The organism is Streptomyces sp. NBC_00271 (assembly GCF_036178845.1).
Taxonomy (GTDB): domain Bacteria; phylum Actinomycetota; class Actinomycetes; order Streptomycetales; family Streptomycetaceae; genus Streptomyces.
Genome location: NZ_CP108070.1, coordinates 2,632,480 through 2,863,165, shown reverse-complemented (window position 1 = coordinate 2,863,165; position 230,686 = coordinate 2,632,480). Strand labels below are relative to the sequence as shown.

At 70.4% G+C, this 230,686-nt stretch carries 203 protein-coding genes, 3 rRNA genes, 4 pseudogenes and 2 riboswitches (2 of these 212 running past the window's edge); of the genes and pseudogenes, 133 read left to right on the top strand and 77 right to left on the bottom strand.

Annotated elements, in window-relative coordinates:
* Window positions 1-559 (top strand): annotated as a pseudogene (locus tag OG798_RS13475) (transposase); its annotated part reaches 192 nt to the left of the window's first position; the annotation flags it as partial.
* On the opposite strand, the gene OG798_RS13470 reads toward OG798_RS13475, so the two are convergent.
* Window positions 544-915: a DUF3732 domain-containing protein gene (locus tag OG798_RS13470; protein ID WP_328757067.1), complete on the bottom strand. Its 372-nt coding sequence runs from the start codon at window positions 913-915 to the stop codon at window positions 544-546. The pseudogene OG798_RS13475 and the gene OG798_RS13470 overlap by 16 nt on opposite strands.
* A gap of 4 nt (window positions 916-919) precedes the next feature.
* Here OG798_RS13470 and OG798_RS13465 point away from each other — a divergent pair, with 4 nt between their 5' ends.
* Window positions 920-1,954, top strand: coding sequence for an NAD-dependent epimerase/dehydratase family protein (locus OG798_RS13465; protein ID WP_328760026.1), 1,035 nt, complete (start codon window positions 920-922; stop codon window positions 1,952-1,954).
* Window positions 1,955-1,992: 38 nt separating this feature from the next.
* Here the strand turns inward: OG798_RS13465 and OG798_RS13460 are convergent, their stop codons facing one another.
* A complete protein-coding gene (locus tag OG798_RS13460) occupies window positions 1,993-2,310 on the bottom strand; it encodes a hypothetical protein (protein ID WP_328757066.1) in 318 nt (105 codons plus the stop codon).
* A 508-nt stretch (window positions 2,311-2,818) separates the two neighbouring features.
* On the opposite strand from OG798_RS13460, the gene OG798_RS13455 reads away from it, so the two are divergent.
* The 13 genes and pseudogenes from OG798_RS13455 (at window position 2,819) to OG798_RS13395 (ending at window position 13,818) form a co-directional block, all read left to right on the top strand.
* Window positions 2,819-4,306, top strand: coding sequence for a prenyltransferase/squalene oxidase repeat-containing protein (locus OG798_RS13455; RefSeq protein ID WP_328757064.1), 1,488 nt, complete (start codon window positions 2,819-2,821; stop codon window positions 4,304-4,306).
* Window positions 4,307-4,311: 5 nt separating this feature from the next.
* Window positions 4,312-4,944, top strand: a complete 633-nt coding sequence (locus tag OG798_RS13450; RefSeq protein WP_328757062.1) for a hypothetical protein — start codon at window positions 4,312-4,314, stop codon at window positions 4,942-4,944.
* Between the two features lie 14 nt (window positions 4,945-4,958).
* Window positions 4,959-5,300 (top strand): cupin domain-containing protein, encoded by a 342-nt coding sequence (locus OG798_RS13445; protein ID WP_328757061.1) that lies wholly within the window; start codon window positions 4,959-4,961, stop codon window positions 5,298-5,300.
* Entirely contained in the window at window positions 5,272-5,904 is a 633-nt protein-coding gene (locus OG798_RS13440) for a hypothetical protein (protein ID WP_328757059.1), read from the top strand. Before OG798_RS13445 ends, OG798_RS13440 begins: the two co-directional genes overlap by 29 nt.
* A gap of 24 nt (window positions 5,905-5,928) precedes the next feature.
* The gene (locus OG798_RS13435; protein WP_328757057.1) at window positions 5,929-6,750 is read left to right on the top strand and encodes a hypothetical protein; all 822 of its coding nucleotides are present in this window, start codon (window positions 5,929-5,931) and stop codon (window positions 6,748-6,750) included.
* Window positions 6,747-7,958 carry a glycosyltransferase gene (locus OG798_RS13430; protein ID WP_328757055.1) on the top strand — a complete coding sequence of 404 codons (1,212 nt, stop codon included), beginning with the start codon at window positions 6,747-6,749 and terminating at the stop codon, window positions 7,956-7,958. Before OG798_RS13435 ends, OG798_RS13430 begins: the two co-directional genes overlap by 4 nt.
* A gap of 21 nt (window positions 7,959-7,979) precedes the next feature.
* Window positions 7,980-8,651, top strand: coding sequence for an O-methyltransferase (locus tag OG798_RS13425; protein ID WP_328757053.1), 672 nt, complete (start codon window positions 7,980-7,982; stop codon window positions 8,649-8,651).
* 51 nt (window positions 8,652-8,702) lie between these two features.
* Window positions 8,703-9,494 (top strand): ATP-grasp domain-containing protein, encoded by a 792-nt coding sequence (locus OG798_RS13420; RefSeq protein ID WP_328757052.1) that lies wholly within the window; start codon window positions 8,703-8,705, stop codon window positions 9,492-9,494.
* A 56-nt stretch (window positions 9,495-9,550) separates the two neighbouring features.
* Window positions 9,551-9,649, top strand: a pseudogene (locus tag OG798_RS13415) (ribonuclease domain-containing protein); the annotation flags it as partial.
* Window positions 9,646-10,032 carry a barstar family protein gene (locus OG798_RS13410; protein WP_095855808.1) on the top strand — a complete coding sequence of 129 codons (387 nt, stop codon included), beginning with the start codon at window positions 9,646-9,648 and terminating at the stop codon, window positions 10,030-10,032. The pseudogene OG798_RS13415 and the gene OG798_RS13410, both read left to right, overlap by 4 nt.
* A gap of 107 nt (window positions 10,033-10,139) precedes the next feature.
* Window positions 10,140-11,582 carry a GuaB1 family IMP dehydrogenase-related protein gene (locus OG798_RS13405; RefSeq protein ID WP_267063789.1) on the top strand — a complete coding sequence of 481 codons (1,443 nt, stop codon included), beginning with the start codon at window positions 10,140-10,142 and terminating at the stop codon, window positions 11,580-11,582.
* Window positions 11,583-11,888: 306 nt separating this feature from the next.
* A complete protein-coding gene (locus OG798_RS13400; protein ID WP_095855810.1) occupies window positions 11,889-13,355 on the top strand; it encodes an amino acid permease in 1,467 nt (488 codons plus the stop codon).
* Between the two features lie 10 nt (window positions 13,356-13,365).
* Window positions 13,366-13,818: an Lrp/AsnC family transcriptional regulator gene (locus OG798_RS13395; RefSeq protein WP_015661832.1), complete on the top strand. Its 453-nt coding sequence runs from the start codon at window positions 13,366-13,368 to the stop codon at window positions 13,816-13,818.
* Window positions 13,819-13,908: 90 nt separating this feature from the next.
* Here the strand turns inward: OG798_RS13395 and OG798_RS13390 are convergent, their stop codons facing one another.
* The gene (locus OG798_RS13390; RefSeq protein WP_267061291.1) at window positions 13,909-14,661 is read right to left on the bottom strand and encodes a GntR family transcriptional regulator; all 753 of its coding nucleotides are present in this window, start codon (window positions 14,659-14,661) and stop codon (window positions 13,909-13,911) included.
* A gap of 212 nt (window positions 14,662-14,873) precedes the next feature.
* Here OG798_RS13390 and OG798_RS13385 point away from each other — a divergent pair, with 212 nt between their 5' ends.
* The 10 genes from OG798_RS13385 to OG798_RS13340 all read left to right on the top strand — a co-directional run bounded on the left by OG798_RS13385 (window position 14,874) and on the right by OG798_RS13340 (window position 26,535).
* On the top strand, window positions 14,874-16,031 hold the full coding sequence (locus OG798_RS13385; RefSeq protein WP_121416733.1) for an ABC transporter substrate-binding protein: 1,158 nt from the start codon (window positions 14,874-14,876) through the stop codon (window positions 16,029-16,031).
* A complete protein-coding gene (locus tag OG798_RS13380) occupies window positions 16,028-16,936 on the top strand; it encodes an ABC transporter permease (protein ID WP_267061290.1) in 909 nt (302 codons plus the stop codon). The genes OG798_RS13385 and OG798_RS13380 overlap by 4 nt, the downstream gene beginning before the upstream one ends.
* Window positions 16,921-17,799: an ABC transporter permease gene (locus tag OG798_RS13375; RefSeq protein WP_328757051.1), complete on the top strand. Its 879-nt coding sequence runs from the start codon at window positions 16,921-16,923 to the stop codon at window positions 17,797-17,799. Before OG798_RS13380 ends, OG798_RS13375 begins: the two co-directional genes overlap by 16 nt.
* Window positions 17,800-17,802: 3 nt before the next feature.
* Window positions 17,803-18,879 (top strand): ABC transporter ATP-binding protein, encoded by a 1,077-nt coding sequence (locus tag OG798_RS13370; RefSeq protein ID WP_121416736.1) that lies wholly within the window; start codon window positions 17,803-17,805, stop codon window positions 18,877-18,879.
* A gap of 45 nt (window positions 18,880-18,924) precedes the next feature.
* On the top strand, window positions 18,925-20,400 hold the full coding sequence (locus OG798_RS13365) for an HAD-IA family hydrolase (protein ID WP_267061289.1): 1,476 nt from the start codon (window positions 18,925-18,927) through the stop codon (window positions 20,398-20,400).
* Between the two features lie 140 nt (window positions 20,401-20,540).
* Window positions 20,541-22,892 (top strand): sensor histidine kinase, encoded by a 2,352-nt coding sequence (locus OG798_RS13360; RefSeq protein WP_267061288.1) that lies wholly within the window; start codon window positions 20,541-20,543, stop codon window positions 22,890-22,892.
* Window positions 22,882-23,352 (top strand): roadblock/LC7 domain-containing protein, encoded by a 471-nt coding sequence (locus tag OG798_RS13355; RefSeq protein WP_095855817.1) that lies wholly within the window; start codon window positions 22,882-22,884, stop codon window positions 23,350-23,352. Before OG798_RS13360 ends, OG798_RS13355 begins: the two co-directional genes overlap by 11 nt.
* 7 nt (window positions 23,353-23,359) lie before the next feature.
* A complete protein-coding gene (locus OG798_RS13350) occupies window positions 23,360-23,740 on the top strand; it encodes a DUF742 domain-containing protein (protein ID WP_257016911.1) in 381 nt (126 codons plus the stop codon).
* Window positions 23,741-23,992: 252 nt separating this feature from the next.
* On the top strand, window positions 23,993-24,781 hold the full coding sequence (locus tag OG798_RS13345; RefSeq protein WP_095855818.1) for a carbon-nitrogen hydrolase family protein: 789 nt from the start codon (window positions 23,993-23,995) through the stop codon (window positions 24,779-24,781).
* A 59-nt stretch (window positions 24,782-24,840) separates the two neighbouring features.
* Entirely contained in the window at window positions 24,841-26,535 is a 1,695-nt protein-coding gene (locus OG798_RS13340) for a flavin monoamine oxidase family protein (RefSeq protein ID WP_097226447.1), read from the top strand.
* A 27-nt stretch (window positions 26,536-26,562) separates the two neighbouring features.
* On the opposite strand, the gene OG798_RS13335 is transcribed toward OG798_RS13340, so the two are convergent.
* Together OG798_RS13335 and OG798_RS13330 are read right to left on the bottom strand one after the other, a co-directional pair.
* Entirely contained in the window at window positions 26,563-27,495 is a 933-nt protein-coding gene (locus OG798_RS13335; RefSeq protein ID WP_097226448.1) for an LLM class F420-dependent oxidoreductase, read from the bottom strand.
* 58 nt (window positions 27,496-27,553) lie between these two features.
* On the bottom strand, window positions 27,554-28,258 hold the full coding sequence (locus OG798_RS13330; protein WP_267061287.1) for a DUF5995 family protein: 705 nt from the start codon (window positions 28,256-28,258) through the stop codon (window positions 27,554-27,556).
* 142 nt (window positions 28,259-28,400) lie between these two features.
* Here OG798_RS13330 and OG798_RS13325 point away from each other — a divergent pair, with 142 nt between their 5' ends.
* Window positions 28,401-29,591: a glycoside hydrolase family 6 protein gene (locus OG798_RS13325; protein ID WP_438948378.1), complete on the top strand. Its 1,191-nt coding sequence runs from the start codon at window positions 28,401-28,403 to the stop codon at window positions 29,589-29,591.
* Here OG798_RS13325 and OG798_RS13320 read toward each other — a convergent pair.
* Window positions 29,573-30,964 carry a uracil-xanthine permease family protein gene (locus tag OG798_RS13320; protein ID WP_097226450.1) on the bottom strand — a complete coding sequence of 464 codons (1,392 nt, stop codon included), beginning with the start codon at window positions 30,962-30,964 and terminating at the stop codon, window positions 29,573-29,575. The two genes, OG798_RS13325 and OG798_RS13320, sit on opposite strands and share 19 nt — an antisense overlap.
* 121 nt (window positions 30,965-31,085) lie before the next feature.
* Between OG798_RS13320 and OG798_RS13315 the strand changes: the two genes are divergently transcribed.
* Both OG798_RS13315 and OG798_RS13310 read left to right on the top strand, forming a co-directional pair.
* Window positions 31,086-32,351 (top strand): alginate lyase family protein, encoded by a 1,266-nt coding sequence (locus OG798_RS13315; protein WP_328757046.1) that lies wholly within the window; start codon window positions 31,086-31,088, stop codon window positions 32,349-32,351.
* 98 nt (window positions 32,352-32,449) lie between these two features.
* The gene (locus OG798_RS13310; RefSeq protein WP_328757045.1) at window positions 32,450-32,911 is read left to right on the top strand and encodes an acyl-CoA thioesterase; all 462 of its coding nucleotides are present in this window, start codon (window positions 32,450-32,452) and stop codon (window positions 32,909-32,911) included.
* Here the strand turns inward: OG798_RS13310 and OG798_RS13305 are convergent.
* The gene (locus tag OG798_RS13305; protein WP_179436645.1) at window positions 32,871-34,073 is read right to left on the bottom strand and encodes an MFS transporter; all 1,203 of its coding nucleotides are present in this window, start codon (window positions 34,071-34,073) and stop codon (window positions 32,871-32,873) included. The two genes, OG798_RS13310 and OG798_RS13305, sit on opposite strands and share 41 nt — an antisense overlap.
* 129 nt (window positions 34,074-34,202) lie before the next feature.
* Between OG798_RS13305 and OG798_RS13300 the strand changes: the two genes are divergently transcribed.
* The 10 genes from OG798_RS13300 (at window position 34,203) to OG798_RS13255 (ending at window position 43,621) form a co-directional block, all read left to right on the top strand.
* Window positions 34,203-35,420 carry an ROK family transcriptional regulator gene (locus OG798_RS13300; protein ID WP_267061285.1) on the top strand — a complete coding sequence of 406 codons (1,218 nt, stop codon included), beginning with the start codon at window positions 34,203-34,205 and terminating at the stop codon, window positions 35,418-35,420.
* Between the two features lie 471 nt (window positions 35,421-35,891).
* A riboswitch (FMN riboswitch) is annotated at window positions 35,892-36,022 on the top strand.
* 153 nt (window positions 36,023-36,175) lie between these two features.
* Complete coding sequence (locus OG798_RS13295; RefSeq protein WP_054236274.1) at window positions 36,176-36,811, top strand: riboflavin synthase; 636 nt, start codon at window positions 36,176-36,178, stop codon at window positions 36,809-36,811.
* Window positions 36,808-37,452 carry a nicotinamide riboside transporter PnuC gene (gene pnuC, locus OG798_RS13290; RefSeq protein ID WP_095855826.1) on the top strand — a complete coding sequence of 215 codons (645 nt, stop codon included), beginning with the start codon at window positions 36,808-36,810 and terminating at the stop codon, window positions 37,450-37,452. The genes OG798_RS13295 and pnuC overlap by 4 nt, the downstream gene beginning before the upstream one ends.
* Window positions 37,449-38,786 (top strand): bifunctional 3,4-dihydroxy-2-butanone-4-phosphate synthase/GTP cyclohydrolase II, encoded by a 1,338-nt coding sequence (locus OG798_RS13285; RefSeq protein WP_267061283.1) that lies wholly within the window; start codon window positions 37,449-37,451, stop codon window positions 38,784-38,786. The genes pnuC and OG798_RS13285 overlap by 4 nt, the downstream gene beginning before the upstream one ends.
* Window positions 38,787-38,808: 22 nt before the next feature.
* Window positions 38,809-39,294: a 6,7-dimethyl-8-ribityllumazine synthase gene (ribH, locus tag OG798_RS13280; protein WP_095855828.1), complete on the top strand. Its 486-nt coding sequence runs from the start codon at window positions 38,809-38,811 to the stop codon at window positions 39,292-39,294.
* Between the two features lie 34 nt (window positions 39,295-39,328).
* The gene (locus OG798_RS13275) at window positions 39,329-39,601 is read left to right on the top strand and encodes a phosphoribosyl-ATP diphosphatase (protein ID WP_054236279.1); all 273 of its coding nucleotides are present in this window, start codon (window positions 39,329-39,331) and stop codon (window positions 39,599-39,601) included.
* A 57-nt stretch (window positions 39,602-39,658) separates the two neighbouring features.
* Entirely contained in the window at window positions 39,659-40,516 is an 858-nt protein-coding gene (gene hisG, locus OG798_RS13270) for an ATP phosphoribosyltransferase (protein WP_095855829.1), read from the top strand.
* Between the two features lie 17 nt (window positions 40,517-40,533).
* A complete protein-coding gene (locus OG798_RS13265) occupies window positions 40,534-40,989 on the top strand; it encodes a PH domain-containing protein (RefSeq protein WP_095855830.1) in 456 nt (151 codons plus the stop codon).
* A 203-nt stretch (window positions 40,990-41,192) separates the two neighbouring features.
* On the top strand, window positions 41,193-42,527 hold the full coding sequence (locus OG798_RS13260) for a hemolysin family protein (protein WP_095855831.1): 1,335 nt from the start codon (window positions 41,193-41,195) through the stop codon (window positions 42,525-42,527).
* Complete coding sequence (locus tag OG798_RS13255) at window positions 42,524-43,621, top strand: hemolysin family protein (protein WP_095855832.1); 1,098 nt, start codon at window positions 42,524-42,526, stop codon at window positions 43,619-43,621. Before OG798_RS13260 ends, OG798_RS13255 begins: the two co-directional genes overlap by 4 nt.
* A gap of 276 nt (window positions 43,622-43,897) precedes the next feature.
* Here OG798_RS13255 and OG798_RS13250 read toward each other — a convergent pair whose 3' ends face one another.
* Entirely contained in the window at window positions 43,898-45,763 is a 1,866-nt protein-coding gene (locus tag OG798_RS13250) for an AAA family ATPase (RefSeq protein WP_095855833.1), read from the bottom strand.
* A gap of 435 nt (window positions 45,764-46,198) precedes the next feature.
* A complete protein-coding gene (locus OG798_RS13245) occupies window positions 46,199-46,942 on the bottom strand; it encodes a uridine kinase family protein (protein ID WP_373561072.1) in 744 nt (247 codons plus the stop codon).
* Window positions 46,943-47,061: 119 nt separating this feature from the next.
* Between OG798_RS13245 and OG798_RS13240 the strand changes: the two genes are divergently transcribed.
* Window positions 47,062-48,420: a peptidase C39 family protein gene (locus OG798_RS13240; protein ID WP_267061282.1), complete on the top strand. Its 1,359-nt coding sequence runs from the start codon at window positions 47,062-47,064 to the stop codon at window positions 48,418-48,420.
* A gap of 49 nt (window positions 48,421-48,469) precedes the next feature.
* Here the strand turns inward: OG798_RS13240 and OG798_RS13235 are convergent, their stop codons facing one another.
* A complete protein-coding gene (locus tag OG798_RS13235; RefSeq protein ID WP_328757044.1) occupies window positions 48,470-49,969 on the bottom strand; it encodes a M1 family metallopeptidase in 1,500 nt (499 codons plus the stop codon).
* 246 nt (window positions 49,970-50,215) lie between these two features.
* On the opposite strand from OG798_RS13235, the gene OG798_RS13230 reads away from it, so the two are divergent.
* The gene (locus OG798_RS13230; protein WP_107096575.1) at window positions 50,216-50,362 is read left to right on the top strand and encodes an SCO1431 family membrane protein; all 147 of its coding nucleotides are present in this window, start codon (window positions 50,216-50,218) and stop codon (window positions 50,360-50,362) included.
* 170 nt (window positions 50,363-50,532) lie between these two features.
* Window positions 50,533-51,192, top strand: coding sequence for a TetR/AcrR family transcriptional regulator (locus tag OG798_RS13225; RefSeq protein WP_267061280.1), 660 nt, complete (start codon window positions 50,533-50,535; stop codon window positions 51,190-51,192).
* Window positions 51,193-51,243: 51 nt separating this feature from the next.
* Here the strand turns inward: OG798_RS13225 and OG798_RS13220 are convergent, their stop codons facing one another.
* On the bottom strand, window positions 51,244-52,482 hold the full coding sequence (locus tag OG798_RS13220; protein WP_267061279.1) for a glycoside hydrolase family 18 protein: 1,239 nt from the start codon (window positions 52,480-52,482) through the stop codon (window positions 51,244-51,246).
* Between the two features lie 351 nt (window positions 52,483-52,833).
* Here OG798_RS13220 and OG798_RS13215 point away from each other — a divergent pair, with 351 nt between their 5' ends.
* The 3 genes from OG798_RS13215 to OG798_RS13205 all read left to right on the top strand — a co-directional run bounded on the left by OG798_RS13215 (window position 52,834) and on the right by OG798_RS13205 (window position 56,703).
* Window positions 52,834-54,027: an acyl-CoA dehydrogenase family protein gene (locus tag OG798_RS13215; RefSeq protein WP_097226456.1), complete on the top strand. Its 1,194-nt coding sequence runs from the start codon at window positions 52,834-52,836 to the stop codon at window positions 54,025-54,027.
* A 423-nt stretch (window positions 54,028-54,450) separates the two neighbouring features.
* Entirely contained in the window at window positions 54,451-55,578 is a 1,128-nt protein-coding gene (locus OG798_RS13210; protein WP_267061278.1) for a hypothetical protein, read from the top strand.
* 12 nt (window positions 55,579-55,590) lie between these two features.
* Window positions 55,591-56,703 carry a phosphotransferase family protein gene (locus OG798_RS13205; RefSeq protein ID WP_267061277.1) on the top strand — a complete coding sequence of 371 codons (1,113 nt, stop codon included), beginning with the start codon at window positions 55,591-55,593 and terminating at the stop codon, window positions 56,701-56,703.
* A 13-nt stretch (window positions 56,704-56,716) separates the two neighbouring features.
* Here OG798_RS13205 and OG798_RS13200 read toward each other — a convergent pair whose 3' ends face one another.
* Window positions 56,717-57,154 (bottom strand): hypothetical protein, encoded by a 438-nt coding sequence (locus OG798_RS13200; protein ID WP_267061276.1) that lies wholly within the window; start codon window positions 57,152-57,154, stop codon window positions 56,717-56,719.
* Window positions 57,155-57,421: 267 nt separating this feature from the next.
* Here OG798_RS13200 and OG798_RS13195 point away from each other — a divergent pair, with 267 nt between their 5' ends.
* The 4 genes from OG798_RS13195 (at window position 57,422) to fxsA (ending at window position 61,557) form a co-directional block, all read left to right on the top strand.
* Complete coding sequence (locus OG798_RS13195) at window positions 57,422-57,862, top strand: Lrp/AsnC family transcriptional regulator (RefSeq protein WP_095855842.1); 441 nt, start codon at window positions 57,422-57,424, stop codon at window positions 57,860-57,862.
* A 46-nt stretch (window positions 57,863-57,908) separates the two neighbouring features.
* The gene (locus tag OG798_RS13190) at window positions 57,909-59,525 is read left to right on the top strand and encodes an amidohydrolase (RefSeq protein WP_267061275.1); all 1,617 of its coding nucleotides are present in this window, start codon (window positions 57,909-57,911) and stop codon (window positions 59,523-59,525) included.
* A gap of 537 nt (window positions 59,526-60,062) precedes the next feature.
* A complete protein-coding gene (locus OG798_RS13185) occupies window positions 60,063-60,857 on the top strand; it encodes a polyprenol monophosphomannose synthase (protein ID WP_095855844.1) in 795 nt (264 codons plus the stop codon).
* A 130-nt stretch (window positions 60,858-60,987) separates the two neighbouring features.
* Window positions 60,988-61,557, top strand: coding sequence for an FxsA family membrane protein (gene fxsA, locus OG798_RS13180; RefSeq protein WP_328757040.1), 570 nt, complete (start codon window positions 60,988-60,990; stop codon window positions 61,555-61,557).
* 201 nt (window positions 61,558-61,758) lie between these two features.
* On the opposite strand, the gene OG798_RS13175 is transcribed toward fxsA, so the two are convergent.
* The 4 genes from OG798_RS13175 to yczE form a co-directional block, all read right to left on the bottom strand.
* Window positions 61,759-62,133, bottom strand: a complete 375-nt coding sequence (locus OG798_RS13175) for an RNA polymerase-binding protein RbpA (protein WP_003977404.1) — start codon at window positions 62,131-62,133, stop codon at window positions 61,759-61,761.
* A 255-nt stretch (window positions 62,134-62,388) separates the two neighbouring features.
* A complete protein-coding gene (locus OG798_RS13170) occupies window positions 62,389-63,738 on the bottom strand; it encodes an MFS transporter (RefSeq protein ID WP_328757039.1) in 1,350 nt (449 codons plus the stop codon).
* Window positions 63,739-63,781: 43 nt separating this feature from the next.
* On the bottom strand, window positions 63,782-64,549 hold the full coding sequence (locus OG798_RS13165; RefSeq protein ID WP_328757038.1) for a glycerophosphodiester phosphodiesterase: 768 nt from the start codon (window positions 64,547-64,549) through the stop codon (window positions 63,782-63,784).
* Entirely contained in the window at window positions 64,546-65,310 is a 765-nt protein-coding gene (gene yczE / locus OG798_RS13160; RefSeq protein WP_373559011.1) for a membrane protein YczE, read from the bottom strand. Before yczE ends, OG798_RS13165 begins: the two co-directional genes overlap by 4 nt.
* Before the next feature lie 59 nt (window positions 65,311-65,369).
* On the opposite strand from yczE, the gene OG798_RS13155 reads away from it, so the two are divergent.
* The gene (locus OG798_RS13155; protein ID WP_121416749.1) at window positions 65,370-66,869 is read left to right on the top strand and encodes an SCO1417 family MocR-like transcription factor; all 1,500 of its coding nucleotides are present in this window, start codon (window positions 65,370-65,372) and stop codon (window positions 66,867-66,869) included.
* A 222-nt stretch (window positions 66,870-67,091) separates the two neighbouring features.
* On the opposite strand, the gene OG798_RS13150 is transcribed toward OG798_RS13155, so the two are convergent.
* Window positions 67,092-68,657, bottom strand: coding sequence for a hypothetical protein (locus OG798_RS13150; RefSeq protein ID WP_267061273.1), 1,566 nt, complete (start codon window positions 68,655-68,657; stop codon window positions 67,092-67,094).
* Window positions 68,658-68,694: 37 nt separating this feature from the next.
* Window positions 68,695-68,889 (bottom strand): hypothetical protein, encoded by a 195-nt coding sequence (locus OG798_RS13145; protein WP_054236250.1) that lies wholly within the window; start codon window positions 68,887-68,889, stop codon window positions 68,695-68,697.
* Window positions 68,890-69,247: 358 nt separating this feature from the next.
* Here OG798_RS13145 and OG798_RS13140 point away from each other — a divergent pair, with 358 nt between their 5' ends.
* From OG798_RS13140 to OG798_RS13120, 5 genes are all read left to right on the top strand, one after another.
* The gene (locus tag OG798_RS13140; protein ID WP_067366209.1) at window positions 69,248-69,640 is read left to right on the top strand and encodes an ankyrin repeat domain-containing protein; all 393 of its coding nucleotides are present in this window, start codon (window positions 69,248-69,250) and stop codon (window positions 69,638-69,640) included.
* Between the two features lie 300 nt (window positions 69,641-69,940).
* The gene (locus tag OG798_RS13135; RefSeq protein WP_328757035.1) at window positions 69,941-71,359 is read left to right on the top strand and encodes a HEAT repeat domain-containing protein; all 1,419 of its coding nucleotides are present in this window, start codon (window positions 69,941-69,943) and stop codon (window positions 71,357-71,359) included.
* Between the two features lie 139 nt (window positions 71,360-71,498).
* Window positions 71,499-72,623 carry a glycosyltransferase family 4 protein gene (locus tag OG798_RS13130; RefSeq protein ID WP_121416751.1) on the top strand — a complete coding sequence of 375 codons (1,125 nt, stop codon included), beginning with the start codon at window positions 71,499-71,501 and terminating at the stop codon, window positions 72,621-72,623.
* A complete protein-coding gene (locus tag OG798_RS13125) occupies window positions 72,620-73,774 on the top strand; it encodes a glycosyltransferase (protein ID WP_095855852.1) in 1,155 nt (384 codons plus the stop codon). Before OG798_RS13130 ends, OG798_RS13125 begins: the two co-directional genes overlap by 4 nt.
* On the top strand, window positions 73,771-74,628 hold the full coding sequence (locus tag OG798_RS13120) for an SGNH/GDSL hydrolase family protein (protein WP_097226458.1): 858 nt from the start codon (window positions 73,771-73,773) through the stop codon (window positions 74,626-74,628). The genes OG798_RS13125 and OG798_RS13120 overlap by 4 nt, the downstream gene beginning before the upstream one ends.
* Window positions 74,629-74,655: 27 nt before the next feature.
* On the opposite strand, the gene OG798_RS13115 is transcribed toward OG798_RS13120, so the two are convergent.
* The 5 genes from OG798_RS13115 to OG798_RS13095 are packed head-to-tail and all read right to left on the bottom strand — an operon-like array spanning window position 74,656 to window position 79,125.
* The gene (locus tag OG798_RS13115; protein ID WP_328757032.1) at window positions 74,656-75,525 is read right to left on the bottom strand and encodes a biotin-dependent carboxyltransferase family protein; all 870 of its coding nucleotides are present in this window, start codon (window positions 75,523-75,525) and stop codon (window positions 74,656-74,658) included.
* A complete protein-coding gene (gene pxpB, locus OG798_RS13110; RefSeq protein ID WP_328757030.1) occupies window positions 75,522-76,193 on the bottom strand; it encodes a 5-oxoprolinase subunit PxpB in 672 nt (223 codons plus the stop codon). The genes OG798_RS13115 and pxpB overlap by 4 nt, the downstream gene beginning before the upstream one ends.
* Window positions 76,190-76,948 carry a LamB/YcsF family protein gene (locus OG798_RS13105; protein ID WP_328757028.1) on the bottom strand — a complete coding sequence of 253 codons (759 nt, stop codon included), beginning with the start codon at window positions 76,946-76,948 and terminating at the stop codon, window positions 76,190-76,192. Before OG798_RS13105 ends, pxpB begins: the two co-directional genes overlap by 4 nt.
* 30 nt (window positions 76,949-76,978) lie before the next feature.
* Complete coding sequence (locus tag OG798_RS13100) at window positions 76,979-77,809, bottom strand: putative hydro-lyase (RefSeq protein ID WP_328757026.1); 831 nt, start codon at window positions 77,807-77,809, stop codon at window positions 76,979-76,981.
* Window positions 77,806-79,125 carry an MFS transporter gene (locus OG798_RS13095; protein WP_261686380.1) on the bottom strand — a complete coding sequence of 440 codons (1,320 nt, stop codon included), beginning with the start codon at window positions 79,123-79,125 and terminating at the stop codon, window positions 77,806-77,808. The genes OG798_RS13100 and OG798_RS13095 overlap by 4 nt, the downstream gene beginning before the upstream one ends.
* A 172-nt stretch (window positions 79,126-79,297) precedes the next feature.
* Here OG798_RS13095 and OG798_RS13090 point away from each other — a divergent pair, with 172 nt between their 5' ends.
* The 4 genes from OG798_RS13090 (at window position 79,298) to OG798_RS13075 (ending at window position 87,444) form a co-directional block, all read left to right on the top strand.
* The gene (locus OG798_RS13090) at window positions 79,298-80,002 is read left to right on the top strand and encodes a GntR family transcriptional regulator (RefSeq protein ID WP_121416755.1); all 705 of its coding nucleotides are present in this window, start codon (window positions 79,298-79,300) and stop codon (window positions 80,000-80,002) included.
* A gap of 245 nt (window positions 80,003-80,247) precedes the next feature.
* On the top strand, window positions 80,248-81,765 hold the full coding sequence (locus OG798_RS13085) for a hypothetical protein (protein WP_095855860.1): 1,518 nt from the start codon (window positions 80,248-80,250) through the stop codon (window positions 81,763-81,765).
* 37 nt (window positions 81,766-81,802) lie between these two features.
* Complete coding sequence (locus tag OG798_RS13080) at window positions 81,803-82,684, top strand: hypothetical protein (protein WP_097226463.1); 882 nt, start codon at window positions 81,803-81,805, stop codon at window positions 82,682-82,684.
* Window positions 82,685-82,746: 62 nt separating this feature from the next.
* Complete coding sequence (locus OG798_RS13075) at window positions 82,747-87,444, top strand: hypothetical protein (protein WP_095855862.1); 4,698 nt, start codon at window positions 82,747-82,749, stop codon at window positions 87,442-87,444.
* On the opposite strand, the gene OG798_RS13070 is transcribed toward OG798_RS13075, so the two are convergent.
* The 9 genes from OG798_RS13070 to OG798_RS13030 all read right to left on the bottom strand — a co-directional run bounded on the left by OG798_RS13070 (window position 87,441) and on the right by OG798_RS13030 (window position 99,912).
* Complete coding sequence (locus OG798_RS13070) at window positions 87,441-88,991, bottom strand: GMC family oxidoreductase (protein WP_328757022.1); 1,551 nt, start codon at window positions 88,989-88,991, stop codon at window positions 87,441-87,443. The two genes, OG798_RS13075 and OG798_RS13070, sit on opposite strands and share 4 nt — an antisense overlap.
* Before the next feature lie 50 nt (window positions 88,992-89,041).
* Window positions 89,042-90,616, bottom strand: a complete 1,575-nt coding sequence (locus OG798_RS13065) for an APC family permease (protein WP_121416759.1) — start codon at window positions 90,614-90,616, stop codon at window positions 89,042-89,044.
* A 103-nt stretch (window positions 90,617-90,719) separates the two neighbouring features.
* Window positions 90,720-92,186 (bottom strand): aldehyde dehydrogenase family protein, encoded by a 1,467-nt coding sequence (locus OG798_RS13060; protein ID WP_267061270.1) that lies wholly within the window; start codon window positions 92,184-92,186, stop codon window positions 90,720-90,722.
* On the bottom strand, window positions 92,179-93,324 hold the full coding sequence (locus OG798_RS13055; protein ID WP_267061269.1) for an aromatic ring-hydroxylating oxygenase subunit alpha: 1,146 nt from the start codon (window positions 93,322-93,324) through the stop codon (window positions 92,179-92,181). Before OG798_RS13055 ends, OG798_RS13060 begins: the two co-directional genes overlap by 8 nt.
* Before the next feature lie 11 nt (window positions 93,325-93,335).
* Window positions 93,336-94,490, bottom strand: a complete 1,155-nt coding sequence (gene solA, locus OG798_RS13050) for an N-methyl-L-tryptophan oxidase (protein WP_121416762.1) — start codon at window positions 94,488-94,490, stop codon at window positions 93,336-93,338.
* Between the two features lie 48 nt (window positions 94,491-94,538).
* Window positions 94,539-97,076 (bottom strand): GcvT family protein, encoded by a 2,538-nt coding sequence (locus tag OG798_RS13045; protein ID WP_328757020.1) that lies wholly within the window; start codon window positions 97,074-97,076, stop codon window positions 94,539-94,541.
* Window positions 97,077-97,120: 44 nt separating this feature from the next.
* The gene (locus OG798_RS13040) at window positions 97,121-97,777 is read right to left on the bottom strand and encodes an MBL fold metallo-hydrolase (RefSeq protein WP_121416764.1); all 657 of its coding nucleotides are present in this window, start codon (window positions 97,775-97,777) and stop codon (window positions 97,121-97,123) included.
* On the bottom strand, window positions 97,774-98,859 hold the full coding sequence (locus OG798_RS13035) for an S-(hydroxymethyl)mycothiol dehydrogenase (RefSeq protein ID WP_121416765.1): 1,086 nt from the start codon (window positions 98,857-98,859) through the stop codon (window positions 97,774-97,776). Before OG798_RS13035 ends, OG798_RS13040 begins: the two co-directional genes overlap by 4 nt.
* A gap of 231 nt (window positions 98,860-99,090) precedes the next feature.
* The gene (locus tag OG798_RS13030; protein ID WP_179436646.1) at window positions 99,091-99,912 is read right to left on the bottom strand and encodes an IclR family transcriptional regulator; all 822 of its coding nucleotides are present in this window, start codon (window positions 99,910-99,912) and stop codon (window positions 99,091-99,093) included.
* Between the two features lie 215 nt (window positions 99,913-100,127).
* On the opposite strand from OG798_RS13030, the gene OG798_RS13025 reads away from it, so the two are divergent.
* Entirely contained in the window at window positions 100,128-100,448 is a 321-nt protein-coding gene (locus tag OG798_RS13025; RefSeq protein WP_095855871.1) for a bifunctional 3-phenylpropionate/cinnamic acid dioxygenase ferredoxin subunit, read from the top strand.
* Between the two features lie 34 nt (window positions 100,449-100,482).
* Entirely contained in the window at window positions 100,483-101,676 is a 1,194-nt protein-coding gene (locus OG798_RS13020) for an NAD(P)/FAD-dependent oxidoreductase (protein ID WP_183127416.1), read from the top strand.
* 186 nt (window positions 101,677-101,862) lie between these two features.
* Here the strand turns inward: OG798_RS13020 and OG798_RS13015 are convergent, their stop codons facing one another.
* Window positions 101,863-102,426 (bottom strand): hypothetical protein, encoded by a 564-nt coding sequence (locus tag OG798_RS13015; RefSeq protein ID WP_121418571.1) that lies wholly within the window; start codon window positions 102,424-102,426, stop codon window positions 101,863-101,865.
* Window positions 102,427-103,114: 688 nt separating this feature from the next.
* Between OG798_RS13015 and OG798_RS13010 the strand changes: the two genes are divergently transcribed.
* The 5 genes from OG798_RS13010 to OG798_RS12990 are packed head-to-tail and all read left to right on the top strand — an operon-like array spanning window position 103,115 to window position 111,085.
* Window positions 103,115-106,003: a sensor histidine kinase gene (locus OG798_RS13010; RefSeq protein ID WP_328757018.1), complete on the top strand. Its 2,889-nt coding sequence runs from the start codon at window positions 103,115-103,117 to the stop codon at window positions 106,001-106,003.
* Entirely contained in the window at window positions 106,000-106,440 is a 441-nt protein-coding gene (locus OG798_RS13005; protein ID WP_054237190.1) for a roadblock/LC7 domain-containing protein, read from the top strand. Before OG798_RS13010 ends, OG798_RS13005 begins: the two co-directional genes overlap by 4 nt.
* A gap of 9 nt (window positions 106,441-106,449) precedes the next feature.
* Complete coding sequence (locus OG798_RS13000; protein ID WP_054237191.1) at window positions 106,450-106,845, top strand: DUF742 domain-containing protein; 396 nt, start codon at window positions 106,450-106,452, stop codon at window positions 106,843-106,845.
* Window positions 106,846-106,869: 24 nt separating this feature from the next.
* Complete coding sequence (locus tag OG798_RS12995) at window positions 106,870-110,499, top strand: hydantoinase B/oxoprolinase family protein (RefSeq protein ID WP_121416767.1); 3,630 nt, start codon at window positions 106,870-106,872, stop codon at window positions 110,497-110,499.
* Complete coding sequence (locus OG798_RS12990; RefSeq protein WP_095855874.1) at window positions 110,480-111,085, top strand: GTP-binding protein; 606 nt, start codon at window positions 110,480-110,482, stop codon at window positions 111,083-111,085. The genes OG798_RS12995 and OG798_RS12990 overlap by 20 nt, the downstream gene beginning before the upstream one ends.
* Window positions 111,086-111,203: 118 nt before the next feature.
* On the opposite strand, the gene glpK is transcribed toward OG798_RS12990, so the two are convergent.
* The 5 genes from glpK to OG798_RS12965 form a co-directional block, all read right to left on the bottom strand.
* Window positions 111,204-112,724 (bottom strand): glycerol kinase GlpK, encoded by a 1,521-nt coding sequence (glpK, locus tag OG798_RS12985; protein WP_095855875.1) that lies wholly within the window; start codon window positions 112,722-112,724, stop codon window positions 111,204-111,206.
* 55 nt (window positions 112,725-112,779) lie between these two features.
* A complete protein-coding gene (locus OG798_RS12980; RefSeq protein ID WP_121416768.1) occupies window positions 112,780-113,520 on the bottom strand; it encodes an MIP/aquaporin family protein in 741 nt (246 codons plus the stop codon).
* 424 nt (window positions 113,521-113,944) lie between these two features.
* Entirely contained in the window at window positions 113,945-115,570 is a 1,626-nt protein-coding gene (locus OG798_RS12975) for a GGDEF domain-containing protein (protein WP_121418572.1), read from the bottom strand.
* A gap of 171 nt (window positions 115,571-115,741) precedes the next feature.
* A complete protein-coding gene (locus OG798_RS12970) occupies window positions 115,742-116,932 on the bottom strand; it encodes a lipid-transfer protein (protein WP_328757015.1) in 1,191 nt (396 codons plus the stop codon).
* Between the two features lie 28 nt (window positions 116,933-116,960).
* On the bottom strand, window positions 116,961-117,386 hold the full coding sequence (locus OG798_RS12965) for a Zn-ribbon domain-containing OB-fold protein (RefSeq protein WP_095855877.1): 426 nt from the start codon (window positions 117,384-117,386) through the stop codon (window positions 116,961-116,963).
* Between the two features lie 295 nt (window positions 117,387-117,681).
* On the opposite strand from OG798_RS12965, the gene OG798_RS12960 reads away from it, so the two are divergent.
* Window positions 117,682-118,491 (top strand): M15 family metallopeptidase, encoded by an 810-nt coding sequence (locus tag OG798_RS12960; protein ID WP_121416769.1) that lies wholly within the window; start codon window positions 117,682-117,684, stop codon window positions 118,489-118,491.
* Window positions 118,492-118,617: 126 nt separating this feature from the next.
* A complete protein-coding gene (locus OG798_RS12955; RefSeq protein ID WP_328757013.1) occupies window positions 118,618-119,154 on the top strand; it encodes an NUDIX domain-containing protein in 537 nt (178 codons plus the stop codon).
* Between the two features lie 28 nt (window positions 119,155-119,182).
* Here the strand turns inward: OG798_RS12955 and OG798_RS12950 are convergent, their stop codons facing one another.
* Window positions 119,183-121,549, bottom strand: coding sequence for a glycoside hydrolase family 31 protein (locus OG798_RS12950; protein WP_328757012.1), 2,367 nt, complete (start codon window positions 121,547-121,549; stop codon window positions 119,183-119,185).
* Window positions 121,550-121,753: 204 nt separating this feature from the next.
* On the opposite strand from OG798_RS12950, the gene OG798_RS12945 reads away from it, so the two are divergent.
* Window positions 121,754-123,721, top strand: coding sequence for an acetoacetate--CoA ligase (locus OG798_RS12945; protein ID WP_328757011.1), 1,968 nt, complete (start codon window positions 121,754-121,756; stop codon window positions 123,719-123,721).
* Here the strand turns inward: OG798_RS12945 and OG798_RS12940 are convergent, their stop codons facing one another.
* Window positions 123,722-125,041 (bottom strand): aminotransferase class I/II-fold pyridoxal phosphate-dependent enzyme, encoded by a 1,320-nt coding sequence (locus OG798_RS12940; protein ID WP_328757009.1) that lies wholly within the window; start codon window positions 125,039-125,041, stop codon window positions 123,722-123,724. It abuts the gene before it with no gap.
* A 111-nt stretch (window positions 125,042-125,152) separates the two neighbouring features.
* Between OG798_RS12940 and OG798_RS12935 the strand changes: the two genes are divergently transcribed.
* On the top strand, window positions 125,153-126,361 hold the full coding sequence (locus OG798_RS12935) for an MFS transporter (RefSeq protein ID WP_121416773.1): 1,209 nt from the start codon (window positions 125,153-125,155) through the stop codon (window positions 126,359-126,361).
* 22 nt (window positions 126,362-126,383) lie between these two features.
* Window positions 126,384-127,277, top strand: coding sequence for a hypothetical protein (locus OG798_RS12930; RefSeq protein WP_121416774.1), 894 nt, complete (start codon window positions 126,384-126,386; stop codon window positions 127,275-127,277).
* Window positions 127,278-127,345: 68 nt separating this feature from the next.
* Here OG798_RS12930 and ptsP read toward each other — a convergent pair whose 3' ends face one another.
* Both ptsP and OG798_RS12920 read right to left on the bottom strand, forming a co-directional pair.
* Window positions 127,346-129,016: a phosphoenolpyruvate--protein phosphotransferase gene (gene ptsP, locus OG798_RS12925; RefSeq protein ID WP_095855885.1), complete on the bottom strand. Its 1,671-nt coding sequence runs from the start codon at window positions 129,014-129,016 to the stop codon at window positions 127,346-127,348.
* Window positions 129,017-129,099: 83 nt separating this feature from the next.
* Complete coding sequence (locus OG798_RS12920; RefSeq protein WP_099923862.1) at window positions 129,100-129,549, bottom strand: PTS sugar transporter subunit IIA; 450 nt, start codon at window positions 129,547-129,549, stop codon at window positions 129,100-129,102.
* 686 nt (window positions 129,550-130,235) lie between these two features.
* On the opposite strand from OG798_RS12920, the gene OG798_RS12915 reads away from it, so the two are divergent.
* From OG798_RS12915 to OG798_RS12855, 13 genes are all read left to right on the top strand, one after another.
* Window positions 130,236-131,761, top strand: a 16S ribosomal RNA gene (locus tag OG798_RS12915).
* A gap of 316 nt (window positions 131,762-132,077) precedes the next feature.
* Window positions 132,078-135,199 (top strand): 23S ribosomal RNA (locus OG798_RS12910).
* Between the two features lie 92 nt (window positions 135,200-135,291).
* A 5S ribosomal RNA gene (gene rrf, locus OG798_RS12905) occupies window positions 135,292-135,408 on the top strand.
* Together the 16S, 23S and 5S rRNA genes form the textbook arrangement of a ribosomal RNA operon.
* A gap of 166 nt (window positions 135,409-135,574) precedes the next feature.
* Window positions 135,575-136,183 (top strand): CDP-alcohol phosphatidyltransferase family protein, encoded by a 609-nt coding sequence (locus OG798_RS12900; protein ID WP_054229135.1) that lies wholly within the window; start codon window positions 135,575-135,577, stop codon window positions 136,181-136,183.
* Window positions 136,184-136,299: 116 nt separating this feature from the next.
* Window positions 136,300-138,795, top strand: coding sequence for a mannose-1-phosphate guanyltransferase (locus tag OG798_RS12895; protein WP_095855889.1), 2,496 nt, complete (start codon window positions 136,300-136,302; stop codon window positions 138,793-138,795).
* A 167-nt stretch (window positions 138,796-138,962) separates the two neighbouring features.
* Window positions 138,963-139,799 carry a DUF881 domain-containing protein gene (locus OG798_RS12890; RefSeq protein ID WP_328757008.1) on the top strand — a complete coding sequence of 279 codons (837 nt, stop codon included), beginning with the start codon at window positions 138,963-138,965 and terminating at the stop codon, window positions 139,797-139,799.
* On the top strand, window positions 139,796-140,128 hold the full coding sequence (locus tag OG798_RS12885; protein WP_003988855.1) for a small basic family protein: 333 nt from the start codon (window positions 139,796-139,798) through the stop codon (window positions 140,126-140,128). The genes OG798_RS12890 and OG798_RS12885 overlap by 4 nt, the downstream gene beginning before the upstream one ends.
* A gap of 5 nt (window positions 140,129-140,133) precedes the next feature.
* Window positions 140,134-140,976 (top strand): DUF881 domain-containing protein, encoded by an 843-nt coding sequence (locus tag OG798_RS12880; protein ID WP_095855891.1) that lies wholly within the window; start codon window positions 140,134-140,136, stop codon window positions 140,974-140,976.
* A gap of 61 nt (window positions 140,977-141,037) precedes the next feature.
* Entirely contained in the window at window positions 141,038-142,003 is a 966-nt protein-coding gene (locus OG798_RS12875; protein ID WP_075033617.1) for an FHA domain-containing protein, read from the top strand.
* A gap of 42 nt (window positions 142,004-142,045) precedes the next feature.
* Window positions 142,046-142,810 (top strand): transcriptional regulator FtsR, encoded by a 765-nt coding sequence (gene ftsR, locus OG798_RS12870; protein WP_095855892.1) that lies wholly within the window; start codon window positions 142,046-142,048, stop codon window positions 142,808-142,810.
* 86 nt (window positions 142,811-142,896) lie between these two features.
* A complete protein-coding gene (locus OG798_RS12865) occupies window positions 142,897-143,370 on the top strand; it encodes a bifunctional nuclease family protein (RefSeq protein ID WP_006123076.1) in 474 nt (157 codons plus the stop codon).
* A gap of 307 nt (window positions 143,371-143,677) precedes the next feature.
* Window positions 143,678-144,322, top strand: coding sequence for a MerR family transcriptional regulator (locus OG798_RS12860; protein WP_079090415.1), 645 nt, complete (start codon window positions 143,678-143,680; stop codon window positions 144,320-144,322).
* Between the two features lie 44 nt (window positions 144,323-144,366).
* Window positions 144,367-145,761 carry a DNA polymerase IV gene (locus OG798_RS12855; RefSeq protein WP_328757007.1) on the top strand — a complete coding sequence of 465 codons (1,395 nt, stop codon included), beginning with the start codon at window positions 144,367-144,369 and terminating at the stop codon, window positions 145,759-145,761.
* Between the two features lie 115 nt (window positions 145,762-145,876).
* Here the strand turns inward: OG798_RS12855 and OG798_RS12850 are convergent, their stop codons facing one another.
* Window positions 145,877-146,248 carry a PRC-barrel domain-containing protein gene (locus tag OG798_RS12850; protein WP_054229128.1) on the bottom strand — a complete coding sequence of 124 codons (372 nt, stop codon included), beginning with the start codon at window positions 146,246-146,248 and terminating at the stop codon, window positions 145,877-145,879.
* A gap of 114 nt (window positions 146,249-146,362) precedes the next feature.
* Window positions 146,363-146,458: riboswitch (glycine riboswitch) on the top strand.
* A gap of 180 nt (window positions 146,459-146,638) precedes the next feature.
* Between OG798_RS12850 and gcvP the strand changes: the two genes are divergently transcribed.
* Entirely contained in the window at window positions 146,639-149,524 is a 2,886-nt protein-coding gene (gene gcvP / locus OG798_RS12845; RefSeq protein ID WP_121416776.1) for an aminomethyl-transferring glycine dehydrogenase, read from the top strand.
* A 99-nt stretch (window positions 149,525-149,623) separates the two neighbouring features.
* On the opposite strand, the gene OG798_RS12840 is transcribed toward gcvP, so the two are convergent.
* Both OG798_RS12840 and OG798_RS12835 read right to left on the bottom strand, forming a co-directional pair.
* Complete coding sequence (locus OG798_RS12840) at window positions 149,624-149,830, bottom strand: DUF5999 family protein (RefSeq protein ID WP_054229126.1); 207 nt, start codon at window positions 149,828-149,830, stop codon at window positions 149,624-149,626.
* Window positions 149,831-150,221: 391 nt separating this feature from the next.
* Window positions 150,222-150,806, bottom strand: coding sequence for a hypothetical protein (locus OG798_RS12835; RefSeq protein ID WP_267061259.1), 585 nt, complete (start codon window positions 150,804-150,806; stop codon window positions 150,222-150,224).
* A gap of 537 nt (window positions 150,807-151,343) precedes the next feature.
* Between OG798_RS12835 and OG798_RS12830 the strand changes: the two genes are divergently transcribed.
* Window positions 151,344-152,864 carry a glutamate-cysteine ligase family protein gene (locus OG798_RS12830; RefSeq protein ID WP_095855896.1) on the top strand — a complete coding sequence of 507 codons (1,521 nt, stop codon included), beginning with the start codon at window positions 151,344-151,346 and terminating at the stop codon, window positions 152,862-152,864.
* A gap of 250 nt (window positions 152,865-153,114) precedes the next feature.
* Here the strand turns inward: OG798_RS12830 and OG798_RS12825 are convergent, their stop codons facing one another.
* Window positions 153,115-154,884 (bottom strand): substrate-binding and VWA domain-containing protein, encoded by a 1,770-nt coding sequence (locus OG798_RS12825; RefSeq protein ID WP_328757004.1) that lies wholly within the window; start codon window positions 154,882-154,884, stop codon window positions 153,115-153,117.
* Between the two features lie 198 nt (window positions 154,885-155,082).
* Between OG798_RS12825 and OG798_RS12820 the strand changes: the two genes are divergently transcribed.
* Window positions 155,083-155,883, top strand: coding sequence for a CPBP family intramembrane glutamic endopeptidase (locus OG798_RS12820; RefSeq protein ID WP_067379079.1), 801 nt, complete (start codon window positions 155,083-155,085; stop codon window positions 155,881-155,883).
* A 78-nt stretch (window positions 155,884-155,961) separates the two neighbouring features.
* Here OG798_RS12820 and OG798_RS12815 read toward each other — a convergent pair whose 3' ends face one another.
* Window positions 155,962-156,777, bottom strand: a complete 816-nt coding sequence (locus tag OG798_RS12815) for a PhzF family phenazine biosynthesis protein (RefSeq protein ID WP_095855899.1) — start codon at window positions 156,775-156,777, stop codon at window positions 155,962-155,964.
* Window positions 156,778-156,952: 175 nt separating this feature from the next.
* Between OG798_RS12815 and OG798_RS12810 the strand changes: the two genes are divergently transcribed.
* Complete coding sequence (locus tag OG798_RS12810) at window positions 156,953-157,606, top strand: PadR family transcriptional regulator (RefSeq protein ID WP_075032588.1); 654 nt, start codon at window positions 156,953-156,955, stop codon at window positions 157,604-157,606.
* 101 nt (window positions 157,607-157,707) lie between these two features.
* Here the strand turns inward: OG798_RS12810 and OG798_RS12805 are convergent, their stop codons facing one another.
* Window positions 157,708-158,136 (bottom strand): type II toxin-antitoxin system Rv0910 family toxin, encoded by a 429-nt coding sequence (locus tag OG798_RS12805; RefSeq protein ID WP_328757002.1) that lies wholly within the window; start codon window positions 158,134-158,136, stop codon window positions 157,708-157,710.
* Between the two features lie 104 nt (window positions 158,137-158,240).
* Between OG798_RS12805 and OG798_RS12800 the strand changes: the two genes are divergently transcribed.
* From OG798_RS12800 to OG798_RS12785, 4 genes are all read left to right on the top strand, one after another.
* Window positions 158,241-158,468 carry a hypothetical protein gene (locus tag OG798_RS12800; RefSeq protein WP_121416778.1) on the top strand — a complete coding sequence of 76 codons (228 nt, stop codon included), beginning with the start codon at window positions 158,241-158,243 and terminating at the stop codon, window positions 158,466-158,468.
* A gap of 13 nt (window positions 158,469-158,481) precedes the next feature.
* Window positions 158,482-159,111 carry a Clp protease N-terminal domain-containing protein gene (locus tag OG798_RS12795; RefSeq protein WP_267061254.1) on the top strand — a complete coding sequence of 210 codons (630 nt, stop codon included), beginning with the start codon at window positions 158,482-158,484 and terminating at the stop codon, window positions 159,109-159,111.
* A gap of 46 nt (window positions 159,112-159,157) precedes the next feature.
* Window positions 159,158-160,168 carry an EamA family transporter gene (locus OG798_RS12790; RefSeq protein WP_095855902.1) on the top strand — a complete coding sequence of 337 codons (1,011 nt, stop codon included), beginning with the start codon at window positions 159,158-159,160 and terminating at the stop codon, window positions 160,166-160,168.
* Window positions 160,169-160,397: 229 nt separating this feature from the next.
* The gene (locus OG798_RS12785; RefSeq protein WP_267061252.1) at window positions 160,398-161,378 is read left to right on the top strand and encodes a DMT family transporter; all 981 of its coding nucleotides are present in this window, start codon (window positions 160,398-160,400) and stop codon (window positions 161,376-161,378) included.
* A gap of 84 nt (window positions 161,379-161,462) precedes the next feature.
* Here the strand turns inward: OG798_RS12785 and OG798_RS12780 are convergent, their stop codons facing one another.
* The gene (locus OG798_RS12780) at window positions 161,463-162,152 is read right to left on the bottom strand and encodes a pyridoxamine 5'-phosphate oxidase family protein (protein ID WP_328757000.1); all 690 of its coding nucleotides are present in this window, start codon (window positions 162,150-162,152) and stop codon (window positions 161,463-161,465) included.
* A 35-nt stretch (window positions 162,153-162,187) separates the two neighbouring features.
* On the opposite strand from OG798_RS12780, the gene OG798_RS12775 reads away from it, so the two are divergent.
* Complete coding sequence (locus tag OG798_RS12775) at window positions 162,188-163,519, top strand: aminotransferase class I/II-fold pyridoxal phosphate-dependent enzyme (RefSeq protein WP_121416781.1); 1,332 nt, start codon at window positions 162,188-162,190, stop codon at window positions 163,517-163,519.
* A 79-nt stretch (window positions 163,520-163,598) separates the two neighbouring features.
* Here the strand turns inward: OG798_RS12775 and OG798_RS12770 are convergent, their stop codons facing one another.
* The gene (locus OG798_RS12770) at window positions 163,599-164,534 is read right to left on the bottom strand and encodes a DMT family transporter (protein ID WP_267061250.1); all 936 of its coding nucleotides are present in this window, start codon (window positions 164,532-164,534) and stop codon (window positions 163,599-163,601) included.
* Window positions 164,535-164,608: 74 nt separating this feature from the next.
* Here OG798_RS12770 and OG798_RS12765 point away from each other — a divergent pair, with 74 nt between their 5' ends.
* Window positions 164,609-165,511, top strand: coding sequence for a LysR family transcriptional regulator (locus tag OG798_RS12765; RefSeq protein ID WP_097226482.1), 903 nt, complete (start codon window positions 164,609-164,611; stop codon window positions 165,509-165,511).
* Window positions 165,512-165,957: 446 nt separating this feature from the next.
* On the opposite strand, the gene OG798_RS12760 is transcribed toward OG798_RS12765, so the two are convergent.
* Window positions 165,958-166,425 (bottom strand): pyridoxamine 5'-phosphate oxidase family protein, encoded by a 468-nt coding sequence (locus OG798_RS12760; protein ID WP_060902436.1) that lies wholly within the window; start codon window positions 166,423-166,425, stop codon window positions 165,958-165,960.
* Window positions 166,426-166,578: 153 nt separating this feature from the next.
* On the opposite strand from OG798_RS12760, the gene OG798_RS12755 reads away from it, so the two are divergent.
* Window positions 166,579-167,217: a cysteine hydrolase gene (locus OG798_RS12755; RefSeq protein WP_328756997.1), complete on the top strand. Its 639-nt coding sequence runs from the start codon at window positions 166,579-166,581 to the stop codon at window positions 167,215-167,217.
* 18 nt (window positions 167,218-167,235) lie between these two features.
* Here OG798_RS12755 and OG798_RS12750 read toward each other — a convergent pair whose 3' ends face one another.
* Window positions 167,236-167,724, bottom strand: a complete 489-nt coding sequence (locus OG798_RS12750) for a Rieske (2Fe-2S) protein (RefSeq protein WP_095855909.1) — start codon at window positions 167,722-167,724, stop codon at window positions 167,236-167,238.
* Window positions 167,725-167,921: 197 nt separating this feature from the next.
* Here OG798_RS12750 and OG798_RS12745 point away from each other — a divergent pair, with 197 nt between their 5' ends.
* The 7 genes from OG798_RS12745 to OG798_RS12715 all read left to right on the top strand — a co-directional run bounded on the left by OG798_RS12745 (window position 167,922) and on the right by OG798_RS12715 (window position 174,136).
* Window positions 167,922-168,686: a HipA family kinase gene (locus tag OG798_RS12745; RefSeq protein WP_095855910.1), complete on the top strand. Its 765-nt coding sequence runs from the start codon at window positions 167,922-167,924 to the stop codon at window positions 168,684-168,686.
* Window positions 168,683-169,066 carry a DUF3037 domain-containing protein gene (locus tag OG798_RS12740; protein ID WP_075032519.1) on the top strand — a complete coding sequence of 128 codons (384 nt, stop codon included), beginning with the start codon at window positions 168,683-168,685 and terminating at the stop codon, window positions 169,064-169,066. Before OG798_RS12745 ends, OG798_RS12740 begins: the two co-directional genes overlap by 4 nt.
* 189 nt (window positions 169,067-169,255) lie before the next feature.
* The gene (fabG, locus tag OG798_RS12735; protein ID WP_121416784.1) at window positions 169,256-170,017 is read left to right on the top strand and encodes a 3-oxoacyl-ACP reductase FabG; all 762 of its coding nucleotides are present in this window, start codon (window positions 169,256-169,258) and stop codon (window positions 170,015-170,017) included.
* Window positions 170,018-170,033: 16 nt separating this feature from the next.
* Window positions 170,034-170,795 (top strand): SDR family oxidoreductase, encoded by a 762-nt coding sequence (locus OG798_RS12730; RefSeq protein WP_095855912.1) that lies wholly within the window; start codon window positions 170,034-170,036, stop codon window positions 170,793-170,795.
* A 209-nt stretch (window positions 170,796-171,004) separates the two neighbouring features.
* Entirely contained in the window at window positions 171,005-172,585 is a 1,581-nt protein-coding gene (locus OG798_RS12725; protein WP_121416785.1) for an ABC transporter substrate-binding protein, read from the top strand.
* Window positions 172,586-172,698: 113 nt separating this feature from the next.
* Complete coding sequence (locus OG798_RS12720) at window positions 172,699-173,382, top strand: uracil-DNA glycosylase (protein WP_067379039.1); 684 nt, start codon at window positions 172,699-172,701, stop codon at window positions 173,380-173,382.
* A 154-nt stretch (window positions 173,383-173,536) separates the two neighbouring features.
* Window positions 173,537-174,136, top strand: a complete 600-nt coding sequence (locus OG798_RS12715) for a tetratricopeptide repeat protein (protein WP_095855914.1) — start codon at window positions 173,537-173,539, stop codon at window positions 174,134-174,136.
* 22 nt (window positions 174,137-174,158) lie between these two features.
* On the opposite strand, the gene OG798_RS12710 is transcribed toward OG798_RS12715, so the two are convergent.
* Both OG798_RS12710 and OG798_RS12705 read right to left on the bottom strand, forming a co-directional pair.
* The gene (locus OG798_RS12710; protein WP_121416787.1) at window positions 174,159-174,641 is read right to left on the bottom strand and encodes a hypothetical protein; all 483 of its coding nucleotides are present in this window, start codon (window positions 174,639-174,641) and stop codon (window positions 174,159-174,161) included.
* Window positions 174,642-174,771: 130 nt separating this feature from the next.
* Window positions 174,772-175,284, bottom strand: a complete 513-nt coding sequence (locus OG798_RS12705) for a DinB family protein (protein WP_121416788.1) — start codon at window positions 175,282-175,284, stop codon at window positions 174,772-174,774.
* A 135-nt stretch (window positions 175,285-175,419) separates the two neighbouring features.
* On the opposite strand from OG798_RS12705, the gene OG798_RS12700 reads away from it, so the two are divergent.
* Window positions 175,420-176,331 carry a Gfo/Idh/MocA family protein gene (locus tag OG798_RS12700; protein WP_121416789.1) on the top strand — a complete coding sequence of 304 codons (912 nt, stop codon included), beginning with the start codon at window positions 175,420-175,422 and terminating at the stop codon, window positions 176,329-176,331.
* Here OG798_RS12700 and lnt read toward each other — a convergent pair.
* Together lnt and OG798_RS12690 are read right to left on the bottom strand one after the other, a co-directional pair.
* Entirely contained in the window at window positions 176,249-177,847 is a 1,599-nt protein-coding gene (gene lnt / locus OG798_RS12695) for an apolipoprotein N-acyltransferase (RefSeq protein WP_267061247.1), read from the bottom strand. The genes OG798_RS12700 and lnt overlap by 83 nt on opposite strands.
* A gap of 127 nt (window positions 177,848-177,974) precedes the next feature.
* The gene (locus OG798_RS12690; RefSeq protein WP_267061246.1) at window positions 177,975-178,460 is read right to left on the bottom strand and encodes a nuclear transport factor 2 family protein; all 486 of its coding nucleotides are present in this window, start codon (window positions 178,458-178,460) and stop codon (window positions 177,975-177,977) included.
* A 116-nt stretch (window positions 178,461-178,576) separates the two neighbouring features.
* Between OG798_RS12690 and OG798_RS12685 the strand changes: the two genes are divergently transcribed.
* From OG798_RS12685 to OG798_RS12670, 4 genes are all read left to right on the top strand, one after another.
* Complete coding sequence (locus tag OG798_RS12685; protein ID WP_267063787.1) at window positions 178,577-179,578, top strand: LLM class flavin-dependent oxidoreductase; 1,002 nt, start codon at window positions 178,577-178,579, stop codon at window positions 179,576-179,578.
* Between the two features lie 3 nt (window positions 179,579-179,581).
* On the top strand, window positions 179,582-180,283 hold the full coding sequence (locus OG798_RS12680) for a maltokinase N-terminal cap-like domain-containing protein (RefSeq protein ID WP_121416793.1): 702 nt from the start codon (window positions 179,582-179,584) through the stop codon (window positions 180,281-180,283).
* 260 nt (window positions 180,284-180,543) lie between these two features.
* The gene (locus OG798_RS12675; RefSeq protein WP_267061245.1) at window positions 180,544-181,089 is read left to right on the top strand and encodes a hypothetical protein; all 546 of its coding nucleotides are present in this window, start codon (window positions 180,544-180,546) and stop codon (window positions 181,087-181,089) included.
* A gap of 131 nt (window positions 181,090-181,220) precedes the next feature.
* Window positions 181,221-181,961 (top strand): SDR family NAD(P)-dependent oxidoreductase, encoded by a 741-nt coding sequence (locus OG798_RS12670; RefSeq protein WP_267061244.1) that lies wholly within the window; start codon window positions 181,221-181,223, stop codon window positions 181,959-181,961.
* A gap of 60 nt (window positions 181,962-182,021) precedes the next feature.
* On the opposite strand, the gene OG798_RS12665 is transcribed toward OG798_RS12670, so the two are convergent.
* Window positions 182,022-182,201, bottom strand: a complete 180-nt coding sequence (locus tag OG798_RS12665) for a hypothetical protein (protein ID WP_075032584.1) — start codon at window positions 182,199-182,201, stop codon at window positions 182,022-182,024.
* A 161-nt stretch (window positions 182,202-182,362) separates the two neighbouring features.
* Window positions 182,363-182,647 carry a winged helix-turn-helix transcriptional regulator gene (locus OG798_RS12660; protein ID WP_095858233.1) on the bottom strand — a complete coding sequence of 95 codons (285 nt, stop codon included), beginning with the start codon at window positions 182,645-182,647 and terminating at the stop codon, window positions 182,363-182,365.
* A 222-nt stretch (window positions 182,648-182,869) separates the two neighbouring features.
* Between OG798_RS12660 and OG798_RS12655 the strand changes: the two genes are divergently transcribed.
* On the top strand, window positions 182,870-183,445 hold the full coding sequence (locus tag OG798_RS12655) for a carboxymuconolactone decarboxylase family protein (protein ID WP_267061243.1): 576 nt from the start codon (window positions 182,870-182,872) through the stop codon (window positions 183,443-183,445).
* A gap of 20 nt (window positions 183,446-183,465) precedes the next feature.
* Here the strand turns inward: OG798_RS12655 and OG798_RS12650 are convergent, their stop codons facing one another.
* Complete coding sequence (locus tag OG798_RS12650; protein WP_095855925.1) at window positions 183,466-184,341, bottom strand: undecaprenyl-diphosphate phosphatase; 876 nt, start codon at window positions 184,339-184,341, stop codon at window positions 183,466-183,468.
* 356 nt (window positions 184,342-184,697) lie between these two features.
* Here OG798_RS12650 and OG798_RS12645 point away from each other — a divergent pair, with 356 nt between their 5' ends.
* Genes OG798_RS12645 through OG798_RS12635 form a run of 3 tightly spaced genes read left to right on the top strand, consistent with a single transcriptional unit; the run spans window position 184,698 to window position 187,566 of the window.
* Window positions 184,698-185,900 (top strand): Gfo/Idh/MocA family protein, encoded by a 1,203-nt coding sequence (locus tag OG798_RS12645; RefSeq protein ID WP_267061242.1) that lies wholly within the window; start codon window positions 184,698-184,700, stop codon window positions 185,898-185,900.
* The gene (locus tag OG798_RS12640) at window positions 185,897-186,838 is read left to right on the top strand and encodes a PmoA family protein (RefSeq protein ID WP_267061241.1); all 942 of its coding nucleotides are present in this window, start codon (window positions 185,897-185,899) and stop codon (window positions 186,836-186,838) included. The genes OG798_RS12645 and OG798_RS12640 overlap by 4 nt, the downstream gene beginning before the upstream one ends.
* Window positions 186,835-187,566: a cupin domain-containing protein gene (locus OG798_RS12635; RefSeq protein ID WP_267061240.1), complete on the top strand. Its 732-nt coding sequence runs from the start codon at window positions 186,835-186,837 to the stop codon at window positions 187,564-187,566. Before OG798_RS12640 ends, OG798_RS12635 begins: the two co-directional genes overlap by 4 nt.
* Before the next feature lie 66 nt (window positions 187,567-187,632).
* Here OG798_RS12635 and OG798_RS12630 read toward each other — a convergent pair whose 3' ends face one another.
* Complete coding sequence (locus OG798_RS12630; protein WP_054229062.1) at window positions 187,633-188,094, bottom strand: winged helix-turn-helix transcriptional regulator; 462 nt, start codon at window positions 188,092-188,094, stop codon at window positions 187,633-187,635.
* Between the two features lie 101 nt (window positions 188,095-188,195).
* Here OG798_RS12630 and OG798_RS12625 point away from each other — a divergent pair, with 101 nt between their 5' ends.
* Window positions 188,196-189,365 carry a thiolase family protein gene (locus tag OG798_RS12625; protein WP_095855928.1) on the top strand — a complete coding sequence of 390 codons (1,170 nt, stop codon included), beginning with the start codon at window positions 188,196-188,198 and terminating at the stop codon, window positions 189,363-189,365.
* Window positions 189,366-189,466: 101 nt separating this feature from the next.
* On the opposite strand, the gene OG798_RS12620 is transcribed toward OG798_RS12625, so the two are convergent.
* Complete coding sequence (locus tag OG798_RS12620) at window positions 189,467-190,246, bottom strand: TVP38/TMEM64 family protein (RefSeq protein WP_097226486.1); 780 nt, start codon at window positions 190,244-190,246, stop codon at window positions 189,467-189,469.
* A 49-nt stretch (window positions 190,247-190,295) separates the two neighbouring features.
* Here OG798_RS12620 and OG798_RS12615 point away from each other — a divergent pair, with 49 nt between their 5' ends.
* The 3 genes from OG798_RS12615 (at window position 190,296) to OG798_RS12605 (ending at window position 193,550) form a co-directional block, all read left to right on the top strand.
* Complete coding sequence (locus tag OG798_RS12615) at window positions 190,296-191,030, top strand: DNA alkylation repair protein (protein ID WP_267061239.1); 735 nt, start codon at window positions 190,296-190,298, stop codon at window positions 191,028-191,030.
* Window positions 191,031-191,382: 352 nt separating this feature from the next.
* Window positions 191,383-192,561 (top strand): elongation factor Tu, encoded by a 1,179-nt coding sequence (tuf, locus tag OG798_RS12610; protein WP_328756988.1) that lies wholly within the window; start codon window positions 191,383-191,385, stop codon window positions 192,559-192,561.
* 143 nt (window positions 192,562-192,704) lie between these two features.
* Window positions 192,705-193,550, top strand: coding sequence for a spermidine synthase (locus tag OG798_RS12605; protein WP_095855932.1), 846 nt, complete (start codon window positions 192,705-192,707; stop codon window positions 193,548-193,550).
* On the opposite strand, the gene OG798_RS12600 is transcribed toward OG798_RS12605, so the two are convergent.
* Entirely contained in the window at window positions 193,512-194,828 is a 1,317-nt protein-coding gene (locus OG798_RS12600; protein WP_101896768.1) for an MFS transporter, read from the bottom strand. The genes OG798_RS12605 and OG798_RS12600 overlap by 39 nt on opposite strands.
* A 92-nt stretch (window positions 194,829-194,920) precedes the next feature.
* Window positions 194,921-195,958, bottom strand: a complete 1,038-nt coding sequence (locus OG798_RS12595) for a hypothetical protein (protein WP_267061237.1) — start codon at window positions 195,956-195,958, stop codon at window positions 194,921-194,923.
* 167 nt (window positions 195,959-196,125) lie between these two features.
* Here OG798_RS12595 and OG798_RS12590 point away from each other — a divergent pair, with 167 nt between their 5' ends.
* On the top strand, window positions 196,126-196,578 hold the full coding sequence (locus OG798_RS12590) for a DUF4442 domain-containing protein (protein WP_179436649.1): 453 nt from the start codon (window positions 196,126-196,128) through the stop codon (window positions 196,576-196,578).
* Window positions 196,579-196,719: 141 nt separating this feature from the next.
* Here OG798_RS12590 and OG798_RS12585 read toward each other — a convergent pair whose 3' ends face one another.
* A complete protein-coding gene (locus OG798_RS12585) occupies window positions 196,720-197,805 on the bottom strand; it encodes a LacI family DNA-binding transcriptional regulator (RefSeq protein ID WP_328756986.1) in 1,086 nt (361 codons plus the stop codon).
* Between the two features lie 90 nt (window positions 197,806-197,895).
* On the bottom strand, window positions 197,896-200,283 hold the full coding sequence (locus OG798_RS12580) for a beta-galactosidase (RefSeq protein ID WP_267061235.1): 2,388 nt from the start codon (window positions 200,281-200,283) through the stop codon (window positions 197,896-197,898).
* A gap of 462 nt (window positions 200,284-200,745) precedes the next feature.
* Between OG798_RS12580 and OG798_RS12575 the strand changes: the two genes are divergently transcribed.
* The 4 genes from OG798_RS12575 to OG798_RS12560 all read left to right on the top strand — a co-directional run bounded on the left by OG798_RS12575 (window position 200,746) and on the right by OG798_RS12560 (window position 207,672).
* A complete protein-coding gene (locus tag OG798_RS12575; protein ID WP_328756985.1) occupies window positions 200,746-202,590 on the top strand; it encodes a TIGR03767 family metallophosphoesterase in 1,845 nt (614 codons plus the stop codon).
* A gap of 281 nt (window positions 202,591-202,871) precedes the next feature.
* Window positions 202,872-205,331, top strand: a complete 2,460-nt coding sequence (locus OG798_RS12570; RefSeq protein ID WP_121416805.1) for a beta-glucosidase family protein — start codon at window positions 202,872-202,874, stop codon at window positions 205,329-205,331.
* Window positions 205,328-206,947: a carboxylesterase/lipase family protein gene (locus OG798_RS12565; protein ID WP_267061233.1), complete on the top strand. Its 1,620-nt coding sequence runs from the start codon at window positions 205,328-205,330 to the stop codon at window positions 206,945-206,947. Before OG798_RS12570 ends, OG798_RS12565 begins: the two co-directional genes overlap by 4 nt.
* 74 nt (window positions 206,948-207,021) lie before the next feature.
* Window positions 207,022-207,672, top strand: coding sequence for a DedA family protein (locus tag OG798_RS12560; RefSeq protein WP_095855938.1), 651 nt, complete (start codon window positions 207,022-207,024; stop codon window positions 207,670-207,672).
* A 98-nt stretch (window positions 207,673-207,770) separates the two neighbouring features.
* On the opposite strand, the gene OG798_RS12555 is transcribed toward OG798_RS12560, so the two are convergent.
* On the bottom strand, window positions 207,771-208,301 hold the full coding sequence (locus OG798_RS12555) for a gamma carbonic anhydrase family protein (protein ID WP_095855939.1): 531 nt from the start codon (window positions 208,299-208,301) through the stop codon (window positions 207,771-207,773).
* A gap of 130 nt (window positions 208,302-208,431) precedes the next feature.
* Here OG798_RS12555 and OG798_RS12550 point away from each other — a divergent pair, with 130 nt between their 5' ends.
* A complete protein-coding gene (locus tag OG798_RS12550) occupies window positions 208,432-209,199 on the top strand; it encodes an acyltransferase (RefSeq protein ID WP_067378965.1) in 768 nt (255 codons plus the stop codon).
* A gap of 16 nt (window positions 209,200-209,215) precedes the next feature.
* Here OG798_RS12550 and OG798_RS12545 read toward each other — a convergent pair whose 3' ends face one another.
* Entirely contained in the window at window positions 209,216-210,082 is an 867-nt protein-coding gene (locus OG798_RS12545; RefSeq protein WP_095855941.1) for a DMT family transporter, read from the bottom strand.
* A 107-nt stretch (window positions 210,083-210,189) separates the two neighbouring features.
* Here OG798_RS12545 and OG798_RS12540 point away from each other — a divergent pair, with 107 nt between their 5' ends.
* Window positions 210,190-210,762, top strand: coding sequence for a helix-turn-helix domain-containing protein (locus tag OG798_RS12540; RefSeq protein WP_267061232.1), 573 nt, complete (start codon window positions 210,190-210,192; stop codon window positions 210,760-210,762).
* A 43-nt stretch (window positions 210,763-210,805) separates the two neighbouring features.
* Complete coding sequence (locus tag OG798_RS12535) at window positions 210,806-211,363, top strand: YbaK/EbsC family protein (protein WP_054229044.1); 558 nt, start codon at window positions 210,806-210,808, stop codon at window positions 211,361-211,363.
* Window positions 211,364-211,367: 4 nt separating this feature from the next.
* Here the strand turns inward: OG798_RS12535 and OG798_RS12530 are convergent, their stop codons facing one another.
* Window positions 211,368-212,579 carry a cation diffusion facilitator family transporter gene (locus OG798_RS12530; protein ID WP_413253526.1) on the bottom strand — a complete coding sequence of 404 codons (1,212 nt, stop codon included), beginning with the start codon at window positions 212,577-212,579 and terminating at the stop codon, window positions 211,368-211,370.
* 17 nt (window positions 212,580-212,596) lie between these two features.
* On the opposite strand from OG798_RS12530, the gene OG798_RS12525 reads away from it, so the two are divergent.
* A complete protein-coding gene (locus tag OG798_RS12525) occupies window positions 212,597-212,956 on the top strand; it encodes an ArsR/SmtB family transcription factor (RefSeq protein ID WP_179436651.1) in 360 nt (119 codons plus the stop codon).
* 16 nt (window positions 212,957-212,972) lie between these two features.
* Here the strand turns inward: OG798_RS12525 and ppk2 are convergent, their stop codons facing one another.
* The 4 genes and pseudogenes from ppk2 to OG798_RS12505 form a co-directional block, all read right to left on the bottom strand.
* Window positions 212,973-213,857 carry a polyphosphate kinase 2 gene (gene ppk2 / locus OG798_RS12520; RefSeq protein ID WP_095855943.1) on the bottom strand — a complete coding sequence of 295 codons (885 nt, stop codon included), beginning with the start codon at window positions 213,855-213,857 and terminating at the stop codon, window positions 212,973-212,975.
* 21 nt (window positions 213,858-213,878) lie between these two features.
* A complete protein-coding gene (locus tag OG798_RS12515) occupies window positions 213,879-214,115 on the bottom strand; it encodes a hypothetical protein (protein WP_121416807.1) in 237 nt (78 codons plus the stop codon).
* A 19-nt stretch (window positions 214,116-214,134) separates the two neighbouring features.
* A pseudogene (locus tag OG798_RS12510) lies at window positions 214,135-215,288 on the bottom strand (inorganic phosphate transporter).
* Between the two features lie 163 nt (window positions 215,289-215,451).
* Window positions 215,452-215,868: a Fur family transcriptional regulator gene (locus OG798_RS12505; RefSeq protein ID WP_328760024.1), complete on the bottom strand. Its 417-nt coding sequence runs from the start codon at window positions 215,866-215,868 to the stop codon at window positions 215,452-215,454.
* Between the two features lie 135 nt (window positions 215,869-216,003).
* Here OG798_RS12505 and OG798_RS56545 point away from each other — a divergent pair, with 135 nt between their 5' ends.
* The 3 genes from OG798_RS56545 to OG798_RS12490 all read left to right on the top strand — a co-directional run bounded on the left by OG798_RS56545 (window position 216,004) and on the right by OG798_RS12490 (window position 219,451).
* Window positions 216,004-216,213, top strand: coding sequence for a hypothetical protein (locus tag OG798_RS56545; RefSeq protein ID WP_373559012.1), 210 nt, complete (start codon window positions 216,004-216,006; stop codon window positions 216,211-216,213).
* Window positions 216,214-216,246: 33 nt separating this feature from the next.
* Complete coding sequence (gene katG / locus OG798_RS12495; RefSeq protein ID WP_328756983.1) at window positions 216,247-218,463, top strand: catalase/peroxidase HPI; 2,217 nt, start codon at window positions 216,247-216,249, stop codon at window positions 218,461-218,463.
* 139 nt (window positions 218,464-218,602) lie between these two features.
* Window positions 218,603-219,451: an alpha/beta fold hydrolase gene (locus OG798_RS12490; RefSeq protein ID WP_328756982.1), complete on the top strand. Its 849-nt coding sequence runs from the start codon at window positions 218,603-218,605 to the stop codon at window positions 219,449-219,451.
* Between the two features lie 29 nt (window positions 219,452-219,480).
* On the opposite strand, the gene OG798_RS12485 is transcribed toward OG798_RS12490, so the two are convergent.
* Together OG798_RS12485 and OG798_RS12480 are read right to left on the bottom strand one after the other, a co-directional pair.
* Entirely contained in the window at window positions 219,481-219,921 is a 441-nt protein-coding gene (locus tag OG798_RS12485; RefSeq protein ID WP_095855948.1) for a GNAT family N-acetyltransferase, read from the bottom strand.
* Between the two features lie 75 nt (window positions 219,922-219,996).
* On the bottom strand, window positions 219,997-220,404 hold the full coding sequence (locus tag OG798_RS12480) for a CoA-binding protein (protein ID WP_095855949.1): 408 nt from the start codon (window positions 220,402-220,404) through the stop codon (window positions 219,997-219,999).
* Window positions 220,405-220,780: 376 nt separating this feature from the next.
* Here OG798_RS12480 and OG798_RS12475 point away from each other — a divergent pair, with 376 nt between their 5' ends.
* Entirely contained in the window at window positions 220,781-221,446 is a 666-nt protein-coding gene (locus OG798_RS12475) for an SDR family NAD(P)-dependent oxidoreductase (RefSeq protein ID WP_095858237.1), read from the top strand.
* Between the two features lie 84 nt (window positions 221,447-221,530).
* The gene (locus OG798_RS12470; protein WP_121416811.1) at window positions 221,531-222,049 is read left to right on the top strand and encodes a MarR family winged helix-turn-helix transcriptional regulator; all 519 of its coding nucleotides are present in this window, start codon (window positions 221,531-221,533) and stop codon (window positions 222,047-222,049) included.
* A gap of 144 nt (window positions 222,050-222,193) precedes the next feature.
* On the opposite strand, the gene OG798_RS12465 is transcribed toward OG798_RS12470, so the two are convergent.
* Together OG798_RS12465 and OG798_RS12460 are read right to left on the bottom strand one after the other, a co-directional pair.
* Window positions 222,194-222,388 carry an acyl-CoA dehydrogenase family protein gene (locus OG798_RS12465; RefSeq protein WP_220788903.1) on the bottom strand — a complete coding sequence of 65 codons (195 nt, stop codon included), beginning with the start codon at window positions 222,386-222,388 and terminating at the stop codon, window positions 222,194-222,196.
* A 55-nt stretch (window positions 222,389-222,443) separates the two neighbouring features.
* Window positions 222,444-223,035, bottom strand: a pseudogene (locus OG798_RS12460) (response regulator).
* Between the two features lie 269 nt (window positions 223,036-223,304).
* On the opposite strand from OG798_RS12460, the gene OG798_RS12455 reads away from it, so the two are divergent.
* Both OG798_RS12455 and OG798_RS12450 read left to right on the top strand, forming a co-directional pair.
* Window positions 223,305-223,985: a hypothetical protein gene (locus tag OG798_RS12455; RefSeq protein WP_095855951.1), complete on the top strand. Its 681-nt coding sequence runs from the start codon at window positions 223,305-223,307 to the stop codon at window positions 223,983-223,985.
* Window positions 223,982-224,527 carry a SixA phosphatase family protein gene (locus OG798_RS12450; protein WP_097226494.1) on the top strand — a complete coding sequence of 182 codons (546 nt, stop codon included), beginning with the start codon at window positions 223,982-223,984 and terminating at the stop codon, window positions 224,525-224,527. Before OG798_RS12455 ends, OG798_RS12450 begins: the two co-directional genes overlap by 4 nt.
* Before the next feature lie 10 nt (window positions 224,528-224,537).
* Here OG798_RS12450 and OG798_RS12445 read toward each other — a convergent pair whose 3' ends face one another.
* A complete protein-coding gene (locus tag OG798_RS12445) occupies window positions 224,538-226,529 on the bottom strand; it encodes an amino acid transporter (RefSeq protein WP_179436652.1) in 1,992 nt (663 codons plus the stop codon).
* Window positions 226,530-226,787: 258 nt separating this feature from the next.
* Here OG798_RS12445 and OG798_RS12440 point away from each other — a divergent pair, with 258 nt between their 5' ends.
* The 3 genes from OG798_RS12440 to OG798_RS12430 all read left to right on the top strand — a co-directional run.
* Window positions 226,788-227,414 carry a YigZ family protein gene (locus OG798_RS12440; protein ID WP_095855953.1) on the top strand — a complete coding sequence of 209 codons (627 nt, stop codon included), beginning with the start codon at window positions 226,788-226,790 and terminating at the stop codon, window positions 227,412-227,414.
* 69 nt (window positions 227,415-227,483) lie between these two features.
* The gene (locus tag OG798_RS12435; protein WP_267061227.1) at window positions 227,484-228,647 is read left to right on the top strand and encodes an exonuclease SbcCD subunit D; all 1,164 of its coding nucleotides are present in this window, start codon (window positions 227,484-227,486) and stop codon (window positions 228,645-228,647) included.
* A gap of 79 nt (window positions 228,648-228,726) precedes the next feature.
* Window positions 228,727-230,686 carry the 5' portion of an AAA family ATPase gene (locus OG798_RS12430; protein WP_121416813.1) on the top strand. Its footprint extends 1,043 nt past the window's final position, so 1,960 of the gene's 3,003 nt are visible here — the first part of the coding sequence; its start codon is at window positions 228,727-228,729; its stop codon lies beyond the right edge, outside the window.

Here is a 230,686-nt window from a genome sequence, read left to right as displayed (position 1 = left end):
CTCGTGATCGCGCAGTCCGAGAAGCAGGACGCGGCAGCGACCTGGAAGGAAGCGTTCAGGCACCACCCGCTGACGGGGTTCGTCGACCATGGAGCGGGCGGCTCCGGGGAGCCGGTCGTGGGCCTGCCGCGACCCGGCAACGCCGGCTCCGTCATGGGCGCCGACCACATCGAGGCCGCCCGCCCGGCCCTGGCCCAGTTGCCCAAGAAGTACCGGCGCGGGCGCGGAACGCTGATCCGCTGCGACGACGGCGCCCGGGCGGCCGAACCCGCCGGTGACTGTCCGAAGGAGTGGCCGATGGGGACGCGGCTGATCGTGCGCAGGGAGCGCCCGCACCCCGGTGCCCAACTCCGCCACACTGACGCCGACGGGATGCGCCTGCCCCGCTTCGCCACCAACGTCAAGGACGTCCCGATCGCCGAACCGGAGCTGCGCCACCGCTGGCGCGCCCGGGCCGAGGACCGCGTTCGCGCCGCCCGCTCCACTGGCCTGCGCGACCTCCCCTCCACGACGCCGCACGGAACAGATCTGGCCGGAGATCATTCAGATCGCCCTCGAGTAGGGCGGTTCTGTCGGGTCCGGCCAATGTGGTGCCGACGGGGCGTCCTCGGGGAAGTAGACCTGGGACGGCTCGTCGCGAATGAGGAAGCGGGGTACCGGGCTGCGCTGTTCGAAGAACCACTCGTGCATGCTGAGGAGGGTGGCGAACTGCTGGCTGATCCAGTTCCCGCCGCCGCCCATCTCGGCCGGGCTGACCGGTCCGTAGGTGGTGTCCGCGACGACGGTCAGTCCCCGCGGGGCAAGGCGGATGAGTGAATCCTTGCGTTCCAGGTCCAGGGCGATGACCTTGTTCTTGATCTTCGTATTGATCCGGGCATGCGATCCGAGGACTACACACGTGAAATTCAGACGCATTGTCATAACAGGCGGAGCCGGGTTTCTCGGGTCCCACCTCTGCGACTATTTCTTGGGCGCTGGCGCGGAGGTCGTATGCTTGGACGACTTCAGCTCCGGCCGGAAGGAAAACCTGAAGTCGTCCGCGGCTTCAGGGCGACTGACGGTCAAAACGGCCGACGTCGCGGACGGCTGCGATGTGCCGGGCCCGGTCGACGCAGTGCTGCATCTCGCTTCGCCCGCGTCCCCGACGGACTACCTGAGAATGCCGTTGGCCACCATGAAGGCCGGTTCTTCAGGCACCTTCCACGCACTGGATCTGGCCCACCGCAAAGGGGCCCGATTCGTGCTGGCATCGACCAGTGAGACATACGGGAACCCACAGGTGCATCCGCAGCCGGAGACCTACTGGGGCAATGTCAATCCGGTTGGCCCGCGCAGCGTGTACGACGAGTCGAAGCGCTTCTCGGAAGCACTGACCATGGCCTGTCACAGGAGCCAGGGCCTCGACACCGCCATCGTCCGGATCTTCAACACCTTCGGACCACGCATGCGCAAGGATGACGGCAGGGCAATACCCACCTTCATCACCCAGGCGCTCGCCGGGAAACCCATCACTGTTGCGGGCTCCGGCACCCAGTCCCGCTCCCTCTGCTATGTGCACGACCTTGTCGAGGGCGTCGTCCGGATGCTCCATGCGGACCTCGCCGGCCCCGTCAATCTGGGCAACCCCGAGGAACTGACCGTCCTGCAGATCGCCGAGCTGGTCAGAGACCTCACGGGATCCAGCTCGCCCATAGTCTTTGTGGATCGTCCCACGGACGATCCCGACGTTCGCTGCCCGGACATCACACTCGCCCAGCGGCGACTCGACTGGGCACCGCGATTCTCTGTCATCGACGGCTTGAAGCAGACCATCGCCTGGTTCCGGGAGAACGAACAGGCTCCGCTGGAGCAGTCCACCCGCCGGGCGCCCTTTCTCATCAAAGCCATTGGTGGCATCGGACCGCTGTCCGGTGCCACCGGGACCAAGCCAGAACCTACGTGCGGCACCCCCTGACCGTCAGGGCATGCGAACTCCGGGGCGCCGATGCCCGGTTACCGCCTTCGATCACCCCGAGACGGGTGCCTGCGGCGACGGAGGCGGCGGGCATTGCCGTGGGGCCTCTTCGCGCGGGCCCGCGGAGACCTTCCGGCACGGACCAAGTAGCGGACGAGCGTGGTGAGTCCGTCCTGGACACTCGGCAGGAGCAGCACCACCACGGCGTCCACCAGTCCGTCCACGGCCTCGACGCCAGTCATGACGCACAGCGCCCTGATGGCGACCCCGGCAATCCAGCCGATGTCGAAACGGGTCGACATCCGACCGACGCGGCCGCGCAGGGCACGGGCACGCACAGCGATCTTGGCGAGCATGTTCTCGGGTTCCCTTCCATGAGGAGTTGGAAAGGAGGCGCCTCCCGGGAATCAACGTGCCAGGCCATGGCCGGGAATTGTCGGGAAGGTTCGTCGAACTGCGGGAGAAAGCGCCGAGTCCCGGCTGCCGCACCGCCGGTGCCCGACGCCACCCCTGCGACGGCCGGACCGGCAGGCCGTGCCCGCGCCGCCGACGTGATCGCCTGTCCAGCGCACTTGCGCTCGCCAGGGACTGAGCGGGCCCGGCGATGACCGCTTCCCGGTCTCGTTCGAGACGGCAGATGGGCGTCGGACATGCAGTAGTGGCTGGTCACGGCTTTCTCCACCGTGCGGAAAAGCATCGCCCTGTCTCAGTAACATCAAACGCCCCGGTGGTCACCTTGAGAACAATTTGAACGAACCGGACTACTTTGAGTGCGAAGGGAATCCAACATCGGCGATTTCCGGTATAAAGAGCAGACAAGAGTAGGGTTGTGGGGTAACCTCCCGTCAGGAGCTCGCGAGCCGCATGGAAGAGACTCCAGCTGTCGACAGTATCGATATACACATAGAGGCCCTGAAGGCGCTCATCTCGCCCGGGGTATATGCGGCTGCGCTGGAGGATTCACCTCTCATTGATCTTCCTGTGGTGGTCAAAAGGGTCGGACTGGGATCCGCTCCGGGAGTGAGAGCCCGAGGGTTCATTGATGCCCTGGAAAGGGTGGTCGCCGAGCAGCTCAAGATGAATGATCGTAAAGCGGCAGAGATGTTGTTCGCCCTTGGGGAATGGACCGGAAAACCTGCACAGGAACGCCGTGTCGCTGTCGCCAAGCTCCGGGACAAGCACTGGACGTGGGAAAAGAATTATCGGAAGGAACCACTCCACCTTGACCTGCGTAAGGTCTACCTGGCACTGAGCCGGGAAGTCGACACCCTCAAGGCCGTGGGCCCGGTACGGAACCCCCTCCAACCGGTTCATGGAATGGTTCAGGCAGCTGAGGAACCGCACTATCGGAACGTGGACTCGGTTGTTCGACGGTCGTGCGCGTGGGTCCAGCGGGTGCAGAACATGGACGGCGGCCTCCCATCCGACAACGAGGGATCCTTGAGCTGTACGTGGACGACCGCCGGTCTGCTCTGGGCCATGGCCGAGGCGGGGGAGGACGCCGCCGCTCTCTGGAGGCAACGTGCTCTGATCTGGGTCCTCGACCACGGAAACCAGGACCGGGGAATTCCGATCGTCGGTAAGGGGGATCCGTCGATAACGGATGCCACCGCGCAGGCACTCCTGGCCATATGCGCCTGTTATAAGTCGACCGGTGATGGTTTCTACCGGGACAAGATGACTGACCTCACGAACTGGCTGGTCCTGCACCAGGAACCTGGCTCAGGATGGGCGTGGAGACCCGGCAGGGAACCGAGCTGGACCGCATCGACCTGCTTCGCTCTGATCGCCCTGGGCGCTGTGCTTCCCCTGCTCCCCGATCAGCGAGAAAATATTCAGGAGTCGATCCGAGTCGCACAGCAGTGGTTGCTGACGACACAGAACAACGACTGCGGGTGGGGATCCCATAAAGGTGATCGCTCGCGGGCGGCGATTACCGGAATAGTACTTTTCACGCTGTCACAATTGGCTGTGGTGCCTCGGGTCGATTCCGCTGATCTCATCGGCGGAGCGCTCGATTTCATCAAAGAGAGCCAGCGGCCGGATGGTACCTGGGCCTCTACGATTGACCGGCCGATGGGGCATACGATAACAAGATTCGGTGACGCCTATTGTCTGCTGGGAATATCAGCGGCGTCGTCAAAGGGGTACGAGCCCTCCATACTTCACGGCGTCCGGGCACTCATGAAGTGGCATCGGGGCTCCTATTTCCAGTACGAAGACACCGTCATGCACAGCTGGCCGACAAGAGACGGGATCCTGGCTCTCTCGGCGGCTCGGGAGAGGCTCCGGCCGGAGAAGCGGCCCAATGGGGATGAGGGTGGAGGAGCATGGGATTACGCCGGCAACTGACGAGTATGAACCAGGAGCAGGCCGACTGGGAGGAAGTCGCACAGGTAACACGTAGGCTGGTTGCCCGCGCTGACGCGGAGGACCTTGTAGCCAGATGGCATCCGCTCGGATTCATAGACATTCCCATATCGGAAGGCGTTGCGGCTGCGCGCCGAAAGAGCAGCCACACGACGATCCATGTGTGGCATCCGGAATTCTCTCGTCCGCAGGACCCGCCCGATATCTGCCACTCACACGGCTGGCATCTGGACAGCGTGGTTCTTCATGGCAGTTTCGTGAACGAAACATATGATGTGGAGGTCGACGAGGCAGCCCCCTACATGCTGTACGAGGTGTCCTACGGCGCCAGTGTATCCATTTCGCAATCTACGGGTCGGCGTGTCACCGTTAGGATCGGAAATGAAGAGCGGATGCAGCAGGGGAGGCGCTACCAGATTCCAGCTGAATTCTTTCACTGGACACGAACGAGCGGTGACGATCTGGTCATTACCGTGATGTCCAGCAGTAGTTTCACGGGAAAATCGCCCATGATCGTTCGGTCGGCCGAGTCCCGCCGCGCCCATGAGTACGAACGCACATTCTGTTCGAATGGGGTGCGAAAAACGGTGTTCAAAGATATCCTGAGCAGGCTTACTTAAAAGGCGAAAAAGGGATGAGCATGTACCGCTTTCCGCATTCAGACGGTGTGATTCGCCGGTTCGCGGACGTAGAGATCACAAACCTGATCACCGGAGCGGCCAAGTCGGCCTTCAGTCTGTCCGTCGCAACCTTGCGGGGTGTGCACCCGCCGGCTGTGAGCCGGCTCAGTGACCGGGCGTACTACATCATCGAGGGGTCTCTCACGTTCACGGTGGCCACGGAGAAATTCCAGGCGGCCGCGGGGGATGCCGTCCTGGTACCCAAGGGGGCGACCCATGCGATGGAAGGAACGGCGCAGTACGTGGTGGTGAACGCACCCCCCTTTGATGCGGCTGCCGAAGATGCAGCTTCATGACCGGGCCAGCGCCTGCTGGCCTGTGGCCATCAAACCCACGGCCGCAACGCGAGAAGGGTCGTGTTACCGCTGCCCGGAGAGTGCCTTCGTCCCGGATCGCGGAACGATGAGGCGATTGGTGCGCGCCTGGAGCGATACGGCTGAGACATCCGCGGCGGGCATCGTTGCACGGGGCGAGGACATCTGTCAGCGCCTGAACATCAACATTCTCGGCGGGGTATTCCTGGCATTTCTGGAGGAACACCATGACTTGGCATTTTCGCGGCTTCTCACCGCGTATGTGGACGAGCGCAGGTCAGACATCATCAGGTTGCTTTACGCGGATCTGGACGACCATCCTCCGGGCGACCCGAGATGTCGCCGGGTCTACCGGAACAACCAAGGCCGCTTCCTGGTGCTCCAGGCGGAGACACGCCACCTGGAGGTGTCTGTTCTGGCGCGCCTGCTGAACGAGGAGAAGAAGCGGTACCGGAAAGCTGTGATCACGCACGTGCCGCGACGGGACACGACGGCGGGCGATCACCTGATACATGTTCCGAATGACTGTGACGAAGCCGTTCATCATGTCGGAGCCCTCGCGTCGGCCGTCGCGGAATTCCCCTAGCCGCCCACCATCCCAGGAGACTTGATGCCGCCCAGCTCTCTTGAGCGGCTGGTGGATCGCCTTGTGCGAACTGTCGGCGAAGACCTGCCGCTTTGGATCGAATCCGCGTCAATCGCGGGATCGTACGCACGTGATGAACGCGATGAGTACTCGGATCTCGACCTCTTCTTCCTCATCGCACCAGGCAGCGACGTGACCGTGAACCACGCTGCCGACACCCTGATCGACTGGGTAGGTGATGTGGTACTCCGTCGCGGTCCGGTCCTCGTACCGCACTTCGGTCACTCGATCACCGCTGTCCTGGCGGATCTTGCGGTATGCCAGATGAATGTCAACACCCGGGAAACAATTGAGCTCAATCCGATGAGGTCTGCCAGCCGGATCGTGCTGGACCGGAATGGATACATGACCTCGTTGGTCGAACAATCGAAGTCAATGCTCATCGATATCTCGGAGGTGTACCACGAGCATTTCTGCTATTTCTGGATAAGGGCGTTGTATGCATTTCGCAGCGCCCAGAGGGGGGAGTTGTGGCGGGCGATCGAGTATCTGGCTGACATGCGCAAGGCGATGCAGCAGATCATTCGCATCCAACATGGACGTTACAGCCCGGTGGTGGGTCCGTATCATCCTGCGAAACGGTACGAAGAGCAGATCGGTGCTGACGAGGCCCGAATACTTGAGTTCAGTCTCCCCGAATACTCCAGGAAAAGCGTTCTGCAGAGCATACTCGAGTCCGTCGAATGGTTTTCTCGGGCAACCCAGGACACTGCTGATTTTCCGATCGAGCCCGACATGCGCGGCTCTGCGGAGAAGATCGAGCGTGTTGTGCGGGGTGGAGTGTGAGCAGCCACATCATCGCTTGCGGCCCAAGTGGCTTTGCCGGTGCGGGCCGAATCATGTGCAACGGTCTCCAGAACGCCGCCGAGCACGGCGGAAGATGCACCTATGTCGGGCCGGTCACACCCTTCCCATGGGCACGGGGTGGAAGCGGGGACATTGAGGTGACGTGGCGAGATGAGCCGGTGAGGTCGGGCGCCATAGGGTCTGGTGCCGCCATCGCCAACGAGTCCGTACTGCTGCCGCTGGAACTGGCGGATTCCTTGATGAGGGCAGCGCGGCTGTCCGCTGCCGAAGGAAGAGAACCCATCATATGGGCGCACTATTTGTTCCCCTACGGCGCGGCCGGACTGATGGCCGCCAGTCTCCTGCGTGGCTGCGGCATACCGGTGAGGCTTTGGCTGAACCCGGCTGGCTCCGACATCTGGGAGGTGGGCCCCCAGCTCAGAGAGCTTGCCACCGGTCTCCTCCGCGATCCGGGAGTGGACCGTATCGTCACCTACTCCTCATCCTTCGCCGCCGAAATCTCGGACCAGTACGGGGTCAACCGGCCCATTGACGTGCTGAAGCCCTGCCTCGGCGGCGGGTATCGCCCGCTGTCGGCCGCGGACCGCGCTGCTGCGCGGCGCAGACTGGGGCTGCCTGCCGACGCGTTTCTCATTTCCATGCACAGCAACATGCGGCCGGTGAAGGCGTCGGAAGACGTCCTGTGTGTCGCGCGCCGGGTGGCCACCCTGGCCGACTCGAGGAACGTGGTTCTCCTTCTAGCCGGACCCGCGCCCAGTATCCCGAGGGACCTGTCACCCCTTGACGTTCGATTGCTTGGGCTGCTCCGCGATGTGACCGAAGTTCTGCAAGTCTCGGACGCGGAACTCAACCTCAGTCGTCACGATTCGTTCAATCTGAGCCTCGCTGAGGCGATGGCGTGCGGCGTTCCTGTGGTCACCACCGATGTGGTCGGTATCGCCCCTGACATTCACGTCTGCGAGGCGGGTACCACAGTCCCCCTGGAGCCTTCCGGCCCCCGCGATCCGCGCCGGTCCTATCGGGAGGCGGTCGACGCGCTGTGCCGATTCGCTTCGCGGGAGGATGAACGATCGGCCGCCGGTCGGCGCGCGGGCGAGCATGCTGCGGCTGTCTTCTCCGGCGCGGCGCACTGGACGCGACTTCGTTCGTTGCTGTCCGCCGAGTTCTCCGGGGCTTCGCAGCCATGAGCCACGACCGTCTGGGGAGCCATGGAGTTCGAGCAGGCAAGAGCTGTCGTCGATGAACTGCCCGGACCCCATATCCGGGCCCATCGCGGCCGCATGCTGTACGACCACATCAGGCAGTGGCGGCCCACCCGCGTACTGGAACTGGGGACAGCACGTGGTGGTTCCGCGGTTTTCATCGCGGCCGCGCTCAGGGCCAACGGAGCCGGACGTCTCACGAGTGTGGATTCATGCCGCAGGGAATGGAAAGAGCCCTCTGCGCAGGAGACTCTGGAGAGAGCCGACCTGACTGATCTGGTGGTGCTCGACCGAAGTTTCTCCACGTACACCTGGTTCCTGAAGGTGCAGCTGGAAAGACGCCTCAATAGTGGCGGAGACCTCGCTTCTGCCTACGACCTGATCTTTCTCGACGGGGCTAAGGAATGGTCGGTCGACGGCTTGGCTGTAGTGCTGGCGGAAAGGCTCCTCGCTCCGGGGGGATGGCTTGTAATGGATGATCTCGGATGGAATTACGAGGAGCATTCATACGGTCCCAGACACTATGAAGTGGAAATCTCCGGACTGAGTGAGATGGAGCGCCGCACGCCCCATCTGCGTGCAGTCTTCGACCTGCTGGTGAAAACGAACCCGGCGTTCAGTCGAGTGATCGACGAGGACGGCTGGTGGGGCTGGGCGCAGAAAAAGGAAGCCAGTTAGCGAGTTCTGTCGAACACCCATCGTGATCGCTCCGGAACTGGAGACACGGCATTGCATGACATTGGATACTTCCTCAGGTGCGCTGCGGAAGATCTGGGTTGGGACTACCAGGTGCTGCGGGGTGGCTGGCTGCACCAACTGCGGAAGGGCGACACGAAACACTACGTCATCGGCTACTCCTTCCCGCACAACTCGAATACCGCTGCCAGAGTCGCCATGGACAAGGTGGCGACGTACACAGTCCTTTCGGCCGCTGGCATCGACGCCGTCCAGCACTTCCTGGTGCTGGCAAAAGGGAGAAGTCGACGGGAGATTCGGCGGCTGTGTCACGAGCAGCTGAGACTGGCCGGGCTGTCCGCCTCTGAAGTGGTCCTGAAACCCGTGACGGGAAGCAATGGCCGGGACGTCGAGCGAGCAGCCTCATTCCGTGTCGCCCAGAAAAAGCTGCACCTGTTGTTGGGGCGCTACGACGGAGTGGCTGCTGTTTCTCCCTACCTGAACCTCCGGCGCGAGGTTCGAGTGATCGCCCTGGACGGCCGACCGCTGCTGATCTTCGAGAAGATCCGCAATGCTGACTGGCGACACAACCTCGCGTTCCGTGCCACACCGAAATTACTGTCCATCCATGAAAATGAGCGGTTGATCACCTGCGCCCTTCGCGCCTGCGAGGTCATCGGACTCAGGCTGGCCGCCGTCGATCTGGTGGAGTCCGACGATCTGTCGTGGCGGATACTCGAAGTGAACGAAGGAATCAAACTGGGGTCTGGGTTTGTCGGGCAGGGGGCCGAGTATCTACGAACTGCGGCAGCCGTGTACCTCGCGATTGTGCGCGCTCTTGAATGACCCGCGACCGGCGGCAGCACAGGGGGCCGCTCTGCCCGGGCCTTGCTGTCTGGACATCACACGATCGGGGAGCCCGTCGCATTGTCACCGGGCAGGGCGGTGAGATCTACTACACCGGTGATCACTACAAGTCGTTCAGGGCGGTACTGAGATGACGGACGGCCCGTTGGCGGAGGTGTTCCGTGCGGCGCGCGCGGTCGGATGGCAGGTCAGCGTCCTCGACCTCACCGGAGTCTCGGACAAGGCGGCCTTCATGGAACGCTGCGTCCGCGCCCTCGACCTGCCCGAATGGTTCGGCCGGAACTGGGACGCCCTCGCGGACTGCCTGGGCGACCCCGACTGGGGGCCCGCCAGCCCGGGTCGCGTCATCCTGGTGAGCGGCTGGCGGCACTACGCCAAGGCCCGCCCCGACGAGTGGGAGATCGCCCAGGAGGTGCTGGAATCGGCCGCCGGGCACTACGAGGAGCACCACGCCACGCTGTCGGTCGTCCTCTCGCTTGGAGGATCCGACCAACTGCCCCCTGACCAGCCTGGATGATCTGTCCGGGCATCACATACAGGTCGCCATGGGACAATGAAGTACGTGCTCTTCCCCCTGGCTGACCTGTCCGGGGGCCACCTCTGATCGACTGGGATGTGCAGCACGTGCGTTTCCTCAACGACATCCAGCCTCCGTACGACCTGACGTACGACGACGTCTTCATGGTCCCCAGCCGCTCCGCGGTCGGCTCCCGGCAGGGCGTGGACCTCAGTGCCCCGGACGGCACGGGCACCACGATCCCCCTGGTCGTCGCCAACATGACGGCGATCGCGGGCCGCCGGATGGCCGAGACCGTCGCCCGTCGTGGTGGTCTCGTGGTCATCCCGCAGGACATTCCGATCGAGGTCGTCACCGAGGTCGTCTCCTGGGTCAAGGGACGCCACCTGGTGCTCGACACCCCCATCGTCCTGGCCCCCCACCAGACCGTCGCCGACGCGCTGGCGCTGCTGCCCAAGCGCGCCCACAACGCGGGCGTCGTCGTCGACGAGGACGGCCGTCCGATCGGCGTGGTCACCGACGCCGACCTCACCGGTGTGGACCGGTTCACGCAGCTGGCCGAGGTCATGTCCCGGGACCTGCTGCTCCTCGACGCCGACATCGAGCCGCGCGAGGCGTTCAACACGCTGGACGGCGCCAACCGCCGCTACGCCCCGGCCGTGGACGCCGAGGGCAAGCTCGCCGGCATCCTCACCCGCAAGGGCGCCCTGCGCGCCACGCTCTACACCCCGGCCACCGACGCCGAAGGCAAGCTGCGCATCGCGGCCGCCGTGGGCATCAACGGCGATGTCGCGGGCAAGGCCAAGCAGCTCCTCGACGCGGGCGTCGACACGCTCGTCATCGACACCGCGCACGGCCACCAGGAGTCGATGATCAGCGCGGTCAGGACCGTGCGCGCGCTCGACCCGCAGGTCCCGATCGTCGCGGGCAACATCGTCGCCGCCGAGGGCGTCAAGGACCTCGTCGACGCGGGCGCGGACATCATCAAGGTCGGCGTCGGCCCCGGCGCCATGTGCACCACCCGCATGATGACCGGCGTCGGCCGGCCGCAGTTCTCGGCCGTCCTCGAGTGCGCCGCCGAGGCGAAGAAGTACGGCAAGCACGTGTGGGCCGACGGCGGCGTCCGCCACCCGCGCGACGTGGCCATGGCGCTGGCCGCGGGCGCGTCCAACGTGATGGTCGGTTCCTGGTTCGCGGGGACGTACGAGTCCCCGGGCGACCTCCAGCAGGACGCCGACGGGCGCCTGTACAAGGAGTCGTTCGGCATGGCGTCCGCACGCGCGGTCCGCAACCGTACGAGCGAGGAGTCGGCGTACGACCGCGCCCGCAAGGCCCTCTTCGAGGAGGGCATCTCCACCTCGCGGATGTTCCTCGACCCGGGCCGCCCGGGCGTCGAGGACCTGATCGACTCGATCATCGCGGGTGTCCGTTCCTCCTGCACCTACGCGGGCGCGGGCTCCCTGGAGGAGTTCGCCGAGAAGGCGATCGTCGGCATCCAGAGCGCGGCCGGCTACGCGGAGGGCAAGCCCCTGCACGCCAGCTGGGGCTGACCCCTTCCACCGTCGTACGGCCCCCGTGGTGCGCCCACGGGGGCCGTCGGCGTACCTGCCGCGGATCGCCGTGCGGGGGCGTGCGCAACCATCGAAAGGCCCCGCGCAACGAACACGCGCCGAGGTGCGATGAACGCAACGATCTTGCGGAGGTGCGCAAGGTTGCCGCATTACGCCCGTGAAGCCCGGACTCATAGGGTCAAGCGCTGTACATGGCGTGGCGGGGACCCCGCTCGGTGGGTCCCTGCTGCCAGGGGTGCCGCCGGTTCCCGCCGTATCGACCGGCAGCGATGAAGGAGTCACCGCGTGCTCGATCAAGGCGCACCCCCGCAGTCCCGCACAGAGTCCGCCGCACCGTCCCCGGGTGTCGGCGCGCGCCTCATGCGCCGCAAGCCCGTGGAACGCCTGGTGGCCGAGGGCGGCCAGGGCGAGGGAGGCTCGCTCAGGCGCTCCCTCGGGCTGTGGCAGCTCACCATGATCAGCATCGGCGCCACCCTCGGCACCGGCATCTTCGTGGTCCTCGGTGAGGCCGTCCCCAAGGCCGGACCCGCGGTCACCCTCTCCTTCGTGATCGCCGGCCTCACGGCGCTCTTCTCGGCCCTCTCGTACGCCGAGCTGGCCGGCACCATCCCGGTCGCCGGCTCCTCGTACTCGTATGCGTACGCAACGATGGGCGAACTGATCGCCTGGATCTGCGGCTGGTGTCTGGTCCTGGAGTACGGCGTGTCGGTGGCCGCCGTCGCGGTCGGCTGGGGCGAGTACCTCAACGAACTGCTCGACGGCACGATCGGCGTCACCATCCCGAACGCGCTCTCCGCGCCTCCCGGCGACGGCGGCATCTTCAACCTGCCCGCCCTGATCGTCGTCCTGCTCGCCATGGCGTTCCTGCTCGGCGGCGCCAAGGAGTCCGCACGCGCCAACACGATCATGGTGGCCGTGAAGATCGTCGCGCTGCTGCTGTTCTGCGCGATCGGTATCCAGGGCTTCAAGTCCGGCAACTACGAGCACTTCATGCCGCTCGGCATGGCGGGCGTCAGCGCCGCCGGCGCCACGCTGTTCTTCTCGTACATCGGCTTCGACGCCGCCTCCACCGCGGGTGAGGAGGCCAAGAACCCGCAGCGCGACCTGCCGCGCGCGATCATGCTCTCGCTGGTCATCGTGACGGCGCTGTACGTCGTCGTCGCGGCCGTCGCCGTCGGCGCCAAGCCCTGGCGGAAGTTCAACGACTCGGAGGCCGCGCTCGCCGAGATCATGAAGAACGTCACCGGGCAGACCTTCTGGGGCACGCTGCTCGCCGCCGGTGCCGTCATCGCCATCGCCAGCGTCGTCCTGACCGTGCTGTACGGCCAGACCCGCATCCTGTTCGCCATGTCCCGCGACGGGCTCGTGCCCAAGGTGTTCTCGCGCGTCCACCCGAAGACGGGCGCGCCCCGCGCCAACACCGTGATCGTCTCGCTGTTCTGCGGTGTCCTCGCCGCCGCGATCCCGCTCGGTCAGCTCGCCGACGCCACCAGCATCGGCACCCTCTTCGCCTTCGCGCTGGTCAATATCGCCGTCGTGGTGCTGCGCCGGACGCGCCCGGAGATGCGGCGCACCTTCCGGGTGCCGTTGTCGCCGGTGCTGCCCGCGATCGGCTTCGCCCTGTGCGTGTGGATGATGGGCAGCCTTTCGGCCGTCACCTGGGTGGTCTTCGGAGTCTGGATGGCCGCCGGGCTCGTGTTCTACTTCAGTTACGGCTACCGCCGCTCCCGTCTCGCGCCATCAGAAAAGTGAAACACCCGCAGTGCTGAACGATCTCGACGAACGCATCGTGCACGCCCTCGCCGAGGACGCCCGCCGCTCCTACGCCGACATCGGCCAACTGGTCGGCCTGTCCGCGCCCGCCGTGAAGCGCCGGGTGGACCGGCTGCGGGCCACGGGGGCCATCACCGGGTTCACCGTGCGGGTGGATCCGGCGGCGCTGGGGTGGGAGACGGAGGGGTTCGTCGAGATCTACTGCCGTCGGAACACCTCGCCGGAGACCATTCAGCGGGGGCTGGAGCGGTATCAGGAAGTGGTGGCCGCGTCCACCGTCACCGGTGAGGCGGATGCGGTGGTGCAGGTGTTCGCTTCTGACATGCGGCATTTCGAGCGGGTGTTGGAGCGGATCGCTGGGGAGCCGTTCGTTGAGCGGACCAAGTCGGTGCTGGTGTTGTCTCCGTTGCTGCGGCGGTTTTCGTCGGGGTCGCCCACGTAAGGGGGCGCTGGGGGCTGGGTGGCGGCTGCGGGTTGTGTGTGGCTGGTCGCGCAGTTCCCCGCGCCCCTAAAAGCCGCCTCTCGCGCCCGACTACGAGCCGCCCCATTCCGCCGTCTTCCTCGCCAGCGCGTTGTTGCCGATCGAGTTGTGGACGCTGAAGCTCACCGCGTCCGAGCGGTAGCGGTCGTCGGACCATTCCACCGGGCGGCCTTCGCGGGTGGTGGTGACGCGGCGGACCCTCAGGAGGGGACTGGTACGGCGCACGCCGAGGAGGTCGGCGTCCTGGGCGCCCGCCGCCACCGCGTCGATGACGTGCTCGCCGTAGGCGAAGACCAGGCCGGTGTCCTCGTAGAGCCGCTGGGTGACCGAGGGGCAGTTGGGCTCGATGGCCTCGACTGCGGGGGAGATCCAGTCCGCGTACACGGTCCGCTCCAGGAGGACCGGCTCGCCGTCCAGGCCGCGGACCCGCAGGACGTGCAACACCGGTGTCTTCTCGGGGAGTTGGAGGCGTACGGCGTCCTCCGCGGTCGCCGGACGGCGCTCCTGCTCGACCACGTGTCCCGTCGCCTCCCGGCCCATCGCGCGGGCCCACTGGGCGAAGCTGCGCAGTTCGGCGAAGCTCTGGCTGCGACGGCTGGCGAGGACCACCCGGCGGGCGCCCTGGCGGGAGCCGATGAGGCCCTCGACGGTCAGGGCCGCGACGGCCTGGCGGACCGTGCCGCGCGCCACGCCGTACTGGGCCGCGAGGTCCGTCTCCGCGGGCAGCAGACTGCCCACCGTGTACTCCTCGCGGTCGATCGCCCGCCGCAGCTCATCGGCGATCTCCTCGTGTCGCGCCGGCATGCTTCCCCTCTGACTCGACTGCTGTGCACAGCGTGACCAGCCTAATCGAGATCCGAAGGTGATCGGCGCGGGCCGGGATTGTGCAGGGAATCAAGGGTCACGGTTTCGCCAAAGTTTACGAACAAGACACCAACGCCGGGCCTACTGGGGCCAACTTGTTCAGACAAGTTCTCCGCACTACCCGAACCCTCGTGCGTACTCCTGGAGAGACCGTGACCGTGTTCCTGCCGAGGACCGCCGTCCTCACCGGCGGCCTCGCCGTCGCCGCCGCCCTCGCCCTCAGCGCCTGTGGCGCGGCCCCCGACGACAAGTCGACCACCGCCGACGGCAAGAGCGCGGCCACCGCGACCTCCGCCGCGGACTTCGGCGGCCTCGACGCCCTGGTCAAGGCCGCCAAGAAGGAGGGCACGCTGCATGCGATCGCGCTGCCCCGTGACTGGGCCAACTACGGTGCCCTGATCGACGGCTTCAAGAAGAAGTACGGCATCAAGATCGAGGTGGAGAACCCGGACGGCGCCAGCCAGGACGAGATCAACGCCGTGACGTCGAGGAAGGGGCAGGACCGCGCCCCGGACGTCCTCGACCTGGGCAGCTCGTTCGCGCTCAGCGCCGCCCAGCAGGGGCTGCTCGCGCCGTACAAGGTGACCGCCTTCGCCGACATCCCCGAGGGGCAGAAGGACGCGCAGGGCCGCTGGTTCAACGACTACGGTGGCTACATCTCCATCGGCTGCGACGCCAAGAAGGTCAAGGAGTGCCCGAAGACCTTCAAGGACCTGCTCAAGCCGGAGTACAAGGGTCAGGTCGCCCTCAACGGCAACCCCACCAAGTCGGGTTCGGCCTTCGGCGGTGTCTACGCGGCCTCGCTCGCCAATGGTGGTTCGTTCGACGACATCCAGCCCGGCCTGGACTTCTTCGCCAAGCTGAAGAAGAACGGCAACTACACGCCCGTCGAGTCGACCCCGGCCACCGTCGAGAAGGGCGAGACCCCGATCAGCATCGACTGGGACTACCTGAACGCCGGTTACGCCGACGAGTTCAAGTCCAAGGGCGTCGACTGGACGGTCACGGTCCCCTCGGACGGCAACTTCTCCCAGTACTACTCCCAGGCCATCAACAAGGACGCCCCGCACCCGGCGGCCGCCCGCCTGTGGCAGGAGTACCTCTACAGCGTCGAGGGCCAGAACCTCTGGCTCAAGGGCTACGCCCGCCCGGCCCTGATGACCGCCATGCAGACGGCCGGCACCCTCGACAAGACCGCCGCCGCCAAGCTCCCCGCGGTCTCCGGCACGCCGAGCTTCCCGACCGAGGCCCAGCAGGCCAAGGCCAAGACGGTCCTCGCGCAGGGCTGGGGCAAGGCCGTCTCCGGATGACCACCGTCCTCACCGAGGCCGAGGCCGACGTGACGCCCGCCGCCGCCGCTTCCCGGCGGCGGCGCCGCGCCCCCGGCTGGCTCGCCGTGCTCCCGCTGCTCGTCTTCGTCGCGATCGCCTTCGGCATCCCCGCCCTGGCCATGCTGAACGGCGCCTTCACCGTCAAGGACCAGACGACCGGCGCCACCTCGTACACGACGGCCAACCTGACCGACTCGCTCCAGGGCGCCTACCTCACCGCCCTGATCGGCAGCGTCAAGCTGTCCGCGGTCTCCGCGGGCATCGCGACCGTCCTCGGACTGCCGCTCGCCCAGGCCGTGGTGACCTCCCGCTTCCGCGCCCTGCGTGAGGCGGTCCTCACCGCGTCCGGCGTCCTCGCCAACTTCGGCGGCGTCCCGCTGGCCTTCGCGTTCGTCGCCACCCTCGGCAACGCGGGTGTCCTGACCGAGCACCTGGGCCTGAAGGACAAGGGCTGGAACCTCTACAGCTTCTGGGGCCTGGTCATCGTCTACCTGTACTTCCTGATCCCGCTGATGGTCCTCACCATCACGCCCGCCCTGGACGGCCTGCGCTCCCAGTGGCGCGAGGCCGCACAGAACAACGGCGCCACCGGAGTCCAGTACTGGCGGCACGTCGCCCTCCCCGTCCTCACCCCCTCCCTGCTCGGCGGCCTCGTGCTGCTCTTCGGCAGCGCCTTCGCCGCGTACGCCACCGCGGCGGCCATGGTGGGCAGTGCGGTCCCGCTGGTCACCCTGCAGATCGCCGACGCCATCTCCGGCAACGTCCTGGTCGGCCAGGAGAACGTGGCGCTCGCCCTCAGCCTCGACATGGTCCTCATCGCGGGCCTGGTCATGGCCGTGTACCTGCCCCTGCAACGACGGAGCGCGCGATGGCTGGAAGCCTGAACAATCCCGCTCGGGTCCTGAAGCCCGCCCGCGGGGCGAACAAGTCCGTACGCGTACGTCCCTGGCGCGGGGTCGTCCTCGTCTGCGCCGGGCTCTACTTCCTGGTCCCGCTCGCCGCGTCCGTGATCTTCACGGTCGACGTACCGAACCAGGGGATCACCTTCGACGCGTACCGCCAGATCGTCTCCGCCGACGGCTTCGGCTCCAGCCTGCTGCTCTCACTGGAACTGGCCGCCGCCACCATCGCCGTGGTCCTGCTGCTGATGGTGCCCGCGATGGTCGCGCTGCGGCTCGGCGCGCCCAGGCTGCGGCCCGTGGTGGAGGTGATCTGCTCGCTGCCGCTGGTCGTCCCCCCGATCGCCTTCGTCGCCGGGATCGCCACGGTCCTCAAGTGGGGACCCGAGCACCTCTCCCGCACCCCGCTGTTCGAGACGTTCGTGGCCCTCCAGAACCCCGACTTCCCCATGGTGCTGGTCCTCGCGTACGTCGTGATGGCGCTGCCGTTCGTGTACCGGGCCCTGGACTCCGGGCTGCGCGCCGTCGACGTACGCACCCTCGTCGAGGCCGCGCGCAGCTGCGGGGCGAACTGGCCGCAGGCGCTGGTACGGGTCGTGCTGCCCAATCTGCGCGGGGCGCTGCTCAACGCCTCCTTCCTCACGCTGGCCCTGGTGCTCGGCGAGTTCACCGTCGCCCAGCTGCTCGGCTTCCAGCCCTTCGCCGTGTGGATCTACAGCGTCGGCGGCTCGCAGGCCCAGCTCTCCGTCGCCGTCTCCGTGCTCAGCCTGCTCGTCACCTGGGCCCTGCTCCTCTCGCTCGCCGGGCTCGGCGGGCGCTCCCGTTCCGCTTCCGCATCCCGGGGATGAACCATGACCGTCACCACGCTTGAGAAGGCCGCCGACGCCAAGGCTGCCACCGTCGAATTCCGGGGTCTGCGGCGGGAGTTCGGCCCGACCGTCGCCCTCGACGGCCTCGACCTGACCGTCCGGCCCGGCGAACTCCTCGCCCTGCTCGGACCCTCCGGCTGCGGCAAGACCACCGCGTTGCGCATGCTCGCCGGGTTCGAACACCCCGACTCCGGCGAGGTGCTGGTCGACGGCGAGGACGTCACCCGGGTCCCGGCCCACCGCCGCGACGCGGGGATGGTCTTTCAGTCCTACAGCCTCTTCCCGCACCTCAGCGCCCTCGACAACGTGGCCTTCGGGCTGCGGATGCGCAAGGTGCGTACCGCCGAGCGGCGCTCCCGCGCGGCCGAGTTGCTCGACCTCGTGGGCCTCGCCGACAAGGGCGAGCGGTTCCCGCACCAGCTCTCCGGCGGTCAGCAGCAGCGCATCGCGCTGGCCCGCGCGCTCGCCCTGCGTCCGCGCGTGCTGCTGCTCGACGAGCCTCTCTCCGCCCTGGACGCCAAGGTGCGGCTCACCCTGCGCGAGGAGATCCGCCGGCTTCAGCAGGAACTCGGCATCACGACCCTGTTCGTGACGCACGATCAGGAGGAGGCGCTGTCCATGGCGGACCGCGTCGCCGTGATGCGGGCCGGGCGGCTAGAACAGTGCGCCGCGCCCGCCGAGCTGTACGGGCGCCCCGCGACCGCCTTCGTCGCCGAGTTCGTCGGCACGATGAGCCGGATTCCGGGGCGGCTGGACTCCGGCGTGGCCGAGGTGCTCGGACAGCGGCTGCCGGTCGACGGGGAAGCGCCCGCCGCGACCGAGATCGACGTGCTCGTACGGCCCGAGGCGGTGCGGGTACGGGCCGACGAGGCCGGAACCGCCCGTGTCGTCGCCACCGCCTTCCTCGGCGCCGCCACCCGCGTCACCGTGCGGCTCCCGGACGCCACCGAGGTCAAGGCCGACCTGCCCACCCACGAGGCCGCCGGGCTCGGCTCGGGCGCCGCCGTGACCGTGAGCCTGCCGGAGCGGCCGGTGCTGGTCGCCGAGCGCACGCAGTAACCGACGCATCCCCCCACTGAGTTACACCGAGTGAAAGAGAGCACCGTGACCCTCCGCACCACCTCCCCCCACCTCCCCCTCCAGGCCGTCCTGTTCGACATGGACGGCACGCTCGTGGACACCGAGCGGCTGTGGTGGGAGGCGGTGGAGCAGGTGGCCGACGGGCTCGGGCGCCGGCTGACGGAGGCCGACCAGCCGGAGGTGCTCGGCCGGCCCGTCGAGTACACCGCCGCCTGGCTGGGCGGGATCACCGGCGCCGAGGTGGGGGAGATCGCCACCGAACTGCACCGGGAGTTCGCGCACCGGGTCCGCACCGGCATCGTGCCCCGCCCGGGTGCGCTGCGGCTCCTCGGTGAACTGGTCCGCGAGGGTGTCCCCACCGCCCTCGTGACCGCGTCGCCGCGCGCGGTCGCCGACACCGTCCTCGCGGCCCTCGGCGCCGAACACTTCGCCGTCTCCGTCACGGCCGACGACACCGAACGCACCAAGCCCGCCCCCGACCCCTACCTCGCCGCCTGCCGCGCCCTCGGCGTCGATCCCGCCGCGTGTGTGGCCGTGGAGGACACCGAGACGGGTGTGGCGTCCGCCGAGGCCGCGGGGTGTGCCGTGCTCGCCGTACCCTCGCTCGCGCCGATCGACTCCGTACCCGGACGCACCGTCCTGACCAGCCTGGAGGAGGTGACCCCGGCCCGGCTGCGCGCCATGGTCGCGCCCCGCGAGCTGCGGGTGATGAGCTGGAACCTCTGGTACGGCGGGACGAAGGTCGACGACCACCGCGCGAAGCAGCTCAAGGTCATCGCCGAGACGGGCGCGGACGTGGTCGGTCTCCAGGAGACGTACGGCACCTCGGCACAGGAACTCGCCGAGGCCCTCGGCTGGCATCACCACCGGGCCGGCGAGAACCTCGGCGTCATCAGCCGCTACCCGATCACCGCCCGCCACGGCGACCCGGACGTCGGTTTCTACGGCGGCACCGGAGTGCGCGTCCGGCTCGACGGCGGCCAGGAGGTGGACGTCTGGAGCGCCCACCTCGACTACACGCCGTACGGTCCCTACGAGGCCCGCTTCGACGGGCTCCCGGCGGCCGAGCTGATCGCCCACGAGGGCGTCCGGCTGGAGCAGATGCGGGAGATCCTGCGGCGCATCAGCGAGTCCGCCACCGAGGCGGTCCCCGTGGTCCTGGTCGGTGACTTCAACGCGCCCTCGCACCTGGACTGGCCGGACGTCGAGTGGCCCGTGACCAGGGCCGCCGAGGAGGCCGGCCTGCGTGACTCCTACCGCGAGGCCCACCCCGACCCCGTACGGGAGCCCGGACACACCTGGTCGCCGGTCCACGTGGAGCACGAGGACGGCAGCGGGCGGCCCGAGCCGCAGGACCGGATCGACTTCGTGCTGCACCGGGGGCTGACGGTGCTCGACTCCCGGGCGCTCGTCACCGGCACGCCGCGCCCCTGGCCCGAGGTCGCCGGCAACGACTGGCCCTCGGACCACGCCGCGGTCGTCACCACCTTCGCCGTCTGAACCGAGCGGCGGTCCAGGAAACCATTGCGGTGCGGGCGCGCCATCACGTAGGTTGATCCGCGCCCGCTACCAGCGAGTAACACCGATGGGTAACCAACCGTCGCCCGGCCACCCGACCGTCCTGTCGTCCTGGGGAGTGCATGCGCTGGTCCTTCGGCCGTCCCACCACGGTCCGTGCGCGCATCGTGGCGCTCGCGCTCGCACCGGTGGTCGCCCTCATGGTGCTGTGGAGCTTCGCCATGGTGTCCGTCACCGGCGAACTGCGCGCGCTCGTCCGGGTCCAGGGGGTGTACGACGACTTCGGGACGCCCGTCGACACGGCGGTCGGCCAGATCCAGATCGAACGGCGGCTCGCGGCCGCCTACCTGGGCGCGGACCACGGCACGGCGGCGGCCCTCGACCTGATGGAGCAGCAGCGCCGCACCGACCGCGCCGTGACCGCCATGCGGACGGCGATCCGGGACGGCGACCGCGGCAGGCTCTCCGGCAGGCAGCGGCAGGTGCTCGACGCCGTGCTGCGCTCCTTCGACGGGCTGGAGGGGCTGCGGGAGCGGGTGCTGTCCCGCGCCATCAGCTGGGACCGGGCGGTCACCGAGTACGGCGCCCTCGTGGAGCCGGGCTTCGACGTCCAGTCCGCCCTCACCGCGCTGCAGGCCGGACAGCTGGCGCGCGAGGCCCAGGTCGTCATCGAGCTGGTGCGGGTGAGGGAGTTCGTCTCGCGGGAGGACGCCCTCGTCGCCGGGGCGCGGGCCGCCGGATCGCTCACCGACCGCCAGTACGACGCGCTCACCGCGACGATCGAGGACCGCCGGGTCTTCGAGCGGACGTATGTGCCCGACCTCCCCGCCGACTCGCGCGCCCTCTTCGAGGAGTTCCAGCGAGGCTCCCTGCACCGGGAGCTGACCCGGGGCGAGGACGCCCTGTTGCGGGCGGGCGCACGGGGCGCGGGGGAGGCCGTCGCGGCCGGCTCCTGGCGCACCACCACCGACCGGGCCGTCAAGCGGTACATGCAGCTGTGCACGCGGTCGGCCGTCAACTCCGCCGAGCGCGGACGGGCCTTCGCCTACCGGGAGCTGGCCAAGGCGGCGATCGTCGGTGTCCTCGGACTCGCCGCCGTGGGGCTGTCCCTGTGGTTCGCCGTGCGCGGCGCCCGGCGCATCTCGCGCCGCCTGGAGACCCTCCGGGACGCCGCCGACCTCCTCACCACCCGCCAACTGCCCGACGTGATGCGGCGGCTCGGCGCTGGTGAGGACGTGGACGCCGCCACCGAGGCACCGCCCCTGGCCGACGGGGAGGCGGGAGCCGACGAGATCGGCCAGGTCGGCCGGTCCTTCAACACCGCCCGCCTCGCGGCCGTCGAGGCCGCCGTCAAGCAGGCCACCCTGCGCCGCGGGCTGTTCGCGGTGCTCCTCAACATCGCCCGCCGCAACCAGGCGCTCGTCCACCGCCAGCTCAAACTGGTCGACACGCTGGAGCGGCGCACCGAAGACCCGGACGTCCTGGACGACCTGTTCCGGATCGATCACCTCACCACCCGGATGCGGCGCCACGCGGAGAGCCTGATCATCCTCTCCGGCGCGGCGCCCGGCCGCAGATGGCGCAGGCCCGTACCGGTCGCCCGCGTGGTGACCTCCGCGGTGAGCGAGATCGAGGAGTACGCGCGCGTCGTGGTCCCGCCGATGCCGGAGGTGGGCGTGGCGGCGGACGCCGTCGCCGACGTCGTCCATCTGATCGCCGAACTCGTCGAGAACGCCACCGTGTTCTCACCGCCCCAGACCCAGGTCACCCTGCGCACCGGCCGCGCCGGGGGCGGGTTCGTGCTGGAGATCGACGACCGGGGCCTCGGTCTCGAACCCGAACAGATCGAGGAGGCCCACCGCACCCTCACCACGCCGGACGACTTCGACCCGACCCGGCACGACCGGCTCGGGCTGTACGTGGTGGGGCGGCTCGCCGCACGGCACGGCATCGAGGTCACGCTGTGCCGGTCGCCGTACGGCGGTACGACGGCGGTGGTGCTGCTGCCGGAGGCGGTCCTCGCACCGGTCGACCCCGAGCGGCCGGAGCCGGCGGCGGACACGGACCCGCGGGCACTGCCGTCGCGCTCCTCCCGGACCTCCGAGACCTCCCGGAAGGGCACCGCGGTCCTCGAGAAGCAGCGGGAGGCACCTGACCGTCCCGCGGACCATGTAGAGAAACTGCGGGAGGCACCCGACCGTCTCGCGGACCGTGTGCCGAAGAGCGCTCCCGCCGCGAGCCCACCCGCGCTGCCCACCCGCGTCCGGCAGACCTCCCTCGCCCCCGAACTGCGCACCGAGGGCCCGGCCGCCGACGAGCCGTCGGAGCGCGAGGTCACCGCCGAGGAGGTCCGCGCGGTCTTCGGCGCCTTCCAGCGCGGCCTCGACCGCGGCCGCAAGGGCCTGCCCACCGGGCCCGGATCCGAGCGGCGAACCGACACCGAGGAAGGGACGGACGCCGACGATGCTCCGTGACCAGACCCCCGAGCACTCCGACCGGGCCTCCGAGCCCCAGGGCAGCAGCCCCGAACCGCCCGGCACGGACCTCGGCTGGCTGCTCGACGACCTCGTGGCCAGGACCGACCACGTCCGCCAGGCCGTGCTCCTCACCGCCGACGGCCTCCCGCTGAGCTGCTCGGACGGCATGCGCCGGCGGGACATCGAGCACCTCGCCGCCGTCTGCTCCGGCTTCCACAGCCTGGCCCGCTCGGCCGGAGAACGCTTCGCCGCGGGGGAGGTGCGCCAGACCATGGTGATGCTCGACGACGCCTACCTCTTCATCACCCCGGCGGGCGACGGCAGCCGGCTGGCCGTCCTGAGCGAGGTGCAGACGGACGTCGGACAGCTCGCCCACGAGATGGCCTTGCTGGTCCGCCGCGTCGGCCGCCACATGGCCGCCGCCGTACGGTCGGCCGCCGACCCCGCGGGCCCCTGACCCGGCCGTGACCGACGACCACTGGTACGAGGACGAGACCGGGTCGATGGTGCGGCCCTACACCGTGACCAGGGGCCGGACGCGGCCCTCCGACCGGCACACGATCGATCTGATGTCGCGGGTCACCGCCCTGAGGACGGAAGAGGGCCGGCCGGCTGTCGACCACGCAGGCGCCGCCCTGCTGGCCCTAGTGCGCCACGGACCCCGGCCGGTCGTCGAGCTCGCCGCCGACGCCGACCTGCCCCTGACCGTCGTACGCGTGCTGCTGGGCGATCTGGCCGAGGCCGGTCTCGTACGCATCGACGCGCCGCGGCGGCCGGAACCGGGCGGCCCGACGGCCGACCCCGAGCTGCTGCGCGAGATCGTGGAGCGACTGCGCGCGCTGTGAGAACGGGACGCGGGCCGTGCGGCCGGGACGGCTCGTCAAGGCGAGGTCGCGACGGCTCGACACGACGTCTGTGACCTGCGCCTCAGGGGTTTCGGGCCCCTCACGAGGGCGCGCAACGAATCGCCGCCGGAGGCAGGGCGCACGCAACGATTCGTCCACCGGCGCGCAACGGCTCCTGCTTGTCCCCCCGAGCCCCCCGCCCGTACCGTCTAGACAGTCCCCGACACCCCTCCGTACCCGTGAGGACCACGCATGCGCACAGCCCTGCTCCAGAGCTCCGGCCGCCCCGGCTCGGTCGTCGAGAACCTGAAGGTCCTCGACGAGGCCGCGGGCCGCGCCGCCGCTGCCGGCGCCGGGCTCGTGGCGGCGCCGGAGATGTTCCTCACCGGGTACGCGATCGGCGACGACATCGCCCGCCTCGCCGAGCCCGCCGACGGGGACTGGGCCGACGCGATCGCCGAGATCGCCACCCGCCACGGCGTCGCCGTCGCCTACGGCTACCCCGAGCGCGAGGGCGAGACGGTCTACAACTCCGCGCAGCTCATCTCCGCCGACGGCACCCGCCTCGCGAACTACCGCAAGACCCACCTCTTCGGCTGCTTCGAGCGCGACCACTTCACGCCCGGCGAGCAGCCCGTCGTCCAGGCGGACCTGAACGGCCTCCGCATCGGCCTCATGATCTGCTACGACGTCGAGTTCCCGGAGAACGTCCGGGCGCACGCCCTCGCCGGCACCGACCTCCTCGTCGTGCCGACCGCGCAGATGCACCCCTTCCAGTTCGTCGCCGAGTCCGTCGTCCCGGTGCGCGCCTTCGAGAACCAGATGTACGTCGCGTACGTCAACCGGGTGGGCCCGGAGGGCGAGTTCGAGTTCGTCGGACTGTCCACGCTGGCCGGCCCCGACGGGATCGCCCGTACCCGGGCCGGACGCGGTGAGGAACTCGTCCTCGCCGACGCCGACCCCGACTTCCTCGCGGCCTCGCGCGAGGCGAACCCGTATCTGAAGGACCGCCGCCCCGGCCTCTACGGGTCGCTCGTCTGACACCCGGCCGCCCCCCGGCGCCTCCCCTCACCAGCTTTCCCGCAAGGAGTCCGTACCCCATGACGTCCACGGTGCCCACCGCCGTCCAGCACGCCGACGCGCAGCAGCCGCCGATCACCATGTTCGGTCCGGACTTCCCGTACGCGTACGACGACTTCCTCGCCCACCCGGCGGGCCTCGGCCAGATACCCGCGACCGAGCACGGCACCGAGGTCGCGGTCATCGGCGGCGGCCTGTCCGGCATCGTGGCCGCCTACGAGCTGATGAAGATGGGTCTCAAGCCCGTCGTCTACGAGGCCGACGAGATCGGTGGTCGCCTGCGGACCGTGGGCTTCGAGGGGTGCGACCCGTCGCTCACCGCCGAGATGGGCGCCATGCGCTTCCCGCCCTCCTCCACCGCCCTCCAGCACTACATCGACCTGGTGGGTCTGGAGACCCGGCCGTTCCCCAACCCGCTCGCGGAGTCCACTCCCTCGACGGTCGTCGACCTCAAGGGCGAGTCGCACTACGCGACCAGCGTCGACGATCTGCCGCAGGTCTACCGCGACGTGATGAACGCCTGGAACGCCTGCCTCGAAGAGGGCGCCGACTTCTCCGACATGAACCAGGCCATGCGTGAGCGCGACGTGCCGCGCATCCGCGAGATCTGGGCGAAGCTCGTCGAGAAGCTCGACAACCAGACCTTCTACGGCTTCCTCTGCGACTCGGACTCCTTCAAGTCCTTCCGGCACCGCGAGATCTTCGGCCAGGTCGGCTTCGGCACCGGCGGCTGGGACACCGACTTCCCGAACTCGATCCTGGAGATCCTGCGCGTCGTCTACACCGAGGCCGACGACCATCACCGCGGCATCGTCGGCGGCTCCCAGCAGCTGCCGCTGCGCCTGTGGGAGCGCGAGCCGCAGAAGATCGTGCACTGGGCCTACGGCACCTCGCTCGCGAAGCTGCACGACGGCGCCCCGCGCCCGGCCGTCACCCGGCTGAACCGCACCGCGGGCAACGGCATCACGGTGACGGACGCGAACGGCGACATCCGTACGTACAAGGCGGCGATCTTCACCGCCCAGTCCTGGATGCTGCTCTCCAAGGTCGCCTGCGACGACTCGCTCTTCCCGATCGACCACTGGACCGCCATCGAGCGGACCCACTACATGGAGAGCTCCAAGCTCTTCGTGCCGGTCGACCGGCCGTTCTGGCTGGACAAGGACGAGGAGACCGGCCGTGACGTCATGTCGATGACGCTCACCGACCGCATGACCCGCGGGACCTACCTCCTCGACGAGGGCCCGGACAAGCCCGCCGTCATCTGCCTCTCGTACACGTGGTGCGACGACAGCCTGAAGTGGCTGCCGCTGTCCGCGAACGAGCGGATGGAGGTCATGCTGAAGTCGCTCGGCGAGATCTACCCGAAGGTCGACATCAGGAAGCACATCATCGGCAACCCGGTGACCGTGTCCTGGGAGAACGAGCCCTACTTCATGGGCGCGTTCAAGGCCAACCTGCCCGGCCACTACCGCTACCAGCGCCGCCTGTTCACGCACTTCATGCAGGACTCGCTGCCCGAGGACAAGCGGGGCATCTTCCTCGCCGGCGACGACATCTCCTGGACGGCCGGCTGGGCCGAGGGTGCCGTGCAGACCGCGCTGAACGCGGTCTGGGGCGTCATGCACCAGCTGGGCGGGGCGACCGACCCGACCAACCCCGGGCCCGGCGACGTCTACGACGAGATCGCGCCGGTGGAACTGCCCGAGGACTGAGCCGGGCGGCGTTCGTGGGGCGGCCGGTCAGATTCCGGCTGCCCGTGCCGCCGCGTACACCTCGGCGGCCAGGTCCTTGAGCTCCTCGGCGTCCCGCGGGCCGTCCTGGAGGTCGACGAAGTACTCGTCGAGGCCGATCTCGGCGTACGGGACCAGGTCCGACACGATCTGCTCGACGTTGCCCTGGAAGGGCTGGCGGTCCGCGCCGTCGTAAGCCTTGGCGGAGTAGCGCGTGTTGATCCGCGCCACCGACTGGATCGGCTCGGTGCGCCCGCGCTCGGCCGCGAAGTCCTGCACCTGCCGCCACTGGGCGGCGAGTTGGTCGGCGCCTCCCTGGGCCACGGGCTGCCAGCCGTCGCCGCGGTCCACGAGCCGGGTCAGCGCCTTCTTGCTGAAGGCGGGCAGCAGGATCGGGATCGGCCGGGCCGGCTTCGGGGCGACCACGGCCGACTCGATCTTGGTCAGGCGGCCCTCGTACGACACCGGGTCCGGGCCCCACACCGCGCGGCACACGTCGAGGACCTCGTCCAGGACCCGGCCCCGCTCCTCGAACGGCGCCACGCCCGCCGCCGCGTACTCGTCGAGCGACCAACCGGTACCAAGGCCTGCCACGACCCGGCCGCCGCTCGCCGCGTCCAGCGTGCCGAGGGCCCTGGCCAGCTGGAACGGGCCGTGCAGCGGGGCGACCAGGACGCTGGTGCCCAGCCGCGCCCGCTGTGTGGCCGCCGCGGCCAGCGTCAGGGTCACCAGCGGCTCGGCGACGCCGCGGTAGGAGTCGGGCCAGGGCAGGTTCGGGACGCCGTACAGCCCCTGCGTGGCGGGGTCCGGGAACAGGGCGCGCTCGAACACCCACAGGCTCTCGTAGCCGATCTCCTCAGCCGTGCGCGCCACGTCCGGGACGTCTCGACCGATGTCGTACTGGCGTGTTTGAGGAAGACTCAGACCCAGCCGAGCAGCCATGCTTGTGCTCCTTCGCGTCAGGCACTTGAATTGTGAACGTATCGCGTATGAGGGTGAGTTACCTGCCGTACGCGGCGATATGGCCGGATCCGTCCCCCAGGGGCGTGAGCAGCATCCGGCCCGCGAGACCGACCGCGGCGCCGAGTCGGTCGGCGAACTCCCCGGCGAGGTCGGGGAGTCCGCGCAGCGCCCACAGGGCTCGCGCCGCCGACCAGGCCGCGTCGCGGGCCCTCTCCAGGCTCCACGAGCCGAGCAGATGGGTGAGCGGATCGGCGATCTGGAGGAGGTCGGGGCCCGGCATCAGATCTTCACGGACGCGCTCCTCCAGCGAGACGAGGAGGTCACCCACGCGCTCGAACTCGTCCTCCAGGTCGGCTGGTTCGCAGCGCAGCGTACGGCAGGTGTCCACGACGGCGAGCGCCAGATCGTGTCCGATGTGCGCATTGATGCCCGCGAGCGCGAACTGCAGCGGGCGTACTCCCGGATGGCGCCGGAACTGGAACAGCGGGCGCCAGGAGGCGGGCGGGAACCCCTCCTCGGCCACGCGCAGATAGCGCTCGGCGAAACGTACATCCAGCGTGACCGCGGCCTTGCCGTCCCGGAATTCCCCCGCGTCCAGGCGCCGTTCGACCTCCTCCGTGACGGTGAGGTAGACGCGGTTGAAGACCGCGATTCCGTCCCACTCCGGCAGGGTCGCCGCCAGGGTGCGCATCCGGGAGGCGATGGCGTCCACGGGGGTGGCGAACTGTTCCAACTGCGTCATGGGGGCAGGTTCCCAGTCCTAGGCTGATCGGAGTCGCCGCCTGGCCGGGCGCATCCCCAGAACGGGGGAACACGCCCGTGTCGGGAGGCGCGGATGTGGCCGGGAGCGGCGGAAACGTGGTGGGAACCGGGGGGAGCGGTACGTGTCAGGCTTACGTGCGCAGCGCCTGGCCGCACGCAGGGCCGAGCGCAGGCGGGTGGCCCGGCACGCCGCCATGGTCGCGGCGGCCTCGGTGGTCGTGGCGGTCGGCGCGGTGACGGGGATGATGTCCGCCGTCGACGGCGAGCGTCCCTCCGACGGCGCCCAACCGCTGGTGACCCGCTCGCCCGGCCTCCGCCCGCCGCCCGCCGCACCGACTCCCTCCCCGCCCAGGACCTCCGCCGCGCCGTCCCCGTCCTCGCACTCCCCGTCCCCGAAGCCGAGCCCGACGCCCTCCCCGAGCAGGAAGGAGCCGGCGACCGTGGCCGCCCCCGCCCGGCTCTACAGCCACCCCGACTCCCAGGTCCTGGACTGGGTCGCGTCCCACCCCGGCGACCACCGGCGCGCGGTCATCGAATCCCGGATCGCCGACCGCCCGGCCGCCGTCTGGTTCGCCGACTTCACCCCCGCCACCATCACCGCGCGGGTCAGGGCGGTGACCGCGGGCGCCGCGGCCGAGGGCCGGGTCCCGGTCGTCGTGCCGTACGCCATCCCGCAGCGCGACTGCGGCGGGGCCTCACAGGGCGGCGCACCCGACCTCGCCGCGTACGACGGCTGGATCGACGACTTCGCGGCGGGCCTCGGCGACGACGAGGTCATCGTCATCCTGGAGCCGGACTCGGTCGCTCAGGCCGACTGCCTCCCCGCGACCGACCGGGCCGCCCGCTTCGCCTCGCTGGCCCGCGCCGGCCGCGTCCTCAAGGCCGCCGACCCCCGGGCCCGCGTGTACTACGACGCCGGCCACTCCGCCTGGAACCCGGCCGCCGAGCAGGCCGCGCTCCTCGCACGGGCGGGCGCCGCCTCGGCCGCCTCCTCCGACGGTGTCTTCACCAACGTGTCCAATTTCCACCGTACGAGCGAGGAGATCGCGTACGCCCGGCAGGTCCTGTCCGCGCTGGGCGGCCCCGCGAGTCTGGGCGCCGTCATCGACACCAGCCGCAACGGCAACGGCGCCCCGGCCGACGGGGAGTGGTGCGATCCGGCGGGCCGGAAGATCGGCCGGGCGCCGACCCTGAACACCGAGGAGGCGAGGATCGACGCCTATCTGTGGGTGAAGCTGCCGGGGGAGTCGGACGGGTGCAAGGGCTCGCCCGGAACGTTCTCGGCGGAGTACGCCTATGAGCTGGCGCGCTGATCGTCCGCCTCGTCGTACGAGGACGTGCCGGAGTCCAGCAGTGGCTCCGTCTTGAGGTGGGCCGGGGCCATCGCCCGCAGCGCGTGGTACCCGGTGATCACGACGAGCGTGCCGAGCGCGATGCCGCTGAGCGAGAAGTTGTCCGTGAACTTCAGGGAGACGCCGCCGATGCCGATGATGATGCCCGCGGCGGCCGGCACCAGGTTCAGCGGGTTGCGCAGGTCGACCCGGGCGTTGAGCCAGATCTGGGCGCCGAGCAGGCCGATCATGCCGTACAGGATGACGGTGATGCCGCCGAGCACGCCGCCCGGGATCGCGGCGACGATCGCGCCGAACTTGGGGCAGAGGCCGAAGAGGAGGGCGAAGCCCGCGGCGGCCCAGTAGGCGGCCGTGGAGTAGACGCGGGTCGCGGCCATCACGCCGATGTTCTCGGAGTACGTGGTGTTGGGCGGGCCGCCGACCGCCGTGGAGAGCATCGAGGCGACGCCGTCCGCGGAGATCGCGGTGCCCAGCTTGTCGTCCAGCGGATCGCCGGTCATCTCACCGACGGCCTTGACGTGGCCCGCGTTCTCGGCGACCAGCGCGATCACGACCGGCAGCGCGACGAGGATCGCCGACCACTGGAAGGACGGGCCGTGGAAGGACGGCAGCCCGATCCAGTCCGCCTTGCCGACGCCGGAGAGGTTCAGCCGCCAGTGGTCGGTGAGCTTGCCGCTCGCGTCCACCGAGTGGATCTTTCCGAAGATCCGGTCGAAGACCCAGGAGATCCCGTACCCGAAGATCAGGCCGAGGAAGATCGCGATCCGTGACCAGAAACCGCGCAGGCAGACGACCGCCAGGCCGGTGAGCAGCATGGTGAGCAGGGCCGTCCACTGGTCCTGCGGCCAGTACGTGGACGCCGTCACCGGCGCCAGGTTGAAGCCGATCAGCATGACGACCGCGCCCGTGACGATCGGTGGCATCGCGGCATGGATGATCCGCGCCCCGAACCGCTGCACGGCCAGGCCCACCAGGAACAGGGCGACGCCGACGACGAACACCGCGCCGGTCACCGTGGCGCTGGTGCCGCCCTGCGCGCGGATCACCGCTGCGACGCCCACGAAGGAGAGCGAACAGCCGAGGTAGCTGGGCACCCGGCCGCGAGTGGCGAGCAGGAAGATGACCGTCGCGAAGCCGGACATCATGATCGCGAGGTTCGGGTTCAGACCCATGAGCACGGGTGCCACGAACGACGCCCCGAACATCGCCACCACGTGCTGGGCGCCGAGCCCGATCGTGCGCGGCCACGAAAGGCGTTCATCGGGGCGGACAACCGCTCCGGGCGCGGGCGTCCGCCCGTCGCCGTGCAGTTTCCAGCGCACGCCGAGGTCCATGGTGAGTTTCGCTTTCTTCGTACGTGAAACTTTGTCCGGACCATTGTCACGGGTACCTGGCGGTTCTACGCTCACACGGTCTTACTCATGAACTGCGTTCACATTCATGGTCGGAGGCTTGATGAGTGCAAGACCCCGTCTGGCGGTCCTCCTCGCCGCCGTGGCCACCTTCGCGGCGGTCGTCGTCCCCTCCGCCTCGGCCCACGCGGCGCCGAAGGCCCCCCGGACCGCCGTCCTCGACGGCACCCGGCTCCAGCAGACCCGACTCCGCCTCGACCGCGGGGATCCCCAACTGAAGCGCACGCTCGAGGACTTGACGGCCCGCGCCGACAACTGGCTGCCCCAGGGCCCCTGGACGGTCGTCGACAAGCCCAAGCCCGCCCCCGGCGGCGACGTCCACGACTACCTGAGCCAGGCCCCGTACTGGTGGCCCTCCCAGCCGAAGACCGCCGACAACCCCTGGGGCTGCCCGTACGTCCAGCGCGACGGCCAGCGCAACCCCGAGGTCGACACCGGCACCGACCGCCAGGACGTCGAGAAGGTCTTCGACTCGACGTACGACCTCGCGCTCGCCTGGTACGACACCGGCAAGAAGCAGTACGCCGAGAAGGCCGCGACCGTCCTGCGCACCTGGTTCCTCGCGCCGGCCACCCGGATGAACCCGAACCTCGACCACGGGCAGTTCATCCCCTGCAAGTACGACGGCCGGGCCATCGGCATCATCGACTTCTCGCAGTCCTACACCAGCGTCCTGGACGCGATCGCGATCCTGGAGACGGGCGCCCCCGGCTGGTCGAAGAGCGACCGCACCGCCATGCGCGCCTGGAACACCGACTTCCGCGACTGGCTGGAGAACAGCGCCTTCGGCGGTGAGGAGGGCGCCGCCCAGAACAACCACGGCACCTTCTACGACATGCAGCTCGCCGCCCTGGCGTACGCGACCGGCGACGAGGACCTCGCCCGCCGGACCGTCCTCGGTGCGCAGTCCAAGCGGATAGACCCGCAGGTCGCCGCGGACGGCAGTCAGCCCCAGGAGCTCACCCGCACCCGCAGCTGGCACTACTCGACCTTCGACCTCGTCGCCTACACCCGCCTCGCGGCCATCGGCCGGCACGTCGGCGTGAACCTGTGGCGGTACACGGGGCCGGAAGGCCAGACCCTGGCCAAGGCGGTCGACTATCTGCTGCCCGCCGCGACGGGCGCCGCGCCGTGGCCCCACCCGGAGCTGGAGTTCCACCGCTACGCGGCGAGCGACATCGTGCACGCGGCGGCCGACGCGGGGGACCGGGCGGCCCGGGCCGCGGTGCCGAAACTGGAGACACCGCCCGGCGGCGACCTGTGGACCCTGCGGCCCGCCGCCGAGCAGCTGGACTCGATCGCCGGCTGACCGGGGGCATACGAACACCCTGATCAGGGGTTCCTGAGCGGCCGCTTAGGATGGAGGTGTCCCCACCGTCTCCACCGGCACCCTCAGGAGCCCCGCCCGTGACCGCCGAAGCCCCCGCAGCCCGCGCCCTCTCCTACGGGCGGCTCCTCCCCGTCACCGTCCACTTCGACGACCTCGACGCACTCGGCCTGCTCCACAACGCCCGCTACCCGGTCATGGTCGAACGCGCCTGGACGGCCCTGTGGAACGACCAGGGCTTCCTGGCCTACGAGGGCGACTGGGAGGCGGCGGGCGATTTCTGCAACGCCGTCAAGGAACTGCGGATCAGCTACGAGGCCCCGGTCAACCGCCCCGGCGAGTACGCCGTCCACCTCTGGCTGGAGCGCCTGGGGAACACCGGAGTGACGTACGGTTTCCGCTTCTGCTCGGCCGACGGCGCGCTCACGTACGCGCACGGCACGCGGGTCCTCGTCCGGCTCGACGCCGCGACGCTGCGTCCCACTCCCTGGAGCGACCGCTTCAGGGCCGTGGGTCGGGAACTGCTGCGGTCGCGGGACTGACCTTGGGCCGGTCCCGCTCGCCCGCGCGCAGCACCCCCGCGAACGCGGCAAGGCCACACGCCAGCACCGTGACCAGCCCGAACGACACCACCAGGCTCGTCGCCTGTGCCAGCGTGCCGATCGCGCTCGGCGCGACCAGGCCGGAGGTGTACGTGATGGTGGCGACGCCCGCGATGGCCTGACTGGGGTTGGGGCCGCTGTGCCCCGCCGCCGCGAAGCAGAGCGGGACGACGACCGCGATGCCCAGACCCATCAGGGCGAAGCCGCTCATCGCCACGGCGGGGTGGTTCGCGACGACGACGAGCAGCCCGCCGAGCACGGCGAGACCGCCGCCGGCCCGCACCGTGCGCACCGCGCCGAACCGATTGACCACCGCGTCGCCCACGAGCCGGGCCAGCGCCATGGTCAGCATGAATCCGGTCGTCGACGCCGCCGCCAGACCGGCCGAGCTGCCCAGCTCGCCCTTGAGATAGACCGCCGACCAGTCCAGACTGGCGCCCTCCGCGAACACCGCACAGAAGCCGATCGCGCCGATGAGCAGGGCGGACTTGGGCGGCAGCGCGAAGCGCGGCGGCGGGGCCTCGTCCGCGGCCGGTCGCAGGTCGAGGACCCACCGGCAGGCGGTGAGACCCAGGACCGTCAGGACCCCGGCCGCCAGCGCGTGGTGCAGGCGCGCGTCCGAGCCGAGGTGCGCGGCAAGGGTGCCGCCCGCCGAGCCGACCAGGGCGCCCGCGCTCCACATGCCGTGCAGTCCCGACATGATCGACTTTCCGAGGCGGCTCTCGATCTCGACGCCGAGCGCGTTCATCGCCACGTCCGCCATGCCCGCCGACGCGCCGTAGACGAAGAGGGCCGGGCACAGCGTGTAGATGTTCGGCGCGAGGGACGGGAGGATCAGCGACAGGGTCCACAGGGACAGCAGCCCGCGCAGCGCGGTACGGGCGCCGAAGCGGTGGCTGATCCGGCCCGCCAGCGGCATCGCCAGGGAGGCCCCGATCGCCGGGAACGCGAGGGCCAGTCCGAGCTGGCCGGTGCTGACGGACGCGTGGTCCTGGATCCAGGGGACACGGGTCGCGAACGAGCCCGTCACCGCTCCGTGCACCGCGAAGACGGCGGCCACGGCGTACCGCGCCCGCTTCACCTCACGCAGGTCGTAGACCATGCAACCCACCTTTCCCGCCCCTCAAGGCTCCGCTCCCCGCGGTGCCGCCGTAAACTATCAGGAACCCTGCCTGATAGATAGATGATTTACTGGCCACCGACTGGGCGACCGATCTGGGAGGATCCCGGCATGCCCGCATCACCGAGCACCGCCCGGGCCATCAACGACCGCGTCGCGCTGCGCCTGCTCCAGCAGGAAGGCCCCCTGACCGCAGGGCAGTTGAAGCAGCTCACGGGACTGTCCCGGCCCACCGTCGCCGACCTCGTCGAACGCCTCACGGCCGCCGGACTGATCGAGGTGGTGGGGGAGTCGGGGGAGCAGCGCCGTGGCCCCAACGCCCGTCTGTACGGGATCGTCGCCGACCGGGCCCATCTCGCCGCCCTGGACGTCCGCACCGAGGGCGTCTCGGTCGTCGTCTGCGACCTCCTCGGCAGGGAACTGGCCCGGGCGTCGGTGCCGATCGCGGACGACACCGGCACCGGACCCGCCGTCGAGCAGGCGGTCACGCTGGTCGAACGCGCGGCCAAGGAGGCCGGGGCGGAGCGCCTGCACACGGTCGGCGTCGGAGCCCCCGGCCTCATCGACCCCGCCACCGGCGAACTCCGCGACTCCTCCGGCCTGCCCGAGTGGCACCGCCGTCTGGTCGCCGCCCTCCAGGAACGGCTGCCCGCCCGCGTGATCGTCGAGAACGAGACGAACCTCGCCGCCCTCGCGGAGCAGCGTGACGGCGCCGCCCGCGACCGCGACACGTTCGTCCTGCTCTGGCTCGGCCACGGCACCGGTGCGGCCGTCGTCCTCGACGGCAGACTCCGGCGCGGTGCGTCCGGCGGCACGGGCGAGATCGGCTTCCTGCCGGTACCGGGCACGTCGACACTGCCCTCGGCGACGGACTGCGAGGGCGGGTTCCACTCCCTGGCGGGGTCCGCCGCGATCGCGGAACTCGCGGCCGGCCACGGGTTGGTGGCGACAGCGGTGTCGCCCGGCGAACCGGAGGCGGCGGCGCTGGTGAGACAAGCGGTGGCGACCCTCTCCTCCCCTTCTTCCCCTTCCCCCTCGGCTTCCTCCGGAGCCGACCGCTTCCTCTCCGCCCTCGCCGACCGCCTCGCCATCGGCGCGGCGTCCGTCGTGGCCGTTCTCGACCCCGGGTGCGTGGTGCTCGGCGGTGAGGTGGGTCAGGCGGGCGGGGAGGTACTGGCCACGCGGGTCGGCGAGCGACTCACTCGGATGTCCCCGCTGCCGGTCGAGGTCCGCGCGAGCACGCTGGGCGGCGGCGCGGTACTCCGCGGAGCCCTCCTGACGGCCCGAGAGTCAGCCCAGGACGACCTCTTCGCGCCGCGCTCCCGGTAACCCGGTCTGAAGAGGCGCGCTCCGTCAGGGGCGCGGGGAGTTGCGCGCCAAGCCCCCACCGGCCGATGGCCAAAGCGCTTCGGGCGGGCGGGGAATCGGGGAGAAGCCCCGCCCGAGGGGCGCGGGGAACTGCGCGACCAGCCCCCACTCGCCCGCAGCCCAAGAACCTCCCCCGGATGGGGAGACCCGGCGGCGGGGCAAGGGCCTCCGTCACCGCCGCCGGGTCGCTCAAGGGGCGAGTGCGACACCTCGGCTTCGACAAACCATTGATCATGGACCTTAAGTGGACTAGACCAGGGCGGTCAATGGGTACGGACCAAGGGGCGATCGCGTCAAGCGTGAGGAGTCTCGCGGCAGTTGACCTCCCGCGATGCGTCGGAGAAGTCCATCCGGACGACCTGTGAGGCACCCCACAGACGTTCGCCCGCATGGACGTGGATCAGACGTGGCACACTGATGCTGTACCAGAAGCAGCGCACTCCGGGGTCGGTGAAAGTCCGAACCGGCGGTTATAGTCCGCGACCCGGTCGCTTCCAGCGGCCGGTTGACCAGGTGAAATTCCTGGACCGACGGTTAAAGTCCGGATGGGAGGCAGTGCGCGGCGGGCGGGCATTCGTGCGCGTTGCCGTTTGTTTCGACGTGTCCTTCGGGACGTGTCGCCCCATGCGGATCGCTCCCGGTGTCGCAGTCCGCTCATTCTGTCGTCATCGACAGGCCCCGGAGTCCGTGCCCCATGAGGCAGGAGGACCCGGGAAGTGTTCACCGGAATCGTCGAAGAGCTGGGTGAGGTCACCGCCGTCGAAATTCTCGACGACGCCTCCCGTTTCCGTCTGCGTGGCCCCGTTGTCACGCAGGGCGCACAGCACGGCGACTCCATCGCCGTGAACGGCGTCTGTCTCACGGTCGTCGAACACGAAGGCGACGAATTCACCGCCGACGTCATGGCCGAAACCCTGGACCGCTCCAGCCTCGGCGCCCTGACCGTCGGCTCGCGCGTCAACCTGGAACGCCCGATGGCCGTGGGCGAGCGCCTCGGCGGCCACATCGTCCAGGGCCACGTCGACGGCACGGGCACGGTCATCGAGCGCAAGCCGTCCGAGAACTGGGAGATCGTGAAGATCTCCCTCCCCGCGGACCTCTCCCGCTACGTGGTCGAGAAGGGCTCCATCACCGTCGACGGCATCAGCCTGACGGTGGTCGACGCGGGCCCGGACTTCTTCACCGTCAGCCTCATCCCCACCACCCTCGACCTGACCACGCTCGGCCACAAGCAGGCAGGCGACCCGGTCAACCTCGAGGTGGACGTCATCGCCAAGTACGTCGAGCGACTGCTCGGCGCCCGTGGCGAGCAGCCGGTCGCGCTGCCCGACACCCAGGGGAGCGGTCGGTGAACTGGCTGAACTCCGAGGCGTTCACGCTTCTCGGACAGCACATCAAGTGGTCGGACATGATCGGCAACATCATCGGTCTGATCGGCCTCGCACTCGGCTGGCGGCGGTCCATATGGAGCTGGCCCGTACAGCTCCTGTCCGGCGTCGTCCTCTTCGCGGCCTTCGCCAGCGGCCATCTCTCCGGCAGCGCCGGCAAGCAGGTCGTGGTCATCGTCGTCGCCGTGTGGGGCTGGTGGCAGTGGAACCGCGGCAAGGCGGAGGGCCAGGGCGGCCACATCTCCGTACGGTTCGCCACCTGGCGCGAGCGCGCCTACATGGTGGGCGCCGCCGCCGTCGGCACGCTCGCGGTCAGCGGTCTGTTCCACGCGTACCCGACCCTGTCCTGGGACCCTTGGCCGGACGCGTACATCTTCGTCGGCACCATCGTCGCCATGTACGCGCAGGCCCGCGGCATGGTCGAGTTCTGGTTCGCCTGGCTGCTGGTCGACGTGGTGGGCGTCCCGCTCAACTTCGCCAACGGCTACGCCTTCTCCGGTTTCGTCTACGTCGTCTACGGCGCGCTCGTCCTGTCGGGCATGCGCGACTGGTGGCTGCGCTCCCGCAAGGCCGGGCAGCCAGTCCTGGAAGGAGCCCCCGCATGACCACGGCACCCGTCTGGTACAGCACCGGCCACGATGAAGATGCGTCGGACTTCGCGCTCGACCCGGTCGAGAGGGCCATCGCCGACATCGCGGCGGGCCGACCGATCGTGGTCGTCGACGACGAGGACCGGGAGAACGAGGGCGACCTCGTCATCGCCGCCGAGAAGGCGACCCCCGAGATCATCGCGTTCATGATGAGCGAGTGCCGCGGACTGATCTGCGCCCCCATGGAGGGCGACGAACTCGACCGCCTCCAGCTCCCCCAAATGGTCGAGAACAACACCGAGTCGATGAGGACCGCGTTCACCGTCTCGGTGGACGCCTCCGCCGCCCACGGCGTGTCCACCGGCATCTCCGCGGCCGACCGCGCCACCACACTGCGGCTGTTGGCCGGCGGCGAGGCCGAGGCGGGCGACTTCGTGCGCCCCGGCCACATCTTCCCGCTGCGCGCCAAGCCCGGCGGTGTCCTCGTCCGCAACGGCCACACCGAGGCCGCCGTCGACCTCGCCCGGCTCGCGGGCCTGCGCCCGGCCGGCGCGATCGTCGAGATCGCCGGGGAGGACGGACGCATGCTCCGTCTGCCCGAGCTCATCCCGTTCGCCCGCAAGCACGGTCTGACGATCATCTCCATCGAGGACCTGATCGCCTACCGCCGTTCCCCCGAGCTCTCGACTTCGCTCGTGCACGGGGCGCCCCCGTCGGAGCCCACGGTCCGCCGCGAGGCGAAGACCCAACTGCCCACCGCCTTCGGCGAGTTCACGGCGTACGGCTACCGCTCCACCGTCGACGGCGTCGAGCACGTCGCCCTGGTGCACGGTGAGATCGGCGACGGCGAGGACGTCCTCGTCCGTGTCCACTCCGAGTGCCTGACCGGCGACATCTTCCACTCGCTGCGCTGCGACTGCGGCCCCCAGCTCCAGACCTCCATGGAGCGCATCCAGGCCGAGGGCCGGGGCGTCGTGGTCTACCTGCGTGGGCACGAGGGGCGCGGCATCGGCCTGTTGTCCAAGCTGCGCGCCTACGAGCTCCAGGAGCGCGGCCGCGACACCCTCGACGCCAACCTGGAACTCGGCCTGCCCGCCGACGCCCGGGACTACGGCGCGAGCGCGCAGATCCTGGAGGACCTCGGCGTCCACAGCCTGCGCCTGCTGACCAACAACCCCGACAAGACGGACGCGCTGGTCCGGCACGGCCTCAAGGTCACGCGCCGGGAGCCGATGCCCGTACAGGCGGGCGAGCACAACCTCCGTTACCTGCGCACCAAGCGGGACCGGATGGGCCACGACCTGCCCTGGCTCGACACGGCCACCGTGTCCGCCTGCGGCAACCAGTAACAAGAAAGCACTGAGGAGAGACGTGAGCGGCAAGGGTGCACCTGAACTGTCCGTACGCAACTGCGGCGACCTGCGGGTCGCGGTCATCGCGGCACAGTGGCACGAAAAGGTGATGGACGGCCTCGTCGACGGCGCGCTGCGCGCCCTGCACGAGCTCGGGATCGACGAGCCGACCCTGCTCAGGGTCCCCGGCAGCTTCGAGCTGCCGGTCGTCGCCAAGGTCCTCGCGGGCCGCGGCTACGACGCGATCGTCGCGCTCGGCGTCGTCATCCGCGGCGGTACCCCGCATTTCGAATACGTGTGCCAGGGCGTCACCCAGGGCCTCACCCAGGTCTCGATCGACACCGGAGTCCCCATCGGCTTCGGCGTGCTGACCTGCGACACCGAGGAGCAGGCTCTCGACCGTGCGGGTATCGAGGGCTCCAACGAGGACAAGGGACACGAGGCGGTGACGGCCGCCGTGGCGACCGCGGCCACACTGCGCTCAGTATCCGAACCCTGGCACTGAGGCAGGGGCGGTAGCGCGTAGGGTGGGCAGCATCATGTCCAAGAAGACGTTCGAGGAGCTCTTCACCGAGCTCCAGCACAAGGCCGCCACCGGCGATCCCACCACTTCGCGCACCGCCGAACTGGTCGGCAAGGGCGTCCATGCCATCGGCAAGAAGGTCGTCGAAGAGGCCGCCGAGGTCTGGATGGCCGCCGAGTACGAGGGCAAGGACGCCGCCGCCGAGGAGATCTCGCAGCTCCTCTACCACGTTCAGGTGATGATGGTGGCGCGCGGGATCTCCCTCGACGACGTGTACGCCCACCTCTGAGCCGTAAACCCCGCAATCCCGTACGTACCGTACGCACGAACGAAGGAAGCCGACCTCATGCTGCGCATCGCCGTCCCCAACAAGGGTTCCCTGTCAGGACCTGCGGCGGAGATGCTGCATGAGGCCGGCTACCAGCAGCGCCGGGAGTCCAAGGAACTGCGGATCGTCGACCCGGGCAACGAGGTCGAGTTCTTCTACCTCCGCCCCCGCGACATCGCGATCTACGTCTCCTCCGGCCGCCTCGACATCGGCATCACCGGCCGCGACCTGCTCATCGACTCGGGCGCCAACGCGGAGGAGATCCTCCCGCTCGGCTTCGCCCGCTCGACGTTCCACTTCGCCACCAAGCCCGGCACCGCCAAGGGCATCGAGGACCTCGGCGGCATGACGGTCGCCACCTCCTACGAGGGCATCGTGGCCAAGCACCTCGCCGACAGCGGCATCGACGCCTCCGTCGTCCACCTCGACGGCGCCGTCGAGACCGCGATCGAACTCGGTGTCGCCGAGGTCATCGCGGACGTCGTCGAGACCGGCACCTCGCTGCGCAACGCGGGCCTCGAGGTCTTCGGCGACCCGATCATGAAGTCCGAGGCCGTCGTCATCCGCCGGGTCGGGGCCGACACCTCCGAGGACGCCGAGCCCAAGGTGCAGCAGTTCCTGCGCCGCCTCCAAGGCGTCCTGGTCGCACGGACGTACGTGATGATGGACTACGACTGCCGCGCCGAGCACCTGGAGAAGGCCGTCGCGCTCACGCCCGGCCTGGAGTCGCCGACCATCTCCCCGCTGCACAACGAGGGCTGGGTCGCCGTCCGTGCCATGGTGCCCGCCAAGGAGGCCCAGCAGATCATGGACGACCTGTACGCCCTCGGCGCGCGGGCCATCCTGACCACGGCCATCCACGCCTGCCGCCTCTGAGGACCCCGACCGAAGCCATGCCCGACCTTCCCACACTCCCCGTCACGTTCCGGCCGTCCCTCACCCGGGCCGTGCTGCTCACCGCGGGCGTCGCGATCTTCGTCGTCATAGCGACGGTCGCGCTGCTCCTCGAACAGCTCAGCCCGGGGGAGAAGCTCAGCTTCATCTTCATCGGCGCGCTGCTCGCCGGTGTCCTGCTGATGCTCTCGCGGCCCAAGGTCGTCGCCGACGAGACCGGCGTCACCGTGGTGAACATCACCAGCAGGCGACACCTGGAGTGGGCGGAGATCCTCCAAGTCAACCTGCGCCCCGGCGACCCCTGGGTGTTCCTCAACCTCAGCGACGGCACCAGCCTGCCCGTGCTCGGCATCCAGCCGGGCATCGCCAAACAGCGCGCGATCCAGGACGCCCGCGCCCTGCGCGCGCTCGCCGAGGCCCGCTCCATCGGCGACCCGGAGCAACATCACGGCTGACTCTCGGCCTTCCACCCTGCCGTACGAGCCCATGTCTTGATTAATCTGTTGGCGGAGGCGTTTTCGTTGCGCCTCCGCCGCTGATGTTGCACCTGGTGACTCAGAGGCCCCCTGCTACCCGAGGAGTGACTCCCTCCAGCGATGGACGGATCGTCCTGTAGTACCTGCGCCGCCCCCTCCCGACATATCGAGGCGGCGGCATCATGACCATCCCCCTGCTGCTCCTTGGGGCGGCGTTCCTGCTGATCCTCGCCAACGGCTTCTTCGTGGCGGCCGAGTTCGGCCTCGTCACGGTCGAGCGGCCCGACGCCGAGAAGGCGGCGGCCGAAGGCGACCGACGGGCCGGTACGGTCGTCGAATCGCTGAAGGAGCTGTCCTTCCAGCTCTCCGGCACCCAGCTCGGCATCACCATCACCTCGCTCGTCGTCGGCATGCTCGCCGAACCCGCGCTCGCCGAACTGCTGCACGGACCCTTCACCGCGATCGGACTGCCCGAGGGCGCCGTGTCCGGAGTCGCCGTCGTGGTCGGCATGCTGCTCGCCGCGGCCGTGCAGATGGTGATCGGCGAACTCGTGCCCAAGAACTGGGCGGTCTCCAAGCCGCTTCAGGTCGCCCGCTTCGTCGCGGGCCCGCAGCACGTCTTCTCCCGCCTCTTCCGGCCGGTGATCGCCGCGCTCAACACGGTCGCCAACCGGCTCGTACGGGCCTTGGGTGTCGAACCCGCCGAGGAGCTGGCCTCCGCCCGCACCCCCGGCGAGCTCGTCTCCCTGGCCCGGCACTCGGCCCAGGCCGGCGCCCTGGAGCAGGACACCGCGGATCTCTTCGTACGGACCATCTCGCTCGCCGACCTGACCGCGCAGCACGTCATGACCCCACGGGTACGGGTCAGCGCGCTCCAGTCCTCCGCCACGGCCGAGGACGTCGTCAACCTCACCCGCGCCACCGGCCTCTCCCGCTTCCCCGTCTACCGGGAGCGGATCGACGAGATCGTCGGCATGGCGCACCTCAAGGACGCCCTGGCGATCCCCTCCCAGGACCGGCTGCGCACCCCCGTCGGCCGGATCGCCCAGCCCCCGCTGCTGGTCCCGGAGACGCTGCCCGTGCAGCCCCTGCTCGAGCAGCTGCGCAACCAGCAGCCGATCGCCGTCGTCGTCGACGAGTACGGCGGTACGGCGGGCGTGGTCACCCTGGAGGACATCGTCGAGGAACTCGTCGGCGAGGTCCGCGACGAGCACGACGCCAAGGACCTGCCGGAGCTCGCCGCCGTACCGCCCGAGGACGGGCGGCCCGCCTGGGACGCCGACGGCAGCTGCCGGGTCGACGTCCTGCAGCGCATAGGCCTCGACGTGCCCGAGGGCCCGTACGAGACCGTCGCGGGCCTCGTCGCCGATCTGCTCGGCCGGATCCCGGCCCCCGGCGACAAGGCCGAACTGCCCGGCTGGCGTCTCTCGGTACGCCAGGTCGGGCACTACCGGGCCGAACGGGTCCGGCTGGTCAGGACCGCCGACGCGGTTGCCGCGCCGGAGGCCGTCCGATGAGCGTGCTCCAACTCCTGTTCGCCGTGTTGCTGGTGCTCGCCAACGGGTTCTTCGTCGGCGCCGAGTTCGCGCTCGTCTCCGTACGGCGCAGTCAGATCGAACCGCTCGGGTCCGCGCGGGCCCGCCAGGTCCTGTACGGCCTGGAGCGGCTGCCGCAGATGATGGCGGCGGCCCAGTTCGGCATCACCGTCTGCTCGTTGACGCTCGGCGCGGTGGCCGAACCGACGGTCGCGCATCTGCTGGAGCCGGTCTTCGAGGCGGTGCACCTCCCCGAAGGGGTGATCCACCCCCTCGGATACGTCATCGCGCTCGCCCTCGTCGTCTTCTTCCACCTCGTCATCGGCGAGATGGTCCCGAAGAACCTGGCGATGGCCGCGCCCGAGAAGACGGCGCTGTGGCTGAGCCCCGGTCTGGTGGCCTTCGCACGCCTGTGCCGTCCCGTCACCGTCGCCCTGGGCGCCTGCGCCCGCCTCATCCTGAAACTCTTCCGGGTCGAACCCAAGGACGAAGTCGAGGCGGTCTTCACCAGCGAGCAGCTCAACCGGCTCGTCGAGGACTCCGGTCAGGCGGGCCTGCTGGATCCCAAGGAGCAGGAACGCCTCGAAGACGCCCTGGAACTGGGCTCCCGCCCGGTCACCGACGTCCTCCTGGACCACGGCTCCCTGGTCACCGTCGGCCCCTCCGTCACCCCCGGCCAGGTCGTCGCGCTCACCGCCCGCACCGGGTACTCCCGGTTCCCGGTGGTCGCGGAGAACGGCGCCTTCATGGGCTATCTGCATGTGAAGGACGTCCTCGACCTGGAGGAGTCCGAACGGGCGGTTCCCCAGCACCTGTGGCGACACATGACCACCCTGAGCTCCGAACTCCCGCTGGACGACGCCCTGACCGTGATGCGCCGCGCCGCGACGCACCTCGCGCAGGTCGCGGACGCGTCGGGGAAGGTGCTGGGTCTCGTCGCGCTGGAGGACGTCCTGGAGCTGCTGGTGGGCGAGGTACGCGACCCGGCCCATCGGGACGTCGGCGCTGCCGCTGTGGCCACGCCGCTGAAGGAACCCCGCCTCAGCGAGACCCCCGAGCAGGCCCTGGCAACCTGACGCCACCGAGTGGGGAGCTGCTCCCGCAGCTCCCCACACCCCCGGACTTGAATGTTCGGCTGCGGGCCGGTGGGGGTTGCTCGCGCAGTTCCCCGCGCCCCTGGGTCGGGGCTGCGCCCCGATTCCTCCCCGCGTTTGGTTGTTCGGCTGCGGGGTGGTGGGGGTTGCTCGCGCAGTTCCCCGCGTCCCTGAGGGCCTCGGTGTCGATGAGGGGGTCTGGGGGCGTAGCCCCCAGGGATGGGAATGGGTAGGGGCGGCGGGGGCGAGGGACGTTGGTTACATTGCCGACGGATCCTGGGGGCCCCGCCCCGACAGCACCTCCCCGTACGCCTGCATGAGGTCCGGCAGCCGAAGTGTCGACAAATCGTCGCGGGAGGGCGTGTTCGGGTAACCGGAGAGTCGCAGGTCCCGGTACGCGCAGCTCTTCTCGTACAGGGTGCGCAGGAACCGACCGTTACCGAGTTCGTCGATCCAGCCCTGATCGACCACGTGCCCGGCGATGGAGCGGAGTTCGTCGAGCGCCTCCTCGTCCCAGATGTCACCGTTCTCGGCGGCGAGCACCTCACCGATGGAGGTGAGTTCCAGGGGGCGGTAGGAGGGGAAGTCGACCCGGGTGGTGAAGCGGGAGGAGAGGCCGGGGTTGGCGGCCAGAAGGCGGTCCATGCCCTCCGGGTAGCCGGCGAGGATGACCACGAGGTGGTCGCGGTTGTCCTCGGCCCGCTTCAGCAGCACCTGCAGCGCCTCGTCCCCGTACGCGTCCCCCTTGCCGTAGCCCGAGTTCGACAGCGCGTACGCCTCGTCCACGAAGAGGACCCCGCCGATCGCCGAGTCGATCAGCTCGTTGGCCTTGACGGCGGTCTGGCCCAGGTACTCGCCCACGAGATCCGCCCGCTGCGCCTCCACGAGGTGGTCACCGCCGAGCAGGCCGAGCGCGTAGAAGACCCGTCCGAGAATGCGAGCCACCGTGGTCTTGCCGGTGCCCGAGGGGCCGGAGAAGACGAAATGGCGCTTCGGCGGCTGGACGGGCAGACCCTGTCCGGCCCGCAGCCGCGCCATGTTCAGCTGCGCCGACAACGCCTTGACCTGGCGCTTCACCGGCTCCAGCCCGACCATGCGCTCCAGTTCGGCGAGCGCTTCGTCAAGTAAGGCGGGGTCGGTCGGCCCGGCCGGCAACGGCTGCACCGGCACCACGGCCTTCTCGCGCACCACGTCGGTCTCCGGCGGCAACGCGCCCGGCGGGAGAGGATCGGGCTCCGAGAGTTTCAGGTCGCGGCCCTCGACGCCGAAGAGGGGATCGATTCCGTCGGGGCCTTCCATGACGTCCTGCCCGACCCCGGCAAGGGTGATCGCCGCGAGGTCGGCGGCGGCGTCGTCGTACCCGTCGCCCTCGGAGATCGCGGCCAACCGGGCCGAGGTGTCCATGAAGGCTGGGTCGACGCGGTGCACCGCCCGGTACAGAGGCAGCGCGGCGGCCGACCGCCCGGTGCCCTCATGGGCCCGCGCGAGCCAGTACCGCAGCTCCTTGCGCTGGGGCTGCTCGCTGCGGCAGCGCATCAGCGCGGAGGACAGGAGCGGCTCCGCCTGGCCGAACATCTCCAGGCGGACCCGGGCCATGCCGCCGAAGAGGCCGGCCTCTATGCCCAGCATGGGGTCGTCGATCAGCGGATCCGTGTGCCGGACCAACTGCTCCCAGTCCTTGACCAGATAGGCCCGGCAGGCGTGCAGAAACCGCACCTGATGATCGGCGTCGACCGGAGGCAGCCCCGCGAGCGCCCGGTCCAGCTCGGGCACATGGCGGCCGTCCAGCCAGTGCGAGGCGTGCGCGAGCAGCAGATCGCGCGGGCTCTCCAGTACCGGCTGCACCCACCAGCCCAGCCAGTACCAGGAGTTGAGCGTGCGCCGATGGCGCGAGCGCTGCTCACCGAAGCGGTCCCGGTGCCGGAACATCCGCAGCAGCGCGGTCGTCGTGTCCACCCGCAGCGCGTGCAGTCCGAGCCAGCCGTCCGCCATGCCCGGGTCCATCCGGACCGCGGTGCGGAACTCCTCCTCCGCCTGCGGATAGGCGCCCATGGTGTAGGCGTCCACACCTCGCATCCAGGCGAGGTCGGCCGGGGCCTCCGGGCCCTGCATGCCGAAGTCCATCACGTCCCCCACAAACCGTGCCCCCGATGCTTCTCCGAACGGGCCGGTGCCCGTCGGCAGCTTGGTCGAACCCCTGTGCCGCGGACGGGAGTTGCAGCGGTGCGCAGAGCAGCCGTCCGAAGGTCGCACCGAGAGGCATCGTACCTGCGGTTCATGGGCGTGCCGAAGGGTGCCGCACGCCCCCGTTCCACGAGGTGGGAGCAGATGGGGCGCACTCGACTCGGTGACCGAGGGTGAGCGAATCGCGGCGCGGAGCGCCCGAAAAGAGAGGGTGTGGGCAGAACGAAGCCCCCGATCACGGGGGAACAACCGGGGGCTTCGCGACTGCGGGCGGCTTCGAAAGGCCGCACATTCAGAACGTAAGTCCTGTACGGCCCCCCGGTCAAGCCGAGTTGAGGCACTGAGGGAACTTCCCTCGCGAGGCTCTTCACAAGTTCAGCACATTGCGGATGATCCGTCACCGTGAGTGAGGGGCTGGTCCGGTCCAGCGGTCCCAGTGGGTCCCGAAAGCACCTCGTATCCCTCAGAACACTGCCGCACCAGAAGATCGGCAAAGGGTTTTGAGGGATCCTCGACGAAGTGTTGACGCTCGGCGGCGACCCACCCGGCCCAGAACGCGCTCTGCGCCTCGCCGTCCCGTCGCCGCCCTCGTGTCCAGGCCTCGTCGCGCGCCAGTTCCATCCACAGCAGCCGCGCGAGATACGGGCGCAGCGCCCGGCGCCCGGCGCCTACCCCCTCCAACAGGATCACGGGCGCGGGCGGCAGTTCGCGGACCGGACCGAAGGCGCGGGCGCTCCAGTCGTACGGGACGTAGCGCGCCGTCTCGCCGCGGCTCAGCGGCTCGACCACCTGGCGCAGCAGCCGCCGGGTCCAGCCGAACAGCTCCTCGTGCGTCGCGATGTCGTCGAGGTGCAGCACGGGCGCGTCGCCCAGTGCCGCGGCCAGCCGCCCGGCGAAGGTGGTCTTCCCGGAGCCGGCGTGCCCGTCGACACCGATCAGGCGGACGGGTCCGCAGGAGGGCGGCAGGGCGCGCAGGCGCGCGGCGAGGTCGCGAATGACGGTTCCCGAGGTGCGGCGAGATGCGGGCGCATCCGCCCGGCGGGCACACGCACCCCTGTACGGGGAACACTCTAGTGGCGGCCGGCGCGCCCCCACCGGAACCGAGGCCTCGCAGGTCATGCCAGTGGTTCCGACCAATATTGGTGGGCGCGGCACGGGTCGAAGTGCTGGCAGGAGCCGCCTTCCACCGTCCATAGTGGGGAGCCGCCGCTTCCGGACGAACTGGGGGTTCCCCACCCATGACCAGAGTTTCAGAGCCGTCCCGCAGAGCCCTGCTGGCCGTGGCGTTCGCCGCAGCGGCGACCGCCACGGCGGGCTCCGCGGCCGCGGCCACGCCGGCCGGGGCGGTGCAGACGCACGCGGGTCCGGGTCTCGTGGACAACCAGGCCTGGACCTCGTACGCCGACTGGCGGACCGGCACCGCGAAGGGCACGCGAGCCCTCGCGGCCACCCGTCCCGGCCTGGTGATCGAGACCCCGGCCGGCACCGCGGACTACACCGACCCGCACACCGGAAAGACCGCGACCTGGGAGTACGCGACCTGGACCTCGCCGGTCCACCGGCTCGCCGTCCCCGCCACCGAGGCCATCGCCTCCTGGAACGCGCACACCCCGGCGGGCACCTGGCTCCAGGTCGAGCTCACCGGCACGTACTCCGACGGCACCGCCACCCCCTGGTACGTGATGGGCCGCTGGGCGGCCGGCGACCAGGACATCAAGCGGACCTCCGTGGACAACCAGAAGGACGGCAAGAGCAGCATCTCGACGGACACCTTCTCGATCGACAACGCGGCCTCGGGCCTGCGCCTCGTCTCGTACCGGCTCCGTCTCACCCTCTACCGCACCCCGGGCTCCGGGCTCACGCCCACGGTCTGGCGGCTCGGCGCGATGGGCTCCGACATCCCCGACCGCTTCACCGTCCCGGCCTCCACTCCCGGGCTCGCGAAGGAGTTGCCGGTTCCGCGCTACTCCCAGGAGATCCACGCGGGCCAATACCCCGAGTACGACAACGGCGGCGAGGCCTGGTGCAGCCCCACCTCCTCGCAGATGATCATCGAGCACTGGGGGCGCAGGCCCACGGCGGAGCAACTCGCCTGGGTCAACCCGTCCTTCGCCGACCCGCAGGTCTGCCACGCGGCCCGCTTCACCTACGACTACCAGTACGGCGGCTGCGGCAACTGGCCCTTCAACGCGGCGTACGCGGCGACGTACAAGGACCTCCAGGGGGTGGTCACCCGCCTCCGCTCGCTCACCGACCTGGAGACGCTGATCGCCGCCGGCATCCCGGCCATAACGTCCCAGTCGTTCCTGAAGTCCGAGCTGACGGGGGCGGGATACGGCACCTCGGGCCACCTCATGACCGTCATCGGATTCACCGCGGGCGGCGATGTGATCGCCAATGACCCCGCCTCGCCGGGCGACGACGCCGTGCGCCGGGTCTACAAGCGGCGCGAGTGGGAGAACATCTGGCTCCGTACCAAGAGGTACAACGCCTCCGGGAACGTCGTCTCCGGTACGGGCGGGGTCTGCTATCTGTACTTCCCGTCGAATCCGTCGGCGGGGCAGAGCGAGGCACTCAAGGCGGTCGGAGTCCGTTGAGCGAGGGGGCGACCCCCGTGGTGCCGCCCCCTCACTCGGCCCTGGGCCCTCAGCCCTGGACCGGGTTGACCACCCAGTCCGGGTGATCGGGCATCGGCGGGGTCTTGGCACCGTAGAGCCACGGGTGCAGGAAACCGTCGAGGTCCTGGCCCACGACCTTGGACGCCAGGTCGACGTAGTCCTGGGTGCCGGCGATCTTTCCGCGGTACTCGGTGACCCAGGCCCGCTCGATCCTCCCGAACGTCTCCTGGCCGACCTTCTCGCGCAGCGCGTACAGGACGAGCGTCGAGCCGTCGTACCGCATCCGCTTGAAGAGGTTCGGTTCGGTCGGTTCGGCGGGGGCGCCGTAGTCGTGGCGCCACTGGTCGTGGCTCGCGTACGCCGTCTTCATCGTGGCCTCGAAGCTGTCGCCGCCGTGCGCCTCGGAGTACAGCCGCTCGTAGAAGCGGGCGTGGCCCTCGCTCAGCCACAGATCGGACCAGGTCTTGATGCCGACGCTGTCGCCGGTCCACTGGTGGGTGAGCTCGTGCACCAGGTTGCGCTCGGCGCCGACCCGGTCGCCGAGCAGGTCGGCCTTCGGGATCAGGGAGAGCGTCTGTGTCTCCAGGGCCACGCCCAGGTCGGTGTCGCCGACGAGGAGGCCGTAGCGGTTGAAGGGGTAGGGGCCGAGCCGCTCCTCCAGCCACGCGAGGTGCTCGGCCGTGAGCTTGCGGTACTGCTCGGTGGGGGCGACCAGGTCGTCCGGGACCACATCGCGGATCGGCAGCCCGTGCGGTCCGGTGCTGTCGACGAAGGTGAACCTGCCGATCGCCAGCTGGGCGAGCTGGGTGGCGAGGGGCTGTTCGGAGTCGTACGTCCACTTCACGCGCCCGTCCGCCTGCTCGGCGCGGCCGGTGAGTTCGCCGCCCGCGACGGCGGTGAGGCCCGGCGGGGTGGTGATGCGGAAGGTGATCGGGGCGCGCTGACTCGGGTGGTCGTTCGACGGGAAGATCATCTTGGCGCCGTTGGGCTGTGGGTACAGCACCGTGCCGTCCGGCGTGGGGATCCAGCCGTAGTCCTCGATGGCGTCGTCGCGGTGCCGCATCTGGGTCGGGTCGGCGGTGTAGGTGACCTTGACCGTGAAGGACTTGCCCTTGGCGAGCGGCTTCGCCGGGGTGATCACCAGCTCGTCGCCGTCACGCACGGCCTTGGAGGTCGTCCCGTCCACGGTCACCGTGTGCAGGGTGTTGCCCGCGAAGTCCAGGTCGAAGCGGGACAGGGCCTGGGTGGTGGTCGCCTTGACCGTCGCGGCGGCCTCGAAGGGCGTCCTGGGTGCCTGCCAGTCGAAGTCGAGGAGGTAGCGGTTCACCTTGTAGCCGCCGTTGCCGTCGAGCGGGAAGATCGGGTCGCCGAGGCCCGGCGCACCCGGGGAGGGCGCCACGGGCGGGGACGTGGGGGCGGACGGGGAGCCGACGGCTTGCGAGACCGGCCCCGTCAAGGCGGCTGCCACCGTGATCGCCGCCGCCAGGGCGAGGCGGGCTCTGCGGCGAGGCGTCCGGAACGTGCTCATCGAGGACCTTTCGGTTGGCTGACCACTGTCCTGTGAGGAGACCCACACCCCCTGCGCATCGTTGCCGAAAGGCGAGGTATTCGAAGGTGGTCGAAGTGTCCGGCGTGTCCCGTCGCGGTGTTCGAGGTGTCCGGGGTGACCCAGGTCTCTACCGCTGACACCCGTTCCGGTGGCAAGGTGGTCGGGTCGGTGGGGAGCCGGCGTGAGGCGGGGGATGTCACCGCACCACTACGTCAGCGAGAAACCATGACCGCGAGCTCCGCCACCGCCACCCGACTCCGCGCCCGCACCGGCGGTCCCAAGGACGACGGCCCCAAGATCCTCGAACACGTCGCGGGCTGGACCTTCGTCGTGGTCCTCGCGATGCTCGTCACCCAGCTCGGCCTGCTGTGAACCGAACCGGCGGACCTGCCGTGAACTGAACCGGCGGACGTCGGGGCGCGCTGAGCCCACACGACAGTTTCCCCCAAGACCGCGCCCGGTCGATCAGAGTCGAACGAGTGGGTGGTACCGGTCTGCCATACTGCCAACGTCCCGCTGGCAGTCGGAGACTAGGGCTGGAATTGAATCATAGTCAACAGCGCGCCGTCGACCGCCCCCGGGCGCGCGGCACCGATCGCTCACTGGCGCGCCGCACCGAACTCATCGCCATCGGGCGGAAGTTGTTCGCCGACACGTCCTACGACGCGCTGTCGATGGATGACATCGCCCGCCAGGCGCATGTCGCCAAAGGGCTGATCTACTACTACTTCAAGTCCAAGCGCGGCTATTACCTCGCGATCGTCGAGGACTCGGTCGCGGACCTGGTCTCCCGGGCGGCGAGCGGTCTCGAACTGCCCCCGGTCGAGCGGGTGCACCGCACCATCGACGGCTATCTGCGCTACGCCGAGCACAACCAGGCCGCGTACCGCACGATCATCACCGGTGGAGTCGGCTTCGACACCGACGTGCAGAGCATCCGCGAGGGTGTGCGCGAGGTCATCGTCGAGACCATCGCCGAAGGGGCTTACGGGAGACGCAAGATAGCGCCGCTGCCCCGTATGGCGCTGCTCGGCTGGCTCTACAGCGTCGAGGGCGCGACCCTCGACTGGATCGGCAACCCGGCCCTGCCGCGCGACACGGTCCGCGAGCTGCTGGTGAAGATGCTGGGCGGCGCGATGCGCGCGGTCGAGGAGGTCGACCCCACCTACCCGGCCCCGCGGCCGGCCCGCCGGGAGACCTGAGCGAGGGGCGGGGGCAACCGAACCCCCGCCCCGGCTCACTGACGAAACCGGCTAGTTGATCGCCTTGATCAGCTCCCCGTTCGAGGTGTCACCGCTGAGCTCCCAGAAGAAGGTGCCGCCCAGGCCCTGCTGGTTCTTGTAGGTCATCTTCCCCGCGATGGTCGACGGGGTGTCGTAACTCCACCAGTTTGTACCGCACTTGGCGTACGCCGTGCCGCCGACCGTGCCCGTCGCCGGGCACTTCGTCTTCAGCACCTTGTAGTCGTCGATGCCCTGCTCGTACGTTCCCGCCGCCGGTCCGGTGGCCGTGCCGCCGGGGGCCGCCTGGGTGACGCCGGTCCAGCCGCGCCCGTAGAACCCGATGCCCAGCAGCAGCTTCGAGGCCGGGATGCCCAGGCCCTTGAGCTTCGCGATCGTGGCGGAGGTGTGGTAATCCGCCTTGGGGATACCGCTGTACGAGTTCAGCGGGGAGTGCGGAGCCGTGGGGCCGGCCGCGTCCCAGGCGCCGAAGAAGTCGTACGTCATCGGGTTGTACCAGTCGACGTACTGCGCCGCGCCCGCGTAGTCCGCCGCGTCGATCTTGCCGCCCGCGGTGGCGTCCGCCGTGATCGCCGCGGTGACCAGGTTGCCGGAGCCGAACTTCGCCCGCAACGCCGCCAGCACGTTCTTGAAGGCCGCCCTGCCGCTGGTGTCGCAGGTGTTGCCGCAGGCGTTCGGGTACTCCCAGTCGATGTCGATGCCGTCGAAGACGTCCGCCCACTTGGAGTTCTCGACCAGGTCGTAGCAGGACTGCGCGAACGCGGCCGGGTTCCTGGCGGCCTCACCGAAACCGCTCGACCAGGTCCAACCGCCGAAGGACCAGAGGACCTTGAGGTTCGGGTGCTTCTTCTTCAGCTTGCGCAACTGGTTGAAGTTGCCGCGCAGGGGCTGGTCCCAGGTGTCGGCGACCCCGTCCACCGACTGGTCGGCGGTGTACGCCTTGTCGGTCGCCGCGTAGGCGTCGCCCAGGGCGCACTTGCCGCCGGTGACATTGCCGAAAGCGTAGTTGATGTGGGTGAGCTTGGCAGCCGAGCCGGACGTCTCGACGTTCTTGACGTGGTAGTTCCGGTCGTAGACGCCCCATTCCGTGAAGTAGCCGACGACCTTGGAACCGGCGGCCTGCTGGGCCGAGGGGGTCGCGGTGGCGGTGCCCGCGCCGGCGAGCAGCGTGGCGCCGAGGGCGGCGCAACAGGCGGTGGACAGGAGCGCCCGGAGACGGGAGCGGGAGCGGGGGCGGTGCGGTCGGAGCATCGGTTCTCCTCGTGGGGGAGGGGAGTGTGGGGGAGGCATGCTGGGACCTGCGCGTGCTGTTTGGCATGAACGCGGTGAGGCGTTGACGGAACAGTAGGAGGACTAGACCAGTGCGTCAATGGTTCGGACCAATTGGGCGGAGCGGTCGGACCGGTTCCCCTTTCTTTCGGTAAGCGGTCGTTAACTGGTGACTCGGTGCCCCCGAACGGGCATACTCACAGCGCCACAGCCGCTGATCAGGCCGTTCTCCACCCAGGAACGACAGCATCGGCTGGGCCGCGAGACCCGGCGACGCCGCCCCACCCCTGGCGCGCGTGCGCCGACGCGCCCGACAGGGAGGAGAGCGTCGCCATGCCCGACCGCGCCCCGCAGCCGGTGGACCGTCAACTGCCCACGGATGAGGCCCGGGATCTGATCTCGCTCGTCCGTGACATCGCGCAGCGCGAGATAGCCCCGAAGGCGGCCGAGGAGGAGGACGCCGGACGCTTCCCGCGCGAGATCTTCGGCCTGCTCTCCGATTCCGGCCTGCTCGGACTGCCGTACGACTCCGAGTACGGCGGCGGCGACCAGCCGTACGAGGTCTACCTCCAGGTCCTCGAAGAGCTCGCCATGGCCCGTCTCACCGTCGGCCTCGGCGTCAGCGTGCACACCCTCTCCTGCCACGCCCTGGCGAACTACGGCACCAAGGAACAGCGGGCCGAGTACCTGCCCGCGATGCTCGGCGGCGGCCTCCTGGGGGCCTACTGCCTCTCGGAGCCGTCCTCCGGCTCGGACGCCGCCTCCCTGCGGACGAAGGCCGTCCGGGAGGGTGGGGGAGAAGCCGAGAGCGGGGGAGAGTGGACGATCACGGGCACCAAGGCCTGGATCACGCACGGCGGCGTCGCCGACTTCTACACCGTGCTCGCCCGCAGCGGTGGCGCGGGCCCGCGCGGCATCACCGCGTTCCTGGTGCCCGGCCGCACCGAGGGACTGAGCGCCGCCCCGCCCGAGAGGAAGATGGGCATGAAGGGCTCGCCCACCGCGCAGATCCACTTCGACGGCGTACGGGTGTCCGACGGCCGGCGCATTGGTGACGAGGGACAGGGCTTCGCGATCGCCCTCGCCGCGCTCGACTCCGGCCGGCTCGGCATCGCGGCCTGCGCCATCGGCGTCGCCCAGGCGGCCCTCGACGAGGCCGTCGCGTACGCGACCGGGCGCGCGCAGTTCGGTCGGCCGATCTCCGACTTCCAGGGCCTGCGCTTCATGCTCGCGGACATGGCGACGCAGATCGAGGCGGGCCGGGCGCTCTACCTCGCCGCGGCACGGCTGCGCGACGCGGGGCGGCCCTTCGCCAAGCAGGCCGCCATGGCGAAGCTGCTGTGCACGGACACGGCGATGAAGGTCACCACGGACGCCGTCCAGGTGCTCGGCGGGTACGGCTACACCGCAGACTTCCCGGTCGAGCGCTATCTGCGCGAGGCCAAGGTCCTCCAGATCGTCGAGGGCACCAATCAGATCCAGCGGATGGTCATCGCCCGTCACCTCGCGGGGCCGGAGTCACGCTGAACTGCCCGTAGCCGTACAGGACCGGCGGCGCCACCAGCCGGACCCACTCCGGGTCGTGGCGCCCCGGCAGCGTGCGGCCGCGGTCGGCCCAGGCGCGGATCAGCGCGCGGTAGATGGGGGGATCCTGGGGCGCCGGCGCGGCGGCCGCCGGCCGAACCGATTCTGCCGGAACCGGTACGAAGATCCGGCGAGGCCGCTCGGTCGCCGCGTATGTGGGGGTCATACCGGGGCAACGCGCGGGCGAGTGCGCAGGTCACCCGCCCGCGTAATCGAGCGTGGGTTCGCGGTGGGCCCGTACGGGGGGCGCCCCCGACGTGCAGGTGTCTGGCCCCGGGCCGCCAACTGACGTACCGTCAACTGGCGCCGCCGGGGGCCGCACCCCTCCGGGTGACGTCAACCGCCGTGCCCCCAGGGAGGCTTGCCGTGCCCGACGACCGCCCCGTTGCCCTCGACGAGTACCCCGTGCACCAGGTGCCCCTGTCCATGAAGCACCTCGCGACCGGGGACCGGAACGCGTACGACCGCTGTATCTTCCACGTTTTCGACCACCAGGGCCGGGCGCTGCTGATCCTGGGTCTCGGCGTCTATCCGAACGTCGGGGTCGTCGACGCCTACGCCACCCTGCGACTCGGTGACCGCCTGCACGCCGTGCGCGCCTCGGACGCGCTCGGGGACGACCGGATGCGCCTCGCCGTCGGCCCGCTGAGCATCCTCGTCGAGCGCCCCCTGAGGACCTTCGTGCTGAGCTGCGCGGCCGATCCCGCCGACCCGGAGGGACTGTCGTACGAGATCACCTGGACGGCGGACTTCCCGGCCCTGTGGGAGCCGCACCACCTCCAGCGGCGCGGCGGCCGGCTCACGCTGGAGGGCAAGCGCTTCGTGCAGGCGGGGCACTGCGAGGGCTGGATCCGGATCGGCGGTGAGGAGATACGCCTGGAGCGCGGCCGCTGGACCGGCACCCGCGATCGCAGCTGGGGCGTGCGCCCGATCCCGGGGGAGGAGGGCGGCCGGCTCGCGGAGGAGAAGCCGACGGAGGGCTTCCACTGGCTGTGGTGCCCGGTCCGGTTCGAGGACCGGTTCCTGATGGTCGTCGTCCAGGAGGACGCCGACGGCTACCGGACGCTGAACGACGCGACACTCGTACGCAACGCGGAGCGCGACCTGCAACTCGGCTGGCCCCAGGCCGACATCACCTATCGCCCCGGCAGCCGCCACCCCACGTCCGCCGTCATCCACCTCACCCGCCCGGGCGACCGCAAGCCCATGGAGCTGGACGTGGAGGTGCTCGCCTCCTCCCCGCTCGCCGTCGGCGCCGGCTATCCGCCCGCCGACGACTGGCAGCACGGCACCTGGGTCGGGCGCGACTGGACCGACCGCCGCGCCTACGACCTCTCCGACCCGTCCGCGCACCCCCGCGCCGCATACGGGGTGATCGACCACGCGGCCCGCTGCACGCTCGACGGGCAGGTCGGCCACGGGATCTTCGAACACGGCTCGTTCGGCCGCCACGATCCGAGTGGCTTCACCGGCTTCGACTCGGTCGCGCCCTGAGGGGGGAACGAGATGGCCACGGCACCGCGCCCGCGCACGACCACCCGCGACCCGGAGGAACTGGGCCGCCGGCTGACCACCTGGCTCACCGCCCGCCTCCCGGGCGCCAGGGCGACCAACGTCACCGCCCCCGAGTCCAACGGCATGTCCAGCGAGACCTTGCTCTTCGACATCGAGCACCCCGAACCACCGCTGACCGCCTGCGCGTTGAGGCTGGCGGCGGACCCGGCGGCGTACACCGTCTTCCCCGTCTACGACATGCCCCGCCAGTACCGCACGATGAGACTGGTCGCCGAGCGCACCGATCTCCCGGTGCCGCGGGTGCTGTGGCTGGAGGAGGACCCCACCCCGCTCGGCGCGCCGTTCTTCGTCATGGAACGGGTCGAGGGGCGCGTGCCGCCGGACGTCATGCCCTACACGTACGAGGGGAACTGGCTGCACGCGGCGAGCGACCAGGAGCGCGAACGGCTGGAGGCGGCCTCGGTGGGGCTCCTCGCCCGGCTGCACGACCAAGTCCCGCTGCCGGAAGCCGATTTCCTGACCTTCCCGGGTGAAGGCAGCCCCCTCCGTCGCCATGTCGAGTCCCAACGCGTCTACTACGCATGGGTGATTGACGGGCTGCCACGCTCACCCCTGATCGAGAGCGCGTTCGACCGTCTCGACGAGCTGTGGCCGCGTGACGAGGGCGAGGCGGTGCTCAACTGGGGCGACGCGCGCATCGGGAACGTCGTCTACGACGGGTTCGCCCCCGCGGCCGTCCTCGACTGGGAGATGGCGGCCCTCGCCCCGCGCGAGGTCGACCTCGGCTGGACGGTCTACCTGCACCGCTTCTTCCAGGACCTGACGGCGAGCTTCGGCCAGCGCGGACTGCCCGACTTCCTGCGCCGTGACCGCGTCGAGCGGCGCTATGCCGAACTCACCGGCCACACACCCCGGGACATGGACTTCCACACGCTGTACGCGGCCCTGCGGCACGCGATCGTCATGCTGCGCGTCGCCTACCGCCAGGTGCACTTCGGCGAGGTCGCCGTACCGCCGGACCCGGACACACTGATCCTGCACCACGGCAGCCTGCGCGCCATGGTGCAGGGCAGTTACTGGGAAGGTCCGGCCGCCGGTCGCTGAACGCGAGGGCCGGTCAGGCGGCCTGACGGCGCGTCTCGGGGACGCGCATCGGGCGCGAGGCCGGGCCGCCGACGTGCGAGAACGGCTGCGTCCGCCAGTCGAGCCCCTGAGGGAGCGTCAACAGGAGGGCGGTGTCCTGCTCCTGAGGCTCCACCGACTCGTCGGCGGGGCGGGCATCGCCCGCCGCACGGCCCGTGCCGGCACAGACCGTCAGCCCGAACGGGTTCCACGGCGAGGCGCACAGCGCGTGCTCGGGCAGGCTCTCCTCGTCCGCGAGGAGCGCGATGGGCTGGGCGCAGTCCGGGCAGATCACCCGGTACATCTCGAAGGTGTCGTAGGCGTCGAACTCCTCACCGTCGTCGGCGTCGGATTCGACGCCCTCCGGCTCGGGTTCGACGACCAGCTTGGGCCGCCTGGATGCGGGACTACCAGGGCGCTTCAGACTCTGCATGGGATTCTCCCCCTCGGGTGGGCCGACAAGGCGCTGCGGCCTCGACCACAGCAAGCATTTCCCGTCCCGTCTCTGCGGTAATCACGAGAACATCACGGACCCGGTTGCAGCACTGTGTCGTTCGTCACATGCCGCCCGCAGGTGCCCGGCGCGGTGGATTTGTCCACCGGGCGGTTCACGGTCAGCACTCTGCCACATCACAAAGCGGGTATGACCTGCGCCGCTGAGGTATCCGACGAGATCAAGGGCCCTGTAGGTTCTTGCGTCATGGAGGAGCTGGACCGACAGATCGTGCAGCTGCTCGTCGCAGACGGGCGGATGAGCTACACCGACCTGGGCAAGGCCACGGGCCTGTCCACGTCCGCCGTGCACCAGCGGGTGCGTCGGCTGGAACAACGTGGTGTCATCCGCGGCTATGCCGCGGTCGTGGACCCCGAGGCCGTCGGGCTGCCCATGACCGCCTTCATCTCGGTGAAACCCTTCGACCCGAGCGCCCCCGACGACATCGCGGAACGCCTCGCCGACGTGCCCGAGATCGAGGCCTGCCACAGCGTCGCGGGCGACGAGAACTACATCCTGAAGGTGCGGGTCTCGACCCCGCACGAACTGGAGGAGCTCCTCGCCCGCCTGCGCAGCCTCGCAGGCGTGTCGACCCGCACGACCGTGGTGCTGTCGACGCCGTACGAGGCGCGCCCGCCCCGCGTCTGACCCACCCGGGGACCGACCGGACACCGGCAGGCGCGAGACTGTCCCCATGAGTGAGAGCACCGCCACGTCGGACACCGTGCTGTTGCGCGGTGGAGAAGTCCACAGTCCCGCCGACCCCTTCGCCACCGCGATGGTCGTCGAACGCGGACAGATCGCCTGGGTCGGCTCGGAGGGCGCGGCCGACGCCTTCGCCGACGGGGTCGCCGAGGTCGTGGACCTGGAAGGCGCACTGGTCACCCCGGCGTTCACCGACGCCCACGTCCACACCACCTCCACCGGGCTCGCGCTCACCGGCCTCGACCTGTCCGACGCGCCCTCCCTGGACGCCGCTCTCGCCCTCGTACGCGAGTTCGCCGCCGCCCGCCCCGCCGACCGGGTGCTGCTCGGCCACGGCTGGGACGCGGCCCGCTGGCCCGGCGGCCGTCCCCCGACGCGCGCCGAACTCGACGAGGCGGCCGGCGGACGCCCGCTCTACCTCTCCCGCATCGACGTGCACTCCGCCGTGGTCACCACCGCGCTCCTGGACCTGGTCCCGGGGGTCACCGCACGAGCGGGGTACGTCGCCCACGGCCCCCTGACCCGGGACGCCCACCACGCCGTGCGCGCCGCCGCGCTCGGCGCCGTCACCCCGGCCCAGCGCACCGAGGCCCAGCGCGCCGCGCTCGCCCACGCCGCCTCGCTCGGCATCGGATCCGTACACGAGTGCGCGGGCCCGGAGATCTCCTCCGAGGACGACTTCACCGGACTGCTGCGTCTCGCCGCCGAGGAAGCCGGCCCCCGGGTCGTCGGCTACTGGGCCGAACAGGATGTCGAAAAGGCCCTGGCGCTGGGCGCGCTCGGCGCCGCGGGCGACCTCTTCGTCGACGGGTCCCTGGGTTCGTACACCGCCTGCCTGCACCAGCCCTACACCGACGCCGACCACACCGGCACCGCCTACCTGGACGCCGCCGCCGTCGGCGCGCATGTGGTCGCCTGCACCGAGGCGGGCCTCCAGGCGGGCTTCCACGCCATCGGGGACGCCGCCGTGACCGCCGTGGTCGAGGGAGTCCGCGCAGCCGCCGAGAAGGTCGGCCTGGCCCGCGTGCGCGCCGCCCGGCACCGCGTCGAGCACGCCGAGATGGTCACCCCGGAGACCATCGCCGGCTTCGCCGAGCTCGGCCTCACCGCCTCCGTGCAGCCCGCCTTCGACGCGCTGTGGGGCGGCGAGGACGGCATGTACGCCCAGCGCCTGGGCGCCGAGCGAGCTCGGGCCCTCAACCCCTTCGCGGCTCTGCTGCGCACCGGCGTGCCGCTGGCCTTCGGTTCCGACAGCCCCGTCACCCCCCTCGACCCCTGGGGCACCGTGCGCGCCGCCGCGTTCCACCGCACGGCGGAGCACCGGGTCTCCGTGCGCGCCGCGTTCACGGCGCATACGCGCGGCGGGTGGCGGGCGATCGGACGGGACGACGCGGGAGTCCTGGTGCCGGGCGCGCCCGCCGACTACGCCGTGTGGCGCACCGAGGAACTGGTCGTGCAGGCCCCCGACGACCGGGTCGCACGCTGGTCGACCGACCCTCGTTCGGGTACTCCTGGACTGCCCGATCTGAGCCCCGGCGGCGACCTGCCGGTGTGCCTGCGTACGGTCGTCGGCGGGCGGACGGTCTACGTACGGCCGGGCGAGTGATCTCCGGGGGTGGCGCCGCGGTGATCATCCGTCGCGGCCCCGTCGCGCGACCTGCGCATCCTCCGCGCTGACCAGGCAATTGAGGGAAAAACAGCAGGTCAGACGAGTGTTGACAGCTGGCCTCGGGGGGCCGGTAGGTTCGGCCGGGTCCACCACCGGACGTCCGACCGGAGAACTTCCACGCAGTCGCCGGAGCGCCGCTGGGTCAGGGGTGGTGTGCCGCACCGGCGCACCACCACTGGGAGCCAGGCTCAGCGCCAGTGCGACGGCGAGGGAACGTTCATACCTGTCGGAAGGGTGTGACCCGGGTGGGGCCCGGACGTCCAGTAGACAACGGCTTTCGGTCGATCCGCAGCCAGCGGGTCCCAGGTCGGCCCGAAGGGCGCCGGGCCCCGATCCGCAGTACGGTGCTCCGGCGCGGCGGGCTCTCTTACCCGGCTCTTGCCGAATCGACACCCCCGTACTAACGCGCGGACGCGTCAGTGCAGGCTGCGGCCACTATGGTGGACCCCTGCGTACGGACATGAAGGGGCAGTAGTGAACGACGGCGACGGGACCCTCGCGGCAGGAGCCAAGGGGAGGCAGTTCGGCCCGCTCGGCACGGCCTTGGTGATCATCCCGACCTACAACGAGGCGGAGAACATCAAGAAGATCGTCGGCCGGGTACGAGCCTCGGTGCCCGATGCACACGTTCTCGTGGCGGACGACAACAGCCCGGACGGCACGGGCAAGCTCGCCGACGAGCTGGCCGCCGAGGACGACCATGTCGAGGTGCTGCACCGCAAGGGCAAGGAAGGCCTGGGCGCCGCGTATCTCGCGGGCTTCGCCTGGGGCCTGGAGCACGGCTACGGCGTCCTCGTGGAGATGGACGCGGACGGCTCGCACCAGCCCGAGGAACTGCCCCGGCTGCTGACCGCGCTCAAGGGCGCCGACCTCGTGCTGGGGTCGCGCTGGGTGCCGGGCGGGCGGGTCGTGAACTGGCCCAAGTCCCGCGAGTTCATCTCGCGCGGCGGCAGCATGTACTCCCGCCTCATGCTCGACGTGCCGATCCGGGACGTCACCGGAGGCTTCCGCGCCTTCCGCCGCGAGACCCTCGAAGGTCTCGGACTCGGTCAAGTCGCGTCCCAGGGGTACTGCTTTCAGGTGGACCTGGCCCGGCGTGCGGTCAAGTCCGGTTTCCACGTCGTCGAGGTGCCCATCACCTTCGTCGAGCGCGAGCTCGGCGACTCCAAGATGAGCCGCGACATCCTCGTGGAGGCGCTGTGGCGGGTCACCACGTGGGGCGTGGGGGAGCGGGTCGGCCGGATCACCGGCCGGAAGCACACGTCGTAGGGGCGCTTGTGCAGTGGGGGCGGGCCCGGGTGGGGCCGCCCCCACTGCCACTTCGCCCTCACTTCACTCCACAGCCACGGCTGATCATCCGCTTATCCCGTACTGAGCTGTGCCCAGGCACACTGGGTGCATGACGACTGGCGCACCGACCCCTACATACCCCGCGCGGCCGCGGCGATGCCGGCTGCGCACCTACCTGCCGCTCGGCATCGCCGTCTGGCTGGTACTGGAGATCTGGCTCCTGACCGTGGTCGCGGGCGCGGCGAGCGGTTTCGCGGTCTTCCTGCTGCTGGTCGCCGGTTTCATCCTCGGTTCCGTGGTCATCAAGCGGGCCGGCCGCCGTGCCTTCCGCAACCTCACTGAGACGCTGCAACAGCAGCAGAGCGGGGTGCCTCCCACGAGCGGGGGCGGCGAAGGCAACGGGCTGATGATGCTCGGCGGTCTGCTTCTGATGATTCCCGGGCTCATCTCCGACGCGCTGGGCCTGCTCCTGCTGATCCCGCCCGTCCAGAAGGCCCTGAGCCGTTACGCCGAGCGCGCCATCGACCGCAAGATCCGCGAGGCCGCGCCGGGCAGCGTCGGTGACGCCTTCCAGCAGGCCCGTATCCATCGCCCCGACGGCAAGGTCGTCCAGGGCGAGGTCATCAGGGAAGAGAACCCGACGACGGACCCGGGCCCGCGCCCGCCACTGAACCGCTGACCACGGACCGGCGCCGGTCATCGCGCCCCTTCAGGGGCGCGGGGAACTGCGCGACCAGCCCCCACCGGCCCGTGGGTGAAAACCCACAGGCTCCGATGGGGGCACCGCCACGCGCACAACGCACAGAGCCGCGGGCCCCGTACGACATGCGTACGGCGCTCGCGGCTGCGTGCGTGGTATGCCGCCCAACCCCCGGAGGGGTTACGCGGACTTGCGGCTGTCCCGCGGATGTACCGCGATGTTCATCGCGCCGGAGCGCAGAACGGCCAGGCGCTCCTCGAGGACCTCTTCGAGCTCCTCTCGGGTGCGCCGCTCCATCAGCATGTCCCAATGCGTACGCGCGGGCTTGGCCTTCTTTTCCTCAGGGCCGTCGCCGTCCACCAGGAGTGCCTGGGCCCCGCAGACCTTGCACTCCCACTCCGGCGGAATCTCCGCCTCGACCGAGAAGGGCATCTCAAACCGGTGCCCCTTCTCGCATGCGTACTCCACGGCCTGGCGCGGAGCCAGGTCGATGCCGCGGTCCGTCTCGTAGCTGGTCACCACGAGGCGCGTGCCGCGAAGAGCTCGCTCACTCATGAATCGTGCCTCCCGGGCTTGTCGCCCACAGGACAGGTGTCGCTGTCGTCGTCATCCGGTCAACGTCCGGTCGGCGGTAAAGATTCCCGTTCCGGGTCATGCGTCGCCGTCGTAGCCGCCCCTTGTTGTACCCACCGACGCCCGGTTTGTCACATCTGGCAGCAGATGTCACCCAACGCTTCAGTATCTTTGACGCGCAGTAACGGTACGCCTGGCAGGCCAAACGCGTACACTACCGGCCTTTGGCCTCAGGTGCTAAATCCTGTCCGGTACGGGATTACCCGCGTCGTGCACGGCCTGCCGCACCGGAACCCTCGCGAGCAGCACGAATCCGATGACGAAGAAGGCCACGAGCGAGATGATCGCGTCCCGATAACTTCCCGTCAGCTGGTAGGTCAAACCGAACAGAAGCGGGCCGAGCCAGCTCATCCCCCGATCGCTCATCTCGTACGCGGAGAAGTACTCGGCCTCCTTCCCGCTCGGCACCAGATGGGAGAACAGCGAGCGCGAGAGCGCCTGGCTGCCGCCCAGGACCAGGCCGATCCCGGCGGCCAGGACGAAGAACCAGACCGGTTCGCCCGCCGGCAGGAAGTACCCGGCGCCGAGCGTCACGGTCCAGGCGACGAGCGAGCCGAGGATCGTGCGCTTCGCACCGTACGTCCGTGCGAGCCGTCCCATCCCCAGCGCGCCCCCGACCGCGAGCACCTGCACCAGCAGCACGGCGACGATCAGGGTCGACTGGCTCAGCCCCAGCTCCTCCGATCCGTACACCGACGCCTGCGAGATGACCGTCTGGATCCCGTCGTTGTAGACGAGGTAGGCCAACAGGAAGGCGAGGGTGAGCGGTTTGCCCCGCATGTCGCGCACGGTGGCCGCCAGCTGCCGCCATCCGTGCCCCGGCGCCTGCCCCGCGGATGCGGTGGGCCGGTCCCGCAGCCGCTTCAGCGGTACGAGGGTGAAGGTGCCCCACCAGATGCCCGCCGAGGCCAGACAGATGCGGACGGCCGTCGACTCGGAGACACCGAAGGAGTCGTGGGCCGAGTACAGGACCAGGTTCACGACCAGCATCAGCGAGCCCGCCGCGTAGCCGAAGGCCCAGCCGCGGGACGAGACCGCGTCACGCTCCTCGGGCGGCGCGATCTGCGGCAGGTAGGAGTTGTACAGCACCATCGACACGGCCACCGAGGCGTTGGCGACGATCAGCAGCACACCGCCGAGCAGATAACGGTCGCCGTCCAGGAAGAACATGCCCGTGGTGGCCGAGGCGCCCAGATAGGCGCAGAGCGCGAGCAGGGGCTTCTTGCGGCCGGTGCGGTCGGCGGCCGCGCCCGCCATCGGCATCACGAAGATCGACAGAATGACGGACGCCGAGACCGCGTAGGCGAAGAAGGAGCCGGCGCGGACCGGGATGCCCAGGGGATGGACGAAGCCGTCCGCGTCCGCCGCGTGCTTGGCGACGGCCGTGAGATAGGGGCCCAGGAACACGGTGAGCACGCTCGTCGAGTAGACGGAGCACGCCCAGTCGTAGAAGTACCAGCCACGCTGCTCCCGCCGCCGTTCGGTGACCTCGTCGGTCGCCTGTGCCCACACGGTCTCGGTGCCCACCCCGTGCCCCTCGCTTTCCGCTGAACGGACCGCGCGAGGGGGCTCAGACCCAGGTGCCCCGGTCCTCCAGGACCCTGCGCAGCGTGTCGATGTGATCGGTCATGATGCCATCGACGCCCAGGTCCAGGAGCCGGTGCATACGATCGGGTTCGTTGACCGTCCACACGTGGACCTGCAGGCCGCGCGCGTGGGCGGCGCGCACGAAGCGCCGGTCGACCACCGGCACGCCCGACTGGGACTCGGGCACCTGGGCGGCGATCGCCGAGTCGCGCAGCGCCGCAGGGATGCCGTACGAGCGCAGCCGCAGCCCGACGACACCCTTGGTGCCGTACGAGGTCGCCAGCCGAGGTCCGGCCAGACGCTGGGCGCGGAAGACCCGCGCCTCGGAGAACGAGCCGACGCAGACGCGGTCCCAGGCGTCGAGGCGGCCGATGAGGTTCAGCAGGGGGTGGAGGGCGGGTTCGGCCTTGACGTCGACGTTCCAGCGGACGTCGGGGAAGGTTTCGAGGAGCTCCTCGAAGAGGGGGACCGGTTCCTTGCCCGCCACGCGTGCCTGGCGCACGTCCTCCCAGGGGAGGTCCGCGATCCGGCCCGCGCCGTCCGTAACCCGGTCCAAGGTCGCGTCGTGGAAGGCCACGAGCTTGCCGTCCGACGTCGCGTGCACATCCGTCTCGATGTAGCGGTAGCCCGCTTCCACCGCGCGGTGGAACTGGGCGACGGTGTTCTCCATGCCGTCCGCCGCGCCGCCCCGGTGGGCGAAGGGGATCGGGCCGGGGTGGTCGAGGTACGGGTGGCGTATGCGCGGGCTCACCCTGGAAGTATCGCTCGCTCCGGTTGACCGGCGGCAACGACGGTGCTGCCGCCCGGTGCCGGGCGGACGGCGAACACGCGCAGGAAGAGCTGCGCGAGCGGCCCGATCGCGACGGCGTACAGCACCGTGCCGATGCCGACCGTGCCGCCGAGCGCGAATCCGGTCGCGACGACCGCCACCTCCAGGACCGTGCGGACCAGCCGGACCGAGCGGCCCGTACGCCGGTGCAGGCCCGTCATCAGACCGTCACGGGGACCCGGACCGAAGCTGGCCGAGATGTAGAGGCCCGTCGCCACGCCGTTCAGCACGATGCCCGCCACGAGCAGCGGAATCCGTACGGCCAAGGAGTGGGCGTCCGGCACCAGGGCGAGGGTGCCGTCCATGGCGATGCCGACCACGAACACGTTGGAGACCGTGCCGAGGCCGGGGCGCTGGCGCAGCGGGATCCACAGGAGCAGCACCGCCGCCCCCACGAAGATCGACACCACGCCGATCGTCAGACCGGTCAGTGCGGCGAGCCCCTGGTGCAGCACGTTCCAGGGCTCCAGACCGAGGCCCGACTCCACCAGCAGGGCGGAACTCGCGCCGTACAGCGCGAGACCTACGTACAGCTGGACGAGGCGACGAGGAAGCCGTCGCCCGGATCCCCTGCGTTCCCGGCGTGGGGAGTCGGCGTGTGTGGACAAGAGGTACCCCCTGTGGTGTGACCCGTGAGGGTCCGTGATGACCCGCGGTGGTGATGGTGGCCTGGCCCGTGACATTCTGTGGCCTGAAGGAAGGCGCTATCCAAGGCCAATCCGAGGAAGGTGGACTGGGAATCATGACGCAGTGGACTTCGGCGATGGGGGCCGCGCAGCTCGCCCGGCTGCTCAACTCCCAGCAGGAGCGCCCCGCGGGGCCCGGTACCCGCCGCCCGCCCGCCTATCGCGCACTCGCCGACGGCATCCGGCTGCTCGTCCTCGAAGGCCGGGTTCCGGTCGCCGCGCGGCTGCCCGCCGAGCGGGAGCTCGCGCTGTCCCTCTCCGTCAGCCGTACGACGGTCGCGGCGGCCTACGAGGCGCTGCGCGGCGAAGGGTTCCTGGAGTCCCGCAGGGGAGCCGGCAGTTGGACGGCCGTCCCCGCCGGGAACCCGCTGCCCGCGCGCGGCCTCGAACCGCTGCCGCCCGAGGCCCTCGGCTCCATGATCGACCTCGGCTGCGCGTCACTCCCCGCGCCGGAGCCCTGGCTCACCCGTGCCGTGCAGGGCGCCCTGGAGGAGCTGCCACCGTACGCGCACACGCACGGCGACTATCCGGCGGGGCTGCCCGCGCTGCGGGCGATGATCGCCGAGGGGTACACCGCGCGCGGCATTCCGACCATGCCCGAGCAGATCATGGTGACGACCGGCGCGATGGGCGCGATCGACGCCATCTGTCATCTCTTCGCCGGGCGCGGCGAACGCATCGCCGTCGAGTCCCCCTCCTACGCCAACATCCTCCAGCTGATGCGGGAGGCGGGCGCCCGGCTCGTCCCCGTCGCCATGGCCGAGGGGCTCGCCGGCTGGGACGTGGAGCGTTGGCGCCAGGTCCTGCGCGACGCCGCGCCCCGGCTCGCGTACGTCGTCGCCGACTTCCACAACCCGACGGGAGCCCTCGCGGACGAGGATCAGCGCCGCCGCCTGGTGGACGCGGCGCGGTCGGCGGGGACCGTACTGGTGGTCGACGAAACGATGAGCGAGCTGTATTTGGAGGAGGGGCTGTCGATGCCCCGCCCCGTGTGCGGCTTCGACCCCTCCGGGTCCACGGTCATCACCGTGGGGTCGGCCAGCAAGGCGTTCTGGGCGGGGATGCGGATCGGGTGGGTCCGTGCGGCCCCCGATGTCATCCGCAGTCTCGTCGCCGCGCGCGCGTACGCCGACCTCGGAACGCCCGTGCTGGAGCAGCTGGCCGTGAACTGGCTTTTCAGCACCGGGGGATGGGAGCGGGCCGTGGAGATCCGGCGTGCGCAGGCCCGGGAGAACCGGGACGCGCTCGTCGTCGCCGTGCGCCGTGCGCTGCCCGACTGGGAGTTCACTGTGCCGCGGGGCGGGCTGACGCTGTGGGTGCGCACCGGCGGGCTGTCCGGCTCGCGGATCGCCGAGGCGGGCGAACGGGTGGGGGTACGGGTGCCCTCCGGGCCGCGGTTCGGGGTCGACGGCGCTTTCGAAGGGTACGTGCGGCTGCCGTTCACCGTGGGGGGTGCGGTGGCCGAGGAGGCGGCGGTGCGGTTGGCCGCGGCGGCGCATCTGGTGAAGACGGGCGCGACCGGGGGCAACGAAGCCCCCCGCACGTTCGTGGCCTAGCGGCCGACCGGGACCCCCCGGGTGGTTCGTCGGCTACGGGCCGGTGGGGGCTGGTCGCGCAGTTCCCCGCGCCCCTGAAGACTCCCAGCCCGTTCGGCGTTTGAGGACGAGGCCGTTCAGGCCGATAGGGGGCCGGGGGCGCAGCCCCCGCCCAGGGGCGCGGGGAACTGCGCGACCAGCCCCCACTCACCGGCAGCCGAACTCCACCACCAGGGAGCCCGCTCAGCCCTCCGCCACCGCGGCCTCCGCAGGGATCGGCTCCGCCTCTGCCGATGCCGGAGTCGTGCGTTCCGGCAGCAGGTCGAGGACGGCGCGTCGATGGGTCTCGCTGGTGGCGTCGTCGTAGGGGTCCGGCGTAGCCGGAACCTGCAGGCGCAGCACGGGACCCGCGCCCAGCCGGGCGTATCCGCGGCCGGGCGGCACCTCCCGCGTAGGAGTGGTGTGCGGCGGCGCGCCGAGGACGGCTTCCAGCTGGACCGGAGACGCCGGACCGAGGACCACGCGCGCGCGGGTGTGCTGCTGCACGGCCTCGCTGACCGCCTCGAGATCCTCGAACTGCTCGGCGATGACGACCGTGACGCCCGCCGCGCGCCCGTGCCGGAGCGGGACCTGAAGGAGTGCCTGGGGATCGTTGCGGCCGTCGGCGGCGGCGAAGTGTCCGAGCGCGCTCGGCCGGTCGAGCAGGATCCACAGGGGGTTCTTGGTGTCGTCGGGGGCGGGGTGCCCCGCCTGCCGCGCCCGGTTGGCGGAGATCAGCCGCCGCTCGGTCTCGTTCGCGGCCCACTCCAGACTCGCGAGCGCCCCGGCGAGGCCGGACTCGACGGCGAGGACGCCGGCCCGGCCGGTCAGGCACGCGTACTCGCCGGTGCCGCCGCCCTCGACGATGACGACATCACCGTACTGAAGGGCCTGGAGCGCGATGGAGCGCACGAGTGTGGTCGTGCCGCTGCCGGGATTGCCGGCGATCAGCAGGTGCGGCTCGGTGGAGCGGATGCCGGTGCGCCAGACGACCGGGGGGACGTCTCGCTGTTCCTCCCCGTAGGTGAGGGGGAGGGTGCGCTGGACGTCGGCCGGGTCGGTGAAGCCGAGGACCGTCTCGCCGGGTGAGGTGACGAATCGCTGGGCGGCGATGTCGGTGGGAAGCGGCGGGAGGACGGTGACGGTGAGCTCGTTGCCCTCCTCGTCCCAGTCGAAGTGGTACTCGCGACCGCGGCCCGACTTGGCGTGCAGAAGCTGCTCGATCCGGGCCCGGGACTCCGCCTCGCCGTCCGTGAAGTACGCCGGGTAGCGGATGAGCAGCCGGGACACGCGCCCGTCGTCGTCGAAGTCGTGCGTGGGGAAGGCCTTCTCCCAGTCGCCGCCGTGGGCGTACAGGGGGGCCGGGTCCTCGGCCACGGAGAAGTACGGGACGAGGGCGTCGTACAACGACTGGAGTCGTTGGATCTGCGCCTCGTCGGGGCCCGTGGGCTCCGACGAGGCCGGCTGGCGGCCCGTCCATGCTGCCGCCGCCATCAGGGTGATGGCGGCGAGCAGCGGTCCGTACGGCACCAGCGCCACGACCAGGATCACCGAGGCCACCAGGAACAGCAGCGGCCCGCGCCGGTCCTTGGGGGTGGCGGCCCACTTGCGCCCGCCGGCGGCTGCCAGCCGGCGCAGTCCACGGGTGACCGTGATGAGTGGATGGAGGACGTCGGTGGCGCTGTCGGCTGCCGTTCGGGCCAGCTCCCGGCTTCGGGCGATCTGTGCGCTGCCGTTGCTGAGGATGCGGGGGAGAGGGCGCCGGGCCACTGCTGTCTCCTGAAGGTGCGTGCGATGGGCAGGGACGTCAGAACTTGATCCCGCCGAGGAGGCTCGCCAGGCTCTCCCCGCCCGCCTTGATGCTCGGCGCGATGGCCGTGCTGGCGAGGTAGAAACCGAAGAGCGAGGACACCATGGCGTGCGACGCCTTGAGTCCGTCCTTGCGGAAGAAGAGGAAGACGATGATGCCGAGCAGGACGACGCCTGAGATGGACAGAATCATTTGTGCTCTCCTGGTTCGTGGGGACAGTCACCATGAGTACTTCCAGGATCACAGGATGTATCCATACGATAAAAGGTGCAACTGAGTGAAATTCGGTCGATTTCATCCAGTCGGCGGAGTCGTTCCGGGCCCCCTGGGCAGGTCTGTTGCCCCTGTCGGCTCTCGGGTGGCTTGTGGTGATCTTTGCCTCGGTCGGCGCCGGTCATGTGCCGCCGAAGCCAGTACGCTGGCGAATCACCCGTACGGCCGCACACTTCGCCGGCGTACGGACCTGCGCATGACAGCCCACCGCTGTCGTACGCTCCCGCAGTCCCCCATGACGTAGCTGTCGTTGTCCTTGTGAGAGGTGGTCCGGCTGATGAGTGAAGCCCCCGACCCCGAAGTCGTGGAGCTGGCGACCAAGATCTTCGATCTGGCGCGCCGAGGGGAGACCGAGGCGCTCGTGGCGTACGTCGACGCGGGTGTTCCGGCCAACCTCACCAACGACCGCGGTGACTCGCTGGTGATGCTCGCCGCCTACCACGGCCACGCCGAGGCGGTGCGCGCCCTGCTGGAGCGCGGCGCCGAGGCCGACCGCATCAACGACCGCGGCCAGACCCCCCTCGCGGGGGCCGTCTTCAAGGGCGAGGCGGCGGTCATCCGCGCGCTTCTGGACGGCGGCGCCGACCCGGCCGCGGGCACCCCCTCGGCCGTCGACACCGCCCGGATGTTCGGCAAGACGGAACTACTCGAATTGTTCGGCGCGCGCTGATCCGTCCGCGCTGACCAGGTACAACACCGAAAACGGGGGAGGCGGTACGGGGCCGCCGGAAATACGGTCGCGGCAAGAAGAACTGCCGAGTCATCATGACGTCGTGATTCACGGACGCGATGGCTGGGCAGGTGTTGCCGCACCGCGCGGGCCGTGACGCGGCCCGTATGGGCCACCGACGAGAGGCAGAGGAAGATGGTCTACAGCAAGCAAGAAACGGCGGGCGCTCCGACGTGTTGTCACGCGGCCAGGTAATGCAGGATCCCGGTTGCGTCGACGCTTGATGTGAGGCTGTTTCCCATGTTCGATCCGGTCATAGCGCCCAGCGGTACGCTGCTCGGCCTGCTTCAGAGGGGCCGCGGCGACGGTACGCTGCACGCGCTCACCGCACCGCGAGCCGAAGCGCTCGCGGCACTGAACCACTGTGTGCTGCGCGATCCCCGCCACGACTGGCAGGTGGAGAACCGCTCCCTGTACTACGCCCGTCTCTACCTCGATCTGAGCGGTGAGCTCGACGAGATCGAGCGGCACCTCTTCGACGCCGAGGACATCCTCGACGACTGCGAGTCACGCACGGGGCTCGCCCTCGCGGTCCTCGGCCACCTCGCCTCGTACGGCAGGCGGGACGCCCTGGAACTGCTGCGCAGGTACGCCGCCTCGGGCACCAACTGGGCCTGGGCCCTGGACGAGCTGGCCCTGCGCGACGACGACGCGGGACTGCGCGCCCTCGCCGTGCCCGTCCTCGCCCGCTTCCCGGCCGATCCGGAGGGCGAGGCCGCGCTCGTCGCCCAGGTGCGCGACGCCTTCGAGCCCCGGCCCTGGCGGCTGTGGGCGGACGACTCCCGCGAATCCATCGCCACGCGCGTCCGAGCCGCCCAGGAACAGGGCTCCTTCGACCGATGGCAACGGCAGCTGCGCCCCACCGGACCACGTCCGGGGTGGAGTGTGCGGGCCGTGTTCGAGTGGGCCCAGCAGGGCCTCGACCGCGGAGCCGCGCTCCATGTGCCGGCCGCGCGCTGCCTCACGGCCGTCGCGGGCCCCGAGGACCGGCCCGAGATTCTCCAGGCCGCCCGGGACGGCGGCGACGGAGCCCGCTGTACCGCTCTGCGCTACCTCGCCGACAGCAAGGATCCGGACGCTCTCGACCTGATCGAGGCCGCCGCGACCGGCGGCACGGTGACCGTCGGGGAGGCCGCCGTCGACGCGTTCGAACGTATGCGCAGTGTCGCCGCCGTCGAGCGGGCCCGACGGTGGGCCGAGCGGCCCGACGCCCTCGGCGCCGCCGCGGGACGGATGCTCGCCTGCCGGGGCGGCACCAAGGACAGCGAACTGGTGCTGGGCGCCCTGCGTGAGGCCGTACGGGGCGAAGGCCCCGACGCACCCACACTCTGGACCCTCGTCGACGGAGCCGGACGCCTCGGCATCGTCTGCGCCGCACCCGTACTGCGCCATGTCTACCGGGAGACGGCGTCCTCCCATCTGCGCGGGCGAGCCGCCCGCGCCCTCGCCGCCACCGACCCCTCCTTCCCCGCCGGCTTCGCCGTCGAGTGCCTGTGGGACTGCGAGGAGTCGACCCGCGAGGTGGCCGCTCGACACGCCGAAACCGGTGACGCGCGCGTCGTCGATCAGTTGCGGCGGCTGGCGTCGGATCCGGCCGAGGAAGCGGAAGTACAGACAGCCGTTCGCAGCCGGATCGGGCCCGACGCACCCGCCGTGTGAACGCGAAGTGACTCGCGGGTCAGGAGGGCGTGGCCGCGGGCTGGCCTGGAAAAGCGTGCAGTACAACGCTCACGGGGCGTTCCCCGGTAGGAAAGATCGACGTTGACGCGGCCACGTCCAGCACGGCGACAACACGGGTATGCGTGTCGTCATCGTGACCGAATCCTTTCCCCCCGATGTGAACGGCGTGGCCCACTGCGCGCTCCAGACCGCCCGGCACCTCGTCGATCGCGGTCACGCTCCCCTCGTCGTCGCCCCGGCCACGGCGGCCGGGCACGGGCCCGACGCCCTCGCGCCGTGCCCCGTCGTCCGTGTCCCCTCCCTACCGCTCCCCGGCTACCCCCAGGTCCGTGTCGCTCTCCCCAGCCGACGCGTCGCCACCGCGATCACCGAACACCGCGCCGACATCGTCCACCTGGCCAGTCCCTTCATCCTTGGCGTCCGCGGCATGGCGGCCGCCGCCCGGCTCGGCGTCCCCGCCGTCGCCGTCTACCAGACCGACCTCGCCGGTTACGCCCGTACGTACGTGGGCGCGGGCGAAGCAACCGCCTGGCGGCGCATACGCTCCGTCCACGCCGCCGCCGACCGGACGCTCGCCCCGTCCAGCGCGGCCCTGCACGACCTGGAGGCACACGGTGTGCCCCGGGTGCGGCTGTGGCCGCGTGGTGTGGACACCGTCCGCTTCCGCCCCGAGCACCGGGACGAGGCCCTCAGGCGCGAACTGGCGCCGAACGGTGAACTCATCGTCGGCTACGTCGGCCGGCTCGCCCCCGAGAAGCAGGTCGAACTGCTCGCCGGAGCCTGCGGCCTGGAAGGCGTACGCGTCGTGATCGTGGGCGACGGGCCCAGCGAGACGAGCCTGCGCGAGGCGCTTCCCGGCGCCGTCTTCCTCGGGCGTCGCACCGGCGACGAACTCGCCCGGATCTTCGCCTCCCTGGACGTCTTCGCGCACACCGGCCCCTTCGAGACCTTCTGCCAGACCGTCCAGGAGGCCATGGCCAGCGGCGTACCGGTCGTCGCACCCGCCGCGGGCGGACCCCTGGACCTGGTCGCACACGGCCGTACGGGGCTGCTGGTGCCGCCCCGCGACGAGGCCGCCGTGCGCGACGCGGTGGGGGCGCTCGCCGCCGATCCGGCGCTGCGAGCGGCCTACGGCGCCGCCGGGCGGGCCACCGTCGAGGGCCGCACCTGGGCGGCCGTCGGTGACCAGCTCATCGACCACTACGCCGACGTGCTCTCCGCACGGACGGTGGTGGCGGCATGAGCCTGCGCATCGTACGGCTGGCCAACTTCGTCGCCCCCGCGTCGGGCGGTCTGCGCACCGCCCTGCGGGAGCTCGGCAGCGGCTACCTGGCCGCCGGACACGAGCCCGTGCTCATCATCCCCGGCGAGCGTGCCACCGACCGCGAGACCGAGCAGGGGCGGGTCATCACGCTGCCCGGTCCGCTGCTGCCCGGAACCGGCGGCTACCGCGTCCTCACGGACAAGCGGAGGGTCGCCCGCGTCCTGGAGTCGCTCGCGCCCGACCGCCTCGAGGTCTCCGACCGGACCACCCTGCGCTGGACCGGGGTCTGGGCGCGGCGCGCCCGGGTGCCCGCGGTCATGGTCTCCCACGAGACCGCCGACGGAGTGCTGCGGACCTGGGGGCTCTCCGAGGGAATGGCCCGCAAGGCCGCCGACGCCCTCAACATCCGTACGGCGCACACCTACGCGCGGGTCGTGTGCACCACGGAGTTCGCGGAGCGCGAGTTCGTCCGCATCGGGGCCCGCAATGTCGTACGGGCCCCGCTGGGCGTCGACCTGGTCGGCCGGCACCCCGGGCTGCGCGATCGCGAGGTGCGCGAGCGGTACGCGCGCGCGGACCAGGTGCTGCTCGTGATGTGCTCCCGGCTGTCCGTGGAGAAGAGGCCCGGTACGGCGCTCGACGCGCTGGAGGCGCTGCTGCGGCGGGGCGAGCGTGCCGTGCTCGTCGTCGCCGGGGACGGGCCGCTGCGGGCCCGGCTCGAACAGCGGGCCCGGGAGCGGCGACTGCCCGTCACCTTCCTCGGGCATGTCGCCGACCGCGCGCTGCTCGGCGCGTTGCAGGCCTCCGCCGACGTGTGCATGGCTCCGGGGCCCGCCGAGACGTTCGGGCTGGCCGCCCTGGAGGCGATGGCCTGCGGTACGCCCGTGGTGGCCAGCGCGGTGTCGGCGCTGCCGGAGGTGGTCGGGTCCGCCGGAGCCACCGCCGCGGACAGCGGGGACTCCTTCGCGGACGCGGTACGCCTGCTCCTGGGGCGCCCCGAGGCCGCGCGCAGGGAAGCCGCACGCGCGCGTGCGGAGTGTTTCGGCTGGGGCACCGCCGTGGAGGCGTTCCTCGCCGCGCACGACGCGGTGGTCGAGTCCCGGCCTCGCCTCCAGGAGGGCGTCGGATGAGACCCCTTCGGTTCGTCGCCCTCGGTGACTCGTTGACCGAGGGCGTGGGCGACCCCGTCGGCGAGGCCTGGCGGGGCTGGGCCGCGCTGCTCGTCGACGGGCTGTCCGACGGCCCGGACACGTCCGTGGAGTTCACCAACCTCGCGGTGAGCGGGGCCCAGACGCGCGACGTCCTGGAACGGCAGACCCCGGCGGCGCTGGCCCTGGGCCCGGACGTGGTGTCCGTCGTGATCGGTGTGAACGACACCCTTCGCTGCACCTTCGACATCCACGCCGTGGCCGCGCGGCTCGACCGGGTGTACGCGGCGTTCCGGGCCCAGGGCGCCGTCCTGCTGACCGCCTGCCTGCCGGATCCCGGCGCGATGCTCGGGCTGCCGGGGGTGCTGGCCAGGCCCCTGGCCCGGCGGCAGCGGGCCGTCAACACGGTCGTGCACGCCCTGTCCGAGCGCCACGGAGCCGTGCATCTGCACGCGGCGGAGGGTGCCTGGCTCATGGACCGCGCGATGTGGAGCGCGGACCGGCTGCACCCGGGGGAGCGGGGGCACCGGCAACTCGCCCTGCGCTTCCACGCGCTGCTCGAACAGGAGGGCATCGCCACCGGGGACACCCCCTCCGCCGAGCCGGAGTTCCCCGCGCCCACACGGTCGGCCAGTCTGTGGTGGCTGGCCACCGCGGGGACGGGGTGGGTGGCCCGGCGGTGCACCGACCTGCTGCCGCAACTGCTCACCCTGGCCGCCGCCGAGGTGCGCCACCGGGCGCGCGGCACCAGCGCCCGGCTCGACCTCAGTGCCTCGCACGCCGTGGCGTCCGCGCTGGCCGCCCTCTCGGTGGCGGAACAGCCGGACGCGGCATGACGGTTCGAGGCGGTGGGCCGACGCCCGTCAGCGGCGGCGTACGACCATGAAGCGCACCGGCGTGCCCGGGACCGCCTGAGCGGCCGCGGGGAGGTCGGCGCCACGGACCACCGCGATCACCGGGTACCCCCCGGTGGTCGGATGGTCGGCGAGGAAGACGACCGGTCTGCCGTCGGGCGGCACCTGCACGGCGCCCAGCACCATGCCCTCACTGGGGAGTTCGCCGGAAACGGCCCTCTCCAGTGAGGGCCCTTCCGTACGCAGCCCTATGCGGTTGCTCGCGGAGGACACCCGGTAGGTGCCCGTCGCCAGGGTCCGCAGGGCCGAGGCCGTGAACCAGTCGTCGCGCGGGCCCGGTGTCACCCGCAGGACCAGCTCCGAGGGCGGCCCCGGATGCGGAACCACGTCCACACGCGTGTGCACGCCGTCGGGGCGCCCCAGAGGCAGCACCGTGCCGTCCGTGAGCGGCGGCGGACCGAGCCCCGAGAGGAGGTCCGTGGAGCGGCTGCCGAGGACCGGATCCACGGCGACTCCGCCGGCGACGGCCACATAACTGCGTACCCCCGCGCGGGCCGGGCCGATGTCCAGCAGCGCTCCGGCGGGGACGCGCACGGGCGCTCCCCAGGGCGCCGGACGGCCGCCCACCGTGACCGGGCAGGGCGCGCCCGTGACGGCCACGGTGACCGCCGAACGCGGACGCAGGGCGCATCCGTTGAGCGTCGTCTCCAGTGCGGCCGCCTCGACGGGGTTGCCGACGAGCCGGTTGGCCAGCGCCGCGGCGGGTGCGTCCAGCGCGCCGGAGCGGGGCACGCCGAGGTGGGCGTGGCCGGGGCGGCCCCGGTCCTGGACGGTGGTCAGGGCCCCGGCGCGCACGACGGCGAGGGCCCGGTCGGTCATGAGCACCCCACCGGTACGAACCGGACGCGCGTCCCCGGGGCGAGCAGTGCGGCCGGCACGCGCGCGTGGTCCCAGAGCACCGTGTCCGTCGTGCCGATCAGCTGCCAGCCGCCGGGGGAGGAGCGTGGGTAGACGCCCGTGTACGGGCCCGCGAGCGCCACGGAACCCGCCGGAACCGCCGTCCGCGGAGTCGCCCGGCGCGGCACGTCGTACCGGGCCGGCAGCCCTGTGAGATAGCCGAAGCCGGGCGCGAACCCGCAGAAGGCGACTCGGAACTCGTCCGCCGCGTGGATCGCGGGCACCTCGTGCTCGGGCACTCCCCACAGAGCCGCGACATCCGCCAGGTCGGGACCGTCGTACCGTACGGGGATCTCGATCGCCTCCTCCGCGCGCGCGGCGTGCGGTGGGATCTCCCACCTGGGGAGCTGCTCCGCCAGCCGCCGGGGGTCCTCCAGACCGTCCAGGAGGACCGTGCGGGCCGCGGGCACGATCTCCGCGGCCGAGAGCGAGCCCTCGGCGCGGCGGCGCAGCAGTTCGGCGTGCAGGGCCTGGGCCGCCGCGACCGAGGAGACTTCGACGAGCAGGGCGTGGTCACCGACCGGCAGCGCCCTCGTGCCGCCGGTCGCCGGAGACGTCTGCGTGTCGTGGGCGGTCGGAACAGCCTTCATACGAAGGCCTTCACGTGGACACCCGAGGACTCCAGACGCGCGCGGACCCGACGTGCCAGGTCCACCGCGCCCGGGGTGTCGCCGTGCAGGCACAATGAGCGGGCGCGGACCGGGATGCGCGCCCCGGAGTGCGACGTGACCGTGCCGAAGCGGGCCAGGCCCAGCGAGCGCTCGACGACCGCCTCGGGGTCCGTGATCACCGCGTCGGCCTGGGTGCGGGGCACCAGGGTGCCCTGCTCGGTGTAGGCGCGGTCCGCGAACGCCTCCGTGGTGGTGGGCAGTCCGGCCTGCTCGGCCAGCTTCAGGAACCGGGAGGACGGGAGGCCGAGGACGGGCAGCGCGGCGTCCGCGAGCAGCACGCCCTCGACGACCGCCGCCGCCTGGTCCTCGTCGTGCACGACGCGGTTGTAGAGCGCGCCGTGCGGTTTCACGTACGACACGCACGCCCCGGCCGCGCGTGCGAAGACCTCCAAGGCGCCGATCTGGTAGGCCACTTCGGCCGCCAGCTCGTCGGGCGGCACGTCCATCGCGCGCCGCCCGAAGCCCGCCAGGTCGCGGTAGGAGACCTGGGCGCCGATCCGTACACCCCGCTCGGCCGCCAGCTCGCACACCCGCCGCATGGTGGCCGCGTCCCCGGCGTGGAAGCCGCAGGCCACATTGGCGCTGGTCACGACGGACAGCAGTTGTTCGTCGTCGGTCAGCCGCCAGCGGCCGAAGCCCTCGCCGAGGTCGGCGTTGAGGTCGATCGGGGTCATGAGGTGCGGTCTCTCCTTCGTAGGTTGTTCTCAGGCCACGCGGTACTGCTCGTCGCGGGCGTCGGTGAGGAACATCTGGCCCGGTGCGTGGGTGATGGCGAAGGGCGGGCGGGACGCCATCACGGCCGCCTGGGGTGTCACCCCGCAGGCCCAGAACACCGGGATGTCGTCCGGCTCGGCGTCCACCGCGTCGCCGAAGTCGGGGCGCGAGAGATCCTCGATGCCCAGCCCCGACGGCTCGCCGCAGTGCACCGGGCTGCCGTGCACGGCGGGCAGCAGGCTGCTCTCCCTGATCGCCGCGGCCACATGCTCGGGAGGGACCGGGCGCATCGACACCACCATCGGCCCGTGCAGTCGCCCGGCGGGGCGGCTCTCGCGCTCCGTCACGTACATGGAGACATTGCGGCCCTGCTCGATGTGGCGCATCGGGACGCCCGCCTCGGTCAGCGCCCACTCGAAGGTGAAGCTGCATCCGATGATGAACGACACCAGGTTGTCGCGCCAGCGGTCGATCACGTCCGTGGGCTCGTCGACCAACTCGCCGTGCTCCCACACCCGGTAGCGCGGGAGGTCGGTGCGCAGATCCGCGTCCTGGGCGAGCGGGGTGGTCCAGGAGCCGGCGTCCGTGACGTCGAGGACCGGGCAGGACTTCGGGTTGCGCGTGCAGAACAGCAGCATGTCGTACGCCCAGTCGGCGGGCACCGAGATCAGGTTCGCCTGGGTGTGGCCGGTGGCGACTCCGGCGGTGGGGCCGGACACGCCCGAACGGAACCTGGCGCGCGCCTCCTTGGGGGTCCACCGGTGCGCATGGCCGTCGATGTGGAGGAGGCTCGAAGGGCGTTCCTGGAGGGTGTGCTTCACAGCAGTTCCTTCCCACGCGTCTCGGGGAGTCCGATCAGTGCCAGGGCGGCGAGGGCGTAGCCGATCGCACCGAAGACCAGGGCGCCGCCCACACCCCAGCTGTCGGCCAGGAAGCCGACGGTGGTGGGGAAGGCGGCCCCCACGGCGCGCCCGGTGTTGTACGTGAAGCCCTGGCCCGTGCCGCGCACCGCTGACGGGTACAGCTCGCTGAGGAAGGAGCCGAACCCGCTGAAGATGGCCGACATGCAGAAGCCGAGAGGGAAACCGAGCACAAGGAGAAGCGTGTTGGCGCCGCTCGGAATGTTGGCGTAGGTGAGGATGCAGGCCGCGGAGAGGATCGCGAAGAGCAGGATGTTCCGTTTGCGGCCCAGTTTGTCGGTGAGATAGCCGCCGGTGAGGTAGCCGATGAAGGCCCCGGAGATCAGGAACGTGAGGTAGCTGCCGGTGCCGACGACGGACAGACCGCGCTCCGTCTTCAGGTACGTGGGCACCCAGGTGGCCAGCGTGTAGTAGCCGCCCTGGACGCCGGTGGAGAGCAGGACCGCGAAGAAGGTGGTGCGCAGCAGGCCGGGGCCGTCGGCCGAGGCGGGCTTGAAGATCGCGGCGAACGAGCCTTTCTCCGCGCTCTTCTCGCGCACGGCGGCCGCCTCCGGGGCGTCCTGCACCCGGCGCCGCACCCACACGACGAGCAGTGCGGGCAGCGCGCCGGTCCAGAACATCACGCGCCAGGCGAGGTCGTCGCCGAGGAACTGGAAGACCAGGGTGTAGACGATCACCGCCAGCCCCCAGCCGACGGCCCAGGAGCTCTGGATCGCGCCGAGCGTGCGCCCCCGGTGCCGGGCGCTCGAGTACTCGGCGACCAGGATCGCGCCGACCGCCCACTCACCGCCGAAACCGAGGCCCTGAAGGGCACGGAAGACCAGCAGCGTCTCGTAGTTGGGCGCGAAACCGCAGGCCACCGTGAACACCGCGTACGTGATCACGGTGATCATCAGTGCCTTGACACGTCCGATCCGGTCCGCGACGACACCCGCGATCGCGCCGCCGACCGCCGAGACGACCAGCGTGACGGTGGTGAACAGACCGGTCTGGCCGCTGTCCAGGCCGAAGTACGCCGCCAGCGCGACCATGCTCAGCGGCAGCGTGAAGTAGTCGTACGAGTCCAGGGCATAGCCGCCGAACGCGCCGGCGAACGCCCTGCGGCCCTGCGGACCGAGGGCGCGCAGCCAGGCCAACGCGCCGTCGTCCGAGGAGAGTTCACCCGCTTCGGGGTGTGCGCCGGTGGTCAGGGCCTGTGGTGGAGGGGTCGTGCTCATGGGCACCTCGCAGTGGGAGGACGGAGGGTGCTTGAGGACTGAGCCGTGCCGTGCGGAAGTCGTCGGCGCTCGGGTGAGCGGGTGGCGCCGTGTGTAGCAAGGTAGAGGATCGTTGAACGATCCCTCAATACCCGTGTTGTTTCGTTCTTATTTCTGCGATTGAATTCCGGGCATGGCAGAGCTGACGGGACTGGCCGACGATCGCGCCCTGCTGGGCCGCACCAGCACCGCCGAGCGGGTCTCGGACATCCTCAGGAGCCGTATCGCCGAGGGGTACTTCCCGCCCGGGACACGACTGTCCGAGGACAGCATCGGCGGGGCGCTCGGCGTCTCCCGCAACACACTGCGCGAGGCGTTCCGGCTGCTCACGCACGAACGACTCCTGGTGCACGAGCTCAACCGCGGGGTCTTCGTACGGGTGCTGACCGTCGAGGACGTCGAGGACATCTACCGCACCCGCACCCTCGTCGAGTGCGCCGTGGTCCGAGGCCTCGGCGAGCCGCCGTACGCCGTGGACGACCTCGCCCAGGCCGTCGCCGACGGGCAGCGGGCGGCGCGCGAAGGTGACTGGAAAGGCGTCGGTACGGCCAACATCCACTTCCACCGGGAACTGGTGGCGCTCGCCGGGAGCGACCGCACCGACGAACTGATGCGCAGCGTCTTCGCCGAACTGCGCCTCGCCTTCCACGTGGTGGCCGACCCACGGCGGCTCCACGAGCCGTACCTCGCGCGCAACCATGAGATCCTCAAGACGCTCCGGGCGGGCGACCGTGACGGGGCCGAGCAACTGCTCGCGGTCTATCTCGACGACTCGCTCACAGGGGTCGTCGAGGCCTATGCGCGGCGGGTCGCCGACGGGGCGCAAGGGATCGGCTGAGCCGGGTCGTGGTTCTCGGGGACGGCCGCGGCGGCGGTTCGCTCCGCCGCACTCGCCGCTGCCCTCGTGAGGTGGCGATCGCGAGGCGCTGTGTGAGCCGGTGTGACGTGCGGCGCGCAACCGGCGTGAGGCGCTGTGTGGAGTCCGTGTGACGTGCTGCTGACGTGCTGCGTGGAGCTGGTGTGACGGCGGTCGCTTCTGCGTCGTTTCGACCGTTGTCAGACCGAGGACCTAGTCTGTGCACCGTGACTTCGCCTGCATCGACGGACAGCGTTCCGCCCCAGCTCAGCGCGGGGCCGCGCCCCGCTCCGGGCCCGGCCGCCGACGAGGGCCTGGCGCGGCGGCTGCGCGCGCTCGCATGCACGGCGCCGCTGCACGACCTCGATGTGCGCAAGGCGAATCTCGCGGGCGAGTACACGGTGTACGGGATGGCCGAGGTGGCCCTCGCCGCCATCGACCTCGTCACACTGAACATGGACTTCGACACGGGCGCCGACCACGACCAGATAGTGGCCCGGCTCATCCCGCGCATCGCCGCGCAGGCCCCGCAGCGCCCCGTCGCCGAGCACGAGCGCGTGGCCAGGTGGGTCCTGGAGAACCTGATCAACGTCGGCAGCGTCGACCGCGGCTTCCGGGCCGTATACGGCACCTTCGCCCCCGACGGCTCCTATGTGCGCCGCGACTACGACTTCAAGCTGATCGAGGAGGTGCCCGGGTACGGGGGGACCGTCTACCTCCGTACGACGGACGAGGCGGTCAACGTCCTCGTCGGCGCCCTCGACACCGACGTCACCAGCGCGCAGATCGCCGCCGAGGTCAAGCTCGAGGTGCTGATCAGCCGCGGCCGCCTCGCCGACGCCCAGCTCGCCGCCGAGCAGGCCCGGTACCGGACCGTGCAGTACTCGGAGACGCTCCGCAGGGCGCTCGACGCGACCCGGCGCAATGTGCGGGCCGTCGACTGGCTCCAGGCGGTGCCCGACATGATCGCCGAGGCGCTCGACCACGTCGCCGACCGCTACCGCCACGAGAACGCGATCCTCACCAACATCCGCAAGGCCCGCGACGAGTCCGAGGACCCCGAGCAGAAGCGTCGCGCCGCCGAGCTCGTCGACATCGTCAAGGACTGCATCCGCCGGCACACGCAGTTGCAGTCACGGCTCCTGGAGGCCGGGCCCCTGTTCCGCGCCGAGCAGGACCGGCAGGCCTTCGCCACACCCATGACGACCTCGGGGATCGACCTCTACGGCCACCTCGTGGCGCCCGTTCTGCCGCTGCCCGTCGCACAGGCTCGGCGCGTGACGGACGCGTTCTTCGGGCGCGGGACGGGGCTGCGTACGCCGGTGGCCGTACGGGTGGGGGATCTTGTCGAGCTCCTACTGACACCGCCCCTGGAGCGGGAGCACCTCGGTGCGGAGATGCCCGAGCCGGACCTGATCGCCACGCCGGACGACAGTCGGTTCAGTGAGGAGCAGCTCGCCTCCGCGATGGAGCTGCTGGATCTGCCGGCGGACGCGCCGCGACGGCTTTCCGGGCTGCTGGCCGAAGCGCGCCGCCGGGATCCCGAACTTCCCTACCTCGTCGCCCTGTTGGCCGTTCACGCGGCCAGTCCGCCGGTCGGCACCGCGTATCGGCAGGGTGAGGAGAAGCTGTTGTTCGCCGTGGATGACGGGGTCGAGCTCGATGATCCCGAGTTCGGCGGGGCCGATCTGATAGTGGGGATGGCTTTGCTGGACGCGGCGGGGATGGCGGCGGATCGGTCGTGAATCCCAGCCTCGTAACTCTGTACAAGGAGCCTCTGTCGTGACCGAGCAGCACGTCGAGTGGAGTGAGCCGGATGCCGTCGCCGCGCCGGCGAACGCTCCCGTCACACCCGCCGACGCCGCCGACGCGGCGCGGCTCGTCGCCTTCGGGCTCCAGCCCAAACTGCAGCCCGCGCGGGACCAGGAGTACGCGGAGCTGTTGCGGCGGTACCGCGAGGACCCGGCGTTCGCCCGGCTCGCCGACGCCGTGGCCGCCGGGCTCGGGCTGGTCGTGCTGGAGGTGTCCCCGCGCGCGGGGATGGCGGTGACGGCCGCCGAGGACTCGGTGTTCGCCGTCCGGATGGGCGACTACGCCCGCCGTACCTCGGCCGACTCCGCGGACCGCTTCCTGCACGGCCTCGCCCACCTCGCCGTCGCCGCGATGGCCTTCCCACGCCCCGAGGACCTCGCGGACGACGGGTACATCGGGCGGGTCTCGGTCAACGGCGTCGACGCGTTCGTACGACAGGCCTGCCGCCGTCTGGAGGAGCGGGCCGAGCAGCAGGGCGAGAACACCGATCCGGCGACCGAGGCGCCCGGCCTGGAGGCGGCCTGGCGGATCTGGGCACGGCGCAGCTCCACCGGCGCCACCAAGGACGCGCGAAGACTGTCCGGTTCGACCACCGGCATCATCGGCAAGGCCGTCGCCTTCCTCACCGACTCCGGATTCCTCCAGCGGACCGGGGACGACTCCGGGGGGACGTACCGGACGACGGCCCGCTATCAGCTCCAGGTGCGGGACATGGCGGGCAGCGCAGCGATGGCCGAGCTCCTCGAGCTGGGCGTCGTCCCGGTGACCGACGGGACCCCGACGCTGCTGCCCGCCGAGCACACCGACGACTTGGAGCTGGTGGCCGACGCAGGCCTGCCGTTCCACTCCTGAACCCACCCTCCGCTACGTATCTCCCCTACGCATCCGAAGACTTACTACGAGAGTCCGCCGCCATGTACGAGCTGTCCCGGGTCCGCCTCTACTCCATCGGGCCTGCTGGCGCGCGCTATGCCGACACCGTCCTTGACCTGAGGGGTGTCGGCGAGCCCGTGCCCGACCCCGCCCCCACCCAGGCGGAGTTCTTCGAGGAGGAGCCCGTCGGGCCGCCGCGCCGGCCCGCGCCCGCGGGCGTGCTCTTCCTGGAGAACGGCGGCGGCAAGTCGGTGCTGCTCAAGCTGATCTTCTCGGTGATGCTGCCGGGCCACCGCAACACCCTGGGCGGCGCCAGCTCCGGTGTGCTGCGCAAGTTCCTGCTCGCCGACGACTGCGGCCATGTCGCGCTGGAGTGGCAGCACACGCTGACCGGCGAGTGCGTCGTGGTCGGCAAGGCCAGCGAGTGGCGGGGACGGCAGGTCTCCAACGACCCGCGGAAGTTCGCCGAAGCCTGGTACTCCTTCCGGCCCGGTCCCGGCCTGAGCCTGGACAACCTGCCCGTCGCCGAGGCGACCGCCGTCCGGCCGCCCGTCGAGGGCGCGTCCGGCGCGCAGGGACGGCGGCGCACCATGAAGGGCTTCCGCGACGCCCTCACCGAGGCCGGAAAGGCGTATCCGCACCTCGAAGTGCACTGGGAAGAGATCCACGACCGCTGGAACGAGCATCTGACGGATCTCGGCCTCGACCCCGAACTCTTCCGCTACCAGCGGGAGATGAACGCCGACGAGGGTGAGGCCGCCGGTCTCTTCGCGGTCAAGAAGGACTCCGACTTCACCGACCTGCTGCTGCGCGCGGTCACGGACACCCGGGACACCGACGGGCTCGCCGACCTGGTCGGCGGCTTCGGCAACAAGCTGGGGCGGCGCGCCGAGCTGATCGCCGAGCGGGACTTCACGGCGGGGTCCGTGGATCTGCTCGGCCGGATCGTCGAGGCCGCCGAGGCACGGGCACGCGCGCGTGACATCCACGCGGGCGCCGAGCGGCGTACCCGCACCCTGGCCCGGCGACTGTCCGCGCGCGGCGTGCGGGAGCGCGTCCGCGCCGGTGAGCTCGCACAGCGCGTGACCGCCGCCGCGTACGCCGTCACCCACGCCGAGGGCGCGCGCGAGCGCAGCGCCCTCATCGCCGCCGAACTCGCCTACCGGCACGCCTCGTTGGCGCTCGCCGGGGCCGAGAAGTCGGCGGCCGCCCAAAAGCGCGAACTGGCCGACGCGCGCACCCTGCACTCCTCCTGGCAGGCCGCCGAGCTCGTGCTGCGGCACCGTGCCGCCGCCGACCGCTCCGCGCGCGTGGCCGCCGCGATCCTCGAGGCCGAGCGGGACGCCGCGCCCGCGCTCGCCGCCCGCGCCAAGGCCGCCGTCGACCTCGTCCGCGCGCTGCACCGCGCCGCCGATGGCGCCGAGGCGCTCGCCAACGAGGAGGAGGAGCGCTCCGCCGGACTCCAGGAGGTCGGCGAGACCGCGTACGCCGACTCGACCGCCGCGGCCACCGCCGCCCAGCGCGCCCGCAGCGAGGTCGGACATCTGCGCCAGCGCCTGAGCGAGGTCGAGCAGGAGACCGCCGAGGCGGTCCGCGCCGGCTGGCTCGACGACAGCGCCCCCGACGCCGACCCGGCTCGCGCCGCCCTCGCCGCCAGCGACGCCGAGAAGACGGCCGTCGCGGCCTGGGACACCGCACGGGAGGCCTCGCGACGGGCCTCGGAGCACGGCCGCGAGGCGGCGTCCGTTGAGTCCCGCGCCGAACTGACGGCCGCCCGCGCGGCGGACGCGGCGACGGCGGCCGAGCGCGCGTACGACGGCGAGCGCCGTACGGCCGAGGCACTGGCGGGGGAGGAGCGGCTCGCAGAGCTGCTCAGCCTGCCGGGTGCCGTCGGAACGCGGCACGGCGGGGTACCGGTGCCCCGGACGGCCGGGGATGCCGCTGCCTCCACCGGCCACGGCAAGGGCGGCGACACCGGCCGAGGCGCCCGCGGCAACTCCGCCGACGTCTGGGCGGAGACCGAAGGCGCCCTCACGCCCGAGGAGTTGGACCAGTACGCCGACGAACTGCGCGAGCTGCTCGACGACTCAGTCGCCTCCGCCGAGCGCCAGCTCTTCGAGCTGCGCACCGCGGCGGCCGACGACGCCCGGATCCTCGGCGCCCTCGGCGACGGTGGACTCCTGCCGCCCGGCCCCGACGTGCTGGCCACGGTCGAGTACCTCGGTGAACACGGCATCCCCGCCCTGCCCGGCTGGCGCTATCTCGCGCAGGCCGTCGACCCCGTCGATCACGCGCGCGTACTGGCCGCCAGGCCCGAGCTCGTCGACGGTGTGATCATCACCGACCCGGACACCCACGCGCGGGCCCGTGAGGCGCTCAGCGAAGCGGCGCTGCTGCCGCGCTCCGCCGTCGCCGTCGGCACGGCCGCCGCGCTGCTCGCCCCGACCCCGGCCGCCGACACGGGCGACGGCGGCGTCTTCCTCGTACCGCCGAACCCAGCCATGCACGACGAGCACGCCGCCGACGAGGAGCGGCGGACGCTGCGTACCCGAGCGACCGAGCGGGACGAGGAGATCCGCATCCTCGCGGCCCGGCTCGGCAAGGACCGGGAGCTCGCGGCGCGGCTCGCCTCCTGGCGCACCGGCTGCCCCGCCGGGCGGCTCGTCGAACTGGCCGCGGCCGCCCGGGACGCGCGCGCGTTCGCCGAGGAGGCCGAGGCCGAGCTCGCCGAGGCGCGCACCGTGCGAGCCGAGGCCGACGAGGCGGCGGCCGAGGCGGCCCTCGTGCGCGACGAGCGCCAGGACGCCGCCCAGCGCGCCCGGCGCGCGGCCGACGCGCTCGCCGGACTCGCCTTCCGCCTGCGCGAACGCGCCGGCTGGCAGGTCAAGGTGCGCGAACTCGCCGACGAGGCCACCGAGTCGGAGGCCCGCGCCCAGGTCTGCCTGGAGCGCGCCCGCGCCGCCGACGAGGACCGCCGCGCCGCCCAGCGCGCCGCCGACGACGCCCGCCGCACGGCCCGCGCGCTGCGCGCCGAGCGCGCCGAGATCGCGGGCGCCCCCGACGACGTACCGCAGGACGCGTCGGAGACGGCGAAGTCCTCGCTGCCCGCCCTGCGTGAGGCCTACCGGGCCGCGTCACAGCTGTACGAGAAGGTCGGCGTCGGCGCCGATCTGCGCGCCGAGCAGGCCCGCGCCGAGAGCGACGAGACCGCGGCCCTGGCAGAGCTGGACCGGCTCAGCAACAAGGTGCGCACGCGCGCCGCACAACTCCTTCAGGCGCCGGACGGTTCCGACGGGCCGTCCCGGCAGGCCGCGGCCGCTCGTGCCGAGGAGCTCGTGCAGCTCCTGGAGACTCGCATGTCCACCGCGAGCGAGCAGCTCGGGCGGCTGCGCGGCGAGGCCGAGCGGCACGCGCCCGAGGACGGCGAGGCCCACACCGAGCTGTCGCAGGAGCTGGTCCCGCGCGACGCCGAGCACGCGCAGTCGCTGCTGCGCACGGCCACCGGTGAACTCGCCTCCCGCGCCGAGGCGCTCAGTCAGGCCCGCGAGGCGCACGCCGAGCTGCTCGACGCGCACCGCGCCGCCGAGGACGCGGCCGGTGGCTTCGACGAGACGGCCGCCCTGCTCAGGGACCTGCTGCGGGAGCACTCCGACGAGGAGCAGGAGGAGCCCGAGCCCTACCCCGGCACCCTCGAGGAGGCCCGGCACTCCGCCGCCGAGACCCGCCGCTCCCTGCGTGGCTGCGCCGCCGACCTCTCCGCGGCCGAGGGCGCCGTCCGCGAGGCGAGCGACATCCTCGTACGGCATGCCAACTCCAACCGGTACGAGCAGGTGCGCACCCCTGCCCGGCAGCAGATCCGTGAGCTGCCCGCGTCCGCGCTGCCCGAACACGCCCAGAAGTGGGCGGACGCCTTCGCGCCCCGACTGCGGGTGCTGACCGACGAGTTGGCGCAGCTGGAGCGCAACCGGGACTCGATCGTGGACCGGCTGCGGGGGCTGGTGGAGTCGTCGCTCGCCACCCTGCGGTCCGCGCAGCGGCTGTCCCGGCTGCCGGAGGGGCTCGGGGAGTGGTCCGGGCAGGAGTTCCTGCGCATCCGCTTCGAGGAGCCCGATCAGGCCACGCTCGCGGAGCGGCTCGGCGAGGTCGTCGACGAGGCCACCCGCGCGGCGGTCAAGAAGAACTCCGACATGCGGCGCGACGGCATGTCACTGCTGCTGCGCGGAGTCAGCGCCGCCCTCGAGCCGAAGGGCGTCGCCGTCGAGATCCTCAAGCCGGACGCCGTACTGCGTGCCGAGCGCGTGCCCGTCGGGCAGATGGGTGACGTCTTCTCCGGCGGTCAGCTGCTGACCGCGGCCATCGCGCTGTACTGCACGATGGCCGCGCTGCGCAGCAACGACCGGGGCCGTGACAAGCACCGGCACGCCGGCACGCTCTTCCTCGACAACCCCATCGGACGCGCCAACGCGACCTACCTGCTGGAGCTGCAGAGGGCCGTCTCGGACGCGCTCGGCGTCCAGCTCCTCTACACCACCGGCCTGTTCGACACGACCGCGCTCGCCGAGTTCCCCCTCGTCATCCGCCTGCGCAACGACGCCGACCTGCGCGCCGGGCTGAAGTACATCAGCGTGGAGGAACACCTCCGACCGGGACTGCCGCGAGAGGCTCCCGCCGGGGAAGCCGTACATACGGAGATCACGGCGACACGGATGTTCAAGAGGCCCTCACCCCAAGGGACCTAGCGGTCCTCCTTCAAAAGGTCCGCGCACTTCTCGCCGATCATCATGGTCGTGATGCAGGGGTTGACGGAGATGAGATCCGGCATCACCGAACCGTCCGCGACCCGCAGCCCCTCGACCCCCTTGACCCGCAGCCGCGCGTCGAGCGGGGCCGAGGAGTCGTCGTCCGCGCCCATCTTCACGGTGCAGGACGGGTGGTAGACGGTGTTGTGGGTCTTGTGGATGTAGTCGAGCAGTTCGTCGTCCGTCCGTACGTCCGGCCCGGGGGCCAGCTCCGCGCCCGCCCAGCCGCTCAGCGCCGGCTGGGAGGCGATCTTCCGCGCCAGTTTCAGCCCGTACGTCATCACGCGCACGTCGTGCTCGTGCGTGAAGTAACGCGGATCGACCATGGGCTTGTCCCGGTAGTCCCGGGTGCGCAGTCGCACCGTGCCGCGTGACTTCGCGCGCGTCACGTTCGGCGTGAGGCAGAAGGCGTTCTCGGACGTCGGGAACCCGTGCCGAGCCGTGTTCATGTCGAACGGCACCGAACCGTAGTGGTACATCAGGTCGGGCCGGTCCAGGCCCGGTTCGGTGTCGTAGAAGATGCCCGCCTCCCACCACTGGCTGGACGTGGTGGGCATGGGCTGCTTGGCCTCCCACATGATGACGCCCTCGGGGTGGTCCTGGAGGTTCTTGCCGACCCCCGCCGAGTCCACCACCACCTCGACCCCCACCTCGCGCAGATGCGCGGCGGGCCCGATGCCCGACAGCATCAGCAGCTTGGGAGTGTCGATGGACCCGCAGGACACGATCACCTCGCGGCGTGCGCGCACCGTCCGGGTGTGGATCAGGTCCGGGTCCAGGTACTCGGCGCCCACACAACGGCGGCCGTCGAGCACGAGCTTCTTGGCCCGTACCCCGGTGCGCACCTCCAGGTTCGGCCGCTTGCCCATGACCGGATGCAGATACGCGACCGACGAGGACTGCCGGATGTTGTTCTCGTCGGAGTTGATCTGGAACCAGTTGGCGCCACGGACCACGGTCTTGCCGGTGTTGAACGCGGTGGTCGCAATGCCCGCCTGCGCACACGCCTCCAGCAGGGCGAAGCCGCAGGGGTCCGCGCCCTTCAGCGTGCGCAGTTTCACCGGGCCGGTGCGGCCGTGGTGGTCGCCGGGAGCGTCGTTCGACTCCAACCGCTGGTAGAGCGGGAAGAGCTCGGCCGCGCTCCACCCCGTACAGCCCGCGGCGGCCCAGTCGTCCAGGTCCTCCGCGGGTGCCCAGAAGGCGATGCAGGAGTTGTGCGAGGAACAGCCGCCGAGCACCTTGGCGCGGGCATGGCGCATGAAACTGTTGCCGCTGACCTGCGGTTCGACCGGATAGTCCCAGTCGTATCCGGACTCCAGCAGTCCCATCCAGCGTTCCAGCTTCAGGATGTCGTCGTCGCCGACGTCGCTGGGGCCCGCCTCGAGGACGCACACGGTGACGGACGGATCCTCGGAGAGCCGGGCCGCGACCACGTTGCCCGCGGTGCCGCCGCCGACCACGACATAGTCGAACTCATCGACGTTCATGGGGAGTTGACCTCCTTGCTTTGCTCTTCGGTCGGTCGTGTGACGGTCCTTCAGTCGGTCGCGGGGGTCGCGGGGGTCACGGGAGTCGCGACGGAAGCCGTCGCGGAGGCCTGGAACTGGTGCTCGGCGAGCACCCCGGTCCGGTGCCGCTGCACGAACCAGTAGTAGGCGAAGCCGCCGCCCGCGACGACGCCCACGAACAGGACGGCACCCCAGCGCAGGTACCAGTGGTACGGCGCGGCCGCGTTGTAGACCGCGGAGCGCGGCCAGATCAGGTTGATCGTCATGACCGCGCCCCACACCACGGCGACGATGTTGACGAGCAGCCCCCAGCGGCCGAGCGAGAACTTGCCGTCGCCCGCGGGCTGCCACTTGCCACGCAGCCGTGCGACCAGCATCGGACCGGTGACCAGCAGATATGCCAGGTAGATCATGATGATGCCGATGCTGGTGACCACGGTGAAGATCTGCGGCTGGCGGATGTTGACCACCAGGATCGCCAGTGCGAGCACACCGATGATCACGGTCGGCAGGACCGGCGTCTGGAAGCGCGCGTTGACCTTGGCCAGCTTCGAGGAGGCGGGCAGGTTGTTGTCGCGGGCCATCGCGAAGGCCAGCCGGATCGCCGCCGTGTGCACGGCCAGGGCGCACACCGTGACCGCGATCAGGACGCACCACAGCATCGCCTTGCCGGCCGTCGGGCCGAGCACGTCGAGGACGATGTACTGCAGACCGTCGGTGGAGAGCTTGTCGCCCTTGAGGCTGGAGACGCTCATCAGCGCGAGCAGCAGCACGAGCCCGCCGAGGACGAACGAGGCGACGATGGCACGGATGATGGCGCGCGGCGCGTTGCGCGACGGGTCGAGGCACTCCTCACCGAGCGAGGAGGCCGTGTCGAATCCGTACATGACGTACGCGGACGCCAGGGAGGCCACCAGGAACGCGCCGAGGTAGCCGAACGACTGCCCGTGGCCGGTGCCCTGGGTGTCCATCACCACCTGCGGGCCGCGTGTGATGTGCACCGCGAACAGGATGATCAGTACGACGGTGGCGATCAGCTCGATGAAGACGCCCGCCGTGTTGATGGTCGCCATCAGCTTCACACCGAAGGCGTTCACCAGGGTGGTGAACAGGATCAGTACGGCCGCCAGCAGAACCGCGTTGGTGGCGACGTCGTACTTGCCCGTGCCGTCACCCACGAACTGGAAGGTGGAGGAGATCTGGGGAAGCGTCAACTGATAGGCGAGTGCCACGGCCGAGATCGACACGATCGACGCGAGCAGCATCATCCAGCCCGCGAGCCAGCCTATGTGCGGATTGCCCACCTTCTTCGACCAGTTGTAGACGGAGCCGGCCACGGGATAGCGGGCGGCGAGCTCGGCGAAACAGAGGGCGACCATGAACTGGCCGATGAAGACCATCGGCCAGGACCACCAGTAGGCGGGGCCACCGCTGCCGTAGCCGAAGTAGAAGAGCTGGAAGGTTCCGGTGAGGATGGAGATGTAGCTGATGCCGGCGGCGAAGGTGTGGAAGTTGCCAAGGGTGCGCTTGAGTTCGGGCTTGTAGCCGAACTCGGAGAGTTCGGCGTCGTCGTTCTGCTCGGTCGCGGGTGGATGGGTGGTCATGAGCGGCCTCCTGGATCGAGGGAGAGGGGCGCGGCTCGTGCGGGTGGGTGGGGGGAATCAGGGGATCAGATCATCCGGACGTCACCGGGGGATCATCAGGGGATTACGCGAACCACCCCTGTGGGGACGGGTTGGTGTTGCGCCAGATGTGCTTCGCCTCGCGGTACTCGGCGAGGCCGGCGGGTCCGAGCTCGCGCCCGAAGCCCGACTGCTTGAAACCGCCCCATTCCGCCTGAGGGACGTAGGGGTGGTAGTCGTTGATCCAGACCGTGCCGAGCCGCAGCCGGGCCGCCACGCGCTGGGCCTTGGCCTCGTCGGTGGTGAAGACGGCGCCCGCGAGTCCGTAGATCGTGTCGTTGGCGAGCCGTACGGCCTCCGCCTCGCCGCTGAAACGCTCCACGGTCAGCACCGGCCCGAAGGACTCGTCCTGGACCACGGACATGTCGGACGAGCACTCGTCCAGCACGGTCGGCGGATAGTAGAAGCCCGCTTCGAACTCGGGCCCGGAAGGCCGCGCGCCGCCGCAGCGCAGCACCGCGCCTTCCGCCAGCCCCTTGGCTACGTACGCCTCGACCTTGGCGCGATGCGCCGCCGAGACCAGCGGCCCGCTCTGTGCCCGCTCGTCGAACGGGCCGCCGAGCCGGATCTCCGAGGCCCGGCGGACGACCTCGTCGACGAACCGGTCGTGCAGCGAGTCCTCGACCAGCAGCCGGGCCCCGGACGAACAGACCTGCCCCGAGTGCAGGAAGACCGCGGTCAGCGTCATGTCGACGGCCGTCTCGAAGTCGGCGTCGGCGAAGACGATGTTCGGGTTCTTGCCGCCGAGTTCCAGGGCCACCTTCTTCACCGTCCCGGCCGCGGCGGCCATCAGCCGCCGCCCGGTCTGCAGCCCGCCGGTGAAGGAGACGAGGTCGACGTCCGGATGATCGCCGAGCGGGGCCCCTGCCTCGGGGCCCGCGCCGAGGACGAGGTTGGCCACTCCGGGCGGCAGCCCGGCCTCCTCCAGCAGCCGCATCAGATGGATCGCCGTGTGCGGGGTGAGCTCGCTCGGCTTGAGGACGAAGGTGTTGCCCGCGGCGAGCGCCGGGGCGACCTTCCAGGCGGTCTGCAGGAGCGGATAGTTCCAGGGCGTGATCAGCGCGCACACCCCGACCGGTTCGTACACGACCCGGCTGTCGACGCTCGCCGTACCGGTCTCGACGACCCGGCCCGTCTCGGCGGTGGCCGCCCGCCCGAAGTAGCGGAAGCAGTTCGCGATGTCGTCGATGTCGTACTCGCTCTCGACGAGCCGCTTGCCCGTGTCGAGCGACTCGGCGCGAGCGAGTGCTTCCTTGTCCCGTACGAGGAGGTCGGCGACGCGCAGCAGCAGGTCACCGCGGTCCGCGGCCGGGGTCGTGGGCCAGGGACCCTCGTCGAAGGCGCGGCGCGCGGCGGCGATCGCCTCCACGGTGTCCTTGCCGCCCGCCTCGTCGACGACACCCACCAGGGAACCGTCGGCGGGGCAGCGGATCTCGCGCGTGCGCTCGTCGAGAGCGCTCCGCCATGTACCGTCGATGAACAGGTCAGGCACTGGGGCCTCCCAATTGCTGGATCAGCCACTCGTGGAAGATCCCGATGTGGTGCTCGGTGGGCACCAGGACACCACCGTTCCGGTAGGCCCGCGAGGCCATGGCCGGCTGCGTACGTTCACACGCCTCGAAATCCTGTGCGTTGACCCGGTGGAAGAGCTCGACCGACTTGGACACGTCCGCGCCGGACTCCACGACCTCCGGCGCGTAGAGCCAGTCGCACTCGACGACCGTGCGGTCCTCGGCGAGCGGGAACATGCGGTGCAGGATGACATGGTCGGGGACCAGGTTGATGAAAACCGTCGGTTTCACAGTGATCGCGTAGTAGCGACGGTCCTGGTCGTCCGCTATGTCCGGCAGCCGGCCGAAGCCCTCGCTGCCGTCGACCGTGAAGCCCTGGATGTCCTCGCCGAACTCGGCGCCGTGCCCCACGTAGTACTGGGCCGCGTAGCCTTCGGCGAACTCCGGGAGGACGTCGACGAGTTCGGGGTGGATCGTCGCGCAGTGGTAGCACTCCATGAAGTTCTCGACGATCAGCTTCCAGTTCGCCTTCACGTCGTAGGTGATGCGCTTGCCGAGGGCCAGCTTCTCGGTGCCGTAGTGCTCGATGGCGGCCGCGTTGCCCAGCCGCTCCACGGCGGCGCCCATCACCGTCTCCTCGAAGGAGGGCGGCTCGTCGGCCAGGCACACCCAGGCGTACCCGAGCCACTCGCGCAGCGCGACCTTGACCAGGCCGTACTCGACGCGGTCGACGTCCGGCATTTTGATCAGGTTCGGCGCGGCGACCAGCTTGCCGTCGAGGTCGTAGGTCCAGGCGTGATACGGGCACTGCAGAGTGCGGCGGACCTCCCCGGACTCCTCGGTGCACAGCCGGGCCCCGCGGTGACGGCAGATGTTCAGGAAGGCGCGCAGCTCACCCGTGCGGGAGCGGGTGATCAGGACACTCTCGCGGCCCACCTGGACGGTGCGGAAGGCGCCGGGCCGGGCGAGATCCCCGGAGCGGACGGCGCAGAACCACATCGACTCGAACAGTGACTCCTGCTCCTGCCGGAAGATCTCCGGGTCGGTGTAGTAGTGCCCGGGGAGGGTGGCGATCAGGCTGGGGGAGATGGGGGACGGGGAGACGGGGGTCGTCGTCACGTGCGTACTCCTCAGGCGGGCGCGGCGGCGAGGCGGTGGGGGTCGAACAGCCCGATCGGGTGATCGGTGGTGCCGGTCAGGGCGAGGTCGGCGACTATCTCGCCGACGACCGGCACGAACTTGAAGCCGTGCCCGGAGAATCCGCAGGCCACGGTCACGGACTCCGGGTGGGCGGGGTGGCGGGCGATGACGAAGTGCTCGTCGGCAGTGTTGGAGTACATGCAGGTGGCGGCCTTGAGGAAGGCGCCCGGCAGATCCGGGATGTGCCGGGACATGTGATCCGCCATGGCCTGGACCTCGTCCTCGTGGACCGTCCGGTCGATGGTCTCCGGGGTGGTCACGACCCCCTTGCGGAAGAAGGCGACCTTGGCGCCCAGCTCCGGCCCGTCGATCGACGGGAAGCCGTACGCCTGGACTCCGGCCGCGTCCTCCCAGATGTAGATCGGGTGGTTCTCCGGCAGGAACGGCTGGACCCCTCCCCTCGGCTGGAACCAGTACATGACCTGGCGCTCGATCGTGAACGGCACCCCGAGGTCGGTGAGCAACTGCGGTGCCCACGCGCCCGGGCAGATCACCAGGTGGGCCGCCGTGTAGGTGTTCTCGGCCGTGTGGACGCGTACGCCGTCCCTGTACGGCTCCCAGCGGGTCATCGGTTCCTCGAAGTGCAGGTCCGCGCCCTGCCGGGTGGCGAGCTGGAGGTGCGCGGCGACGGTGTTCTCGGGGCGCACGAGCCCGGCGCGCGCCTCGAACAGCGCGACCTCGTCGTCCTTCGGGGTCAGGGTCGGGAAACGCCGGCGGATCTCGGAGGCGTCCAGCATCTCGTGCGGCAGGTCCCACTGCTCGGCGGAGAGCAGCGAACCGGAGACCGTCCGTGAGTCGGGGCGTCCGACCATGACGCCACCGCACAGGGTGGCGATCTCCCGGCCGGTCGCCCGCTCCAGCTCCTCGTACAACTCGTACGAGCGCAGCAGCAGCGGCACGTACGCCGGGTCCTCGAAGTAGGACTGGCGGGTGATGCGGGAACCGCCGTGGCTGGAGCCGCGGTTGTGCACCGGGCCGAACTTCTCCAGGCCGAGCACGCGGGCACCGCGGGCGGACAGATGGTGGGCGGCAGCGCTGCCCATACCGCCGAGACCGATCACGATCACGTCGTACGTGGGGGACACAGGGGCCTCCTTTTGCCGTGTGGCCGGGCTCTTGTCTATTGATCGGTTTCAGCGGCGGATTCGGTTCATCTTCGGGTCGAAGAGGGGTTCTTCCGCGATGGTCGCGGGGACCTTCTCGCCGAAGTACTCGATGTGCACGCCCGTACCGGTCGGGAGCGCCGGCAGCCAGGCGTACGCGACGCAGCGGCCCAGCGTGTAGCCGTACGAGGCGCTGGTCACGTAACCCGCCGGGGCGCCGTCGACGTAGACGGGCTCCTTGCCGAGCACGACGGCGACCGGGTCGTCGAGGAGGAGGGGGGTGAGCCTGCGCGCGGGTTTCTCCGTGGCGAGACCTTGCAGCGCCTCCTGGCCGACGAACCCGTCCTTGTCCATCCGGACCGCGAAGCCGACCCCCGCCTCGAACGGGTTGTGCTCGTCGGTCATGTCCACGCCCCAGGCGCGGTAGCCCTTCTCCAGCCGCAGACTGTTGAAGGCGGAGCGCCCGGCCGCGATCACGCCGTGCTCACGGCCCGCCTCCCACAGCGTGTCCCAGAGCCTGAGCCCCAGATCGGCGGACGTATACAACTCCCAGCCCAGCTCGCCGACGTACGACAGCCGCATCGCCGTCACCGGGACGTGCCCGAGGCAGGTCTCCTTCGCGCGGAAGTAGCCGAAGCCCTCGTGCGAGAAGTCGTCGTGGGTCAGCGGCTGCACTAGCTCGCGGGCGAGCGGACCCCAGACGCCGATGCAGCAGGTGCCGGAGGTGATGTCCCTGATCCGCACGTCGTCCGGGGCGTGCCGGACCAGCCAGTCCAGGTCGGTGGGGGAGTTGGCGCCCACCTGGAAACGGTCCGGGGCGAGGCGCGCGACGGTGAGGTCGGAGCGTATGCCGCCCGTCTCGTCCAGGAGCAGCGTGTAGGTGACCGCGCCGGGCTTCTTACGGAGGTTGTTGGTGGTCATGCGCTGGAGGAAGTCGAGGGCCCCGGGCCCGGTGACTTCGAGGCGGCGCAGCGGGGTCATGTCGTACAGGGCGACCTTCTCGCGGGTCGCCTTCGCCTCGGCGGCCGCGATGGGCGACCAGTAGCGGGCCGACCAGGCGTCGCGCTCGGGAAGCCGCAGACCGTCCACGAGCGGGGCGTTCGCCTCGTACCAGTGCGGGCGCTCCCAGCCGCCGCCCTCCAGGAAGTACGCGCCGAGTTCCTGCTGCCGGGCGTAGAAGGGGCTGACGCGCAGGGGGCGCGGGTGCTCCATCGGCTGGAGGGGGTGCAGGACGTCGTACACCTCGACGAACTGCTGCGAGCCGCGTTCGCGGACGTACGCCGGTGAGCGCTGCGCGTCCTCGAAGCGGGTGAGGTCGCATTCGTGCAGGTCGATGGAGGCGCGCCCGTCGACCATCCATTCGGCGACCGCCTTCGCGACCCCCGCGGAGTGGGTGACCCAGACGGCCTCGGCCAGCCAGAATCCGCGCAGCTCGCGCGATTCCCCGAGCACCGGCATGCCGTCCGGGGTGAAGGAGAAGACGCCGTTGAAGCCCTCCTCGATCTCCGTCTCGCGCAGGGCGGGCATCAGCCAGCGGCAGTCGTCCCAGCTCGGTGCCCAGTCCTCCTCGGTGAAGGGGTACGACGACGGCATCTCCATGTCGTTGGCGCGCGCCTCGTCGTAGGGGAGGATCCCGAACGGGTCGACGGGCAGCGGCTTGTGGGCGTAGCTGCCGATGCCGATGCGGTCGTGGTGCTCGCGGAAGTAGAGGTCGCGATCCTGGAAGCGGAGGATGGGCTTCGAGGCGTCGGTGGCGGCGTGGGCGGTGGTTTCAACGGTGGCTTCCGAGGTCGCTTCGGGGGCGGCCGCTGGGGTCGCTTCCGAGGTGGCTTTCGGGGTGGCTGCGGCCAGTTCGGGGAGCTGCTTGGTCTTTGCGTACTGGTGCGCGAGCGGCTGAAGGGGGACATCGACCCCGGCCATCCGGCCGATGACCGGGCCCCAGAAACCGGCCGCGGAGACGACGCGGTCGGCGGGGAAGGTGCCGCGGTCGGTGACCACGGCCGTGACCTTGCCGTCCTCCTGTTCGATACCGGTGACCGTGTGACGGTCGAGGAAGCGGGCGCCCCGTTCCGTGGCGCGTTCCATCTGCGCGCGGGCCGCGAGTACGGCGCGGGCCAGGCCGTCGTCGGGGGTGTGGAAGCCGCCGAGGACGGCCGACTGGTCGATGAGTGGCCACAGCTCTTTGCAGCGGGCCGCGCTGACGATCTCGCCGCGTACGCCCCACGAGGCGGCGTAACCGGCCTTGCGGTGCAGGTCGGCGAGGCGCTCGGGCGTGGTCGCGAGTTCGAGACCGCCGACCGGGTTGAAGCAGGAGACGCCCTCGACCTGGAGCGAGTTGAACTTCTCCACGGTGTACCGGGCGAACGCCGTGAGCGTCTTGGACGGGCTGGTCTGGAACACCAGGCCCGGCGCGTGCGAGGTGGAGCCGCCCGGGGCGGGCAGCGGCCCCTGTTCGAGAACGGTGACGTCGGTCCAGCCGCGGGCGGTCAGCTCGTCGGCGAGCGAGCAGCCGACGATGCCGGCGCCGATGATGACGACACGGGGATGGTTTGCGGGCGTGCTGGACATGCCCCTCCTTGCCGGGGTGGGGAGTGGACGCGCTCGGGGGTGGATCAGACGGTGGGGACGTGGGGGCGCTCGGCGGCGATGGTGGTGTCCTCGCCGTGCCCGGTACGGACCACGGTGTTGCCGGGGAGGGTGAGGAGCCGGTTGCGGAGCGAGGCCTCGATGGTGGGTCGGTCCGAGTACGAGCGGCCGGTCGCGCCGGGGCCGCCGTGGAAGAGGGTGTCCCCGGTGAAGACCGTGTCCAGGAACGGGGCGTAGAGGCAGCAGCTGCCCCAGGTGTGGCCGGGGCTGTGGATCACCTGGAGTTCGATGCCGGCGACCGCCAGGATCCGGCCGTCACGCAGTTCCCCGTCCGGCTTGCGCCCGGGGTGGGTGAACGACCACAGCTCGTTGTCGTCGGGGTGCAGGAGTACGGGCGCGCCGGTCAGTACGGAGAGCTCGGCGGCCGCGTCGATGTGGTCGTCGTGCGCGTGGGTGCAGACGATCGCGGTGACGTGGCGTCCGGCGACGGCCTTGTGGATCGTACGGGCGTCGTGGGCGGCGTCGACGATCAACACCTCCTCGTCGTCGCCCACGAGCCAGACGTTGTTGTCGACGTCGAAGGTCTCGCCGTCGAGGCTGAAGGTGCCCGAGGTGACGATGCGTTGGACCCGTACCGCGTGGTCCTGTTCGTGACCGTGTCCCTGGGGCCCGGCTCGACTCACAGGACCACCACCGACCGCAGTACCTCACCGCGGTGCATCTTCGCGAACGCCTCCTCGACCTGGTCGAGGGAGATGGTCTCGCTGACGAAGGCGTTGAGGTCGAGCAGCCCGTACAGGTACTGGTCGATGAGGAACGGGAAGTCGCGGCTCGGCAGGCAGTCGCCGTACCAGGAGGACTTCAGCGCGCCGCCGCGCGAGAACAGGTCGATCAGCGGGAGGTCGATCTTCATCTCGGGGTCGGGGACACCGACCTGGACGAGCACACCCGCGTGGTCGCGCATGTAGAAGGCCTGTTTGTACGTCTCCGGTCGGCCTACCGCGTCGATGGCAATGTCGACCCCGAAACCGTCGGTGAGCGCACGGACGGCCTCGACGGGATCCGTCCCGCGTGAGTTCACCGTGTGGGTGGCGCCGAACTTCTCGGCCTGGTCGAGCTTCTTGTCGTCGATGTCGATGGCGATGACCTTCATCGCGCCGTTGAGACAGGCGCCCGCGATCGCCGCGTTGCCGACGCCTCCGCAGCCGATGACGGCGACCGTGTCGCCGCGCCCGACGTTGCCGGTGTTGACCGCGGCGCCGTATCCGGCCATCACACCGCAGCCGATCAGGCCCGCGGCCTCGGGGCGGGCGGCCGGGTCGATCTTCACCGCCTGCCCGGCCGCGACCAGGGTCTTCTCGGCGAAGGCGCCGATGCCCAGCGCGTTGCTGAGCGGGGTGCCGTCGAGCAGCGTCATCGGCTGGGTGGCGTTACGGGAGTCGAAGCAGTACCAGGGGCGCCCGCGGCGACAGGAGCGACAGGTTCCGCAGGGCGCCCGCCAGGCGAGGACCACGTAGTCGCCCGGGACCAGGTCGGTGACGCCGTCGCCGACCGCCTCGATGGTGCCGGCCGCCTCGTGGCCGAGCAGGAAGGGGAAGTCGTCGGTGATCGCGCCCTCCCGGTAGTGCAGATCCGTGTGGCAGACCCCGCAGGCCTGGACGTTGACGAGCACCTCTCCGGGGCCCGGGTCGGGAACGACGATCGTCTGCACCTCGACGGGTGCGCCCTTCTTGACGGCGACTACGGCACGGACCTCGTGTGGCACGACAAGCTCCTCTGCTGTTGCGCAATGCACGATGGGTTGCGCGATGAGGAACATATTGAGAACGCCGTCATGGGGTCGTCAAGGGGTCGGCGTTAACCCTTGGCAAAAGGAACGGGCCGCCCGAAACGTGCCGGACACACGGACTGGACACACGGGTTGGACACACGGGGACACACGAAGGGGCGGGGCCGGGAGAATCCCGTGCCCCGCCCCTTCGCTCCTGAGGGGCTCTCAGAAGCCGTACCCCATCCGGCGCGACAGCTCGGCCCCCGCCGCCACCGTCCGCTTGGCCAGCTCCGGCAGCCGATCGGAGTTCAGCCGGTACACCGGCCCCGACACGCTGATAGCCCCGATCACCTTCCCGTCGTGCGCCCGGATCGGCGCGGCCACGGCGGCGAGCCCCAGCTCCAGTTCCTCGATGGTGACCCCGTAGCCCTGCTCGACCACGGCCTCCAACTCGGCGCGCAGCACGGATGTACCCGTGATCGTGCGCTCGGTGAACCGTGGCAGGGCGCGCGCGAGCAGACCTTCGCGCAGGGTGGGCGGCATGTGCGCGAGCAGCACCTTGCCGCTGGAGGTCGCGTGCAGGGGGGTGCGCCTTCCCAGCCAGTTCTGCGCGGTGACCGACGCGGTGCCACGCGCCTGCATGATGTTGACCGCCGCGTCGTCGTCGAGCACCGCGACGTTGACGGTCTCGCCCAGTTCGTCGGCGAGCTCGCGGCAGACCGGGACGCCCTCCTGGGAGATGTCGAGGCGCACCGCCGCCGCCCCCGCCAGACGCAGTACGGCGGCCCCCAGGTAGTACTTCCCGCGGTCCTTGGCCTGGGCCACCAGACCGCGGTTCTCAAGGACACCGAGCAGGCGGAAGGCCGTGGACTTGTGCACGTCCAGCTCCTCGGCGATCTCGGTGACCCCGGCCTCGCCGACCCGGGCGAGGATCTCCAGCACGCTCACGGCGCGGTCCACCGACTGGACGGCGCTGCCGGCCCCTCTCCCGTGCTGCTTCTCGGAACTGTCCCCGGTGTGCTCAGCCTGCTTCTGCGTGCGGGTCATAGCTCAACTCTCACCACCTGACGGCCCGGTTTGGGCCGCATCTGCGGGAAGCCCTTGACGTGACGGGACCCCCGCGCGGATTCTGTTGCGCATAGCGCTCCCTCGTGCGCCATGCGAAACATCATGTTACCGAAGCGTCCGGAACCCGAAAGGTCTCCGGACCCACCTGGACCAGGAGGTCCCGGACGAAGAGTCCAGGACCGAGAGGGGGGCCCATGATTCCCGTCTGCCGCCTCGACGACCTCCCCGCGGGCGAATCCGTCCGTGTCGACACCACGCCGCCCATCGCGGTGTTCAACGCCGACGGCGAGTTGTACGCCATCGACGACACCTGCACCCACCAGGACGCCTCCCTCTCGGAGGGCTGGCTGGAGGGCTGCCTGATCGAATGCCCGCTGCACGCCGCCTCATTCGATCTCCGTACGGGCCTGCCGACGTGCCTGCCCGCACGCCGCCCCGTTCGCACCCACCGCGTCACCGTCGACGACGGAATCATCCACGTCCACCTGGCCGCGGAGGAGGGCACCGCCGCATGAACGCCCTGACCGAGTGCGCCAAGGAGCGCGCTTCATGAGGACCGTGACCGTCGTCGGTGCCTCCCTCTCCGGGCTGTACGCCGCCCGGGAGCTCCGGGCCCAGGGGTTCGACGGCCGCCTGGTGATCGTCGGGGACGAGCCCCACCATCCGTACGACCGCCCACCCCTCTCCAAGGACTTCCTCACCGGCCGCGCCGACGAGACCCGACTCGCCCTCGCCGACGCCGAGGAGACCGCCGAACTCGAGGCCGAGTGGCTGCTCGGCGTACGCGCCCGCGGCCTCGACGCCCGGGGGCGCACCGTCCTCCTCCACGACGGCCGCACCGTCTCCACGGACGGCGTGGTCATCGCGACCGGCGCCTCGGCCCGCCGACTCCCGGGGGACGGCCTCGTCGGCGTGCACACCCTGCGCACCCTCGACGACGCCCGCGCCCTGCGCGCGGAGCTCTCCCGGGGCCCGCGCAGCGTCGTCGTCATCGGCGGCGGCTTCATCGGCGCCGAGACCGCGTCCTCCTGTGCCGGACTCGGCCACGACGTCACCGTCGTGGAGGCCGCACCCCTGCCCCTCGTTCCCCAACTCGGCCCCGAGATGGCCGCCGTGTGCGCCGCCCTGCATCGCCGCGGTGGTGCGGGCCTCGTGACCGGCATCGGTGTCGCCGGCCTGCGGGGGAGCGGCACCGTCACGGGTGTGGAGCTCGCCGACGGCCGGGTCCTGCCCGCCGATGTCGTGATCGTGGGCATCGGCGCCACCCCCAACACCGGCTGGCTCGCCGGTTCGACGCTCGCTCTGCACGATGGCGTGCTGTGCGACGACGGTTGCGTGACCGCACTGCCGCAGGTGGTCGCCGTCGGCGACGTCGCCCGCGTCGGAGGCGCCCGCGCCGAGCACTGGACCTCCGCCACCGAACAACCCCGCGTCGCGGTACGCAACTTGCTCGCCGGGCGCACCGTCGAGAGCGCACGGTCCCTGCCCTACTTCTGGTCCGATCAGTACGGCGCTCGGATCCAGTTCGCGGGGCGCCGGCACGCGGCGGACACCGTCCGCATCACCGAGGGCGCGCTCGACGACGGCGCACCGGCCGAAGGGGGCCTTCTCGCCCAGTACGAGCGCGGCGGCCGCACCACAGCCGTGCTGTCCATCGACCGCCCCCGCCCGTTCATGAAGGCCCGCCGCGAACTGGCGCGCAGCGAGGACCCGGTGGAGCCGGCGGGCGCCGTGGCGAGCTGACGGCCCGTGGGCGGACCCACGGACCGGGGCCACCTGGACCACCAGTTCACGGGGTCCACCGGGTCCGTGGAGTCCGCCCCTTGGCCGTGCCGTGAGCAGCCGTGAGCCGGGCTCAGTCATGAGCCGGGCTCAAGTCATGAGCCGGGCCCAGCGGCGAGTCGTACCGTACTCAGTCGCGAGCCGTACTCAGGGGTGCGACAACTGCCCGGCGCCGCCCTGCCGCCGTATTCGCTCCTGAGCGCGCTCCGTCGCGCGTGCCTGCCGTCGGGCCCGGCGCCGCTCGCGCCTCAGGGTCCTTGCGGTGCTGCTCGGCTCGGACACCACGCCGTTGCGCTGGTTCCACACCTGGCGGGTGACCCAGACGTCAAGGGCGGCCCAGGTGGCCACCACCGTGCTGGCCACGCTGCTCAAGACCATCGGGAAGGCGAGCCAGGACTCCCCCAGCGTGGACAGGAAGGCGATCACGGCCTGGATCAGCGTAACCGCGATGATCAGCACCGCACGCACGGCCGACGTACGCACCGGATCGGGCAGCCGTCGCCGACGCGCGGGCTCCTCGATCCACAACGGCCGGTAGTACGCCTGCTCCTCGTATCCGTCCGAGTACCCGGCAACGGCCCGCGCCTGCCCGCCGACTTGCCGCCGACCGGCGGCAGCGCCCTCCCCGACCGCCTGCTCATGCCCACCGGTGGCCGTGCCCCGCCCGCCCACCGGCTCGGGCCCGCCCTCGGCCACGGCCCGGGCGCTCATGCGCTCGCTTCCGATCCCGGCGGCACCCGTCCGGTCGGTCTTCCGGTCGCGTCCCTCCAGGGGCACGCTCTGCCGGCTCACCCGATCGCGCCCGTCCGTGACAACGCCTTGTCCGCCTACTTCGTCGCGTCCGTCCGCCAAGTCCGCCGGTATGTCGCGACCCGGTGTTCGTGTGGCCGATCGCACCGCCACAGGCGCCGCAGTACCCACCCCTGGTGTCCCGCCCCGCTCCGCCGTGCCCATCAACTTGTCACTCCCCACCGCCCAGCAGACCCTCGCACGGGTGTCATACGACACCTGCTCCCCAGTGGCTGCCCGGCTTGCGCTGTTTTACGCCGCCTGGACGCGGCATGCGGCCCCTGTGGCCGATTCCGCCCCCATTTCCCGTAGAGAAGGACGAACAATGTGCCCCGAAGATTCCCAACAAGCGAAAAATTCCGGCCAACTGACCAAGTTCACTGGCCCGATGAGCTCCGGCTCGCCTTGCCGGATTCGGGGCGGCAATCTCCCCCAATGAACGGACAACTGCCCATCTCCGGTTCCCTCAAGGGCCCGGGTTCCACCCTCTTCACGCCGGGCGGCGGCCCGGACACGTCTTCGAGTTACCTGTGGGTCAGTAGTAGGCTCACGCCGTTTGTTGACGCACAGGTGTGCCCCCGGGCCGGAGGGGGTCGAGCTGGGGGAGGCCATGCGCTTTCGCGGGAAGTCCATCCGCCGGAAGATCGTGGCGCTGCTCCTCGTGCCACTCCTCTCCCTGACGGGGATCTGGGCCTTCGCGACGGTACTCACCGGCCGCGCGGCCAACCAGCTGTTCAACGTGTCGGACGTCGTCGAGAAGATCGGCTACCCCACCGAGGACACCATCAGCGTTCTCCAGCAGGAACGCCGCCAGACACTCGTCTATCTCGCCGACCCCCGCGCCTCCGACGCGCTGGCGGCGCTGAAGCGCAGTCGCACCGCGACCGACCGGGCCGTGGCGAAGGTCCGCAAGAACGCCAAGGACGAAGACGTACGGGACGAGATGAACGGGGGCACCTCACAGCGCCTCACCACCATCCTGGACGCCCTCGACGGCATCGACTCGCTGCGCCGCAGTGTCGAGGAGGGCACCGTCAACCGGGCCCAGGCCCTCGACCTCTACAACCGTCTGGTCGACCCCTGTTACTCACTGATGGCCAACCTCCACGTCGTGGACAACGTGGAGATGGACAAGCAGGGCCGCGCCCTCGTCAACGTCGCCAACGCCCGCGAACTGCTCTCCCGCGAGGACGCCCTCGTCGGTTCCGCGCTGGTCGCGGGCCGCGTCACCCGCGACGACATCCGCGACATCTCCGATCTCGTCGCGCAGCGCACCCTGCTGTACGACATCAGCCTGCCGCTGCTGCCCTCCTCGGAACGCAGCCGCTTCGAGCGCTACTGGTCGAACGCCGACACGGCTCCCCTGCGCGTGGCGGAGCAGGCTGTCGTCACCTCCCCGGCCGGACCCCCGCACGGTGTCACCGCGCAGAGCTGGGACCGGGCGGCCGGACACGTGCTCGACGAACTCGCCGACCTCGACGACAAGGCCGGCGACCACTACCAGGACCGTGTCCGCCCCGTGGCCACGGGCGTCATCGTCAAGGCGGTCATCGCGGGTGTCCTCGGACTCATCGCCCTGCTGGCCTCGCTCGTCATGTCCGTACGCATCGGCCGGGGCCTCATCCGCGACCTGCGCCGACTGCGCCTGGACGCCCACGAGGCGTCCGGCGTCCGACTCCCCAGCGTCATGCGCCGCCTCTCCGGGGGCGAACAGGTCGACATCGAGACCGAAGTGCCCCGCCTGGAGTACGACAAGAACGAGATCGGCGAGGTCGGCCAGGCCCTCAACACCCTTCAGCGCGCGGCCGTCGAGGCCGCCGTCAAACAGTCCGAACTGCGGGACGGCGTCTCCGAGGTCTTCGTCAACCTCGCCCGCCGCAGCCAGGTCCTGCTGCACAAGCAGCTCACCCTCCTCGACACCATGGAACGCAGGACCGAGGACACCGACGAACTCGCCGACCTGTTCCGCCTCGACCACCTGACCACCCGCATGCGCCGGCATGCCGAGGGCCTGGTCATCCTGTCCGGCGCGGCCCCGTCCCGACAGTGGCGCAAGCCCGTCCAGCTCATGGACATCGTCCGCGCCGCCGTCGCCGAGGTCGAGGACTACGAGCGCATCGAGGTACGCCGACTGCCCCGCGTCGCCGTCACCGGGCCCGCGGTCGCCGACCTCACGCACCTGGTCGCCGAACTCCTGGAGAACGCCACGGTGTTCTCACCCCCGCACACGGCCGTGCAGGTCGTCGGCGAACGCGTCGCCAACGGTTTCACCCTGGAGATCCACGACCGCGGTCTGGGCATGGCGGCCGAAGCGCTCCTCGACGCCAACCTGCGGCTCGCCGAGACCCCCGAGTTCGAACTGTCCGACACCGACCGGCTCGGTCTCTTCGTGGTCAGCCGTCTCGCGCAGCGGCAGAACGTCCGTGTCTCCCTCCAGCCCTCCCCGTACGGCGGCACCACCGCCGTGGTGTTCATCCCCGACGCGCTGCTCACGGACGACGTCCCGGACACCAACGGCATCGGCTTCCGTCTCGACCGAGCGCTGCCCTCGAAGGAGGGCAAGACCGAGGAGGACCGCAAGGCGGCGCTCTCCGACGTACCGGTGCGCCTCCCCGGCCTGCCTGCCGCGATCCTGGACGGGCCAGTCGAACTGGAGGCGCCGGTCGATCTGGACGCGCTCGGCGGATTCCCCGGCGCCCTCGACGACGAGGACGCCGAGCAGGGCGGTCTGTTCCGGCCGCGCCGCTCCATAGCGGGTGTCCCGGTCGAGCAGCACCGGCCCCACCAGCAGCCCCGCCCAGGCGGCGCGGAGACGGCCCGCTCCGGAGACGACGACCACGTGGGGGGCCCGGTCCCCCTGCCGCGCCGCAGAACTCCCAAGCTGGTCAGCTCGCACGGTCGTCCCGTGACCCGGACGAGGCCCCGGCGCGGCGAGGCGGGCGAGGAGCCCGCCGAGGCGCTGAAGCCGGTGGAGAGCCTCGAACCGGCCCTAGAGTCGGTGGAGAGGCAAGGCATCGCGGAGAGGGCGAACGCACGGTCGTCGACCACCCGGCGTGCTGACCGCACCGAGACCTCAGGGCGCCGCAACGGCGAACGCCCCGGGACTCCGGGCCTTCGCTCCGAGGCGTCCGGCCTCCGAGAGGCCCCCGCTCTCCCCCGGCGCACTCGCTCCGCCGGCTCGCCGTCGGGCAGAGCCGGGACCACCCCGGGCTCCGCCGCCGCGACGCAAGGGGCAGAATCGGGTGCGAGCCCGCTGCCCCGCCGCGTCCGACAGGCCAATCTGGCCCCCCAGTTGAAGGACGGACCCGAACGGCGGGCCGAGCGAGACAAGGACCACACCCCGAAGGGGGCGGAACTCGCCGATCGCGACGCCGACGAGGTACGCAGCCGGATGGCCTCGCTCCAGCGGGGCTGGCAGCGGGGCCGCGAGAAGAACGCCGCGGGCGACGGGGCCCAGGGCGGCACAGCACCAGGAACGACGAAGGGGGACGGTCGATGACCGCACCGAAGGCCACAGGGCCCACCGCGACCAGCAAGACGTCGGGAGAGCTGAACTGGCTGCTCGACGACCTGGTGGACCGCGTGGCCAGCATCAGCAAGGCGATCGTGCTCTCCGGTGACGGCCTTGCCACCGGGGCCTCCAAGGATCTGACCCGGGAGGACAGCGAGCACCTGGCGGCCGTCGCCTCCGGCTTCCACAGCCTCGCCAAGGGCGTCGGCCGCCACTTCGAGGCGGGCGGTGTCCGGCAGACCGTGGTCGAGCTCGAGGAGGCCTTCCTCTTCGTCACGGCCGCCGGCGACGGCAGCTGTCTCGCCGTTCTTTCGGACGCCGACTCCGATGTCGGGCAGGTCGCCTACGAAATGACGCTCCTGGTGAAGCGGGTCGGCGCACATCTGGCCGCCGCTCCGCGCACCGATCTGCCCTCGGGCGGGTAGTGGGATGGCATGAGCGGAGACGGTCAGGGAAAACGCCACTGGTTCGACGACGACGCCGGACCGGTGGTCCGTCCTTATGCCATGACACGCGGGCGCACCACCAGCCCGGCCCAGCATCGCCTCGACCTGATAGCAGTGGTCGTCACGGAGCCCCACGCGGACGACCCCGAAGCCGACCATTCGCTGTCCCCGGAACACGTGGACATCGTCGAGCTCTGCCGCGACACCCCCCAGTCGGTCGCCGAGCTCGCCGCGGAGCTCGACCTGCCCATCGGAGTGGTCCGGGTCCTCATCGGGGACCTCGTGACCGAGGAAATGGTCCATGTGACACGTCCCGTACCCCCTGCCGAGCTGCCGGACGAGAGTATTCTGCGCGACGTGATCAGCGGCCTCCGGGCGCTCTGAGCTGGGCGGAAGCGGGGAGCAGACGTGACAGGCTGGCAGTTCTGGGTCGACCGAGGCGGCACCTTCACCGACATCGTCGCGCGACGCCCGGACGGCCGTCTGCTCACGCACAAACTGCTGTCCGAGAACCGGGCGAGGTACGCCGACGCGGCGGTGGCGGGTGTCCGGGAACTCCTCGGCGGCGGCCAGGACGCCCAGGGCGCGCGGATCGACGCCGTCCGCATGGGAACCACCGTCGCCACCAACGCCCTCCTGGAACGCAAGGGGGAGCGCACCCTGCTCGTCATCACCCGAGGCTTCCGCGACGCCCTGCGCATCGCCTACCAGAACCGCCCCCACATCTTCGCCCGCGCGATCGAACTGCCCGAGCTGCTCTACGAACGCGTGGTCGAGGTCGACGAGCGGATCGCCGCCGACGGCACCGTCCTGCGCGCCCCCGACCTGGACGCCCTTGCCGGGCCCCTCCAGGAGGCGTACGACTCCGGGATCCGGGCCGTCGCCGTCGTCTGCATGCACAGTCACCTCCACCCCGCCCATGAAGAGGCCGTCGGCGAGCTGGCGGCACGCACCGGCTTCCCGCAGATCTCGCTCTCCAGCGAGGTCAGCCCGCTGATGAAGCTCGTCCCGCGCGGCGACACGGCCGTCGTCGACGCCTACCTGTCGCCCGTGCTGCGCCGCTACGTCCAGCACGTCGCCGATGAGCTCCAAGGCGTGCGACTGATGTTCATGCAGTCCAACGGAGGCCTCGCCGAAGCGGGTCAGTTCCGCGGCAAGGACGCCATCCTGTCCGGTCCGGCGGGCGGCATCGTCGGCATGGCCCGGATGTCGCAGCTCGCCGGCTTCGACCGTGTCATCGGCTTCGACATGGGCGGCACCTCCACGGACGTCTCGCACTTCGCGGGCGAGTACGAGCGGGTCTTCACCACCCGGATCGCCGGGGTCCGGCTGCGGGCGCCCATGCTGGACATCCACACCGTCGCCGCGGGCGGCGGCTCGGTGCTCCACTTCGACGGCTCCCGCTACCGGGTGGGCCCCGACTCGGCAGGCGCCGACCCGGGCCCCGCCTGCTACCGCGGTGGCGGCCCGCTCACCGTCACGGACGCCAACGTCGCACTCGGCCGCATCCAAGCCACCCACTTCCCCAAAGTGTTCGGCCGCGACGGCGACCAGCCCCTCGACGACACCCTCGTCCGCGACCGGTTCGCCGCCCTCGCGCGCGAGATCCGTGAGAAGACCGGCGACGACCGCACCCCGGAGCAGGTGGCGGAGGGTTACCTGCAGATCGCCGTGGCCAACATCGCCAACGCGGTCAAGCGGATCTCGGTCCAGAAGGGCCACGACGTCACCCGGTACGCGCTCACCACCTTCGGCGGCGCGGGCGGCCAGCACGCGTGCATGGTCGCCGACTCGCTCGGCATCCGCACCGTCCTCGTCCCGCCCATGGCCGGCGTCCTGTCCGCCCTCGGCATCGGACTCGCCGACACGACGGCCATGCGCGAGCAGTCCGTGGAGGCACCCCTCGAGTCCTCCGCGATGCCCGGCATCCTCAAGACCGCCGACGACCTGGAGAGCGCCGCCCGCACCGAACTCCTCGCCGAGGACGTGCCCGAGGACCGCATCCGCGTCACCCGCCGCGCCCAACTCCGCTACGACGGAACGGACACGGCGCTCACCGTCGAGCTCACCCAGCCCGACACCATGACCCACGCCTTCGAGGAACGCCATCGCGCCACCTACTCCTTCACCCTCGATCGTCCGGTCGTCGTGGAAGCCCTCTCCGTAGAGGCCACCGGACTCACCGAACCCCCCGATCTCTCCGCCCTCGCGACCTCTTCGTCCGCCCGCGGCGCGACGCAGACGGTCAGCCTCCACACGGGCGGCGCCTGGCGCGACGTACCCCTGCACCGCCGCGAGGAACTGCCCCCCGGTGAAACGGTCACCGGCCCCGCGATCATCACCGAGGCCAGCGCGACGACCGTCGTCGACGACGGCTGGCGGGCCGCGACGACCGACGACGGGCATCTGGTCATGGAACGCGTGGCGGTTACGCAGAGTTCCGATCTCGGCACGGAAGCGGACCCGGTTCTCCTCGAGGTCTTCAACAACCTCTTCATGTCCATCGCCGAGCAGATGGGCGCCCGCCTGGAATCCACGGCCCAGTCGGTCAACATCAAGGAACGCCTGGACTTCTCCTGCGCGCTCTTCGACCCCGACGGCAGCCTTGTCGCCAACGCCCCTCACATCCCTGTCCACTTGGGCTCGATGGGCACGAGCGTGCAGGAGGTCATCCGGCGACGCGGCGACAGCATGCGCCCGGGTGACACGTACGCGGTCAACGACCCGTACCACGGAGGCACCCACCTCCCCGACGTCACCGTGATCACCCCGGTCTTCGACACGGGGGGTGAGCACATCCTGTTCTACGTCGCCTCGCGCGGACACCACGCCGAGATCGGCGGCATCGCCCCGGGCTCCATGCCCGCGAACAGCCGCACCATCGAGGAAGAGGGCATCCTCTTCGACAACTGGCTGCTCGCCGAGAACGGCCGCTTCCGTGAGGCCGAGACGCTTCGCCTGCTCACCGAGGCGCCCTACCCCTCGCGCAATCCGAAGACCAACCTCGCCGACCTGCGTGCCCAGATCGCCGCCAACCAGAAGGGCGTCGACGAAGTCGCCCGCATGATCGAGAACTTCGGCCTCGACGTCGTCCAGGCCTACATGCGGCACGTGCAGGACAACGCGGAGGAAGCCGTACGTCGCGTCATCGACGCCCTGGAAGACGGTGAGTTCGCCTACGAGACGGACTCCGGGGCGGTCATCCGTGTCCGAGTCTCCGTAGACCGCGAAAATCGCTCCGCCACTGTCGACTTCACGGGTACGTCCCCGCAGCTCGGCACCAACTTCAACGCTCCCTTCGCGGTGGTCAACGCCGCCGTCCTGTACGTCTTCCGCACTCTGGTCGCCGACGACATCCCGCTCAACGACGGCTGTCTGCGCCCGCTCGACATCGTCGTGCCGCGTGGCTCGATGCTCGCTCCCGAGGCCCCCGCCGCCGTGGTCGCGGGCAATGTGGAGACCTCTCAGGCGATCACCGGCGCGCTGTACGGAGCCCTGCGCGTGCAGGCCGAAGGGTCCGGAACGATGAACAACGTCACCTTCGGCAACGAGCGCTACCAGTACTACGAGACCGTGGCCTCCGGGTCCGGCGCGGGCGACGGCTTCCCCGGCGCCTCCGTCGTACAGACCCACATGACCAACTCGCGGCTCACCGACCCCGAGATCCTGGAGTGGCGACTGCCGGTCCAGCTCGACGAGTTCGCGGTCCGGCCGGGCAGCGGCGGAGCCGGGCGCTGGAGCGGCGGGGACGGTGCCGTGCGCCGTATCCGGTTCCATCAGCCCATGACGGTCTCCACGCTGTCGCAGCACCGCAGGGTCCCGCCCTACGGCATGGCCGGCGGCGAGCCCGGAGCGCTCGGCGCCAACCGGGTGGAGCGCGCGGACGGCACGGTCACGGAACTTGGCGCAAGTGATACGGCGGACGTCGGCCCCGGCGACGTACTTGTCATCGAAACCCCCGGCGGCGGGGGCTACGGCCCACCGTCCCACGACCCCCATCAAGCAGGAGAAGAGATCGATGATCTTCGGGCGTTCTGAGCGCGGCAAGCCCCCGGTCGAGCCCGTCACGCTCAAGATCCTGGTGGCCGGTGGCTTCGGGGTGGGCAAGACGACCCTGGTCGGCGCGGTCAGCGAGATCAAACCGCTGCGCACCGAGGAGGTGCTCACCGAGGCGGGCCGCCCGGTCGACGACACCAGCGGCGTGGAGGGCAAGCACACCACCACCGTCGCCATGGACTTCGGCCGCATCACGCTCCGAGAGGACCTGGTGCTCTACCTCTTCGGGACGCCCGGACAGGACCGCTTCTGGTTCCTGTGGGACGAGCTCGCCGCCGGTTCCCTGGGCGCCGTCGTACTCGCCGACACGCGCCGCCTGGAGGACTGCTTCGCCGCCGTCGACTACTTCGAGCGGCGCTCCATACCGTTCGTGATGGGCGTCAACTGCTTCGAAGGATCGGCCCAGTACCCGGTCGACGAGGTCCGCCAGGCACTCGACCTCGACGACGACGTTCCGGTCGTCCTGTGTGACGCGCGAGACCGGGAGTCGGCCAAAGAGGTCCTCATCGAGGTCGTCCAGCACGCGATGGCGTACGGAGCCGACCGACGCGAACCGGTCACCACCTGACCCATACATACGGGCCGAACCACGCATACGGCCCGTACCCCCGCCGACCGGGGTACGGGCCGTCGTCCCGCACACGCGTGTGGCTCACGCGAGACGCACGCGCGCGTGGACCCCTGTCTCAGCTGACGTCGTCCTCGTGCCAGCCGAAGCTCTTCTCCACCGCCTTGCGCCAGTTGTGGTACTCACGGTCGCGCACGGAGGCCTCCATGGACGGTGTCCACTCGACGTCCTTCTGCCAGTGCGACTTCAGCTCGTCGAGGTCGTTCCACACACCGGTCGCGAGCCCGGCCGCGTAGGCCGCGCCCAGACAGGTCGTCTCGGACACCCGGGGACGGATCACCGGCACGCCCAGGACATCCGCCTGGTGCTGCATCAGCAGATTGTTCTTGGTCATGCCGCCATCCACCTTCAGGGTGGTGATCTGCACGCCGGAGTCCTGGAACATGGCGTCGACGACCTCACGGGTCTGCCAGCTCGTCGCCTCCAGGACCGCGCGGGCGAGGTGCGCCTTCGTGACGTATCGCGTGAGGCCGGTGACGACACCGCGCGCGTCGGAGCGCCAGTAGGGCGCGAACAGGCCCGAGAACGCGGGCACGATGTACGCGCCTCCGTTGTCGTCGACGCTCGCGGCCAGCGTCTCGATCTCGTCGGCGTTGCGGATGATGCCGAGCTGGTCGCGGAACCACTGCACCAGGGCGCCGGTGATCGCGATCGACCCTTCGAGGCAGTAGACGGGCGCCTCGCCGCCGATCTTGTAGCCCATGGTCGTCAGCAGCCCGTTCTTCGAGGGGACGGGCCGGTTACCGGTGTTGAGCAGCAGGAAGCTGCCGGTGCCGTACGTGTTCTTGGCGGTGCCCACGTCGTAGCAGGCCTGCCCGAAGACGGCCGCCTGTTGGTCGCCGAGCGCCGAGGCGACGGGGACGCCCGCCAGCTGGCCCACGGCGGTGCCGTACACCTCGGCCGACGACCTGATCTCGGGCAGCACCGCCTCGGGGACGTTCATCGCCGCGAGGATCGAGGGGTCCCATTGAAGGGTCTCCAGGTTCATCAGCATGGTGCGCCCGGCGTTGGTGACGTCGGTGACGTGCCGACCGCCGTCCGTGCCGCCGGTCAGGTTCCAGATCAGCCAGGAGTCGATGGTGCCGAAGGCGATCTCGCCGCGCTCGGCACGCGCGCGCAGCCCTGGCACGTTGTCGAGCAGCCAGGCCGCCTTGGGGCCGGAGAAGTAGCTGGCCAGCGGCAGACCGGTCTGTTCGCGGAAGCGGTCCTGGCCGTCCGTGCCGCCCAGCTGGTTGCAGAGCGCCGAGGTCCGGGTGTCCTGCCAGACGATCGCGTTGTGCACGGGCTTGCCGGTGGCGCGGTCCCACAGGACCGTCGTCTCGCGCTGGTTGGTGATGCCGAGCGCGCTCAGCTGGTCGGCGCGCAGCCCCGCCTTGGCGATCGCTCCCGCGACGACCGCCTGCACCTTGGACCAGATCTCGGTGGCGTCGTGTTCCACCCAGCCCGGCTTGGGGAAGATCTGGCGGTGCTCGCGCTGGTCGACGGCGACGATCGCGCCGCTCCGGTCGAAGATGATGCAGCGGCTGGAGGTGGTGCCCTGGTCGATTGCGGCGACGTACTTCTCGGCGTTCTCCGTCATGACGTCCCCTTACGTCTTCTTCGTCAGAAGGCTGCGTTGGAAGTCTGCGTTCTCGTCAGAAGGCTGCGTTGTAGATCGCGGCCCCGATGGCGGCGCCGGCGATCGGGCCGACCACCGGGATCCAGGAGTAACTCCACTCCGAGGTGCCCTTGTTGGGAATCGGCAGCAATGCGTGGGTGAGGCGCGGTCCCAGGTCACGGGCCGGGTTGATGGCGTACCCGGTGGGCCCGCCCAGCGAGAGTCCGATGCCGACCACGAGGAACGCGATGAGCTGGACGGGCAGTCCCGCGTCGCCGATCCCGGCCACGTGTTTGTGGCCGCCGACCATGGCCAGGATGGGCAGCATCAGGCCGACGGTGGCGATGATCTCGGTGATGAGGTTCTGCACCGGATGGTTGATCTCTGGCCGGGTCGAGAAGATGCCCAGCGTCTCGATGGCGTTGTCCTCGTCGGCGTTGAGATTGAACTGGCCGAGGTAGAGCAGCCAGCAGAGCACGGCGCCGACGATGGCGCCCGCGAACTGGCCCAGAATGTAGAAGGGCACGTCCTCCCACTTCGTCGATCCCTCGATGGCGAAACCGATGGTCACGGCCGGGTTGATCTGACCACCGGACAGCGGCGCCGCCGTGTAGGCCCCGGCGAGCACGCCGAAACCCCATCCGAACGCGATGACGACCCAGCCGGCGCCCTGTGCCTTGGACTTGTTGAGGGTGACCGCGGCGCAGACCCCCGCGCCGAACAGAATCAGAATCGCAGTGCCGATCAACTCGCCGACAAAAATGTCGCCGTTGCTCATGGCGGCTCCTAGGCCTCGCCCGGAGCGGTCCGCTCCGGGCCACCGTGCGGGGTGCGTTTCCCATGGCTACTTCAGCCGAAGGCAGGGAGGTCCCGCGCCCCACCCGGCGTCCGTGACGAGCGTGCCGTCGCAGCGGAATCGCCCGTGGGGGACGGCCTTGGAAACAGGTCGGGAACCCGAGCGGTGCGGTGCCTGAAGACGCCCGAATGCGGCGATGCCGACTGACATCCGGAAGTGTTCACCGGCGTCCAGAGGGCGTCAAGGTCGCCGACGGCAACGGTTGAAGGTCGTGAAACAGCCAAGATCGGGGCACGGTAAGAGGCCTGCCCGGGACACGGTCTCGGGCCGACCGTCCCTTCGCCCTCACCCGTCACAGGGGTCCCGGGCGGCAAGGCCGTTGCGCAGAAACCTCCCGGTCCCTCGCTCAACCGGCCTGTGCCCGCTCCGCCCCCGAACCACGCAGGACCTCATGCCCCGGCAGTCCCGCCCGCCCCAGCACCCAACTCGCCCCGCTCAGCGCCTTGGCGGCCTGCTTGAGCGGTGCCAGGCAGGCCGCCGCCTGTCGGTGGTCGGTCACGCTGCCCGGCGCGCACAGGACCGTGGCCAGCGACAAGGTGACGGGACGTCCGCCCGCCGACCAGGGCGCGTCGAGTACCGTGCCGGCCAGTGGGCCGAGAGACTCCGGCTCCGCGAGGACCAGGAAGTCGTCGCCGCCGATGTGCCCCACCCGGGTCGTCCCGGAAGCCGCGTGCTGCAGCGTCCGCCCGACCGCCCGGATCAGCTCGTCGCCCGCCGCGAAGCCCGCTCCGTCGTTGACCTGCTTGAAGTGATCGACATCGAGCCAACTGAGCGCGAACGTCCGGCCGTCGGCGATCCGCCGGTCCACCTCGCCGGTGATGGCGTCCGAACCGGGCAGCCTGGTCAGCGGGTTGAGCCCGGCCGCCTCCTCGACCCGGCTCTCGGAGAGCGCTCGTACGAGATCGGCCAGGCGTACGACCCCCACGCACCGCCCGTAGTGATCGACGACCGCGACATCGTCCGACGTACGGTCCCGCTCGCCGTCCGCCACCACGTCGAGGACCTCCCACGCGGTCGCGTCGGCGCCGACCGTACGCGGCGGATCGCCGAGCTTGGCGGCCGGCCGGTCGGCGTACAGGGCATGCCCGTACGGCCCCGACATCGACAGCAGGAACCGTGACCGGTGCACCGAGCGGACCGGGATCCCGGAAGGATCCACGAGCAGCACACCGGACACGTCGGGCGACCCGGTGAGCAGCGCCCGCACCTGCCCCGCGGAGGCCGTCGCGGGCAGCAGCGCGGCGGGCCGCACGAACTGCCGCACCGACGGTCCCGACCGGGGGGCCGCCGCGACGCCGGGGGAGAGGGCCGGAACGTATACGTCCGCGACGGGCAGCCGTGCGGGCGGCGCGAACAGCTCGCCCTGCGCCAACTGCGCCCCCGCCGACACCGCGGCCGCGCACTGCAGCTCCGTCTCGACGCCCTCCACGGACAGCAGCGCGCCCAACTGCTCGCACAGCGTCCGCATCGCCCGGACCGCCGCCGGTCGCGCCAGCAGGGACGCGTCGAGCTTCACCAGCTCGGGCGCGACGTCCGTGAGCAGCCGCAGGGGTACGTCGCCGTCACCCACTCCGTCCGCACAGATCCGGAAACCTTCACTCCGCACCGTGGACACCGCCTCCAGCAGAGCCTGGTGCGGCACGTGCGTGTACGGCGGACCGATGTCGATCGTCACCTCCCACGGCAGCCGACCGGCCTCGCGCACGGCGTCGCGCAGCGCCGCGAGCCGTCCGAGATCGGCCAGTGTCCCGGCGAAGACATTCACGTGCAGCGGCAGCATCGTCTCCCTGCGGGCCGCCGCGCGGATCGCCAACGCCGCCAGCCGCCCGTCGAGTTCGGGGTCGCGGCAGGCCTGTGCCAGGATGTCGCCGGATTCGGGACGGGCGAGTATCTCCAGCGCCGCAACCCCTCCGGTCGTCAGGTTGACGACCGGCTGGAAGGCGAAGCGGACAGTATCCGTCCAGGAGGGCACGGGAGCATACTGGCCCCGCCCGCGCACGCCCGGGCGCGATTCACGAGCTGTTCACGCAGCATTCCGAGGTCGTCACACCGAGTGCGGACGGCCGCGGGGCGAGCGTCCGTGGACGGTGGTCGTCGCGCCGCGCGCCGCCCCTGGACGCGGTGCATTCGGCCGGCCGCCGACTCAGCGGACGGCGACGACCGACGAACCGTGTCCGAACAGCCCCTGGTTCGCCGTGATACCCACGCGCGCGCTCTCGACCTGCCGGTCGCCCGCGTCCCCGCGCAGCTGCCACGTCAACTCGCACACCTGGGCTATGGCCTGCGCCGGAATGGCCTCTCCGAAGGAGGCCAGTCCGCCGCTGACGTTCACCGGTATGCGCCCGCCCAGCGACGTGGCACCCTCCCGCAGCAGCTTCGCGGCCTCGCCCTCCCCGCACAGCCCCAGGTCCTCGTACCACTGCAATTCCAGGGCCGTGGACAGGTCGTACACCTCGGCGAGCGAGAGGTCCTCGGGGCCGATGCCCGCCTCCTCGTACGCCGCCCGCGCGATCGAGGCCCGGAAGGTGCCGGCCGCGGGTTCCACGGCGACGGCGGAGTCCGTGGCGATGTCCGGGAGGTCGAGCACGGTGTTGGGGTAGCGCGGTGTCACCGTCGACACCGCGCGGATCCGTACGGGGGCCGCCGCCCCGTGCCGTCGTGCGAAATCCATGCTCGACAGTACGAGGGCGGCGCCCCCGTCGGACGTCGCACAGATGTCGAGCAGCCGCAGCGGGTCGGCGACGACGGCGGAGCTCGCCACCTCTTCGGCCATGACCCTCTTGCGGTACCGCGCGTTCGGGTTCAGCGCCCCCAGGGCGGCGTTCTTCACCTTGACCTGCGCGAAGTCCTCCAGGGTGTCCCCGTGCACGGCCATCCGCCGCCGCGCGTACAGCCCGAAGTACGTCGGGTTCGTCGCTCCGAGGACCCGGAACCGCAGCCAGTCGGGATCGTCCGGCCTGTCCCCGCCCGCCGGACGGAAGAATCCCTTGGGCGCAGCGTCGGCGCCGACCACGAGGACCACGTCCGCGAGGCCCGAAAGGATCTGCGCTCGCGCCGCGTTGATGGCCTGCGCCCCCGACGCACAGGCGGCGTACACACTCGTGACCCGCGCTCCCTGCCAGCCCAGGGCCTTCGCGAACGTCGCTCCCGCCACGTACCCCGGATAGCCGGCGCGCACGGTGTCGGCGCCCACGACCGAGCCGATGTCCCGCCAGTCGACCCCCGCGTCGGCCAGCGCCGCACGCGCCGCCACGACCCCGTACTCGACGAATCCGCGCCCCCACTTGCCCCACGGGTGCATGCCCGCGCCGAGCACCGCCACCTCACCGCTCATGCCGTCACCCCCGTACGCCACATGCCCTTCATGCCGTCACCCCCGTCGGCCGCCAGTGCCACGTCGTCCAGGTCGTCTCCTCGTCCTCGTTCAGCACACCGGGGACGACCTCCACCTCCATGCCCACCGCCAGGTCGGAGACGGTGATCCCGGGAACCGTCTGACCGAGTACGACGAGCCGCTCGGATTCCAGCTCCACAGCGATCAACGCATAGGGTTCCCACGAGAGTTCCGGATCGGTCACATACGGTGACGGAGGTCGGTACCGGCTGTCGGTGTACGACCAGACGCGACCGTGCCGGGACAGCGGAACCTCGGTCAGCTCACCGCCGCGGCATCCCGGATTTCGGCAGAAGGCGTCCTCGCGGGGGAAGAAGACCGAGGCGCACGCGGAGCAGCGTGTGCCGAGGAGACGGAAGTCGTCCCCGTCCCCGGCGAACCATCCGGCGACCACGGGTGTACGTGTACGTGTACGCGACAAGACCCCTCCACAGCACTGGATCTGACGGAACGTCAGAAGTGTGCCACGGGCATCGGGAAATGGGCAGCGCGACGGAGAGAACCGTGGAGGCCTCCTGGGCGTCGGAGTATCGGGAGGTGCGGCCGGGGCCCACGGGGGTGGTTCCGGCCGTACCTCCCGGTTCGGCTCCGGGGCCCGTTGGGGGATCCGGTGATTCCCTCACTCGATGGTGCCCGACCGCGGGTGATCCCTTCCCTGACGGATCCCGCACCTGATAGATGCAGGGGGCATGACACGACTCTCCACCGCCGTACGCGGTCTGGTGACCACGCTCGCCGCCTTACTGACCGTGACCGCCGCTTCCGCCACCGCCCGGGCGACGCCCCAGCCGAAGGCACCCGAGGACTTTGTGTCCCTGGGATCCGTGGACCCGACGATCATCCAGGAGATGCGCTACTTCACGCCGCACAACTTCGTCGGCGAGCGCATCGACGGCTACCGGCAGCCGATCTGCATCCTCACCCGACCCGCCGCCGAAGCCCTCCACAAAGCTCAGGTGACACTGCTGCACGAGGGCTACACCCTCAAGGTGTACGACTGCTACCGGCCGCAACGCGCCGTCGACCACTTCGTGCGCTGGGCCCAGGACCTCGACGACCAGGCGATGAAGGCCGAGTTCTACCCGCAGGTCGACAAGACCCGCCTGTTCGAGGATGGTTACATCGCCGAGAAGTCCGGACACAGCCGCGGCTCGACGATGGACCTCACGATCGTGCGGCTCCCCGCGAAGCCGACCCGCCCGTACGTCCCCGGAGAACCCCTCGCGCCCTGCTACGCGCCCCAGACCGAGCGCTTCCCGGACAACTCCGTGGACATGGGGACCGGCTTCGACTGCTTCGACACCCTCGCGCACACGCTGGACCCACGCATCCAGGGCGTGCAGCGAGCCAACCGGCAGCTCCTGAAGAGCACCCTCGAAGACCTCGGATTCGTCAACCTCGCCGAAGAGTGGTGGCACTACACGTACAAGCCCGAGCCCTACCCCGACACGTACTTCGACTTCCCCGTGTCCAAGAAGTCACTGACTTCGTCCCCCTGAGCCGGGCCGGTCCGCCCCGTGACGGCGGGGCGGACCGCATCAGGAGACGCACATCGACAGGCGCCTGGACCCGCACCTGATGGGCACCCGAAGACGAGCGAGAAGTGATCGGCTACAGTCCGCGGCGTGTCAGCAACCCCGCACCCACCCGCCGACTTCGCGCCGGACTCTCACTGTTCGAGCTGCGGAGCACCCTACGGAGAAGGCAACTCCGGCTGGCCCCGCACCTGCGCCGTCTGCGGCGGCGTGGCCTACCGCAATCCGCTGCCGGTCGCGGTGGCCCTGCAGCCCGTGTACGACGACAGGGGCACCGCCCTGGTCGTCATCACCCGGACCATCGCCCCCGCGCGCGGAGGCATCGCGCTGCCCGGAGGGTTCATCGACCACCGGGAGGACTGGCGGCACGCCGTCGTCCGGGAACTCAAGGAGGAGACGGGAATCGACGTGCCGAGCCGCGAGGTGCGGCTCGCCGACGCGATGAGCTCTCCCGCCGGTCACCTGCTGCTCTTCGGGCTCCTACCGGAGCGCCCCGCCACCGAACTGCCGCCGTCCGCCGCCACGGACGAGACCGAGGGCTGGCACCTGCTGCGCCGGCCCACCGAGCTCGCCTTCCCGCTGCACACCTTGGCGGCGCGCGCATGGTTCGAGGGACGGTACGTCTGAAGGGGTCCCGCAGGGTTCTCGGAGCCGGTCAACGCGCCCCGAGGCCCCGCACCCGGACCGGATACTCCGGCTTGCCCGCTCCGCCCTCTCCGTCCCGCCGCACGACCACGTGCTGCCCCTCCCAGCGCGTCACGTAGCGTTCGAGCTCGGGCTCGTCCCAGCCGTCGCCGGGGTCCGGCACGGCGAGCCCGCCCCCGACACGCCCGCGCGCCGGAGCCCACGCCTCCAGCTCCAGACCGCCGTCGTCGCCCCGGACGGGCACGACGGCACCCGCGCGCGCCAGCACCGGAATCCGCGACAAGGGGGCATCGAGCAACACCTGGGCCGGCCCCTCGTACGCCTCCTCGGTGACCGTGTCGTACCAACGCCCCCGGGGCAACTGCACCGCACGACGGTCGGCCCCGTGATCCAGCACCGGTGCCACAAGGAGGCAGTCACCCAGCATGAAGGCGTCCTCGCAGTCCCTGAGCGCCCGGTCCTCCGGTGCCGCCCACCACAGCGGCCGCACATAGGGTGCGCCCGTGCGGCGCGCCAGCAGCGCCAGCGTCATGAAGTACGGGAGCAGCCGCCGCCGCTCGACGAGAGCCACGCGCGCGTGCTCCAGTACGTCGTCACCGAACTCCCATGGCTCCCGGCGACCCGCCCGCAGACTCGCGTGCGTACGGAACAGCGGCAGATACGCGCCGAGCTGGAACCACCGCAGGTACAGCTCGGGAGAAGGGCTGCCGTCGAAACCGCCCACATCGGGACCCGAGTACGGAACCCCGCACAGTCCGAGCCCCATCACCAGTGACAGCGAGGCCCGCAGCCCGGGCCAGCCCGTGGCCACGTCTCCGGACCAGGTCCCTCCGTAGCGCTGCATCCCGGCCCACCCGGAGCGCGAGAAGAGGAACGGCCGCTCCTGGGGATCCAGTTCGCGCAGGCCCTCGTACGCGGCTCGGGCCATGCCCAGGGCGTACACGTTGTGCGCCTCACGATGGTCGCCGCCGCGTCCCTCCAGGGAGTGCCGGGCCGACCTCGGCAGCGTCGACTCCCCGAACGCCGTGAACGACGTCGGCTCGTTCATGTCGTGCCAGAAACCCGCGAACCCCTGCGCCAGCCGCTCCTCGTAGAGGCCGCCCCACCACTCCCGCACACGCGCGTGCGTGAAGTCCGGATAGACCGACTCCCCGGGCCATGTGACTCCCCGCACAAGCCGGCCCGAGCCGTCCCGCACGAAGGCGTCCTCGGCGAGACCGCTGTCGTACACCGCGTTGCCCGGCTCGGACTTGACCGCCGGGTCGACGATCGACACCAGCCGGATGCCGTCGCGGCGCAGCTCCTCGGCGAGCACCGGCAGCTTGGGGAAGCGCTCCCGGTCCACCGTGAACACCTGGTGGGCGTCGTAGTGATCGATGTCCAGGTGGACCGCGTCGAGCGGCAGACCGCGCTCCTGATAGCCCGCGACGATCCGCCGCACCTCCTGCTCGCTGCCGAAGCCCCAGCGCGCGTGATGGTGCCCCAGAGCCCACGCGGGCGGCACCGCGGGCGCCCCGGTGAGCGAGGCCCAGGCATGCAGCACGCGCGCGGGGGTGCCCACCATCAACCAGCAGCGCAGCGGGCCACCGTCCATCCGCAACTCGCATGTTCCCGCCCGGTCGTGCCCCGACCCCGCGCCCTCCTCGCCCTCGCGCAGGTGCACCGTGCCGTCCCAGGACGTGTCGTGGAACACGAGATGCGTACCCGCGTCGGAGACCACCATCTGCACGGGCATCGTGATGTACAGCGGATCGTCGCCCGGCGCGAACGTGTGCCCGGGATCCGTGTTCCACAGCCGGTACGTCCCGTCACGCAGCCTGGGACCGGCCGCGCGCCCGCCCAGGCCGAAGAACCGGGCGTCGGCGGCCACTTCAGAGCGCTGCATCCACCGCGCCCCGCCCCCGTCGACCGGTTCCCACCAACGGGGCGGCAGATCACGGCGCAGGATCACACCACCCGGGGTTCGCACCTCGACGGCGCCGTGCCGCGAGACGACGACGGTCACCCGTTCGGCCACCACCCGCCAGCCGCCGTCCTTGTCGGGCTCCAGGACGGCCCGCGGGTCCGGCTCCGGGCAACGGCCCGCGAGCGCGTAGGACGGCTCCGGAGCGGCCCCGTCCCAACCCCAGAACACCGCCCCGTTCACCGCGACCGTGATCCGCAACTCGGACCGCGCGAACCGGACGATCCCACCCCCGGGACCCGGCTCCGCCCCCTCCACCGGGCCGGGCACCCGCGCACGCTCGGCCCCCCGCCGCGGCAGCCCGGCGGCGTCGGCACGCCTCCTTCGCCATGCGGCCCGCACGGTACGCAAGCCCTGGGCCGCCCCCGTCGAACCGACCGTCTTCACCGAACGCACCAGGTCACGACCGTCCATGCTGCTCACCCTGCCATTGCCTGCGCCAAATGAGTGAGTCGTTCAACTGCCGTTCACCCGCGATGGGGGCACATCTTCACGCGAACGACCATCTGCGGCGCACCCTGGTGCGGAAGTCGATCACATGGCATCGTCCGTGTCAGCCGCGTGACGCGCACACCCCAGCTCGTGCGCGACCGACGCACACAGTCCGGGAGCCGATTCATGTCCACCGCGAACCCCTCAGCGCTCTGGCAGCCCGACCCAGGGCGCATCACCCAGGCGCAGGTCACGAAGTTCCAGGCCTGGGCGGCCGAGCACCACGGAGCTCCTTCCGACGGCGGCTACCCGGCACTGCACAGCTGGTCGGTACGGGAACTGGACACGTTCTGGAAGGCCGTCACCGAGTGGTTCGACGTACGGTTTTCGACCCCCTACGCGCGCGTGCTCGGTGACCGCTCGATGCCCGGCGCCGAATGGTTCCCCGGGGCGACCCTGAACTACGCCGAGCACGCCCTGCGCGCGGCCGGGACCCGCACGGACGAACCAGCGCTCCTGTACGTCGACGAGACCCACGAGGCGACCCCGGTGAGCTGGTCCGAGCTGCGCCGTCAGGTCGGCTCCCTGGCCGCCGAGCTGCGCGCCCTCGGGGTACGCCCGGGAGACCGCGTCAGCGGCTATCTCCCGAACATTCCGCAGGCCGTGGCCGCCCTGCTCGCCACGGCCGCCGTAGGGGCCGTCTGGACGTCCTGCGCCCCCGATTTCGGCGCGCGCAGCGTCCTCGACCGCTTCCAGCAGGTCGAACCCGTCGTGCTCTTCACAGTCGACGGCTACCGCTACGGCGGCAAGGAGCACGACCGCCGGGACGTGGTCGCCGAGCTGCGCCGCGAACTGCCGACCCTGCGCGCCGTCGTCCACATCCCCCTGCTCGGCACCGAAGCCCCCGAAGGCGCCCTGAACTGGTCCGAGCTGACCTCGGCGGACGTGGAGCCCGTCTTCGAAGAGGTCCCTTTCGACCACCCTTTGTGGGTGCTCTACTCCTCCGGCACGACCGGCCTCCCCAAGGCCATCGTCCAGTCCCAGGGCGGCATCCTCGTCGAGCACCTCAAGCAACTGGGCCTGCACTGCGACCTCGGCCCCGAGGACCGCTTCTTCTGGTACACGTCCACCGGCTGGATGATGTGGAACTTCCTCGTCTCCGGCCTGCTCACGGGCACCACGATCGTCCTCTACGACGGCAGCCCCGGATACCCCGACACGGGTGCCCAGTGGCGCATCGCCGAACGCACGGGAGCGACCCTCTTCGGCACGTCCGCCGCGTATGTGATGGCGTGCCGCAAGGCGGGCGTCCACCCCTCCCAGGACTTCGACCTCACGCGTGTGCAGTGCGTCGCGACGACCGGCTCGCCCCTGCCGCCCGACGGCTTCCGCTGGCTGCACGACGAGGTCCGCGACGATCTGTGGATCGCCTCCGTGAGCGGGGGCACGGACGTGTGCTCCTGCTTCGCGGGAGCGGTGCCGACGCTTCCGGTGTACATCGGGGAACTCCAGGCGCCGGGCCTCGGCACCGACCTCCAGTCCTGGGACCCCAGCGGCAAGCTCCTGATCGACGAAGTCGGTGAGCTGGTGGTCACCAACCCGATGCCGTCCATGCCCATCCGCTTCTGGAACGATCCCGACGGCAGCCGCTACCACGACAGCTACTTCGACACGTATCCCGGAGTGTGGCGCCACGGTGACTGGATCACCGTCACCTCGCGCGGTTCCGTCGTCATCCACGGCCGCTCGGACTCGACGCTCAACCGCCAGGGCGTGCGCATGGGGTCGGCCGACATCTACGAAGCGGTCGAACGCCTCCCCGAGATCAAGGAGTCGCTCGTCATCGGTGTCGAACAGCCCGACGGCGGCTACTGGATGCCCCTCTTCGTCCACCTCGCCCCCGGAGCCGCGCTCGACGAGGCCCTCCTGAACCGCATCAAGCAGACCATCCGCGAACAGCTCTCGCCACGCCACGTCCCCGACGAGGTCATCGAGGTGCCCGGCGTCCCGCACACCCTCACGGGCAAACGCATCGAGGTTCCGGTCAAGCGCCTTCTCCAGGGAGCCCCTTTGGAGAAGGCGGTCAACGTCGGCTCCGTGGACAACGTCGAGTTGCTGCACTTCTACGAAGAGCTCGCCCGCAAGCGCGGCTGATCAACCTCCGTAGGTGGCCTCGGACTCGCCGAGCACGACAGCGAAGTCCGAGGCCAGGCGTACCGCGTCGGAGGGTTCGAGTTCCGCGACCGAGATCCGTACACCGGGCGCGGAAGCGAGCCTGAACCGCGCACCCGCCGCGACCCACCACCCGTAGGACCGCAGCCCATTGACGACGGCCGACTCGTCGCGCACCGGTACCCAGACATTCATTCCGCTCACGGAATGGCATGGGATCCCACGTTCCGCGAGTTGGTGTCGCAGTGCGTTCCGCCGCAGCGCGTACGTGTCCTGCGCACGGGCGACCAGCGCGCGGGTGTCGTCGTCCGTCATCAGCCCGTACACCGTCTCCTGGAGCAGGTGACTGACCCAGCCGGAGGTGAGCAGCATTCGGCCGTCGTGACGGGCCAGCGTGATCGGATCGCAGGCCGCAGTCGCCCACCGCAGGTCCGTCCCGAGGAACTTGCTCACGGTCCGCACGTGCACCCAGCGCGCAAGGCCGCCCGCGGCCAAAGTATGAAGAGGCGCATCGGCGACGGCGGACGCATGGTCGTTCTCCACCACGAGCACATCGGGTTCCTCCTGGAGTACGGCGACCAGAGCGTCCCGGCGCTCCGCCGAGAAGCGACCGCCGTACGGATTCTGCGCCCGTGGACTGCACACCACCGCTCGTACGCCGGCCCGTAGTGCGTCGCGCAAGGCCTCGGGTCGCATCCCCTGGTCGTCCACGGCGACCGGGACCGTACGCAGCCCCAGCGCCGTGACCAGGTCCAGCAGATGGTGATAGCCGGGGTCTTCCATCGCGACGGCGTCACCGGGACCCAACTCCACCGACAGCAGTCGCCCGATCAGATCGAGCGCGCCGTGTGCGAAGGTCACGTGTTCCGTCGGCACGCCGTCCGGTCGCAGCCAGTCGCGCACGGCGTCCTCCAACCGGGCCAGACGCGGCGTGCTGCGGTGCGACCGCGCGCCGGGGGAGAGCCGCGAGGGCGGCACCAGATGCGGAAGCAGCCGAGGGTCGGGGTGGCCACCCGCCAGGTCCCGCAGTCCGTCCGGCACTTTCGGTGGTCGCCGCGACGCCACCGAGGGAGCCGCGGCGACCACGGTCCCGCCCCGCCCGCGCGTCACGACGATCCCGCGCCGCCGCAGTTCCTTGTACGCCGTCGCGACCGTCCCCGGGCTCACCCCGAGCTCGTCGGCGAGTCTGCGCACCGGAGGCAGCGCCGCCCCCGGCCCCAACGCACCTTCGGCCACGCCTCGTTCGACGGACGAGGCAATTCCCTTGGCCGTCGTACCACTGATCCCATATTGTGTTGCCACGTTACCAAGTATGTATCAATACATAAGTGGAAGCAAGGGGGAACGGTGGGACCGATCAGCCGCGCAGCCGCATGGTCGACACGCATTCCAGGAGGCCCCGACGGTCGAAGAATGCTCTGGATCGCCCTCGTCGACCGGACCGGCAGCGGCCTGTGGGCAGCCGTCTCGGTCCTGTACTTCACCTACGTCACCGGCCTGTCCGTGACACAGGTCGGCACCCTCGCCGCGGTCTCGGGGGCCATCGGCATCGCCGGCGCACCGCTCGGCGGCCGCATCGCCGACCGCCTGCCCCTCACCCGCGTCCTGATCTCCCTGCAGATCCTGCGAGCCCTGGCCTCCCTCGCCCTGCTCACCACCGACAACTACGCCCTGCTGCTGGCCTTCTCGGCCGTCGGCAGCTTCGGCGACCGGGCCGCCAACGTCCTCACCAAGCTGTACGCCACCCGCGTCTCCGGACCCGACCGCGTCCGCTATCAGGCCGTCACCAGAACCGTCGCCAACGCCGGATGGGCCCTGGGCGGCCTCACCGCCGCAGCCGCTCTCACGATCGGGACCACCACCGCCTACCAGTGGCTCCTGACAGGAGACGCGCTGTCGTTCGTCGCCGCCGCGCTCCTCACCGTGCGCTGCGCCGAACCGCCGTCCCCCGCACGCACGATCGCCACGTCCAAGGACCCGGCCCCCACCACCAGGCCGGCCAGCCCCTGGCGCGACCGCGGCTATCTCGCGTACGTCGCCACCGAGACCGTCCTCTTCCTCGACGACGCCGTGTTCAAGGTCGGCCTGCCGCTCTGGATCGCCCACTCCGACCAAGCACCCCACGGTCTCGCCCCGTTGCTCATGGTTGTCAACAACCTGATGGTCGTGGCCCTTCAAGTCCCCCTGGCCCGCTTCGGCGCCACGACGGCCGCCGCGCGCTCCCTGCTTCTCCCCCTCTCCGCCGCCTTCGCTCTCGGTGGCGTCGCGATGGCGCTCTCGGCCACGGGCGGAGCCTTCACCGCCACGCTGTTCCTCACGACCTCGGCCGTCGCCTTCACCGTGGCGGAGATGCTGCACGCCACCGTGTCCTGGGAACTCTCCGTCGCCCTCGCGCCCGGGACGGCCCAGGGCGCCTATCTGGGCGTCCATGGACTGGCGCAGTCCGCCCAGCGCAGCATCGGACCACTCGCCGTCACCGCGGCCATCGCGACCGGCCCCCTCGGCTGGACGGCCTTCGGCGCGACCATCGCCTTGACCTGCGTGTTTCAGCACCGCCTGGTGCGCGACCAGCTCTCCCGCACCGCGTTGTCAGTGCCGCCAGTTACTGTGAGTGAGCATTGATCGACTGCGCACAGGGGGAAACATGGCGCACACCGAGCACCAGACCATGCGACGCGTCCTGCGCCGCGAAATCGCCGGCACCATCGGCCTGCTGACCGACGAGCACGACTTCACGGTGATGCAGCGCTACCGCACCTTCACGTTCAACGACCACACGACCTACCTCCAGCAGGTGGAGTCCCTGCTCAGGACCCTGGCAGCCCAAGGCAGCCACACCACCGTCGCGCTCTTCGACCCCGAGGAGTACGCGGAGTTCTGCACGCACAACGGCCTGGAACCCGACACCGCCGCCAGCCGCACACGCTTCACCGCCGAACTCGCCGCCACCGGCCCCACCGTCGCGTACGAGGGACAGCCCCTCGCCGAACTCGTCCCCGACCTCGTCGACGAAGCCGTCCGCAAAGCGACCTGGGAGTACGCGACCACACTCCTGGCCCGCATCGGCAACTGCGCGTCCTGCGGAGAGGACATCGGACGAGCGTCCTTCGCCCGCGCCTCCCACCTGCTCACCCGCGTCCTCGACACCGCGAGCCCCGGCGAGCGCCATCTCGTGTGCAGCGTCTCCGCGGCACCCGAAACACTCGTCGCGGTGCTGCGGGCCGACGACGACGCCGAGGGCACCACCCGCCTCGACGAGGCGGAAGCCCTCGAATTCACCACCGTCCTGGCCCTGGGTCTTGCCACCGGCAGCGCCGGAGGACTCGTCATGCGCACCACCGCCCCCGACACGACCGACCGCGTCTACGGATGGCGACTGCGCGGAGAAGGCCTGCAACCCCTCACCGCAGGCGAGGTCTTCGACGCCTACTGCACCGATGTCACATCCGGAGACCTGGTCTCCCCGGAGTCGGGCGTCGACTACTGCGTACCACCCGACCTCGGCAACGGAGGGGAGGCGACAGGCCACACGCACTGAACGCGAAGGGGCGCCCCACCCGCAGGTGGAGCGCCCCTGAGCAACCGTCGCTCGACGAACAGTTCCGGCTACTCGCCGGACAGCACCGCCTGGGCCGCCGTGCGCGCCTCGTCGGCCGTGTCCGTGGCACGTGCCGCCGCGGCGGCACGCTCGCACTGCGCCAGCGTGTACTTGGCGAGCGTCGCCCGAACATAAGGAATGGACGCGGCACCCATCGACAGGGAGGTGACCCCCAGACCGGTCAGCACACACGCGAGCAGCGGATCGGACGCAGCCTCACCGCAGACACCACAGCTCTTGCCCTCGGCCTTCGCCGCCTCGGCGGACATGGCGACCAGGTCGAGCAGCGCGGGCTGCCACGGGTCCTGCAGGCGGGACACCGCGCCCACCTGCCGGTCGGCGGCGAAGGTGTACTGCGCGAGGTCATTGGTCCCCAGCGACAGGAACTCGACCTCCTGGAGGATCGAGCGAGCCCGCAGCGAGGCCGACGGAATCTCCACCATCGCGCCGAACTTCGCCTTCAGCCCGGCGGCACGGCACGCGTCCGCGAACGCCTTGGCGTCGATGCGGTCGGCGACCATCGGCGCCATGACCTCGAGGTAGACCGGCAGCCCCTCCGCGGCCTTCGCGAGCGCCGTCAGCTGCGTACGCAGGACATCGGGGTGGTCGAGCAGGGTGCGCAGACCTCGTACACCCAGTGCCGGGTTCGGCTCGTCGGCCGGAGTGAGGAACTCCAGCGGCTTGTCCGCGCCCGCGTCCAGCACCCGCACCACGACACGCCCCTCGGGGAACGCCTCCAGCACCTGCCGGTACGCCTCTACCTGCTTCTCCTCGGACGGCGCCTGCTTGCTGTCGTCCAGGAAGAGGAACTCGGTACGGAACAGACCGACACCCTCGGCCCCGGCCTCGACGGCGGCCGGCACATCGGCGGGTCCGCCGACATTGGCCAGCAGTGGCACCTTGTGTCCGTCGGAGGTGGCACCCGGTCCGGTCGAGGCAGACAGCGCCGCCTTCCGCTCGGCAGCCGCGGCCTCCAACTGCGCCCGCTTCTCGGCGCTCGGCTCCACGAAGATCTCACCGGTGCTGCCGTCCACGGCGACCACCGTGCCTTCGGCGAGCTCTCCGGCGCCGGGGAGCGCGACGACCGCGGGCACCCCGAGCGCCCGAGCCAGGATCGCGCTGTGGCTGGTCGGCCCGCCCTCCTCGGTGACGAAGCCGAGGACGAGAGTGGGGTCGAGCAGCGCCGTGTCCGCGGGCGCAAGGTCACGAGCAATAAGGACGTATGGCTCGTCGCTGTCGGGGACGCCCGGCATGGGCACCCCGAGCAACCGGGCGACGATACGGTTCCGCACATCGTCGAGGTCGGCCACACGACCGGCGAGGTACTCACCGGCACCCGCCAGCAGCGCGCGATAGGAAGCGAACGCGTCATAGACGGCACGCTCGGCCGTGCTGCCGACCGCGATACGCCGATCCACGTCCGCCATCAGCTCGGGGTCCTGGGCCATCATGGCCTGCGCCTCGAGCACCGCCTGGGCTTCGCCCCCCGCCAGATTGCCGCGCGCCATCAGATCGGCCGCCACAGCCTCGACGGCCTTACGGGCGCGCCCCTGTTCGCGCTCCGCGTCCTCCGCCGGGATCTGCTTGGCAGGCGGCTCAAGCACCGCCGTTCCCATGTGCCGAACCTCGCCGATCGCCACACCGTGGCTCACGCCGACGCCTCGCAGCGTTGTCTCCATCTCACCCGTCTCCGGTAGTGCGGCGCGTCCCGCCGCCGCGGTGGTTTTCGAACCTGCCGTCCATGACGGCAGCGCTGTTGGTGTCACTGCCAGCTGAAAAGGGCGTCGCCGGCCTTCACGTCGCCGTCCTCGCGGAGATCGGAGAGGGAGTCGGCCGTTGCCTCGAGCGCCACGATCGGGCAGATCGGGGACTTGCCGGCCACCTCGACGGCGGCCGGATTCCAGCGCACGACGGCCTGACCGCGCGTCACGGTGTCACCCTTGTTGACGAGGAGTTCGAAGCCCTCGCCATTGAGCTGCACTGTGTCGATGCCCAGGTGGGTGAGCACGCCATGGCCCTCTGCGTCGACGACGACGAAGGCGTGCGGGTGAAGCGAGACGATCACCCCGTCCACGGGGGCGACAGCCTCCCCGGGCTCACGCACGGGGTCGATCGCCGTGCCGGGGCCTACCATCGCTCCGGAGAAGACGGGATCCGGTACCGCGGTGAGTCCGATGGCACGTCCTGCAAGAGGGGACGTCACGATGGTCATGGGAAGCCTCCCAGGGGTGGAGATTCATATGGGCCGTCACTGCCTGTACCGGACGGCGCACTGTTGAGCAGGGTATGTCATATGAACTGCCGGTTCCGCATGAGAGGTCCCGGTTGGCGGCCCTAGAACACCGCGCAAACGATTTGCGCGCGCTCCAAACCCCCATGTAGAGTCGTACTCCTGCTTGAGGCCGAGCGACGCGACCAAGCGTCCTTGCCTGGCAGCACCCAACTTGTCAGATCCTATCTCGGGGTCTGGTTCTGCATGTCCGCAGAGCCGTGGTCAGAGAGACGGAAAATCGCTGATAGTGTTTGGACCGCCGGAAAGGGAAACGCGAAAGCGGAAACCTGGAAAGCGCCGAGGAAATCGGATCGGGAAACGGTCTGATAGAGTCGGAAACGCAAGAACAAAGCAAGACAGCAGGACCGAAGGGAAGCGCCCGGAGGAAAGCCCGAGAGGGTGAGTACAAAGGAAGCGTCCGTTCCTTGAGAACTCAACAGCGTGCCAAAAATCAACGCCAGATATGTTGATACCCCGTCTCCGGCCGATCGGCTGGGGCGAGGTTCCTTTGAAAAAGTCCTGCCGGGCACTGCCTGGCAGGCGCACAGCGAGGACGCTGTGAACCGGGGGGATTATTCCTCTCCTTGGTTCCGCTCTCGTGGTGTCGTCCCGATTACGGGAAAACATTCACGGAGAGTTTGATCCTGGCTCAGGACGAACGCTGGCGGCGTGCTTAACACATGCAAGTCGAACGATGAAGCCCTTCGGGGTGGATTAGTGGCGAACGGGTGAGTAACACGTGGGCAATCTGCCCTTCACTCTGGGACAAGCCCTGGAAACGGGGTCTAATACCGGATAACACCTGCCCGGGCATCTGGGTGGGTTAAAAGCTCCGGCGGTGAAGGATGAGCCCGCGGCCTATCAGCTTGTTGGTGAGGTAGTGGCTCACCAAGGCGACGACGGGTAGCCGGCCTGAGAGGGCGACCGGCCACACTGGGACTGAGACACGGCCCAGACTCCTACGGGAGGCAGCAGTGGGGAATATTGCACAATGGGCGAAAGCCTGATGCAGCGACGCCGCGTGAGGGATGACGGCCTTCGGGTTGTAAACCTCTTTCAGCAGGGAAGAAGCGAAAGTGACGGTACCTGCAGAAGAAGCGCCGGCTAACTACGTGCCAGCAGCCGCGGTAATACGTAGGGCGCAAGCGTTGTCCGGAATTATTGGGCGTAAAGAGCTCGTAGGCGGCTTGTCACGTCGGGTGTGAAAGCCCGGGGCTTAACCCCGGGTCTGCATTCGATACGGGCTAGCTAGAGTGTGGTAGGGGAGATCGGAATTCCTGGTGTAGCGGTGAAATGCGCAGATATCAGGAGGAACACCGGTGGCGAAGGCGGATCTCTGGGCCATTACTGACGCTGAGGAGCGAAAGCGTGGGGAGCGAACAGGATTAGATACCCTGGTAGTCCACGCCGTAAACGGTGGGAACTAGGTGTTGGCGACATTCCACGTCGTCGGTGCCGCAGCTAACGCATTAAGTTCCCCGCCTGGGGAGTACGGCCGCAAGGCTAAAACTCAAAGGAATTGACGGGGGCCCGCACAAGCAGCGGAGCATGTGGCTTAATTCGACGCAACGCGAAGAACCTTACCAAGGCTTGACATACACCGGAAACGGCCAGAGATGGTCGCCCCCTTGTGGTCGGTGTACAGGTGGTGCATGGCTGTCGTCAGCTCGTGTCGTGAGATGTTGGGTTAAGTCCCGCAACGAGCGCAACCCTTGTTCTGTGTTGCCAGCATGCCCTTCGGGGTGATGGGGACTCACAGGAGACTGCCGGGGTCAACTCGGAGGAAGGTGGGGACGACGTCAAGTCATCATGCCCCTTATGTCTTGGGCTGCACACGTGCTACAATGGCAGGTACAATGAGCTGCGAAGTCGTGAGGCGGAGCGAATCTCAAAAAGCCTGTCTCAGTTCGGATTGGGGTCTGCAACTCGACCCCATGAAGTCGGAGTTGCTAGTAATCGCAGATCAGCATTGCTGCGGTGAATACGTTCCCGGGCCTTGTACACACCGCCCGTCACGTCACGAAAGTCGGTAACACCCGAAGCCGGTGGCCCAACCCCTTGTGGGAGGGAGCTGTCGAAGGTGGGACTGGCGATTGGGACGAAGTCGTAACAAGGTAGCCGTACCGGAAGGTGCGGCTGGATCACCTCCTTTCTAAGGAGCACTTCTTACCGATCCCTCCGGGGTGAGGTCAGAGGCCAGTACATCGGCGAATGTCTGATGCTGGTTGCTCATGGGTGGAACGTTGATTATTCGGCATCTTCAGTCATCTCAGGCTGTGAGTACTGCTCTTCGGGGCGTGGAAAGCTGATCATGAGTGGCGGGGGTGCCGGGCACGCTGTTGGGTGTCTGAAGGTACGGCCGAATTGGCTGCCTTCAGTGCCGGCCCCAGTGCACTCGAACCGGAAGGTTTGGGGTGATGGGTGGTTGGTCGTTGTTTGAGAACTGCACAGTGGACGCGAGCATCTGTGGCCAAGTTTTTAAGGGCGCACGGTGGATGCCTTGGCACCAGGAACCGATGAAGGACGTGGGAGGCCACGATAGTCCCCGGGGAGTCGTCAACCAGGCTTTGATCCGGGGGTTTCCGAATGGGGAAACCCGGCAGTCGTCATGGGCTGTCACCCATACCTGAACACATAGGGTATGTGGAGGGAACGCGGGGAAGTGAAACATCTCAGTACCCGCAGGAAGAGAAAACAACCGTGATTCCGGGAGTAGTGGCGAGCGAAACTGGATGAGGCCAAACCATATGCGTGTGAGACCCGGCAGGGGTTGCGTATGTGGGGTTGTGGGATTTCTCTTTCACGGTCTGCCGGCCGTGAGACGAGTCAGAAACCGTTGATGTAGGCGAAGGACATGCGAAAGGTCCGGCGTAGAGGGTAAGACCCCCGTAGTCGAAACGTCAACGGCTCGTTTGAGAAACACCCAAGTAGCACGGGGCCCGAGAAATCCCGTGTGAATCTGGCGGGACCACCCGCTAAGCCTAAATATTCCCTGGTGACCGATAGCGGATAGTACCGTGAGGGAATGGTGAAAAGTACCGCGGGAGCGGAGTGAAATAGTACCTGAAACCGTGTGCCTACAAGCCGTGGGAGCGTCGGGCAAGCACTTGTGCTTGCCTCGTGACTGCGTGCCTTTTGAAGAATGAGCCTGCGAGTTTGCGGTGTGTTGCGAGGTTAACCCGTGTGGGGAAGCCGTAGCGAAAGCGAGTCCGAATAGGGCGGTTTAGTAGCGCGCTCAAGACCCGAAGCGGAGTGATCTAGCCATGGGCAGGTTGAAGCGGCTGTAAGAGGTCGTGGAGGACCGAACCCACCAGGGTTGAAAACCTGGGGGATGACCTGTGGTTAGGGGTGAAAGGCCAATCAAACTCCGTGATAGCTGGTTCTCCCCGAAATGCATTTAGGTGCAGCGTCGTGTGTTTCTTGCCGGAGGTAGAGCACTGGATAGGCGATGGGCCCTACCGGGTTACTGACCTTAGCCAAACTCCGAATGCCGGTAAGTGAGAGCGCGGCAGTGAGACTGTGGGGGATAAGCTCCATGGTCGAGAGGGAAACAGCCCAGAGCATCGACTAAGGCCCCTAAGCGTACGCTAAGTGGGAAAGGATGTGGAGTCGCAGAGACAACCAGGAGGTTGGCTTAGAAGCAGCCACCCTTGAAAGAGTGCGTAATAGCTCACTGGTCTAGTGATTCCGCGCCGACAATGTAGCGGGGCTCAAGCGTACCGCCGAAGTCGTGTCATTGCAGCAATAGGGCCAACGCCCGCTGTGATGGGTAGGGGAGCGTCGTGTGCCGGGTGAAGCCGCGCCGGAAGGCAGTGGTGGACGGTTCACGAGTGAGAATGCAGGCATGAGTAGCGATACACACGTGAGAAACGTGTGCGCCGATTGACTAAGGGTTCCTGGGTCAAGCTGATCTGCCCAGGGTAAGTCGGGACCTAAGGCGAGGCCGACAGGCGTAGTCGATGGATAACCGGTTGATATTCCGGTACCCGCTGTGAAGCGTCAAACATTGAACCAGGCGATGCTAAGTCCGTGAAGCCGCCCCGGAGCCTTCGGGCAAAGGGGAGTGGTGGAGCCGACGGACCAGACCTGCAGTAGGTGAGTGATGGGGTGACGCAGGAAGGTAGTCCATCCCGGGCGGTGGTTGTCCCGGGGTAAGGGTGTAGGACGTCAGGTAGGCAAATCCGCCTGACACATAGTCTGAGACCTGATGCCGAGCCGATTGTGGTGAAGTGGATGATCCTATGCTGTCGAGAAAAGCCTCTAGCGAGTTTCATGGCGGCCCGTACCCTAAACCGACTCAGGTGGTCAGGTAGAGAATACCGAGGCGTTCGGGTGAACTATGGTTAAGGAACTCGGCAAAATGCCCCCGTAACTTCGGGAGAAGGGGGGCCATCACCGGTGATCGGATTTACTCCGTGAGCTGGGGGTGGCCGCAGAGACCAGCGAGAAGCGACTGTTTACTAAAAACACAGGTCCGTGCGAAGCCGTAAGGCGATGTATACGGACTGACGCCTGCCCGGTGCTGGAACGTTAAGGGGACCGGTTAGTCACTCTTCGGGGTGGCGAAGCTGAGAACTTAAGCGCCAGTAAACGGCGGTGGTAACTATAACCATCCTAAGGTAGCGAAATTCCTTGTCGGGTAAGTTCCGACCTGCACGAATGGCGTAACGACTTCTCGACTGTCTCAACCATAGGCCCGGTGAAATTGCACTACGAGTAAAGATGCTCGTTTCGCGCAGCAGGACGGAAAGACCCCGGGACCTTTACTACAGTTTGATATTGGTGTTCGGTTCGGCTTGTGTAGGATAGGTGGGAGACTTTGAACTCTGAGCGCCAGCTCAGGGGGAGTCGTCGTTGAAATACCACTCTGGTCGTGCTGGATGTCTAACCTGGGTCCGTGATCCGGATCAGGGACAGTGTCTGATGGGTAGTTTAACTGGGGCGGTTGCCTCCTAAAGAGTAACGGAGGCGCCCAAAGGTTCCCTCAGCCTGGTTGGTAATCAGGTGTTGAGTGTAAGTGCACAAGGGAGCTTGACTGTGAGACCGACGGGTCGAGCAGGGACGAAAGTCGGGACTAGTGATCCGGCGGTGGCTTGTGGAAGCGCCGTCGCTCAACGGATAAAAGGTACCCCGGGGATAACAGGCTGATCTTCCCCAAGAGTCCATATCGACGGGATGGTTTGGCACCTCGATGTCGGCTCGTCGCATCCTGGGGCTGGAGTCGGTCCCAAGGGTTGGGCTGTTCGCCCATTAAAGCGGTACGCGAGCTGGGTTTAGAACGTCGTGAGACAGTTCGGTCCCTATCCGCTGCGCGCGTAGGAATATTGAGAAGGGCTGTCCCTAGTACGAGAGGACCGGGACGGACGAACCTCTGGTGTGCCAGTTGTCCTGCCAAGGGCATGGCTGGTTGGCTACGTTCGGGAGGGATAACCGCTGAAAGCATCTAAGCGGGAAGCCTGCTTCGAGATGAGTATTCCCACCCCCTTTGAGGGGTTAAGGCTCCCAGTAGACGACTGGGTTGATAGGCCGGATCTGGAAGGCGGGTAACCGCTGGAGGTGACCGGTACTAATAGGCCGAGGGCTTGTCCTCAGTTGCTCGCGTCCACTGTGTTGGTTCTGAAACCACGAACAACCCCGTTGTCGGGCCACGGCAATGGTGCGGTAGTTACAGTTTCATAGTGTTTCGGTGGTCATAGCGTGAGGGAAACGCCCGGTTACATTCCGAACCCGGAAGCTAAGCCTCACAGCGCCGATGGTACTGCAGGGGGGACCCTGTGGGAGAGTAGGACGCCGCCGAACTAATTGTAGGGAGAACCCCCGTACCGGGAAATCGGTACGGGGGTTTTCTGCGTTCGGGGTCAGGTCTGTTTTCGCGGTGGCTCCGCCACCCCTCCGCACCTCGACGCGAGCGCTGCGGGTAAGGTCAGGGGGCATCGTTGGCTCGTTTCCCACAGGAGGCCCCCGGGTGGAGGTCCAGGAGACCCGCGTCCAGACGGACCGGGTCCTCACCATCCCGAACATCCTCAGCATGGCGCGCCTCGTCGGCGTACCCGTCTTCCTGTGGCTGATCCTCCGGCCCGAGTTCGGCGGTCCCAAGAGTGATGGCTGGGCGCTGCTCGTGCTCATGCTGAGCGGCGTCAGTGACTATCTCGACGGGAAGCTCGCGCGGCGCTGGAATCAAATCAGCAGCCTCGGCCGGCTGCTTGATCCCGCGGCGGACCGGCTCTACATTCTCTCCACTCTTGTGGGGCTCACCTGGCGCGAGATTCTGCCGCTGTGGTTGACGGCTGTGCTTCTGGCGCGTGAGCTGGTTCTGCTGGTGGTCGTGGCAGTCCTCCGGCGTCACGGCTATCCGCCGTTGCAGGTGAACTTCCTCGGGAAGGCGGCCACCTTCAACCTGATGTACGCCTTCCCTCTGTTGCTGCTCAGCGATGGAAGCGGATGGCTCGCGTCACTCGCCGCGATTTTCGGATGGGCGTTCGCCGGGTGGGGTACAACCCTCTATTGGTGGGCAGGAGTCCTCTACGTGGTCCAGGTCCGCCGGCTTCTCAGGGCGGACGCCATGGCCGATTGAGCTCGGCCCGTTGGGGCAGCTGAAGTGCCCGGATGGCCCGCACTCGAAAACTGCGGGACAATCAGGACGGGTGAAGTCGGCTAGACCGTCGTCTCTTCAAGGAGGACGCTTCCGACATGAAGGCCGTCGTGATGGCCGGAGGCGAAGGCACACGCCTTCGTCCCATGACCTCAAGCATGCCCAAGCCGCTCCTGCCGGTGGTGAACCGCCCGATCATGGAGCACGTGCTGCGGCTGCTCAAAAGGCATGGGCTCAACGAGACCGTCGTTACTGTCCAGTTCTTGGCCTCATTGGTCAAGAACTACTTCGGTGACGGCGAAGAGCTCGGTATGGAGCTCACCTATGCCAATGAGGAGAAGCCACTCGGTACCGCCGGGAGCGTCAAGAACGCCGAGGAGGCGTTGAAGGACGACACTTTCCTGGTGATCTCCGGTGACGCCCTGACCGACTTCGATCTCACCGACCTCATCAATTTCCACAAGGAAAAGGGTGCGATGGTCACCGTCTGTCTGACGCGTGTGCCGAACCCCCTTGAATTCGGCATCACCATCGTGGACGAAGAGGGCAAGGTCGAGCGCTTCCTGGAGAAACCCACCTGGGGCCAGGTCTTCTCCGACACCGTCAACACGGGTATCTACGTGATGGAGCCCGAAGTCTTCGACTACGTCGAGGCCGATGTCTCGGTCGACTGGTCCGGTGATGTCTTCCCTCAGCTGATGAAGGAGGGCAAGCCGGTCTTCGGCTATATCGCCGAGGGCTACTGGGAGGACGTCGGCACCCACGAGAGCTATGTGAAGGCGCAGGCCGACGTCCTCGAGGGCAAGGTCGACGTCGAGATCGACGGTTTCGAGATCTCCCCGGGCGTATGGGTTGCCGAAGGCGCCGAAGTGCATCCCGACGCCGTACTGCGCGGCCCGCTCTACATCGGCGACTACGCCAAGGTCGAAGCGGACGCCGAAATCCGTGAGCACACCGTCGTCGGCTCCAACGTCGTCGTCAAGAGCGGGGCCTTTCTGCACAGGGCCGTGGTCCACGACAACGTGTACATCGGCCAGCACAGCAATTTGCGGGGCTGCGTGATCGGGAAGAACACCGACATCATGCGGGCCGCGAGGATCGAGGACGGCGCAGTCATCGGCGACGAATGCCTCGTCGGTGAAGAATCGATCATCCAGGGGAACGTACGCGTCTATCCGTTCAAGACCATCGAGGCCGGAGCCTTCGTCAACACCTCGGTGATCTGGGAGTCGCGCGGTCAGGCGCATCTTTTCGGCGCCCGCGGTGTCACCGGAATCCTGAACGTGGAGATCACTCCGGAGCTCGCCGTGCGCCTGGCGGGGGCGTACGCGACGACGCTCAAGAAGGGCTCCACCGTCACCACGGCCCGCGACCACTCCCGAGGCGCCCGTGCGCTGAAGCGGGCGGTCATCTCGGCGCTGCAGGCCAGCGCCATCGACGTACGCGATCTGGAGAACGTACCGCTGCCAGTGGCTCGTCAGCAGACCGCCAGGGGCAGTGCGGGCGGGATCATGATCCGTACGACGCCCGGGGTACCGGACTCCGTCGACATCATGTTCTTCGACGGACAAGGTGCCGACCTGTCGCAAGGGGGGCAGCGCAAGCTCGACCGGGTGTTCGCGCGGCAGGAGTACCGGCGTGCGTTCCCGGGGGAGATCGGGGATCTGCACTTCCCCGCCAGCGTCTTCGATTCGTACACCGGATCACTGCTCAGAAATGTCGACACCACCGGTATCACCGAATCCGGTCTGAAGGTGGTCGTGGACGCCTCGAACGGCAGTGCGGGGCTGGTGCTGCCCAGTCTGTTGGGCAAGCTCGGTGTGGACTCCCTGACCATCAATCCCGGTCTCGACGAATCCAGGCCCACGGAGACGTCGGACACGCGGCGGGCAGGCCTGGTGCGGCTGGGCGAGATCGTCGCGTCCGCGCGGGCCGCGTTCGGGGTGCGTTTCGACCCGGTGGGCGAGCGGCTCTCGCTCGTCGACGAGAAGGGGCGGATCGTCGAGGACGACCGGGCCCTGCTCGTGCTGCTCGACCTGGTGGCCGCGGAGCGGCGCAGTGGGCGGGTGGCGCTGCCGGTGACCACCACGCGGATCGCCGAGCAGGTGGCGGCGTACCACGGGACGCAGGTGGAGTGGACGACGACGTCTCCGGACGATCTGACGAGGGTCGGACGCGAGGAGTCGACGATCTTCGGCGGTGACGGGCGCGGCGGATTCATCATTCCGGAGTTCAGCAGCGTCTTCGACGGCGCGGCGGCTTTCGTACGACTGATCGGGCTGGTGGCGCGGACGCAGCTCACGCTGAGCCAGATCGACGCGCGGATCCCGCGGGCGCATGTCCTCAAGCGCGACCTGGCCACTCCTTGGGCCGTCAAGGGCCTGGTGATGCGCCGGGTCGTGGAGGCGGCCGGGGACCGGTTCGTGGACACGACCGACGGCGTACGGGTCGTGGAGACGGACGGGCGCTGGGTGATGGTGCTTCCCGACCCCGCCGAGGCGGTGACGCATCTGTGGGCGGAGGGGCCTGACGACGCGTCCGCGGAGGCCCTGCTCGACGAGTGGGCGGCCGTCGTGGACAGCGCAGGTCGCTGAAACGGACAGCACACGCGCGTGCCGGACAAGTGCCCCCAAAGGGGCCTGTCCGGCACGCCGGTGGGGCCATTCGGAGGTAGCGCCCGCGACGTGCGACGATGTGCGGCATGCCGCAGCAGCCCCCCATTCGGAGCACACCTCCGCGCCCCCCGCGCCCGGACGCCTCCATGTCGCTGCTCACGAACGTCATGGATCACAGCCTCGACGACGGATACGCCGAGGCCGCCGCCCGTAAGCAGACCGAGGGCGCCGGCGGCATGCCGAAGACGGTGCGGGCGAAGCTGGGCCTCGCGGCCGGTCTCGTCCTCGCGGCCCTGGTGGTGACCGTGGGCGCGGCGAACGCGCGGATCGCGGCACCGGTCGTCGCCAAGGAGCGTCAGGAACTCATCGACCGCGTCGAGCGAGAGACCGCGGCCGCGGACAAGCTCGAGAGCGGCGTCGACACCCTGCGCGACGATGTGAGCGCCCGGCAGAACGAGGCGTTGAAGAAGCAGGGGGGCAGCGGCCAGGCCGATCTGGTGGGCGTCCTGTCGGGTGCCGTCGCCGTTCACGGCCCCGGTGCGAAGCTCGTCGTGGACGACGCCAAGGAAGCCACCGAGGGCGGCGACGGCAATCCTCGTGAGACCAGTGGGTTCTCCGACACCGGGCGCGTCCGCGACCGTGACATGCAGCGGGTCGTCAACGGGCTCTGGGAGTCCGGCGCGGAGGCCGTCTCGATCAACGGGCAACGGCTGACGGCACTGTCGGCGATCAGGGCAGCGGGTGACGCGATACTGGTCGACAACAAACCGCTGGTGCCGCCCTACACGGTGCTGGCGGTGGGGGACGGCGAGCGGCTCAGCACCAGGTTCCAGAACAGTGCCGACGGCCTGTATCTGCACGCCTTGCAGGAGAACTACGGCATCCGGACCGCCATTTCCGTCGAAAAGGACGTCCAGTTGTCCGCCGCACCGAGTGTGATCGTACGTACAGCGCAGCCGAGCACAGAGAAGGGCACATCGTGATCGCCGTACTGGGCCTCGTCGTGGGAGTCGTGGCTGGATTGTTGGTCCGGCCCGAGGTTCCGGCGGTCGTCGAGCCTTACCTTCCGATCGCCGTCGTGGCGGCGCTGGACGCCGTCTTCGGAGGGCTGCGGGCGATGCTCGACGGCATCTTCGACGACAAGGTCTTCGTGGTCTCCTTCCTGTCGAACGTGGTCGTGGCCGCGCTGATCGTCTTCCTGGGCGACAAGTTGGGCGTGGGCGCCCAACTCTCCACCGGCGTCGTGGTCGTCCTCGGCATCCGCATCTTCTCCAACGCCGCGGCGATCCGCCGGCACGTCTTCCGGGCGTGAGGCCGATGAGCAACGAAGGCGAGACGCCCGAGAACCGGCTGCGCAGGGAGCTTCCCGAAGAGGTCCCGGCCGAGGCTCCCGAGAGTTCGGAGTCCGAGCAGCGTGACGAGAAGGACGAGCCGTCGCTGACCGGCCGGCAGCGGCTGGTGAAGGGGGTGTGGCCGCCGCGGGTCACCCGCGCGCAACTCATCGTCGCCCTGCTTCTGTTCGGCCTCGGCTTCGGTCTGGCCGTCCAGGTGGCCTCCAACAGTGACAGCGGCAGCGCCCTGCGCGGCGCGCGCCAGGAAGATCTCGTACGCATCCTCGATGAACTCGACAACCGTACGCAGCGTCTAGAAGACGAGAAGCAGGGTCTCGAAGATCAGCGCACCGAGCTGGAGAACAGCTCGAACCAGGCCGCGGAGGCCCGCAAGCAGACCGCCGAGAAGGAGAAGCAACTCGGCATTCTGGCGGGCACGGTGGCGGCGCAGGGACCCGGCATCACGCTGACGATCAACGACACGAAGGGGACGGTCAAGGCCGACATGCTGCTTGACGCGATCCAGGAACTACGCGCCGCCGGCGCGGAGGCGATCGAGGTGAACGGTGTACGGGTCGTCGCCAGCACCTATCTGGCGGACTCCGGCAAGGGCGTGAGCGTCGACGGGAACAAGATCACCCAGCCCTATCGTTTCAAGGTCATCGGTAAGCCGCAGGACCTTGAGCCGGCGCTCAACATCCCCGGGGGTGTGGTGCAGACTCTCGAGAAGGAGCAGGCCACCGTCACGGTGGAGCGTGCGACGAAGATCATTGTGGACGCCTTGCGGGCTGCGAAGCAGCCTGACTACGCTCGGTCGTCCTCCCAGTGAACCGGGGGTGCATGGGCGTCGTCCGGCGAGGGCATGAGGTTGCGGGGGGTCGGCGCACCGAATGGGTGGTGCGTGGTGGAAACTGTCTGGTGGATACGGACGTTGTGAGGATGTCCGGGTCGACCGGTGTGTTCAATCAGTGTTCGTCCTGCCCCACGGGCGGGTCTGTTTCGGTCAAGGGGAATCGCCCGTGAAGTTGTTTGCGAAGTTGTTCGGCAAGAGCGCACGAGGAGAGGGCAGCGACAACGCGACTGCCCGACACCGTGCACCACGCCATGGAGACGCGGAGGGCCAGAGCGGCGACCGCCCGCTGTTCCGGGACCAGGTCGGTGACATTCCCGGTGGTCAGGGCGCGCCGTCTGTTGACCCTGCCCAGTCCGGACGCATAGGTTTCGGGGAACCGTCAGCCTCAAGTGCGGGTGGAGGGTTCGCCTCCGACCCGTACGCGTCCCATGCCCCTGGGGGGCAGCCGCGGCAGGAGGATCCGTCCATGTCGGCCCTGGTGTGTACGAGGTGCGGTAACCGCAACGCGGAGAACAGCCGCTTCTGCTCCAACTGCGGTGCGCCGCTGCGACCCGGTGCGGTCCCGGAGCGTCCGTCCGAGACCACGTCCACGATCTCCATCTCGGGCCTCGAGGCCTACGATGCCGAGGTCACCGGCCAGACGCAGATGCCGACGCTCTCTCCGGAGGCGCAGGCGGCCGTCGACGCGCTGCCGCTCGGCTCGGCGCTCCTGGTGGTGCGCCGCGGTCCGAACTCGGGCAGCCGCTTCCTGCTGGACAGTGACCTGACCACGGCCGGGCGTCATCCGCAGAGCGACATCTTCCTGGACGACGTGACCGTGTCGCGTCGGCATGTGGAGTTCCGTCGCGCCGCGGACGGCTCGTTCACGGTCGCCGACGTGGGCAGCCTGAACGGTACGTACGTCAACAGGGAGCGAATCGACTCGGTCCCGCTGTCGAACGGTGACGAGGTGCAGATCGGCAAGTACCGGCTGGTCTTCTACGCGAGCCAGCGAGGCATCTGACCCTCCCCCGGACTCCGTCCGGGGGGACCCTCAGGAAGGTCCATGCTTCGATCACCGAGCGGCGGTGCCGGGAGCGGTACCGCCGCAGCGGACAGTGGGCTGATGAGCATCGGCTCGGTGCTGAACACGCTGCGCGACGAGTTCCCCGAAGTCACGATCTCCAAGATCCGGTTCCTGGAGTCGGAGGGGCTCATCGAGCCGCAGCGGACCCCCTCGGGGTATCGCAAGTTCAGCCAGGCCGACGTCGAGCGCCTCGGGCATGTACTGCGGATGCAGCGGGACCACTATCTGCCGTTGAAGGTGATCCGCGAGCATCTGGACGCTCTGGAGCGTGGGGAGCCGGTGCGGCTGCCGTCCGTGGGGCGGCAGCGCGACTCCGACGACGGGGAGCCGTTCGGTGGGCTCGGTGACCTCTTCGGGGAGTCCGAGGCACCTACAGCGGCCCGGGTGGGCCGTGCGGAGCTGCTGGCCGCCGCCGAGATCGGTGAGCAGGAGCTTCAGGAGTGGGAGTCGTACGGACTCCTCGCCCCGCTTGCGGACGGGGCATATGACGCTGAGGCGGTGACGGTCGCCGCGCTCGTCGTCGAGCTCGGGCGGTTCGGGATCGAGCCGCGCCATTTGCGCGCGATGAAGGCCGCGGCCGAACGTGACGCGGGGCTCGTGGACCAGGTGGTGGCCCCTTTGCGGCGCCATCGCAATCCGCAGACCAGGGCGCACGCCGAGGCCCGTACGAAAGAGCTGGCGGGGCTCACGGTGAAGCTGCACGCGGCGCTGGTGCAGACCGCGCTGGGCGTCCGGCTGCCCTGACCCGAAGTGCCCGGTGGGCGTCCGGATCGGCCCCCCGTTCTGTGCCCGACTACCCAAACATCCCGGGCACGGCCTAGGGTTGCTGTGTGAACGAGCTCGATGTCGTAGGTGTCCGGGTCGAAATGCCCTCCAACCAACCGATCGTGCTCCTGCGTGAAGTGGGAGGCGACCGTTACCTCCCCATCTGGATCGGACCGGGGGAGGCGACGGCGATCGCCTTCGCCCAGCAGGGCATGGCCCCCGCGCGACCGCTGACCCACGACCTGTTCAAGGACGTGCTGGAAGCCGTCGGCCAGGAGCTCACCGAGGTGCGCATCACTGATCTGCGCGAGGGGGTCTTCTACGCGGAGCTGGTGTTCGCCAGCGGGGTCGAGGTCAGTGCCCGCCCGTCCGACGCCATAGCGCTGGCGCTGCGCACCGGAACGCCGATCTACGGCAGTGACGGTGTGCTCGACGACGCCGGCATCGCGATCCCGGACGAGCAGGAGGACGAGGTGGAGAAGTTCCGCGAGTTCCTCGACCAGATCTCGCCCGAGGACTTCGGGACCAACAGCCAGTGAGGGGACTGATCGCCAGCGGGTGGGCGGTCGGCGCCCGGGCTCGGGGAGCAGGCGTGGCGTCCACCCCCTGGCAAGCCGATGGATCGGCCGAGCCGCTGGGTCGCAGGACTCCGGGGCGGCAATTGCCCGTGGCCCGTGTGGCGCGCTGCGGCCCGCTCCAAGAGCATTCGGCTAGCCTTTCCCCGCGGTGGGACACGGGAAACCACTCCTAGGGTGATTATCACTCGGCGTGCCGAGTGTGGCGATCGTTGACGCACCCCCGGTGACTGCCTACCGTCGAGAGGGCAGGTCAAGGACGGAGGTCGGCGTGAGAAGCAGCGGCGACGGTACGGCTGGGGGTGCCCCCGGACGAAGTCTGGGGGAGAGCGGCCCGTACCCGCTTCACGGCAGCGCGGCCGATCACGTTCCGCAGCGGCCGACAGCGGTGTCCGGTGAGTCCGGTGAGGGTGGGGCGGCTGCCGAGGAGATCGGCTACCGCGGTCCCACGGCGTGTGCCGCCGCGGGCATCACCTACCGGCAGCTGGACTACTGGGCCAGGACAGGCCTGGTCGAACCGAGCGTGCGGCCCGCCTACGGGTCGGGGACCCAGCGGCTCTACAGCTTCCGGGATGTCGTCGTCCTGAAGATCGTGAAGCGGTTCCTCGACACGGGAGTGTCGTTGCAGAACATCCGCACCACGGTCCAGCACCTCAGGGAACGCGGCTTCCGGGACCTGGAGCGGATGACGCTGATGAGCGACGGCGCGACCGTCTACGAATGCTCCTCGCCCGACGAGGTCCACGCCCTGTTGCAGGGTGGTCAGGGCGTCTTCGGGATCGCCGTGGGCGTGGTGTGGCGGGACGTCGAGAGCGCGCTCTCGCAGTTGCACGGGGAGCGCGTGGACACGGGTGAGACGCTCGTCGGGCACAACCCGACGGACGAGCTGGCGCGCCGGCGCAATCGGGCCGTCTGAGGTCCGCAGAGGCATTGTCAGTGGCGTAGGGCAGCATCGGACATGTGAGAACCGCGCCTACGATCCTGCATCTCGACATGGATGCCTTCTTCGCCTCGGCGGAGCAGGCATCCAAGCCGAGCCTGCGTGGGAAGGCCGTCGTCGTGGGCGGGCTCGGACCCCGCGGAGTCGTCGCGACCGCCTCGTACGAGGCACGGGTCTTCGGGGTGCACTCGGCGATGCCCATGGCCCAGGCGCGGCGGCTGGCGCCGAACGCCGCGTATCTCGTGCCCCGCTTCACGCTCTACCGGGAGGTCAGTGAGCAGGTGATGGGGCTGCTGGGGGCGTTGTCGCCCCTGGTGGAGCCGCTGAGCCTGGACGAGGCGTTCGTCGATCTGGAGGCGGGGGAAGCGGCCTGGGACGAGGCTTCCGCGCGGCTGGCCGGGGCGAAGCTGCGCGCGGACATCCGCGCCGTCACGGGGCTGACGGGTTCGGTGGGGCTCGCCGCGTCCAAGATGCTCGCCAAGATCGCTTCGGAGCAGGCGAAGCCCGACGGTCTCGTGGTCATAGAACCCGGGACGGAGCGCGCGCTGCTGGGGCCGATGTCGGTGCGGACGCTGCCGGGTGTCGGGCCCGCGACCGGGGACCATCTGCGCCGGGCCGGGATCACCACGGTCGACGAGATCGCCGAGGCGGGCGAGGACGAACTCGTACGGCTGGTGGGGAAGGCGCACGGGCACGCGCTGTACGCGATGGCACTGGCGCACGACGAGCGGCCCGTGGTGGCCGAGCGGGAGACGAAGTCCGTGTCGGTGGAGGACACGTACGACGTGGACATCCACGACCGGATGCGGGTCGGCCTGGAGGTGCAGCGGCTCGCCGACCGGTGTGTGCGGCGGTTGCGGGATGCGGGGCTGTCCGGGCGGACCATCGTGCTGAAGGTGCGGAGGTACGACTTCTCGACGCTGACCCGGTCCGAGACGCTGCGGGGGCCGACGGACGACCCCGGCGTCGTACGGGAGGCTGCCGCGCGGCTTCTGGAGGCGGTGGACACGACCGGGGGCGTGCGGCTGCTGGGGGTCGGCGTCTCGGGGCTCGCCGACTACACGCAGGAGGACCTGTTCGCCCAGGCCCAGGCTCAGGCGCAAGCGGAGGCGGAGGCCGCCGCGGGGGAGTCGGCGGTGCTGGAGTATCCGGACGAGGAGGGGGCGGAGGAAGTGGCTGCCGAGCAGGCGCCGCCCGCCGAGCGGCGGTGGCCTGCGGGGCATGACGTGCGGCATGTGGAGTACGGGCACGGATGGGTGCAGGGGAGTGGGCTCGGGAGGGTGACCGTGCGGTTCGAGACGCCCTACTCCGAGCCGGGGCGTGTGCGGACGTTTCGTACGGATGATGTTGCGTTGGAGTTGGCGGAGCCGTTGCCGTTGGTGCGGGGGACCGTTTGCGAGCGCCGTGGGGGGTGAAGTCGGATCGGCGCCGCGGGTGGAATGTGGCTGGTCGCGCCCACGCGGCGGAGCCGCATGATGTCAGAGCCCCGCGCCTCTTTCGGGGCGCGTCAGCTGGGCCCCATCCGAGAAGTCAACCCTCGTCCGTGCCTGCCAGGCGGCCGAAGTCGCGGTCCGGGGGTGGGGGCGGGGGTGTCACGTCCAGGCCGTAGTGGTGGTAGAGCTGGAGTTCCTGTTCGGGGGAGAGGTGGCGGCCCACGCCGAAGTCGGGGGCGTCCTTGATCAGGGCGCGGTCGAAGGGGACACGCAGCGTGCCCTCGACGACTTCGCTGGGCTCCAGGGGGACGAAGGCGTCCCTGCTGAACAGGCCTGTCCGTATGGCGGCCCACTCCGGGACGCCGGTCGCGTCGTCGAGATAGACCTCGTCGACCGTGCCGATCTTGGCGCCGTTGCGGTCGAGCGCCTTGCGGCCGATCAGGTTGCGCGGATCGATGTCGGTCTGCACGGTCCCTCCACTCGCTAGCAACTCATCCGTAAGCACTACAAAAGAGCACAATCGTGATGGTGGCCACTCGAAAGCTCGTGCGTTGTCCTCGCTGGTAGGCTGGCAAGCGGCTGCTGACCCCGTGCGGGAGAGTCCTCCAGACATCATCGGAGGCGCCGAAGGAGCAAATCCTCCCCGGAATCTCTCAGGCACACGTACCGCACGGACGAGGTCACTCTGGAAAGCAGGGCGGGTGTCGAAGGCCTCCGCCCTCACCGACGGTGAAAGCCGGGTCGCAGCGAGTGGGCGGGCCGGTGAAGCTCTCAGGTTGAGATGACAGAGGGGGAGGCCGTCGGGGTACCCACGCCGTGGTGCCCCTCGAAGGTCGTGTCAGACCAGGAGGCCTCCGCAATGACCGCCCATCGCATTCCGCTCTCCGAGCTCGAACAGGGAATCCCCTTCGAGCAGCGCCACATCGGGCCCGACTCCGAGGCGCGGGCCAAGATGCTCGCGCAGGTCGGGTACGGCTCGCTCGACGAGCTGACGGCCGCCGCGGTGCCGGACGTCATCAAGAACGCCGAGGCGCTGGAGCTGCCGGGCGCGCGCACCGAGGCCGAGGTACTGGCCGAGCTGCGCTCCCTCGCGGACCGCAACCAGGTGCTCGACTCGATGATCGGCCTCGGCTACTACGGCACGTTCACGCCGCCGGTGATCCTGCGCAACGTCATGGAGAACCCGGCCTGGTACACCGCGTACACGCCGTACCAGCCGGAGATCTCCCAGGGGCGGCTCGAAGCGCTGCTGAACTTCCAGACCGTCGTCGCCGAGCTGACCGGGCTGCCCACCTCCGGCGCCTCGCTGCTCGACGAGGGCACCGCCGCCGCCGAGGCGATGGCGCTGTCCCGGCGCATGGGCAAGAACAAGAAGGGCCTCTTCCTGATCGACGCGGACACCCTGCCGCAGACCGTCGCCGTCATCGAGACCCGCGCGGAGCCGACCGGCGTCGAGATCGTCGTCGCCGACCTGGGCGAGGGCATCCCGGCCGAGATCGCCGGGCGGGAGATCAACGGCGTACTGATCCAGTACCCGGGCGCCTCCGGTGCCGTACGCGATCTGAAGCCCGTCATCGAGCAGGCGCACGAGCTCGGCGCGGTCGTCACGGTCGCCGCCGACCTGCTCGCCCTCACGCTGCTCGCCTCGCCTGGTGAGCTCGGCGCCGACATCGCGATCGGTACGACCCAGCGCTTCGGCGTGCCGATGGGCTTCGGCGGTCCGCACGCCGGATACATGGCGGTGCGTGAGCAGTTCGCGCGCAGCCTGCCCGGCCGGCTGGTGGGCGTCTCCGTGGACGCCGACGGACACAAGGCGTACCGGCTCGCCCTGCAGACGCGGGAGCAGCACATCCGCCGTGAGAAGGCGACCAGCAACATCTGCACGGCGCAGGTGCTGCTCGCGGTGATGGCCGGCATGTACGCCGTCTACCACGGTCCGGAGGGTCTGCGGACCATCGCGCGGCGTACGCACCGGTACGCCACGATCCTCGCCGCGGGCCTGACGGCCGGCGGGGTCGAGGTCGTGCACGGCTCCTACTTCGACACGCTGACCGCGCGGGTGCCGGGCCGGGCCGCCGAGGTCGTGGCGGGCGCGCGCAACGGAGGCGTCAACCTCCACCTCGTCGACGCCGACCACGTGTCGATCGCCTGCGACGAGACCACCGCCCGCAAGCAGGTGGGCGCCGTCTGGACCGCGTTCGGCGTCGACGGTGACATCGAGGCCCTGGACGCGGTCGCCGAGGACACGCTGCCCGCGGCGCTGCTGCGCACCGACGACTACCTCACGCACCCGGTCTTCCACCAGTACCGCTCCGAGACCGCGATGCTGCGCTACCTGCGCAAGCTGTCCGACCGTGACTACGCGCTCGACCGCGGCATGATCCCGCTGGGCTCCTGCACCATGAAGCTCAACGCGACCACCGAGATGGAACCGGTCACCTGGCCCGAGTTCGGCCAGCTGCACCCCTTCGTGCCCGCCGAGCAGGCGCAGGGCTATCTCACCCTCATCCAGGAGCTGGAGGAGCGGCTCGCCGAGGTCACCGGGTACGACAAGGTGTCGCTCCAGCCGAACGCGGGCTCCCAGGGCGAGCTGGCCGGGCTGCTGGCCGTACGCGGCTACCACCGGGCCAACGGCGACGACCAGCGCACGGTCTGCCTGATCCCGTCCTCCGCGCACGGCACGAACGCCGCGAGTGCCGTGATGGCCGGCATGAAGGTCGTCGTCGTGAAGACCGCCGAGGACGGCGAGATCGACGTCGAGGACCTGCGCGCGAAGATCGAGCAGCACCGCGACGAGCTCGCGGTGCTGATGATCACGTACCCCTCGACGCACGGTGTGTTCGAGGAGCACGTCGCCGACATCTGCGCGCAGGTGCACGAGGCGGGCGGGCAGGTGTACGTCGACGGCGCCAACCTCAACGCGCTGGTGGGCCTCGCCAAGCCGGGCCACTTCGGCGGTGACGTCTCCCACCTGAACCTGCACAAGACGTTCTGCATCCCGCACGGCGGCGGCGGTCCGGGCGTGGGCCCGGTCGGCGTACGCGCGCACCTGGCGCCGTACCTGCCGAACCACCCGCTGCAGCCCGCGGCCGGCCCCGAGACGGGCGTGGGACCGATCTCCGCCGCTCCCTGGGGCTCGGCGGGCATTCTGCCCATCTCCTGGGCGTACGTCCGTCTCATGGGCGGTGAGGGCCTCAAGCGGGCCACGCAGGTGGCGGTGCTGTCGGCGAACTACATCGCCAAGCGTCTGGAGCCGCACTTCCCGGTGCTCTACACCGGTCCCGGCGGGCTCGTCGCGCACGAGTGCATCATCGATCTGCGTCCGCTGACCAAGGCGACCGGCGTCAGCGTCGACGACATCGCCAAGCGGCTCATCGACTACGGCTTCCACGCGCCGACGATGTCCTTCCCGGTGGCCGGCACGCTGATGATCGAGCCCACCGAGTCCGAGGACCTGATCGAGCTCGACCGGTTCTGCGACGCGATGATCGCCATTCGTGCGGAGATCGACAAGGTCGGCTCGGGCGTCTGGGCGGCCGAGGACAACCCGCTGCGGAACGCGCCGCACACCGCCGCCGCGCTCGGCGGCGAGTGGGAGCACGCGTACACCCGCGAGGAGGCCGTCTTCCCGGCCGGTGTCTCGGCCGCGGACAAGTACTGGCCGCCGGTGCGCCGCATCGACCAGGCGTACGGCGACCGGAACCTGGTCTGTTCCTGCCCGCCGCTGGACGCTTACGAAGAGTAGTCACCCTCGGATACGCGTCGGGGCCGGTTCGGAGATCACGTCTCCGGGCCGGCCCCTCTCCATGTCTGGGCGGCGGTCACCGCCACCCGGTTGTGCGGCTCAGGCGGCCGTCATCACGTGCTCGCTGCCCTGGGGGCGGTGCGGGGCGATGATCTGGCCGTCGGGCAGGAGCTCACCGGTGTCCTCGAAGAGCAGAACGCCGTTGCACAGCAGGCTCCATCCCTGCTCCGGGTGGTGCGCCACGAGACGGGCGGACTCCCGGTCGGCTGATTCGGCTGTCGGACACGGCGGCTGGTGCTGGCACATGGATGGGATCTTTCGCTGGGATGAGAGATGAGTGGTGGCTGTGGTGTCTTTCCCGCGGCTTGAAGTGCTCATGGCCGCCCCCCGGTGGCGTGTGTGTGAACCCAGTGTTGCCCTACGGGCGTCAATCCGCAGGGATTTCGCAGCAGCGCTCCTCACAGGTTGGAGACGCGTCACCCGTGCGGACGGTTCAGTCCAACTGCACGGTCCCTTCGGGGGGTTCGCGGTGGCCGGATGGGGCTAGTCCGGTCGGGGCGGAGGGGGCGTTCTCCCTCGTACGAGCGCTGTGGGGCCCGAACGAGCGGACGGGTTCGGGCGGCAGCGTGCCCCGCGACCGGGACAACGGTAGCGGGGCACGGGGCGATGCGCTGGGTGTGCTTTTCCAGGTGAGTGATTACGCGGGCGAGCTGAGTAGCGGGGCGGGAGTGAGCCGGTGCGTGAGGACCGGGAGGAGTTCGGCGACGCGGTGCGGGCGATGCGCGGCGATACCGGGCGGCGCGGGCGCCAGCGGCACCAGGAGATCGGTGGCGGCCGGATGCCCGGTGGCGCCGTCCGCGGCGCAGTCGCCGTGCAGCCAGAGGGTGAGCATGTAGAGCTCGGGAACGGACAACAGCCGTGGCTGGTACGGCTGGCTCATGTTCTCGGCGTGACGCAGGGCGCGCTCGGTGGAGGCGATGTAGGGGCCTTCGAAGAAGTGCGAGAAGGCCCAGCCGTCGGGAGTGAGCATGGTGTCGGCCGCGGCCACCGACCGCTCGCCGCAGCGGATCAGGAAGCGCCATCCGGCGAGCCGGGCGGTGGAGGCGCCGGCGGGCGTGATGCGGTCCAGAACGTGTACGGGCAACGGGAGTTCGGGGGTGACGGGTCCCTGGGCCATGCGCAGGGACGGGGTGCGGGCCTCGCGGACTGCGGTGGGGGAACCGAGTGCCGTGAGGACGGTGCGCAGGGCGGGCGAGGGAGCCGGGGGGACATGCAGCGGCATGGTGGGTCGCCTCTCATTCGACAGGCACAGTGGCGCGAGGGCGGGGGCGGACGGCGCTGTCAGCTCTCGGGGTCGGAGGAGCGAGGGGTCTGGATCTGCCGACAGGATGTCGCCTGCCGCATGTCACCTCGACGACAGGACCTAGGACCGCGAGCGCCAACTCTCCGCCTCGTTTGCGGAGTTTATACGACACGTGTTCAGATGGTGTTTCGTCTAGCCGTCCTGAATATGAAGAGCAAGGCGATATTCGGTCGACGAAACGAGAGGTTCATCCCGATTCTGTGTCGGGGCCCGTCGATGACCTCGGATTGCTTTGTCGGAGCGGTCGGCCGATTCTCGTCGGCGTTTTTCACGAGATCGTGTCAGGCTGAAACTGTGCTCTGGTTCATGCCTCGTGAATGTGCCTCCGGACAACGGGTACCAGGGTAGCGGTCGACGAGGCTGTACAGGGCGTTATCGATCGTGTTGCCTGGGCATCATCCTCCGGGACGGCAGGGGCCGGAGGATCGGCCTGCCCATTCGAGGAGGGACACTTCGATGGGAGAGAAGGTCGTGGCAGGGTCGTACGACCTGTCCGATCGCCAGCACTACCGAGGCAAGCTCCGGCAGTGTCTGACGGGGCTGGCGAGGCTGCTGGAGGAGAAGCGGTTCGATCGCCCGAAGAATCTCATGGGCCTGGAGATCGAACTGAATCTCGCCGGACCCGACGGCATGCCCAGGATGATGAATGCGCAAGTACTCGAAAGGATTGCGAGCCGAGACTTTCAAACAGAACTTGCCATGTTCAACCTGGAAGTCAACATAGCCCCACATCGATTGGACGGACGGGTATTCGACCGGCTCGCCGAGGAGCTGCACACCTCACTCGCATATGCCCATCGAAAGGCAGGCGAACTCGACGCGGGAATCATGATGATCGGGATTCTGCCGACGCTCGACCGTGACGACCTGGTCTCCTCGAACCTGTCGGACGTCGATCGCTACACCCTGCTCAACGATCAAATCGTGGCCGCCCGTGGCGAGGACTTCGTGCTCGACATCGACGGGGTGGAGCGCCTCGTCTGTACGTCGAAGTCCATCGCGCCCGAGGCCGCCTGCACCTCCGTGCAGTTGCACCTCCAGGTCACCCCGGCGCGCTTCGCGGACGTGTGGAACGCGGCGCAGGCCGTTGCCGCCGTGCAGGTCGCGATAGGTGCCAACTCGCCCTTCCTGTTCGGCCGTGAGCTGTGGCGCGAGTCGCGGCCGCCGCTGTTCCAGCAGTCCACCGACACCCGGCCGCCCGAGCTCCAGGCGCAGGGGGTGCGTCCGCGCACCTGGTTCGGCGAGCGGTGGATCTCCTCGGCGTACGACCTCTTCGAGGAGAACCTGCGCTTCTTCCCGCCTCTGCTGCCCATCAGCGACGAGGAGGACCCGCTCGCGGTCCTCGACGCCGGAGGCATTCCCCGGCTCGCCGAACTCGTGCTGCACAACGGCACGGTCTACCGCTGGAACCGGCCCGTGTACGACGTCGCCGACGGAGTCCCGCACCTGCGCGTGGAGAACCGGGTGCTGCCCGCCGGCCCCACCGTCACCGATGTCGTCGCCAACGCGGCGTTCTACTACGGGGTCGTGCGTGCGCTCGCCGAGGAGGCGCGGCCCGTGTGGACACGGCTGTCGTTCGAGTCCGCGGCGGCCAACTTCGACGCGGCCTGCCGCCATGGCATCGACGCGCGTCTGGAGTGGCCGCGGCGGGGACGGTACGGGGGTACCACCGCGCAGATCGAGGCCGTGCACCTGGTCCGTGACGAACTGCTGCCGCTCGCCGCGGCGGGGCTGGACGCGTGGGGCGTCGAGCCGGCCGACCGGGACTACTACCTGGGGGTGATCGAGGACCGGTGCCGGCTGCGTGCCAACGGGGCGACCTGGCAGACGGCCACCTTCCACCAGGCGCTGGAGAAGGGCCTCGCGAGGGATGCCGCGCTGGCCGCGACGACCCGGCGCTACGGCGAGCTGATGCACCTCGGTGAGCCCGTGCACACCTGGCCGGTGGGACTGCCGGAGCCGGTACCGCTGGGCTGACCGGGGCGGTCTGCCTGCGGCGGTGTCTCTGGGGTGGGCTGCTCGCGGCGGGTGTTCAGGGGGGGCGGAGCGTGCCCCGAGCGGTTGTCCCTGGCCAGGCCGCTGGTGACATGGTCGCCGGGCCGGGTGGGCTGTGGTGGTGGCCCGGGTGGGGCCGCCTGCGCCGGTGCGCCGGGTCCGGCGGGGTGTGGCGCCCCCCTCGGGCCGGGTGGCGTGCGTCGCTGGCCCGGGGTTGTTTGGGGTTCTGGTGTCAGCCTTGGCTCTGGTTGCCCGCTGCCACGATCGCCCTGAGGATCACCGAGTGGATCTGCGTGGGGTCGTTGACCTGCTGGCCGGAGCCGCCGGTCGCCTTGGCGATCTCCTGGACCTCCGCCTTGTCGGCGTCCGGGCCCACGGCGATGGCGATGAGCGGCACCGGGCGCTGTGGGTCGCTGAGCTTCCGCAGTTGGGTGACGAGGGCGGAGCGCGAGATGCTCCCCGGGTCCTGATTGACGCCGTCGGTCAGCAGCACCAGCGCGTTGAACTTCCCCTTGACATAGGAGGAGGTGGCCGCCTTGTACGCGGCGAGCGTGGTGTCGTACAGGCCCGTCGCGCCGTTCGGGACGGGAGACAGGGAGCTGAACGCCGCCGACAGCCTGTCCCGCTGGGTGCCGTTGCCCTTGCGGTCGCCCAGGCGTTCCGTGGGCACGAGCACCCGATAGTCGCGGTCGTCGTCCAGGCGGGTGGAGAACTTCCACAGCCCGATCTCGTCCTCCGAGGTGAAGGTCGCGAGGGCCTGCAGCAGGGACGCCCTGGTGACGTCCATACGGGACTGGCCGGTGCCCGGCACCGGCTGCGCCATGGACGCGGAGGCGTCGACGACCGTGGTGATCCGGGCGCTCTGCACCGTGATCGTCCACGTGCCGAGTGCCTCGTCGACCGCCTTCGCCGGGGTGGGTTCGAGCGCGGCGCGCGCGAACGGCTGCGGGGCTCGCCCCCCGGCCTTGGTGACCAGCGCGGGCGAGACCTTCTCGTCGTCCGTGCGGAACCCGTACCGCTCCAGGATCCGCTGCCCGTCCGACTCGCCGAGCAGCGTCATGAACCGCAGGGCGGCACGGCTCGTGTCGGTGCTCAGCCGTGACTCGTCGACCAGGGTGAACGGGTAGTCGAGCCGCGGTGAGCCGTCCGTGGGATAGAAGAGCTCGAGTCCGGCGCCGCCGCCGGCCGAGGAGTTGTACGCGAACGCCGACTGCTCGGAGAGGATCAGCGCCTGGTTGCGTTGCGGACTGCCCTGCTTGGTGCCGGAGGAGTCACGCGGGAGGGTGTCCAGGACCTGACTGTCGCTGTCGGACGTGCGCTGGGAGAGCGTCTTCGCCATGGCCGCCACCTGGGTGTCACCTCCCTTGACGGTGGCCGCGGCGGTATTGAGCTGGGTCAGCGCGAGCAGGCCGGCCGCGCTGCGCACCGGGTCGGCCGCACCGAGCCTCAGCCGGTCGTCCCGCAGCGCCGCGCCCGCCAACTCGGTCCAGGTGTACGTCTTCTCGGGCCACCCCAGCGACTTCGCGGCCGACGGGACCATCGCGACGCCGACCGGCGAGGAGGCGACGCTGCCCGCCGCGGTCACCCGGGTCGCGTTGCTCTCACCACTGACCCGGTTCACCCACAGTGCGGAGTCCGGCACCCACGCCTGGACGTCGGACTTGTTGCCCGACCTCAGTGCGTCGGCGACCTTGTACGACTCGCGGGCCGTCACGGTCACGGCGATGCAGTGGCCGTCGGAGGTGATGTTGTGGTCGCGGGCCTGTTCGGCGACGGCCCTGAGGGCGGGCGCCATGTCCGGGGACGCGGCGATCTTGAGGGGCACGGCGTTGTCCCGGCAGGACGAGCCGAAGGAGAGCAGACCACCGCGGACCGCGACCGCCGTGCCCGCGGCGACCGTGAGCACCAACACCGTCGCGATGGCCACCGTACGGCGGCGTGCGCGTGGACGGGGGTCGGCCGCGCCCGCCCCGTACGCATCGGGCAAGCTGTGACGTCCCATGACGGTGGTGCCCTCCCTGGATGAGCCGGAGTCGCGAGAAAGCCGTAGAGACGGCCATGAGGCAAAGGCGACGGGGAGGTACGCCCGTACGGCGTCCGTCCACCCGACGGCCTGTCGCACACGATCTTCGCAACTTCTTTCGAGACCCTAGCGGGGCGAAGATGAGGATGCGGCGGGATTACTCAACTGGAGGCGGGAGTGCAGGTGGAGGCGGGGTCGGTGGCCGATTCTTTTCCCGAGGAGCGGCTGACACGACGGATTTTCCGGGACGAAACACTGCTCGTCCTGGGCCTGTCGCTCGGGGCGAGCGGAGTGTCCGCGCTGATCAGCTTTGTCGGGTCGGTCACCAAACCGGGGGGTCTCAAGGACCAGGCGGCCACCCTCAACGCCTCGGCCGCGCCGGGTCGCCCCTGGCTTGATCTGGCCTGGCAGTTGTTCGGCATCGCGTCGGCCCTGGTCCCGGTCGCCCTGGTCGCGCACTTCCTGATGAGGGAGGGCAAGGGACTGCGTGTGATCGGGTTCGACCGTACGCGGCCCTGGCCCGACCTCGGGCGGGGGGCCGCGATCGCGGCGGTGATCGGTAGCACGGGCATCGCCTTCTACCTGGCGGCCCGGGGGTTCGGCGCCAACCTGACCGTGGTGCCGGAAGCGCTGCCCGACGTGTGGTGGAAGTACCCGGTCCTGATCCTGTCGGCCGTGCAGAACGCCGTACTGGAGGAGGTCATCGTCGTCGGGTACCTGCTGCGCCGGCTCGGGCAGCTGGGCTGGACGCCGGGGACCGCGCTGGTGGCGAGCGCGGTGCTGCGCGGCTCGTACCACCTCTATCAGGGCATCGGTGGTTTCATCGGGAACATGGCGATGGGCGTGGTCTTCGTCTACCTGTACCGGCGGTGGGGCCGGGTCGGACCGCTCGTGGTGGCGCACTCGCTGCTCGACATCGGGGCGTTCGTGGGATACGCGCTGCTGGCGGGGAAGGTGGGCTGGCTGCCGACCGCCTGAGCAGCGGCGTGAGCGGGTCCGAAAGGGGCGTACGACACTCTCGTACGCCCCTTTTTTGTACGGCTTTTTCGTGCGTCGCTACGCGAGGAGTTCGCCCTCGATGACCGTGACCGCGTGGCCTGTGAGCAGCGTGCGGTTGCCGCGCAGCTCGGTGCGGACGAGGCCGGAGCGCGGGGAGGCCTGCAGGCCGGTGAGGCCGGGGCGGCCGAGGCGCTCGGACCAGTAGGGCGCGAGGGCGGTGTGGGCGCTGCCGGTGACCGGGTCCTCGTCGATGCCGAGGTTCGGGAAGAAGCAGCGCGAGACGAAGTCGTAGCCCTGGGAGGGGTCTTCGGCGCGGGCGGTCGCGATGATGCCGCGCTCGGAGTACCGGGCGAGGGCCCTGTGATCGGGGGCGAGTCCCCTGACCGTCTTCTCGTCGGCGACCTCGATCAGCAGGTCGCCGGTGTTCGGGCCGGTGTCGAAGGTCGTGAGCGGCTCGGCGCCCAGGGCCTCGGCGACGCCGTCCGGGACCTCGACCGGGGTGAGCGGAGCGGTGGGGAAGTCCAGCGTCAGGGAACCGTCCTCGTGGGGCATGGCGACGAGTACGCCGCTGAGCGTGGCGAACCGCACCGGTCCCGTGTGGGCGCCCGTGGTGCGCAGGACGTGTGCGGTGGCGAGGGTCGCGTGCCCGCACATCGCGACCTCGGCGACGGGGGTGAACCAGCGCAGCGCCCAGTCGGCGTCGCCGCCCTCGGGGAGGCGGTGCGCGAAGGCCGTCTCCGCGTGGTTGACCTCCAGGGCGACGCTCTGGAGCCGGCTGTCCTCGGGGAAGGTGTCGTGGTCGAGAAGGAGGACCCCGGCCGGGTTGCCCGTGAAGGGACGGTCGGTGAAGGCGTCGACGATTCGAATCCGCATGCCCCGACGCTAGCGGCCCGCGTGGGCCGCGGGACAACGCCAATTCCGTGGAACTGGACCGGTTGTGGCCGTCCGGCCCCCTGACCTGCCCGGACTTCCGAGGGTTGTCAGGCGAGCTATTCCGATATATCGTTGACGCATCGCGACCGATCAAAGAACGAATGGAGTGATGGCGATGCGTCCCCAAGGACAGGAATTTGGATTCGAACGTGGACATGGCCGACACGGTGGGCCCGGTCCGCGTGACCGGGGCCGCTTCGAAGGGCGGCGCGGGGCTTTCGGGCCCTTCGGTCCGGGTGGTCCGGGCGGTGGTCCCGGCGGCCCCGGGTTCGGCTTCGGGCCGGGCCCCTGGGGTGGCAGGCGCGGCGGCCGGGGCGGTCCGGGCGGCAGGGCGCGGCGCGGTGACGTACGCGCGTCGATCCTGGCCCTTCTCAAGGACCGGCCCATGCACGGCTACGAGATGATCCAGGAGATCGCCGAGCGCAGCGGCGGGGCGTGGAAGCCCAGCCCGGGTTCGGTCTACCCGACCCTCCAGCTGCTGGAGGACGAGGGCCTCATCACCAGTGCGGCAGAGGGCGGCAAGAAGCTCTTCTCGCTCACCGACGAAGGCCGCGAAGCGGCCGAGGCGGGCCCCGAGGCGCCGTGGGAAGAGGCCGGGCGCGGGGTCGACTGGGAGACGCTGCACGAGATCCGGCAGGCCGGCTTCGGTCTCATGGAGGCCTTCGGGCAGGTCTGGAAGACCGGCAGCAAGGACCAGCGCGACAAGGCGCTGGCGGTCATCAACGAAGCCCGCAAGAAGCTGTACCTGATCCTCGCCGACGAGGACTGACGGGCATGCTGTGGTATCTGACGGCGCCCCGTGGAAGTGTTTCCGCGGGGCGCCTGTCCATGTACGGGGGCTGGATGCGGGTCTCGGGTCAGGCGTGGGAGTCAGGTCACCAGTCCGGCCAGCTTGCGCAGCGATTCGTTGAGGGCGGCCGTCGCCGAGTCCTTGAGCTTGCCCGCCATCAGCGAGACGGCCGCGCCGGTGAACTCCCCGTCGATCCGCACCGAGGTGGCGTCGCCGTTGGGGGTCAGGGTGTAGCGGGTGGCGACGGTCACCGCCATGGGGCCCTTGCCGCGGATGGCCAGGGTGCGGGCGGGCTCCAGTTCCTCGATGGTCCACTCGACCTCGGCCGGGAACCCCATGAGCTTCATGTTCTCCTGGAAGGTGCCGCCGACCTCGAGTGAGGCGGGGCCACCCTTGGGGAAGTTGGTGTGGGTCGAGTTCCACTCGCCGTACGAGGAGAAGTCCGTGAGCTGCGCCCAGACCTTCTCGGCCGGCGCCTCGATGCGTGCTTCCGCGCTGACTTCGGCCATGCGACCACCCCTTCGTGTCAGGCGCTGCGCCCGGCGCAGCTACGGTGTCGCGGAACGTAGCCGCAGCCCTCGGAACATTCAATACTGATGAACCGTCAGGAATTGTGAACTCGGCCCACCTGCCGTATCACCGCCGCGTCGAACAGGTCCCACGCGCGCGGCGCATCCTTGGGGCTTACGCGGGAAGCAAGGCGGCGCGCGCCTTGAGGGAGAACCTGGGGGAGAAAGAGTGCGAAGTCATCCGTAAGGAGGAGAACGTGCTCGCGGAAGCCCACCCTGTGTGGGACGTGAAGATGCTGCCCACCGAGGATGACCCGGGTCGCCGGGACTGATGGGGTAGGGGTTGTGCCACCGCGTATCCCCCAGCAGCCCGCCGCCGAGAGCGGCTCCCACCGCACGGAACTCGATGCCAGGCTCGCAGCCGAGCTGGCGTCGGTGGTCTCCGGCGCACGCAGGCGGGCGCTGCGGGACGGCGACCGGCAGATCGACACCGCCCATCTGCTGCACTCACTGCTGGAGGCCGACCCCCAGGTGCGTGCCGTCTTCGACGGCGCCCCGCAGGTCGCCCGGCTGCTCGGCTATCTCGTGCAGCGCAGCATCGGCTACGGACTGCGCTGGCAGAGCGGCGTCGAGGACTCGGGGGCGGTTCCGGTCGTCGCCGAGGCGGGCTGGTCGCGGGTCGTGGCCGAGGCGGGCTGGTCACCGGTGGCGGCCGGAGCCATGGAGAGCGCGTGCGAGCGTGCCGAACGGCGGGGTGACGAACGGGCCCGCTGTCTCGATCTGCTCGCCTCGATCGTCACCGATCCGCAGGCGCGGGCCGTCGAGGTCCTGCGGCGGGCCGGCGTGGACGCCCGGACGCTGCTTCTGCGCATCGAGAACGCCTTCGACGCCGAGGACGAGTTCGCATGCGAGTTCCGCCTCGACTTCGAGACGTACGTCGGCGGTGGCGACCCGGGCTGCCAGTCCAATCGTTGAGACAGGTGTCATCGGGGGTGACGCTCATGTCGTCGCCTGTCATCATGTGCCGGTGCATACCTCTCAGGGCAGTCAGGACAACCGTGGGAAGGGCGTCGGGCTGGGCCTCGCCCTCGCGTCGGCGGTCGCCTTCGGCGGATCGGGTGTCGCGGCGAAGCCGCTGATCGAGGCGGGGCTCGACCCGCTCCACGTGGTGTGGCTGCGGGTCGCGGGCGCGGCCCTGGTGATGCTGCCGCTGGCCGTGCGCCATCGCGCTCTCGTACGGCGGCGCCCCGCGCTGCTCGTCGGGTTCGGACTGCTCGCCGTGGCGGGCGTCCAGGCCTGCTACTTCGCCGCGATATCGCGTATCCCCGTCGGTGTCGCACTGCTCGTCGAGTATCTGGCGCCGGCGCTCGTGCTCGGCTGGGTGCGGTTCGTGCAGCGCCGGCCCGTGACCCGCGCCGCGGCGCTCGGGGTCGTCCTCGCGGTCGGCGGGCTCGCCTGTGTCGTCGAGGTGTGGTCCGGGCTGAGCTTCGACGTCGTCGGGCTGCTGCTCGCGCTGGGCGCCGCCTGCTGCCAGGTCGGTTACTTCGTCCTGTCCGACCAGGGCAGCGACGCGGGCGAGGAGGCACCGGACCCCCTCGGTGTCATCGCGTACGGCCTGCTCGTCGGCACCCTCGTGCTGACGGTCGTCGCACGTCCCTGGACCATGGACTGGTCGCTGCTCGGGGGCAGCGCGGACATGAACGGCACCTCCGTCGCCGCCTCCTTGCTGCTCGGCTGGATCGTGCTGATCGCGACCGTCGTCGCCTACGTCACCGGAGTGCTCTCCGTGCGCAGGCTCTCCCCGCAGGTCGCGGGCGTCGTGGCCTGCCTGGAGGCGGTCATCGCGACGGTGCTCGCCTGGGTCCTGCTCGGCGAACATCTCTCGGCGCCGCAGATCGTCGGCGGTGCGGTGGTGCTGGTCGGCGCGTTCATCGCACAGTCGTCGGCGCCCGCGAAGCCCTCGGACGGGCCGGTCGCGAGTGGCGGGAGCGGCGCCGAAAGGGAGTTGTCGGCCCACGGGACCGCCGTCTAAGGTGCCGACCATGCCTTCGACGCTCGTTCTGCCGCCTCCGGCCGCCTGAGGCGGGCCCTCCGGAGTTCCCACCCGGCGCGGTGCCGGGTGGCACGGCGCTGCCCGCAGAAGAAGTCCGAGGACCTTCCCGTACGCCCCTGCCCGCTCGGCACGGGCTGCGATGTGGTCCTTCCCGAACTTCTGCGCGGCTGCCTTGTGCGCGGCCGCGCGTATCCGCGGAGAGAAACACGTGTCGCAAGCTGCTTCCGGCCTGCCCCTCGGGCGAGGCCTCCTCTATCTGATCGTCGCCGGTGCCGCCTGGGGCACCGCGGGCGCGGCCGCGTCACTGGTCTACCGGGCCAGTGACATGGGGCCGATCGCCCTCTCCTTCTGGCGCTGCGCGGGCGGACTCGTGCTGCTGCTCGCCGTGCGCCTGCCGCGGCATCGGCGGTGGCGCCGACGGGTCGTGCAGGCCGCCCGGGAACCGCTCGGCCGCAAGACGCTGCGGATCGGGGTCACGGGCCTTGGGCTCGCCGTCTTCCAGACCGCCTACTTCGCCGCGGTCGAGGCCACCGGACTCGCGGTGGCGACCGTTGTCACCCTCGGCGCCGGCCCCGTGCTCATCGCCCTGGGCGCGCGACTGACCCTGGGGGAGCGGCTCGGGCGCGGCGGGAGCGCCGCCGTCGCCGGGGCGCTCGGCGGGCTCGGGGTGCTGGCGCTGGGCGGCGGGGGTGCCACGGTGCGGCCCTGGGGCGTCGCGCTCGCGGTCGTGTCCGCGGCCGGATACTCCACGATGACGCTGCTCACCCGGTGGTGGGGACGAGACGGCCGCGTCGACGGCTCCGGTACGACGGTGTGGACGTTCGCCGTCACCACCGTCTGCCTGCTGCCGCTCGGCCTGGCCGAGGGACTGGTCCCGCACACCGCCCGACCGGCGCACGTGCTGGTCCTGCTGATCTACATCGCCGCCGTCCCCACGGCGCTGGCCTACGCCCTGTTCTTCGCGGGCGCCGCCGTGGTCCGGTCCGCGACCGTCTCCGTGATCATGCTCCTGGAGCCGGTGAGCGCGGCCGTGCTGGCCGTCGGTCTGCTCGGCGAACGACTGACCGTGACGACGCTCGCGGGCACCCTGTTGATGCTGGGTTCGGTCGCGGGGCTCGCGGTGGCCGAGGCGCGGAGCATCCGGGGCGACGCCCGGAGGGTGCCCGAGGAGGAACGGGCGCTCGTCTGAGGGATGCGGCGGGTATGAGGCATGAGGCCGAGGCGCCGGGGGGTGACCCCGCCCGGCGCCTCGGGTGCCTCGGCTGCCCCGTCGTCACAGGGTCGCGAGATAGTCGGGGAGCTCGATGCCGGGGGCCAGGTCGTCGGCGGGGATCGGGGTGCCGTGTCCCTTGGTGAGGGGGACGACCCCGGTCCAGTGGGGGAGGGCGAGGTCCTCCACGTCGTCGTTCGGGCCGCCGGTGCGCAGCTTCGCCGAGACCTCGTTCAGGTCGAGGCGGATCACGGCGGTGGCGGCGAGCTCCTTGGCGTTGGCGGGGCGCGAGTCGTACGAACGGCCCGGGACGACCTGGTCGACCAGCGCGTCCAGGGCCGCCCGCTTCTCGTCCGGGTCCGTCACCTGGTGGGCGATGCCGTGCACCACCACGGAGCGGTAGTTCATCGAGTGGTGGAAGGCGGAGCGGGCCAGGACCAGACCGTCGACATGGGTCACGGTCAGGCAGACGGGCAGCCCGGGGTCGGCCTGACCGGTCATCCGCAGCGGGCGCGAGCCCGTCGAACCGTGGACGTAGAGGCGCTCGCCGACCCGTCCGTAGAGGGTGGGGAGCACGACCGGGGCGCCGTCCCGGACGAAGCCGAGGTGACAGACGTACCCCTCGTCGAGTATCGCGTGGACCAGCTCGTGGTCGTACGCGGCGCGCTCCTTGGAACGGGTGGGGACGGTGCGATCGGTCGGGGTGTAGGCGGCGGGCCGCGTCGTCCCGGGCTGAGTGCTCGTCTCCGACATTGCGCTCTCCATTGCACTAGTGCATAATCTTCTTTGTGCTAGAAGAGTATCGGATCGAAGGGCGTCGCGCAGCGGACATTTCCGCGAGCGTCGAGCGTGCGGTGGGCAGCGGTGACCTCGAACCGGGGCAACTGCTTCCGCCGATGCGGGAGTTGGCGGAGCGGCTCGGGGTGAATCCCAACACCGTCGCCGCCGCCTATCGCACCCTGCGTGAACGCGGGGTGATCGAGACCGCGGGTCGGCGCGGCAGCCGGATCCGCTCGAAACCCGTCACGACGGGACGCGACTACATCCGGGTCGAGGTGCCGGAGGGCGTGCGGAACGTGGCCGACGGCAACCCCGACCCGGCCCTGCTGCCCGCCCTCGCCGAGGCGTTCGCGGCGGCGGCCGGACGGTCGGACCGGGATCCCGTGATGTACGGGGAGGCCGCCGTCGAGGCAGAGCTGGAGCGGCTCGCGCGCGCCGACCTCGACGCGGACGGCGTCCCCGACGGGCCCGTCGTCGTCACCTCCGGATCGCTCGACGCCATCGAGCGCGTGCTGGCGGCCCATCTCAAGCCCGGGGACGCCGTCGCCGTCGAGGATCCCGGCTGGGGCAGCGTGTTCGACCTCGCCCCGGCGCTCGGGCTGCGCACGGTCCCGGTGCGCGTCGACGACGAGGGCCCGGTCCCCGACGACGTACGCCATGCCCTGGAGGCCGGTGCCCGCGCGCTGATCGTCACGGACCGGGCACAGAACCCGACCGGCGCCGCGGTGGGCGCCGCACGCGCGCGTGCCCTGCGTTCCGTGCTGAAGGTGCACCCGGACGTCCTGCTCGTCGAGGACGACCACGGGCATCGGATCGTCGACCTGCCGCTGCACCCACTGGCCGGGGTGACCCGCGACTGGGCCTTCGTACGCTCCGTCGCCAAGGCCTACGGCCCCGACCTGCGGCTCGCCGTCCTCACCGGGGACCCCGTCACCATGGACCGGGTGCACGGGCGGCAGCGGCTGGGGCCCGGCTGGGTGAGCCATCTGCTGCAACGGGCGGTCGTCCACCTGTGGGCGCACGGCGCGGTGGACGTCACGGCCGTGGCGGCGGCGTACGGGCGGCGCCGGGACGCGCTGATCGACGCCCTGAAGCGGCGTGGCATCGAGGCGTACGGGCGCAGCGGGATGAACGTGTGGATCCCCGTCCCGGACGAGACGGGAGCGGTCGCGCGGTTGCTGCACGCCGGCTGGGCGGTCGCGCCCGGGGCGCGCTTCCGGATGAGCGCGCCGCCCGGGATACGGATCACCGTCTCGACTCTGACGCCGGACGACATCGAGCCGCTGGCGGACGCCGTCGCCTCCGCCGTCGGACCGGCGCCCGTACGCGGCTATGTGTGAGTCGGTCCGTGCGCGGCTACGTGAGAGTCGGTCCGTGCGCGGTTACGTGTGAATCGGTCCGTACGCCCTGAGGGCGCCGTCAGCGGTGCGGTCCGGCCTGGGTGAGCGCGGCGCCGGCGAGGACGATCACCGCGCCGACCGGCGTGGACCAGCTCAGCGACTCGCCGAGGATCGCGACGCCCGCGGCGGTGGCGATCACCGGGATGAAGTGCGTGACCATCTGGGCCGTCGTCGGGCCGACCTCGGCGACGATGCCGTACTGGACGAGCATGGCCAGGCCCGTGCCGAGGGCCCCCAGGGCGGCGATCGCGAGCAGCGGGACGACCGGGAAGTGGCTCGGCAACGCGGTGAACAGCGGGGTGACGAGGGCCAGTTGGGCAGTGGCGAGCAGGAGTTGGGCGCCGGTCATCGACAGGTGCGAGTGGCCGGTGCCGGCCAGGGTACGGCGGACGTAGATCCAGCCGATCGGGTAGCTCAGCGAGGCCAGCAGGGCCATCAGCGTGCCCGTGGCGTCCAGGCCGTGGAAGCCCTGCCAGACGCCGAGGACCGTCAGGACGCCGAGAAAGCCGATGCCGAGACCGGCGACCCTGCGCCGGGTCGGGCGGTCCTCGGAGAGAGCGACCAGGGACAGGGCCATGCCCCACAGGGGCGAGGTCGCGTTGCAGATGCCCGCGAGCGTGGACGGGATCGTCAGCTCGGAGTAGGCGAAGAGCGAGAACGGCAGTGCGTTGAGCAGGAAGGCCGCGACCGTGAGATGACCCCAGGTGCGGGCCCCGCGCGGCAGCCGCTCCCGCTTCACCACCATCGCCGCCGCGAGCACCGCCGTCCCGAACAGCAGCCGTCCGAAGGTGACTTGGAACGGCGCGTAGCCCTCCGTGCCGACCTTGATGAGCAGGAAGCTGAAACCCCAGATCAGCGAGAGGGCGCCGAAGCGGATCCGCCAGTCGAGGGCGGTGCGACGGCGGGGGGTCGTGGCGGTCGGGGTGTCGGTTCGGGGAGTGGTCACGGCGCTCATGGTCGTAACGATGAGGCAGACGATCTCGTAGCACAAGCGAGATTTCTCGAGTGGTATCTCGTAGCATTGCTTACATGTTGAATCTGGAGCGTCTGCGCACCCTCGACGCCCTCGCCCGGCACGGCTCGGTGAGCGGCGCGGCCGAAGGGCTGCACGTCACGACGTCGGCCGTCTCCCAGCAGATGTCCAAGCTGGAGCGCGAGGTGGGGCAGCAGCTGCTCGCCAAGAACGGGCGAGGGGTGCGTCTCACGGATGCCGGACGGCTGCTCGCCGAGCATGCCGCGCGCATCCTGTCGCAGGTCGAGCTCGCCCAGTCCGACCTGGAGGCCCAGCGCGGTCAGGTCGTCGGTGAGCTGCGGCTCTCCGCCTTTCCGACCGCCGCGCGCGGGCTGTTCCCCACCGCGCTCGCCGCGCTGCGCGCCGATCACCCCGGGCTGCGGGTGAGCTCCAGCGAGCTGGAGCCCGAGGCCGGGGTCGCCGGCGTGATCCGGGGCGACCTCGATCTGGCGGTGGTGCTCGACTGGTACAACAAGCCGATGCCGCTGCCCGACGGCCTGGTCAAGGCCCCGATCCTCGACGACCCCGCCGACGTGGCGATGCCGGTCGGCCACCGGCTCGCGGACCGCGCGGAGGTCGACCTCGGCGACTTCGCCGACGACGAGTGGATCACATGGGGCGAGGGCGAGTTCTGCCACGAGTGGCTGATGTTCACGTTGCGCTCCCGGGGCGTCGAGCCGCACATCGGCCATCGCGCCGCCGAGACGCACACCCAGCTCGGCCTGGTCGCCGCGGGGCTCGGTGTCTGCATCGCGCCGCTGCTCGGGCGCCGGCCGATGCCGGACGGAGTCGTCACGGTGCCGCTGCGGCAGGCCGTCCGGCGGCATGTCTACGTGATCTGGCGCGCGGACGCCGACCGCCGCCCGTCGATCAGAGCGGCGGTCGCGGCGCTGCGGGCGGCGGGGGAGAGCGTCGGCTGAGCAGTGACCTGAGCGGTGACCTGGGCTGCGGCGGGCCGGCGGCTGCGCGGCCGGTCGCCGTGGTGGCTCGCGGACGTCTCCCGGTGGGGAGAGCTTGCGGAAGTCCCCCAGGGAAGCGCGTGTCCTGCGGTGGCGGGGGTTCGCGGTGGCCCCACGCCGCGGCCTCACGGAAGCTTCGCGACGCTGCCGCCTCGCGAGCCCCCATCGTTCCGTCGGCTTGCCGAAGCCCTACGGTGACCAGGGTCTGCGGAAGCCCTGCAGCGACGCACGCTTGCGAGAGCCCCGCGGCGGCTGGTGTGAGGCAACGGCGGCGGATTCGGGGGTTCGACGGTGCGGCCGGCTGCAAGGCGGAGGAGGGCGACGACGCGGAGCGTCGGCAACCGACGACAACGCCGCAGATGGGCGTGCCAAGCCCCGCGTCTGCGGCATTCTCCGCCGGACAGGCCCTAGAGCGGCGGCAGCTTGCGGAAGTCCCAGGAGGCTATGGCTGTCGGCGTCAGCCGGGCCCACGCGTGACGGCCGTCGTGCGGCATCTCCTCCAGGCCGAAGTTCTTGCGGGCGAACAAGGTCTCGGGGACGTCGAGTTCGGCGCACAGCTCCCCGGTGCGGGGGACCTCGCCCACGAACTCCACCGCGCCGGACAGCTCGACGCCGCGCAGCTCCCCGTACTCCTCACCGGTGTCGATCACCACCGCGACCCGCGGGTCGCGGCTCAGCTCCGTCCAGCGCTTGCTGCGTACCACGGAGTACAGCCACAACGAGGTGCCGTCCCAGACGAACCAGAGCGCGCTCACGTGCGGGGCGCCGTCCTTCGACACCGTGGCGACGCGGCAGGTGCGCTGGGTGGTGAGGAACTCGTCCAGCTCGCCGGGGGTCATCATGATCTTCCGACCCCTGCGCTGAGTGACGGTCATGCGGTCACCTCTTCTTTCATGTCGACCTGATGCGTCGATCTTCTACGTCGACAGAGATCCTCTGACAGTTCGTCAGAAAAGCATGGGCCGTCTTCCGTCCTTGCGCAATGCTCGTTACGCTCGCCCGCCCGACCCTCGACGACAAGGGGAGTCATGCCGTCGCGTGAACAGCTCAGCACACTCCTCGACCCGGACGGGACCGTTCTGCTCACCGTGGAATGCCAGCAGGGCGTCGTCGGCCCGGACAGCGCACTGCCCGAACTCGCCAAGGAGGCCCGGTCGTCGGGGGCGCTCGCGAACATCGCCCGGCTGGTGGCCGGTGCCCGCCGCGGCGGCGTCCAGGTGATCCACGCGATCGCCGAGCGACGGCCCGACGGGCGGGGCGCCAACCGCAACGCCCGCCTGTTCCGCGCGGCCGAACGGCTGCCCGTGCAACAGCTGTCGGGCACCACCGCGGTCCGCGTCGCGCCGCCGATCGAGGTCACCGAGGAGGACTTCGTCGTACGTCGCCTGCACGGCCTGTCCCCGCTCGCGGGCACCGACGTCGACGCGCTGCTGCGCAACCTGGGCTGTCGCACCCTCGTCGTGACCGGAGTCTCCGCCAACGTGGCCGTCCCCAACACCGTGTTCGACGCCGTGAACCGCGGCTACAACGCCGTGGTGCCCGCGGACGCGATCGCGGGGGTGCCCTCCGACTACACCCCCGCGATGATCCGCAACACGCTCGCCCTGGTCGCCACGATCACGGCGACCGACGACGTGCTGGCCTGCTTCGAGAGGCCGCGCCGCTGAGGCGCGGCCCCGGCCGCGTCACGCGAGCTTGATCGAGTCCCCGTCCACGGTGATGTTGGCGGCGGCCAGCGGCTGTGTCGCGGGCCCCTTCTTCACGCTGCCGTCGGTCGCGGAGAACTGGCTGTTGTGGCACGGGCAGGTGATCACGTTGTCGGCGATGCCCTTCACCGCACAGCCCTGGTGGGTGCACTTGGAGGAGAAGGCCTTGTAGGTGCCCGCGGTCGGCTGGGTGACGACGACGCCCTGGGACTCGAAGACCTTGCCGCCGCCCTCCGGGATGTCGGTGGTCTTGGCGAGGACCGTGCCGCCCGCGTTGCCCGCCGCGGCGTTGTCGCCCCCGCCCGTACCCCCGCTGCTCGCGCTCGCGCCGGATCCGGAGTTGGAGTCGGAGGACTTGTTGTCCGACCCGCACGCGGTCAGCGCGACGGCGAGTCCCGCCGTGCCGACCGCCGCCACGACGGTGCGGCGGGCCGGGGCCGGAACGGGGTGAAGCGATTCGCTGGTCATGCTGACATTCCCTTCAACGGACGTGATGGTGATCCGTACAGAGGTACGGTCCGCCCGTCTGCGCTGTTCAGGAGCTGAGGACTTCTTGACCGAATCGACAGCGGTTCGACAGCCGCGCCGATCTGCTCGGGACACCGCCGCCGCGGGCGCCCACGGGTCACGTCCGGCGGCCGTGACCACCCCAGTAGCCTGGGGCGATGCTCAAGGAAGTCATCGTGACCCGCTACATCACGCCGCTGCGTGAGGGCGGCTCGCTGCCGGGGCTCGTCGAGGCCGACGATCTCGGGACGTACGTCATGAAGTTCACCGGCGCGGGGCAGGGCCGCAAGACGCTCGTCGCGGAGGTCGTCTGCGGTGAACTCGCCCGCCGACTCGGCCTGCGCGTGCCCGGCCTGGTGACCCTCGGCCTCGACCCGGTCCTGGGGCTCGGGGAGCCGGACCAGGAAGTGCAGGAGCTGCTCAAGTCGAGCGGCGGACCGAACCTCGGGATGGACTTCCTCCCCGGCGCGATCGGCTTCGACTCCCTCGCCTTCGAGGTGAGCCCCGAGGAGGCCGGGCGGATCGTCTGGTTCGACGCGCTGGTCAACAACGTCGACCGTTCCTGGCGCAACCCCAATCTGCTGATGTGGCACGGCGACCTGTGGCTCATCGACCACGGCGCCACCATGATCTGGCACCACCACTGGCCGGGCGCGGCGACCTCCGCGGCCAAGCCCTACGACGCCTCCGACCACGCGCTCGCGCCCTTCGGCCCGGACATCGCCTCCGCCGCGGCCGAGCTGGCGCCGCTGGTGACCGAGGACCTGCTGGCCGAGGTGACCGCGGAGATCCCCGACGCGTGGCTGGCCGACGAACCCGGCTTCGACTCGCCGGACGCCCTGCGGCGTGCCTACGCGCAGCCGCTGCTGGCGCGGGCCGGCGTGATCGAGGGGCGCATCAAGGGCTTCGAGGGGGACAAGTGAGCGAGCGGGACGTCTTCGAGTACGCGCTGCTGCGCGTGGTGCCGCGGGTCGAGCGCGGTGAGTGCTTCAACGCGGGCGTACTGGTGTACTGCCGCGCCAAGTCCTTCGTCGGGGTGCGCACCCATCTGGACGAGACCAAGCTGCTGGCCCTGGATCCGGAGGCCGACGTGGCCGGCGTACGGGCCGCGCTGCGGGCGGTCGAGGGGGTCTGTGCGGGTGGCAAAGCGGCAGGTCAGGCCGCTGGTGACGATGCCGGGCGGCGTTTTCGCTGGCTGATCGCCCCCCGTTCGACGGTCGTGCAGCCGGGGCCCGTGCACACCGGACTCACCGCCGATCCGGAGGCGGAGACGGAGCGGTTGCTCCAGTTGCTGGTCAGGTAATGGATCACACCCGCGTGGTGTGCCGTTGACACCGGGTGCCAGGGCTTCTAGCGTCACGTCTACCGAAGGTACTAAGCGGTCGCTCACCGGACGGGCGTACCGTGTGAGCCGCAAGACATTCCGCCGCAGGACATTCCACCGCAGGGCATTTCAAGCCGCAGGGCTTTTCAAGGGCGAGGAGAACCAGCAATGTCCACCACTGAGCAGCGCGTCGCCGTAGTCACCGGTGCCGCGCGCGGCATCGGCGCCGCGACCGCCGTACGACTGGCCGCCGAGGGCCGCGCCGTCGCGGTGATCGACCTCGACGAGGCCGCGTGCAAGGACACCGTCGAGAAGATCACCTCCGCCGGTGGCAAGGCCCTCGCGGTCGGCTGCGACGTCTCCGACGAGGCCCAGGTCGAGGCCGCGATCGCGCGGATCGCCGAGGAGCTCGGTGCGCCGACCGTCCTGGTGAACAACGCGGGCGTGCTCCGCGACAACCTGCTGTTCAAGATGGCCGCGTCCGACTGGGACACGGTCATGAACGTGCACCTGCGCGGCGCTTTCCTGATGGCCAAGGCCTGCCAGAAGTACATGGTGGACGCCAAGTTCGGCCGGATCGTCAACCTGTCGTCGTCCTCGGCGCTCGGCAACCGCGGCCAGGCCAACTACTCCGCCGCCAAGGCCGGTCTTCAGGGCCTCACGAAGACCCTCGCCATCGAGCTCGGCAAGTTCGGCGTCACCGCCAACGCCGTCGCGCCCGGCTTCATCGCCACCGACATGACGGCGGCCACCGCCGAGCGCGTCGGCATGGGCTTCGAGGACTTCCAGGCCGCGGCCGCCACCCAGATCCCCGTGCAGCGCGTCGGCAACCCCGACGACATCGCCAACGCGATCGCCTTCTTCACCGGCGAGGCCGCCGGATTCGTCTCCGGCCAGGTCCTGTACGTGGCCGGCGGACCGCTCAACTGATGCCGGAGGGCACGACATGACCACACTCCCCGAACTCTCCGGCAAGGTCGCGCTCATCACGGGCGCGAGCCGCGGCATCGGCTACGGCGTCGCGGAGGCCCTCGTCGCGCGCGGTGACCGCGTGTGCATCACGGGCCGCAACGAGGACGCCCTGAAGGAGGCCGTCGAGGCACTCGGTGCCGACCGCGTCATCGGCGTCGCCGGCAAGGCGCACGACCTGGCCCACCAGGCCACGGTCGTCGAGCGCACCATGGAGGCCTTCGGCCGCGTCGACTACCTGGTCAACAACGCCGGTACGAACCCCGTGTTCGGCCCGATGGCCGACCTGGACCTGGACGTGGCACGCAAGGTCTTCGAGACCAACGTCGTCTCGGCGCTCGGCTTCGCCCAGCTGACCTGGAAGGCCTGGCAGAGCGAGAACGGCGGCGCGATCGTCAACATCGCGTCCGTCGCCGGCCTCGCCCCCTCGCCCTTCATCGGCGCGTACGGCATGAGCAAGGCCGCCATGATCAACCTGACCGTGCAGCTGGCGCACGAGTTCGCGCCCAAGGTGCGGGTCAACGCGATCGCGCCCGCCGTCGTCAAGACCAAGTTCGCGCAGGCCCTGTACGAAGGCCGGGAGGCGGAGGCGGCCGCGTCCTACCCGCTCGGCCGGCTCGGCGTGCCCTCCGACATCGGAGGCGCCGCAGCCTTCCTCACCTCGTCGCAGTCGGACTGGATCACCGGTCAGACGCTCGTCGTCGACGGCGGCATCTTCCTGAACGCAGGAGTGGGCTGACCGGAGTCCCGAGACGGGACGAACGGAGCATCGACGCGGGCGCTGATGGACGAAATCGGCGCTCGCGTCGACGTATGAAGACGTACAGCCAAATGACAACGTAGTCACAAACGCGCTGATCAAGTGCCCTGCCGAGAACACGGATCCACCGGTGTGGCGCTGCGGTATGGTCTGCCGACCCTTGGTACGGCAGATCGAGGAGCGTGCGCGTGTTCAACCGGAACCCATGTCTGCGGCATCTGGCGGCGGTCACGTCCATCACCCTGGTGGCCGGGTGCGGCGTCCTGTCCTCGGCGTCGTCCGACGACAAGGGACCGATCGTCGTGGGCACCACCAGTGCCCCGAGCACGCTGGATCCGGCCGCCTCCTGGGACGGCTCCTGGGAACTGTTCCGCAACATCTACCAGACGCTGCTGAGCTACCCCTCCGGGGCCACCACGCCCCAGCCCGACGCCGCCCAGAGCTGTGGGTTCGCGGACACCTCGAACCTCGTGTACCGCTGCAAGCTGCGCGCCGACATGAAGTTCTCCGACGGCGACACCTTGGACGCCCGGGCCGTCAAGTACTCGATCGACCGGATCAAGAAGATCAACCTGCCCGGCGGTCCCGCCGGCCTCCTCGGCAGCCTCGACCGGATCCAGGTACTGAACGCGCGTGAACTCGTCTTCCACCTGAACAAATCGGACGCGACCTTCCCGTTCGTCCTCGCCACCCCGGCCATGTCGATCGTCGACCCCGACGACTACCCCGCGCACGCGCTGCGCAAGGACGGCAAGGTCTTCGGGTCCGGGCCGTACAGCCTGCGCTCCTACGAGGACGGCAAGCAGGCCGAACTCGTCAGGAACGACCACTACAAGGGCTTCGCCGAGCTCAAGAACGACGCGGTCACGATCCGCTACTTCCAGGACTCGGGGCAGATGGTCGACGCCCTCAAGGACAAGAAGATCGACGTCACGTTCCGCGGCCTGGCCTCCAAGGACGTCGTCTCGCTCCGGACCAAGGGGGCGGACAACGGGCTTCAGCTCGTCGAGGGCGTGGGCATGGAGATCAGCTACCTGGTGTTCAACCCGAAGGATCCGTGGGCCAAGAAGCTCGCGGTGCGCAAGGCGGTCGCCCAGGTCATCGACCGTGCGGCGATCGCGCACAAGGTCTACAAGGACACGGTCGACCCGTTGTACTCCATGGTCCCCGCGGGCCTGACCGGTCACACCACGGGCTTTTTCGACGACTACGGGGACCCCAGTTCGTCCAAGGCCCGGCAGGTCCTCTCGGAGGCGGGCATCACCGAGCGCGTCCCCCTCACCCTCTGGTACACCACGGACCGCTACGGCTCCGAGACCGCCCCGGAGTTCCAGGAGATCAAGAGGCAGCTCGAGAACTCCGGTCTGTTCCGCGTGTCGCTCAACGGGCGCCCTTGGAAGACGTACGAGGAGGGCTACCGCAAGGGCGAGTACCCGGTGTTCGGGCGCGGCTGGTTCCCGGACTTCCCGGACGCCGACAACTTCATCGCGCCCTTCGTGGGCCGGCAGAACGCGCTCGGCACGCCCTATCCGGCGCCCCGGATCACCGACACTCTGCTGCCCGCCTCGCGCCGCGAGAGCGACCGTGGAGCGGTGGTCAAGGAGTTCGAGGCGGCCCAGCAGATCCTCGTCGACGACGCACGGCTGCTGCCGCTCTGGCAGGGCAAACAGTTCGTGGCGGCGAGCGAGGAGATCTCGGGCGGGGAGCAGGCCCTCGACCCCTCGACGATCATGATGATGTGGGAGCTGCACCGCAAGACCAGCTGGTAGGTCATGGGCAGGACCCGGCGGGTGGCGTGGTCCTACGGGGTGCGGAACCGATTGTCAGTGGTCGCCTGTAGGTTCTGAGACCTGGAAGTGACCGCACATCGGAGGAACTTGACGTGACCGACACCGCCATGCTGCCCGAGTCCTGGCGCGGCGTCCTGGGTGACGAACTGCAGCAGCCCTACTTCAAGGAACTCACCGAGTTCGTCGAGGAGGAGCGTGCGGCCGGTCCCGTCTACCCTCCGCGCGAGGAGGTCTTCGCGGCGCTGGAGGCGACTCCGTACGAGCGGGTGAAGGTGCTGATCCTCGGCCAGGACCCGTACCACGGCGAGGGCCAGGGCCACGGCCTGTGCTTCTCGGTCCGCCCGGGGGTGAAGACCCCGCCCTCGCTGCGCAACATCTACAAGGAGATGAAGGAGGAGCTGGGCACCCCGATCCCGGACAACGGCTATCTGATGCCGTGGGCCGAGCAGGGCGTCCTGCTGCTGAACGCGGTGCTGACCGTGCGCTCCGGTGAGGCCAACTCGCACAAGGGCAAGGGCTGGGAGAAGTTCACGGACGCGGTGATCCGTGCCGTGGCCGACCGGCCCGACCCGGCGGTCTTCGTCCTGTGGGGGAACTACGCGCAGAAGAAGCTCCCGCTCATCGACGAGAAGCGGCACATCGTGGTGAAGGGCGCGCACCCGTCGCCGCTCTCCGCGAAGAAGTTCTTCGGCTCCCGCCCCTTCACGCAGATCAACGAGGCGGTCGCAGGGCAGGGCCACGAGCCGATCGACTGGCGGATTCCGAACCTCGGCTGATCCGGGACCGGGACCGGACAGCGGCCCGGGCCGGGTGGGGGCGTCCGGTCCGGCCGTCACCGGGGCGGCTCAGTGGTGTCCGGGGGCGCCTGAGCGTCATTGTCAGTGCGTCCGGTTAGCGTCGGAGAGGACAGCGACGAGCCTGGAGGACGCGGTGGCGGAGCAACAGGAGCAGGCGGCGCCGGACGCCATGATGACCCGGATCGGCCAGGTCGTCATGCTGCACCACGGTGGCGACCGTGAGGAGGCTCGGGGGCGTTTCCTGGACCTGTGGGGGGAGATCGGCGAGGGCGGCGACCCCCTGCACCGCTGCACCCTGGCGCACTACCTGGCGGACACACAGGACGACCCCGCGGACGAACTGGCCTGGGACCTGCGGGCGTTGTCGGCGGCCGAGGAACTCACCGATGGCGACGTCGCCGAGCGCCACCGGTCGCTCGCGGCGCGCGCGTTCTACCCGTCGCTGCATCTGAACCTGGCGGCCGACTATGTGAAACTCGGCCGCTCCGAAGCGGCCCGCAGCCATCTGCGCCGCGCCCGAGGCGCGGCCGGAGCCCTCGGGAACGACCGTTACGGAGACGGCGTACGCGCGGCGATCGGCCGTCTGGAGCTGAGACTCGACGGGGCGGACCCGTCGCACGGAGGGCCGGGGGAGGACCCCGGCGCCGTCGAGGGGCCCGGCACCGTCGAGCGGCCCGGTCCCTTCGGCGGGTCCGGAGGGGAGACCCTGGGGCCGCCGAGACAGCGCCCCTAGAGCCTGCGGACACCGGCCGTGGTCAATGCCCGTACGAGCCCTTGCAGATGACCGCCTCCGGACTGTCCGCCTTCCAGCCTCCGTACTTCCGGCCGAGGGCACACACGTCCGTGTTGTTCGGCTGCTCGGGGGCGACGGGCGGGACATCGGTGCGGGGTGCGGGCCGATGGGGCTGTGGGTGGGGGTGAGGCTGCGGGTGTGGGTGATGCGCGGCGCCCGGGTGGCGCGCAGGGGACTGCGGGGCGGCGGGCGCCGGGACGGGCGTACGGTGCGGCGCCGGAGCGCTCGGTGACGGCTTCCGGGACGGCCCGATGAGTTCCAGCGCCTCGCGCGCCGGTGCCTGCACGACCTGCGGCCCGGCCTTGCCGTCGGGACGCGGCGGCGACGGCCGGGACGGCGCGGTCGGCAGGGTGGGAGCGGGCGGTCGCTGGACGGTCACACAGCCGGAGAGCGCGGCGGTGGCCACGGTGACCAGGAGCGTCGCGGCGGTCGTGGTTCGATGCACCCGCTCAACTCTGCTGCGTCCGGCCCGCTTTGGGGAGCGGACAAGCGGAGGTTGCCCCACACGGGTGATCCTTGCGCTCCTGCGGAGGGCGCCGGTGTCCGCAAGGTGACCCGACGCCGCATCACCCGCCTCACTCACCCGTGGCGCCGTCGATCCGCTCCCGGATCAGATCCGCGTGACCGTTGTGACGCGCGTACTCCTCGATCATGTGGGTGTAGATCCACCGCAGGTTGATGGGGTCCTCGGTGAACTTGCTCCTGCCCTCGCAGGCGTCGTCCAGCGCGAAACGAGCCGCGTTGCGTCGGGCGATCCCGATCTCGGCCTGCCAGGTGGTGTACGCCTCGTCCCAGGTGTCCGCGTCGGTGAGATGGAACTCTCCGTCCCGGTCCTCCTCGCTGTAGTAGAGCGGCCCCGGATCGTCGCCCACCAGAACCTTGCGGAACCAGCCACGCTCCACCTCAGCCATGTGCCGCACCAGACCGAGCAGGGACAACTCGGAGGGCTCGACCGAGGCGGTCTTGAGCTGGGCGTCGTCGAGGCCCGCGCACTTCATCTCCAGGGTCTCGCGGTGGTAGTCGAGCCAGCCCTCCAGCATGGACCGTTCGTCGGCGTTGGTGGCGGGTTCGGTGCGCTGCTTCGTCATGCCCGCATTTTCGTCCGGCGCACGGCCGTTCACCAGGGATTCTCCTACCCCCCGACGGTCGCCGAGCCCCTGCCCGCCTTGCACGGCGGCCGTATGCTTCCGGCGAGGACCGCGTCGTAACTGAAGGAGACCCTGGTGAAGGTCGGCTGCATCGGACTCGGTGACATCGCGCAGAAGGCGTACCTGCCCGTGCTCGGTGTCCAGCCGGGGGTCGAGCTGCATCTGCAGACGCGGACGCCCGCGACCCTGGCCCGGGTCGGCGACAGCCTCCACCTGCCACCGGAGCAGCGGCACACCGACCTGTCGGATCTGCTGGCGCAGAACCTCGACGCGGCTTTCGTGCACGCGGCCACCGTCGCGCACCCCGAGATCGTGACGCGGCTGCTGGAGGCGGGCGTGCCGACCTTCGTCGACAAGCCGCTCGCGTACGAACTCGCCGACTCCGAGCGTCTGGTGCGGCTCGCGGAGGAGCGGAACGTCAGCCTCGCCGTCGGCTTCAACCGGCGTCATGCGCCCGGGTACACGCAGTGCGCCGATCACCCCCGCGACCTGATCCTGATGCAGAAGAACCGCATAGGGCTGCCCGAGGACGTGCGCACGATGGTCCTCGACGACTTCATCCACGTCGTGGACACGCTGCGGTTCCTGGCGCCGGGGCCGATCGACGACGTGAGCGTGCGGGCCCGGGTCGAGGGCGGCCTGGTGCACCACGTCGTGCTGCAACTCGCCGGGGACGGCTTCACGGCGCTCGGCGTGATGAACCGGCTGAGCGGCTCGGCGGAGGAGATCCTCGAGGTCTCGGGGCAGGACACCAAGCGTCAGGTGGTCAACCTCGCGGAGGTGATCGACCACAAGGGGCAGCCCTCGGTGCGGCGGCGCGGGGACTGGGTGCCGGTGGCCCGGCAGCGCGGCATCGAGCAGGGCGTGCTCGCCTTCCTCGACGCGGTGCGGGCCGGCAAGGTACTCAGCGCCCGTGACGCGCTGGCGACTCATGAGCTGTGCGAGCGGGTGGTACGAGCGGTTCAGGAGCGGTCCGCCGGGGCCTGAACGCCCGGAAGCCCTCCGTCGCGCACAGTCCCGCCAGGATCAGCAGCGCCGCGTGCACCGGCCAGTCGCCGAACCGGACGTACGGGGTGACACCGCGCGCGAGCGGTACGTCGTACACCGCCGCCGCGCTCGCGTCCGTGCCGAGCCAGGAGCCGATCCGCTCGCCGCTCGGGCCGTAGACGGCGGAGACGCCGGTCAGCGTCGCGTGCACCATCGGGCGGCCGGTCTCGGCGGACCTCAGCGCGGCGAGCGAGGCGTGCTGCTCGGGGGCCCAGCTGTGCTGGAAGGTCGAGGTCGAGGACTGTGCGAGGAGCACCCCGGCGCCGTCCTGGGCGAGATGGCGGCTCATGTCGGGGAAGGCGGTCTCGAAGCAGACCAGCGGGCCGACGCGCAGTCCGTGCCCGACGTTCATCACGACCTGCTCGGTGCCCTTCCTGCGGTCCTCGCCCGCCGCCTTCCCGACCGAGGTCGCCCAGCCGAGGAGGGAACGCGCGGGTATGTACTCGCCGAAGGGGACGAGCCGCATCTTGTCGTAGCGGTCGCCGGTCGGGCCATGCGGTCCCACCAGGACCGAACTCTTGTAGATCCCGGGCCGGTCGGAGCGGTGCGCGTCGACGTTCACCATGATGTCGGCGCCGGTCAGCCGGGACAGCGCGGCGAGCCGGTTCGCCAGGTCGGGGCGGTCCGCGAGGTCGAAGCCGACGCTGCTCTCACCCCAGACGACGAGGTCGGGGTCCTGTCCGGCGAGGGTGCGGGTGAGGGCCTCCTCGCGCGAGAAACGCGCCTCGGCACTGTCCGCGCCGCCGATCACCCCGGGCTGTACGACGGCGATCCGGACCTGGCCGGTCACGTCCGGGCGCGGTGACCACACCCAGGTCGCCGAGGTCACGGCGGCCGTCGCGACCAGTCCGGCGACGGCGGGCACACGGGACTCACGCACCGCGGCCAGTACGGCGACCGCCACATTGACGGCGACCACCAGGAAGCTGAGCAGCCACACCCCGCCGACCGACGCGAGCCGCAGCGCGGGACCGACTTGCCACTGGCTCGACCCGAGCAGTCCCCAGGGCCCGCCGAGGCCCTGCCAGGACCGGACGAGTTCGACCATCAGCCACCCCGACGGCAGGACGAGGAGCGCGGCTCCGACCCGCCCCGCCGAGGGCACCCCGCCGAGGAACCGCCGGACGAGCCAGCCCCAGGGCGCCCACAGCGCGCCGAGCAGTGCCGCTATGACGACCGTGAACACATTCAGGCTCGGCAGCAGCCAGTGGTGCACGGCCAGCATGAAACCCAGCCCGCCGAACCAGCCGTCGTAGGCGGCCCGCCTGCCCGTCGGAGCCGAGCGGGCCAGCAGGATCCAGGGCACGAGGGCGACGTACGCGAACCACCACCACGAAGGGGCGGGGAAGGCGAGCATCGGCAGCGCGCCGGCCAGCGCGGCGACGATCGCGCGCCGCCACGGGGAGGCGAGCCAAAGATCGGGCCCACTGCCCAGCCAACGCTCGGGCCTCTTCATACAGGGTCTCCCTCCCCGGGGGATGCCTCCAGTGTGCGCGTCGGCGACGATCTCCGACAGAGGGCGTCCCGTCAGGGCTTTTTGGTCAGGGGGCGCTACTCGGGCGGCTCGCGGTCGGCGCGTCCGGTCAGGTGGCGGCGGGTTCCCGGCCCGGCTGCGGCGCGCGGCGCCATTTCTCCTGGACGACGACCTCGTGCAGGCGCCAGCCCAGGTCCGTACGCACCAGTCCGAAGGCGTACCGGCCGCCGCACACGAAGTCGGGCGCGGTGGACCCACCCTCGTGGCCCGCGAACCGCATCGGATTGATGTAGTCCGCCTGGACCCGGGCCGTGTCGCCCGTTTCCTGGTCCAGCGACCCGAACCGCAGCCGCCGGTTCACGATCAGATGCTGGCGCATGGGGAAGAGCTCCATGCTCTGCGCGAGCCATCCCGCGACCTCGTCGGCGCCGCCCTCGATACCGCCGGCCGAGCGGTAGTCGGCGCGTCCGTCCGGTGCGAACAGCCTCCGGTACGCCTCCCAGTCGCCGTCGTCGACGGCCACCGCGTACTCGGTGACGAGTCCGTCCACGGCGAATCGGTCCATCACGGTCGCGAGCTCTACACGCTGCGTCATCGGCTCAGTGTTGGCCACGGGGGGTGCGCAGCCAAGGGGCGTGCGCCAACAGGTGTATAACTCCGCCTCGCAAGCAAAGGGAGTTGGTGCGGATGGGCGATTTCTATACTGATCGGATGATCACCGTACCGCTCAGCGCGCTCGAAGTGGCCATGGTCCAAACGGGCGCCCGAGCCACAGACACGTTACGAGACACCACCGAGTTCGCCCGGCGTCTCGAAGACCTCGGTTACCTGCGACTCTGGTACGCCGAGCATCACCATTCGCCTGCCATCGGAGCGTTCCCGCCCGTCGTCCTGACCGCCCACGCGGCCGCGTTGACGTCGTCCATCCGTCTCGGCTCCGGGGGCGTTCTCGCTCCGAACCACGCCCCGATCATGCTGGCGGAGCAATTCGGCACGCTGTCGGCTCTGCACGCGGGCCGGATCGACCTGGGCATCGGCCGCGGCCCGGGTACCTTCGACGACTCCACGGCGCGGGCCCTGCGCCGCGGGGCCGGTCCGACAACGGACGACGAGTACCGCGACGACGTGTCGTCGACTCTGCGTTTCCTGGTGGACGAAGTCGCGCTCAGCCCGCTCCCGGAGCCGTGGCTGCTGTCCTCGAGCATGGCCGGCGCCGCGCTCGCCGCGGAACTCGGGCTGCCGATCGCCTTCGCCCATCACATTCGTCCCGACAACACCCTGGCCGCGCTCAGCCACTACCGCGAGCGTTTCTCCCCCTCCCGCTGGTGCGCGCGGCCGCGCGTGCTGATCTGCGTGGAAACGGTATGCGCCGAGACCGATGAGGAGGCGGCCCGGCTGGCCGGCCCCATGGATGTCGTCAAGGCCGGACTCCTCAAGGGGCGAGGCGACATTCCCTTCCCCACGCCCGAAGAGGCAGCGGCCCACTCGTTCACCGCGGAAGAAGCGCGGGTGCTGACGAGCTTCCGTGCCCATCAGGCACACGGCTCACCCGAGACCGTCGCGAAGCACCTGACGGACCTGGCGGACCTGACGGGTGCGGACGAACTCATGCTGGTGACGCCCGTCTACGCGTTGGCCGACCGACTGAGGTCGTACGAACTCGTCAAGCAGCACGTCGTGAAGGAATCTCATGCCGACGGACGACGTTCATGAAGCATGGCTGTGATCTACAAGACGACGATGACGCCGACCAAGCTGGAGCTCCTCGCCACCTGGCTCCCCAGGCAGCCGTGGTACATCGGCACGGCGAGTGAACCGCACCTGACCAAGGCTGGTGGTTTCCGGCTCGATGATCCCCAAGGGGAGGTGGGAATCGAGTTCATGGTGGTCACGGACAACTCCGGCGAGCGACCGCGCTCCTACCACGTGCCGCTCAGCTACCGCGGGGCGCCGCTCGACGGAGCCGATCGGGCGCTCATCGGCACGTCCGAGCACGGGGTGTTGGGAAGGCGATGGGTGTACGACGGGACCCATGACCCGGTCCTCGTCGCTCAACTGCTCGCTCTCCTCCAGGGCCGCGCCGAGCCGCAGGCGCAGAGCGAGACCGACACCCCCGCCCCGTCCGTCACGAGCCACTTCACTGGAGTCGGCTTCTCCACCGTGATCGCGTCGGCAGCCGTCGACGACCGACAGCACGGCACCGCCATCGTGGTGGAAACCAAGGAAGAAGCCGGGCCGCACGGTCAGCCGGCGGGCGCCGTGACCATCGACGTGACGCGTGTCCTGCGGTCCGACCCGCAGGCCGCCCATTCCCCTGCGGCCAGGGCGGCCAGCGGACATGTCGTCGCCGACTGGCGCGCGAAGAACGGCGACGAGAGCCGCGGCCTGTTCGCCGTCCTGCGAGACACGGTGCGTTGACCGGCCTGTCGTGAGGGGGAACGGGCGGCTGAGCGGCGTCGACGGGAGAACCGGTGCGGTCGGTCGAGCGCGACGCTCGCCAACTCGGCCGCGCATCGGCGAAGCGGTGATCAAGACCGCGCATCGGCCAAGACCGCGCATCGGCCAAGTGGTGGTCAAGACCGCGCATTCTCGAACTCTCGCGTATTGACCTCGCGTTCCGCCCGGAGTTGGATCTTGCCTGCCCGTGGGGGCGTCGGGGCGGTGAGAGGGGTACGACGGTGGCTGGTGACGCGCGCGACGGGCTGATACGCGTGGTGTATCTGGGGCGGATCTCCGCGCTGATGATGGCCGCGGGCGCGGTGCTGTCCGAAGCGGCGCTGCTGGCCCTGGACGGCACGGCTCACCACCGCGAGACGCTGATGGTGGGATCGACAGCGATCGTCTTCGTGTCTGTGGTGCTGCTGCCGATGAGTCTTCGTCTCCCCGCCCGACTGCGCCGCACCTACGACGCTGCCGCGCCGATCGAGAGCGTCGTCGCACCGCGCGATGGGCAGGACGCGGTGCGGCGGCTGTCGCTGTGGCGCACGGCGGGATTCGTGGGTGTCATGGCCTGCTGGTTGCTGTTCATCGGCCTGGCGTCCGATCAAGTGCTGCCACCGATCATGCTGGTGGCGCTTGCCTTGTCCCAGTGGGCGCGGTCCCGGGCGACCGCCGGCTGGGAGCGCGCGAACGGGGCCGTGCTGTGGCAGGGCGTCCCCGGGCTGCGGGGGCCCCGAGGCTGTGTGTTCCGCGTGCCGTACGTCGCCGCGGACCCCGTCGCCTAGACGTATCCATGAGGGCGTGTTGGCGCACCTTCACCCCTTGCCCGACGGTGCGTCCTCGATCGTAGAGTGATCGACGACGAGTACGGGCTCGCTACGGACCCGGGTTGCCGGTACGCCACCAGGAGGCACGTATGACACGCCATGTCACCGTCGTCACGGGCGGCAGCCGGGGGATCGGGGCCGCGACGTGCGCGCGTCTCGCGGCGGACGGACACGATGTGGCGGTGGGGTACGTGCGCGACGGCGCCGCCGCGGAGTGGACCGCGAGCGCCGTCCGCGCGGCGGGGGCCCGCTGCGTCACGGTACGCGTGGACACCTCCGACGAGGACGACGTCGAGCGGCTCTTCGACACGGCCGCGGACCGGCTCGGTCCGGTGACGGGACTGGTGAACAACGCCGGTGTGACCGGTCCGCTCGGCAGGCTCGCGGACATCGACCCCGCCGACCTACGGCGAGTGGTGGACGTCAACCTGCTGGGCACGCTGCTGTGTTCGCGGCGGGCCGCCCGGTCCATGGCGGCCTGGGGGAGCGGCGTCATCGTCAATGTGTCCTCGGCGGCGGCCACACTCGGCAGCCCCGGTGACTTCGTCCACTACGCGGCCACGAAGGCCGCCGTCGACGCCCTGACGGTGGGCCTCGCCAAGGAACTCGGCCCGGACGGCATCCGCGTCAACGCGGTCGCACCCGGCATGATCGCCACGGAGATGCACGCCACCAGCGGAGATCCGGGCCGCGCCGAGCGGGCCGCCTCGTCGATTCCGCTGCGCCGCGTCGGTCAGGCCGAGGAAGTCGCCGCGGCCATCGCGTGGTTGATGTCGCCCGACGCGTCGTACACGACGGGGGCGGTGTTGCGGGTGTCCGGGGGACGGTGAGCCCCGACAAGGACGCCGGTCACCGGCCCTTCGACTTCGTGCGGGTCCCCATGCCCGATCTCACGCGGCCTCGACGACCTCTCCGCGTATCGCTTCCGCCCACTTCACGACCAACAGCTCGTACTCCGCGCGCTCCTGGGCGGAGAGGGAGCCGCCCGCGCGCATCCACAAGGCGCGGATCTGCTCGTTCAGCGCTGCAGCGGACCGCACGGAACCAGAGGACATTAAATCGGGGGACATGCGCACCAGCCTAGGGGCAAGGACTGACACTGCGCTACCGGGCGGCTACTCATCCCCTATGCGGTTCGTCACGGCCGACGCGGAGTGACGCGAACGGGCTCAGTCGATCCGTACGACGACATGTCGGCCCCGGAGTTGAGCGCCCCGGAAGGCCTCGTCGATCACCGCCGTTCGGCCCAGGCGCGGGACCAGTCCAGCAGCGGTCCCATCGCGGTGACCAGGTCGTCGCCGAGCGCGGTGAGACGCCACGTCGGCTGTGCCGCCGTCGATGTCGACGCGGCGATGCCCGCCTCGCGGAGTTCCGTGAGGCGCGTGGACAGGACGCTGGACGACATGTCGTCGCAACGGCGTCGGAGGTCCCGGAAGCCGATCGGGGCGCCGTTGCGGTGCAGTTCCCAGATGACCCGCAGCGTCCAGCGCCGGCCGAGCAGATCCAGCGCCGCCATGACGGGACGACCGCCGGCCGAGCCGCGCACGGGGCGGCCGGGGACGGAAGCGCTCGACGCGGCGCCGCCGGGGCCCGGATCACCCCGCCGCGCAATGCCGGAAGTCGAATCGCTCGGCGCGGGTGTCGTGCCCAAGTGAGTACCTCTCGTGAGTACCTCTCGCTGGGAGTCGCTCACCTCCTACCCTTGCGCTTCGATTTCAGAAGCGCAAGGCTGCGAGCCATGAAGCAGCGCATCGACGGCGTCACCCCGCCCTACGAGCCCGGGACCGACAGCGCGTTGCACCGGTGGATGCCGCCCGGTGTCGCCCGTGAGCCCCTGATGCTGTTCAAGGTGCTGGAGCGCCACCCGGAACTCGCCTCACGCATGAGGGCACTGGGCGCGGGCCTCCTCGTCCACGGCCGGCTGAGCGACGCCGACCGAGAACTCGTCATCGCCCGCGTCGCCGCCCGCTCCGGATGCGCGTACGAGTGGGGTGTCCACATGGCGACGTACGCCGAGACGGCCGGACTCACCGCGCGGCAGGTGACGCTCACGGCGACCGGCGGACCCGACCATCCGGCCTGGTCCGGCCGACAGGCGGCGCTGCTCCGTGCCGTCGACGAACTGCACGACACGGCCCGGGTGGGCGACGCGGCCTGGAGCGGACTGCGGGAACACCTCGACGAGCCCGAAGTCCTCGAACTGCTGGTCCTCGCGGGCTGGTACCGCACGATCGCGTACGTCGCCAACGGCGCGCGGATCGAACCGGAACCCTGGGCGCTCGCCCTGCCCGGGACGGACCGCCCGAGCGGCTGAGGGGGTGCCTTCGGTGAGCGTCAGCCCGCGGACTCGGCCGCGTGCGGGCTCAGACCGCCGGTCGAGACCAGCGCGATGATGACGATGCCGAGGGCGATCCGGTACCAGACGAACGGCATGAAGCTCTTGTGCGAGATGAACTTCATGAACCACGCGATGACGGCGTAACCGACCGCGAACGCGATCACCGTCGCGAAGATGGTCGGCCCCCATGACACATGGCCGTTCGCGGTGGCGTCCTTGACCTCGAAGGCGCCCGAGGCGAGCACGGCCGGCATGGCGAGGAGGAAGGAGTAGCGGGCCGCCGCGGCACGGGTGTAGCCCATGAAGAGACCGCCGCTGATGGTCGCGCCGGACCGGGAGACGCCGGGGATCAGGGCCATCGCCTGGCAGAGGCCGTACAGCAGGCCGTCCTTGACGTTCAGGTCCTCGAGGGCCTTGCGCTGCTTGGGCGCCCGGTGCTTCCCGCCGGTCTCGTCACGCGCCGCGAGCCGGTCGGCGATGCCGATGACCACGCCCATGACGATGAGCATCGTCGCGGTGATCCGCAGATCGCGGAACGGGCCCTCGATCTGGTCCTTGAGTGTCAGGCCGAGCACGCCGATGGGTATGGAGCCGACGATGACCAGCCAGCCCATCTGGGCGTCGTGGTTCCGGCGCATCTCCTTGTTCGTGAGCGAGCGGAACCACGCCGCGAGGATCCGGCCGACATCCTTGCGGAAGTAGATCAGTACCGCCGCCTCCGTGCCGAGCTGGGTGATCGCGGTGAAGGCCGCTCCGGGGTCCTCCCAGCCGGAGAACGCCGCCGTCAGGCGCAGATGCGCACTGGAGGAGACGGGAAGGAATTCGGTCAGCCCCTGGACGAGTCCGAGGATGAGGGATTCAAACCAAGACATGAAGTGAGGTGGTCCAAGCGCTGATCGGAAAGGGGCGACGGGCACGCCGGGCCGCGGTGCGCGGTGATCACGGGTGTTGGTGGCAGCGTAGCGTCCCCCAAGGACAGCCCGGCCACAGGGGTTTCGTGCGCAGACAGCGGTGGGGCGGTGGGCGGACGGGCGGGCGGGCCGTGACGGTCCTGTGCCGAGCCGGTGGGCAACGTTGTCCACGGGGTGACCGGGGTGTTGACCTGCCGCTGGACCGCCACATACGTTGCAGCAGTAGAGAAAGCGCTTGCTGCCGCCGGTTCCGTCTCGGTGACACCACGCGTTGGCCAACGTCTGACGTCGCGTCCGATGGAGCGCTGATCACGTACATGAGTAAGAGCACCGAGTCCGCCCCCAACCGTCCCGCGACCCCGTTCGAGGGCCGCCGTATCCGGGCCGCCGTCATCGGTACGGGCGCCATCGCGCGCGGGAGCCATGTTCCCGCGCTCGCCCGGCTCGCCGAGGAGGGCGAGACGGAGATCGTCGCCGCGGTCGACATCGCGGAGGACACCGTCCAGAAGTTCTGCGCCGAGGCGGGCATCCCGCACGCGTACACCGATCTGGACCGCATGCTGGAGGAGCAGCGGCCGGACCTGGTCGCGATCTGCACCCCGCCGACCCTGCACCGTGACCAGACCGTCGCCGCGCTGCGCGCCGGAGCCTGGGTCTGGTGCGAGAAGCCGCCGGTCCTGACGCTCGCCGACTTCGACGCCGTCGAGGCGCAGGAGGGCAAGGACGGGGGCCCGTACGCGGCCATCGTCTTCCAGCACCGGTTCGGCTCGGGGTCCCGGCACGTGCGGCGCCTCATCGCCGAGCGGACCATGGGCCGCCCGCTCGTCGCGCACTGCCAGACCACCTGGTACCGCAACGCCGAGTACTACGCCGTGCCCTGGCGCGGGCGCTGGGAGACCGAGGGCGGCGGGCCCGCGATGGGGCACGGCATCCACCAGATGGACCTGCTCCTGGACCTGATGGGGCCGTGGAGCGAGGTGCGGGCGATGGCCGGGCGCCTGGTGCACGACCTGGAGACGGAGGACGTCTCGACCGCCCTCGTCCGCTTCGAGAGCGGCGCGCTGGCCACGATCGTCAACAGTGTCCTGAGCCCGGACGAGGTGAGCCGCATCCGTATCGACTGCGAACGCGCCACCGTCGAGCTCACGCACCTCTACGGCCACAGCAACGACAACTGGCGGATCACCCCGGCCCCCGACGTGTCCGACGAGGACGTGGCGGCCTGGCGTGACTTCGGTGCGGACGTGCCCAGCTCGCATCTGGAGCAGCTGCGGGAGCTGGTCGCGAGCATGCGCGCGGGTGAGCGGCCGCGCAGCAGCGGCGCCGACGGGCGCACCAGTCTGGAACTGATCACTGCGCTCTACAAGTCGGCGTTCACGGACACGACCGTCCGCGCGGGGGAGGTCGGGCCCGGGGACCCGTTCTACACGGCCCTGCACGGGGGCGCGCCGGGCTGGGCGCCGCCCGCCGCGTCCGCCGACGAGTCCGCGGCCACCGTGAGCCAGGAGGTGTCGGCATGACCGGGTCCGCGCAGGGTGCGCTGCGTATCGTCCACGCCCATGGTGATCGCATCACGATCAGCGACACGACCACCGGCGTGGAGCTGTTGAGCTACGTCTACCGGCCCGAGGCGGCCTGGGAGGCCCCCAAGCCGTATCTGCACCCCCTCAGGACGCTGGCCGGTGACATCGTCACGGACTACCGGCCCAACGACCACCGCTGGCACAAGGGCCTCCAGATGACGGCCTCCCACCTGTCGGGCTCCAACCTGTGGGGCGGCAACACGTACGTCCACGGGGAGGGATACCTCGAACTCCCGGAGCGCGTCGGGTCGATGGCCCACGTCGGCTTCGACCAGGTGGTCTCGGACGGGAGCCGCGCGGTCATCGCCGAGCGCCTCACCTGGCATCCGTACGACGGTGAGCTGTGGGCCGAGGAGGAGCGCCGCGTCGAGGTGCACGACGTCGATCCCGCATCGGGTTCCTGGGCGCTGACCTGGACGACCGCGGTCACCAACCGGCGGGACGAGGCGCTGCGCTTCGGCAGCCCGACCACCGCGGGGCGGGAGATGGCCGGCTACACGGGCCTGTTCTGGCGCGGACCGCGTGCCTTCCGGGACGGCCGGATCATCGGGCCGGACTCCGAAGGGCCCGGCCTGATGGGGCAACAGGCGCCCTGGCTCGCGTACTCCGGCGAGCACGACGGCGCCGACGGCCACGCGACGCTCGTCTTCGCGCACGGTCCCGAGAACGACCACACCGGGGAGGGCGGCGCCCACCCGGCCCATTGGTTCGTGCGCAACGATCCGTTCGCCGCCGTCGCCCCCTCGTTCGCGTTCTTCGAAGAGCTCGAACTCGCCCCCGGCGCCACCCTCACCCGCCGCTACCGCGTCGTCGTGGCCGACGGGGCCTGGGAACGCGAGGAGGTCGCCAAGTACCTGGAGGAGCACCCGTGGTGAGCGGCGCGCACGCGACCCCGGTGTTCACCGGGCTGCCGGGCGCCGTCGCCGTCTCGCACCTCTGCGTGTACGACTGGCCCGCCCCCGACGGAGTCTCCGGCGGCACCCCCCATCTGCACCTGACCTGCTCGGAGGCGTACGTCGTCACCGGCGGGCGCGGAGCGGTGCAGACGCTGACGACGTCCGGGTACGAGGTCACACCGCTCGAAGCCGGCACCGTCGCGTGGTTCACGCCCGGCACCATCCATCGCCTGGTCAACGAGGACGACCTGCGCATCACCGTCCTCATGCAGAACAACGGCCTCCCCGAAGCGGGTGACGCCGTGCTCACCCTGCCTCCGGAGTACCTGACCGACCCCGAGACGTACGCGGCCGCGACGGTGATCCCGGCCGACGCGCCCGAGGCGGAGCGGGAGCGGGTCGCCCGCGCCCGGCGGGACCTCGCCCTGGAGGGCTACCGGGCGCTGCGCGCGGCGGACGGGCCCGAGCCGCTCGCCGCGTTCCACCGGGCCGCGGCCGCGCTGGTGCGGCCCCGGCTCGCCGAGTGGCGCGAGCGATGGCGGCGCGGTGCCGAGGCCGCCGCCGCGGCCACGGGAGAGCAGCTCGACCGGCTGGAGCGGGGCGATGTCTCCCACCTCGCCGACGCCCGCGTACGGGCCGAACAGCCGTCCGCGCACGGCAAGTTCGGGATGTGCGGACGGCTCGACGTCTACAAGGGGACCGATTAGCCCCTACGGGGTTCTTCCGGGCCCGCGCCACCGCAGGCCCGTCCCTGAGCCGGTGCAGGCTCGTCCCTACGCCACCGCAGGTCCCGTCGCCGTCCAGCCCGGGGTCTGCGGGTGGGCCGTCAGGTGGCCGTGCTCGACCACCTCGCCGCACTCCCGGCACACGACCTGCGGGACCAGCTCATGGCCGCAGGTGTGCTCCAGCACCATGGGACGGAAACCGCCCTCCTGGAGATGACGGTCGCCCCACGCCATCAGCGTGTGCAGCACCGGCTCCAGTTCCAGACCGGCCTGGGTGGGCCGGTACTCGTAGCGCTTCGGGCGGTCGCTGTACTCGACCTTCTCCAGTACGCCCGCGTCGACGAGCCGTTTCAGGCGGGCGGTGAGCACATCGCGCGGTGCGCCGATGTTGCGGACGAGCTGGTCGAAGCGGGTGGCGCCGAGCGACACCTCGCGCAGTACCAACAGGGAGTACTTCTCGCCGACGAGAGCGAGTGTGTCGGCGATCGAACAGGGGCGGGCGTCCTTCATGCCACCAGTCTAGGGGGTGGGTTGGATTGTCCAACCCACTGAGTTACTCTTGAGTACCTAGTGGGTTTGGAAAACAAACTCGGTGAGTTTGGAGATCAACCATGCGTGACGCCGTCATCGTCGAAGCCGTACGCACCCCCATCGGCAAGGGCAAGCCGAACGGCTCCCTCGCCCACGTCCACCCCGTGGAGCTCCTCGCCCACACACTGCGCACCCTCGTCGAGCGCTCCGGAGTCGATCCGGCGCTGATCGACGACGTCATCGGCGGCACCGTCAGCCAGGTGAGCGAGCAGGCCGCGAACATCACCCGGTACGCGGCGCTCTCGGCGGGCTTCCCCGAGACGGTGCCCGCGACCACCGTGGACCGCCAGTGCGGCTCGTCCCAGCAGGCCGTGCACTTCGCGGCCCAGGGCGTCCTGTCGGGGGCGTACGACCTGGTCGTCGCCTGCGGCGTGGAGTCGATGAGCCGTGTGCCGATGGGCTCGAACGTCCGAGGCACCGAGGATCCCTTCGGACCCGGGATCGCGGCGCGCTTCCCCGAGGGCCTGGTGCCGCAGGGCATCAGCGCCGAGCTCATCGCCGCCAAGTGGGGCCTGTCGCGCGCGCAGATGGACGCCTTCGCGGCGGGCTCGCACCAGAAGGCGGCCACGGCCTGGGCCAACGGCCTATTCGACGCCGAGGTCGCGCCCCTGGAGGGTGTGACGCGCGACGAGAGTGTCCGGCCCACCACCACTACGGAGGTACTCGCGGGACTCAGGCCCGCCTACTACGACCCGGCCTACGCCGAGCGCTTCCCGCAGATCGACTGGTCCGTCACGGCGGGCAACGCGAGCCCGATCAACGACGGCGCGTCGGCCGTGCTGATCACGTCGAGCGAGACCGCGGCCAGGCTCGGCCTGCGCCCGCTCGCCCGCCTGCACAGCTTCGCCGTCACCGGCTCCGACCCGCTGCTGATGCTCACGGGCGTCGTCCCGGCCACCGAGAAGGTGCTCCGCAAGGCGGGGCTCGCCCTCGGCGACATCGACCTCTTCGAGGTGAACGAGGCCTTCGCGAGCGTCGTCCTGACCTGGCAGCAGGAGACGGGCGCGGATCTGTCCCGGGTCAACGTGCACGGCGGGGCGATCGCGCTCGGCCACCCGCTCGGTGCGAGCGGCACCCGGCTGACGACCACCCTCGTGCACGCGATGCGCGAGCGCGGGGCCCGCTACGGCCTGCAGACGATGTGCGAGGCGGGCGGACTCGCCAACGCGATGGTCATCGAGGCCGTGTAACCCCGGACGGCCCGGGTCGTCCGCCGCCCGGAGCCGCCGCCCCGAGAGCCGCCGTGCCGGAGACTGAGCAGCGCCGGAGGCCGGTCAGTCTCCGGCACTGATCAGTCTCCGCGCAGGTGGTGGCGCTTGCGCCAGGCCACCACCGCGCCGACCAGGGCCGGCAGCGCGATGAAGCCCATGGCGATCAGGAAGGCGGGGGAGGTCGGCGCCGAGGCCCGGGCTCCCGCGACGGCGTACGCGGCGGTGTTCGGGATCGATCCCAGGGCGGTGGCGAGGAGGAACGGCAGCCAGCCCATGCGGGAGACGGCCGCGCAGTAGTTCGCCGCCCAGAAGGGCACGCCGGGGAAGAGCCGGGCCATCATCATCGTGCGGAAGCCGTGCCGGCTGAGCTGTCCGTCGGCCGCCTTCAGCCAGCGGGCGCGCAACAGCGGGCGCAGCGCGTCCTGCCCGAGGATCCGGCCGAGCCCGAACGCCACGCCGGCGCCGAGCACCGTGCCCGCGAGCGCGGTGCCGAGGCCCAGCTGCGAGCCGAAGAGCGCGCCCGCCGCGAGGTTGAGCAGCGGCCGGGGCACGAACGCCACCGTGCACAGCCCGTACGCCACCGAGAACACCACGGCCGCCGCGGCGCCGCTTAGCTGTGGCGGCCAGCCGTCGGACAGCAGCCGCTGCGGTTCGAAGAGCAGCACGCTCGACGCGGCCGCCGCGAGCAGCACCAGCAGCAGGGAGAGCCGGGACCAGGGCGAGAGCAGGACTCTCGTGCAACGGGCGGCGAGGCCCGTGGGCGTGGAGACGGCGAACTCCGCGGCGAGGGAGAGCTCAGCGACGGGAGCCGGGGGAACGGCTGTGGCGGTGCCCCCAGAGCGGGTGGTGGCATCGAGCATTCGGCGACACTAACCGACCCGTGTGTGTGATCGCCGTATGGTTCGTCTCATGGGCGTCACAGCTTCCGGAACGTCGGGTGCGCGGTTCGAGGTGCCGAACAGTTCCCTCGCGGACACCGTGCTGGAACGGCTCACCGCCACCTACGGCGCGGCGGCCGATCCGGAACGGGCCGGGTCCATGCGTGCGTACATGAAGGACGTCGCCCCCTTCCTCGGTCTGACCACGCCCGATCGCCGCGCGCTGTCCCGCACGGTCCTCCTCACAACAGCGGCCCCTGCAGAGGCCGATTGCACCGCCGTGGCCCTGCGCTGCTGGGCGTTGCCGGAGCGCGAGTACCACTATTTCGCCGTCGACTACCTGCGCCGTCATGTGAGGCAACTCTCTTCCGCTTTCCTCCCGGTGACGCGGCATCTCATCGGCACGGTCTCCTGGTGGGACACCGTCGACGCACTCGCCTCCCACGTGGTGGGAGGCCTCGTGGCCGCGGATCCGAAGCTGAAGAGCGACATGGACGCGTGGATCGAGGACGACGACCTGTGGGTCGCCCGTACGGCCCTGCTCCACCAGCTCCGTTACAAGGAGACGACCGACACCGAGCGGCTCTTCGCCTACTGCGTACGGCAGTCAGGGCATCCCGACTTCTTCGTCCGCAAGGCGATCGGCTGGTGTCTGCGCGAGTACGCGAAGACGGATCCGGAGGCGGTACGGGCCTTCGTCGCCCGGGAACGGGGGCGGCTCGCTCCCCTCTCCGTACGTGAGGCGCTCAAGAACATCGACCCCTGACGCATCAACCACAGACCGGACACTTCGGCCCCTGACACACCGACAGAAACACCCGCATCACCCGCCCCCGCGGTGAGAAAACCATTCGACGTGGCCGGATACGTCGGCGATGATCGCCTCATGTTCCGGCACGCCTTCCTCTTCGCAGCATCCGCAGTCGCGGATGCGCCGAAGGCTGCCGTCCCGATCATCGTGGCCGCCGTCGACGGCGCCCGAAGCTGACCCTTCCCGGATCGTCCGGCGGACCCCGCAGGGGGAGGGTCGGCAAGTCCTTGGGGTCCCCGTCCCGGCCGCTGAGCGCCGGGGCCATCACTCAGCTCCGCTGACACTCAAGAGGCTTCGAGGTACCGCCATGCCCAAGACGGCATACGTCCGCACCAAACCGCACCTGAACATCGGCACGATGGGCCATGTCGACCACGGCAAGACCACCCTGACCGCCGCCATCACCAAGGTCCTCGCCGAGCGCGGCTCCGGCAGCAGTACCCGATACGTGTCGTTCGACCGCATCGACCAGGCGCCGGAGGAGGTCGCGCGCGGCATCACCATCAACATCGCGCACGTCGAGTACGAGACCGACACCCGCCACTACGCGCACGTGGACATGCCGGGTCACGCCGACTACGTCAAGAACATGGTCACCGGCGCCGCGCAGCTCGACGGGGCGATCCTCGTCGTCTCCGCGCTCGACGGGATCATGCCGCAGACCGCCGAGCACGTGCTGCTCGCCCGGCAGGTGGGCGTCGACCACATCGTCGTCGCCCTGAACAAGGCCGACGCGGGCGACGAGGAGCTCACCGACCTCGTGGAGCTGGAGGTCCGCGAGCTGCTCTCCGCGCACGGCTACGGGGGCGAGTCCGTACCCGTCGTACGGGTGTCCGGCCTCAAGGCTCTTGAGGGGGAACCCCGTTGGACGGCCGCGATCGACGCGCTGCTCGACGCGGTGGACACCTATGTACCCATGCCCGAGCGGTACCTCGACGCGCCGTTCCTGTTGCCGGTCGAGAACGTGCTCACGATCACCGGGCGCGGGACGGTCGTCACCGGTGCGGTCGAGCGCGGCACGATCCGGGTCGGCGACCGCGTCGAAGTGCTCGGCGCGGCCGTCGACACGGTGGTGACCGGCCTGGAGACCTTCGGCAAGCCCATGGACGAGGCGCAGGCAGGGGACAACGTGGCGCTGCTGCTGCGCGGGGTGCCCCGCGACGCCGTACGCCGCGGGCACATCGTCGCCGCGCCCGGCAGCGTCGTCCCCAGTCGCCGTTTCTCGGCCCAGGTGTACGTCCTGTCGACGCGCGAGGGCGGTCGTACGACGCCCGTCTCCACCGGGTACCGGCCACAGTTCTACATCCGCACCGCGGACGTGGTCGGCGACGTCGACCTCGGCGAACGCGCGGTCGCCCGGCCCGGTGACACCGTCACGATGACGGTCGAGCTCGGCCGCGAGGTGCCGCTGGAGCCGGGGCTCGGCTTCGCGATCCGCGAGGGCGGCCGGACGGTCGGCGCGGGGACGGTGACCTCGGTGGGCTGACGGCCGAGGGGCAGGACGAAGGTGCCCGCTCCCGTTACGGGGGGAGCGGGCACCGCCTTGTACCGATCGCCGTCGCAGAGGACGCGGCCGCGCGCGGTCCGGCAGCGACGGCCGCGCTCCTGAAGGGGCGGCACAATGGACCCGTGGACGAGCCGATACCCGTGACACGGACCGTGGACCACGGAACCGCCAAGCTGATGCCGGACGTGGACCGGAAGCGGGCCTGGCTGCTCACGGTCGACGCCGCACCGCAGTCGTACGTCGACCTGGACGAGCCGACCCATCTGGAGTTCGAGTACGCCCGACGGCTCGGGCACGTCCTGGACACGGTCGTGGCGCCGGGACGGCCCCTGGACGTGCTCCACCTCGGCGGCGGAGCCCTGACACTGCCCCGCTATGTGGCCGCGACCCGCCCCGGCTCACGGCAGGACGTGGTGGAGGCCGATCTGGGTCTGCTGGACCTGGTCCGTGAGCACCTGCCCGTGCCCGAGGACGCGGGCATCACGCTGCACGGCGCGGACGCGCGGGGCTGGCTCGAATCCGCGGCGCCCGCCTCCGCCGACATCGTGATCGCGGACGTCTTCGGCGGCGCGCGCGTCCCGGCGCACCTGACGTCCACGGCGTACGCGCGCGCCGCCGCGCGCGTGCTGCGCGAGGACGGCGTCTATCTGGCCAACCTCGCCGACGCCGCGCCCTTCGCCTTCCTGCGCTCTCAACTCGCCACGTTCGCGACCGTGTTCGAGGAGCTGTCCCTGATCGCCGAACCCGGTGTGCTGCGTGGCCGGCGCTTCGGCAACGCGGTACTCGTGGCCTCCCACCGTCCGCTCGACACGGCCGTCCTCGCCCGCCGCACGGCCGCCGACGCCTTTCCGGCGCGCGTCGAAAGCGGCGCTGCGCTGCGGGAGTTCATCGGCTCCGCCGCACCCGTGCGTGACGAGGACGCGGTTCCCTCACCCGAGCCGCCCGGCGGTGCCTTCAGCATCGGCTGACCTGAGCTCGAACTCCGCCACCGCTGACCCATGGGCCACCGCCTTGGTCCGCCGGGTCAGATTCCGCACGTCCGGCACGCACAGCACCGCTGCCGTGACCACGACGACCAGCGCCGAACAGCCCCACAGGGCGGTCGTACGCCCGAGGGCCTGTTCCGCCGGGCCCGCCAGGGCGGTGGCCAGCGGGACCATCGCGATCGAGCCGAACCAGTCGTACGCCGAGACGCGGGAGAGCTTGTCCTCGGGGATCTCCTGGTGCAGCGAGGTCATCCACGACACCCCGAAGACCTCGATCGCCGCACCGCTGACGAACATCACGGCACACAGCGGACCCACCGGGACCGGCACGGCGAGTGCTGCGGCCGGGGCGGCGAGCGGGAAGACGCAGAGGGTGCCCGCGAGCAGCAGGCGGCGCGGTTTCCAGCGGGTCATCAGCAGTGCGCCGCCGACGGTTCCGGCACCGAACGCGCCGAGCGCGAGCCCCCATGGTCCCGGCCCGCCGAGGCTGTCCCGGGCGACCAGTGGACCGTAGACCGCGTCGGCGGCGCCGACGACCGCGACCACCACGGAGAACTGGGCGACGATCGTCCACAGCCACGGCCGTCCGACGAACTCCCGCCAGCCCTCGCGCAGATCGGAGAGCAGCCCGCCGCCGGGCTCGCGCGGCGGTATGTGACTCACGTCGAGGAACGACCGCAGCGCCCCGGCGACCGCGAACGCCACCGCGTCCACGGCGAGCACCCAGCCGGGCCCGACCACGGCCACCATCGCCCCGCCCAGGGCCGCGCCGCCCAGGCCGGCGCCCTGCATCGCCATCCGGAACATGGCGAAGGCGCGGCTCGCCTGCTCCCCGCTCACCGAGGACATCAGCATGCCCTCGGCCGCCGGGCTGAAGAACGCCTGCCCGGTGCCGCCGAGCGCGGACAGCAGCATCATCTGCCACAGCCGCGCCTCACCGGCCAGGACGAGGACCGCGAACACGGCCTGCGAGACGCAGTTCAGGGCGTTGGCCGCGACCATCACCCGATGGCGCGGCAGCCGGTCCGCGACCGCTCCGCCGATCAGCAGGAAGAGCACCAGGGGCAGCGTCCGAGCCGCCGCCACCAGCCCCACGTCACCCCCGTCGCCGCCCACCTCGAGCACCGCGAACGCCGAGGCGATCAGTGCGCCCTGGCTGCCCAGGTTGGTGACGACCGCGGCGGCGGTCAGCAGGGTGTAGTTGCGGCCCGCCCAGGAGGGGCGGCGGGAGCGGTGGGAGGCGTCGGCGGCGGAGTTCACCGGCCGACTATCGCTGCCGCGGTCCCCGCTTGCCAAACCGTTGGCGCGAGGACCGGGCACCGTCCGGCAGCCCGCCCCCGCAGGGCGTGGGCTCAGGAACCCGTCGGGGTACCGTGCAGCCGTACCGTGCTGAGGATCTTCCGCACGGTCGCGTCCGGGACCTCGTCACTGACACCCTTCGCGCCGTAGAACGACCAGGAAACGAAGTCGCCCGCCGAGTTCTTGAAGCCGAACGAGGTCGCCGTGCCGTCGGAGTCGCACTTGCCCTTCTTGGGGACACCGACCGTGTACGACGTCGCGACGCTGCCCTTGATGCCCGAAGCCGTCGTGTACGGCTGGGGCTTTCCGATCTTCAGCAGCTTCTCCGAGGCCTTCGCCTGGTCCGTGTAGCCGCCGAAGGCCCAGGTGGCCGAGTCGCCGCGGGCGATGGTGTCGGTGTTCTTGGCGCCGCTCTCCCCCTTGGTGCCGACCGCGGCCAGCGCCGTGTCGTCCGTGCGACCGTCCTTGTCGTCGTCGGACGTGCACCACTTCTCCTTGAGGAAGGCGGGCGCGGACATGCCGATGTATGCGGAGCCGTCACCCTTCTGCTCGTCGTCGAAGCCGATGAACGTGCCGGGCGTGCGGACGTTCCAGTCCGGGGGGACGTCGAAGGCGGTGCCCCATTTGGGGTTGATGACGACCTTCCAGCCCGCGATGGTCGGCTTCTCCTCGTCGGTGCCGCGCGGGTTGTCACCGCTTCCGCTGGCGCTGGGGGACGTGGTGGCGGACGCGCTGGGCGATGTGGACGCGTCCTTGCCCGCGTTGTCGTCCTTCTTGTCGCCGCCCAGGACGAGGAAGCCCGTCACACCGGCGGCCACGACCACGGCGGTGGCCGCCGTGATGGCGATGACCTTGGTCCTGTTTCCGCCACCGCCCGGCGGCTGGGGCGCGCCCGCGGGGGCCGGCGTTCCCCACTGGGGCTGCCCCGGCTGGGGTCCGTAGGGGGCCGGCTGCTGCCCCTGCTGTGGGTACCCCGTCTGCTGGTATCCGGGCTGCTGATACGGATTCGGCTGCTGGTAACCCGGCTGCTGGTACGGGTTCTGGTCCTGCGGGTTCTGCTCGCCCCCGGGCGGCTGCTGTCCTGGCCACATGGGCCACAACCCTAGTGGCGCCTGTGACACGTTTCGGTCACCGGAGCTCGTCAGCCATGTACCGGTCAGGAATCAGGGCGCACTTTTTCGATTTCTTCACACGCGGCGACGGAGATCGACCGGTGGAGGTCCTGTCAAGATTATCTACTCGTGGGTAACATGCGGGTATGAGCGCAGACCAGATGACGATCGGCGAGATGCTCGCCGCCACGGTGCCGATGGCCCGGACACTGAACCTCGAGTTCGTGGAGACCACGCCGGACAAGGCCGTGGTGGCCCTGCCGGACCAGAGCGACTACCACAACCACGTCGGCGGGCCGCACGCCGGAGCGATGTTCACCCTCGGCGAGTCGGCGAGCGGGGCCATCGTCCTCGCCGCGTTCGGGGAGCAGCTGTCGCGCGCCGTGCCGCTCGCGGTCAGCGCCGAGATCGCGTACAAGAAGCTCGCGATGGGCCCCGTGACGGCCACCGCGACCCTCGGCCGCCCGGCCGCGGAGGTCGTCGCCGAGCTCGACGCGGGTCAGCGCCCCGAGTTCCCCGTGGCCATCGCCATCCAGCGCGCGGACGGCGCCGTGACGGGCGAGATGACCGTGGTCTGGACCCTGCGACCGAACGGCTGAGCCGAGCGAACGGAACGGCGGCGGGTCCGCTCGGTCCGGGAGACGTCGTTCGGATCGCCGCGGACCCGAGGTGATCCGAACGCCACCCCCTGGCGCCGGGCGGGCCCGCCCGGCGTTTCCCGCCGCGTCACCGCCCCCGTGTCATCGCCCCCGCCGCGCGGGGCCCGTGCTGCGGCGTACGACGAGCCGGACCGGCTCGATGTGATCGATCCGGGAGTTCGTCGAACCGTCGATGCGCGACAGCAGCAGCTGAAGCGAACGTCGGCCCGTCGCGGCGAAGTCGGTACGCACGGTCGTCAGCGGGGGCAGCATGTGGGCGGCCTCGGGGATGTCGTCGTAGCCGACGACGCTGACGTCGTCCGGAACGTGCCGCCCGGCCTCGTGCAGGGCGCGCAGCACGCCGAGCGCCATCTGGTCGTTGGAGGCGAACACCGCCGTGACCTCGGGGCGCGCGGCCAGCCGGCGGCCCAGCGCGTACCCGGAGTCCGCGCTCCAGTCGCCGATGAGCGGCTCGGGGACCTCGGCCCCCGCCGCCCGAAGGGTGTCCCACCACGCTTCCATGCGGCGCTCGGCGGACAGCCAGCCCGTGGGCCCCGCGATGTGGTGAACCGTGCCGTGGCCGAGCTTCAGCAGGTGCTCGGTGGCCTGGCGCGCCCCGTCGCGGGAGTCCGCGGTGACGTAGGAGGCGTCGTCCCCGAGGTCGTTCTCCAGGACCATCAAGGGGACGTCGAGCGCCGCCTCCGCCAGGGCCCTGCCCACCCAGCGCTGCGGTGCGATGGCGAGCAGGCCGTCCGCCCCCTCGGCCGACAGCGTGTGCACGGCACGCACCAGGGTGTCCCGGTCGGCCGTGTCGAGCGCGATGGAACTGACCAGGTATCCGGCTTCCTGGGCGGCCGAGTTGATCGCGGTCAGGATGGAGGCGGGCCCGTAGCGCGCCGCGTCGAACGAGATCACCCCGAGCATCCGCGTCCTGCCACTGGCCAGGGAACGCGCGCTGCGGCTCGGCCGGTAGCCGAGTGTGCGCATGGCGGCCACGACCGCCTCCCGGGTCTCGGGCCGCACCGCGGGACTGTCGTTGAGCACCCGGGAGACCGTCTGTTTCGAGACACCGGCCAGACGGGCCACGTCGTCCATCACCGGACGCGCCCCCGCGAAGCTGCGCCGGCTGCGTCCCTTGGGCCCCTCGGTTCCCTGGGGGACGGCGCCGTCCGTGGCACCTCGGGTCATGGGGGCGCATCCTCCGACATCTCGGCGGCGGTCTGTCCCGATCCGCCCGGCAGGCCCACAGGATAGGCCCGCCTGCCGCGTCGGCCGCCTCTAGGCTCTGTCCGCCGTGATCTCCCAGGCGCGGGTGGTCACCCACTCGACGCGCCACACGGCCGCTCGTCCCGTGACGTCGCCCGCCTGCTCGGGCACGTACACCGGAGCGCCGGCGGCCCGGGGCAGCAGCCGCAGCGTCAGGCCATGGGTGCGCAGGGCTTCGGAGGGGAGCCGGTCGAGACCGAGGTCCCAGACACGGCCGGAGAAGAACTGATCGGCGACGAGGGTGTCCCCGACGTACGCGCGCCCCACGTCGCCCGTCCAGTGAAAGCGCAGGAGCGTGCCGGACGGTTCACGCAGCAGCTCGTCCGGGACCTCCACGCGGTACTCGGCCGTGGAGCTCGTGAAGTGCTCGTCCGCCGGGGCGCTCGCCCGCCCCAGCGGCCCCGTCGTGAGCGCGGGCGGCGGTCCCGCGGGGCGCACCAGGGTGGCGGCGAGCGCGGTGTCCTCGGCGTCGACCCCTTCGGCGATCGTGCAGCGGGTGAACGGACCGTCGGCCGTCGTCGACAGCGGAGTGCCGGCCACCGTCAACACCCTTGCCGGCGCGGGAAGTACGGCGAATGAGGGCCGGGTCGCCGAGCTGTGCACGCGAAGTCCGTCCTGGTCGAAGACGACCCCGTCCGGGCAGAGCACCAGCCGCTCGGCCCCCCAGGCCGTGCCCCGGTAGGCGGTGCGCGCGCTGTCGGCGTCGAGCACGAGCAGGCCGATGTCGTCGCCGTCCGCGGTCTTCACCTGGACCAGGGCGTCGGTGCCCGGGCGCAGACCGGTGATCAGGATCCGGTCGTCGGCCTCGGTGACCTCGCCGGAGGGCGTGTCGACGGACGCGACCGTGCCCGCGTCCAGGGCGAGTTCGACCGGAATGCCGTCGGTGGCGGCCAGCACCAGGACCGTACGCCCGTCGTCCTGGACCCGGCACACAGGCTGGGCGGTGGCCCAGTCGAGCCGTAGACCGGCGACGTTCAGGCGCAGCGGCCAGCAGAAGTACGCACCGGTCGGGACGGTGACCGGGGCGCTGGGCAACGTCAGGGCGGGAGCTTCGGGGAAGTCGACCGTGAAGGTGGTGCCGGGGTGGGCCGGCAGCGGTTCGTGCGGCTGGTGGTTGTTGACGAACAGGAAGCCGGAGGCGCCGTCACCGCGCACGGCCCAGCGCAGGGTGTCCCGGTCGGACTGGGAGGCGGGCTGCCGCTCGGGCAGGACGGACTCCATGGGGGCGATCAGGTCACCGAAGTCGGCCAGCAGCAGGTGCTGGAGACGCAGTGCGTGGTACGAGGGCCGGACCTGGCCGTACTCGCCCAGCGGCGCCTGGAAGTCGTAGGTGAGCACGGGCAGGTCGTTGGGGTAGCCGGTGGCGTGGGACTCCTGGAGCGTGGTGAGTTCACCCGCCGGGTTCGTGCCGCCGTGGAACATGTAGTAGCCCTGCCAGACCGAACCGCAGCCGATCTTGGTGAGGCCGAGCGCGCCGATGTCGTCGGGCTCGACGCGCGGCCTGCGGTGGTAGGCGACGGCCATGCCGCCGCCGAGCTCGCAGGTGGCCCAGGGAAAGCGGTCCGTGGGCGTGGGGTCGCCGCCGCGAACGGTCGTCGGGCGCAGGTCGGCGCCGATGCCCTCGTCGTCGCGCTGATGGGTGAAGAAGAAGTGCTTGCGGCAGGTGTCCGGCCAGCCTCCGTCCGCCTCCGTCCAGAACGTCTCGGTGTAGCCGCCGTACAGCGGGAGCAGTTCGTCGGACGGCAGTCGGACCCCGCCCCACGCCGTGGACGTCCACAGCGGCGCACTCAGACCCGCCTCCTGGGCCATCCGCTTCAGGGTGAGGAGGTGGCCGGGCTGGTCGTAGAGCTCGTTCTCGATCTGGATCGCGACGATCGGACCGCCGTGCGCCCGGTCCAGTCCGCGCAGCTGTTGCGCGATCGCCGTGAACCAGCCGTGTACGGGCTCCAGATAGGCCGGGTCGTCGGTGCGGGGCGCGCGGGTGCGGGCGAGCAGCCAGTCCGGGAAGCCGCCGTTGCGGACCTCCGCGTGGCACCAGGGGCCGATGCGCGGGATGAAGTCCAGGCCGTGCCGGGCGCACAACTCGGCGAAGCGCCGCAGATCGCGATCGCCGTCGAAGCGGACGCGGCCCTCGATCTCCTCGTGGTGGATCCAGATGACGTAACTGGCGACGACGGTGACCCCGCCCGCCTTCATCTTCAGCAGCTCCTCCTCCCAGTCCCGGGCCGGGTAGCGCGTGTAGTGGAACTCGCCGGAGACCGGGAACCAGGGGCGGCCGCCGCGCGTGAGGTAGCGGCTGGTCACCTCGATGGGGTCGGGCGCCCCCGGGGCGTCGGTGAAGGGGAGATGGCCGGTCAGGGGCGGCGCGGGGGGCGCGGGGACGCGCAGGAGATGCGGCATCGGGACTTCTCCGGTCCGGGTTGGGGGCGGGCGTCGGTTTCGGCGGGGTGTGGGTGTGGGTGTGGGTGCGGTGCGAGTGCGAGTGCCGTGGCGCGAGTGCAGTGCGGGCGCGGTGGGGTGCGGTCACTCGCCCCCCGGCCCCGTTCCCGTTCCTGTTCCCGCTCTCGCTCCTGCTCTCGAGCCTGGGCTTGGGGCTTGGGAGCGTTCCCAGACTCAGTGATGTTATCGGTAACATCACGTGCGTCAAGAGAATTTGGGGCCGATGGCGGAACGGCCCCGGAAGGCCCTGGTCCGCGTCGCGTCGGACCTCCCGCGGGCCAGGCGACGCCCTCGGAAACACCGGGGCCAAGTGGCGTTCCGCCTGTTCCGGAGGCGTTCACGGCGACGCTACGCCCGTGTCCCCGCGGCCTGGCTGAGTGGTTCCAGCAAGTGAATCGCTCGGAGGCACCGGAGGGTCGCCCCATGGCCGGAACCGAATCTGTATCCGCCGCCGTCAACCGTCGTCGATTTCTGCTCGCCTCGGGCGCCACGGCAGCGGCCGGCGTCGCCGGAACCACTGCGGGGGCGCTCCTGCCGCGCCAGCGCGAATACCCCGCCGTCGAGCCCGCCGCACGCACCGTCGCCCAGCGGCCGCCCCGCACCGCCCCGCGGACGGCGCCGTACGCCCTGACCACCCTGGAGACGACGGCCCGCCTCGGCGGCAGCGCCCACACCGGCACCTACCGACGGATGGTCTCGGGCCCCGGCTGGCCCCTGGTCGTCCGCAAGGAGCTCGCCAAGCCCGGTGCCGGGCGCCAGGACCGGCGTACCCCGCTCGCGTGCTTCGTACAGTTCACCGACCTCCATCTCGCCGACGTACAGAACCCGCTGCGCACCGAGTTCCTGCGCTCGCGCGGAGCCTCGTCGTGGCGGGCGCAGGAGGCGCTGACGGTGGCAGGGGCGGTCGCGCTCGTCGAGCAGGTGAACGGGCTCGGCGGAGGACCGAACACCAGGCTGCGCCCCGCCTTCGTGATGACCACGGGCGACAACGTCGACAACAACTCCGCGATCGAGCTGGAGTGGTTCCTGACCGTGATGAGCGGTGGCCGGATCACGCCGAACACCGGTGACCCGCGGGCGTACGAAGGCGCCCAGAACTCCGGTCTCCCCCTGTACTGGCACCCCGGGGACCCCCACCTGCGCGACCTGGACAAGCGGCGCGGACTGCCCCTGATCCCCGGCTTCCTCCAGGCGGCCACCCGCCCGATCACCAGCCCGGGGTTGCGCATCCCCTGGTACTCCACGGTCGGCAACCACGACGATCTGCCCGGCGGTTGCCTGTCGCCCGCGCTGAACGACTTCGCCGTCGGGTCCCGCAAACTGCTGTCGGTGTCCGCCGCGGACGCGGCCGCCTACGCCAAGGCGCTCGGGTCGGGCGACGATCCGAAGAGCGAGGTGCTCAAGGCGATCCTGACCAGGAACGCGGCCTCGGCGCGGACCGTGACCGCCGACGAGCGGCGTCGGCTGTGCACTCCGCACGACTATCTGGCCGCGCATCTCGACCCCGCCCATGCCGGTGCCGGTCCGGTCGGCCACGGCTACACCCAGGACAACCTGGACGGCGAGCGGATGTACTACTCCTTCAAGGTGGCCGAGAACGTCCTCGGCATCAGCATCGACACGACGTACCGCAGCGGCCACTACGAGGGTTCACTCGGTAGCGACCAACTCCGCTGGCTGGAAAGGACCCTGGCCGCGCACAGCTCCCGGTCCTACGACGCGGACGGCCGGCTCGTCCGCAACACCGGGGCCGACGACGCCCACATCCTGGTCTTCAGCCACCACCACAGCCCCAGCATGACCCGCCGTCCCGACGCCGCCCGCACGGACGAGCCGCGCCACGACGGAGCGGAGGTCATCGCCCTGCTCAGCCGGTTCCCGAACGTGGTGGCCTGGATCAACGGGCACAGCCACGTCAACCGGATCACGCCGCACGCGCACGCGACGCCCGCCCGCTCCTTCTGGGAGGTCAACACCGCCTCCCACGTGGACTATCCGCACCACGCCCGGCTGATCGAGCTGACCGACAACGGGGACGGGACGGTGTCCCTGTTCACCACCCTCGTCGAGTCCGCCGCGCCGCACCGCACCGCCCGGGACTTCGACGACCTGTCTGCGGTGGGACTCGCCTCCCTGTACCGGGAAGTGGCCTACAACGCTCCCGGCCTCGCCGAGAGCATGAAGGGAGGCGTCCAGGAGGGCTGGGCGGGTGGTGCCGGGGACCGCAACGCGGAACTGGTGGTGGCGGGAGGCCCGGCGGCGGCATAACCCACCCTCGCCGCGGTCCCTACTGCGGTCTCTACTGCGGTCCCTTCTGCAGTCCCTGCTGTGGTCCCTTCGGTTGTTGTCGGGGTGTCGGCGGTTCTTGTTCATTTCATTGACACGAGTCACCGGCGGTCATAGCTTTCGCGCCGTACCCGTGCTGTGTGACGGCGTGTCACGTCCGGCCTGATGCCTGGTGTGTTCAAGGGCCGAACGCGGCCGTTGTCGTCGGCGCGCGTACCCGCGGTTCACGACGACGTGCCCGCGCACCGAAGGAGTGACGGCTCATGTCCCACACCTTTTCCCGGCGTTCGACCCTGCGTCTGCTGGGCGGCGCCATCGCGGTCGCCGCGGCGGCCACCACCGCCACCGGCCCCGTTCCGCTCGCCCGGGCGGAGTCCAGATCCGGCGCCGGCCCTCGCGTAGAGGGTCTGATAGTCAAACTCACTCTTGACGAGAAGATCTCCCTGCTGCACGGCGCCACCGACCCCGCCTCGCTCGGCCAGGCCGGGTACATACCCGGAGTACCCCGCCTCGGTATCCCCCCGCTCCGCCTCGCCGACGGCCCCGCCGGAGTCCGTGTCACCCGGCACGCCACCGCCCTGCCCGCCCCGGTGCTTCTCGCCTCCGCCTTCGACCCCGGCCTGGCCCGCCGCTACGGGCAGGTCATCGGGCGCGAGGGCCGTGCCCTCGGCCAGGACGTGCTGCTCTCCCCGATGGTCAACCTCATCCGCACCCCGTACGCGGGCCGCAACTTCGAGACATTCAGCGAGGACCCGCTGCTCGCCGGCGACCTGGTCGCGGCCGAGATCCGCGGCATCCAGGGCGAGGGCCTCATCGCGACCGTCAAGCACTTCGCGCTGAACAACCAGGAGCAGGACCGCAATTCCATCGACGTGCGGGTCGACGAGCAGACCATGCACGAGGTCGAACTGCGCGGCTTCGAGGCGGCCGTCGCCGCCCGCACCGGCGCGGTCATGGGCGCGTACAACAAGGTCAACGGCACCTTCGCCTGCGAGAACAAGACGCTCCTCACCGACATCCTGCGCGAGCGGTGGGGCTTCGGCGGCTGGGTGATGACCGACTGGTTCGCGGCCCACAGCACCGTCACCGCCCTCACCGCGGGCCTCGACATGGAGATGCCGGACGGGACGTACTTCGGGGCCGCCCTGAAGACGGCCGTGCGGAGCGGAGCCGTGGCCGAGTCCTACGTCGACCGGGCCGTACGCCGCGTCCTCGCGGTGATGGACCACTTCGGACTGCTCGACGGCAGCGTGCCGCCCCGTCCCGCCCGCGACCCGAAGGCGGGCGCGGCCGTCGCCCTGGAGGTCGCCAAGGCGGGCGCGACGCTCCTGCGCAACAAGCGACACGCACTGCCCCTGACCGGCGCCGCCGCCCGCAGCATCGCCGTCGTCGGCCCCACCGGCTCCCTGCCGTTCATCAGCGGCGGCGGCAGCGCGCACGTCGTCCCGGACCACGCCGACAGCCCGCTCGACGCCATCCGCTCCCGCGCGGGAGGCGGCGCCCGGGTGTCGTACGCGCTCGGTGAGGACCTCTTCGGCAAGGCGATCCCCGACGGGGCGCTGACCGCCGGCATCGACACCGAGGGCCAGCGTGTCGCCGCCGGAGGGGCCTGGACGTACACGGGGACGCTCACCGTCGCGGACGCCGACGAGTGGACCTTCGTCATCCACTACTCCGGCATCCGGCCCACGGTGCTCGTCGACGGGGTCGAGCTCTTCCCGCCGCTGCCCGGCTACGGCGAGTACTTCAGCGGCGGTCTGGTCTCCGCGGCGCCCGACGGACTCGCCGTACGCCGCAAGGCCCTGAACCTCTCCCGGGGCGCGCACCAGGTCTCCATCACCGCCCAGGGCGCCGACACGGGACAGCTGTTCCGGCTGCGGCGCATCACCGGCGCGACCCGAGCGCAGGACGTCGCCGAGGCGGTCGACGCCGCGCGCGCCGCCCACAGCGTCGTCCTCTTCGCCTACGAGGACGCCACCGAGGGCCTGGACCGCGGCACCCTCGCGCTGCCCGGCAACCAGGAGCGGCTGATCAAGGCCGTCGCCGCGGCCAACCCCCGGACGGCCGTCGTCCTCAACACCTCCTCCTCGACCTCGATGCCCTGGCTGGACGGCACGGCCGCCGTGCTCCAGATGTACTACCCGGGCCAGGAGGGCGCGGCCGCCACCGCCGCCGTCCTGTTCGGCGACTGCGATCCCGGCGGCCGGCTCACCCAGTCCTTCGCGGTCGACGACGCCCACCACCCGGTCGCAGGCGACCCGCGCCGCTATCCCGGCGTGAACGGCACCGAGGAGTACTCGGAGGGGATCCACGTCGGCTACCGCTGGTATGACGCGCAGGGCGTGCCCCCGCTGTTCCCCTTCGGGCACGGACTCTCGTACACCTCGTTCGCGTACGAGGATCTGCGGGTCCGGGGGAGAGAGGTCGGCTTCACCGTGCGCAACACCGGGCGGCGCGACGGTGTCGAGGTGGCGCAGGTCTACCTGGGGCCGTCCCCTGATCTCCGGCTCGACCAGGCCGTACGGGTGCTGGCCGGGTACCGGCGGCTGACGCTGCGGGCGGGGGAGCGGCGACGGGTGACGGTGCGCCTCGACCCGCGCACGCTGTCGTCCTGGGACGCGGGGCGGCACGACTGGGTCCTCGGCACCGGGCGGCGCGCGGTGTGGGTGGGCTCGTCGTCGCGGGACCTGCGGCTGCGCGGCAGCGTGGAGGTGGGCGCGTGAACAGGGGGCAGATCGTCCGATCCGGCCGCCTGCGCACGCTGGTGGTGGGGGTGACGGTCTTCGCCGCCGCGCTCGCCGCCCCGGCACCGGCCCTTGCCGCCCCGGCCCCGGCGCACGCCGCGCAGGACCCGACCGTCGTGCGTACCGCCGCCGGGCTGGTCCGGGGCGAAGTCACCGCCGAGGGACGCCAGTTCCTCGGCATCCCGTACGCACAGCCGCCCGTCGGCGCTCTCCGCTGGAAGGACCCGGAGCCGGTCGCACCCTGGCGCGGTGTGCGCACCGCGCGGGACTTCGGCAACCGGTGTGTGCAGACGGCCAGTTGGGACCCCGGCTACGAGCGGCCCAGCCACACCGAGGACTGCCTCGACCTCAACGTGTACGTCCCCGAAGGCGCCGGAAGCCGGCCGGTGATGGTCTGGCTGCACGGCGGCGGGCTCACCGCGGGCGCGGGCGAGGACATCGTGCCCGACACCTTCGCCCGGCAGACCGGAACGGTCGTCGTGACCGTCAACTACCGCCTCGGCGCCATGGGATTCCTCGCCACGGCCGGACTCGACGGCGAGGCCCGCGACGGGGTCTCGGGCAACTTCGGCATGCTCGACCAACAGGCCGCACTGCGCTGGGTACGCGCCGACATCGGCCGCTTCGGCGGTGATCCCGGCCGCGTCACCGTCGCGGGCGAGTCGGCGGGCGGCCGCTCGGTCTGCACCCAGCTGGCCTCGCCGACCTCGAAGGGCCTGTACCGGGCGGGGATCGTCGAGAGCGGCGCGTACGGGAACTGCGCGGCGCGCACCCACGAGGCGGCCGTGGCCGCCGGCGCGGCCTTCGCGCGGAAGGCGGGCTGCGCCGATCTGTCGGCGGCGTGTCTGCGCGGCAAGTCGTCCGCGGAGATCCTCGCCGCGCAGGGCGGATTCGACTGGGGGCCCGTCGTGGGCGGCGCCTTCCTGCCGGTACAGCCCTTCGAGGCGTATGCGAAGGGGGTCGCGGCCCGGGTCCCCGTGCTGAACGGGGCGAACGAGGACGAGGGGCGGCTGTTCGCGTTCGCCCGGTTCGACAACGCCGGCACCCCGCTCACCGCCGAGCGGTACCCGGCGGTCGTGAAGGACGCCTGGGGCGCCGAACTGGGCGAGCGGGTGCTCGAGCGCTATCCGCTCGACGGCTACGCGTCGCCGACCCTCGCCTACGCCACCGCCTTCGGTGACTACCTCATGGCGTGTCCGGCGCTGCGGCTCGACGGGGTGCTCGCCGGACGCGGGCCCGTGTACGCGTACGAGTTCGCCGACCGCACCTCGCCGCCGTTCGCCTCGCTGCGCGATCTCCACACGGGCTTCGACTTCGGTGCGACCCATGTGAACGAGGTGCAGTACCTCTTCAAGCACTTCGGGCTCACCACCCCGCTGAACGCGGAGCAGCGCGTGCTGTCGCGGCAGATGATCCAGTATTGGGGGTCGTTCGTCAGGGGCGGGGTGCCGCGTGCCGACGGGCAGCCCGCGATGCCCGGCGGAGCCGGTCCTGTGCTCTCGCTGCGGACCGCCTCGCGAGGCGGGAACATCGTGAGCACGACCGTCCACCGGGAGCATCGGTGCGACCTGTGGGACGCCGCCGCGCGAGGCTGAGCGGTAGGCTTCCCGGCGTGTGCCCGTCGTCGCGGGCGCACGCCGGGAAGTGTGCGATTCGGGAGGAACCGGCGTTGGACGTCCAGCATTGGCTCGAGACGGTACCCGCGGTCAGCATCTATGCGCTGGTGGCCCTGGTCATCGGCCTGGAGAGCCTGGGCATCCCGTTGCCCGGTGAGATCATCCTGGTCTCGGCGGCGCTGCTGTCCTCCCAGCACTCGGGCATCAACCCCGTCATCCTCGGCGCGTGCGCCAGCATCGGCGCGATCGTCGGAGACTCCATCGGCTACGCCATCGGCCGCAAGGGCGGGCGCCCCCTGTTGGCCTGGCTGGGAGCGAAGTTCCCCAGGCACTTCAGCGAGGGGCACGTCGCGACCGCCGAGCGGTCCTTCCAGAAGTGGGGCATGTGGGCCGTCTTCTTCGGCCGGTTCATCGCGCTGCTGCGGATCTTCGCCGGGCCGCTCGCGGGTGTGCTGAAGATGCCGTACTGGAAGTTCCTGATCGCCAATGTGCTGGGCGGGATCATCTGGGCCGGGGGCACCACCGCGGTCATCTACTACGTGGGTGTCGTCGCCGAGTCCTGGCTGAAGCGCTTCTCGTGGGTCGGGCTCGTGGTGGCCGTGCTCATCGGGCTTGCCTCGATGCTGATCGTGAAGCGCAAGGCGAAGAAGGCGGCGGCGGAGATCGAGACGGGGGAGCGGGAGCCGGTGGCGGCTGCCGAGTAGGTTCCCGTCGTCGTGTGTCTGCAGGCTGTACGTGGCTGGGCGCGCCCACGCGGCTCCGCCGCATGGTGAACTCAGCCGCGCGCCCCTGAAGGGGCGCTTCAGCTCCCGTGTGCTTCCTTGTGCGTCTTTGCCAGGTCCACGTAGAAGGTGCCGTTCAGGGTGAGGCCCTGGCGTTCCTCCTCCGTCAGCGGGCGCTTCACCTTGGCGGGGACTCCGGCCACCAGGGAGCCCGGCGGGACCTGCATCCCCTGGGGGACCAGGGCCTGGGCCGCCACCAGGGAACCGGCGCCGATCACCGCGCCGTTGAGGACCGTGGCGCCCATGCCGATCAGGCAGTCGTCCTCGACCGTCGCGCCGTGCAGTACGGCGTTGTGGCCGACCGAGACGCGCTCGCCGACCGTGATCGGGAAGCCGGGGTCGACGTGAAGGGTGCAGTTGTCCTGGATGTTGCTGTCGGCGCCGATGACGATCGGACCGAAGTCGGCGCGCAGTACCGCGCCGTACCAGACGCTCGCGCCCGCGTGCAGGGTGACGTCCCCGATCACCACGGACATCGGTGCCGTGAACGCATCCGGGTCCACCTGCGGGTCCTTGCCGCCGATCCCCATGATCAGCGCCTGCTGCGTCATCAGCGTCTCCTCGTTGTCGTCGGCGGCGGTGGTACAGCGGCACCGTATGCCATCGCTCCCGGCCCCGGTGGGGCGAAGATCACAGCGGTGATCCCTGCTGGGCCCAGGCCGCCCTGAGTACGGTGAGCGGGTGCCCAGCAACAGGAACGTGTTCTCATCATGGCGGCGCCGCCTCGCGCAGCGCGCCGTCCACGCGTGCTGGGCCTGGGTGCAGCGCACGGGTTCGGTGACGGCCGAGCACCCGGGGCGGCTGCGCTTCGGCGCGATGGGAACGGGTACCAGACTCGCCTTCCCGCTCGGCACCGTCTTCGGCGAACCCTGGATCCACCTCGGCGCCCACTGCATCGTCGGCGAACAGGTCACCCTCACCGCCGGTCTGATGCCCGACCTCGACCTCGGCGCCGACCCGATCCTGCGTGTCGGCGACGGTGTCGTGCTCGGCCGCGGCAGCCATGTCATCGCCGACACGACGGTCACGATCGGCAGCGACTGCTACTTCGGCCCGTATGTGTACGTGACGTCCACGAACCACTCGTACGACGATCCGCACGTGCCCATCGGCAAGCAGTGGCCCCGGATGGAGCCGGTGGAGATCGGATCCGGCTGCTGGATCGGCACCGGGGCGGTGATCCTGCCGGGGGCGCGGATCGGGCGGAACGTCGTGGTGGCGGCCGGCGCGGTGGTGCGCGGCGCGGTGCCGGACCACTCGGTCGTGGCGGGGGCTCCGGCCCGGGTCGTACGGCGCTGGGACGCGGTCGACGGCTGGCAGCCGCCGCTGCGGACGCCCGCGCCGGTCCCGATTCCCGACGGGGTGACCCCGGAGCAACTGCTCGCGCTGTCGGAGCTGGACGAGGAGACCGTGGAGCGGCTGGCGGAGCTGGACGCCGAGTCGTCCTGAGGCCGATCGGCAGGGGTCAGCCGGTGGCCAGCAGCACCGTGCCGACCAGCGCCAGGCCCGCGCCCGCGGCCTGGATTCCGCGCAGCCGTTCGCTGAGGAAGCCCCGTGCGGCGAGGGCCGTGACCACCGGATAGAGCGAGGCGAGGACGGCTGCCACCGTGACCGGGCCGTGCTGGGCGGCGACGGAGTACGTGCCGTTCGCCGCGACGTCCGCGAGGCCCACGAAGGCGAGCGCGGGCAGGGAGCGCCAGGGGAAACCACCCTCGGGAAGGGCGGCGGCGCCGCGCCGCACGGAGACGAGGAGCGCCGCGCCACCGGTGGCGACGTTGGTCAGGCGCTGCACGAACAGCGCGAGGAACAGCCCGGTCACCGACGAGGACGCCTCCGCGATCAGCACGAACACCGTGCCGAAGCCGAGCGCGGCGATCAGAGTGAGGAGGACCGCCTGCCGCTGCACGGGGGCGCCTCTCCACTGGGGCCCGCCGGCGAGTACGACGCCCACGACGGCGACCACGATGCCCGCCACCTGCGTCAGCCCGGGGCGCTCGCCGAGGAAGAGTCCCACGGTGATGGGGACGGCCACGGCCAGGGAGCCGAGTGGGGAGACGACGCCCATCGGGCCCAGGGCGAGCGCCTTGTAGAAGGAGAGCAGCGCGACCGGTCCCACGAGTCCCGCGGCGAAGGCGAACCACAGCTGCGGTCCCGCCGCGCTCCAGCCGCCGGTCGCGACCACGATCGCGCCCAGGACCGCAGCCGCGATCGACTGCGAGACGACGACCACGGTGAGCGCGGGCGTACGCCGGGTCAGCAGCCCTCCGCCGAAGTCGGCCAGGCCCCACAGGAGGCTGGTGGCCAGGGCGAAGAGCGCTGTCTGTGCCGTCATCGGGCCCCTCGCAGTACAGTTCAGTGAACGATCAGGTGCACCACAGCATAGTTCATTCTATTGAACTCTGTAATCTAAAATATTGGACGCAGACTCATGGACGGAATGTGTCGGATCTCGACCTGCTGACCCAGTCGCTGGCGCGCAACGTCAAGCGCTGGCGCACCGAGCGCGGCTTCACCCTGGACGTGCTCGCCGGCCGCGCCGGAGTCAGCCGCGGCATGCTCATCCAGATCGAGCAGGCCAGGACCAACCCCAGCATCGGTACCGTCGTGAAGATCGGTGACGCGCTCGGCGTCAGCATCACGACCCTCCTCGACTACGAGCAGGGCCCCAAGGTCCGGATCGTCCCGGCCGAGCAGGCCGTACGGCTGTGGCACACGGACGCGGGCAGCTACAACCGCCTCCTCGCCGGTACCGAGGCGCCCGGACCGCTGGAGATGTGGGACTGGCGGCTCATGCCGGGCGACGGCAGCCCCTCCGACCCGCACCCCACGGGGACGGTCGAACTCGTCCACGTCATTGCGGGCGACCTCACTCTCGTCGTCGACGGGACCGACTACCGCGTCCCCGAGGGCGCGAGCGTGTCCTTCGAGGCCAACACCCCCCATACATACGCCAACAAGGGCGACGTGCCGGTGGAGATGGTCATGGCGGTGTCGGTGCCGCTCGTGCACTGAGACACCCCACCGGGCGGACCGGAGCGGCTGTTAGCGTGCCGTCATGCGCGCTCCCATCGGACACTTCGACCACGCCACGGCCGCCCCCGACTGCCTCGACGAGCTCACCCGCCCGGTCGCGGACGGTGTACGCCACTGGCGCGGCACCGTCCCCGCCGACCAGATCGTGTACGTCGACACGGACCCCGAGTGGGCCGACACCGCGACCTTCGTCGAGCACTACGGCAAGGAGCTGCTGGACCAGTCCGCCAACTGCGTGGTCGTCGCGGGCAAGCGCGGCGGTGAGACCACGCTCGCCGCCTGCGTGGTCCTCTCCGCCACCCGCGTCGACGTCAACGGCGTCGTCCGCCGCCAACTCGGCGCCCGCAAGGCCTCGTTCGCCCCGATGGACACCGCCACCGGCGAGAGCGGCATGGAGTACGGCGGTATCACCCCGATCGGGCTGCCGGGCGACTGGCCGGTGCTGGTGGACTCGGCGGTCGTCGAGCTGCCGTACGTCCTGGTGGGCAGTGGCCGGCGGCGCGGGAAGCTGCTGGTACCCGGCAAGGCGTTCGCCGAACTGCCGAACGCGGTGGTGCTGGAGGGGCTGGGCATCGCCTGACCGGTCAGGCGACCATGTGATGCGCCAGCGCCAGGTGCGGGTCCGTCTCGCCCGGCGCGGGGGCCGGATCGGCGTGTACGAGGGCCGCGGTGAGCTTCGGTACGGCGTGCAGCAGGGCGTGTTCGGCCTCGACGGCGATCCGGTGCGCCTGTCGCACACTCGCCTCGCCGTCCACCACGACCGCCACCTCGGCGCGCAGCCGGTGTCCGATCCAGCGCAGCCGCAGCTCACCCACCCCGTGCACGCCGGGGATCTCCCGCAGGGCCCGTTCGGCCGAGTCGACCAACTCCGGGTCCACGGCGTCCATCACACGCCGGAAGACCTCGCGGGCGGCGTCGCGCAGCACCAGCAGGATCCCGGCCGTGATCGCCAGGCCCACCAGCGGGTCGGCGAGTTGCCACCCCAGTGCCGCGCCGCCCGCCCCCACCAGCACCGCCAGTGACGTGAATCCGTCCGTACGGGCATGGAGGCCGTCCGCGACGAGGGCGGCCGAGCCGATCTCACGCCCGACCCGGATGCGGTGCCGGGCGACCCACTCGTTGCCGAAGAAGCCGATCAGCGCGGCCGCCGCGACGACCGGGATGTGGTGCAGGGGGCGCGGGTCGACCAGCCGCTCGACCGCGGTCCAGGCCGCGAAGGCACCGGACGCGGCGATCGTCAGCACGATCACGATGCCCGCGAGGTCCTCCGCCCGGCCGTAGCCGTAGGTGAAGCGACGCGTCGCCGCGCGTCGGCCCAGCACGAACGCGATGCCGAGGGGGACGGCCGTGAGCGCGTCGGCGGCGTTGTGCACCGTGTCGCCGAGCAGCGCGACCGATCCGGAGATCACGACCACGACCGCCTGCGCCACGGCGGTGGTACCGAGGACGACGAGGGACACCCACAGGGCTCGCATACCGCGCGCCGAGGACTCCAGCGCGGAGTCGAGCTTGTCGCCGGTCTCGTGGGAGTGGGGAGTGAGGAGGTGACGGAGACGGGAGAGGAGCCCGGACGAGGTGCTGTGGGGGTGGGCGTGGGGATGCGGAGGGGGAGGGGGCTGCGGGTGGTCGTGCCCCAAGCGGCCGTGGCTGTGGCCGTGACCGTGGTCATGGCCGGGGGGCGTGCCGTGATCGTGGGAGTGGCCGTGACCGCCGCTGTCGTCGTGGCCGTGGTCGTGGTGCCGGTCGCTCACGGGGGTCCCCTTCCGGTGCGCGGGAGTGGACGTGTCGGCGCCCATGGGACCATTATGTGCGTATGAGCGCACGCATGCACCTATCACCTGCGCATGATGCGCATCCGCGAACCCCCGGCGAGGAACAGTTCGCGCTCGCCGCCGAACTCCTCGCCCTCCTGGGCGACCGCACCCGGCTCGCCCTCCTGCACGCGCTGACCGGCCAAGAGGCCGATGTCACGACGCTCACCGAGGCGTGCGGGGCCGCGCGCCCGGCCGTCAGCCAGCATCTGGCCCGGCTGCGTCTCGCCGGTCTGGTGAACACCCGGAAGGAAGGCCGCCGGGTCGTCTACTCACTCGGTGACGGCCATCTGCGCCGAGTCGTCGACGAGGCGCTGAACCTCGCCGACCACCGCCTCACCGACCGCCCGCCGCACGACTGAGGGAACTCCGCCGCGCTCAGTGGCCGGTGTCGTCCTCGCCCGCCTCCAGCAGGTTCGCCGCCGCGCCCACGATGCTCGGGTCCGGGCTGCCGACGACCTCCTCGTCCTTGTCCGTGTAGGAGAAGCGGGCCAGGACGCTGCGCATCGCCTCGACGCGCGCCCGCTTCTTGTCGTTGCTCTTCACCACGGTCCAGGGGGCCTGTTCGGTGTCCGTCTCGCGGAACATGGAGACCTTGGCGGCGGTGTAGTCGTCCCAGCGGTCCAAGGAGGCCAGGTCCATGGGGCTGAGCTTCCACTGTCGTACGGGATCGACCTGGCGGATCGTGAAACGGGTGCGCTGCTCGCCCTGCGACACGGAGAACCAGAACTTGATCAGGTCCACCCCGTCGTCGACGAGCATCCGTTCGAAGGCGGGCGCCTGCCGCATGAAGCGGTGGTACTCGTCGTCCGTGCAGAAGCCCATCACCCGCTCGACGCCGGCCCGGTTGTACCAGGACCGGTCGAACATCACGATCTCGCCCGCGGTCGGCAGGTGCTCCGCGTACCGCTGGAAGTACCACTGGCCGCGCTCGCGCTCGGTCGGCTTCTCCAGCGCCACCACCCGGGCGCCGCGCGGATTGAGATGCTCGGTGAACCGCTTGATCGTGCCGCCCTTGCCGGCCGCGTCACGCCCCTCGAAGACGATGACCAGGCGGCGGCCGGTCGCCTTGATCCAACTCTGCAGCTTCAGCAGTTCTATCTGCTGGAGGCGTTTGTGCCACTCGTACTCCTTGCGCTCCATGCGCTCGTGGTACGGGTAGTTCTCGCGCCAGGTCTCCACCGGACTGCCGTCCGACCGGATCAGTACCGGGTCGTCGTGGTCGCTGTAATCGACGGTCAGACCCGTCAGCAATGGTGTCATAGCGGCCTCCCCGGCTTCATTTCAGTGGAACTGCGGCACGATCAGGTAAATTCCGTACGCGACGACCGCCGCGCAGGCCAGGAAACACAGTCCGGCCTGTGCGAAGCCGAGGGCGTGGGTGCCGTCGGCGTCCTTCTCGCGTGCCGCCTCGACCTGGGAGACGCCCAGCACGCCGAGCGCGAAGACGACCACCACTCCTACACTGACGGCGATGCTCACCGCGGTGACCTCACCGAGTGCGGTCCAGTCCACATGCATCGTACGACTTCCCCTTGGCTCAGGCGACGGTGCCGACGGTCGTCGGCGCAGCGGCACGGACGGTGACCTGGTGGGCGTCGTTCACGTTGTCCGCGCGCACCGGGTTGCGGCGCGAGGTGAGCACGATGAACGCGGCGACCGCGGCGGCGCACAGGGCGATCACCACGGTGCCGAAGGTGCCGCCGTGTTTCACCACGCTCGCCGAGACCCCGCCGACCAGCGCGGCGGCGGGCAGCGTGACCAGCCAGGCGATCACCATGCGGCCCGCGGTGCCCCAGCGGACCTCGGCCAGTCGCCTGCCCAGACCGGCGCCGAGGATGCCGCCGGAGCAGACCTGTGTGGTGGAGAGCGCGAAACCCAGGTGGGCGGAGGTGAGGATCACGGTGGTGGCGGCGGCCTCGGCCGCGAAGCCCTGGGGCGACTGGATGTCGGTGAGCCCCTTGCCCATCGTGCGGATGATCCGCCAGCCGCCGAGGTAGGTGCCCAGTCCGATGGCGAGACCGGCGGTCGCGATCACCCACACCGGGGGACCGGCGTCGTGCCCCAGCGCCCCCGCCGAGATCAGCGTCAGCGTGATGACGCCCATCGTCTTCTGGGCGTCGTTCGTGCCGTGCGCCAGGGAGACGAGCGAGGCCGAGGCGATCTGGCCGAGCCGGAAGCCCTTGGTCACCGAGTCCTGGCGGGCTCTGCGGTGATCTTGTACGCGAGGTAGGTGGCCAGCAGCGCGGCCACGCCCGCCACGATCGGCGAGGCCACGGCCGGGATCAGCACCTTCTCGACCACCTTGTCGAAGTGCACGCCGTGCTCGCCCGCGCCGACCCACACCGCCCCGATCAGTCCGCCGAACAGGGCGTGCGAGGAACTGGAGGGCAGCCCGAGCAGCCAGGTCAGCAGATTCCAGAGAATCGCCCCGACCAGGCCCGCGAAGATCATCCCTGGGGTGACCAGGGTGTCGTCCACGATGCCGCCCGAGATGGTCTTTGCGACCTCGGTGGACAGGAATGCTCCGCCGATGTTCAGGACGCCGCTGATGAGGACCGCTGTTCTCGGCTTGAGGGCCCCGGTGGCGATGGACGTGGCCATCGCGTTCGCCGTGTCGTGGAATCCGTTGGTGAAATCGAAGGCCAACGCCGTGACGATGACGACCGCCACGAGGAACGTGATGTGGTCCATCTCCTCATGGAAGCGAGCGCAGGCGTACGCCGGGCGAACCGGAGGCGAAGGCGGTGTGAGCCGGAGTGAAGGTGACAGTACGGGGGATCGGGCCTGGACGCGGTTGGCTCAAGAGCCGGTCGGTGTGCGGTGGCTGAAACTCGTTGCTTGCGCGATACCTGTCCTATGTGCGCCGGCAGTCGGGGCACAGGCCCCGGTAGGTCACCTCGACATCGGAGACGGTGAAGCCGAACCGCTCGGAGGCGGGCAGATCGGACAAGGGGTCGCCGTTGGGGTGGACGTCCCGGACGGCGCCGCAGCCCGAGCACACCAGGTGCTGATGGGGGTGGTGGGCGTTCGGGTCGTAGCGCTTGGCGCGGCCGTCGGTGGCCACCTCGATCACCTCGCCGAGCGAAACGAGCTCGCCGAGGGTGTTGTAGACGGTCGCGCGGGAGATCTCCGGCAACCGGGTGGTGGCGCGTGCGAGCACCTCGTCCGCGGTGAGGTGCACGTGCTCGCCGTCGAGTACCTCGGCGACCACCCGGCGCTGGGCGGTCATCCGCCAGCCGCGTCCGCGAAGTCGTTCGAGCAGGTCACTCATGCTCACCAGCCTCATCATGCATCGTCCGACGAATGAATCCGTACGGGTCTGGTTCTCGTATTGACTTGGACTGAGTCCATCGTAGGATCGGTTCTGGCGACAGCCAAGGGACCGGACAACAGCAGGGAAAGGCACGTGACGATCAGAAGACGGGTGGAGCTCGCCCACTTCGGTCGCGAGCGCATCCCGGAGCCCGGCAGCCCGACCCGGTTCGAGCGACGCGTCGGCGACTGCCACCACTACGTCATGTGCCGGTCGTACGGTGTCGTCGACGACGTCCCCAGGGGCAGCGCCCCGGCTGTTTCGACTGTTTCGACCGACTGTTCCACCGCCCGCAGTTCCTGAGCACAGTGATCCGCCCCGTCCGGAAGGATTCCCATGTCCGAGAACCATGATGCAATCGTCACCGATGCGAAGTCGGAGGGCGCAGGTGGCTGCCCCGTCGCGCACGGGCGCGCCGCGCATCCGACCCAGGGCGGCGGAAACCGCCAGTGGTGGCCGGAGCGGCTCAACCTGAAGATCCTTGCCAAGAACCCCGCCGTGGCGAACCCCCTCGGTGAGGAGTTCGACTACGCCGAGGCGTTCAAGACCCTCGACCTCGCTGCCGTGAAGCAGGACATCGCCGAGGTGCTGACCACCTCGCAGGACTGGTGGCCGGCCGACTTCGGCAACTACGGCCCGTTCATGATTCGGATGGCCTGGCACAGCGCGGGCACCTACCGCATCAGCGACGGCCGCGGCGGCGCCGGCGCCGGCCAGCAGCGCTTCGCGCCCCTCAACAGCTGGCCGGACAACGGCAACCTCGACAAGGCCCGCCGCCTGCTGTGGCCGGTGAAGAAGAAGTACGGCCAGAGCCTCTCCTGGGCCGACCTCATGATCCTCACCGGCAACGTGGCCCTGGAGCAGATGGGCTTCGAGACCTTCGGCTTCGCCGGCGGCCGCGCGGACGTCTGGGAGTCCGAGGAGGACGTGTACTGGGGCCCCGAGACCACCTGGCTCGACGACCAGCGCTACACCGGCGACCGCGAGCTGGAGAGCCCGCTCGGCGCCGTCCAGATGGGCCTCATCTACGTCAACCCCGAGGGCCCCAACGGCAACCCGGACCCGATCGCGGCGGCCCGCGACATCCGTGAGACGTTCCGCCGCATGGCGATGAACGACGAGGAGACGGTCGCCCTCATCGCGGGCGGTCACACCTTCGGCAAGACCCACGGCGCGGGCCCGGCGGAGAGCGTCGGCGCCGACCCCGAGGCCGCCCCGATCGAGGCACAGGGCCTGGGCTGGAAGAGCACGTACGGCACCGGCAAGGGCGCGGACGCCATCACCTCCGGCCTTGAGGTCACCTGGACCACCACGCCCACCCAGTGGAGCAACGGCTTCTTCGACAACCTCTTCGGCTACGAGTGGGAGCTGACCCAGAGCCCCGCCGGCGCCAACCAGTGGGTGGCGAAGGACGCCGAGGCGACCGTTCCCGACGCGCACGACCCGTCGAAGAAGCGTCTGCCCACGATGCTCACCACCGACCTCTCGCTGCGCGTCGACCCGATCTACGAGCCGATCTCCCGCCGCTTCCACGAGAACCCCGCGGAGTTCGCGGACGCCTTCGCCCGTGCCTGGTACAAGCTGACCCACCGTGGCATGGGCCCGAAGTCGCTCTACCTCGGCCCGGAGGTCCCGGCGGAGACCCTGCTCTGGCAGGACCCGCTGCCGGAGGCGGAGGGCGAGGCCATCGGCGCCGACGACGTCACCGCCCTCAAGGCGAAGATCCTCGACTCGGGCCTGACCGTCCCGCAGCTGGTCTCCACCGCCTGGGCGTCGGCCTCGACGTTCCGCGGCAGCGACAAGCGCGGCGGCGCCAACGGCGCGCGCATCCGCCTGGAGCCGCAGCGCGGCTGGCAGGCCAACGACCCCGACCAGCTCGCGGTGGTGCTGCGCACGCTGGAGGGCATCCAGCGGGAGTTCAACACCGGTGCCAAGAAGGTCTCCCTGGCCGACCTGATCGTGCTCGGCGGCAGCGCCGCCGTCGAGAAGGCCGCCAAGGACGCCGGTCACGACGTCGAGGTGTCCTTCACCCCGGGCCGCGTCGACGCGACGGACGAGCACACCGACGCGGAGTCCTTCGCCGCGCTGGAGCCGACCGCCGACGGGTTCCGCAACTACCTCGGCAAGGGCAACCGCCTCCCGGCCGAGTACCTGCTGCTGGACCGCGCGAACCTGCTGACCCTGAGCGCTCCCGAGCTGACGGTCCTCGTCGGTGGCCTGCGCGTCCTGGGCGCCAACCACCAGCAGTCGGCGCACGGTGTCCTCACCGCGACCCCCGGAACGCTCACCAACGACTTCTTCGTCAACCTGCTCGACCTGGGCACGACGTGGACGCCGACCTCCGAGGACGCGACCACCTTCGAGGCCCGCGACGACGCCACCGGCGAGGTCAAGTGGACCGGCACCCGTGCCGACCTCGTCTTCGGCTCGAACTCCGAGCTGCGCGCGCTCGCCGAGGTCTACGCGGGCGACGACGCCAAGGCGAAGTTCGTGAAGGACTTCGTCGCGGCGTGGGGCAAGGTCATGAACCTCGACCGGTTCGACCTCGTCTGATGCTCGTCTGATCATCCAGGTCAGGACGTCCAGGTCGGCCCGTAGCGGCCGGCCTGGACGTTTTTTTGGTGCGGTGACGTTCCCCGGCACCGCGTAAAAACGCTTGCCCCGAGCGTCCCGTCGTCATGAGGATGTCGGAATGCCGATCTTCTCCGCCCCCGACGGGACCGAACTGGCCTACCACGTCATGGGCCAGGGAGAGCCGCTGCTGTGTCTGCCCGGTGGGCCCATGCGTGCCTCCGCCTATCTCGGCGATCTGGGCGGGCTGTCGCGGCACCGTCGGCTGTTCCTGCTGGATCTGCGGGGGACCGGTGACTCCGCCGTCCCGGCCGACCCGGCGACGTACCGCTGCGACCGGCAGGTGGACGACGTCGAGGCCTTCCGGGCGCACCTCGGGTGGGAGCGGGTGGATCTCCTCGCCCACTCGGCGGCCGGTGATCTCGCGCTTCTCTATGCGGCCCGGTATCCGGACCGCATCCGCACCCTCACCTCGGTCACCGGGCGCGCCCGGGCCCTCGGTATCGACTTCACCGAGGAGCACCGCAGGGAGGCGGCCGCGCGGCGCGGGGCCGAGCCGTGGTTCGTGACTGCGTACGACGCCTACGAACGGATCTGGGCGGGCTCGACGGCCGATGCCGACTGGGACGCCGTCGCCCCGTTCTTCTACGGCCGCTGGGACGCGACCGCGCAGGCGCACGCCGCGACCGAGGTCGAACAGACCAACGAGGAGGCCGCGGACCTGTACGCGTCCCCCGGTGCCTTCGAACCCTCCGTGGCCCGCGCAGCCGTCGCCACGCTGGACGCGCGGGTCCTGCTGCTCGCGGGCGAACTCGACAGTGGCCCACTGCCGCGCGTGGCCGCCACCGTGGCGGGGCTGTTCCCCGAGGGGGAGCTGATCGTCCAGCCGGGGGCCGGCCACCACCCGTGGCTCGACGACCCCCGGCGCTTCACGGAAACGGTGACGGCGTTCCTCGACCGGGCGCGGTGACCGGGCGTGCTGACCGGGGCCTGCCGGGCTCAGGCCAGCCGCAGGTCGACCCACTCGGCCGTTTCGCCCGGCAACACGTACCGCTCGATCTCGACGAACCCGCGCTGCACGGCGAACCGCAGCCCGTCCTCGTTGGACGCCAGTACGACCGTCTCGATCACGTCCGCGCCCAGCGCCCGCGCCTGCTCCAGCCCGCGCTCGTAGAGCTCCTCACCGAACCCCTGCCGACGGTGTCCGGGCAGGATCCGGGCGATCACCGTGGCCGTCGAGCCGCCGTCCTTGGGCGGACGCACGGTCGAGCAGCCCACCAGGACGTCGCCGAGATACGCGACCTCCAGGTGGTTGCGCCCGGCCCGCTCACGGACCTCGTCGAGCGACAGGGCGGCGGGTGGCACGATGACATTGTGGACGTACTGCCAGTCCTTGAGACCGGCCTCGTCGTCCGACTGCTGAAAGGTGAGTGTGGACACCGGAGCAGCAAACCGATCCCCACCACCGGCCGTCAACCGGGTTTGCCCCGAACCGGCTTGCCGTGCGGACGCCGCTCAGCCGAGGCGCGGGATCTCGATGGCGGGGCAGCGGTCCATGACCATGTCGAGTCCGGCGGCGCGGGTACGGCCGTACGCGCCCTCGTCGACGACTCCGAGCTGGAACCAGACGGCCTTGGCACCGGCGGCGGCGGCTTCGTCGGCCACGGGCCCCGCGAGGTCGCTGTTGACGAAGACGTCGACGACATCGACGTCGAACGGGATCGCGTCCAGCGACGGGTAGCCCTTCTCGCCGTGAACGGTCTCCGCCTTCGGGTGCACGGGGACGATCCGCTTGCCGTAACGCTGGAGAACGTCGGCGACTCCGTACGCCGCGCGCCGCTCGTTGGACGAGAGGCCCACGATCGCCCAGGTGTCGCCGAGTTCGGTGAGGATCTTGCGGATCGTTGCCGGGTCGCCGTACACGGTCGGCCTCCTGTGTCTGGTGTCAAGGACGGTCATGGGCCCGCGTGCCGTGGCATGCGGGCTCAGCCGGAGAACAGCATGAGGCACACGGTGATTCCCCTGGGCGTGGGTCCCTGTCACACCCCGGAGGACCCGAGGTCGGTGTGATCGGCCTGAGGTGCATGGGCATGACCTTCCCGTACGACTCACCATCGTCGGCCGGGTCCGCGAGATCGCCGAGCGGGCCGGGATCGCCCCGGCGCAGGTGGCCGGCCTTTCCGCGCCGGGAGGCGGCAGCCACTGGCGGGGTGCCGCCGTGCGCGACGAGCGGCGGGGGCCCTCCGGGGGCATGCTGCCCCTCGTAGGCTGCCCCACCACCGAGGCCCCAAGGAAGACCATGACCACCATCGCCATCATCGGAGCCGGACCCGGCCTCGGAGTCGCCGTCGCACGGCGGTTCGGCCGCGAGGGGTTCGACGTCGCCCTCATCACCCGCACCACGGACCGGGCGCAGACCCTCTCCGCCGAGTTGGTGGGCGAGGGCCTGACGGCGCGCGGTTTCGCGGCCGACGTACGCGACCCGAAGGCCCTCGAAGCGGCGCTGGACGCGGCGACCGCGACCCTGGGACCCATCGAGGTCATGCAGTACAGCCCGGTCCCGCAACGGGAGTTCATGCGGCCGGTCCTGGAAACCACGCCCGCCGACCTCGTGGGACCGATCGAGTTCTCGGTGTACGGACCCGTCGCCGCCGTGCACCAGGTGTTGCCCGGTATGCGCGCCCTCGGCCGCGGCACCATCCTCTTCGTCAACGGCGGCACCGCCGCGGTACCCCACCCCGACCGGGCCGGCACCTCCCTCGCCTTCGCCGCCGAGAGCGCCTACGGCCACCTGTTGCACGGCGCGCTCGCCGACGAGGGCATCCACGTCGCGCAACTCGTCATCCCCGGCGCGATCAGCCCCGGACACCCCAGGAAGGACCCCGCCGCGCTCGCGGAGACCATCTGGAACATCCATCGGGACCGGCACGGCTACCGGCACTTCGCCGACGACCTCGACTCCTGAGGGACGGGGCCCGAGCAGCCCTCGCGACCTTTCGGCCGCACTCGATATTGCTTAACTTATGCAAGTAGACGTTAGGGTCGTCCCATGTCGACACCACCGCCCACACCAGCCGATCCCGCGTTGACGGATGTGGCTGAGATCGAGCGTGCGCTCACCCGTATCTCGTATCTGACCAGCAGGGTTCGTCAGCATGAACGCCTCATGGTGCTGGCCGGGCTGGCGCTGGACCGGGCCGCCGTGGCGCTGCTGCGACAGGTCGCCGACTCCGGCTCGCTGCGGCCCAGTGAGCTGGCGAACCTGCTGTCCGTCGAGGCGTCCCACGTGACCCGGCAGGTGCAGCAGCTGGAGAAGACCGGCTATCTGACGCGCGTCCCGGACCCCAACGACCGCCGGGCCCAGCGCATCGAACTCACGCCGGCCGGCCGGGACGCGGTCGACCGCGTGCGGGAGGCGAGCTGCCGAGGCATGTCGGTCGCGTTGGCGGACTGGTCACCGGGAGACCTGGAGCAGCTCGCCACGCTGTGCCATCGACTGGCCGACGACTTCTTCGCACACGCGGAGGACGAGATCGACCTGCTGCCCGAGGTTCCTCGCGAGGCTTGACACCGGGGCCGGTGTCGTGCGGGCGCACCTGGGTCCGACGTGGCGGCGCCGAGGTCCGGTCGAGCCTCGGCGCCGCCGGCCGGGGGTGCCTGCCGTACGTCGTGCCGTACGTCGATCTCCGCCGCCCCGCAGGGCCCCGTACCGTCAGCGGTTCCTGGGCAACCTGAGGTGGCGCTCCGCGATGATCTCCCGGAGGATCTCGCTGGCCCCGCCGTAGATGGTGCCGACCACCGCCGCCCGGAAGCCCTCCTCGAACCTGCCGCCCGCGGGGGCGCCGGCCGCGTCCGGGGTCAGTACGCCCTCGGGGGAGTAACATTCTCCAATTCTGGCATACGGCATTCTCGCTCATGGTGGGGCGCTGTGGCCTGGGGGTCGACGCGCGGGCCGGGCTCGCTCACTCCGGGGGCCGTGAGACCTGTACGAGTCCGCACTGGTAGGCGATGACGACCAGTTGGGCCCGGTCGCGGGCGTGGAGTTTGGTCATGGCGCGGTGCACGTGGGTGCGGACGGTCAGCGGGCGGCTGTCCGGGAAGCGCCGGCTGGGCGCTGGGTGCGGCGGAGGCGAGGAAGCGGGTGACCAGGGTGTGCGTGGCCCGGGGGGAGAGGAGCGCGTCGCCCGCTGCCACGGTGCGGATGCCGTTCAGGAGTTCGTCCGCGGTGACGTCCTTGCCGAGGAAGCCGCTGGCTCCGGCGCGCAGGGACCGGGCCACGTCCTCGTCGGTCTCGAACGTCGTGAGGATGAGGACGCGGGTGGTGGAGAGGTCGGGGTCGGCGCGGATGCTGGCGGTGGCGGTGAGCCCGTCGGCCCCCGTCATTCGGATGTCCATGAGGACGACGTCGGGGCGGTGGGCATGCGCGAGTGAGACCGCTGCCCGGCCGTCGGCGGCCTCGTCGACCACTTCCATGTCGGAGCAGGAGTCGATCAGGATGCGGAACGTCGCCCGCAGCAGGGCTTGGTCGTCGGCGAGCAGGACACGGATGGTCATGGGGGCGAGGTCCTCTTCCGGGCCAAAGAAGGGTGGGGAGGTGCGGAGGGGGGATCTACGAGGTCGACGGGCTGTTGTCCGTCGGGATCAACCCTCCCGGCCCCCGGCCGCGCCCACGAGAGAGCGATCTCCCGAACCCCTGGTGCAGTGGGCTACACCCCGGGGTGGAACCACCCACCTCTCGTACGCGGGACGGCCGGGGAGGCCCGCGTGTCCGGAATGGGTCCGACCTCCCTGCGCCCGGGCTCCCGCCCGCCTAGGCTCGCTCCGTGCTGCGTATCACCGACGCCCGAACGGGCGAGCCCATCGATGCCGTCCCTGCCCGCCGGAGCCTGACCCGCGTCGAGGCGCACGTGGAGCGGGACGATCCGTCCGCACTACGGGTGCTGCTGGTCGCCGACGTGCTCGCCAGGACCCTGGAACTCGGTGGGACCCCCGTCGTCACGGTGGCCGACCCGCCCCCGGAGCTCCGGGCGCGCGCCGACGCGCTCGGCATCCGCCGGGCCGAGGGCGACCGGAGTGGTGCGGGCCCGGCCCTGCATGTGCTCGCGCCCGACGCCACCACCGTGGAGGGCATCCGCATCGAGGTCGCCCCGGTGCACGGCACGGCCGACCCGGCGCTGCTGAGGATGGTCCTGCTCGCGGCCCCGCGCCGACAGCCCGTCGACCTCGCCACCGCCGACCTCGACGGCGCCCGCGAGACGCTCGCGCGCTGGCGCAAGTCCGTCGCCACCTGGGCCACCCGGCCGTCCAAGCCCGTCCCCGAGCGCGTACGCCAGGAACTGCGCGCAGCGTGGGAGGACGACCTCGACGTACCCGCCGTACTCGAGGTGCTGAGTCGCGTCGAGCACGCGGACGACGTGCCGGAGGGCGCCCGCTTCGAGACGTACGCCTACGCCGACCGTCTCCTCGGGCTCGAACTCACCCGTGACATCGGGGCGCAGCGGTGATCGCGCGCGCCGGAGCGAGCCCGCTGCGCAGACTCGTCGTCCTGCGGCACGCCAAGTCGGCATGGCCCACGGGAGTCGCCGACCACGAGCGGCCCCTCGCCCCGCGCGGCCGCCGCGACGCCCCGGCCGCCGGACGCGCCCTCGCCGAGTCGGACTGTCTGCCGGACCTCGCCCTGTGCTCCACCGCCGTACGCGCCCGCCAGACCTGGGAGTTGGCGGCGCGGCAGTGGGGCACTGCGCCGCCCGTACGGTTCGACCGGCGGCTGTACGGCGCCGAGGTACCGGAGTTGCTGGCGGCCCTGCACGAAGTCCCCGACCAGATCAGGACGTTGCTGCTGATCGGGCACAACCCCGGGGTGGAGGAACTCGTACTCGAACTGGCCGGGGACAGCCTCGACGACGCGCTGGACGACGTACGGACGAAGTTCCCGACCTCCGCGACGGCCGTCCTCGCCTGGCACGGTGACTCCTGGGACGCGCTCGCCCCGGGCACGGCGCTGCTGACGGGGATGACCGTGCCGCGGGGCATGAAGGAGGACTGAGGAGGAAGGGCTAGCCCACGTGGATCCGGGGCCTGCGCTCGGGGTCAGGCTCGGCGCGCCGGAGCACTTCGCGGGTGACCGGGGCGACCTCGCCGTCGCCGAAGACGAGGAAGCGGACCAGGTGGCTGAGGGGGTTGCCCTCGGTCCAGTTGAAGTAGGCGTGCGGGACCTGGCCGGTGCGGTCGCGCAGCCGCATCATGACGGCCGCGATGGTGTTGGGCACGGTCGCGCCCTCGACGCGGAGCCTGCGCACCCCGTGCTTCTCGTCGCCGTGCACGGTCAGGTCGGCGGTGAAGTCCGAGGAGTCGGTCACGAACACCTCCAGGAACAGCACGGGACGGCCGTCCGGGATGTGCGTCTGCTCGCGCTGGCTGTACTCCTTGGCGCGGTACTCCCGGGTGCTGTGCTCGTGCGGCTCGTTCGCGATCAGCCGCAGCGGTCCGCTCGCCGCGGCCTCGTCGACGAAACGGGCCGCGGCCTCGTCGAACGTGACCTCGGCGGCGCGCAGTTCGAAGGCGCGGCGCACCCGCGAGGCGAACGAGGTGATCAGGATCGCCAGGATGAAGATCATCGCGATCTTGATGCCGTCGGGGCGTTCGATGACGTTGGTGACCAGGGTGTAGCCGAAGACCGCGGTGATCGCGCCGAAGCCGATCGCGGCGGCGCGGTGGCCCCGCTGGTGCACGGCGACCGCGGAGGCGAAGGACGCGGAGAGCATCAGGACCAGCACACCCGTCGCGTACGCGCCGCTCTGGTCGTCGACGTTCGCGTTGAACCACAGCGTGATGAGGACCGCGGCCGCCATGAAGACGAGCACGAGGGGACGGACGGCGCGCGTCCACTCGGGGGCCATGCCGTAGCGCGGCAGATAGCGCGGGACGAGGTTGAGGAGACCGGCGAGCGCGGAGGCACCCGCGAACCAGAGGATCGCGATGGTCGAGAGGTCGTAGACCGTGCCGAACGCCTCGCCCAGGTGCTGGTGGGCCAGGTAGGCGAGGGCACGGCCGTTCGCCGAGCCGCCGCTCTTGAACTCGTCCTGCGGGATCAGGATCGTCGTCGCCAGGCTGGACAGCAGCAGAAAGCCGCTCATGATGACGGCGGCCGTGGTGAGCAGCCTGCGGGTCTCGCGGATCCGGCCCGTCGGCTTCTCGTACGTGTCCGTCGGGTCGCCCTCGACCTGGGGCATCACCGCCACGCCCGTCTCGAAGCCGGACATGCCGAGCGCCAGCTTCGGGAAGACGAGGAGCGCCACGCCGACCATGGCGAGCGGCGAGGAGTGTTCGGCCGTCATCGCGTCGGTCCAGTCGCCGATCTTGACCGGGTGGCTGAGCACCTGCCAGGCGGAGACGGCCAGCACGACGACATTGAGGGTGAGATAGGTGGCCACGAGCGCCACCGCGATCCCGATGGCCTCCTTGAAGCCCTTCAGGAAGACCGCGCCCAGCGCGGCTATGAGAAGGAGGGTGATCCAGGTGTTACCGCCGTGCATCCAGTGCGGAGCGAAAGGATTCTCCACGACGTGTGCGGAGGCGTCCGCTCCGGACAGGGTGATCGTGATCAGGAAGTCGGTGGCCGCGAAGCCGAGCAGCACCAGGACGAAGATCTTCCCGGCCCACCAGGGCAGCAGCCGCTCCAGCATCGCGATCGAACCCTCGCCGTGCGGGCTCTCCTTGGCGACGCGACGGTAGACCGGCAGTGCGCCGAGCAGGGTGAGCGCGATCAGGACGAGGGTCGCGAGCGGGGAGAGCAGTCCGGCGGCGAGGGCCGCGATACCCGGCTGGTAGCCCAGCGTGGAGAAGTAGTCGACGCCGGTGAGGCACATCACCCGCCACCATTTGTGGCCCTGGTGCTCGGCGTCCGGGGTGGCGTGCGGGCCGGGGTGCTTGGCCGACTGCTCGCTGAGCCCCTCCAGAAGCCACGCCCGCCAGCGCGGCGCGGCTGCGGAGGGCTCCTGTTCGAGGGGCTCCGCGGAGTCCGAACTGTCCACCTGGGTGCCGGTCATGCTGCGATCTCCCTGCGATCGGTCGGGCCGGCGATCCGGCTTCGGGCAACGAGGAGCGAGTATCCACCACCTCACCCCGCGCACCCGAGCCGGGTCCGGACGCCCGGAGGGGCCCTGCCGAGACGGGTCGAACGTGTTGCGACCGCCGCGCGGGCGATCCGCGCCCCTCTCGCCGCGCCGCCGAGATCCGTGGAGCGTGCCGCACGCGCGCGTGCGAGGCCGTGCCGGACTCGCGCGGGAAGCGCATACGCTGGCGTGATGCAGGACGAGTACCGCACAGTGGCCCACGCGGGCGTGCACGAGACCGAGGTCAACCGCTCCCGCTTCCTGTGCGCTCTCGCCCCGGCGGCCACCGAGCAGGAGGCCCAGGAGTTCATCGCGGGCGTCCGCAAGGAGCACGCCGACGCCACGCACAACTGCTTCGCGTACGTCATCGGAGCCGACGCCGCCGTCCAGAAGGCGAGCGACGACGGCGAACCCGGCGGCACCGCGGGCGTCCCCATGCTCCAGATGCTGCTGCGCCGCGACATGCGGTACGTCGTCGCCGTCGTCACCCGCTACTACGGCGGGGTCAAGCTCGGCGCGGGCGGACTGATCAGGGCGTACGGAGGCTCGGTCGGCGAGGCACTGGACGCCCTCGGCACACTCACGCGCAAACGCTTCCGGCTGGCCACGGTCACGGTCGACCACCAGCGCGCCGGCAAGATACAGAACGACCTGCGGTCCACCGGGCGCGAGGTCCGAGACGTCCGGTACGGCGAGGCCGTCACGATCGAGATCGGGCTGCCGGACACCGACGTCGAGCCCTTCCGGGCGTGGCTCGCCGATGCGACGGCCGGGACGGCCGGGTTCGAACTGGGTGGAGAGGCGTACGGGGACGCATAGGCGGGCGGCGCGGACCGATACGGGAGTAGCCGCCCGTGATGTCCGACCCGCCCGTTAGTCTCGGGGATCATGAGGATTCTGCACACGTCCGACTGGCATCTCGGCCGGGCCTTCCACCGGGTGAACATGCTCGATGCCCAGGCCGGGTTCATCGGTCACCTCGTCGCGACCGTGCGTGAGTACGACGTCGACGCGGTGGTCGTGTCCGGGGACGTGTACGACCGGGCGGTGCCGCCGCTGGCCGCCGTCGAACTCTTCGACGACGCGCTGCACCGGCTCGCCGACCTCGCAGTGCCCACGGTCATGATCTCCGGGAACCACGACTCGGCGCGCCGGCTCGGCGTCGGCGCCGGGCTCATCGGCCGCGCGGGCATCCACCTGCGGACCGAGCCCTCCACGTGCGGCACCCCGGTGCTGCTCGCCGACGACCACGGCGACGTGGCCTTCTACGGACTGCCCTATCTCGAACCGGCCCTGGTCAAGACCGAGTTCGGTGTCGAGAAGGCGGGGCACGAGGCCGTCCTCGCCGCCGCCATGCACCGGGTCCGTGCCGACCTCGCCACGCGCGCGCCGGGCACCCGCTCCGTGGTCCTCGCCCACGCCTTCGTCACCGGCGGGGCGGCCAGCGACAGCGAGCGGGACATCACCGTGGGCGGGGTGGCCGCCGTACCCGCCGGGGTCTTCGACGGCGTCGACTACACCGCACTGGGCCACCTGCACGGCAGCCAGACCATCACCGAGCGCGTGCGCTACTCCGGCTCCCCGCTGCCGTACTCCTTCTCGGAGGTCGACCACCGCAAGAGCATGTGGCTGGTGGACCTGGGGCCGGAGGGATTCGTGGGCGCGGAGCGGGTCGACTGTCCCGTTCCCCGGAAGCTCGCCCGGGTCCGGGGGCACCTGGAAGACCTGCTCGCCGATCCACGGCTCGCGCGCCACGAGGAGGCGTGGGTCGAGGCGACCCTCACCGACCCGGTCCGCCCCGCCGAGCCCATGGCCCGGCTGACCGAGCGCTTCCCGCACACGCTCAGCCTCGTCTTCGAACCGGAGCGGGCCCCCGAGGACCCGGACGTCTCCTACGCCCGGCGGCTCGCGGGCCGCAGCGAGCAGGAGATCGCGGAGGACTTCGTGGCCCATGTGCGCGGCGCGGGCCCCGACGCCGACGAACAGGCCGTACTGAGGGACGCGTTCGACGACGTCCGCGCCGACGAGTCCGCCCGGGAGGTCGCCCGGTGACCCCACGTCCGCACGACACACGAGACGCGCCGCGAGACGCGCAGGACCCGCAGGACCCGCTGGACCCGAAGGAGGCCCGATGAGGCTGCACCGCCTGGACATCACGGCCTTCGGGCCGTTCGGCGGCACCCAGAGCGTCGATTTCGACGAGCTGTCGACCGCGGGGCTCTTCCTGCTGCACGGCCCGACGGGCGCGGGCAAGACGTCCGTCCTCGACGCCGTCTGCTACGCGCTGTACGGGGCGGTCCCGGGCGCCCGCCAGAGCGGCCAGGGTCTGACCCTGCGCAGCGACCACGCGGCACCCGCGACGCGCACCGAGATCACCCTCGAACTCACCGTCGCAGGGCGCCGGTTGGAGGTCACCCGGCAGCCGCCCTGGGCCCGCCCCAAGAAGCGCGGCACGGGCACGACCACCGAAAAGGCACAGAGCTGGCTGCGCGAGTACGAGGCGTCCGCGGCCACCTGGAAGGACCTCAGCCGCTCCCACCAGGAGATCGGCGAGGAGATCACCCAACTGCTCGGCATGAGCCGTGAGCAGTTCTGCCAGGTCGTGCTGCTGCCCCAGGGCGACTTCGCCCGCTTCCTGCGGGCCGACGCCGAGGCCCGCGGCAAGCTGCTCGGCCGGCTCTTCGACACCCACCGCTTCGCCGAGGTCGAGAAGCGGCTCGCCGAGCGGCGCCGGGCCACGGAGGCCGAAGTACGCGAGGGCGACGCCGCGTTGCTCGCCGACGCGCACCGCATGCAGCAGGCCGCCGGGGACATCGTCGAGGTGTCACCGCCCGCTCTCGCGCCCGGTGAGCCCGGCCTCGCCGACGCCGTTCTGACCTGGGCCGCGGTGGCCCGCAGTACGGCCCGCGAGCGGCTGACCCTCGCGCGCACCGCGCGTACGGCGGCCGAGTCCGCGCAGGCCGCCGCCGACCGCGTACTCGACGACGTACGCGAGGTGGCCCGGCTGCAGCGCAGGTTCACCGAGGCGCGGGAGCGGGCCGCGCGGCTGGAGGAGCGTGCCGACGCCCATCGGGAGGCACAGGCGCGGATGGAGCGGGCGCGCAAGGCGGAGACGGTCGCCCCCGCGCTCGATCTGCGCGACGCCGCCGAGGCCGAGCACCGCAGCGCGGCCACGGACGAGGCACGCGCGCGTCTCGCCCTGCCGGACAGCTACGCCGGAGCCGGTGCGCCCGGGCTCGCGGCGGCGGCGCGCAAGGCGGCCGAGGAGCTCGGCGGACTGGAGTCGGCCCGCAGGGCGGAGCGCCGGCTCGGCGAACTCACCAGGGAGCGTGCCTCCCTGGACCGCCAGGAGCGCGAGGACGAGGATGTTCGCCAGGACGCCGAGAGCTGGCTCGCCACCTGGGAGGCGACCCGCGCGGAGCTCCAGGCGCGCATCGAGTCCGCGCAGGAGGCCACCACACGTGCGGAGCAGCTCGCCGAGCGGCGCGATCCCGCCCAGGCGCGGCTCAGGGCGGCCCGGCAGCGCGACCAGTTCGCCCGGGACACGGACGCCGCCCACTCCCGGGCCCTCGCCGCCCGTGAACGCGCGACGGACGCCCGGGTCCACTGGCTCGATCTGAAGGAACAGCGTCTTCAGGGCATCGCCGCGGAACTCGCCGCCGGTCTCGTCGACGGCGAGCCCTGCGCCGTGTGCGGCAGCTCCGCGCACCCCGCACCCGCGCGCAAGGACGCCGGACACGTCGACCGGGAGGCCGAGGAGCGGGCCCTCGCCGCGTACCAGCGCGCCGACGAACAGGCCACCGAGGACGAGCGCAGGCTCGGCGTCGTACGCGAGGCGCTGGCGGCCGCGACCGCCGAGGCGGGCGACACACCGACCGCGCAACTCGCCGAGCAGGCAGAGGAGTTGGAGCTGCGGTACGCCGAGGCGCGGGCTGCGGGATCCGGGCTGCATGCCGCGCGGGAGCGGCTCGCGCAGGCGGGACTCGAGCACGAGCGGCGGGTCGCGGCCCAGCAGGAGGTCGCGCTGCGATCTGCCGCCCGGGTCTCCCACCGCGACCGGAACGACCGCGAAAGGGCCTCCCTGGAGGAGG

Coding starts and splice junctions, on each gene's coding strand:
- tuf (WP_328756988.1), top strand. CDS start 191,383: ATGCCCAAGACGGCATACGTCCGCACCAAACCGCACCTGAACATCGGC.
- OG798_RS12745 (WP_095855910.1), top strand. CDS start 167,922: ATGCTCAAGGAAGTCATCGTGACCCGCTACATCACGCCGCTGCGTGAG.
- OG798_RS12445 (WP_179436652.1), bottom strand. CDS start 226,529: ATGACCGGCACCCAGGTGGACAGTTCGGACTCCGCGGAGCCCCTCGAA.
- fxsA (WP_328757040.1), top strand. CDS start 60,988: ATGACGACTGGCGCACCGACCCCTACATACCCCGCGCGGCCGCGGCGA.
- OG798_RS13075 (WP_095855862.1), top strand. CDS start 82,747: ATGTACGAGCTGTCCCGGGTCCGCCTCTACTCCATCGGGCCTGCTGGC.
- OG798_RS13315 (WP_328757046.1), top strand. CDS start 31,086: ATGAGTGCAAGACCCCGTCTGGCGGTCCTCCTCGCCGCCGTGGCCACC.
- OG798_RS12705 (WP_121416788.1), bottom strand. CDS start 175,284: ATGACGAAGCAGCGCACCGAACCCGCCACCAACGCCGACGAACGGTCC.
- OG798_RS13275 (WP_054236279.1), top strand. CDS start 39,329: ATGTCCAAGAAGACGTTCGAGGAGCTCTTCACCGAGCTCCAGCACAAG.
- OG798_RS13125 (WP_095855852.1), top strand. CDS start 72,620: ATGAGCCTGCGCATCGTACGGCTGGCCAACTTCGTCGCCCCCGCGTCG.
- OG798_RS12835 (WP_267061259.1), bottom strand. CDS start 150,806: ATGCCGCTGCATGTCCCCCCGGCTCCCTCGCCCGCCCTGCGCACCGTC.
- OG798_RS12545 (WP_095855941.1), bottom strand. CDS start 210,082: ATGACGGCACAGACAGCGCTCTTCGCCCTGGCCACCAGCCTCCTGTGG.
- OG798_RS12620 (WP_097226486.1), bottom strand. CDS start 190,246: ATGCTCGATGCCACCACCCGCTCTGGGGGCACCGCCACAGCCGTTCCC.
- OG798_RS12805 (WP_328757002.1), bottom strand. CDS start 158,136: ATGGCCGAAGTCAGCGCGGAAGCACGCATCGAGGCGCCGGCCGAGAAG.
- OG798_RS13410 (WP_095855808.1), top strand. CDS start 9,646: ATGACGGACGGCCCGTTGGCGGAGGTGTTCCGTGCGGCGCGCGCGGTC.
- OG798_RS13305 (WP_179436645.1), bottom strand. CDS start 34,073: ATGGTCTACGACCTGCGTGAGGTGAAGCGGGCGCGGTACGCCGTGGCC.
- OG798_RS12575 (WP_328756985.1), top strand. CDS start 200,746: ATGGCCGGAACCGAATCTGTATCCGCCGCCGTCAACCGTCGTCGATTT.
- OG798_RS12690 (WP_267061246.1), bottom strand. CDS start 178,460: ATGACGCAGCGTGTAGAGCTCGCGACCGTGATGGACCGATTCGCCGTG.
- OG798_RS13425 (WP_328757053.1), top strand. CDS start 7,980: ATGGAGTTCGAGCAGGCAAGAGCTGTCGTCGATGAACTGCCCGGACCC.
- OG798_RS12970 (WP_328757015.1), bottom strand. CDS start 116,932: ATGAGCGGTGAGGTGGCGGTGCTCGGCGCGGGCATGCACCCGTGGGGC.
- OG798_RS12825 (WP_328757004.1), bottom strand. CDS start 154,884: ATGGGACGTCACAGCTTGCCCGATGCGTACGGGGCGGGCGCGGCCGAC.
- lnt (WP_267061247.1), bottom strand. CDS start 177,847: ATGAAGAGGCCCGAGCGTTGGCTGGGCAGTGGGCCCGATCTTTGGCTC.
- OG798_RS13285 (WP_267061283.1), top strand. CDS start 37,449: ATGACCACGGCACCCGTCTGGTACAGCACCGGCCACGATGAAGATGCG.
- OG798_RS12780 (WP_328757000.1), bottom strand. CDS start 162,152: ATGTCGGAGACGAGCACTCAGCCCGGGACGACGCGGCCCGCCGCCTAC.
- OG798_RS13300 (WP_267061285.1), top strand. CDS start 34,203: ATGCCCGCATCACCGAGCACCGCCCGGGCCATCAACGACCGCGTCGCG.
- OG798_RS13470 (WP_328757067.1), bottom strand. CDS start 915: ATGCGTCTGAATTTCACGTGTGTAGTCCTCGGATCGCATGCCCGGATC.
- OG798_RS13135 (WP_328757035.1), top strand. CDS start 69,941: ATGTTCGATCCGGTCATAGCGCCCAGCGGTACGCTGCTCGGCCTGCTT.
- OG798_RS13360 (WP_267061288.1), top strand. CDS start 20,541: ATGCGCTGGTCCTTCGGCCGTCCCACCACGGTCCGTGCGCGCATCGTG.
- OG798_RS12580 (WP_267061235.1), bottom strand. CDS start 200,283: ATGCCGCATCTCCTGCGCGTCCCCGCGCCCCCCGCGCCGCCCCTGACC.
- OG798_RS13255 (WP_095855832.1), top strand. CDS start 42,524: ATGAGCGTGCTCCAACTCCTGTTCGCCGTGTTGCTGGTGCTCGCCAAC.
- OG798_RS12755 (WP_328756997.1), top strand. CDS start 166,579: ATGCCGTCGCGTGAACAGCTCAGCACACTCCTCGACCCGGACGGGACC.
- OG798_RS12935 (WP_121416773.1), top strand. CDS start 125,153: ATGCTCTGGATCGCCCTCGTCGACCGGACCGGCAGCGGCCTGTGGGCA.
- OG798_RS13140 (WP_067366209.1), top strand. CDS start 69,248: ATGAGTGAAGCCCCCGACCCCGAAGTCGTGGAGCTGGCGACCAAGATC.
- OG798_RS13450 (WP_328757062.1), top strand. CDS start 4,312: ATGAACCAGGAGCAGGCCGACTGGGAGGAAGTCGCACAGGTAACACGT.
- OG798_RS12655 (WP_267061243.1), top strand. CDS start 182,870: ATGAAGCAGCGCATCGACGGCGTCACCCCGCCCTACGAGCCCGGGACC.
- OG798_RS13120 (WP_097226458.1), top strand. CDS start 73,771: ATGAGACCCCTTCGGTTCGTCGCCCTCGGTGACTCGTTGACCGAGGGC.
- OG798_RS13330 (WP_267061287.1), bottom strand. CDS start 28,258: ATGACGCAGTTGGAACAGTTCGCCACCCCCGTGGACGCCATCGCCTCC.
- OG798_RS13345 (WP_095855818.1), top strand. CDS start 23,993: ATGCGCACAGCCCTGCTCCAGAGCTCCGGCCGCCCCGGCTCGGTCGTC.
- OG798_RS13215 (WP_097226456.1), top strand. CDS start 52,834: ATGCCCGACCGCGCCCCGCAGCCGGTGGACCGTCAACTGCCCACGGAT.
- OG798_RS12760 (WP_060902436.1), bottom strand. CDS start 166,425: ATGACCGTCACTCAGCGCAGGGGTCGGAAGATCATGATGACCCCCGGC.
- OG798_RS12875 (WP_075033617.1), top strand. CDS start 141,038: ATGGGTGGTGCGTGGTGGAAACTGTCTGGTGGATACGGACGTTGTGAG.
- yczE (WP_373559011.1), bottom strand. CDS start 65,310: ATGTCACGGGCCAGGCCACCATCACCACCGCGGGTCATCACGGACCCT.
- OG798_RS13390 (WP_267061291.1), bottom strand. CDS start 14,661: ATGCCGGCGCGACACGAGGAGATCGCCGATGAGCTGCGGCGGGCGATC.
- glpK (WP_095855875.1), bottom strand. CDS start 112,724: ATGACGGAGAACGCCGAGAAGTACGTCGCCGCAATCGACCAGGGCACC.
- OG798_RS12490 (WP_328756982.1), top strand. CDS start 218,603: ATGCCGATCTTCTCCGCCCCCGACGGGACCGAACTGGCCTACCACGTC.
- OG798_RS13235 (WP_328757044.1), bottom strand. CDS start 49,969: ATGAGCACGTTCCGGACGCCTCGCCGCAGAGCCCGCCTCGCCCTGGCG.
- OG798_RS12920 (WP_099923862.1), bottom strand. CDS start 129,549: ATGACCATCGTGACGTCCCCTCTTGCAGGACGTGCCATCGGACTCACC.
- OG798_RS13460 (WP_328757066.1), bottom strand. CDS start 2,310: ATGCTCGCCAAGATCGCTGTGCGTGCCCGTGCCCTGCGCGGCCGCGTC.
- OG798_RS12980 (WP_121416768.1), bottom strand. CDS start 113,520: ATGAGCAACGGCGACATTTTTGTCGGCGAGTTGATCGGCACTGCGATT.
- OG798_RS12830 (WP_095855896.1), top strand. CDS start 151,344: ATGGGAGAGAAGGTCGTGGCAGGGTCGTACGACCTGTCCGATCGCCAG.
- OG798_RS13045 (WP_328757020.1), bottom strand. CDS start 97,076: ATGTCCAGCACGCCCGCAAACCATCCCCGTGTCGTCATCATCGGCGCC.
- OG798_RS13445 (WP_328757061.1), top strand. CDS start 4,959: ATGAGCATGTACCGCTTTCCGCATTCAGACGGTGTGATTCGCCGGTTC.
- OG798_RS13340 (WP_097226447.1), top strand. CDS start 24,841: ATGACGTCCACGGTGCCCACCGCCGTCCAGCACGCCGACGCGCAGCAG.
- fabG (WP_121416784.1), top strand. CDS start 169,256: ATGTCCACCACTGAGCAGCGCGTCGCCGTAGTCACCGGTGCCGCGCGC.
- OG798_RS12990 (WP_095855874.1), top strand. CDS start 110,480: ATGATCTTCGGGCGTTCTGAGCGCGGCAAGCCCCCGGTCGAGCCCGTC.
- OG798_RS12525 (WP_179436651.1), top strand. CDS start 212,597: ATGAGCGCACGCATGCACCTATCACCTGCGCATGATGCGCATCCGCGA.
- OG798_RS13455 (WP_328757064.1), top strand. CDS start 2,819: ATGGAAGAGACTCCAGCTGTCGACAGTATCGATATACACATAGAGGCC.
- OG798_RS13025 (WP_095855871.1), top strand. CDS start 100,128: ATGATTCCCGTCTGCCGCCTCGACGACCTCCCCGCGGGCGAATCCGTC.
- gcvP (WP_121416776.1), top strand. CDS start 146,639: ATGACCGCCCATCGCATTCCGCTCTCCGAGCTCGAACAGGGAATCCCC.
- OG798_RS13240 (WP_267061282.1), top strand. CDS start 47,062: ATGACCAGAGTTTCAGAGCCGTCCCGCAGAGCCCTGCTGGCCGTGGCG.
- katG (WP_328756983.1), top strand. CDS start 216,247: ATGTCCGAGAACCATGATGCAATCGTCACCGATGCGAAGTCGGAGGGC.
- ppk2 (WP_095855943.1), bottom strand. CDS start 213,857: ATGACACCATTGCTGACGGGTCTGACCGTCGATTACAGCGACCACGAC.
- OG798_RS12770 (WP_267061250.1), bottom strand. CDS start 164,534: ATGAGCGCCGTGACCACTCCCCGAACCGACACCCCGACCGCCACGACC.
- OG798_RS13200 (WP_267061276.1), bottom strand. CDS start 57,154: ATGCAGAGTCTGAAGCGCCCTGGTAGTCCCGCATCCAGGCGGCCCAAG.
- OG798_RS12815 (WP_095855899.1), bottom strand. CDS start 156,777: ATGCGGATTCGAATCGTCGACGCCTTCACCGACCGTCCCTTCACGGGC.
- OG798_RS13205 (WP_267061277.1), top strand. CDS start 55,591: ATGGCCACGGCACCGCGCCCGCGCACGACCACCCGCGACCCGGAGGAA.
- OG798_RS12840 (WP_054229126.1), bottom strand. CDS start 149,830: ATGTGCCAGCACCAGCCGCCGTGTCCGACAGCCGAATCAGCCGACCGG.
- OG798_RS12650 (WP_095855925.1), bottom strand. CDS start 184,341: ATGTCTTGGTTTGAATCCCTCATCCTCGGACTCGTCCAGGGGCTGACC.
- OG798_RS13065 (WP_121416759.1), bottom strand. CDS start 90,616: ATGACCACCCATCCACCCGCGACCGAGCAGAACGACGACGCCGAACTC.
- OG798_RS13005 (WP_054237190.1), top strand. CDS start 106,000: ATGACCGCACCGAAGGCCACAGGGCCCACCGCGACCAGCAAGACGTCG.
- OG798_RS13190 (WP_267061275.1), top strand. CDS start 57,909: ATGAGTGAGAGCACCGCCACGTCGGACACCGTGCTGTTGCGCGGTGGA.
- OG798_RS12765 (WP_097226482.1), top strand. CDS start 164,609: ATGTTGAATCTGGAGCGTCTGCGCACCCTCGACGCCCTCGCCCGGCAC.
- OG798_RS12475 (WP_095858237.1), top strand. CDS start 220,781: ATGACCACCATCGCCATCATCGGAGCCGGACCCGGCCTCGGAGTCGCC.
- OG798_RS12895 (WP_095855889.1), top strand. CDS start 136,300: ATGAAGGCCGTCGTGATGGCCGGAGGCGAAGGCACACGCCTTCGTCCC.
- OG798_RS13105 (WP_328757028.1), bottom strand. CDS start 76,948: ATGACCCCGATCGACCTCAACGCCGACCTCGGCGAGGGCTTCGGCCGC.
- ptsP (WP_095855885.1), bottom strand. CDS start 129,016: ATGGAGACAACGCTGCGAGGCGTCGGCGTGAGCCACGGTGTGGCGATC.
- OG798_RS13130 (WP_121416751.1), top strand. CDS start 71,499: ATGCGTGTCGTCATCGTGACCGAATCCTTTCCCCCCGATGTGAACGGC.
- OG798_RS12465 (WP_220788903.1), bottom strand. CDS start 222,388: ATGCCGTATGCCAGAATTGGAGAATGTTACTCCCCCGAGGGCGTACTG.
- OG798_RS13220 (WP_267061279.1), bottom strand. CDS start 52,482: ATGCTCCGACCGCACCGCCCCCGCTCCCGCTCCCGTCTCCGGGCGCTC.
- OG798_RS12535 (WP_054229044.1), top strand. CDS start 210,806: ATGCGCGCTCCCATCGGACACTTCGACCACGCCACGGCCGCCCCCGAC.
- OG798_RS12615 (WP_267061239.1), top strand. CDS start 190,296: ATGGGCGTCACAGCTTCCGGAACGTCGGGTGCGCGGTTCGAGGTGCCG.
- OG798_RS12810 (WP_075032588.1), top strand. CDS start 156,953: ATGCGTCCCCAAGGACAGGAATTTGGATTCGAACGTGGACATGGCCGA.
- OG798_RS13440 (WP_328757059.1), top strand. CDS start 5,272: ATGCGGCTGCCGAAGATGCAGCTTCATGACCGGGCCAGCGCCTGCTGG.
- OG798_RS13250 (WP_095855833.1), bottom strand. CDS start 45,763: ATGGACTTCGGCATGCAGGGCCCGGAGGCCCCGGCCGACCTCGCCTGG.
- OG798_RS12890 (WP_328757008.1), top strand. CDS start 138,963: ATGTCGCTGCTCACGAACGTCATGGATCACAGCCTCGACGACGGATAC.
- OG798_RS12590 (WP_179436649.1), top strand. CDS start 196,126: ATGAGCGCAGACCAGATGACGATCGGCGAGATGCTCGCCGCCACGGTG.
- OG798_RS13230 (WP_107096575.1), top strand. CDS start 50,216: ATGACCGCGAGCTCCGCCACCGCCACCCGACTCCGCGCCCGCACCGGC.
- OG798_RS13355 (WP_095855817.1), top strand. CDS start 22,882: ATGCTCCGTGACCAGACCCCCGAGCACTCCGACCGGGCCTCCGAGCCC.
- OG798_RS12685 (WP_267063787.1), top strand. CDS start 178,577: ATGATCACCGTACCGCTCAGCGCGCTCGAAGTGGCCATGGTCCAAACG.
- OG798_RS12950 (WP_328757012.1), bottom strand. CDS start 121,549: ATGGACGGTCGTGACCTGGTGCGTTCGGTGAAGACGGTCGGTTCGACG.
- OG798_RS12640 (WP_267061241.1), top strand. CDS start 185,897: ATGACCGGGTCCGCGCAGGGTGCGCTGCGTATCGTCCACGCCCATGGT.
- OG798_RS12630 (WP_054229062.1), bottom strand. CDS start 188,094: ATGAAGGACGCCCGCCCCTGTTCGATCGCCGACACACTCGCTCTCGTC.
- OG798_RS12670 (WP_267061244.1), top strand. CDS start 181,221: ATGACACGCCATGTCACCGTCGTCACGGGCGGCAGCCGGGGGATCGGG.
- OG798_RS13020 (WP_183127416.1), top strand. CDS start 100,483: ATGAGGACCGTGACCGTCGTCGGTGCCTCCCTCTCCGGGCTGTACGCC.
- OG798_RS13070 (WP_328757022.1), bottom strand. CDS start 88,991: ATGAACGTCGATGAGTTCGACTATGTCGTGGTCGGCGGCGGCACCGCG.
- OG798_RS12945 (WP_328757011.1), top strand. CDS start 121,754: ATGTCCACCGCGAACCCCTCAGCGCTCTGGCAGCCCGACCCAGGGCGC.
- OG798_RS13320 (WP_097226450.1), bottom strand. CDS start 30,964: ATGGACCTCGGCGTGCGCTGGAAACTGCACGGCGACGGGCGGACGCCC.
- OG798_RS13145 (WP_054236250.1), bottom strand. CDS start 68,889: ATGATTCTGTCCATCTCAGGCGTCGTCCTGCTCGGCATCATCGTCTTC.
- hisG (WP_095855829.1), top strand. CDS start 39,659: ATGCTGCGCATCGCCGTCCCCAACAAGGGTTCCCTGTCAGGACCTGCG.
- OG798_RS13095 (WP_261686380.1), bottom strand. CDS start 79,125: ATGAGCACGACCCCTCCACCACAGGCCCTGACCACCGGCGCACACCCC.
- OG798_RS13265 (WP_095855830.1), top strand. CDS start 40,534: ATGCCCGACCTTCCCACACTCCCCGTCACGTTCCGGCCGTCCCTCACC.
- OG798_RS12555 (WP_095855939.1), bottom strand. CDS start 208,301: ATGACGCAGCAGGCGCTGATCATGGGGATCGGCGGCAAGGACCCGCAG.
- OG798_RS12730 (WP_095855912.1), top strand. CDS start 170,034: ATGACCACACTCCCCGAACTCTCCGGCAAGGTCGCGCTCATCACGGGC.
- OG798_RS13380 (WP_267061290.1), top strand. CDS start 16,028: ATGACCACCGTCCTCACCGAGGCCGAGGCCGACGTGACGCCCGCCGCC.
- OG798_RS12470 (WP_121416811.1), top strand. CDS start 221,531: ATGTCGACACCACCGCCCACACCAGCCGATCCCGCGTTGACGGATGTG.
- OG798_RS13015 (WP_121418571.1), bottom strand. CDS start 102,426: ATGAGCGCCCGGGCCGTGGCCGAGGGCGGGCCCGAGCCGGTGGGCGGG.
- OG798_RS13030 (WP_179436646.1), bottom strand. CDS start 99,912: ATGACCCGCACGCAGAAGCAGGCTGAGCACACCGGGGACAGTTCCGAG.
- OG798_RS12750 (WP_095855909.1), bottom strand. CDS start 167,724: ATGACCAGCGAATCGCTTCACCCCGTTCCGGCCCCGGCCCGCCGCACC.
- OG798_RS12665 (WP_075032584.1), bottom strand. CDS start 182,201: ATGTCCCCCGATTTAATGTCCTCTGGTTCCGTGCGGTCCGCTGCAGCG.
- OG798_RS12625 (WP_095855928.1), top strand. CDS start 188,196: ATGCGTGACGCCGTCATCGTCGAAGCCGTACGCACCCCCATCGGCAAG.
- OG798_RS13260 (WP_095855831.1), top strand. CDS start 41,193: ATGACCATCCCCCTGCTGCTCCTTGGGGCGGCGTTCCTGCTGATCCTC.
- OG798_RS13155 (WP_121416749.1), top strand. CDS start 65,370: ATGACGCAGTGGACTTCGGCGATGGGGGCCGCGCAGCTCGCCCGGCTG.
- OG798_RS12530 (WP_413253526.1), bottom strand. CDS start 212,579: ATGGGCGCCGACACGTCCACTCCCGCGCACCGGAAGGGGACCCCCGTG.
- OG798_RS12570 (WP_121416805.1), top strand. CDS start 202,872: ATGTCCCACACCTTTTCCCGGCGTTCGACCCTGCGTCTGCTGGGCGGC.
- OG798_RS12505 (WP_328760024.1), bottom strand. CDS start 215,868: ATGAGTGACCTGCTCGAACGACTTCGCGGACGCGGCTGGCGGATGACC.
- OG798_RS12440 (WP_095855953.1), top strand. CDS start 226,788: ATGCAGGACGAGTACCGCACAGTGGCCCACGCGGGCGTGCACGAGACC.
- OG798_RS13115 (WP_328757032.1), bottom strand. CDS start 75,525: ATGACCGACCGGGCCCTCGCCGTCGTGCGCGCCGGGGCCCTGACCACC.
- OG798_RS13435 (WP_328757057.1), top strand. CDS start 5,929: ATGCCGCCCAGCTCTCTTGAGCGGCTGGTGGATCGCCTTGTGCGAACT.
- OG798_RS12680 (WP_121416793.1), top strand. CDS start 179,582: ATGGCTGTGATCTACAAGACGACGATGACGCCGACCAAGCTGGAGCTC.
- OG798_RS13335 (WP_097226448.1), bottom strand. CDS start 27,495: ATGGCTGCTCGGCTGGGTCTGAGTCTTCCTCAAACACGCCAGTACGAC.
- OG798_RS12645 (WP_267061242.1), top strand. CDS start 184,698: ATGAGTAAGAGCACCGAGTCCGCCCCCAACCGTCCCGCGACCCCGTTC.
- OG798_RS13090 (WP_121416755.1), top strand. CDS start 79,298: ATGGCAGAGCTGACGGGACTGGCCGACGATCGCGCCCTGCTGGGCCGC.
- OG798_RS13245 (WP_373561072.1), bottom strand. CDS start 46,942: ATGACCTGCGAGGCCTCGGTTCCGGTGGGGGCGCGCCGGCCGCCACTA.
- OG798_RS12930 (WP_121416774.1), top strand. CDS start 126,384: ATGGCGCACACCGAGCACCAGACCATGCGACGCGTCCTGCGCCGCGAA.
- pxpB (WP_328757030.1), bottom strand. CDS start 76,193: ATGAAGGCTGTTCCGACCGCCCACGACACGCAGACGTCTCCGGCGACC.
- OG798_RS12960 (WP_121416769.1), top strand. CDS start 117,682: ATGACACGACTCTCCACCGCCGTACGCGGTCTGGTGACCACGCTCGCC.
- OG798_RS12435 (WP_267061227.1), top strand. CDS start 227,484: ATGAGGATTCTGCACACGTCCGACTGGCATCTCGGCCGGGCCTTCCAC.
- OG798_RS13375 (WP_328757051.1), top strand. CDS start 16,921: ATGGCTGGAAGCCTGAACAATCCCGCTCGGGTCCTGAAGCCCGCCCGC.
- OG798_RS12880 (WP_095855891.1), top strand. CDS start 140,134: ATGAGCAACGAAGGCGAGACGCCCGAGAACCGGCTGCGCAGGGAGCTT.
- OG798_RS13010 (WP_328757018.1), top strand. CDS start 103,115: ATGCGCTTTCGCGGGAAGTCCATCCGCCGGAAGATCGTGGCGCTGCTC.
- OG798_RS12515 (WP_121416807.1), bottom strand. CDS start 214,115: ATGCATGTGGACTGGACCGCACTCGGTGAGGTCACCGCGGTGAGCATC.
- OG798_RS12595 (WP_267061237.1), bottom strand. CDS start 195,958: ATGTGGCCAGGACAGCAGCCGCCCGGGGGCGAGCAGAACCCGCAGGAC.
- OG798_RS12585 (WP_328756986.1), bottom strand. CDS start 197,805: ATGACCCGAGGTGCCACGGACGGCGCCGTCCCCCAGGGAACCGAGGGG.
- OG798_RS12660 (WP_095858233.1), bottom strand. CDS start 182,647: ATGGCGGCGCTGGATCTGCTCGGCCGGCGCTGGACGCTGCGGGTCATC.
- OG798_RS13175 (WP_003977404.1), bottom strand. CDS start 62,133: ATGAGTGAGCGAGCTCTTCGCGGCACGCGCCTCGTGGTGACCAGCTAC.
- OG798_RS13195 (WP_095855842.1), top strand. CDS start 57,422: ATGGAGGAGCTGGACCGACAGATCGTGCAGCTGCTCGTCGCAGACGGG.
- ftsR (WP_095855892.1), top strand. CDS start 142,046: ATGCTTCGATCACCGAGCGGCGGTGCCGGGAGCGGTACCGCCGCAGCG.
- OG798_RS13000 (WP_054237191.1), top strand. CDS start 106,450: ATGAGCGGAGACGGTCAGGGAAAACGCCACTGGTTCGACGACGACGCC.
- OG798_RS13370 (WP_121416736.1), top strand. CDS start 17,803: ATGACCGTCACCACGCTTGAGAAGGCCGCCGACGCCAAGGCTGCCACC.